Origin of the sequence: Bradyrhizobium sp. S3.2.6, from assembly GCF_040546885.1 — a bacterium.
In the GTDB taxonomy this organism is placed as follows: domain Bacteria; phylum Pseudomonadota; class Alphaproteobacteria; order Rhizobiales; family Xanthobacteraceae; genus Bradyrhizobium; species Bradyrhizobium cytisi.
This window is the reverse complement of record NZ_JBEPOS010000012.1, coordinates 1-214,646: the sequence shown is the minus strand read 5'-3', so window position 1 is coordinate 214,646 and position 214,646 is coordinate 1. Positions and strand designations below refer to the sequence as shown.

Sequence of the window (214,646 nt, the reverse complement as noted above, 5' to 3'; positions counted from 1 at the left end):
GCCCGCCGGCCTCCCGTCCCGGCGGGTAGCTTGAATCACCAAAACGCTGATTTGTGAATCCCCAACGATTCAGTCAGATGGGCTAACGCTCTAGCGGCGCGCTCCATTGCTGCTCTGGGCAGCAGGAGCGTTCTGCTCGTCAACCTTCGCCTCGTTCCACAGCGCATCCATCTCCGCCAGCGATGCCTGCTCCAATGTCCGGCCCTGCGCCTCCAGCGCCCGTTCGATGAACGCAAAGCGCCGCTCGAACTTCGCGTTGGTCGCGCGCAACGCGGCTTCCGGATCGGCGTCGACATGGCGGGCGAGGTTGACGAGGGCGAACATCAGGTCGCCGGTTTCTTCTGCGATCTCCCGCTTGTCGTTGCGGTCGAGCGCCGCCTCGATCTCGTCGGCTTCCTCGCGGATCTTTTGCAAGACTGCGCGCGGATCGTTCCAGTCGAAGCCGACGGTCGAGGCCTTGCGCTGCAGCTCCATGGCGCGCGTCAGCGCGGGCTGGCCGGCCTTGACGCCCGACAGCAGCGATTTATGCGGCGGCGTTGCCTCCGGCGGCCGGCGCGCGGCGCGCTCGGCCTTCTCTTCGGCCTTGATGCGGTCCCAGACTTCCTTGACGTGGGAGGCGGCGAGATTGCCGTCCTTGTCGGCGAAGACGTGGGGATGACGGCGGATCATCTTGCGGGTGATGGCCTCGACGACATCGCCGAATGCAAACGCGTTCCGCTCCGAGGCCATCTGGGCGTGGAACACCACCTGCAGCAGGAGGTCGCCGAGCTCCTCCCTGAGATCGTCGAGATCGCCGCGGTCGATGGCGTCCACCACCTCATGGGCTTCCTCGATCGTGTAGGGCGCGATGGTCGCGAAATTCTGCTCGAGGTCCCAGGGGCAGCCGGTCACCGGCGTGCGCAGCGCGGCCATGATCTCGATCAGGCGGGAAATGTCGCGGGAAGGGGTCATTGCGGGGCAGTCTCCTGGGTCCAGAACCTTATGCCAAAAGCGGGCCGCCGATCCCAGCACCGGCATGCGGAACAGGCCAATTTCCACCGATTGGCGGGCCGCTTCCGCAGTGCTAAAGCGCGGGCCATGAGTGACGCATTTTCATCACAAACCGCGCTGGTGCTGTTCTCCGGCGGCCAGGATTCCACCACCTGCCTCGCCTGGGCGCTGAGCCGATTTGCGCGCGTGGAAACGCTGGGGTTCGCCTACGGGCAACGCCACGCTGTCGAGCTCGATTGCCGCGACCAGTTGCTCGAGGGCATCAAGGGTCTTCGCGCGGATTGGGCCGCAAAGCTTGGCGAGAGCCATACGCTGTCGATCCCGACGCTGGCGGCTGTCTCCGAGACCGCGCTGACGCGCGATGTCGCGATCGCGATGGGCGCCGATGGATTGCCCAACACCTTCGTGCCCGGCCGCAATCTGGTGTTCCTGACCTTCGCCGCGGCACTGGCCTACCGGCGCGGCATCACAGACATCGTCGGCGGCATGTGCGAGACCGACTATTCCGGCTACCCCGATTGCCGCGACGACACCATTCGCGCGATGCAGGCCGCGCTCTCGCTCGGCATGGCCCGCAAGTTCGAACTGCATACGCCGCTGATGTGGATCGACAAGGCCGCAACGTGGAAGCTGGCGCATGACCTCGGCGGCGCGGGACTCGTCGATCTCATCCGCGAGCAGTCGCACACCTGCTATCTCGGCGAACGCGGCGCGCGGCACGAGTGGGGTTATGGCTGCGGGGAGTGTCCGGCGTGCAGCTTGCGGGCGAAGGGGTGGCAGGAGTTTGTGGCGGGAAGGTAATTCCGCCGTCATTGCGAGGAGCCCTTGCGACGAAGCAATCTAGACTGCCTCTACGGAGAGATTCTGGATTGCTTCGCTCCGCTCGCAATGACGGAGGCCTACCGAAAATCCTCGTCCCGCAGCTCGATCGGCTTGCCGTGCGGCGTGCGATCCGCCGCATGGTCCCAGGCGTCGCGATAGCGATGCAGCGTCTCCGTCGATGCGACGCCTTTGCGCGCCACCAGCCCTTCCAGCGTCGCGAGCCAGTGCAGATAGTAGGTCTCGCCGGTGTCGGGGTCGCCGGCGGCCTGCGCGCGCTTGATTTCGGAGGCCAATGCTGCGGCCCATTCCGGCCAGGTGAACACGCCGCGGTCGTGCAGCGTCAGTGCCATCGCAAAGGCATGCGCTTCCCAGGGCGCGCGGAACACCGGGCCGTCGTCATCGCGCGGAATGCTCGGAACGGCCGCCGTCGCGGCGGCAGCAGCCTTGCTGCTCATCACGCCGGATCCAGATACGGCTCGAACGCGTCGATCGACACCTTCAAGGTCGGATCACCATCCGCGCCCCAGAGATCGCGGCCTTCGAACACGACCGTGTAGAGCCATTGCGGGTTCTCGCCGAGCTCCATCGCCGCCGAATCCGGAAACACCTGGCAGCCGTGGTTCAGCTCGACCACACCGACATGCCCGCGCACATAGCGCGGCAGCCGTGTGTGCGTGGTCGGATGGATGTTTTTCGCACGGACACGATCGCCGATCCTGAACCTGGCGGGCGCAGGCGCTGGGCGGGCGAACTTGCCGCGCACCATGATGCGCTCGACATTGGCGAGGTCGAACTTGCCATGCTTGAGCGCCTTGCCGGGCTGCATCGCATGGCCGGCGGCGACTTCCTCGCGGGTGAGGTAGCCCTTCTCGATCAGCATCTCCTCGAGACCGAGGAACCATTTTTTGTAGTAGGAACTGGAGAGGTAGACATGCGGCGGCAGCGTCTCGCGATAGAAGCGCGAGGTGTCGATGTTGAACGCGCCGGCCGCGCCCATCGCGCGCACCATCGCCAGCACGCGGGACTCCCACGCCTCGTGGAACATCGGCTCGTTCGGCTCGGGCTCGACCTTGCCAAAACCGTCCATGCCGCCCATGTCGTGCACGCCGTTCACGACGGGGCTCCGGGCGTCCTGGGGAATCCCGTACCGATCATCGAGTCTCGCGTAACGAGGCCGGCGAGCTGCTCCTCGCTCCAGCCTTCCGCGCCCGCGGGGCGCATCGGCAGCACCAGGAAGCGCGTCTCTGCCGTGGAATCCCAGACCCGAATTTCCATGTCCGTCGGCAGCGTCACGCCGAAATCGGCAAGCACGCCGCGCGGATCCCTAACCGCGCGCGAGCGGTAGGGCGAGGCCTTGTACCAGACCGGCGGCAGCCCGAGCATTTCCCAGGGGTAGCAGGAGCACAGCGTGCACACGACCATGTTGTGACGCTCGGGCGTATTCTCGACCACGACGAGATGGTCGCCGACGCGGCTGACATGGCCGAACGTTCCGATCGCCTTGCTGCCGTCCTCCAGCAGCGCCTTCTTGAACGCCGGATCGCTCCAGGCCTTGGCGACGACGCGCGCGCCGTTATGCGGACCGATCTTGGTCTCGTAGGCCTGGATGATGGCGTCGAGCGCGGCCGGCTCGACATAGCCTTTTTCGGTCAGAATCGTCTCGAGCGCGCGCACGCGCAGCTCGGTCTCCGACAGTTCCGAATGATCGTGGTCGTGGTGATGATGGTGGTCGTGATCGTGGCTCATGGCGAAAGATTAAGCGAAACCTTCCCTGCCTGTCGAGGGTTCGTTGCAGCGCAATCCAGCCACGTATTCGTGACGCCGTTTGTGCGCTACGATCAGGCAAAAATCAGCTTCGGAGACGCGCCATGAAGGACTTCGTCAAGATCGAGAAGGGCCTCGGTCCCGAGGGGCGGATCGCGGTGGTGCGGTTCGACCGCCATGATGGCATCAACGCCTTGTCGCCGGAGGCGATGCGCCAGCTCACGGCGGCGGCGCGCAGCTTCGAGGATGATGCGGCGACGACCGCCGTGGTGTTGACGGGCAATGCGGGCGCATTCAGCGCCGGCTTCGACCTGAAGGACGCCGAAGGGCGCTCGCGCAAGGAGATGGATCTTGGTGCGCTGCGGCGGCATCTCAAGCTCGGGCCGCGGCTCACCCATGCTTGGCATGAGATGGAGCAGATCACCATCGCTGCGATCGAAGGCTTTTGCGTCGGCGGCGGCGTGGCGCTGGCGGTCGCGCTCGACTTCCGCGTGATGGGCAGCGACGCGCATCTGCGCGTTCCCGAGATCGGGCTCGGCATGAACATGAGCTGGCAGAGCATCCCGCGCATGCTGCATCTGATGGGGCCGGCCCGCACCAAGCAGGCGGTGATCCTGGCCGACGAGCGCATTTCGGCTGACGAGGCCTATCAATGGGGCCTGGTGGAGCAGGTCGTCGATCCCGGCAAGGCGTTCGACGCGGCGATGGAGCTCGCGTGGAAGGTCGCCGCACAGCCGCCGCTCTCGGTCGCGATGACGAAGCTGACCGTCAACCGGCTCGCGCATGCGCTCGACGATCTCGCCAGCCACATGGATATCGACCAGTTCGCGCTGGCGAGCCTCAGCGAAGACCACAAGGAGGGCGTCGAAGCGTTCCTGACGCGGCGCAAACCTAAGTTTAGAGGAAGGTAGCCAACCCTTTCTTTACCGCTTTGCGCAGGAGAGACGCGCCGCAAACCCATTCTCAATGCCGCCTGCGATATCCACCCCGCATGTTTCTGCCCAGGGGTGGGCGCTTGTGGTTAAGGGATTGCAGCCATGGCATTGCGGGGCATGTTGGGATCGGCGCGGACGCGAACCATCGCCGCGACCGGTGCCATTCTCGTTGTTGGGCTTTCGCTGACCTTCGCGGCGCGCGTGCTGTCCGAAAGGATGCTTGCCGCCGACATGCAGCGCCGCTTCAGCGCCGACGCCGCCGATATCTCCGCAGCCGTCGGTGAACGCCTGCGCACCCATGCCGAGGTGCTGGTCAGCATGCAGGGGCTCTATGCCTCGATCGGCGGCACCGTCGACCGGGCGCAGTTCCGCCGCTACATCGACGTGCTCGACCTCGGCCGCCGCTATCCCGGTTTCCAGGCGCTGCAAGCGCTCCGTCATGTCACACCAGACGGTCTCGACGCATTCCTTGCCGAAGTGCGCGCCGACGGCAGCGTGGATTCCGCAGGCCAGCCCGATTTCGCGCTGAAGCCGCCCGGCAAGCGCGCGGTCTACGACATCGTCGAATTCGTCGAGCCGATACGCGGCAATGAGGATGCGCTCGGCTTCGACGCCGCAGCCAATCCGGCGCAACTCGATTCCCTGCGGCGCACGGCCGAGACGGGCCGCATCGTCGCGACACCGCCGGTCAAGCTGGTGCAGGATCGCTCGGGCGGCCTCGGCTTCATCCTGCGCGCACCGATCTATCGCGCGGGCGAGCCGGCGCAGACCCCGTCGCAGCGCGTTGCCGCATTGCGCGGTTTCGTCGCCTCGGTCTATCGCATGAACGATCTGATGCGCGGCGTGCTCGATCCGCGCTCGCTGCAGCAGATGCAGGTGCAGATCGTCGATCGCGGCTATGCCAAGCAGGCCAGGGACGGCACCATGAGCGGCGAGGCGGAGGACCCGACCGCGGCCTCGACGCTGATGTACAACAGCACCGAGCCGAACGTCAGCCTGGTCTCGCAAGTCGCCGAGCCCGGCGGCGTCGCGGCCGATCGTTCGCTGGTCGTCGGCGAGCGGGTCTGGCGCCTCGTGTTCAATGCCCGGCCGGGATCGATCTATGCGGTCGACCATGTCGTGCCTGATCTGGTGCTCGCCAGCGGAGCCGTGATCACGCTGCTGATCGCGTTGATTGCGGGCATTGGCCTCCGCTCGCGCCGGCTGTTTGGGAACCTCATGGCGCTCGACGCCGAGCAGCGCGCACTGGTCGACAATCCCCTGGCCGGCATCCTGTTCACCCGCGGGCACAAGATCCTGCGCAGCAACCGGCGCGTCGCCGAGTTGTGCGGACGATCGTCCGACGAGCTCCAGAACGAAACGGTGGAATCGCTGCTCGCATCCGACGCCGACAGTCAGGTCTTCGGCGCGACGCTGACCAAGATCCGCGACAGCGCGATGGCGAGCGCCGCGCAGCTTCACCTGCGCCGCAAGGACGGCTCCACGGTCCTGATCGACGCCTATGGCAAGCCGCTGCCCTCGGGGCGCGGCGGCGAGGGCGAGATCCTCTGGATCGTCCAGGACAAGACCGACGTGATGCTGGCGGAAGCCGAACGCGCCGAGCATGCCAGGCAATTGCAGGACACCAACGCGCGGCTGACGTCATCGCTGAAGGCATCCGAGATCCGCACCAAGGAAATCGCGCTTTTGACCGAACTCTCCGGCGTGCTCCAGTCCTGCCAGAAGCCGGACGAGATCTTTGCGGCTGTGGAAACCTATGCCGGCTTCCTGTTTCCCGACGAGGCCGGTGCGCTGTACCTGATGAACGATGCCCGCGACGGCGTGACCCGCGGGCCGCGCTGGGGCGAGGTGACCTCGACCGCGCAGGCATTCGCTCTCGACGATTGCTGGGCGTTGCGCCGCGGCACCAAGTTCCCGGTCTCGGAGGCGAGCCAGGGCCTCGTCTGCGGCCACGCCTGCTGCGAGGCCGGAATCGGCACTTACCTCTGCCAGCCGCTGATCGCGCAGAACACGCTGCTCGGCGTGCTCTATCGCGAGGCCGCCGGCACGTCGTTTGCCGACGATACCGATCAGCTCGCAACGATGCTGGCCGAGCAGATTTCGCTGGCGCTCGCCAACCTGCAGCTTCGCGAGCAGTTGCGCAGCCAGGCCATCCGCGACCAGCTCACCGGGCTCTACAACCGCCGCTTCCTCGAGGACGCGCTGGCGCGTGAATCCGGCCGTTCGATGCGCACCGGCGAGACGATGGCGCTTTTGATCATCGACGTCGACCATTTCAAGAAGATCAATGACACCTTTGGCCACGAGTCCGGCGACGCGGTGCTGCGTGAGCTCGGCACTGTGCTCGAGAAGACGATCCGCAAGACCGATATCGTCGGCCGCTTCGGCGGCGAGGAATTTTTGGTGCTGATGCCGGGCGCCGATATCGATGCCGCACTCGCGCGCGCCAATGCCGTGCTCGATGCTGTCAGGGCGATGCATGTCGACATCCCCAACGGCGCGCCGCTGCGCAACATCACGGCGTCGATCGGCCTGGCCGTGACGCCACTCCATGTGCCGAAGGGCGACATGCTGGTGGCGGCCGCCGACGCTGCGCTGTATCAGGCCAAGGGGCAGGGCCGTAACCGCGTCGTCGAATCCGACCGCCGCTCTCTCATGGCACCGCCGGCGCCGCTCGCCAAGACGGGGACAGACGGCTAGGCGGCTTCGCGCAGGCATTGAAACGCCCGCCGATCTGTGCCGTAACAGGCTTTGGCGGCAGCGGCTCGGTCAGCGATCCCGCGCGCGCCGCGGGAGGGACCGGGAATGCATCGCTGGAAGCTGATCGCGCCGCTGGTGGTATGGCTGGCGATTTATCTGTGGCCAGTGCCGGCAGGTCTCAACGTCAATCAGTGGCACTATTTTGCCGTGTTCGCGGCCGTCATCACCGGGCTGATCCTGGAATCGATGCCGGTCGGGGCGGTCGGCCTGATCGGGCTGACGGTCGCCGGCGTCGGCGGCTATATCGATGCCGATCCCGGCAAATCGCTGCGCTGGATGCTCGCCGGCTTTGCCGAGAGCACGGTGTGGCTGATCGTCGGCGCCTTCGTGTTCTCGATCGGCTATCGCAAGAGCCAGCTTGGCCGGCGCATCGCGCTGGTGCTGGTGCGGCGCCTCGGCACCAACACGCTCGGCCTCGGCTATGCGGTCGCGATGTCGGACTTCCTGCTTGCACCCGCAACGCCGTCCAACACCGCGCGCAGCGGCGGCATCGTCTATCCCATCATCAGCAACATCCCGCGCATCTACGGCTCCGAACCGGGACCGACCGCCGGCAAGATCGGCACTTACGTGATGTGGACAGCCTTCGCGGCGACCGCGATCACGAGCTCGCTGTTCTTCACTGCGCTGGCACCGAACGCAGCAGCACTCGCGATCGCCAAGAAGACGGTCGGCGTCGATGTCAGTTGGGGCCAGTGGTTCATCGGCTTCGCGCCGCTCGGCATCCTCCTGATGATCCTCGTGCCGCTGCTCAGCTACGCGATCTGCCGGCCGGAGGTGAAGCGCAGCCCCGAGATTTCCGAATGGGCGGCGAAGGAGCTCGCGGAGATGGGGCCGATGTCGCGCAACGAGTGGATCATGCTGGTGCTGATTATCCTCGCGATGTTCCTGTGGATCGCGGGCTCGAGCCCGGACATCCACGTACCCTTGCTCGGCTCGAACTTCGTCAATGCCACGACCGTCGTCTTCATCGTTATCTCGCTGATGCTGGTCACCGGCGTGATCGAGTTCGCCGACATCGTCAGCGAGAAGAGCGCCTGGGAGGTCTTCTTCTATTTCACCTCGCTGTTGACGCTGGCTTCGGGACTGAACGAGATCGGCTTCATCAAATGGTTCTCCAATGAATTCGCCAAGCCGCTCACAGGGCTCACGCCATCGACCGCGATGATCCTCTTGGTCGCGCTGTTCTTCTGGATCCACTATTTCTTCTCGAGCATCACCTCGCATGCGGCGGCCGTGCTGCCGGTGGTGCTCGCTGTCGGCTCCGGCATCCCCGATCTGCCGGTCCCGACGCTCGCCGCGCTCTGCATGTATTCGCTCGGCCTGATGGGCGTGATCTCGCCTTACGCGACAGGGCCGGCGCCGATGTATTACGGCAGCGGCTATATCGGAAAGCGCCAGTTCTGGGGTTTTGGGCTCATCTTCGGACTGCTTTATTTCGCCGGGTTACTTGTGATTGTGATGCCCTGGCTAGCAATGGTCCGGTGAGCTCTGCCGCAGGCGGATACCCCCGGCAGATGAATTTTCTTTCCAGCCGGGGGATTGGGAAAACTTCGCCCAACTCCCCGCAAATATCTGAAATTGCAAGAAAGACCGGAAAAGGCGATGGTGTGTTGCAGCGCAGCGTCGCCGTTGGGCGACTGCCTTGTTCCACCCTCCGTCGCTTGGACAGCGAGAGACCTTGTTTTCGTGCGCCTTCCGGGCGGACGAGCTAAATATCGTGCATGAAAGCCGCTTCCATGAATGCGCACCCATCGCTGGTGATCGGAGAGCCGGTCGAGATCCAAGACGCCGCGGCTCAGCCGGAGGCGATGGTCCGGTTCGAGAATATTTCGAAGACCTATCCGGCCTATCGCGGCAAGCCCGGCGTCAACGCGCTGCAAGGCATCGACTTCGAGATCGCGCGCGGTTCCATCACAGGCGTGATCGGCCGCTCCGGCGCCGGCAAGTCGAGCCTGGTCCGGCTCATCAACGGCCTCGAGAAACCCACGACGGGCCGCGTCGTCGTCGATGGCAAGGATATCTCGGCGCTCACGGGGCGGGACTTGCGCCTGGCGCAGCGCTCGATCGGCATGATCTTCCAGCACTTCAACCTGCTGTCGTCGCGCACCGCGGCTGACAACATCGCGCTGCCGCTGGAGATCGCCGGCTGGTCAAAAGTCGACATCCGCGCGCGGGTGGCCGAGTTGCTCAACCTCGTCGACATCGCCGACAAGCACGACCGCTACCCCTCAGAACTGTCCGGCGGCCAGAAGCAGCGCGTCGGCATTGCCCGGGCGCTGGCGACGCGGCCGAGCGTGCTGCTGTCGGACGAGGCGACCTCCGCGCTCGATCCGCAGACCACGCGCGCCATCCTCGACCTGCTCGCCAACATCAACCGCGAGCTCGGGGTGACTATCGTGCTGATCACCCATGAAATGTCCGTGGTGCGCCAGCTCGCCAAGGAAGTCGTCGTGCTCGATGCCGGCTACGTCGTCGAGGGCGGCCACGTCGCCGATATTTTCATCCACCCCAAACACCCGATCACGCAGTCCTTCCTGGCCGAGGTCACCGGCGACAGCCTGCCGGTCTCGCTGGCCAGCCGGATCGTGCAGGAGCCGGGCAGCCAAGCCGTGATCCGTGTCCAGGTGCGCGGGGCAGGGGCCGGCGACACGCTGATCGCCCGGCTCGCCCGCGAGCTCGGTCTCGATGTCTCGGTGCTGTCGGCGCGTATCGACGAGGTCGGCGGCCAGCACGTGGGATCGCTGGTGCTCGGCATACCTCTTAGCATTTCTCGCAGCGAAGACGCGGCAACGCGCACGCTGGCCTGGCTGTCTCAATATCAATTCTCGGCGGAGCGTCTCGGCTATGTCGCCTGAACTCGTCAATCTGATTATCCAGGCGACCTTCGAGAGCCTGTACATGGTCGGCATCGCGGCACTGCTCGGCACCGCCTTCGGCCTGCCGCTCGGCGTCTTCCTTGCGACCAGCCGGAAGGGCGAGCTGTTCGCAGCTCCCGCCGTCAATCGCGTGCTTGGCATCGTCGTCAATGCGACGCGCTCCACGCCCTTCATCATCCTGGTGGTCGCCATCATCCCGTTTACGCGGCTGATTGCCGGCACCTCGATCGGCTCGACCGCGGCGATCGTGCCGCTGACGATCGCGTCGGCGCCGTTCATCGCGCGGCTTGTGGAAGCCGCGATCCGCGAGGTCGATGGCGGCCTGATCGAGACTGCGTCCTCGTTCGGGGCCTCGCCGATCCAGATCGTGTTCAAGGTGCTGATCCCCGAGGCGCTGCCCGGCCTGCTGCTGGCGCTCACGCTCGCAGTCGTCAGCCTGCTCGGCTATTCCGCCATGGTCGGCGCCGTCGGTGGCGGCGGGCTTGGCGATCTCGGCATCCGCTACGGCTACCAGCGCTTCATGCCGGAGATGATGCTGGCCGTCGTGGTCGTGCTGATCGCGCTGGTGCAGCTGGTCCAGAGCGCCGGCGATTATCTGGCTCGCCGGGTCAACCGCCGGCTGCGGCACCGCTGACAGGAGTCAGGCGGCAAGTTTCGCGCGCCGCAACGTCTCCGAGGGAAGCTCGGAGAAGTGGCGCTTGTAGTCGAGCGAGAACTGGCTGAAGTGCCAGAAGCCATGCTGCACGGCGACGTCATAGACTGACGTCCCGGCGCCGCGCTTGAGGTCGCGACGGACCCGGTTCAGCCGCATCGCGCGCCAATAATGCATCGGGCTCGTGCCCAGAACTTCCTGGAAGCAATAGCCGAGCTTGCGTGGGCTGGCGCCGACGGTCTTGCAGACCTCAAGCAGGGAGAGGGAGCGGTCGCCGCTGCCATGCATCAGCGCGCGGGCGCGGTCGACGGTGCGCTTGCGCGCTGCAGCGCTGCGGCCGGGATCGGCAGAGCGCGCCGTCGGCAGCATGTCCATGATCTCGACGAGGAGGGCATCTTCCAGCGCCTGCCGGGCGGCCGGATCGTCGAAACGCCCGGGCGCGCTTATGATCGTCTCCTGGATCGCCGTGAGAAGCTGGCGCAGCCGCGCGACCGGCGCATCGGCCATCTCCATCGCCCGCAGCTGGTGCCAGACCGCGCGTGGCAGCTCGATGTCGAGGTTGGCAGCCAGCTCCTCGATCAGCGCCGCGCTGGTGACGACGCCGCGAAACTCGAACGCTTTCGGCGTGCACATGTCGACCTCGGCGTCGATGCAGGCGATCACCTGGGTGCCTGCGACGCTGGCGCCGTTGCAATTGATCTCGCCGTCGCCGTGCCAGCGCAGGCCGATGCCAAAGCTGCCGGCACCGAGCTGGCCGTATTGGCGGACCTGCTGGCTGGTGATCTCGCGAAACACCTCGACGCGCGGCAGGGAGAGCTGGGTAAAGCTTCCCGCGAATGCGCCGGCACTGATCTGGTCGTAGCTCAGCCGCCAGCGGCCGAGCGCCGCGCAATGCTCGTCCACATCGTTGCTATTCGCCTGAAACAGGCTGGCAGCCGAGTCTTGAATCGGAAGAGTTGCGCTTAAGGCCATGACAATACGTCGGAATCCGGTAATCGAGCAGCCAGCAAGAACCACGCCAGACTGGCATGGCTATCGCGCCTGTCCAGCAAAATATTGCCGGATCTCGATAACGCCCGATGGGGCCGGCGTGCAGTCTTCCCATTGCCATTCCCGGCATCGGGGCCGGAATCACGTCCTGCGGAGGGATCGAGATGCGACCGACCGAGATCATGCGCGGCAGCCCGCCCGCGCCCGAGGCCCAGGTAACCCGTGCCAATTGGCGCAGCTCTCCAGCCATCCGCTGGGGCTTTACCCACACCCGCGAAGTGCTGCCGACCGCCGAAATCCGCCGGTCGGCACATCCGACGCCTATCGCGAGCGCGCCGCGCGAATTGGCAAAACTCGGCTACACCGCGCCCGACGGCAAGGCGACCACCATCGAAGCCACGTTGCGCGAGACGTTTGCCGATACGCTACTCGTCATGCACCGAGGCACGCTGATCCATGAATGGTACGGCGACGGCATGAGCGTGACCACGCCGCATCTGATCTGCTCGATCAGCAAGGCGGTCGCCGGCACGCTCGGCGGCGTGCTGGCCGCGCGCGGCCTGGTCGATCCGGAGGCGAGGGTAGTGCGCTATGTGCCGGAGCTCGAGACCTCGGTCTACGGCACCTGCACGGTCCGCAATCTCCTCGACATGACGGTCGCGATCCAATTCGAAGAAGACTACGAGGACCCGGCCGGCGACGTCGCGCGCTACCGCTTCTCGTCAGGCTGGGACGTGCCACCGCCCGGCGTCGAGCCTGGCCATCAGCGGACCTATCTCGCCACGCTCCGCGGCACCGGCAAGCCGCATGGCAAGGTGTTCCACTACGTCTCCACCAACACCGAGGTGCTCGGCTGGGTCTATGAGCGCGCCTGCGGCATGCCCTACCATCGCATCCTCTCCGAGTATCTCTGGCAGCCCTTGGGCGCCGAGGAGGACGGCTCGCTGACGCTGGACAGCCACGGCATGGGCCGCCTCGCCGGCGGTATCTCCGTCACCGCGCGCGACCTGCTGCGCTTCGGCGAGATGATGCGCAATCGCGGCGTGGTGGAGGGGCGGCAGATCGTACCGGGCTGGTGGATCGACGACATCCGCGAGAACGGCGACACCAAGGCGTGGGCCGATGGTGACCTCGCCGAGTTCTTCCCGGGCGCGCGCTATCGCAGCAAATGGTTCACGATCGATCCGCAGCGCAACGCGCTGACCGGGATCGGCATTCACGGCCAGCACCTCTATGTCGATCTCGATTCGGACATCGTCATCGTCAAGCTCGCGACGCAGCCCAAGGCAATGGACGTCCCGATCGACCAACGCTGGTTCGCGGCCTTCCGCGCCATCACGACACATCTAGCTCCGCGCTGACGTCAGGACATCACATGCTCGATACCGTCAAAGAAAAATCGTCGATGCAAACCGCCGCACCGCATCCACTCGATCCGCTAACGGCAGACGAGATCACCGCCGCCTGCACGCTGGTGCGTGCCGCGGCGACCTCGCCGGAAAACTGCCGCTTTCCGACGGTTCGGCTGGAGGAGCCGACCAAGCAGGAGCTGGCCGCAGGCGGGACGCCGCGCCGCGCCTTCGCGCTGACGCTCGACGTGGTGACGGGCGAGGCGATCGAGCATATCGTCGATCTCGTAAACAGCGAGATCGTCGTGCGGAAGGTCGTTCCGAACCGCGAGGCGCCCTATGGGCAGCCGTCGGTGATGCTCGAGGAATTCTTCAAGTGCGAGGCCGTGGTCAAGGCCGATCCGGGCTGGCGCAAGGCGATGGTTCGGCGTGGCCTCACCGACAAGGACATCGAGCTGGTCCAGGTCGATCCGTTCTCGTCGGGCTTCTTCGATTTCGCGTATGAGCGCGGCGCGCGCATCGTTCGCGCCGTCAGTTTTTTCCGCGAGCAGCTCCAGGACAACGGATACGCCCATCCGATCGAGGGCGTGGTCGCCGTCGTCGACCTGATCGGCGGCAAGGTCATCGATCTCACCGATGCGGACCCGATCGTGCCGATCCCGCGCAAGAAGCGGAATTATGGCCCGCATGAAGCCACCAATCCGCGCACCGATATCAAGCCGCTGCATATCGAGCAGCCCGAGGGCGCGAGCTTTCGCGTCGATGGCTGGAAGGTGGACTGGCAGAAATGGAGCTTTCGCGTCGGCTTCACGCCGCGCGAGGGGCTGGTGCTGCATCAGCTCGGCTATCAGGACGGGATGCGCAAGCGGTCGCTGATCCATCGCGCCAGCGTCACCGAGATGGTGGTGCCTTACGCCGATCCGACCGCGAACCATTTCTGGAAGTCGGCGTTCGATGCCGGCGAATACGGGCTCGGCACGCTCGCCAATGCGCTCGAGCTCGGCTGCGACTGCCTCGGCAACATCCATTATTTCGACGTGCCGGCCGCCGACAACAATGGAAAACCCTTCGTCATGCAGAACGCCATTTGCATGCATGAAGAAGACTACGGAATTGCCTGGAAACACTACGAATTCCGCAACGGCCTGTTCGAGGTCCGCAGATCCCGCCGGCTCGTGATCTCGTTCTTCGCCACCGTCGGCAATTACGATTACGGCTTCTACTGGTACCTCTACCAGGACGGCACGATCCAGCTGGAGACAAAACTCACCGGCATCATCCAGACCGCCGCCGTGCAGCCGGGCGAAAAGTACAAATGGGGCGGCATGGTCGACGACAATCTCGGCGGGCCGACGCACCAGCACTTCTTCAACGTGCGCCTGCACATGGACCTCGACGGCGGCGGCAACACCGTCAGCGAGCACGATTTCGTGCCCCGACCCTGGGGCCATGATAATCCGCACGGCAACGCGTTCGACACCACGACGCGCGTGCTGTCACGCGAGCGCGATGCCGCGGCCATCGCCAATGGCGAGACCGGCCGGTTCTGGAAGATCAGCAATCCCAACGAGACCAATTCGGTCGGCAATGCGCCCGCCTACAAGCTCGTCGTCAATCCGAGCCCGCTGATGCTGGCCCAGGAGGGCAGCTACGTGCGCAAGCGCGGCGGCTTCGCGACCAGGCATGTCTGGGTCACCGCGTTCGATCGGGACGAAAAATACGCCAGCGGCGATTATCCCAACAACCATGCCGGCGGCGATGGCTTACCGCGCTACGCTGCGCAGAACCGCAACATCGAGAACACCGATATCGTGGTGTGGCACTCCTTCGGTCACACCCATATCTGCAAGCCCGAGGATTTTCCGATCATGCCGGTCGAGTATGCCGGCTTCACGCTGAAGCCGACCGGCTTCTTCGCGGCCAACGCCGCCGGCGACATCCCGCCGGAGCGCAACAGCCGCAGCGTGCTGGCCGGTGATCCGCAGAACGCGGACGGCGCCTCGTGCTGCCACAAGGGCTAGCGGAGGAGGGGCTCGAATTTGTCGCTGGCGCCCAGCCCGGCCGGCGGCATTGCGATCGACGCCGGGCCTGCCACGAGACTGTCGAGATCGACCAGCAGCAGATCGGCCATGTGGGTAAGCTGGTGCAGAGGGATGCTGATCTCACCGCTCTCGGCACGTGAGACGAACTCGGGCGAGACGCCGACGAGGTTCGCAATCTGGGCCTCGGTATAGCCACGCGCCTCGCGCGCGCCTTTGACCTGAGCGCCAATATGCTGCCTATGCAAGGCCTGCTCTTCCTCCGTCATCATTAGCGCCTGCTCATCCGCGCTGGCGACGCCATCGGCGAACGCGACGCCGAGCAGGCGGCGCTTCTGCCAGGCCACGCGGCAGGTCTTTCGCAAGCCGTCGGCAAAGACCAGCGTGGCCTCTTTCGGGAACGCCAGCGACCAGTCGAGCTTCAGCCGTGCGCCGGTGCCGGACACGTCCGCGATGGTGCAGGGAATGCTCACGGTGCCCCTGGCGCCGTCAAATTCGATGATCCCGGTCCTCGCCGTGGATTGCCTGGTCGCAGCGCGCAATTCGCTCATGGACGTCGCTCCCGGATGCCCGGCACTTGCTGAAGAATCTGCAGCCGATTTTACCTCTCGGGTTCCCTGCGCTCAATCGAACCCGGCAGGCATGGTGAAGGATTCGTTCTCGGGCCGAGCAGGATGAACCTTCCGACCCTGCACGGTCACAAAGACTGGAGATCGCTCCCAGCCTTCCGGAATTTGCAATGAGATCGCTTGCCTTGCTCTGCCTGCTCGCCTTCGCCGCGCCCGCACATGCGGCCACGCCCGAGCAGCACTATCTCGATCTGCGCGACCGCTACATCGCAAAATTCTCCAAAGCCAAGGAGAGTGATGAAACCTTCAAGCAGCACGATGCGGCGCTCAACGAGCTGACCGGGATGCTGCGCGGCCTGGTCGGTCCCGTCACGATCAAGGGGCTGCCGGCAGAGGGCAAATCGAACGCCGACACGCTGTTCAAGGGCGACTCGGGCTTCGGCCATCTCGACGGGCTCGGTTTCGCCTCAGAGGGCGACAAGCTTCAGGCCGTGGTGACCACGACCACTTTGCTCAAGCACTGGCTGCGCGAGCACCGCGAGGACGGCATGCCGCAGGAGATCGATGCGGCGTCTAGGTCGGAGCGCTTCTACTATCAAGCGATCCAGGACTCCGCCTTCGCCAAATATGCCGAGCTGCCGATCATCAAACCCACATCCGCGAGCGCCGCAATCGCCGTGCTCGGCGTGCGCGGCAATGGCGACCTGAAAGGGCCGCCGCACGAGATCGACGTCGTCGCGATCCAGGGCGAGAAGGTGTTCTTCCTCGCCGCAACCGAGGCCGTGAAAACGGCCGAGATCCCGGCCTGCGAGAAGGTCTGGAAGCAGATGATGGCCAAAAAGGTCCCTCAGGATTCCATGGCTAGGGAAGACCAGGCGATGGACGCCTACACCAAATGCTTCGCCAGGGAGGCGCCGAGCCAGAGCTGGTACGCGGCAGCCGTCAAGAAGGCGCAGAGCCAGCTCGAGCTGCTGCCGCTGCGCTAACCGGTCAGGAAACGGTGTTCCGGCAGACCCTGCGCGACGCCGTGAATGGCAAGGACATGACCCGCCTGAGGCTCGACGCTGAGCTGCCGCTGATCCAGGAATTTCCGCGCCGTCGTCACAAACAGCGTTTTGAGGTCGCTGCCTCCGAAGCAAAGGCAGGTCGGATTGGTGACCGGCAGCGCAATGACCGTGTCGATCGTCCCGTCCGGCCGATAGCGCGCCACCCGGCCGCCCGAAAAGAATGCCGTCCAGAGCCCGCCGGCAACGTCGACGCAGGCGCCGTCGGGTCGCTCGTGCGAGGCGCCGTAATCCGCAAACAGGCGTCTGTTGCGGATCACGCCGTCATCGAGATCGAAGTCGAACGCCCATGTGCGGTATCGCCGGGTGTCCGTGAAATAGAGCGTGCGATTATCAGGCGAGAACGCAATCCCGTTGGTCACGATGACATCGCCGAAGATGCGTGCCACCTGTCCGTCTCCGGTCACGCGATAGAGCGCCCCATTCGGGCGATGCAGCTGATTGTCCATGGTGCCGATCCACAGCCGGCCACGGGCGTCGACCCGGCCGTCGTTGAGACGGTTGTCGAGGCCGTATTCGACGTCGATGACGGTCTGCCGATGGTGGAGGGTCAAATCCTGCGCGAGCAGATGCGAACCGTCTGCCGCCAGGGCCTGGCTGCCGAGGAATTGGCAATCGTAGGAGGTCACGTGATGGGCGCCCGTCGCCGGGTCGAAGGACTGATGCAGCCTGCCGTCGATGTCGATCCACCACAGCTTGCGGGAACGGTCGCACCACAATGGCGTCTCGCCAAGGATATCCGTGCTGGCGATTGCGGTCTCGACCTTGCCAGAGGAAATCGAATTCATGGTCATGTCGACGATTTGGATCTTGCGGGCAGGCGAGGGCGATCAGGCGTCCTTCCAGGAGGACAGGGCATGCGCGACGCAGCCATCGATGTGCTCGCTCAGCACGGCCCGGGCGCTTTTGATGTCGCGCTTCAACGCGCATTCCAGCAGCGCCTTGTGCTGGTTGATCGTCTCCGTGCCGCGATAGCGCAGCGCATAGCGGAAGTATTTGTCGAACACGACCGCGTGGGTATGCATCAACTCGCGCGACCCGCAGCTCGAAATCAGCGCCTGGTGGAATTCGCCGTCGTAGCGCTTGCGCAGCTCGGGATCGTCGCCCTCCCTCAGCACGGTGCGCTCGGTCGCAGCCAACTTGTGATGCGCCGAGACCACGCGGCCTTCCCACTCGACATCGCCGGCGCGGAACGACTCGGCCATGGCATGGTGCTCCAGCAGGATGCGCAGATCGGCGAGCTCGCGCAGGTTCTGGATCGAGATCGGCGCCACCTCGAATCCGCGCTGGCCTTCGGCCACCACGAACCCCTCGGACGTGAGGCGATTGAGGATCTCACGCAGCGTCGAGATGCTGACGCCGTAGTCTTCCTTCATCGCATCGAGCCTGAGACGCCCGGAGGGCGTCAGCACGCCGAAAATGATGTCGGAGCGGATGCGCTGATAGCCGCTGTCGCCCGCCGACAAAGGCCGTTCCTCGAGTGCCGTCATGCCTTCTGATCCCGATTGTCCGGACCGCCGTTCGCCCTTGCTGCAGGCGAACCGTCAATGTTGCCAGCACTATAGCAGACTCCAAACATCTAACGTCTATAGAAATCTCATATGAAATTGATAATGTCGTTTGACATGAAAATATATCTATGATGTCTGAATAAGCTGAGGGTACGGAAAAATGAGCGCTTAAGCCGCCGTTCGTGCCCGAGGGAACAGGGAGGAAACGATGAGCTTGTTGGTACGGGCGATGTCGGCGACGGCGATCTGCGTGGCGCTGACGGTCGGCGCATCCGCCGCGGATGACATCCAGGAGCGGACGATCAGGTGGGGGCACCTGAACAACACCGACCACCCCGTCAGCTTTGGCGTACGGAAATTCGCCGAGATCCTGCTGGCGAAGAGCGGGGGCAAGATGAAGGTCCGCGAGTTCGCGGCCTCACAGCTCGGAAACGAGTTGCAGCAGCAATCCGCGCTGCGCGGCGGCACCCAGGAGATGCTGTCGGCCTCGACGACATCGCTCGCGACGGTCGTTCCGGAATTTGGTCTTATCGATTTCCCATTCCTGTTCAACACGACCGAGCAGGCCGATGCGCTCGCGACCGGCAAGTTCGGCGCGGCAATGCTCGATACCTTGCCGTCGAAGGGGCTGATCGGCCTCGGCTATTGGGGCCTCGGCTTCCGCAACGTCACCAACAGCACTCGCCCGATCACCAAGCTCGAGGATTTCAGCGGCCTCAAGCTTCGCGTGATTCCGAACCCGGTCTATCTCGAGACCTTCGGCGCCTTTAAGGCCAATCCGGTCCCGATGGCCTTCGGCGAGCTCTATTCGGCGTTGGAGACCCGCACCGTCGACGGCGAGGAGAATCCCTACACGGTCATTCTCTCCAACAAATTCTACGAAGTGCAGAAATTCGTCTCCGCCACCAATCACACCTTCACGCTGAACATCATTCTGGTGAGCAAGATCTTCTGGGACAAGCTGTCGCCGACCGAGCAGCGCCTGATGCGGGAGGCCTATGAAGAGAGCCGCGGCTACCAGAAGGAGCAGACGCGCCTTCAGACCGAAAAAGCGCTGGCGGAATTGCAGGCCAAGGGCATGCAGTACAACGCAATCGCTCCCGAGGAGACCGAGCGCATGCGCAAGACGTCGCAGCCGGTCGCGGACAAGATTGCTGCCAGTCTTCGTCCCGAGACCGTGAAGCTCTTCAACGACGAAGTCGAGCGTATCCGCAAGGACGTGAAGTAGCCGACTTCTTTCATCACGCGGGCGGCGGAGCCGGCCAATGGCCTGCTCACCCCTCATTTGCCCGGACGTCACGCATGGCGCGAGCTCTTGACCTCTATTGCAGCTTCCTGAAGGCCGTCATTGCCGCGTGTCTTGCGGTCATGGTCGTGCTGGTGTTCGGCAACGTCGTTCTGCGTTACGGCTTCAACTCCGGCATCGCGATTTCCGAGGAGCTGTCGCGCTGGCTCTTGGTCTGGCTGACCTTCCTCGGCGCCATCGTCGCGCTGCGCGAGCACGCCCATCTGGGCGTCGATAGTCTGGTCCGGATGTTGCCAGCCTCCGGCAAGCGCATCTGCTTCGTCGCCAACTACTGCCTGATGCTGTTTGCCGATTGGCTGCTGCTCTCGGGCAGCTGGCGGCAGACCATCATCAACATCGACGACCGGGCGCCGGCGACCGGCCTGTCGCTCGGTATCTTTTACGCCGTTGGCGTGATCTTCGGCGCGTCGGCAGCGGTGATCCTTCTCTACGACCTCTTCCGTGTCCTCGCTGGGCAGGCCAGCGAAGCCGACATGGTGGCCATCAAGGAATCGGAAGAGCACTGATGTTGCCGCACCGAATCTTGCCGTTTGGCACGCGCATCCTGCAAACCACCAGGACCATGCCATGACGATTGCCGTCTTCACCTTCTCGCTGCTCGGCGCCATGGCGCTCGGCATGCCGATCGCCTTCGCGCTGATCGTTTGCGGCGTGGCTCTGATGAGCACGATCGACATGTTCGACGCCCAAATCGTGGCGCAAAACGTCATCAATGGCGCGGACAGCTTTCCGCTGATGGCCATTCCCTTCTTCATGCTCGCAGGCGAGGTCATGAACAAGGGCGGCCTGGCCAAGCGCATCGTCAATGTCGCGCTCGTTGCAGTCGGGCATTTTCGCGGCGGACTGGGTTACGTCACGATCCTGGCGTCCTGCATTCTCGCCTCGCTGTCGGGCTCGGCCGCGGCCGACGCCGCGGCGCTTGCGGCCCTTCTGGTGCCGATGATGGTGGCGGCTGGACACAAGAAGTCCTATGCGGCGGGCCTTGTGGCAGCCGGCGGCATCATCGCCCCCGTGATTCCGCCCAGCATCGGGTTCGTCATTTTCGGCGTCGCCGCCGGCGTCTCGATCTCAAAACTGTTTCTGGCGGGCATCGTACCCGGGTTGCTGCTCGGAGCAGGGCTTTGCCTCGCCTGGGCCTGGGTGGTGCGGCAGGAGAACCTGACGCCACCCCCGAGAGCCTCCTTGCACGAGATCATGAAGGCTGTCATCGACGGATTCTGGGCGCTGATGCTGCCCGTCATCATCGTGGTCGGTCTGCGTTTCGGCATCTTCACGCCCACCGAAGCCGCGGTCGTCGTCGCCGTCTATGCGCTGTTCGTGGCGACCTGCATCTATCGTGAATTGAAGCTGTCTCAGCTTTATGAGGTGTTCGTTTCCTCCGCGGTGACGACGAGCATCGTGATGTTCCTGGTCGCGGCCGCGCTGGTGTCCTCCTGGCTCATCACCGTATCGGAGATTTCCGCACAGGTCGTTGATCTCCTGAAGCCATTCATGGGCAACAACACATTGCTGATGCTCGCAATCATGGTCGTGGTGGTGATCGTCGGAACCGCGCTCGACATGACGCCGACGATCCTGATCCTGACGCCGATCCTGATGCCGATCATCAAGGCCGCGCATATCGATCCCGTCTATTTCGGCGTGCTCTTCATCATCAACAATGCGATTGGCCTCATCACGCCGCCGGTCGGTGTGGTGCTGAACGTCGTTTGCGGTGTTTCCAGGATCAGCATGGAGGACATCATCAAGGGTGTCTGGCCCTTCATGATCGCGCAGCTGATCGTCCTGTTCGCGATGGTCTTGTTCCCGGGACTGGTGACGATCCCGGCCAAGTGGTTCGGCGGCTAGTGTATCGGACATAACGGAACGGAGCAGGGCAATGGCCGCGAAAATCATGATCCTCAATGGGCCCAATCTCAATTTCCTCGGCATCCGGGAGCCGCATATCTACGGCCGGACGACGCTGCAGGAGATCGAGGCGAGCTGCCAGGCGCTGGCCGACCTGCTCGGCGCCTCGATCTCGTTCCACCAGTCCAACATGGAGGGCGAGCTCGTCGGCCTGATCCAGTCCGCTCATGGCAAGGCGGATGCGATCATCATCAACCCGGCCGGCTATTCCTTCACCTCGATCGCGCTGATCGATGCGCTGAAGATTTTTGAGGGCGTGAAGATCGAGTTGCATATCTCCAACATCCACGCGCGCGACGAGCTTCACCGCCATTCGATCACATCGGGCGCCTGCGCGGCCGTCATTTGCGGGCTGGGCCCATACGGCTATCTCGCCGCGATGCTCGCGGCCGTCCAAAAGCTCGGACAATTGCCTGCAACAATCCCGCCGGCTCTGCACGGGCTTGCGGCTGCGGGTCAGGCGTAAGCCAGGAGAACGCAATGCGCGGATCGGGATTTCTCGCCATCTGGAGCGACGTCGCGGCGCAGGACCTGACCGATTACCGGCACTGGCTGACGCGCGAGCACACCACTGAGCGGGTCACGACCAGGGGTTTCCTGGCATCGCGCGTCTTCCGCGCGATGCGGGACGACGTCAATCGCTTCTTCATCCTGTACGAGCTGGAAACGCCCGAGGTCCTCGATGGCGAAGCCTATCTGGCGCGCCTCAACGCACCGACGCCGTGGTCGCAGCGCATCATGCCCAAGCTCGACAATTTCATCCGGGGCGGCGGCACCATGGTGGCGCGGGCAGGGCGCGGCGAGGGGGCCACGATCACTGCGCTACGGATCGAGAAGCTGCCCGGGAATCCGCAAAAGTTGGCCGAGGCGCTCGTTGCATGCGACGGGGTCGCGGCCGTGCAGATCGGCGCGAGCGACGAGGCACGGACATCGGTGCCGACCACTGAGAAGGGCATGCGCAAGGAGGAGGGGTTCTTCTCAGGCCTTCTGTTGATCGAGGCGCTCGACCTGACCTCGCTGCAGGCCACCTTGCAGCAGGCGCGCACGATTGCGCCTGACGTTCTCGGCCGGGCGAGCGAGCCGGAGGTCTATCAAGGCATGTTCGCGCTCGACGCCCGCATCGCGGATTTCGGCTGATGGCAAGTTTCTCGCTCGCCGCCCTGACCGTGCTGGAGCTTGCGCCGCCCGAGATGATCGAGCTGGCGGCCCGCTGCGGCTACGAGACAGTCGGGCTGAGGCTGCTGCCGGCAACGCCGGGCGGAATTGCTTATCGCCTGATGGACGATGCACCGCTGCTGCGGGAGACGCTGGCGCGGCTGCAGTCGACGGGCGTGACCGTCGCCGATCTCGAAGTCGTTGCGTTCCGGCCGGAGACGGACGTTGCGTCCTTCACACCCTTCTTCGAGGCGGGTGCGCGCCTCGGCGCCAAGCATATCCTCGTTGCCGCCTACGATCCGGATCTGGCACGGTTTTCGGATCGCTACCGGCAGTTTTGCGAAGCGGCCGCAACGTATGGACTGACGTCCGATCTCGAATTCATGCCCTGGACCAGTGTTCCCGACCTCAAGGCCGCGATGCGGATCGTCGGCGATGTCGATCATCCCGCTGCCGGCATTCTGGTCGATGCGCTGCATTTCGATCGATCGCAGAGCTCCCTTGTCGATCTCCGCACCATCCCGGCGCGTCGGCTTCACTATTGGCAACTCTGCGACGGCCCGGCCGAACGTCCGGCCACGACGGAGCAGCTCATCCATGCCGCGCGTGAGGAGCGCATGTTTCCGGGCGAGGGTGCCATCGATCTTATTGGACTGACGAAGGCGATGCCGGACGACCTCACAATCAGCATTGAAGTCCCGACCGTTCAACTGGCGAAGACCGTTGATGCCGAAACGCGAGCGCGCCGGGCGCTCGCGGCGGGCAAGTCCGTGGTCGAGAGGGCGCGCGCGAATTCCTGAAGGAAGGGTGCTCCGGATGCCGCAAGGCGATCGCTGCTTTGCCGTTGAGACCGATCTGCTGGTCATAGGCGCCGGTGCCGCCGGCATGACGGCCGCGTTGGTCGGTGCCCTCGAAGGGCTCGATGTCATTCTTTGCGAAAAGTCGGACATGGTGGGCGGCACGACCGCGACTTCCGCCGGTACCGTCTGGATCCCGGGCAATCGGCAGGGACAACGCGCAGGCACCCCTGACACGATCGAGGCTGCGCGCACCTATCTCGCCGCGATGCTCGGCGCGCACGCGACAGACGAACGCCTGGACACATTCCTGAAAGTTGGCCCGATCGTTCTCGACTATCTCGAGCAGAAGACGAGCGTGCAGTTCGCCGCACCGCCGGTCCATCCCGATTACAAGAACCTGCCGGGCGCCGCGATCGGCGGTCGAGCGCTCGGTGCGGTGCCGTTCGATGGTCGCAAGCTCGGCAGCGACTTTGCCCGCATCGGGCCGCCCCGCCGGGAGTTCATGGCTCTCGGCGGCATGATGATCGGGAAGGCGGACATTTCGCCTTTGCTGGCACCCTTCCGCAACTGGACGACTTTTCGACACGTCGTCGGCCTTCTCACGCGCCATGCGCTGGATCGAATCCACCACAGGCGCGGAACGCGGCTGATCATGGGCAATGCGCTTGTTGCCAGACTATTTGACAGCGTCCGTCGCGCCGGCGTCGGCTTGCGATTTGAGACAGCACTTCACGAGATTATCTGCGAAGGCGACGACATCGTCGGTGCGGCCTTGTCGTCTCCGGGCGGAGAGGTGGCTATACGTGCCCGCAAAGGCGTGGTGCTGGCGACAGGCGGCATCGGCTGGAGCCGCGACCTTCGTGAGCGGCTGTTCCCGGACGCCGCGCGGCGCTTTTCGCTTGCGCCATCATCCAACACCGGAGACGGCATCCTCGCGGCCGAGCGTGTCAACGCCGTGATCGAGCGCGACCTCGAAAGCCCGGCCTTGTGGATGCCGAGCTCGGTGATGGCGCAGGCCGATGGCCATGTCTCGGTCTTCCCGCACATCATGCTGGATCGGGCCAAGCCGGGGCTGCTAGCCGTGAACAAATCCGGCCGCCGCTTCGTGAATGAAGCCGATTCCTACCACGACTTCGTCGCAGCGATGCTGCGCTCGAACGCGTCGGAAGCGTCAGCTACGCCGGCCTTCCTGATTTGCGACCGCAGCTTCATCAGGGATTTTGGCCTCGGGCTGGTTCACCCCGGGACCAGGAATTTGAGTGGCTTCCTCGATGCCGGATATCTGATGGAAGGCGAAACCATCGAGGCGTTGGCCCGCAAGATCGGCGTGGATGCCGACCACCTTGTGCAGACGGTCGAGCGATACAACGGCTTTGCAGAAACCGGGATCGACGAAGACTTCGGCCGAGGCTCCAGCGAACTGAACCGGTTCAATGGCGATCCCAGGGGCAAACCGAATCCTTGTCTGCGGCGGATCGGGCCAGGACCGTACTATGCGGTGGCCGTCTGGCCGTCAGACCTTGCCAGCAGCGCCGGCTTGCGCACGGATTCGTGCGGCCGGGTCTTGTCTCGAGATGGGAAGATCATATCCGGCCTTTACGCGGTCGGCACCGATGCATCCTCGATCTTCCGCGGCACTTACCCGGGACCTGGCACAATGATCGGCCCGGCGATGGTGTTCGGTTGGTGCGCCGCAATGGATGCTGCGGGAGCGCTACGCAGGTTTCTCGCCTGAAGCGTGGCTCCAAATCTTAGGGTCGCCCGCGACACTTCACAAAAAGTCGGGCTGAGAAATTCGTCAGCGCGGTAGGCTGCCCCCGAGATTCCACCCGCGGCCACCCTCGCCGAAAATCTCGTGCCCCGTCGGCGTCACCACGACCGTGTCCTCGAGCTTGATGAAGCCGCGCTTCGGATGCTTCATGGTGGTCTCGATCGACACCACCATGCCGGGCTCGAGCGGCAGCCGGGCATCGGTGTCGTCGTAGGGCACCGGACCCGTGGCTGTCAGGTGAGGGGCCTCGTGGCTGACGAGGCCCATGCCGTGGGCCAGGAAATCGGTGCAGCCGCGCTGGCTGATTCGGGCGAGCTGCCGCTCGGCCGCGACGTAGATATCGCCGCCCATGGTGCCCGGCTGGACCGCGGCGAAGGCCGCGCGCTGCACCGCCTCGATCTCGGCGAGATAGTCCTTCAGCTCCGTGTCGGGCTCACCGAGCACGGCCATGCGCGCGAGATCGCCGATATAGCCGTGATAATTGCCGCCGGAGTCGAGCGACAGCACATCGCCTTGCTCCCAGCGCTGCGACGACGGCGCCCGGTTGTGGCTGCTGCCGCAGGCGAGCAGGCAGTATTCGAAGGTCAGCCCGCGGTTGGCTTCGGCGACGCGCAACGCGTCCGACAATTGCTGCTTGGTGGTGCCCGGCCCGTGCTTGCCAATCACCTCCAGCATCGATGCGATCACGAGCTCCGAGGCTGTCTTGAGCTGCCTCAGCTCATCCGCCGACTTCACCGCCCGCAGCCGCTCCAGCACCAGCAGCGCGTCCTTGAGCTCGGCGCCGGGCAGGGCGTCGGCCAGCGCCTTCCCTGCGTCCATCGGCAGGAACGCCATCTCGACGCCGACCCGCTTCAGCGGCACGCCGGCATCCCGGATCAGCGCCACGGCGCGCGTGATCGCGTCGACCGAGCCGTTGGACTCCGTGCGGACCTGCGGCACCCAGGGCGGCGCGACGGCGCGCTGATGGGTCTCCAGCCGGTGGCCGATATAGACAGCCTTGTCAGGCGCGCCCTTGGGATAAACCAGCACCGGCAGATAGCGGCTGACGCCCATGGCATCCATATAGTCGAAGAAGATCGCGCGCTCGGCGCCAAGCAGGTACTGCACATTGTGCTTGGAGGTCGCGATCAGGACGTCGAGCCCTGCGGCCTCCATGAGACGATCGAGCTTGGCGGCATCGAATGGAATGGCGCGCGAGCTGCCGGCGCGGGCGACGTTCTCCTGCATGACGAACCTCCGTTTCTCGTTGTCGGCCGGTTTGAACGGCCTGTTCTCCCTACGAGATATTGATTGTAGGTCGAAGGCAAGGGTTTGGGCATCGTGAATTCAGCCGGCCTGGCGAGATCCCAACGCATTCCGGCTTTGGACCGGCGAACGTGCACCCAGGCGACATTTGACCTTGATCGCCGCCCGCGCGCCGATTCGGCGGTGTCGGTGGAACTTGAACACGTCGAGACGGTTGCCTTGGCGGTCCGGAACCGAACGGGAAGAACAATTGAACCGCCGCCACTTCTTGGAAGCCTCGGCATTGATGCCATTGGCGACATCTCTACCGGGTGCATTCCCTGCGGCATTGGCGGAGGAGGTCCCGTTCGGGACCTCCTATGTGCGCGAGCTAGCCCGCAATATGGCGAGTAAGCCGTTTGAGGCACCGGAGGAAAAGCTCCCGGACGGAATCAAGGATCTCGACTACGATCAGTATCGGTCAATTCGCTTCCTGCCGGAGCGGGCGCTTTGGCGCAGCGAGCAACTGCCCTTCGAGATCCAGTTTTTCCACCGCGGTTTTTTCTACAAGAACAGGGTCGACTTCTACGAGGTCTCTGGTGGACGAGCCGCGCCGATCCGGTACCGGCGCGACGATTTTGCGTTCGGCGACAAGATCGGCCCGGTGCCCGATGTCGATCTTGGATTTGCCGGCTTTCGCATTCACGCCCCGATCAACCGGGCCGACTACCATGATGAGGTTTGCGTTTTTCTCGGCGCCAGCTACTTCCGCGCCGTTGCCAAAGGCGAGACCTATGGGCTGTCCGCGCGCGGTCTTGCGATCGACACCGGCGAAGCCAAGGGAGAGGAGTTTCCCTTCTTCAAGGCCTTCTGGCTGGAGAAGCCCGCATCCGGTGCCACATCCATCGTGGTTCACGCGCTGCTCGACAGCAAGAGCGCAACCGCAAGCTACCGATTCACGATCAGGCCTGGTGCAAGCACGGTCTTTGACGTCGAGATGGCGCTTTATCCGCGGGTCGAACTGCAACATGCTGGACTTGCGCCGACGACGAGCATGTTCTTTTTCGGTCCGAACGATCGGCAGAATGTCGATGACTTCCGCCCCGCGGTGCATGACTCCGATGGCCTTGCGATATTCAACGGAAAGGGCGAGCAGCTCTGGCGTCCACTCAACAATCCTCGCGACCTGCAGGCCGGCACGTTCAATGATCTCAACCCTCGCGGCTTTGGCCTGATGCAGCGAGAGAAGAACTTTTTTGCTTACGAGGACATCGAATCGCGCTTTGAGCGTCGGCCAAGCCTCTGGGTCGAACCGATAGGAGATTGGGGCGAGGGCAGCGTGGTCCTTTTCGAGATCCCGACCAAGGAGGAAATTCACGACAACATCGCTGCGTTCTGGCGTCCGAAAGCAGCCATTCCCGCCAAAAGCGAGAACAATTACACCTATCGGCTGCACTGGGGTCCCGATGCGCCGAAACCGAATTCGCTGGCCCGATTTACCCGCACCGGCGTTGGCACGCGGGGCGAGGGCAGCAAGCTGTTCGTGCTCGAACTTGCCGGCGACAGGCTGAAAGAGGTCGATCCTGACAGGGTGAAGGGCGCCGTCAGCGCGGACAAATCCGAGATCAGCAATGTCGTCACACAGCCAAATCCAGAAACCGGCGGCTGGCGCCTGAGTTTTCAGTGCATCGTCAAGAATGCACCCATCGAGTTGAGGGCGGTCTTGATGCAGGGCGATCAACCAATATCCGAAGTATGGATTTATCGATGGGCGCCCTGACGACTTCGCCTGCGCTCGGGTCTGACCTGAGCGTTCGGTATCTCCCGGATGAAACGCCTCTTCCGATGCCGCCATGTCGATTGGACGGGAGCACCGATGCAAAGCTGGCGCGACAGCGGGCCAGCGGAGCGGTTGCAGCGCGGCGCCTGTTCATTTTTGGCGGAACGATCGCGCTTACCGCTGGGGGCGCCGTTGAGATGTACGATGTTCTCAAAGTTGGCGGCGTCACGGTGCTCGAAGGGATTGTGCTTGCGCTATTCCTCGTGTTGCTCGCCTGGATCGCGTTTTCATTCATGTCTTCACTGGCGGGCTTCTTTGTGCTGCTGCGACGTCGACAGGATGTGCTGCCAATCGACAGCCACGGTCCGCTGCCGGCGATCACCGGCCGAACGGCCATGCTGTTGCCGACTTATAATGAGGATCCCCATCATCTCACGGCCCGGCTCCGCGCCATGCACGAGTCGATCGGCGAGACCGGACATGCCGCATTGTTCGATTGGTTTCTTCTCAGTGACACGACGGACCCGGACATCTGGATCAGTGAGGAGCTTGCATTTGTGGAACTGCAGCGGAGCTGTGGTTCCGGCCGTCTCTACTATCGGCATCGGTCCGACAACACCGCTCGGAAGTCCGGCAACATCGCCGAATGGGTGAGGCGCTTCGGCGGCGCTTACGACTATATGATCATTCTCGACGCGGACAGCCTGATGAGCGGAGATACCATCGTTCGGCTGGTGCACGCGATGGAGGCAAACCCGCAAGCCGCACTGATTCAGACGCTTCCCATCGTCGTCAATGCGCGCACCCTGTTTAGCCGGCTTCAGCAGTTCTCCAGCCGTCTGTACGGCCCGTTGATCGCTGCCGGAAACGCCTGGTGGCACGTCTCCGAGGGTAACTATTGGGGACACAATGCCATCATCCGGACGAAGGCTTTCGCGCAGGAGGCAGGCTTACCCGAACTGCGCGGGAGGAAGCCGTTCGGTGGGCACATCCTTAGTCACGATTTTGTCGAAGCGGCACTGATGCGACGGGCCGGGTGGGGGATCTTCATGGCCCCCGCTCTGGGCGGCAGCTTCGAGGAGGTGCCGCCGTCATTGCTGGATTTTGCCGCAAGAGACCGCCGCTGGTGTCAGGGCAATCTCCAGCATCTCGCCGTTCTGCCGGCCCGCGGTTTGCACTGGATATCCAGGCTTCACCTGTTGACCGGGATCGGCTCTTACCTGACCGCTCCGCTGTGGCTGCTGTTTCTATTGCTCGGAATTCTCATCTCTCTGCAGGCCTATTTCGTCAAGCCAGAATACTTTCCCAAAGGTTTTGCGTTGTTTCCGACGTGGCCTGCACAAGATCCCGTGCTTGCCGCCTGGGTCTTTGCCGCGACCATGGGGCTCCTCATTCTGCCGAAGCTATTGGCATATCTTTTTCTGCTCACGAAGCGTGCGGAACGGCAGGCCTTTGGTGGCGGATTTCGTGTCCTGGCAGCGGTCATCGCCGAGAGCCTGCTTGCAGCCCTGATCGCTCCGTCCATGATGATCTTTCAATCGACTGCCGTGGCGGAGATCCTGCTCGGGCGTGATGCCGGCTGGCAGGTGCAACGGCGAGGCGACGGCGGGATCAGGCGCGAGGAGGTCTATCGCAAATTCGCCGTCCCGAGTTTGTGCGGGATGGCGATGGCGGCAAGTGCCTACGCCGTTTCGCTGCCGCTGCTCCTCTGGATGTCGCCGGTGATCATTGGGCTCGCTCTTGCCATTCCGATCGGACTCGTCACGTCGGCACCAACGAGAATGGCGCGCCTGTTTGCGACGCCGGAGGATAATCTCTCGCCGACAGTGCTGAAGCGGGCGAGCGAGCTTGCCTGCTTGCCCCGGATCGAGATTCCCGGAGCCCTGTTGGCGCTCTGGCAAAACCGTGGGCTGTTGAGAGCGCATATGGAGTCACTGGAGCCGCCGCCGCGCAAATCGCGATGGATCGACGTGGACCTTGCGATTGCCCGCGCCAAGATTGAGCAGAGCGACAGTTTCGAAGAGGTCGTAGCCAGCCTCAGCGCGCGGGAGAGATTTGCCTTGCTGAAGCACCGGGTCGCCCTTGAGCAGGTCATGAAACTGCAGTGAGCTGCTGCGCGGCGCGCCATTTTGCGGTTCAAGTCAGCCGGTGCCTGGAGGTGCAGCGTTTTGCCGGGGCGGGCGCGACTTCACGTCCACTTGACGTCCACTTGGGCATTTACAGGCAGCTTGGGCTCGGTTATCCCGTAATTCGCATAAGGTATATTATGGAATATCTTTATATTCAATTAGATCAGTTATTTAGGCCAAGTTCCTGCTAATACGCCTTCACTTCCGGCTGATTTTCAATCCGTCCATCAACCGTCCTCCCGGCTCTTGACGGCTACTGTGCATGGGGTTGTTTTTCGGTTTTTGAATCCAGCCCATCTGTGCCCAAAGCCGATATTGCCGCGACCTTGTCCGGCTGCAATAAGCGAGCTTCGCGAGATCGCAGATGACTGCCGACCAGACGTCCGTATAGGTTTGCGTCTCACAACAAGAACAAACTTCCGAGGAAGCAGGACCCATGGTCTTTTCAACGCGTTTTTCCCGCCGCACGCTTCTCAAGGCCTCCGCCGCGACCGCCGTCTTTGGCGGCGTCGGCGCGCCTTATGTGGCCCGTGCCCAGGCCGCCGAGTTCTCCTACAAATATGCCAATAACCTGCCGGACACCCATCCGCTGAACGTGCGCGCCAAGGAGATGGCGGCCGCGATCAAGAGCGAGACCAATGGCAAGTTCGACCTGCAGATCTTTCCGAACAACCAGCTCGGTTCCGACACCGACATGCTGAGCCAGATCCGTTCTGGCGGCGTCGAGTTCTTCACGTTGTCCGGCCTGATCCTGGCAACGCTGGTGCCGGCGGCATCGATCAACGGCATCGGCTTCGCATTCCCGGACTACGACACGGTCTGGAAGGCCATGGACGGCGACCTCGGCGGCTATGTCCGCGGCGAGATCAAGAAAGCCGGCCTCGAGGTCATGGACAAGATCTGGGACAACGGCTTCCGCCAGACAACGTCGTCGAGCAAGCCGATCACGGGCCCGGACGATCTCAAGGGCTTCAAGATTCGCGTGCCGGTGTCGCCGCTATGGACCTCGATGTTCAAGGCGTTCGATGCCGCGCCCGCCTCGATCAATTTCAGCGAGGTCTATTCGGCGCTCCAGACCAAGATCGTCGAGGGCCAGGAGAACCCGCTGGCCATCATCTCGACCGCAAAGCTCTATGAGGTGCAGAAGTTCTGCTCGCTGACCAACCATATGTGGGACGGCTTCTGGTTCCTGGCCAACCGCCGCGCGTGGGAAAAGCTGCCGGCGGACGTGCGCACCGTCGTCGCCAAGAACATCAATGCCGCCGCCGTCAACGAGCGTGTGGACACGGCCAAGCTGAACGCCAATCTCCAGCAGGAGCTCGCGGCTAAGGGCCTGACCTTCAACCAGCCCACGGTCGCGCCGTTCCGCGACAAGCTGCGCGCCGCCGGCTTCTATGCCGAGTGGAAAGGCAAATACGGCGAGCAGCCCTGGGAGCTCCTGGAAAAGGCCGTCGGCAAGCTGTCGTAACCCATCCAGGCCGTCATGGCTCATATCGAGGTTAAGGTGACCGAAGTGGTGGGCGAGGTGGCTGTGCAGTCCCCTCGCCGACCTTCGTTGCTGGCTTCGCTGGAGCGCATCCTCGGCCTCATCGTCGAAATCCCGGCAGCCGTCCTGGTGGTCGCCGAGATCGTGATCCTGTTTGCCGGCGTGGTGGCGCGCTACGGTCTCCACCGGCCACTGATCTGGTCCGACGAGCTCGCCTCGATCCTGTTCCTGTGGCTGGCTATGCTGGGCGCGGCGGTGGCGTTCCGCCGCTCCGAGCACATGCGCATGACAGCGATCGTCGCGAGCGCCAGGCCGGCGATGCGGGCCTATCTCGACCTCGTCGCGACCTGTGCCGCACTTGCGTTCCTGGCGCTGATCGTCTGGCCGTCCTACGACTACGCCTACGAAGAGAGCTACATCACCACGCCGGCGCTCCAGATCTCGAACATGTGGCGCGCCGCTGCGCTCCCGGTCGGGATCTGCCTGATGGCGGCGTTTGCCTTGCTGCGGCTGCTGCGCGCGGCGGACTACCGGACGGTCGTGGCCGCCGTGCTGTCGGTCGTCATCGTGATCGGCCTGTTCTGGCTGGCGCAGCCTTATCTGCGGCCGCTCGGCAATCTCAACCTTGTCATCTTTTTCGTCGGCGTCGCCGGCTTCTGTGTCTTTGCCGGCGTTCCCATTGCGTTCGGCTTTGGGCTGGCGATCTTCGGCTATCTGGCGCTGACCACGCACACGCCGGTCATGGTGCTGGTCGGGCGGATGGACGAGGGCATGAGCCACCTCATCCTGCTCTCGGTGCCGCTGTTCGTGTTCCTGGGGCTGCTGATCGAGATGACCGGCATGGCGCGGGCCATGGTGGCGTTCCTGGCGAGCCTGCTCGGCCATGTCCGCGGCGGGCTGCACTACGTGCTGGTAGGCGCCATGTATCTGGTCTCAGGCATTTCCGGCGCCAAGGCCGCCGACATGGCCGCGGTCGCGCCCGTGCTGTTCCCGGAGATGAAGCAGCGCGGCGCCAAGCCCGGCGATCTCGTCGCGCTGCTTGCGGCAACTGGCGCCCAAACCGAGACCATCCCACCGAGCCTCGTGCTGATCACGATCGGCTCGGTCACCGGCGTCTCCATCGCGGCGCTGTTCACCGGCGGCCTCCTGCCCGGCGTGGTGCTTGCGGTCACGCTCTGCATGCTGGTGTGGTGGCGCTACCGTCACGAGGATATGAGTCATGTCCGCCGCGCCACGGGCAGCGAGATCGGCAAGACCTTCGTCATCGCCCTGCCCGCGCTCGCACTGCCCTTCGTGATCCGCTACGCCGTGGTCGAAGGCATCGCCACCGCCACCGAAGTCTCCACCATCGGCATCGTCTATGGCGCCCTCGTCGGCCTCCTCGTCTACCGCCGCTTCGACTGGCGGCGGCTGTTTCCGATGCTGGTCGAGACCGCGGCGCTGTCGGGTGCGATCCTCCTGATCATCGGCACGGCCACCGGCATGGCCTGGGGTCTGACCCAGTCCGGCTTCTCGCGCTCGCTGGCATCAGCCATGACGGGATTGCCCGGGGGACCGGCGGCCTTCATCGCCGTCTCGATCCTGGCCTTCACCATCCTCGGCAGCGTGCTGGAGGGCATCCCGGCGATCGTGCTGTTCGGGCCGCTGTTGTTTCCGATTGCGCGTGCCGTCGGGGTGCACGAGGTCCACTACGCGATGGTGATCATTCTCGCCATGGGCATCGGATTATTCGCCCCGCCCTTCGGCGTCGGCTATTATGCCGCCTGCGCCATCGGACGCGTCGATCCGGCCGAGGGCATCAGGCCGATCTGGGGTTATCTGCTGGCGCTGCTGGTGGGATTGATCATCGTCGCGGTCTTCCCATGGATCTCGATCGGATTCCTGTAAGGCGGTGTGAAGGAGGGTGTCGATGCGTGAGAGCCAGTACAATATCGGCCTGGACAAGACCCCTGCCAACTATGTGCCGCTGAGCCCGCTGAGCTTCCTCGCGCGCAGCGCCGCTGTCTATCCCGATCACGTCAGCACCGTCTACGAAGGCCGCAGCTTCACGTGGGCGCAGACCTACGAGCGCTGCCGCCGCTTTGCCTCTTATCTCGCAGGCAAGGGCATCGGCGTCGGCGATACCATCGCGGCGATGCTGCCGAACATCCCGGCGATGAACGAGGCGCACTTCGCGGTGCCCATGACGGGCGCCGTGCTCAATGCGCTCAACATCCGTCTCGACGCGCCCTCGATCGCGTTTCAGCTCGACCATGGCGGCGCCAAGATCATTCTGGTCGATCCCGAGTTTTCGAGCGTGATCACCGATGCGCTGGCGCAGATGAGCGGGCCAAAGCCATTCGTGATCGACGTCGACGATGCCGCCTTCAAGGGCGGCAAGCGCATCGGCGAGATCGAATATGAAGCGGCGGTTGCGCAAGGCGATCCCGGCTTCACGGCGATTCCGCCCGAGGACGAATGGGACGCGATCGCGCTGAGCTATACCTCCGGTACGACAGGCAATCCAAAGGGCGTCGTTACGCATCATCGCGGCGCGTATCTCAACGCCGTCAGCAACATCCTCGCAGGCCAACTCGGCCAGCATCCGGTCTATCTCTGGACGCTGCCGATGTTCCATTGCAACGGCTGGTGCTTTCCGTGGACCATCGCGGCAGCTGCCGGCATCAATGTCTGCCTGCGCAAGGTCGAGCCGACAAAAATCTTCGAGCTGATCAAGGCCCACGGCGTCACCCACATTTGCGGCGCGCCGATCGTCTACAACACGCTGATCAACGCGCCCGACGCACCCAAAGGCAACGCCGCTCGCCGCGTCGTCGGCCTGATCGCAGGCGCCGCGCCGCCAGTCGCGGTGCTGGAGGGTGCGGAAAACATCGGCATCAAGCTCACGCACGTCTATGGCCTGACCGAGGTCTACGGCCCCGCCTCCGTCTGCGCCGAGCAGCCCGGCTGGGATGAGCTTCCAGCGCCCGAACGGGCGCGCATGAAGCGGCGGCAGGGCGTGCCCTACCCGCTCGAGGAAGGCGTCACGGTCATCAATCCGCAGACCATGCAGGAGGTGCCGCGTGACGGCGAGACCATCGGCGAGGTCATGTTCCGCGGCAATATCGTGATGAAGGGCTACCTCAAGAACGAGAAGGCGACGAAGGAAGCCTTCGAGGGCGGCTGGTTTCATACCGGCGATCTTGGCGTGCTCGACGAGCACGGCTACGTCATCATCAAGGACCGCTCCAAGGACATCATCATCTCCGGCGGCGAGAACATCTCGTCGGTCGAGGTCGAGGACATCCTCTACAAGCACCCGGCCGTGCTGTTCGCCGCCGTGGTCGCAAAGCCCGATCCGAAATGGGGTGAAGTGCCCTGCGCCTTCGTCGAATTGAAGGACGGTGCGAGCGCGAGCGAGGCCGACATCATCGCCTTCTGTCGTTCGCATATGAGCGGCTTCAAGACGCCGAAGGCCGTCGTGTTCGGACCGATCCCGAAGACGTCGACGGGCAAGATCCAGAAATTCCTGCTGCGCAACGAGGTCGGCTCGGCCAAGGCGATTACAGCCTGAGTGCGTTCCGGTTTCAGACACATGTAGAAACATGGGCCGTAACGGTCGCGCGTCGTCCCGAAACGATTGTGAATGTTCGACGACATCAGGACATCACAGGAAAAGATTGGAAAACATTAGAGACGCATTTACGTTTCGCTCCCGTCGGATTCGCTGTTTCCACCTGATTCGCCGCGCAGGCAGCGCGGCCGGCAACCGGCGCGGTTGGGGCGCTTCATGCGGTTGGTGTCGTGAGCACAGACGTGCGTGCGCGTCTGGCGCTGCTGCTATTGACGGCCGGATTGCTGCTGCCGCGCGCGGCGGATGCCCAGGTCATGCGTGAGTACGGCGCTTTCGCAGGCTCCGAGAATTTTGGCTATCCCGGTCCGAACGCATCTGGCGGCGGCTTCGGCAATTTCGGCGGCGGCAATAATTTTGCTGGCATGGGTGGCCCGATGCTCGGCCCCCCGCCGCAGGCCTCGGCTCTTGGCGGCGTGCCCTACGGCAATGGAAATGGTGGCGGCGCCGGGATGCAGCCGAACTATGGCTGGAACGCCGAGCCTCCAGGTCTCGCCACCGCAGGCAGGTTTGGCATGCAGCGGGCGTTTGGCGGTGGCTCCGCTGCTGCTTCGTCGCAGACCGAGATGGCGCAAGCCACGTTCCTGGCGATGGCGCAATTCACGCAGGCCCTGCTGGATCCAGCCATCGACGGGCGTGGCATCGGTCGACCCGAATTCGACTCGGAACTTTCGGCCTATGCCGATCCCGGTAATGACCGCACACATGGCGGCATCGGGCGGGAAGCCTATGAGGCGATCTACGGCAAACCATCGCTCGCGGCTCCGCACTGGAGCATCTGGGCCTCAGGTATCGGTGGCTCGCAGATGTCGACTGGCGGCAACGGCTCGGTCAGCCGGAGCTTTGCCACGGCGGTTGGCGCCGACTACTCGCTCTCGCCGCAGACGCGGGTGGGTTTTGCGCTCGCCGGCGGCGGCACCGGCTTTGCCAGCAATCTGTCCAGCGGCCGCTCCGACCTGTTCCAGGCCGGCACCTTCGTCAGGCACACGATCGGCGCGGCCTATGTCGCGACCGCGCTGGCCTATGGCTGGCAGGCCATCACCAGCGATCATCAGGTGACGCCGGCCGGCGGCGATCAACTCGCCCCAGCCATCAACGCCAATGCCTATTCCGGTCGTATCGAAAGCGGCTACCGGATTGCGACGCCATGGCTCGGCATCACGCCTTACGCGGCCGGCCAGATCACCATGTTTCGCCTGGCCACCAACCCCGGCCAGCCGGCCTACGCGGCCGACCCATCCGCGACGACCTCCGACAGCAACAGCTTCACCGACAGCCGCAGCGAGCTCGGCCTGCGCGCCGGCACGTCGTTACTGCTGGCTGGGGGCCTCCTCGACTTGCGTGGACGTCTTGCCTGGGCACATGATTTCAGCGCGACGCAATCGATGCCGGCGGTGTTCCAGGCCGTATCCCCTCAAGGCTTCGTCATCGGCAGCACCGCGATTGCGCCGAACTCGGCGCTGACGGGCGTATCGCTCGAGCTGCGAGCGCTCAACGGATGGTCGGCCGCAGCAAATGTCGACAGCGAGCTATCGAGCCTTGTACGCTCCTATACCGGCAAGGCTGTCCTGCGTTACACTTGGTGATCTCGCCATTTTGTCGATGGAAGCGAACGTGCAGGAGACTTCCGCCCGCTCGCACGCGGCGGACGAAAGTCCTACCCGTCCTCACATCTTCCTGTAGGCGTCGATCAATGCCTGGCCGTCAGCGCCTGTTTTCTTGAGCCAGTCGGCGGTGAGCTGCTCGCCGATCTTCTGGAAACCGGCCTTCAACGCCGGGCTGGGCGGCTCAACGATCATGCCCTTGGCTTTGAGCTGATCGATGTACCAATTGGCCTTGTCCTCCCAAGCCTTCCAGCCGCGTGTTTCCGCAGCGGCGGCGGCCTTGAGGATGGCGTCCTGCGTCGGCTTGTCGAGCGCCTCGAACGCAGCCTTGTTGACGAAGGTGTAGTCCTTCGGAATCCAGGCCTGCACGTCATAGAAATACTTAAGGGACTCCCAGGCTTTGGAATCGTAACCCGTGCCGCCAGACGACATGAAGGAATTCACCACGCCGGTCGCAAGCGCTTGTGGAAGCTCGGCCGCCTGGATCGTGACCGACTGCGCGCCGACCAGCTCGCCGATGCGCGCCGTTCCGACATTGTAGGCGCGCCATTTCAGTCCCTTCATATCCTCGATCGTGGCGAGCGGCTTGTTGACATAGACGCCTTGCGGCGCCCACGGCACGGCGAAGAGCAGCTTGATGCCCTGCGCATCGAGTTTCTTCGCGATTGCCGGCTTCGAGGCCTGATACAGCTTCATCGACTCCGCGAAACTGGTCGCGAGAAACGGCACGACGTCGATCCCGAAGACGGGATCCTCGTTTTCGTGGATTGAAAGCAGCAGCTCACCCATTTGCGCCTGCCCGGTCACGACCGCGCGCTTGATGTCGGGTGCCTTGAACAGCGAAGCGTTCGGATGAACGGTGATCAGGAGCTTTCCCGACGTGGCTGCTTCGACGTCCTTGGCAAAGGCAACCAGATTTTCCGAGTGCGGATTGTCCGACGGGTATGCTGCCGGCAGATTCCATTTCGTCTGGGCAAAGGCCGGCCCAGCGGCCAACACGGCGCCTGCAATCAGGCCTGCGCGGAGCAAATGAAGCGTCATCGTACTTCTCCTCACGGTCACTTTAGAATGCCGGGTGCGATCAATCGGGAAAGGCGAGCTTGGGCAGGAACAGCACAATCTGCGGATATTCGGTGATGATGAATACGGCGGCCAGCAGCAGGACGAAGAAGGGGAACGCCGCACGCGCCACAGTGAACGTATCGCGGCCGCTCATGTTCTGGAGCACGAACAGGTTGAAGCCGACCGGCGGCGTGATTTGCGCCATCTCCACGTGAATGATGAGGTAGACGCCGAACCAGACCAGATCGAGTCCGGCCTGCTTGACCATCGGCAGCACGATGACCGCGGTCAGCACGATCATCGAGATGCCGTCAATCAGGCATCCGAGAATGATGTACATGATGCTCAGATACAGCGCGAGCATGCCGGGCGTGAGCTGCTGTCCCTGGACCCAGGTGGCAAGCGCCGCCGGGATGCCGGTATAGGCCATCGCGGCCGTCGTATAGGCAGCGCCTGCCAGGATCAGCATGATCATGCAGGTCAGGCGCGTCGCGCTCATGATGCTTTCGAAGAAGGTCTTGCGCGTGAGCGTGCCGCTCCACCACGCCAGCAGCAGCGCGCCGGTAACGCCCCAGGCGGCACATTCGGTCGCGGTCGCAAAACCCAGCACGAGCGAGAGGAAGACGGCCAGGATCAGAAGCAGGCACGGGACGAGCTTGGCGGACTCTTGCAGCTTCCGGCGAAACGGCATCGGCGGGTCGCGCGGCGGAATCTTTTTTGGATTGAGTAGCGACCAGATGATGATGTAGCCGGAATAGAGCACCATCACGAGCACGCCCGGCAGGAAGCCGCCAAGGAACACCTGAAGCACGGACACGTTCGCCGTCACCGCGTAGACGACCATCGGGATCGACGGCGGGATCAGCAAGCCGAGCGTGCCGGAGCCGGCCAGCGACCCAAGGCTGAGCCCCTTGTCGTAGCCGCGCTTGTCGAGCTCCGGCAGTGCGATCTTACCAATGGTTGCGCAGGTCGCGGCAGAGGAGCCCGACACAGCTGCAAAGATGCCGCAGCCGATGACATTGACATGGGTCAGGCGCCCCGGCAGCCACTGAACCCAGGGCGAAAGTCCGCGGAACATCTCCTCCGACAGTTTTGTTCGGAATAATATCTCGCCCATCCAGATGAACAGCGGCAATGCCGCCAGCGTCCAGGACGCGCTTGCGCTCCAGGTGGTGGTCGCAAGCACCGACCCTAGCGGCAGGCTCGTGGTCAGCGCCATCGCCACGAAGCCGACGAGCCCAAGCGAAACGGCGATCCAGATGCCGCTTCCCAGCAGCAGGATCATGACCCCGAGGAGGATGAACGACAGCTCGATCATGCCAAGATTGGCCATGGTCAACCGCCGCCGCCTTGCGAGATACGTTCGATGAATTCGTCCGGCGTCTCGTCCGGGGAACTCTTCTCGTAGCTTGGACGGTTGCCGCCGACGACACTGACCATTTCGTCGATCAACGCGATCGACAGGATCGCAAGACCGCCGGCAAAGCCGAGCTGGGGAATCCAGAGAGGAAGCGCAACGACGCCCTGCGCCACGTCGTTGAAGCGCCAGGAATCGTAAGTCATCTGCACGGCATGTCGGGTGAAGTAGAGAACGAAGGCCGTTGCAATGCCGAGCGCCACGATCTCCGCCACCTGCTTGCTTCGCCCGTGCAAGCGCTCAAGCAGCAGGCCGACCCGGATCATCTCGCCGCGCTTGAAGGTGTGGGCGAGGCCCAGAAACGCCATCGCAGCCATGCACCACGATGCAAAATCATCACCAGCCGGGATGTTGAGCGCAAACTGCCGCCCGATCGACATGACCATCATGATGGCGAAGATCGCGAACAGGAAGACGCCGGCAGCGTAACCCGCACCCAGATAGAGCAGATCCAGAACGCGTCGGACAGGTCCAACAGCTGTTACGTCGTCGCCGTGCTCTGCCAACCCGGCCCCCATCCTCATATTGCGGTTCAATCAAGCTCGGCGATATCGCCAGCCTCGCTTGATTATCGCCTCCATCCGACGCCTGTCTTTGAGACGTTAGACCAACACGACAGGGCTCGCGAAAGCAAGGAGCATGCCGGCCTGCGGAAAAATTTCCGCTGGATGGGCTCAGTGAGTCTCCAGCCGCAGCCCGTCATAGGCCGGCACTACGCCTGATGGCAGCGATTGCCGGATCACCTCGTAATCGACGTCGGCGGTCATGTTGGTGATGATGGCACGTTTCGGCTTGAAGCGCTCGATCCAGGACAGCGCGTCGTTGATGCTGAAATGGCTGACATGCGGGGTGTAGCGCAGGCCATCGACGATCCAGAGATCGAGATTTTCCAGGGCGCCAAAGCTCTCGGGCGGGATGTCGTTGAGGTCAGGCGTGTAGGCGGCATTGCCGATGCGATAGCCAAGCGCGGGAATGTTGCCGTGCTGGACCAGGAAGGCGGTCATTGTCACGTTCCCGCCCTTGCCAATGATGATCTGGCTCCCGCCTGCCTCGATCGAATGCCGCGTCAGGATCGGCGGATAGTCGCTGCCCTCCGGCGAAATGAAGCAATAGGAGAACCGCGCCATGATATCTTTCGCGGTCGATTGATTGAAATAGACCGGGATGCGCCTGCGCATATGGATCACAACCGAGCGCAGATCGTCCATGCCATGGGTCTGGTCGGCATGCTCGTGCGTCAGGAACACTGCGTCGATGTGGTCGACATCGGTCGAGATCAACTGCTCGCGCAGGTCCGGCGAGGTGTCGATCACGACGCGTGTGGTGCCGTGGTTCGAGGTCTGTTCGACCAGCAGCGAGCAGCGGCGGCGGCGGTTCTTGGGATTGTTGGGATCGCAGGCGCCCCAGCCGAGGGCCGGGCGCGGTACGCCGGCGGAGGACCCGCACCCCAGGATCGTCAGCGTCAGCGTCATGCGGATCAGAACCTCAAGCTTTCACCTTGGAGAATAGGCGGAAGAAGTTTTCGCTGGTCTGGCGTGAGATCTCCTCGAGCGACACGCCGCGCGTCTCGGCGAGCACTTTTGCGACCTCGACCACATAGGCCGGCTCGTTGCGCTTGCCCCGGAACTTTCCCGGCGCAAGGTAGGGCGAATCTGTTTCAACCAGAATACGGTCAGCCGGCAGTTCGGCCGCGAGCGCGCGCAAGGCATCCGACTTCTTGAAGGTCAGGATGCCCGTGAAGCCGATGTAGAGCCCGAGCGACACCGCCTTCAGAGCCAGCTCGCGCCCGCCGGTGTAACAATGCAGCACGGCGCGAAACGGTCCGCGTGCCGCCTCCTCTTCCAGGATGCGCGCGCAATCCTCATCCGCCTCGCGGGTGTGGATCACCAGCGGCAGGCCGGTGGCGCGGGCCGCCGCGATGTGGGCACGAAAGCCCCTCGCCTGCGCCTCCGGCGAGCCGTCGTCGTAGAAATAGTCGAGCCCGGCTTCGCCGAGCGCGACCACCTTCGGATGCCGCGTCAGCGCGATCAACTCGTCCGGCGCAATGCCGTCTTCCTCGTCCGCATTGTGCGGATGAGTGCCGACCGAGCAATAGACGTCGTCGTAACGCCCGGCGATGGCGAGAAGCTGATCGAGCTTCCGCACCCGCGTCGAGATCGTGACCATGCGGCCGATCCCGGCCGCGCGGGCACGCGACACGATCCCGTCGAGATCCTCCGCAAAGTCAGGAAAATCCAGGTGGCAGTGACTGTCGACCAGCATCGTTCGAACGCCTCAGGCCGCCGGCTCGATGTAGCGCGGGAACGCCGGCGTCGGCGCTGGCAGCGTCGATCCAGCAGCGATCCGCTTGTCACCGCCGAGCATCGCAAAATCGCGCTCGCCCGCGGGGATGCCGAGGCTGTCGAGCAGCAAGCCCGATGCGGTCGGCATCGCCGGCTGGACCAGGATCGCGATCTGGCGCACGACTTCGGCGGTGACGTAGAGCACCGTCTTCTGTCGCGCCGGATCGGTCTTGGCCAGCGCCCACGGCGCCTCGCCCGCGAAATAGCGGTTGGCCTCGGCGACCACGGCCCACACGGCATTGAGCCAGTGATGGATCTGCTGCGTCGCCATCGCCTCACGCGACGCGGCGATCATGCCGTCGGCCATCGCCAAAATCGCCTTGTCGCTGTCGCTGAACTCGCCCGGCTCCGGCAGCACGCCGCCGAATTGCTTGGCGATCATCGACAGCGAGCGTTGCGCAAGGTTGCCGAGATCATTGGCGAGATCGGCATTGATGCGCGCGACGATGGCTTCATGGTTGTAGTTGCCGTCCTGGCCGTAAGAGACCTCGCGCAGGAAAAAATAGCGCATCTGGTCGACGCCATACTGGTCGGCGAGGTTGAAGGGATCGACGACATTGCCGACCGACTTCGACATCTTCTCGCCCCTGCTGAACAGGAAGCCGTGGGCATAGACCCGCTTCGGCAGCGAGATGCCAGCCGACATCAGGAATGCCGGCCAGTACACCGCGTGGAAGCGGATGATGTCCTTGCCAATGATATGCACGTCCGCCGGCCAGTAGCGCCAGTTCGTGTCGCTCTCGTCGGGGAAGCCGACACCGGTGATGTAGTTGGTCAACGCGTCGACCCACACATACATCACATGATCTTCGGCACCGGGCACTTTCACGCCCCAGTCGAAGGTGGTGCGTGAGATCGAGAGATCCCGCAGGCCGCCCTTGACGAAGCTGACGACCTCGTTCCGGCGCGCGTCCGGGCCGATGAACTCCCGGTGCTCCTCATAGAGCTTGAGCAGCTTGTCCTGATAGGCCGACAGACGAAAGAAGTAGCTCTCCTCCTCGACCCATTCGACCGGCGTGCCTTGCGGGCCAAGGCGCATGCCGTCGTCGTTCAGGCGTGTCTCGTCCTCGGCGTAATAGGCTTCATCGCGCACCGAGTACCAGCCGGAATAGCTGTCGAGATAAATGTCGCCGTTCGCTTCCATGCGCCGCCAGATCTCCTGGCTGGAGCGGTGGTGCTGTTCTTCAGTCGTGCGGATGAAGCGGTCGAACGACACGTTCAGGCGCTGGTCCATCTCCCTGAAGCGGTCGGCGTTACGGGTTGCGAGCGCAGACGGGGTGAGTCCCTCGTTCTGCGCGGTCTGAACCATCTTCTGGCCGTGCTCGTCCGTGCCGGTCAGGAAGAACACGTCCTTGCCGTCGAGCCGCGCAAAGCGCGCCAGCACGTCGGCCGAGATCGCCTCATAGGCGTGACCGATATGCGGGTTACCGTTCGGATAGGCGATCGCGGTTGAGATGTAGAAGACGTTGTCACGCGCGGGCGCGGCAACCGGCGCTGCCGGCTTCGGGGCGGCCACCGGCTTCGGTGCAGGCGGCGCCTTTGGTTTCGTCGCTTTGGGCTTCACGGCCTTCGGGGGGGTGGTGACTGGAGTCGGCGCGGCGATCACGGCGGGCGCGGTCGCCCTCGCCCTCTTTGCCGCCTTCTTCGCCGGAGCCTTGGCGGGTTTTTTGGCGGCCTTCTTTGTCGCGGCTTTCTTTGTCGCGGCTTTCTTGGCGACGACCTGCTTCTTCGCAGCTTTCTTGCCGGCCTTCTTGGCCGTCTTCGCAGTGCCCTTCTTGGTGGTAGCCTTCCTGGTCGTCTTGACCTTCTTGGCCGCTTTGCGCGCGAGCGCCTTCGCGGCCTTCTTGGCAGCGTTCTTCTTGCTGCTCTTGCCCTTGGCGATTTTCTTAGCTCGCGCTGCCACCACGAATTCCTTTACCAGCTTCTCAGAATTTGGAAACGTACCTGCGCCTAGCGCGTTGCGTCCGCGAGCCAGCCGAACACCGAGAAAACCAAGGGCTTTCGCTCCAGATTGTAGGTTTCGGTGTCGCGCGCGGCGCGGACGATCTTTTCCCATACCTCAGCTAGGCGCGCAAGGCGCGGCAGGTTCTGGTTGGCATTGGCATCGTCGGAATGGAGGCGTTCGGCGATCCAGCGATCGATGCCGTCGATGAAGGCCGCAAGCGCGACGCGGTCGCTGGTGCCAAGGGATTCGCCGAGCGTGTGCAATTCGCGCGGATCCACTTGCGGCAGACGTGCCAGCAGTGCCGCCGTCCGCTGTTGGAGTTTTAGCGCATCACCGCCAAGGAGGGTCAGTGCCCGTGCAACGCTGCCTTCGGAGGCCTCCGCCGCCTCGCGCAACGCGAGATCGGTCGGAGCGAGGTCGGCGGCCGTCGCGGCTGCGGCAATCACCTCGTCGGTCGTGAGCGAGCGCAAGCGCAGCTTGCGGCAACGCGACTGGATCGTGGCGAGCACGCGTGCGGGCGCGTGGCTGACCAGCAGGAACAGCGATTGCTGGGGTGGTTCCTCGAGGATTTTCAGCAGCGCGTTCGCCGCATTGGGATTGAGCTCGTCAACGGTGTCGACAATGCAGACACGCCAACCTTCCGCAGCCGCAGTCGAGCCGAAGAACGCGATGGTCTCGCGCGTCTCGTCGACGGTGATGACCGTCCGCATCACGCCACGGTCGTTGGCGGTGCGCTCCAGCGTCAAGAGACCGCCATGCGAGCTCGCCGCAACTTGCCGCGCCACCGCGTCATCAGGATCGATCGCGAGATCCTCGGCGCCCTGCACGGCGGGCGCCAGCGGCTGGCCGCGAGCGAGCACGAAGCGCGCCATACGATAGGCCAGCGTCGCCTTGCCTATGCCCTGCGGCCCGCCGATCAGCCAGGCGTGCGGAATGCGCCCGCTGCGGTAGGCGGTGAGCAGCGCGGTCTCGGCCTCGCGATGGCCGAACAGAAGGCTTGTCTCGCGCGGATGCGGAATGGCGGATTCACGCTCGACCTGACGCGGGCTCATGCCGAGATCACCGATGCGGGCGTCGGCAGGAGGCGGTCGCGCAGCGCGGTCCAGACGCGTTCGGCAACCGTATCAGGATCGGAATTGGCGTCGATCAGCACGCAGCGTGCGGGATCATCCGCGGCGATCTTGCGATAGGCCTCGCGCAGGCCTTGGTGGAAGGCGAGCTTCTCGCCCTCGAACCTGTCAGGCGTGCCGCTGCCGCGCCGCGCCGCCGCGCGTGCCAGGCCGATCTCGACCGGCAGGTCCAGGATGAAGGTGAGGTCCGGCTTGAGATCGCCGATCGTGACCCGCTGCATGGCGTTGATCAAACCGGCGGGCACGCTGCCGAGGCTGCCCTGATAGGCCCGCGTTGAGTCTGCGAAACGATCGCACAGCACCCAAATGCCCTGCTTGAGCGCGGGCTCGATCAATGTGCGGACATGGTCGTCGCGTGCGGCGGCAAACAGCAGCGTCTCGGCTTCGGGCCCGAGCAGCTTGCCCATCCCCGACAGCACCAGATGGCGCATGATCTCGGCGCCGGGCGAGCCGCCCGGCTCGCGCGTGACGAGCGTGCGCAACTTGGCCGCTTTGAGCCGGTCGGCGAGCTTCTTGATCTGGGTCGACTTGCCGGTCCCCTCGCCTCCTTCAAAGGTGATAAAGCGTCCGCGTCCGGACGGCCGCTGTCCCGTGCTCTCACTCATGATCAGAGCTTCTCGGCGCCTGCGCGGAACATGCCGATCACGAGCTCGCTGGCCCCGTCGATCGCGCGCCGCACGGTCGACCCGGTGCCGATTGCCTCGGCCGCATAGACCGGCGTCTCCACCGCGATATTGCCGCCGCGCCAGACCCTGACCACGCCTACCCGCTGCCCCTCCTGAACCGGCGCGCGGACCGGACCGCTATAGATGATGCGCGCGATCAGCTTGTCGCCGCCGCTCTTGTGCACCATCACCTTCACCGGCTCTTTCGCAACGAGCTTCACCGAACGGCTCTCGCCGCCAAACACCTTGGCATAGCCGACCGGCTGGTCGGCCGCGATCAGCGTGCGGGTCTCGAAATTGCGAAAGCCCCATTCCAGCATCTTCTTGGCTTCGGTGGCGCGATCCTCGCTGTCCTCAAGCCCGTTGACGACGACGATCAGTCGCGTGCCATTCTGCACGGCCGAGCCGACCATGCCGTAGCCGCCTTCCTTGGTGTAGCCAGTCTTCAGGCCGTCAGCGCCTTCCATCGAATTGAGCAGCGGATTGCGGTTGGGCTGGCGGATCTTGTTCCAGGTGAACTCCTTCTCGCCGAACAGTTTGTAGAATTCGGGGAAGTCCAGGATGATGTGGCGGGCGAGCATGCCTAGCTCGCGCACCGTCATCTTGTTGCCGGGGTCGGGCAAGCCGTTGGAGTTGGCGAAAGTCGATTTGGCCATGCCGAGCTCGCGGGCGCGCTTGGTCATGAAGTCGGATGCAAAGATCCGCTCGTTGCCGGCGATGCCTTCGGCGAGCGCGATGCAGGCATCGTTGCCGCTCTGGATGATCGCGCCGTGCAGGAGGTCATCGACCGAAACCTTGCTGTTGATGGCCGCAAACATGGTCGAGCCACCGGAGGGCGCGCCGCCTTTGCGCCAGGCGTTCTCGCTGATCCGGTATTCGTCGGTCAGCTTGATGTCGCCCTTCTTGATCGCGTTGAACACGACCTCCGCGGTCACGAGCTTCATCATGCTGGAGGGCGCGCGCAGCTCGTCGCCGTTCTTCTCGAACAGCACGCTGCCGCTGGAGGCCTCGATCAGGATCGCGGTGGGGGCGTCGCCGTCAAAGCCTGCATCTTCGGTTTTCTTGGCGCCCTGGACGCTCTGGTTGGCGGCGTAGAGCACCCCGCCCCAGCTGAGACTCACCGCAATCGCCGCCGCGACCAGCCCGCGCGCCAGTGCTCCGGCCGACAATCCGGTATGACCGGGCGAGATGAGACGAAATGCCATGGCGAAGCCCTGAGAGCGGCGTTCTAACAGTTGGCACCGGTGCGAACAACATGAGGATCGGTGCTTGCCTGCGAGATTGCACGATTCTCCTCGCGTCCCTATCGTGACATCTCATGTTTCTCGACCAAACCCCTGAAACAAGGCGGAAAAGCGATGTCCACCACGCGCGTGATCAAGGCCAACGGGATCGATCTCTTCATCCGCGAGGCCGGCCAGGGGCCGCTGGTGGTGCTGTGCCATGGCTGGCCGGAACTATCCTATTCCTGGCGGCACCAGATCCCGGTGCTCGCGGCTGCAGGCTTTCATGTCGTGGCCCCGGACATGCGCGGCTACGGCCAGAGTGCGGCGCCGCCTGACGTGACCGCCTATTCGATCTTCGACCTGGTAGGCGACGTCGTCGGCCTGGTCCAGGCGCTCGGCGCGACCAAGGCGATGGTGGTCGGCCACGACTGGGGTGCGCCGGTCGCCTGGCATGCGGCGCTGTTCCGCCCCGATATCTTTACGGCCGTTGCCGGCCTGAGCGTGCCGCCGCCATTCCGCGGACGCGGCAAGCCGCTCGAGCTGCTGCGCCAGGGCGGCATCACCAATTTCTACTGGCAGTACTTTCAGGCGCCCGGCGTCGCCGAGGCCGAGTTCGAGCGTGACGTCGCCCGCACCATGCGCACCGTGCTCGGCGGGCGTGGACTTGCCGATCCGAATGCGGCGATGTTCGTGCAGGAGGGCAAGGGCTTTCTCGGCCAAGCCAGCACCGAGGAGCCGCTGCCGGCGTGGCTGAGCGAGGCCGATCTCGCCTATTTCACCGAAGCCTTCCGCAAGTCGGGATTCCGCGGCGGGCTGAACTGGTATCGCAACCTCGATCGCAATTGGGAGCTGACCGCGCCCTGGCAGGACGCGCAGATCCAGCAGCCCTCGCTTTTCATCGCAGGTGCGCAGGACGCCGTCATCACCGGCCTGATCGGCGCCAAGCGCGTCAACGAGCTGGAGCGCGTGCTGCCTAACCTGACGCGAAAACTGATCATCGAGGGCGCCGGCCATTGGGTGCAGCAGGAGCGGCCGAACGAGGTCAACGCTGCGCTCGTGAGCTTCCTGCGCGACGCGGCGTCGCGCTAGCGAGCGCCTCGTATTCCAGGATCAGTAGAGGCCGCGGCCGGTCAGGATGCTGCGGGCTTCGGCGGCGCCGTCACCGGAAGCCGCAGGACCGCTCTCGGCGGCATAGCGGCCGTCCTCGTCATAGGATACCTGGCGAGCATTCTGGAACGCGCGGCCCCGGCTGCGGCTCGAGGCCGACATCTCCGAGGTCGCATTGATCGAGGCGACGTCGGCCGAGGTGTTGCCGAGCGAATACGGCCGCCCCTCCGGCATCGGGACATCGCCCCGGATGGCGCCGCGGCTCGACGACAGCTCCGGCACGAACGGCCGCGCCGAGGCGACCCGGACCATCGAGGGCGACGGCGCGGGAACACCGGTGCGCAAGGTCGCCATCAGCTGGCGGTCGTCGGAGCCTTCGAGCGGCGCCCGGCCGACATATTCGACACGAACCCTGGCAACACCATTGCCTTTGAATTCAAGCAGTTCAGCGGCCTTGTTCGAGACGTCGATGAGGCGGTTGCCGTGATAGGGCCCGCGGTCATTGACGCGGACGACCAGCGACTTGCCGTTCGACAGGTTGGTGACCCGCGCATAGGACGGCATCGGCAAGGTCGGATGTGCCGCCGTCAGCGAGCCCATGTCGAACACTTCGCCATTGGCGGTCTGGCGGCCATGGAAATCGTCACCGTACCAGGACGCCAGGCCCTCGGCGCGGTAGTTGACGTCCTCCTCCGGCACGTAGGTCCGGCCTGCAACCATATAGGGCTTGCCGACGCGATAAGTGCCGCCGCCCTTGGGGACGGGATCGCCCCAGGCCACGACTCGCGGGCTGGAGGACACGCCGTATTTGGGATCGACCCGGCTGGCGAACTTGTTGGACGAGGCGCAATTGGCGAGCGCCAGGCAGGTGGCGACCGCCGCGACGCTACGCGCCGCCCGCACCACCGAATCTGACCGTCGGATTCCCATTCGCCCCAAATACCATTTCGCCGGAGCCGGCCCCAACCCGCTTGCCTGCAGGGAGTGCCTTCCGGACCTCAAGCTCCGAGGCGGCCCACCACCGTCTCAGAGGCGGTAACGATAACGCAACTCGAACACGGCGGAAATGGGGAGCCCACAGCGTTCGCGCCGGGATGGTAAACAGGACGTTTGGCATTCTCCGCTGATCTACGGAGCGCGAGGGCTTCAGCACCGCCTCCTTTGTGCCAGACCCGCACAAGCTGTTGCGCCAAAAGCTCACTCCACCCCCATTGTCGCCGGCTTCACTGGAATTCTTTTGACTGTGCAAGGCCGCCCGCGTTTTCTCAGCTGCAGGGGCGGGATTGGAATTTAACGATGATCGAGACGGTTTCGGCACTGATGGGTCTGGTAAGCGCGGGGATCTTTTTGGCCCACGCGTTTGAAGGCTACCGCACGAGGGCCTGACGGCACGCGCGGGCGACATTGCATCACCTCTTCATGGCGGCAGGTTCGGACAATCTTAATCAATCCGATCGAGCATCAAGGACGAGAGCGGCAGGTGTCCCATGCGAAAACATGACCTGGTATCCGACGGCTTTCTGGCACTGACCGCAGGCGGTCTGGTCCTGCTCTGCTCGAGCCTCGTCGCCCTGGCCTTCGGCTAATCCTCGTAACCTTCGTAGTCTCTGCCATCGGCAGAGTCGTCGACAAGTTCAGCGACGCCACCGCGCGCAGGCAGGCCGAGTGCAGGCAGGCCGAGTGAAGTGATCAATCGCCGGCTTTGCTCGCTGCGGCTGCGAGCTGCGCCAGCGCCTGGTGCAGGCATTCCTGAAGCTTCTGCGCGACCTGCTCGCGCGAAATCCCTTTCGCCGCGAGATCGCTCGATACCTTGCTCAGGGTCATCGTCTGGTTGGCCAGATTGTCCGTGACCAGCGCCGTCGCGTAAGCTGCTGCCGCATCGGCGCTGAGTCCGAGCTGACCAGCGGCCCAGAGCCCGAGCAGCTTGTTGGACCGGGCCGCGGCCTTGAACATGAGCTCCTCGTCGTGGGCGAATTTGGCCTCGAAGCCCTGCTCGCGCTTGTCGAACGTGGTCATGACCGATCGGTCCCGTTGGCCGTCAGACTTTTGCCGCGGCCGCCTCTCGGGCCAGCCGCTCGGCCTTCAGCCGTTCCCGATTCTCATAAAACGCCTTCTGCGCGGCCTCGTGGTCGCGCATGGCCTTCTCTGCCTCGACGCGGCGCGCCGCATCGCGCGCCTGGCGCTGCTCAGGGGTCAGGGGTTTGCGTCGGAAGGAAAGATCTTCTGTCATGCCAAGATAACGCGACGGTGAGGAAAAAGTTCCGTGTGGCGCGCCGGCCGGACATGCCGAAAGATCGAAAACAACCCCATGCACAGTAGCCCATGCCTGTTGGATCAAGGACTTGCGCGCCGACCCCTGGCATTCCCGCAAAAACCATTTGACGCGTCGGGCAAAACAGTGACAATATGCGAATATTCCGAAATCAAAAAATCGCTTGTCCGTCTGGTGATACAGCGTCAGCAGAATTGGTCGCCCGAGGCGCGGAGATCAAGGACGCTTTCGATGCGTGGCACGGGAAGCGGCAACGAGGGTACGTCAAGGCCGGGCGCGAGATGAGCCGAGCCCAGGGCAACTCTTCCACGTTCGGAGCGTCCTCCGCGAAACGCAGGCGAACCCGTCTCCCACGCAACGCAAATCTCGGACGATGAAACGGTCCTGAAACAATTGCCGCGTATGATTAGCGGTATTTCTGAAGAAGTTTGCTACTCGGGGTATCCCATTTCATTGCGATCTGTCTCTTTTTGGAGGCGCAACCATGGATTTGAGAACAGAAATTGCGGTCGGCGCGCGTTTCAAGCTCAGCGACCTCGGAACAATTCGTTGCCCGGAATTGGCTGGCAAGGCTGGCATCGTTGTCGCCACAAGCTCTCGGACGACCGGCATCACCATTCTGTTCGATGGTGCCAAACGACCTACCGTTTTGCACAGGGACTACATCAGCCCAAGCTTGTAAGAGGATGAACATCGCTCCGTCCCACTATTGGGCCCATCTAATGAGGTACCCAAAAAGGTCGTCAGGATAGCTGGCGCGTCTTGATTTGGTCCGTGTACAGGCGTAAATGCGTCGCGGCTTCGTACCGACTTCTTCCAATTTCCCCGCTTCAGTAGGTTTGTAATCTCCACTAGGTCACCTCGGATGGGGGCGAGACTCATGGAAATATTTCGCGCCGAGAAGATTTGCGTTGTCGAGGACAACTCAAGCAAACCCTGCCGAATCTGCGGCCAGAAAATGAAGCTTGTACGAACGGTGGTGGACTCTGACAGTGGAGACATCACTCACATGTTCGAATGCCCGTGCGGTAAGCGCCTCTGGGACGACTGAGGCGTACCCCCGCACCAATTGTACAGAAGGGCGCCCCGCAACGGCTGGATGACGCACCGCCGACGGCTGAGGCGGTAAAGGCTGGGCGGCCGGTTCGCGCTGGCGGGGCCTTTGCCAAATTCCGATAATCCTCAGTAGTTCACCGGGGCTGTGATCAGCATCGTCCAAAACTATGCTGCCACGCCTGTGAGCGTGAGCGCTGGGTAATGGCCGACGGCCGAACGAGGGACATTCCACCTATCCTCATCTGCAATAAGTGCGGGCGGCCGATGGATTATCTTGCGACACTGCCACAGATTGCAAACCTGCCAGCAGTACATGCTTACAGATGCTTGCCGTGCTTCCGGGTCGACACAATCGAGTTGGAGTAAGGCTGCTCAAATCCCTCGGTCACCTCCTCTTTCGATAGCCTTGATGCAAGCTGCTGTTGTCGCGCTCGAAGTCGGGCCGAACATCGGCGCCGCGAAACGTTGGCGGACCGGTGCCAGTGCCGTCCTTTCTGCGTGATAAGAACGTACTTGATGATCTCGTGCGACTTCTGCAACACGCCGAGTGTGCCCCGAGCCCAGTGCCCCCTGTTATTGAGGTCCCTCTCTTCAACTGCCGTCATGCCGCTCCCTGCCTATGGCCGTGTTCCAACGCCCCATAGATCAATTCACGCAGCACGTGTGATATCTTAAATTCCGTCAATGCAGAAACCGCAGCTGGCGGCTGACGTTCGACCGTTGTGGGGCGCAGCTACTGGAGACAGACATGAAGCTCATAGCAAGCGCAATCGTCATCGCGCTCGCAACGTCGTCTGCGATGGCGGCGCCGCAAACCGGCCGGCTGGACCTCTCGGTTTCGGTTCCGAGTGCGCAGAACTCGGGCGCCGGGATCCCAGGCTTTGCTGGAAACAAGAATGGTCCCGCTGTGCATCGAGGGATGACAGTTGGTTCCACTGCGGCGAAGGACCAGGCGAACCCGGCCATCAAGAATCAGGACACGGCAGAGATTGCGGGCTTGCCGGGAAGTAAGAGCGGGCCGCCCGCCAAGCCGCACGGGGGCTTGTAAGGCGCCTTCCTAAGAAGGTTCGAACCCGCGGGGAGAAATCCGCCGCGGGTTTTTGTTTCGATACCAGAGTTAGGCGCTGTCGTGGAACGCTGCAGACCAATCATCCACAAGGGAGGCCCCTATAACAACTCATCGCGCAGCGTAACTGCGGAAGACTCGATTACGTAATTACGGTGACGCTGCACTTTACTAGCACTGGCAGCAGTGACGACAGAGGGCAGCTGATTAACGGAATGACATCGCCATGCTCTCAGCTCCGGCTGAAGCCGCGCCCCTCCCCGATGTCATCAGCTTCCCTTGGATGCGGTCCCTGACTGCGCCCCGCCAAGGCCGGGATTGATGGCCAGCGATGCTCCGGCGGCGCCGCCGGCTTCATAGGCCGTCATCGAAACTCCAAGAATCAGGACGTGCCCCTTGCGCTCGCCCTCCGGTTGCGCAAGCCTTGCCCCGGCTGGGGGTCAAATGAAGGACAAGCTCATCATCGCGCTGGTAATCATCGGCCTCGGCATTTTCGCGTATGCCGCTTTCGCACCACGCGGCGATGACGCCAGCCGCCCCGAGAAGAACAAGCCGAAGGTCGACACCGTCTCGGATCCCGCTGTTATCTTGCCCAAAGCGTTGAAGGCGCTCGATGATCAAGTCCGAGTGCAAGACGGCTTTATCGTCGTGACGGAGACGGGCGACTTGGAAACGTACCTTCTGCCTCTACGATCGCCCTGGATGGTTCGCTGCGGGATTGGGCTGTCGATGCAATTGGGATCGGTTGTCGGTGGCACCCCGGAATCGGTCGGCAGCCAGATTGACCTCTGGCTCGCTAGCGACATGATCGACAAGACCGCGTGCACTGCGATAGCCGCTAAGGTCGGTGCGCGCCTGCAGGAAAAGCTCGGCGAGCGATGAAGAAAACGGATTAGAAGGCTCGGAATAACGGCCGGGGCGCCGATTGACAGGACGGGTTGCTTCTCCCAACATCGACTAGTGGTTGAAAGGAGATTTGAGATGAAAAGTTTGGCTTATGGAATTTTGATTGTCGGGTTTCTGGCCACCGCCGCTACCGGCGCTGATCTAAAGTATAACCCCAGCGACTGCGGCAGCATCGGATGCCCAACGAAGCCGACACCCTTTACCTCTGACGCAGGCAGCGCAACATTGCCGCTAACCATCACCAAAAACCCGAAATCAGAAATCCGATCTTACTCTGGTCAAACACCGATTGTCGACCAACCGATGAACGACCCAAGGCTTCCTCAACGATACCGGGGGCAAAGCGCGCGCACTTATAGCGGATGGGATTTCGTCGCAGTTCGAACGAGAGGATCAAATGGACAGGACGCTACCACGGTTCGCATGAGCTTTAATGTAGTAACGCACTGGGCCTCCACCGACCCTGCTAGCAACGTTCTTTTTTCAAAGAACGGCAGAGTTATAAAATTCCTCGATCAAGGTGGTGGGATTCTCTTTTCATTCAGCGACGTTGGTAGGACAACCGGGGGCGGCTTCGGTAACTGCGGCGCAACCGGCAGAGCTACAGAGCAGCCCTTCCAGATCGAGAACTCTGTATTTGAAGCCACTGTGTCTATTCAGGTCGACGCGCTCCCGGAACTATTTCTTGCATGCAACTAGAGATCGCACCGGAGTTACGCTGACGCTGCACTTTATGAGCACGCCGGCAGCATAGACGACTGATATCGCCATGCTCTCAGCTCCGGCTGAAGCCGCGCCCCTCCCCGATGCCATCAGCTTCCCTTGGATGCGGTCTCTGACTGCGACCCGCCAAGGCCGGGGTTGATGGCCAGCGACGCTCCCGCGGCGCCGCCGGCTTCATAGGCCGTCATCGACACCATCCGGCCGCCGCTACGCTGCGTCCGGAGCTTGAGGTCGAGCTTGTCGAATTCTGCATCGACCACCGAGGTCTTGAGAACGACCAGCCCGCGGCCGGTGCTTGCGTTGACCTGATCGCGACCGGCCTTGATCGCCACCAGCCGGTGCGCGATGGACGCCACCATCCCGAGCGCGAAGGAGGCATTGGCCAGATGGCGCTGCTGGTGCCGGAACCTGATGTAGTCGACCGAGGTCTTGAAGCGGCCAAGCTCGGCGCGCACGGCGCCGTCGATCAACTCGGCCAGATAATGCGCGACCTCGATATCCGCGCCGAGACCGAAGAACACATAGCTGCTCTCGCCGGCCGCATTCTTCTCGCGCCAGACCCGACAATCGCAGAAATGAGCGATCGCGCCGATGCAGTCGTCCAGGGGAATTCGCTTCTTGCGATGGGTCTCGTAGACCCTCCGCTCGCACGGCGAGGCACGCAGCTCGACGTCGGAGAGCGACAAATCGTGACGATCCAGCAACTCGGCGACCTTGGCGGCGGCCGACAGCGCCTCGTCCTCGGTGCAACCGTTGGCGATCGTCTTGGCGCGCAACGCCTGAATGCGGAGCTTCAGCTTGTCGAGCGTGGCCGGATTGAACGTCTGATTCACCGATCACCTGCCCGGGAAAGCCCGACCGACAGACCCCGGCGAGATCCGGAGCGCTGCCGGTGTGTATCTATAATCGGAACACATGCACCAACCTTCGTTCCTTATACGGAACGTTGCGGCCCCGGCGACGCATGGACGGCAGTGTATGTTCTGACGTACACCGCCCCTACGTCGTAAGACGCCTACCGCTCCTTAACGGAATCGGCCATATCATTAATGAAACGGGATCCCGCATGACCGACGACACTTGGCAGAATCCGCTAAAAGAGCCAGGCGAAAACGAGGTCGCCTTTGACTACATCAAAGCGCACGATTTCCGCGTTGTTTGGGTTGACGGAGCTGTCGGCGGCCTCACCCCCAATGGCCATGTCCACTGCGCTGTGTATGCCGAGCGAGAAGCGTTGCCTCGACGTCAGGTTTTCAAGATGGAAGAGCTCGAGAACGGATCAGGCCGTCTCGGCCCCGAGATTCTGGAGAAGCAGATCAGCCGCGGATCAATCGTGCGCGAGGTCGCTTGCGACCTTTTTCTAAGCCCCGAAGGCGCAGAGGGGCTGGCAAACTGGTTGCTATCTCAAGTTGCGGCATATAAAAAAATTACCAGCAGGGAGGAATAGAATGGGCCTTAAGGCGATGCCATTGAACAGCGGCACTCGATCTCGCAAGGTCGTTCTCCGTAGCCGCTCCTCTGCGTCTAAATCGCGTGGGAGGTACGCTCGCACGCCGTCAGACTTCATCTCATCTTTTTACGCGGTGTTGAATCGATGGAAGAGCGAAACCGCCTTTCTGTCAGATCCAGATCGAATTACTGCGCACCCAAGCTTTGCTGCTCTCGTGGAGCACGCTGATCTCGTTTGTCCACTGATCATTCAAGAACTTCGGATGGCGCCATCTAAACTTGTATGGGTTCTTGACGATGCTTTTCCAAACGAAACTCCTTACAGCAGCGACGAGATAGGCGATATCGAAGCGATGGCTAATGCGTGGATCGCTTGGGCCGAAAATAATGGACGCACCCTATAAATCGCTTTTCCCGAACTTGAATGACGTTGCCGCCAAGAAGACAAGCGAAAAAACAGAAAAATATAACTGCATAGCCTGGGCCTTTAAGGACAGCCGCCGACACTGGTGGCCGAACAGGAAGCGATCTTACTGGCCAATTCCAACTCTCGGTTTATCCGTCTCAGATGCCTTCGACAGATGGTTTGAGGTAGATGGCTGGGAAAAGTGTTCTGACGACAATCACGAACCCGGCTTTGAAAAAATCGCTCTCTATTGCGTTCAAGGACAACCCCAGCATGCTGCCCGACAGCTTGAGAATGGACTTTGGACGAGCAAGCTGGGTCCAGATATCGACTTGACGCACAAACTGCACGAACTGTCTGGCCCAGCTTACGGTGTGCCAATGCGTTTCTATCGACGGGCAATCAAACAGGATGGGTCGCCAGGGTGAATTGGCCGTTTTGTTTCCACACCAACGACGCGCAGTAGTTCGCACGCGTTCCGGACCACCAGTAATCGATAATTTGACTCTCGCTTACGCCGCGCTTCGATAGCGGCACGCCTCGCCCTGTCCGCCGCCAGACGCCCAGGCACCCCGACGGTCGACCGATGAAGATCACCTTCGGCCAGATGGGCGTGCGCGGCGTGCTGGTCTATTGCCATTGCGGCCATCACGTTGCCCTGGACGTCGACCGCTGGCCTGTCAACGTAAGGCTCTCGGATCGTGAGCCGCATTTCATCTGCCGGGTTTGCGGTGGTCGGGGCGCTGAGGTCCAGCCCGAGTGACCTCGACATCCGCGCCGAGACCGAAGAACACATAGCTGCTCTCGCCGGCCGCGTTCTTCTCGCCAGACCCGACAATCGCAGAAATGAGCGATCGCGCCGATGCAGTCGTCCAGAGGAATTCGCTTCTTGGACCCACCACCCGCCAGGCTTCACGCGGTGGGTTTTGTGTTGCTCAGGTTGCGCTTTTCTGCTCTTGCAACGCCTCGATTCGAGAGTATCCTTGGATTCGAGTTGCATTTTGACTAGGAGATTTTGATGACCAACGGTGCCTACAATCTCGAGGTCCATAACCGGGCTAAGGCCCGCCAATCGTTGATTATCCACTTTGAGGGGCTTCGCGGCGCCACCGCTGCGGCGTTGATGGAGCAGCACGCTGAGCACGCTTTGCTACTCCGCGAGCACGGCAGCCCGACCTCCGCCGACCATGAGGCATTGCGCCAATTTCAACTCCGCACCGGGAAGCGGCTCCTACGTTCGTGAGGAGGCCATGGGTAAGCGATTTGTGGCCGCGAGAGATGCGGATCGACGCGCGCTCGATCTCTACCTCATGATCAAAGAAGTGGAGCAGATGCCGCTAGTGCACCTCGCCATCTCCATCGATGAAAAGAGGCCGATCTTCATCCAGGACAAAACCAACCAACACTATTGGGACCACTTCACCATAGACGGCTTTTTGTCATTGGATGTTGAACAAGCAAAAGCAGAAGGTGGCACGGCCAAAGCGCTGATTTGGTCGCGAAAGAAGCCGGCGCGACCGCGCGTACCTCAAGCTGAGGTGGATCGAGCCGTCGACCGATTCCTTGCGGGAGAAGACGATGAATAGCGTTTTCCACACCCCTGACCGGCAATGGCCCTGACGCATTCCGAACCATCAGTAATCGACAATTTGACTCTCGGTGGCGGCGCGTTTCGATGGCCGCATGATCAAGGCAAAGAACCGCGGTCCGGGTATCTATCCCACGGACAGAGTCTCACTGATTTGCTTAAAAATCCACCCCTCTTTCGGGGCGCTTTCGCGCTCGGCCAGGTTGTCCTACGCTATGCCTCCAAATGAACAATAAACTCGGAAAGAAGAAAAAGCGCAGACTGCTTGCCGAAGCAGCTCCGCCATCTCCATCTCCATCGCCAGAACAAAATCATTCGCACCGAGGTCAAGCATCACTTGATCGAGCGCATGACACGCAACTGTACAAGTACGTGAGCTCTCAGTTTATCAATAACGTTTTCAGCTCGCCCGAGCACGTGACCTTGAAGTGCTCGCTGCCGAAAGATTTCAACGATCCTTACGAGCTGTTTCTCACAATAGATTTTGATGAAGAGCCAGATGCCTTGGCATTTTACGCCGACGCTGTTGGTGATCTCGATCAGCTTCCCACTACCTGCTTTTCTCGATCGCCCGATGTTATTCCGATGTGGGCCCACTATGCTGAAAACCACAAAGGATTTGTAATTGAATTTTCCGAAACATCCCTGCGGGAGGCTTTTCAGGATAGCGGTTTCCAAGACGTTGCTTATTCGGATACCCCATCCGAAGATCTGACCGACATGCTCTATCGAGCATTCAAAATTGGCAAATACCGCTACATCTACCTCTTGCGATTAGGTGTGTATAATGCCGCCTACTTTACCAAGGCAACCTGCTGGAGCTACGAGCGGGAACGACGGATGGTTGCTTCGGAAAACGAGATTCGCGACACCTCAGGGCTGTTGCTCCTGGACGCACCAATTTGTTGCATTTGCAGTATCATCGTTGGTTCAAGAGCGACGGATGAAACGAAGCAAGCTCTCCTAACGAAATCTGAGGAGTTGGGCTGCCGTTACTTCGAAATCCGCATCGGCAAAAGCTCCGCAAATCCCTATTTCGTTGACGCTCATGGGCAGCCGTATGTTTTCGACGGTTCGACGCTTATGCCCGCCGCTTCAGCTTGCGAGACCTGCCTTGAACCAATGAAGGCGGAAACGTTGCAGGCGCAATGCTCTTGGTGTCGAATCAATGAACAGATGACTCACGATGCGGCTTCTCGGAATTCATATCGAATGCTAGATCGCGCAGGCCTTCTCGAGGGATATATTCAAGGGATGGACAAAATCACGTTCGGGAGACGAAAGGCTGACAGTGAATAGTGACTCAATGTCGCGCTTTCGTACCCAACGGCTCAGGGATTTTGCGGATTAAAGCCACTCTTCATCGGAATTGCGGTGACGCACTTTATTAGCATGGGCAGCATCGGCGACAGAGGGCAGCTGATTAACGGAATGACATCGCCATGCTCTCACTCCCGGCTGAAGCCGCGCCCCTCCCCGATGCCATCAGCTTCCCTTGGATGCGGTCCCTGACTGCGCCCCGCCAAGGCCGGGGTTGATAGCCAGCGACGCTCCCGCAGCGCCGCCGGCTTCGTAGGCCGTCATCGACACCATCCGGCCGCCGCTGCGCTGGGTCCGGAGCTTGAGGTCGAGCTTGTCGAATTCCGCATCGACCACCGAGGTCTTGAGAACCACCAGCCCGCGGCCGGTGCCTTCGTTGACCTGATCGCGACCGGCCTTGATCGCCACCAGCCGGTGCGCGATGGACGCCACCATCCCGAGCGCGAAGGAGGCATTGGCCAGATGGCGCTGCTGGTGCCGGAACCTGATGTAGTCGACCGAGGTCTTGAAGCGGCCAAGCTCGGCGCGCACGGCGCCGTCGATCAACTCGGCCAGATAATGCGCGACCTCGATATCCGCGCCGAGACCGAAGAACACATAGCTGCTCTCGCCGGCCGCATTCTTCTCGCGCCAGACCCGACAATCGCAGAAATGAGCGATCGCGCCGATGCAGTCGTCCAGAGGAATTCGCTTCTTGCGATGGGTCTCGTAGACCCTCCGCTCGCACGGCGAGGCGCGCAGCTCGACGTCGGAGAGCGACAAATCGTGACGATCCAGCAACTCGGCGACCTTGGCGGCGGCCGACAGCGCCTCGTCCTCGGTGCAACCGTTGGCGATCGTCTTGGCGCGCAACGCCTGAATGCGGAGCTTCAGCTTGTCGAGCGTGGCCGGATTGAACGTCTGATTCACCGATCACCTGCCCGGGAAAGCCCGACTGACATACCCCGGTCGGATTGTACTGGCGGAAGGGGTGGGATTCGAACCCACGGTACCCTTGCGGGCACGCCGGTTTTCAAGACCGGTGCCTTAAACCACTCGGCCACCCTTCCAAGACTTGAAATTGCTAAGCTTTTCGCCGCTTCGCAGAGAACATTTCGAGGACTCTGCTACCGCTTTGCTACCCAACGTCGTCGCTGCGCTTCTTTATGGCGGCTCGCATGGCGTCGTCAACCGCTGCGGCTGCCCCACCCTGCATGTTCGGCATCAGGTGTGAATAGAGTGGCCTGCCATCGGCGTGCGTAGGCGTATGGCGGACAGGGCGAGGCATGCCGCCATCGAAACGAGGCGCCGGCCGGTATCAAATTGTCGATTACTGGTAGGTCGGAGCGCACGCGGGCTACTGCGCGTCGTGTGCGGACGAAGGGAGCCCGCCGTTTCACGCATCTTTGCTAATTGGCGGTGCTGCCGCTCTTGTTGGCGGTGCTGCCGCTCTTGGCCTTGGATGACTGCTTCACAACCGGCTTGGCCGGCGCGGCTGACTTCTTCGACGCATCATCGCCGCGGGCAGTTCCCCACGGATCGACCGCCTTCTGGTCCGGAACATTGTTGAGGGAGCGTTGATAGGCGCGCGCAGCCCGCTCATCGTCCGCCTTCTGTGTCGCCGTCTTCGCCTTGGGCTCTTCGCCAGGCCCTAGCATATGTTCCTCCGCCAGCGCGGGGGCGGCCATCAGGGCAAGCAAGACGGCGACGGCGATTTTGTGCATCGAGAAACTCCCCGTTCTGCGACGAGCATAACACCGCGCCGATTGCGGTAGCAATGCAGCCGGGCGTGAGTTGGATATGACGCTGATCGGACGATCTGTCAGGTGCGCGTCAGTTTGGTCCTCTAGCCTCGATCAGGACTGGTGACACCTCCCAGGGCGTCGCCGGTCGCGAGGCCCGGTTGGAGTCACCTCTATTTCCGGGCCTCGTTTGGCTTCGCCCGCAAAAGAAAACGCGGCGCCTTTTGGGGGGCACCGCGCGAAGTCTGCTTGTTGCGTTCGTCTCTTGTCGCGTCGGCTCAGTAGCCGCAATTGCTGCAGCTCGGCGCCACCGGCGCGTAATAGGAATAGCCCGGCGAGACCATCTCGACGCGCTGGCGCGTGGCGTATTGCGGCGGGATGCGCTCGTACTGCACGCTCGGCGGCGCCACCATCACGGTCTGCGGCACCATCACGGTGCGGTACTGCGCCGGCGTGCGATGCGCGACTGTCGCACCTGGCGACACCATCACGGTCTCGTCGACGGCGCGGTATTGCGGCGCGACGTATTGCTGCTGATAGCAGGTCGTGCACGGCTGCGGCGGCGCGTAGCAATTGTAGCAGCCGGCGGAGGCCGCGGTCGTCATGGCAATGGCAGCGACGACTGTTGAGAAAACGACAGCAAGAGTACGAGACATTGTGGTAGCGCCCCAGTTGCCCGAAATGGATTTGCGAAGGTCGCCGCAGTATACGCCGCAAAACCCATGGCTGCCGAAGTTCGTCGGGGCATCCTTAATGCGAACAGCCGGCTTTCACCGGCCGTTCAGAACTTGTTGACCATGCACGACCGCGACGTTTGCGATCGGGCCCGCGCAAGACGCGCCTACTTCGTGCGCCGCTTGACTTCGCGCACGGCGCCGCGCGCGGCGCTGGTGGTGAGCGCAGCGTAGGCCTGCAGCGCGGTCGAGACGTTGCGCTTGCGGGCTGCGGGCTGCCAGGCGGCGTCGCCCTTGGCGTCTTCGGCGAGACGGCGCGCAGCGAGCTCCTCGTCGGAAACCTCGATGTTGATGCTGCGGTTCGGAATGTCGATGGCGATACGATCGCCGGTGCGAACCAGACCGATGTTGCCGCCTTCGGCCGCTTCCGGCGAGAGATGGCCGATGGACAGACCCGAAGAGCCGCCCGAGAAGCGTCCGTCGGTGACGAGCGCGCAGGCTTTGCCGAGGCCCATCGATTTCAGATAGCTGGTCGGATACAGCATCTCCTGCATGCCGGGGCCGCCGCGCGGGCCTTCGTAGATGATGACCACGATCTCGCCGGCGACAACCTTGCCGCCCAGAATGCCCTCGACGGCCGCGTCCTGGCTCTCGAACACGCGCGCGGGGCCAGAGAATTTCAGGATCGAGGCATCGACGCCCGCAGTCTTCACGATGCAGCCGTCCTGCGCGAGGTTGCCGTAGAGCACGGCGAGGCCGCCGTCCTTGCTGAAGGCGTGCGCGAGATTGCGGACGACGCCCTTCTCACGGTCGGCATCGAGCTCGTCGTAGCGGCGCTCCTGGCTGAAGGCGACCTGGGTCGGGATGCCGCCGGGCGAGGCACGGAAAAAGGTACGCACCGCCTCGCTTTTCGAGCGCTTGATGTCCCAGCGCTCCAGCGCCTCGTTCATGGTCGGCGCGTGCACGGTCGAGACCGAGGTGTCGATCAGGCCGGCGCGATCGAGCTCGCCCAGGATGCCCATGATGCCGCCTGCGCGATGCACGTCCTCGACATGCACGTCGGCAACTGATGGTGCAACCTTGCACAGCACAGGCACGCGGCGCGACAGCCGGTCGATATCCTGCATGGTGAACGCGACCTGCCCTTCATGGGCGGCGGCGAGCAGATGCAGCACGGTGTTGGTCGAGCCGCCCATCGCAATGTCGAGCGTCATGGCGTTCTCGAACGCCTTGAAGTTCGCGACGTTGCGCGGCAGCACAGAGGCGTCGTCCTGCTCGTAGTAGCGGCGGACGAGATCGACGATAGTGTGACCGGCCTCGACGAACAGGCGCTTGCGATCGGCGTGGGTCGCGACCACCGTGCCGTTGCCGGGCAGCGCCAGGCCGAGCGCCTCGGTCAGGCAGTTCATCGAGTTCGCGGTGAACATGCCCGAGCAGGAGCCGCAGGTCGGGCACGCCGAGCGCTCGATCACCTTGACGTCCTCGTCGCTGACCTTGCTATCGGCCGCGGCGACCATGGCATCGATGAGATCGACGGCCTTGGTCTTGCCCTGCAGCTTGACCTTGCCGGCCTCCATCGGGCCGCCCGAGATGAACACGGCGGGGATATTGAGCCGAAGTGCGGCCATCAGCATGCCGGGCGTGATCTTGTCGCAATTGGAGATGCAGACGAGCCCGTCGGCGCAGTGCGCGTTGGCCATGTACTCGACGCTGTCGGCGATCAGCTCGCGCGACGGCAGGCTGTAGAGCATGCCGTCATGGCCCATGGCGATGCCGTCATCGACCGCGATGGTGTTGAACTCCTTGGCCACGCCGCCGGCCTGCTCGATCTCGCGGGCGACCAGCTGGCCGAGGTCCTTGAGATGGACGTGGCCGGGCACGAATTGCGTGAAGGAGTTGACGACCGCGATGATCGGCTTGCCGAAATCGCCATCCTTCATGCCCGTCGCGCGCCAGAGGCCGCGGGCGCCCGCCATGTTGCGGCCGTGGGTGGTGGTGCGGGAGCGATAGGCTGGCATGGCGGTTTCCGTCCTCGGGTTTGGGTGCCTGAGCGGAAAATATCGAAGCCGCCTCAGGCCTTTCCGGCCGGATAGCGCACGGGCCGGGCGGGCGCAACGAGAACTTGCCTTTGAAAGCCTCGGATTGGTCTATCGCAGGCCTCCCCTGCTTCCGGCGCGTGGGCACAGGCAATCTCAGCCGTCATGCCCGGGCTTGTCCCGGGCATCCACGTTCTTGATGCCGCCGAAAAGGTCGTGGATGGCCGGGACAAGCCCGGCCATGACGAAGCATTTACTGCAAAGTCGGATCGAGCCGATCGCGGAACCAGTCGCACCTTGCTGCTTTCAGGCGCATGCATCCGCGCGCAAAATCAAGCGCGATTAAATCCGTAGTGAACCGGAATGGAGTCCTAACCCTGTCTCGCGTACATCGCGGGACATCGATCGGCGGCCTTCCAAGGGCATCACCCTCTGATCGCGCACCACGGGGTTGGGGGACCATCTGGGGCGGGGGATCAAAGGCTGGGGCAAGGTTACGAGGTCCGGACTCCTAGGCACTCCGGACCTCGTGCTTTCTTCATCGAACGCAATTTCGCGCCGCCGGCTCTGTGAGCCGTGCGGCGCGAAGTCGTTCTGGACTGCGCTCTCCGCTTACTTCGGCACGTTCCGCTCGAGATCCTCGAGCCAGGCCGCAGCACTCGAATCCGACGGCGCACGCCAGTCGCCGCGCGGCGACAGCGATCCGCCGGCCGAGACCTTCGGTCCGTTCGGCATCGCCGAGCGCTTGAACTGGCTGAAGGCGAAGAAGCGGCGCAGGAACACTTCAAGCCAGCGCCGAATTTCCGGAAGATCATAGGCGCGGCGCTTGTCGGCCGGAAATGCCGGCGGCCATTCGCCCTTGGCGACGTCCTTCCAGGCCTGGAACGCCATGAAGGCGATCTTGGACGGCCGCAGGCCGAAGCGCAGTGTGTAGAACAGGTTGAAATCCTGCAGCTCGTAGGGCCCGATGGAGGCCTCGGTGCTCTGCGGCTTCTCGCCCGGCTTGACTGGGACCAGCTCCGGCGAGATCTCGGCCGACAGGATCGAGGCCAGCGTCCCGTTCACGTCACCGCTGAATTGCTTCGAGGCGATCACCCAGCGGATCAGATGCTGGATCAGCGTCTTCGGCACGCCGGCGTTGACATTGTAATGCGCCATCTGGTCGCCGACGCCATAGGTGCACCAGCCGAGCGCGAGCTCGGAGAGATCGCCGGTGCCGATCACGATGCCGCCATGGTGGTTGGCGAGCCGGAACAGATAGTCGGTGCGCAGGCCTGCCTGCACATTCTCGAAGGTGACGTCGTAGACCTTCTCGCCAGTGCCGAAGGGATGGCCGATGTCTTTCAGCATCTGCGTGGCGGTGGTGCGGATGTCGAGCTCCTGCCAACTCGTCTGCAACGCCTTCATCAGCGCCAGCGCATTGGTCTTGCTCTCGCTGCCGGTGGCAAAGCCCGGCATGGTGTAGGCCAAAATATTCTCGCGCGGCAGGCCCAAGAGATCGACGGCCTTGGCGGCGACGATCAGCGCATGGGTGGAATCAAGACCGCCCGATACGCCGATCACGACGCGCTTGGTGCCGGTCGCGCGCATGCGCTGCACCAGGCCTGCGACCTGGATGTTGTAGGCCTCGTAGCAATCCTGCTCGAGCAGGCTTTCATCGCTCGGCACGAACGGGAAGCGCTCGACCTTGCGCAGGAAGCCGATGTCGGCCGCAGGCGGCTTCAGGGTGAAGCTAACTTTGCGGAAACGGCCCTCGCGCTGCCGGCGATTGTCGTCGAACGTGCCCATCAGGGCGCGCTCCTGCCTGAGCAGGTCGAGGTCGACGTCGGCGAGCGTGATCTGGCCGTCCTGCCGGAACCGCTCGCCCTCGGCCAGCAGCACGCCGTTCTCGTAGATCGAGGTCTGGCCATCCCAGGCGAGGTCCGTGGTGGATTCCCCTGCCCCGGCGGCGCAATAGACATAGGCCGCAAGGCAGCGCGCCGAGGTCGACTGGCACAGCAGCGCGCGCGAACGCGCCCGGCCGATCGTGATCGGGCTGCCCGACAGATTGATCAGCACGCTCGCGCCGGCCAATGCGAGCTCGGAGGCGGGCGTCACCGGGATCCACATGTCCTCGCAGATCTCGACGCCGATGGTGAGGCCGGGAACATCTTCGGCCGCAAACAGCAGGTCGGTGCCGAATGGCGCGTGGAGCTTGCCGATGGCGATCGCCTCGCCCGCGATGCCGGCGCCGGAGGCGAAATGGCGGCCCTCGTAGAATTCGCGATAGGTCGGCAGATAGCTCTTGGGCACCACTCCCAAAATGCTGCCGCGGTGAATGACGGCGGCGCAATTGTAGATGCGATTGCCGAAGCGCAGCGGTGCGCCGACGATCAGCACGGTCATCAGCGCCGCGGAGGCCTCGACGATCGACGCAAGCCCGCGCTCGACGGCGTCGAGCAGCGGATCCTGCTTGACGAGATCCTCGATCGCATAGCCGGACAGGCACAGCTCGGGAAACACGGCCACCGCGACCGATTGCGCGTCGCAGGTTTTGGCCGCCGCCATGACCGCCTTCGCATTGGCCGCGGGATCGGCCACATGGGAGGTGGTGACGCAGGCCGCAACGCGCGCAAACCCGTGGGCGTAGATCGAGTGGAAGCTCATCGGGCAAAGGACCTTAAATCTTGCCGGACCGGCCGCCGGCGCTGGACTCTATGTAGCCCATCGACCGCGCCCCGTGCAGGCCATCCGCCATCATGCATAACCGCTTTGCAGCTTCGCCGGCCGGCTTTTTTGGCAGAATCACGCGCTGCGCGCGAGCACGCCGGAGAGGTCGTTGCGCAGCCATTCCGCGATCCGGGGCCACGCGTGCGCATGGGTCCGCGCGCCCATGAACAGCCCGAGATGGTTGCTCGGCTCGGAGGCCGCTGCGACGAAAGCCGGCGGCGTACCGATGAGGCTGGCGGTCGCGAGTGCCTGCGTGGCCGGCACGACATCGTCGTCGAGCCCGGCCAGCAGAAAGACCGGCGCCTTGACGTCCTTCAGGTCGATCGCGCGGCCGAGTGCCGTGAAATTGCCTGACGCGATCCGGTTCTCTCGAAAGATCCAGTTGACGATCTGGAGATAATAGGTGCCCGGCAGGTCGAGCGTCTCGGTGTTCCAGCGCTCGAAGCGCGCGAGCAGGGCCGCGCCCTCCGCGTCCGAGAGGTCTTTCTGCAACGACGCCGCGACGTCGTCACGGCAGGGCGCCTTCGACCAGACCCGCAGCATCTCCTCGCCGCTGACATTGCCGCCGCCGCGCGCGACGAGCTGGTCGTAGACGATCCCGGGCGCGTTGCGGGCGAGTTGCGACAGCCTGGACTCGATCGAAAGGTCGACCGGCGCACCGGCCAGCACCAGCCGCCGCACCTTGGCCGGAAACCGCGCCGCATAAAGCAGCGACAGCCAACCGCCCTGGCACAGGCCGACCAGATCGACCGGCGCGCCGATCTCGTCGACGGCGACGTTGAGATCGCCGAGATAGCTGTCGATCGAGAGATAGCGCATGTCAGGCGTGGCCGAGCGCCAGTCGGTGAGATAGATCCGGTCGATGCCGCCCTGTTGCAGCGACTGCACCACGCTGTGGCCGGGTGCAAAATCGGCGATCAGGGCCCGATGCAGCGCATAGGGTGCGCAGACCAGAGCCGGCTGACCGGATCGCGTCCGCGAACAATCGCGCAGCCGTGTGGTGGCGAGCTCCAGCGCCACGGTGCCGGGCGTGGTCCAGGGAAGGTCGGCCTCGCCCTGCTCCGCCGGGCCGCGCTCCAGCCACCAGAAGCAGGCGTCCATGGCGAGACGTGCAGCTGCAAACGGCCACAGCACGGGGTCATCGGGACCGCGCCCCGCTCCACCGGGCTGTTGACCGCTCTTCCCCGCCGCCATTACCGCATCATCCTCACAAAAACGCCTCCAGGCTGACCACGGAGATGCCGAGCTCCCTGAAGCTGTGATGGGTCGCTGCGACCGAGCCGTCGAGGTCGATGCCACGGCAGGCGTCCTCGATCACGGCAACCTCGAACCCCGCCTTGCGCGCATCCTCCGCGGAAAAACGGACGCAGAAATCGAGCGCCAGGCCGGCGACGAAAACCGTCTTCAGCTCGCGCTCCCTGAGATAGCCGAGCAAACCGGTCGGCGTCCTGTGGTCGTTCTCGAACAGCGCCGAATACGAATCGATCCCGCGGCGGAAACCCTTGCGCACCACAAGGTTCGCGCGGGTGACCTCAAGCTCCCGATGGAATTCGGCGCCGGCCGTGCCCTGGACGCAATGCGCCGGCCAGAGCACCTGGGTGCCGTAGTCGAGCTCGATGGTCTGGAACGGCTGGCGGCCCGCGTGGTTCGGCGCGAAGGAGACGTGGTCGCCCGGGTGCCAGTCCTGCGTCAGCACCACATTGGCGAATTTTTGGGCGATCCGGTTGATGGCGGGGACGACCTTCTCTCCGCCGGGAACGGCGAGCGCCCCGCCCGTGCAGAAATCGTTCTGCACGTCGATCGCCAGCAGCACGTCGCGGTCGGTTATCTTCATCGCAAGGCCCCATGTCGTCCGTCCGGCGCAACGGGCGCCGCCGCTGTCATCAATGTCGATCTTCCCGCGCCGCTTCGCAACCTCCGACACCCTGCAACGATGTCGCGCGAACTGGCCGGCTGATCCTCCTGGATGCAACGCTTTGGCCTCGTCCGTGTTGACTAGCTGTGCCCGAGGGCGGAATCTCTGATATCCGCGACATACGGATCGCGGCGAAGGCGTGGAGGAAAGGGTTCCCAAAGCCTGCAAGGCTAAGGTAGCCAAATGGTCATGAGTATCGGCAAGACAGGAAACATTCTTCTCGCCGATATCGGCGGTACCAACGCGCGCTTCGCGCTGAGCAATGGCGAGCAGATCGGACCGATCGACTATGTGAAGGTCGCCGACCATCCGACGGTCCGCGAAGCCATCGCCGACGTGCTGCGGCGGGCCGACAGCGAGAAGCCGGTCAGGGCCGTCCTCGCCGTCGCCGGTCCCGTCACCAACAACCGCTGCGTCATGACCAACAGCCCCTGGGTGATCGACGGCAACGAGCTTCAGTCGGCGCTCGGCTTCGACAGCGCCCACGTGCTCAACGATTTCGAGGTGGTGGCCTGGTCCCTGCCCGCCTTGCAGCCGGCCGACCTGATTCCGCTCGGCGGACAGGATGGCATGTCCGGGGAGCCGCTGCTGGTGGTCGGGCCCGGGACGGGTTTCGGCGTCTCCTGCCTGGTCGAGCGCCATGGCTCCCGGCTGGCCGTCGTCACGGAGGCCGGTCATGCCACCCTGCCGGCTGAGACCGAGCGCGAGGAGCGCGTCATCGCCGCCATGCGCCGGCGCTTCGGCCACGTCTCCATCGAGCGCGGCGCCCTCTCCGGCTCGGGGATGCAGTCCCTCTACGAAGCGATGGCCGAGGTCGATGAAGCCCAGGTGCCCCAACGCGATGCGGCGGCGGTCACCAAGGCGGCGCTGGACGGGACTTGCGAGCTCAGCCGCGCCACGCTGGAGATGTTTTGCGCCATCCTCGGCTCGGTTGCCGGCAACCTCGCGGTGACCTTCGGCGCCAGAGGCGGCGTCTACATTGCCGGCGGGATCGTGCCGCGCTTTCCGGAATTCCTTTCGGCTTCAGCGTTCCGCGCGCGTTTCGAAGCCAAAGGGCGCTTCCAGGACTATTTGCGCAATATCCCGACCCGTCTCGTCATGAAGCCCGATGCAAGCTTCGTCGGCCTGAAGATGTTCGCCGACCACAATCTGGATTGAGGCGCGCCGGACCTCGCACTCTCCGTTAAGCAATTCACAGCTGATTGCAGCACTCGCGCGGTTCCACGCAGGATCGTGCTTGCCCCGTTGTTTCCGATAAGCAAGAATTCAAGGAGTGTGTGGCGTAGGTACGGGGGCGTGACATGCGTAAGCAGGATGTGGGCTTCGACTATCACCGCTATCACCGGCTGCTGACCGAGGCAGACGATGACGACAAGCGCATGGCGCTGATCGAGCTGTTGATCGAGGAGAAGGCCCGGGACCGGTTGGCCGCCCAGCGCGCCTCCGACCGCGCCGCCATGACGGCCCACACCATCGCCACGGTGCTAAATGCCGGCCGCAACTAAGGCTTGCAGGCCCCCTGTCGCGTGGGCAACAAGTCCGCGATCGGTTGCGATTCCGTTAACGATCTCTCGCAAGCCTATGTCAAACTCTTTGCTCTAAGAGTTCCCTCACCTGATGCAATTCAGGATCAACACAGGGGGAATGAACATGAGCATGATTTCGCTCGCCGAAATGCCGGCTGCCGTCCAGACCCGGTCGACTGACTATTCTCTTAAAGCCATTATCATCTTCTGCGGCATGGGGCTCATCGCCTCGTTCGGCCTGATGGCGCACGGCGTTGACCTCAGCGCAGGCCTGATCTGAGACACTGACGACTCTTTCGTCCTAGATGGCCGCCCCTGTCGGGCGGCCATTTTCGTTGGCGATGTCGCGATCGTTGACAGTGTCAGTGGGAGGCCTTCGCGGGCGTATCGGGAAACAGCGAGTCGATCATGATCCTGAGCTGGTCGAGCGCAATCGGCTTGCGCAGGATCGGCCGGCGCCGCAGCAGTGACGGCAGCAATTCCGGCCCATAGCCCGTCGCGAACAGGAACGGCTTGCCGCGGCGCTCGATCAGATCGGCGACCGGATCGACGTAAACACCCATCAGATTGATGTCGAGGATCGCGAAATCGTACTGCGCCGTCATCGCAAAGGCGCTCGCATCGCGCACATTGTCCGCTTCCGCGACGACATGGTGACCAAGCTCCTCCACCATGTCAGCCATCATCATCCGGATCAACGCCTCGTCTTCGACCAGGAAAACGGAGAGCCTGTCCGCCATTATCAACCTCTCAGCCGCCTTGCGCAGCTAAGCATACCCCATTTGCGAGAAGGATTCACGAATTCGTGGCCTTCAAATTCCACCAATGCATGCAATCCGCCTCAAGCTTGATCAATCCAGGCCGCGCTCATGGCTGAGGCGCACCATCTCCTGGATGAACACCTGCTTCTGCTTGTCGTCGAGGCTCGAGAACAACGGTTCGGCGGCGTCGGCGACGTTGCGCTGATCGGAGGCGCGGTCGATCAGGAATTGCGCCTCGTTGCGCATCTGCTCGATGATGTCGTCGGGCGGATCCCGCTTGGCGCGCTCGATCCGCAGATTGAGCCGCTCGGCGCCGTTATGCCCGAGATAGTGCATCGCGCTCGAGAAGCCGAACCAGTGCTTCTCCTGATCGGGCGTGAGGTTCAGCTCGGTCTTGATCCGCTCGATGTAGGAATCGCTGTTGGAGACAATCTGGTCGGCGGTCAGTTGCGGCGCGCCGGGCTGGGTCAGGACCGTAACGTCCTTATCCCCGGTATCCGCTGGAGCGTTCTTGGCCTCCTTGCCCGCCTTGGCGCCCTTGCCGGCTTTCGCGCTCTTGGCATCCTTGTCCTTGGCGGCGCCCGGCTGCTTTGAGTCCTTCGCATCCTTGGATGCGTCCTTGCTCCCGTCCTTGCTCGCGTCCTTGGCAGCCGGCGCCTGACCATTGTTGTTCCCGACGCCGAGCACACCGGTGAAGACGCCGACCACGCCGCCGATGGCGCCGCCGAGAACGCCACCGACGGGACCTGCCGCCTTGTTACCGGCCGCAGCGCCGTCCTGAACGCCCTTGACCAGACCTTGTGCATTCGCAACTGCGGCCGCGCCGACCAGCACTGTCACAACGGAGCCGAGCGCGAGCCATCGTCGCAGGCGAAGCCGTACAGGCGGCGCCGGGTTGATCTTCTGGGTCTTCATCTCGATCTGCTTGCCCTCTGGAAACGGCAGGCCTCCTGCCGGTTGCAACTCTATCGTTTTCGCGGCGCCGAGGTCTAGGCGCGGACCATCGCTATCCCCGTTTGAAAGGCCTTTGGCGCGAAGCGGTTATGCAGGCTTATTCGGAACTGCGGCGTAATTGCGCACGGATCGTCCCCAGCTGTCGCACTCCGAAGTGTGCGTCGCAATAAGAGCAGCGGTAGCTCATGCTTGGCTCATGCTCGGCGCACGCCGCAGCCTTTCCCTACACAACGTTAGTTCTAGAGAGTGAGACGTTCGGCTTTCTCGACAGACGTAATCAATCATGATCTGATCGCGCTACCAATTAGCCGTGTCCCGCGCGTGATTAGCCGCCCGGGGATAACGACGCCAACAAGAAACGACCAACAACAAAATCAAAAAACAAACTCAGGAAATTCAGAGGAAACGAAAGAATAATAAAACACACCAAGGCGAGGAAACGAGATGTCACGCAAGACACTGACACGACGTCAATTTGTGGCAGCCACTGCAATGTCCTCCACGGCGTTGATCGCGGCGCCCTATGTCCGAGGCGCTTACGCCGCCGGCAAGCTCTCGATCGGCTTCTGGGACCACTGGGTGCCCAACGCCAACGACGCCTCCACCGCGCTCGTCAAGGAATGGGCCGACAAGGAGAAGGTCGAGGTTTCGATCGACTACATCACCAGCAACAACAAGAAGATTGAGCTGACCGCAGCGGCCGAAGCGCAGGCCAAGTCCGGTCATGACATTCTCCAGATGCCGAGCTGGTGGCCGCACGCCTATTCAGAAAATCTCGAGCCGCTCAACGACGTCATGGAGCCGCTCATCAAGCAGAATGGCGAGGTCAACGGCACCGTCAAATATCTGGGACAGTCGGGCGGCAAATGGCTCGCCGTGCCCGCGACGCCAGGAAGCCAGATCAAGGGTCCCTGCTCCCGCATCGATCTCATGAAGAAGCATGCGGGCATCGACGTGCAGGAGATGTATCCGGCCGGCAGCCCGCCGAAAGCCGACAACTGGACGATGGAGACGTTCCTGAAGGCGGCGGAAGCCTGCCATAAGGCCGGCTTCCCGTTCGGCATCGGTCTCGGCGAAACCACCGACAGCGTCGACACGGCGGGGGCGATCTTCCAGTCGTTCGGCGCCGAGCTCGTCAACGCCAAGGGCGATGTCACGGTCAAGACCGACGAGGTGCGGCAAGCGCTCGAATTCTACAAGAAGCTGATCGCCGTGCTGCCAACGGATGCGCCGTCCTGGGATGACGCCTCCAACAACAAATGGCTGATCTCGGGCCGCGGCGCGATGATCCTCAACCCGCCAAGCGCCTGGGCCGTCGCCAAGCGCGACGCACCGCAGGTCGCCGAGCAATGCTGGACGCACGGCTTCCCAGCCGGCCCGAAGGGACGCTTTGCGCCGTTCCTGCCCTATTTCTGGGGCGTCTGGAGCTTCGGGAAGAACAAGGAGGCGGCCAAGAGCCTGCTCATCCATCTGTCCTCGCCGGCGGCGATTGAAAAATTCGTCGCGGCGAGCGGCGGCTACGATCTCCCGGCCTACGCGAACATGACGAAATTCAAGACCTGGGCCGAGGAAGGGCCGCCGAAGGGCACGCTCTTCCACTATCCGGATCCCTACAAGCAGCAGACGATGTCGATCGCAGCGTCGCCGGCGCCGCCGAAGATCGCCCAGCAGATCTATTTCCAGGCGACGCTGACCAAGATGGCGCTGCGCTTTGCGCAGGGCGAGAAGATGGACACGGCGCTCGCCTGGGCCGAGGGCGAGTGCGAGGGCTTCATGCGGACCTGAGCCGGGTGTGTGCCATGGCGGTTCGCGCTTTCGGGCGTGAGCCGCCAAGGCGCGCTTTCGTTCCGTCCGCATGTTCCTGAGGCCGACCGCTCGCCGGCTTCACCGTTGAACGTCCCTCAGAAAGTTTGACCAGAAAGTCAGATTCATGGCCGATGTCGTCGTAGAGCAAGTTCGCCGCGCTCGTGCCGCAAGCCCCCGCAAAAAGAATGCGAGCCTGCGTAATGTGCTGGGTCGGAAATCGTCCGTGGCGTTCTTCCTGACGCTGCCGCTGATCCTCCTGATCGCGCTGCTCGTGCTCTATCCTGCCTTCTATTCGCTCTACCTGGCGACACTGAACAAGGCGATGACGAAATTCGTCGGCCTCGGCAACTTCACCTTCCTGTTCAAGCGCGAGACGTTCTGGATGGTGGTGAGGCAGTCCTGCATCTTTGCGATCACCGCAGTGTTCTTCAAGGCGCTGATCGGCTTCATCGTCGCACATTTCGTCCACAACATTCCGGGCAAGAAGCAGCGCAAATGGCGCGGCATGCTGCTGGTGCCCTGGGTGATTCCGCCGGCGATGAGCACGCTGGCCTGGCTGTGGCTGTTCGATCCCTCCTACAGCGCCTTCAACTACACGCTCTCCTTCTTCGGCGTCGGTCCGATCCCCTGGCTCGGTGACACCTTCTGGGCGCGCTTCTCCGTGATTCTCGTCAATGTCTGGTACGGCGCGCCGTTCTTCCTGATCATGTATCTCGCCGCGCTGAAATCGGTGCCTGACCAGCTCTACGAGGCCGCCGCCATCGACGGCGCCAACTGGTGGCAGAAGATGTGGTACGTCACGCTGCCGATGATGCGCAACATCATCGCCATCACGACGCTATTCTCGCTGATCGTCACCTTCGCCAATTTCGACATCGTGCGCATCCTGACCTCGGGCGGTCCGCTGGACCGGACGCATCTGTTCGCCACCTGGGCGTTCCAGGTCGGCATCCAGAGCAACGATATTCCGCTCGGCGCCTGCGTCTCGCTGTTTATGGTGCCGATCCTTGCCGTCGCAGCGATCTTCATCCTGCGCGATGTCAATAAACGTGGGAACGAAGCCTGATGAGCACGCTCGTAATCGACAAGGCTGGACCAACTCGCAAGCTCGGCAGCATGAGCCGGGACCGTATCTGGGCGCTGCGCTGGTCCTACTTCTTCCTGGTGCTGTTTGCGATCTTCTTCCTGACACCGCCGGTCTACATGCTGATCACCTCGCTCAAGAGCAGCGCGGAGATTTCGGCGGCGACCAATCCGTGGTGGGTGTTTCACCCCACTTTGTCGAACTATGTCGAGCTCCTGACCTCGAACCAGTTCCTGCGCTTCTTCTGGAACTCGTCGATCATCTCGATCGTGGTCGTGATCGTCACCATGCTGATCAGCATCCCCGCGGCGTTCGCGTTGGCGCGGATGAAGTTCTGGGGCTCGGCGACGCTCGCGACTGGCGTCTTTCTCACGTACCTCATCCCGGACAGCCTCCTGTTCATTCCGCTGTTCAAGATGCTGGCGGTGATCCAGGACTTCACCGGCATCACGCTGCTGAACCGCTGGTACGTGCTGGTGTTCATCTATCCGACGCTGACCGTGCCGTTCTGCACCTGGATCATGATCGGCTACTTCGCCTCGATCCCGAAGGAGCTCGATGAGGCCGCGATCATCGACGGCGCTTCCTGGCTCCAGACCCTGCTGCGGATCTTCATTCCGGTGGCGCTGCCCGGGTTGATCGCGGCGACGATCTTCGCCTTCACCGTGTCATGGGCCCAGTTCCTCTATCCCCTGGTGTTCACGACATCGATCGACCAGCTCGTGTTGCCGGTCGGCATCACCACCACGTTGATCAAGGGTGACGTCTTCAACTGGGGTCAGATCATGACCGGCGCACTGCTCGGCGCGGCGCCGCCGCTCGTCATCTACGCCTTCCTGATGGATTACTACATTGCCGGCCTGACCGCCGGCGCGACAAAGGGTTGAATGTTCATGGCTGACGTTGCATTGCGGAAGGTGGTCAAGCGTTACGACGATGTCGAGGCCGTGCGCGGTATCGACCTTGATATCGCCGACCATGAGTTCATCGTGCTGGTCGGGCCCTCCGGCTGCGGCAAGTCGACCACGCTGCGCATGATCGCGGGACTCGAGGATATCAGCGACGGCGACATCATGATCGGCGGCGACATCGTCAACGACGTGCCGCCCAAGGACCGCGACATCGCCATGGTGTTCCAGAACTACGCGCTCTACCCGCACATGACGGTCGCCGAGAACATGTCGTTCGGACTGCGGCTGAAGCATTATCCCAAGGCCGAGATCAAGGCGCGGGTGACGGAAGCGGCACGTCTCCTGGACATCACCGATCTGATCGACCGCAAGCCCAAGCAGCTCTCCGGCGGTCAGCGCCAGCGCGTCGCCATGGGGCGCGCCATCGTGCGCAATCCAAAGGTCTTCCTGTTCGACGAGCCGCTGTCCAATCTCGACGCCAAGCTGCGGGTGCAGATGCGGATCGAGATCAAGAAGGTGCACCAGAAGGTGCGCACCACCACCGTCTACGTCACCCACGACCAGGTCGAGGCGATGACGCTGGCCGACCGCGTGGTGGTGATGAACAAGGGTCGCATCGAGCAGATCGGCACGCCGAACGAGCTCTACCACAAGCCGGCGACGCGCTTTGTCGCAGGCTTTATCGGCTCGCCCGCAATGAACTTCATCCCGTGCCGGCTGGAAGATGCCGGCAGCACGCTGCAGATCCGCCTGACCGACCGCATCGCCTTTGCGCTGCCGCCGGCGCGCGCCGCGCGCTACAACGCGTTGCCGCGCAGCGACAAGCTCCTGCTCGGGGTCCGGCCGGAGCATCTCACCGAGGCGCACGCGCATCTGGATCCCGGCATCGAGAGCTTCGATACCGTGCTCGACGTGACCGAGCCGATGGGGATGGAGACGCTGGTCTATTTCGGGCTCGACGGCACGCCGGTCTGCGGCCGCGTCAATCCCAATGCCGGCGCCAAGGACGGGGCTCCCATGCGTTTGGCGATGGACCTCAATAACATGCACCTGCTAAACGAGGAGACCGGCGTCGTACTGTGACGCCGCTTCAAGAAACGCAAGCAGGCGGGGAGCAATGGCGACCAACAAGAAGAAGATTTTCGTTACACAAACTTTGTCGCAAGGGGCACGCACCCTCCTCACCCGGCGGGACGATATCGAGCTCGTCGAGTTTCCGAACCTGATCTCCGCCAAGGATTTCGAGGCCTTGCTCAAGAGCCATGCGCCGGTCCACGGCGTGGCGCTGGGTGCCACGGCCTTCGGCGAGACGGAGCTCGAGGCATCCAAAGACATGAAGGTGGTGACCCGGATCGGCGTCGGCTACGACGCCGTCGACGTGCCCGCCCTCTCCCGCCGCAAGGTGCCGCTGATGGTCGCGGGCAGCGCCAATTCACCGTCCGTCGCCGAACAAGCCCTGTTCATGATGCTGACGCTGGCCAAGCGCGCGAATGAAATGCACGCCTGCGTCAAGGACGGCCAATGGGCCAACCGCCTCGCCATGCTGCCGTTCGACCTCTACGGCAAGACCGTGCTGATCGTCGGCTTCGGCCGCATCGGCACCCGCACCGCCAAGCGCTGCCTGGCGATGGAGATGAAGGTGCAGGTCTATGATCCCTACAAGGGAGCCGCCGAGATCAAGGCCGCCGGCTGCGAGCCGGTCGCGGATCTCGACGCGGCGCTGCCCAATGCCGACTTCGTCACCATCCACTGCCCGAAGACGCCGGAAACCATCGGCCTGTTCGATGCCGTGCGGATCGGCCGGATGAAGCCGAGATCCTATCTCATCAACACCGCGCGCGGCGGCATCGTGAAGGAGCCTGCGCTGTACGACGCCCTTGTCTCCGGCAAGCTCGCCGGTGCCGGTATCGACGTGTTCGAAGTCGAACCGCCGCCGGTCAGCAATGCGCTGTTCGCGCTGCCCAACGTCATCATGGCCCCGCACGTGGCGGGCGTCACCGTCGAGGCGGTGAGCCGCATGAGCGAGCAGACCGCGCGCAACATCCTGAGTGTACTGGACGGCGATCCGATCCGGCAGAACATCATCAACCAGGACGTGCTGGGCTAAGGTGAATCCGAAGGCGGCCGCACCGCCCGCCTTCGGATGGCCAGAATGCGTCCCATTTTGGCGCAGATCGGGCCCCAACTCAGCCTTAATCAAACCCGCGTAATGTATCCGGCCGCGGCGGCAGTGGGACAGACTTTGCCGGCCGCGTCGAGCTGGAGGATGGACCTTGTCAGAGATCGACCCGACCGACCAAGCGCTGGCGACCATCGCCAGCATTTTCGAGCACCCCGAGCCCGTTCTCGTCGTCCGCGACACCGAGACGGAAACGGTGGCCGCCGATGACTATGCGGTCGCAGACGAGCATCATGCCTCCGACGATCATCAAGCCTCCGACGAGCATCCGGTGGTCGAGGAGCAGCCGCTGGTGCCCGACCACACCGACGCCGACGGCTACAGCAAGGTCGGTCCCGGGCCGATGGTGGCGATCCGCCTGAAATGGGCGGTCCATCGCGGCGACGACGGCCAATACTACGTGCACGAAACCATCGGCGAGCAGTCCGCCCCCGTGGTCAGCGGCCCGATGACCAGCGAGGCCGCCGTGCATTTCGTCGACGAACACCAGAACGAGGCGCATCGGCGCTTCGAGCTGCTGCGCAGCGAGATCGCCGGCCGCAGCTCGCTCGCCGACTACGAGCGCAAGGGCGAAGCATAATTATTTGCGGCCGTATCTCTCCGTGCACCTCTCCCGAAGGGAGAGGGCAATCGCAAATGGCATTTTGCACGACCTGAATGCGCGCCTCGTCCTTCGAGACGACCGCTTCGCGGTCTCCTGAGGATGAGGCTAAGCGGCATCGGTGCTCGTCAAAACTACGGCCGTACGCTCGGTCCTCATCCTGAGGGCCCGCCAACGGCGGGCGTCTCGAAGGATGGCCACAGGGAATCGCTCTCATGTGCGATAGCCCTGCCGTTAAACACCAAGTCTACTTCCTTCCCAGGAAATCCTTCTTCACGAGCTCGACGCCCGCGTGCCGCAGCAGGTCGTACGCGGTCGTGACGTGGAAGAAGAATTGCGGGATGCTGTTGGTGAGCAGCAGTGTCCGCCCGGTAAAGGGCAGCTCGGTGCCATTTTTGAGCTTGAAGAAGACCTTCAGCTCCGCCGCCGCATCGATCTCGGCGCGCGGCAGGCTTTCAATGAATTCGATTGAGGTGGCGATCCGCGCCTGAAGCCCGGCCATGTCGTGCTCCAGCGGCGGCAGCGCGACTGGTTCGCACTGCGCCAGCAAGGCCGGAGCGACGGTGGCGTGGCGGCAGGCCTCGCCGATCTGCTGCGCCAGATCGTACATGTTCGGCGCCATGCGCATGCCGAGCAGGACCGCCGGATTGAACTTGCGGGTCTCCGCATAGGCAACGCCCTTGTCGAGCAGGACGGAGACATTGCGCAGGTAAGGCACGAACAGGCCGACCGAGGCCTCGTACATCGAGATCGTCACTTCGAGATTCCCTTCAATTCCGCCTCGCCAGAAACTGGCATCTGGTCTAAATCCACGTTCAAGAGCTGCACAATGACAGCTTGGGCATAGGTGGAAAAGAGATGACCGTTCGAATAACCGTTCGAATCCTGGCGGCCTTGGCCGTGATGTTGCTGCCAAACCTCTCGGCGCACGCGCAGCAGCCGGCGCCCTCGCGCCTCGACGAGATCATCAAGCGCGGCACGTTGCGCGTCGGCATGACCGGCGACTACAAGCCCTTCACCTACCTGGACAAGGCCACGCAGCAGTTCTCCGGTTTTGACGTCGACATGGCGGAGGCGCTGGGCAAGGCGCTCGGCGTCAAGGTCGAATACGTAGCCACCGCCTGGCCGAAGCTGATGAAGGATTTCGAGTCCGACGCGTTCGACATCGCGATGGGCGGCGTCTCGGTCACGCTTGACCGCCAGAAGAAGGGCTATTTCACGATGCCGATCATGCGCGAGGGCAAGACGCCGATCGCGCGCTGCGCCGACGCCGGCAAGTATCAAAGTATCGCCGACATCGACAAGAAGGGCACCCGCGTCATCGTCAATCCCGGCGGGACCAATGAGCGTTTCGCGCGCGCCAACGTCAAGGACGCCGACATTACCGTCTTCCCCGACAACACCGCGATCTTCGACGAGATCGCCAAGGGCAACGCCGATCTGATGATGACGGACGCCTCCGAGACCCGCTATCAGCAGAAGCAGCATTCAGGCGTGCTCTGCGCGGTGCACCCCGAAAAACCGTTCGACTTCTCGGAGAAGGCCTACTGGCTCCAGCGCGACGTCGCGCTGAAGGCTTTCGTCGACCAGTGGCTGCACATCTCCATGGAGGACGGCAGCTACAAGAAGATCTACGCCGCCTGGTTCGACTAACTCGCGTTCCTGTCGTTGCCCGGTCAAACTTTGGGCTGGCTCCGGGTCTATTGAACCCGGAACCGCCAGAAGGCGACTCATACCGAGAAACAGTGATCTAGATCACTTTTCGCGATCGCGCCGGGGCGTAAGCCTCGGTGCGGGGACCACCTGTTCGGGAGATGGAAATGAGGAAGCTGTTGGCCACGGCCGCATTCCTTTTGGCGAGCACCGCTGCGCAGGCGCAGTACACTTTCGAATATGGCGGGCGCACCATCCGCATCGATCCGGACCGCGGCACGGTGCAGATCCCCGGCGTCTACGACAACACCGGTCAAGGCAAGGCCAAGAAGGCCAAGAAGAACGACACGAAGCCAGACCAGCAGGCGCCGCAGCAGGCTAAGGTCGATCCGCAAACACCGGCTGCCCCGGCTCCGGCGCCTGCTCCAATCGTAGCGCCGCCCGCAGTGGAGCAAGCTCCTGCTGCACCTGCCCCCGCAGCCGCGGCACCGCCTCCCGCCGCGCCGCCACCTCCGGCCGCCACGGCAAACAATGCGCCGACCGAAGATGCGATGGTGCCGCCGCCTCAACCGGCTCCAAGCGCTGCCCCGGCGGTTGCCGCGGTACCGCCCGCACCGCCTCCGCCGCCGGCTCCGACCGTCGCAGCAGCACCTCCGGCACCTCCGGCACCGCCCGCGCCAACTGCTCCGGCTCCGGCGCCTGCCCCCGCGCCCGTTCAGGCCGCCGCCGTCGCGCCGCCGGTTCCGGCAGCAGCGCCCGCGCGCGATCTCAATTCACCGCTCGGCGTCTGGCTTACCGAGGAGAAGGAAGGCAAGGTCCGCATCGAGCAGTGCGGCAATAACCTCTGCGGCTATTCGGTCGACAGCAAATCGAACCAGAACGGCGAACAGGTCCTGATCAACATGAAGCCCGGCAAGGATCAGAACAAGGACCAGAAATGGTCCGGCCGCATCCTCGATCCCAACACCGGCTCGACCTACGACTCGACGATCGCGCTGAAGGGAGGCGACCGCCTGCGCGTGCAAGGCTGCGCCTTCGGCGGCATGTTCTGCGGCGGCCAGACCTGGACGCGTGTGAACTAGGCTCGCACCTCGCGCGCGTGACGGTCCTCACATCGCCGGTTCCGCGCCCGTGACACGATCCCCCGCATGGTCAATCCCAAGGGGCGCGTCATGAACGGATTTCGCACAGCACTCTTCGCCACCATTATCGCCATCGTTGTCCCGCTCGCGCAGGCGGATGCCGCGGGCTCGACTTTCGACGGCGCATGGAATGTCCGCATCTCGTCATCGAGCGAGACCTGCGGCAACGGCGCGACCGTCGCGATCGGGATCAACAACGGTCAGATCGCCTCGAGCAGCGCAGCCGTGACGGCGTCCGGCCGCGTCGCGGATGCCGGCGCCATCAACGTCACGCTGAGCACGGGTATCAAGCACGCCGTCGGCTTCGGCCGGCTCAGCGGCACCTCCGGCTCCGGCACCTGGCGCGGCGCCCTGTGCACGGGAACGTGGACCGCTGAGCGGATGTAATCAGCCGACCGCCACGCCGTATTCGGCGTCCGTCACCGGCTCGAGCCACGTCGAGAACACCCCGTCGAGCGCTTCCTGCATGGCGATGTGGCACATGCTGTTGCCTGGCGAGGCGCCGTGCCAGTGCACTTCACCCGGCGGGATCCACACGGTGTCGCCGGGACGGATTTCCTGGACCGGGCCGCCCTTGGTCTGGACGCGGCCGACACCCGAAATCACGTAGAGCGTCTGCCCGAGCGGATGATGATGCCAGTTGGTGCGGGCGCCCGGCTCGAACGAGACGCGCGAGACGTTCAGCCGCGCCGGCGCAGGCGCCATGTTGATGGGGTCCTGCAGCACGGTGCCGGTGAAGTGTTCCTTGGGCGCGCGGCGGGTCGGCCGCGTGCCTGCGAGCGTGATGTCCATGGGGGTCCTCGTTTCCTGTTACTTCTTGCTGGCGGCGTAGCGCGCCTTGGTCTCGGCGTTCATGGGATAGAGGCCCGGCAGCGCCGCGCCGTTGTTCACCTCGTTGACGATCCAGGCTTCCATCCGCTCCTGCTCGACGCCTTCATTGAGCACGTGTTCGAGCATCGCCTGCGGGATCAGCACGCAGCCGTCCTGGTCGGCGACCACGATGTCGTTCGGGAACACGGCGACGCCGCCGCAGCCGATCGGCTCACCCCAGCCGACGAAGGTGAGGCCCGCAACCGACGGCGGCGCGGCATAGCCGTCGCACCACACCGGAAGATTGGTGCCGAGCGTGCCCTCGACGTCACGCACGACGCCGTCGGTGACGAGCGCGGTGACGCCGCGCTTCATCATGCGGGCGCAGAGGATATCGCCGAAGATGCCGGCGTCAGTAATGCCCATGGCGTCGACCACGGCGACGCAGCCTTCCGGCATCGCCTCGATCGCGGTGCGGGTCGAGATCGGTGACGACCAGGATTCCGGCGTCGCCAGATCCTCGCGCGCCGGGACGAAGCGCAGCGTGAAGGCAGGGCCTACCAGGCGCGGCAGGCCCGGGCGCAGCGGACGCGCGCCGCGCATCCACACATTGCGCAGGCCCTTCTTCAGCAGGACCGTGGTGATGGTGGCAGTGGTGATGCCGGCGAGGGTCTTGCGGGCTTCGGGGGACAGCGACATGGAAACAGACGAGCTCCGGATGGGCGGGAAAGAACGCGCGCATCTTGCGAGCCGCGCGCCTGCCGTCAAGGCCCAAAGCCCTGACAAGAACGCGGCCCAGCCGGGCTGTTATGCGACGCGATAACAAGGCTTTATCGCGACCCCTTGCATTAATTTATTGGACTTGCGGGCGCATTTACGCGAAGCAGGGTGATGCGGAACTCAAGGCCGAGCCCGCGCTTTTCCAAAGGCCCGATGTCGACATCTCATGGCCGCGACGCTTCCCCCGCCCCGCCTTCTGCCCAGTGGCGACAGCGCCGTCACGGTCGAGTTCAGCCGCACCATTGACGACGCCGCCAACGAGCGCGTGCTCGCGCTGGACAAGGCGCTGCTAGCCACACCCATCGAGGGCATCTCCGAGACCATCCCGACCTATCGCTCGCTGCTGGTGCATTACGATCCCGGCAAGATCGGGTTTGACGCGCTTTGCGAAAAGCTGCTCCCGATCGCTGGCCGGCCGCTGCCACCGTCGACCAAGGCGCGGCGCTGGCGCATTCCCGTCGCCTATGGCGGCGAGCACGGCATCGACCTCGAGGATGTCGCGAAAGCGCTCAACACCACGCCCGACGACATCGTCGCCCGTCACGCCGGCGGCGACTATCGCGTTGCCATGATCGGCTTCACGCCGGGCTGGTCCTATCTGAGCGGTCTCGACAAATCCCTGCACATGTCGCGACGGCAGAACCCGCGGCTGTTGACGCCGGCCGGCACGATCTCGATCGGCGGCATCCAGGCCGGAATCCAGTGCCTGGCCGCTCCGAGCGGCTGGCACCTGCTTGGCCGCACGCCGGTCAGAACCTACCAGCTGCACCGGAATCCGACCTTCCTGACCGAACCCGGTGATCGCGTGACGTTTTTTGCCATCGACCACAAGACGTTCGAGGAGCAGGACCGCGCCGCGGAAGCCGGCGAGATCATAGCCGAGCGGGTAGACGCATGAGCCGGCTCATCGTCGCCAGCATCGGGCCTGCAAGCTCCGTCCAGGACGGCGGACGCCACGGTGCGCAGCGCTATGGCCTGACGGTCAGCGGCGCGATGGACCGGCTGGCGCTGGCGGCGGCGAACACGCTGGTCGGCAACGAGCCGCTCGCAGCCGCGGTCGAGATCGGCCCGTTTGGCGCCGCGTTCACCGCCAAGGATGGCGCCGTGCGCGTCGCCATCGCGGGCGCACCGCGCAACGCCGACATCGCCGGGCGGCCGGTGGCTATGGAGACATCCGTCACGCTGAAGGACGGCGAGACACTGACGCTGGGTTTCGCCCGCGGCGGCGCATTCACTTATCTCGCGATCGAAGGCGCCATCAAGGGCGAGCTGGTGTTCGGCAGCCTTGCGGTGAATGCCCGCGCCGGTCTCGGCAGCCCCTACCCGCGCCCGCTCGAGGCCGGCGACGAATTCACGGTCGATACCGCGAGCGGCGCGCCGGAATTGCGGATCGAACTGCCGAAGCCGGTGAGCGGTCCGATCCGCGTCGTGCTGGGGCCGCAGGACGACGAGTTCGATGACGCCAACAAGGCCCTGTTCCTCGACAGCGAGTGGAAGATCTCGGCGACCTCCGATCGCATGGGCTACCGGCTCGAAGGTCCCGCGATCAAGCATCTGCACGGCCACAACATCGTCTCCGACGGCACCGTCAACGGCAGCATCCAGGTGCCCGGCAACGGCGCCCCGATCGCGCTGATGATGGATCGCGGCACCTCCGGCGGCTATCCCAAGATCGCAACCGTGATCACGGCCGATGTCGGCCGGCTCGCCCAGACCTCGGCCGGCACGGCGTTCCGCTTCAAGGCCGTCCCCATGGCCGAGGCGCAGGAGGAGGCACGCAAATTTCAACAGCTGATCCGCACCCTGCCCGATCGCCTGCGCTCGTCCGACACGGTCGAGCTCAACATCGAGGCGCTCAGCGATGCCAACGTCGCGGGCTATGCGGTGAGCGCGATGGATGCCGGGACCTGGCAGGTGACGGCCGAGCCTTAGACAACAAGACCAAAGGCGGAGAGCAACCATGAAGACGATCGATCTCAATTGCGACCTCGGCGAAGGTTTTGGCGCGTGGGAGATGGGCAACGACGCCGCCATGATCGACCTCGCTAGCTCGGTCAACGTCGCCTGCGGCTTCCATGCCGGCGACCCCGACATCATGCGGCGGACGGTCGAGCTGGCGAAAGCGCGCGGTGTCTCCGTCGGCGCTCACCCCGGCTACCGCGACCTGCACGGTTTTGGCCGGCATCCGATCGCCGGCCTGAAGTCATCCGAGATCGAGAACCTCGTCGCCTACCAGATCGGCGCTCTGCAGGCGATCGCGACCGCGGCCGGCCACAAGGTCACCCATGTGAAGGCGCATGGCGCGCTGTCCAACGTCGCCTGCGAGGACGACATGACAGCGAAGGCGATTGCCGCCGGCATCAGGGCGGTCGACCCCAGCCTGATCTTCGTGGTGCTTGCCAACTCGAAGCTGGTGAAGGCCGGCGAAGAGGCCAACCTGCCGATGGTGCACGAGGTGTTCGCCGACCGCGCCTATGAGGACGACGGCAACCTGGTCTCGCGCAAGAAGCCCGGCGCGGTGCTGCACGATGCCAAGGCGATCGCCGATCGCGTGGTGCGCATGGTGCAGGATGGTGCGGTGGTCTCGGTGACGGGCAAGGTCATCAAGATGCGCACGGACACGGTGTGCATCCATGGCGATACGCACGGTGCGGTCGAGATCGCACGCACTTTGCGTCAGTCGCTGAAGGATGCGGGGATCAAGGTCGCGCCGTTCAAGCGCGGGTGAGACGCCTCGTTAGAACGGGTGCACCGACAAGGTGCCGAACACGATCGCGGCGATGACGGCGAAGGCGCTGTAGAGCCCGATGTGATGGGCGTTCGCCGCGGTCCGACGCGAGAGCGAGCGCGCGTAGAAGTGCAGCCTGGCTTCCGCCGACAGTTCGCGCATGGTCGATCTCCAACGCCGCATTTGCGGCATTATCAGGGATCGACCCGGGTAGCAGGCAAGACGGCCGCGCAAATAGCGATATCGGTGCTCTGAAGAGCGCATATCGCAGGAATAAATTCTCTTCGCCCGCCGGTTCCAAGAATCTTATTCGTTAAACTCCGAGCCAGCTGGAACCGGCTCGGATGACACGGGAATGACAGCGGAAGAAAAGGGCTTAGTAGACGTCAGCCTGGAAGCGGCCCTTCTTCTTGAGATCGGCGACAAAACTGACGGCCTCGTCGGTCGAGCGCGCGCCGAACTGGGCGACGATGTCGACCAGCGCGCGCTCGACGTCCTTGGCCATGCGCTTGGCATCGCCGCAGATGTAGAGATGGGCGCCCTCGGCAAGCCACGTCCAGACCTCGCGACCGAGCTCGCGCATACGGTCCTGCACGTAAAACTTCTTCTCACCGTCGCGCGACCAGGCGAGCGACAGGCGCGTCAGAAGGCCTGAGGTCTTCATCGCATTGAGCTCGTCGCGATAGAAGAAATCGCAATCGCTGCGCTGATGGCCGAAGAACAGCCAGTTCTTGCCCTGCGCGCCGGTCGCCTTGCGGTCGAGCAGGAAGGCGCGGAACGGCGCAATGCCGGTGCCGGGGCCGATCATGATGATCGGAATCTTCGGATCCTCCGGCAGGCCGAAACCGTGCGCCTTCTGCACATAGACCTTGAGCTTGTCGCCCTCGTTGATGCGCTCGCCGAGGAAGGTCGAGGCGACGCCGACGCGCTTGCGCTTGCCGATGACATAACGCACGGAATCGACCGTCAGCGACAGCTTTCCGGGCGTCGCATGGTGCGACGACGAGATCGAGTAGAGCCGCGGCTGCAGCGGCTCCAGCGCCTCGACGAAGGCTTCCGGATGCGGCCGCGTGCCCGAGAATTTCTGCAGCGCGGCCATCACGTCGAGCGTTGCCGCATCGCCATCGGGATCCTCGCCCTGCGCCAGCGCTCGCGCCTTCTCGCGCTGCGCACCGCCGGTGATGAAGGAGAGCAGCTCGAACAGCTTGTCCGGCGCCGGCGACAGCGAGACGTCCTCGACCAGCGCCTCGCGCAGCGTCTTGTTGTTGACCTTGGTGGTGTGGGACGCCCCGAGCAGCGCGATGATCTGGTCGACGAGACCGAGATCGTTGCGCGCGAACACGCCAAAGCTGTCGCCCACGACGTAGTCGAGCTTGCTCTCGGAGAGATCGAACTCGACGTGATAGGTCTCCTTCTCCGAAGCGCCCTTGTTGAGCAGGTGCCGCGACAGGAAGGTCGCTTCAGCCGGATTTTCGCGGGCGCGGCCGGGCGCGGCCTTCACCTCCGGTGCAGCCGGTGCACTCGCGACCGCGGCCGCCCCTGCCGCAGGCTTTGCGGCCGGCGCCTTGTCGACCTCCTCGAAAAGCTGCTTGAGCATCCGCGCCGTCTCCTTGCCGCCGGGGGCGCAGAGGTTGAGGCGCGCTTCGCTCTTGTTGGCGATCGAGTCCGAATAGTCGGCGCAATTGTAGCCGCACTGACCGCAATCCTGCTGCGCCATCGCCGCCATCATGCGGCGGCGGAGCGGACGTCCTTCCGCGAGCTTCATGCGGTCGGCGATCGCCATCGCCGGATCGTGCCAGGGCGCCTCCCCGTCATCGCCATCGCCTTGCGGGACGAGCATGACTCCGTTCTCGATCGGCGACAGCGCCGTCGAGCCGTCGAGGCCGAGCATGCCGACGAGAAACCCGTTCAGCCACAGCCGCTGGCCCTCACTGAACGGGGCATTGGCCGGAATGATCTCGATCGTGGGAGGCAGGGTCATCTGGGTCATGCTGCGACTTCCGCTTCGGCCAGTTTGCGCAAGGCTTCGCCGTCATGGCGACGGGAGAAGGTCAGGAACGTCTCTTCCGGCGAGGCGCGATTGGCGAGATAGGCCTTGAGCAGGCTCTCGACGATCTTCGGAGCATCCTCGGCCTTCACGTTTTGAAACACCTCCTGCCCGATATCGGCATCGGGACCGAACCCGCCGCCGGTGAAGAGGTGATAACCCTCGACCGTGTCCTCTTCGCTCGCGCCCGGCACCTTGGCCGCAATCAGGCCGATGTCGGAGATATAGTGCTGCGCGCAGGAGTGATGACAGCCGGTCAGATGGATGTTGAGCGGCGTATCGAGATTGACGCGCTCGTCACACCAGTCGCCGATCGCGGCGGCATGACGCTTGGTGTCGGAGGCCGCGAACTTGCAGCCGGCATTGCCCGTGCAGGCGATCAGGCCGGCGCGGACGTTCGAGACTTCAGTGGCGAGGCCGAGCTTCTCGACCGCGGCGGTGACGAGCGCGACATTCTCGTCGCGCACGCCCGAGATCAGCAGGTTCTGCCAGACCGTGAGGCGGATATCGCCGTCGCCGAGATCCTGCGAAATCTTCGCGAGGCCGCGCATCTGCCCGCAGGTGAGCTTGCCGACCGGCAGCGCCACGCCGACCCAGTTGAGCCCGGCCTGCTTCTGCTTGTGCACGCCGATATGGGCCATGCGGTCGGACAAGGGGCGCGACAGAAGCGCCTCGGCCGGCACACGTGCGAAAGGCTTCTTCAGCCGCTCCTCGACCAGCTTGAGGAAGCCGTCGTGCCCCATATTGTCCAGCACGTATTTCAGCCGCGCCTTGTTGCGGTTGGTGCGGTCTCCATGCTCGATGAAGACGCGCACGATGGCGTCGGCAACAGCGGTCGCGTCCTCAGGACGAACGACGATGCCCGAATATTTCGCAAAATCCTTGTGACCGGTGATGCCGCCAAGGCCGAGCTTGAACCAGATTCCGGGTTCGACGCCAAAGCCGTCCTTCACCTCGACCGCAGTGAAAGCGATGTCGTTGGTCTCCTCCAGCGCGGCGATCTTGCCGGCACCGTCGAAGGCAACGTTGAACTTACGCGGCAGGCCAAACAGCGAGCGGTCGTTGAGGATGTGGTAGTGCCATTCGCGTGCGTAGGGGCGCGTGTCGAGCAGCTCCTGCGGATCGATGCCGGCCGTCGGCGTGCCCGTGACGTTGCGGATGTTGTCGGCGCCAGCGCCGCGCGAGCACAGGCCAATGTCCTGGACGCCCTCGATCAGCGCCACCGCGTTCTTCGGCTCGATCTCGCGGATCTGGAAGTTGGCGCGCGTCGTAACGTGGGTGTAACCGCCGCCACAGCTTTCCGCGATGTCGGCGAGGCCCGACATCTGCCAGTGCTTCAAAATGCCGTTGGGAATGCGCAGGCGGGCCATGTAGGAGGTCTGCGCCGGCGCGACCCAGAAGATGCCGTAATAGCGCCAGCGGAAATTGTCCGCCGGCGTCGGGTTGGCGTTGTTGCGCGCCTGGTCCTTCAAGCGATCATAGGCATCGAACGGATGCAGCTCGCGCTTGAACTTCTCCTGGTCGGCGAGCTTCTTGCCCGCCGCCGTGAGCTTGTCCTGGGCCTTGATCGCCGCAGCGTCCGGCCCCATCGGCTCCGAGGGAGCGTTGGCCGCAGGCGCGCCGCCGGCTGCAAAGGCGCGCCCGACACGTCCGACCTGCATGCCGGACATGAAACCTTCGAGGTAGCGCTTCTGCTCGTCGGAGAAATCGGCCGTGGGTGCTGTATCGAATTTCATGGGCTGAATAGACCTACTCTGCTGCCTGGACCGCGACCTGCGCGACGTCGGCCGTGGGCTTGGCGGGCTTGTACGTGGCGTAGAGCGCAAGGCCGGTGAAGACGAAGCCGCCGACGAGATTGCCGAGCGTCACCGGGATCTGATTCCACAGCCACCAGTCGGAGAGGCTGACCTTGGCGCCCAGCAGCATGCCGGTCGGGATGACGAACATGTTGACGACGGCGTGCTCGAAGCCGAGCGCGAAGAACAGGAAGATCGGCAGCCAGGTCGCCGCGATCTTGCCGACCGTGGAGGTCGAGGTCATCGCCATGACGACGCCGAGGCAAACCAGCCAGTTGCAGAGGATCGCCTTGACGAAGACGGAGACCATGCCCGCGGTGCCGATCGCGGCATTGCCGATGGTCTTGGCTTCGGCCACCGCAACGATCCTGGCGGCGACGCCAGCGACCTCGACCTTGCCCATGTTGGTGAGCGAGATCGCGATCAGCGCGCCGAACGCAAGGCTGCCGAGCAGATTGGCGACGAAGACCCAGGACCAGTTGGCGATCACCGCATTCCAGCTCGCCTTGCCCTCGAGGCGCGCCAGCGGAATGATGGCGAAGCTGCCGGTGACGAGCTCGAGGCCGAGCAGAACGATCATCACGAGGCTGACGGGAAAGATGAGCGCGCCGACGAGAGGCTGGCCGGTGGTGAGAGCGCCGCTGAAGGCGAGCGTGGTGGCAGCGCCGAGCAGCGCGCCGGAAATCGCGCCGCGGATCATGATGTCGCGCGGTGCGAGTGCCAGCTTCTTCAGGCTGGCATCGACCATCGAGGCCACAACGTCGGAGGGTTTCGCGTAATCCATATCGAAGCTCCAGCTTGCCGCGCGAAAGGCGGCGTCAACGGGTTGAACGGACGTCGATCGCTGGGAGCCGGTTGGAGGCGCATAAGCGCCCAGCCGGAACCCGGAACGATCCGATCAGCTTCGTTGCTGCGGAAATCCACCATGGACTGGAGCCGCCGGCGCCCACGCCGGACGGCTTGGGTTCTCCCTATTCAAGGAGTGTGCCAACGCAGCATAAACGGCAAAGCCGTATAAGATCAGTGGTTTAGGATTGTGTGCAGTGCATGAAGTGGACCGCAATTCATGCCGCTTCAGGCAGCAATGGCCCAAAGATTAAGCTTCGAATCGATGTGATTAAGAAATGAGCAGGCTTTATTGAGCCCGTCTCCCGACCTCGAACGAGGACAGATAGCCGCTGAGATCGGCGGGATCGAAGGCCGGTCCGGCGAAGGCCCTGAACGGGGTGTTGGCCTGACCGTCTCCGCTGTGGCCCAAGGCAGCATCGTAGAGATCCGGCCGGAACACGGCCATGGCGGTCTTGAGCGCCTCAGCGCTCAGCGCCGTCTGCCCCCAGCGCACCATCTGCGCATAGAGCCAGGCAGCCTGGACCGGCTCTGGGCGCCCTGCCCCTTCGCGCCCGACCAGCAGGTAGCGAGCACTTTCACGGAACGTACCGTCGGGCGAAATCTTCAGCCGCCCCGTGAGCGTGCGCTGGATGACTTCGGCATCGACGCCGATCCGTTCAGGCTGCGCCAGGATATGCGATGTCTCGGCGAGGTTTGCGGTCTCCTCGATGAATTCGGTCCCCTTCACCGCCGCGCGCACCAGCGCCGCGACCACGTCCGGATGCTTGTCGGCCCAGATCTGGCGCACCGCCAGCACCTTCTCCGCGGCACGCACCAGGATATCGGAAACGAAATGCAGGATGTGGCCGATGCCGAGATCGACGGCGACCGAATTCCAGGGCGCGCCGACGCAGAAGGCATCGACATGACCGTTGGCGAGGCTGTCGACCATGTAGGGCGGCGGGAGCACCACCAGACGCACGTCCTCATCGGGATCGACGCCGGCCGCCGCCATCCAGAACCGCAGTTGGTAATTGTGGGTCGAGAACGGAAAGGTCATGCCGAAGGTCAGCGGGTCGGCACCCGCCTTGCGCCGCTTGGCCACCACCTTCGCCAGTGCTTTCGCGGTCGCGAGCGGATCGAAACGATCGCCGTCGATCTCCTCCATCAGCGCGGCAAGGAGTGCCGGCGACACCGTGATCGCATTGCCGTTGATGCCGAGACTGAAGGGCGCCACGATCGGCACCTTGACGTGGCCGAGCCCGAGCGAGGACGCGATCGCCACGGGCGCGAGCAGATGCGCGGCGTCGAACAGGCCGATGTTGAGCTTGTCGCGGATGTTGGACCAGGACACCTCGCGCACCAGCTCGACCTCGAGACCCTCGGCGGCGGCAAAGCCCTTGTCCACGGCGATGATCAGGGCGGCGGCATCGACCAGCGGGATGAACCCGATGCGGAGGGTCGCGGTCATTTCAGCATCTCCGACGCGGTGATGATCGACTGCGCGATCTCGCCGATCTTCTTCTTCTCGCGCATGGCGGTGGAACGCAGCAGCACGTAGGCCTCGTCCTCGTTGAGGCCCTTGACCTTCATCAGGATTCCCTTGGCCTTCTCGATGATCTTGCGGTCCTCGAGCTGCGACTTGGTCCGCTCCAGCTCCTCCTGGAGTTTTGCGAAAGCGTTGAAGCGCGACACGCAGAGGTCGAGGATCGGCTTGATGCGCTCCTTCTTCAACCCGTCGACGATGTAGGCGGACACCCCTGCCTCCACGGAGGCCTGGATCGAGGATGAATCGCTCTGGTCGACGAACATCGCGATCGGCCGCCGCACGGCGCGGCTGACCTGGAACATCGCCTCCAGCACGTCGCGGCTGGGGTTTTCCAGATCGATCAGGATGATGTCGGGGTCAACGGCGTAGATACGCGCAAGAAGGCTCTGCATCTCGCGGATATGGACGATTTGCGTGAATCCGGCCTCCCGCAATCCTTCCTCGAGGATCGCGGCCCGGATCGGGCTCTCGTCGACAATCACGATTTTAGGCGACTGTTCGGCGCTCATAGCTCACTCGCAACCCGGCGATTCATCCATAGCATGCCGAACGGCGATGCAAAGGGTTGTAATTATGAGCAATTGGGATTAGCTCAAGCCCGTCAATCAGGCAGATTTGGATATGGATCAGACGGCTGCGCCCAAGGTCAGCTTCGTGTCGCTCGGGTGAGCCTGAGACATCGAATGTAAACTTTCGGCGCACGCTCCGAAAGAAAGGCCGTCCGGAGGCGGCCGTCATCTGGACCATTAACTCGTCAGTCCCGGTAATGATCTGCAAGAATGAAATGTTCGAGCCAATGCTCGTCGCGTGTCCGGCGTTCGTTCCGGCCTGGCACGCTTTCCTCAATGAGTGGAAAGATAGCGACGAAGAACTGCCGTACTATTTGGCGCTTGGAGATTTAGCTCACCATCTCGTGGAGCAGCTCGACGCCGGCGCGACCCAAAATTTCGAAGCTGTATTTGACGTGATTGAGCGATGGCATCGCCACGGCGAGTCCTACGTAAAAGAGGCGGCCACGATTGGTCTGCTTGAGGGAATTCAGAACGTCTCTCTGAAAAGAGGTATCAACCCCAGAAGGTTCGAATTCTGGCTGAAACCGGAGTCGAAGCGCTCGTGGGATGGGCTAAATCGCTTCTGGAACGGTGAAGATGTCAGCTCAGACGATTGAGCGTCCATTTCACATCGTCAGATGTTGAATTTTTCCATCGGATCAACTAGTTGGATCGCATATCCGAACAATTCAAATACAGGCTCCAGGCGATTACATGAAAAGAGCGCCGACTATATCTTTCGCATCGCTCGGCTGTCCCAAGGCATTGGTGGATTCCGAGCGCATCATCACGCGCCTGCGCGCCGAGGGCTATGAGCTCGCCCGCAAGCATGACGGCGCCGACATCGTCATCGTTAACACCTGTGGCTTCCTCGACAGCGCCAAGCAGGAGTCGCTCTCGGCGATCGGCGAGGCCATGGCCGAGAACGGCAAGGTGATCGTAACAGGCTGCATGGGCGCCGAGCCCGAGCAGATCGAGGAGGCCTATCCCGGCGTCCTCTCCATCACCGGTCCGCAGCAATATGAGAGCGTGCTTGATGCCGTGCACCGCGCACTGCCGCCGGCGCATAATCCCCATCTCGACCTGGTGCCGCCGCAGGGCATCAAGCTGACGCCGCGGCACTACGCCTATCTGAAGATCTCCGAAGGCTGCAACAACCGCTGCACCTTCTGCATCATCCCGAAACTGCGCGGCGATCTGGTCTCGCGTCCGGCCAATGACGTGCTGCGCGAGGCCGAGCGCCTCGTCGGTGCCGGCGTCAAGGAGCTGCTGGTGATCTCGCAGGACACCTCGGCCTACGGCGTCGATCTCAAGTATGCCGAGAGTCCGTGGAAGGATCGACCGGTCCGCGCAAGATTCCTCGACCTCGCCCGCGAGCTCGGCGAGCTCGGCGCCTGGGTCCGGCTGCAATATGTCTACCCCTACCCGCATGTCGACGAGGTCATCGCGCTGATGAACGAGGGCAAAGTGCTGCCCTATCTCGACATCCCGTTCCAGCATGCGAGTCCCGAGGTGCTGAAGGCGATGAAGCGCCCCGCTGCACAGGACAAGACCCTGGCGCGCATCAAGCGCTGGCGCGAGGAATGCCCCGATCTGGCGCTGCGCTCGACCTTCATCGTCGGCTTCCCCGGCGAGACCGACGCCGATTTTGCCTATCTGCTCGACTGGCTCGATGAAGCCGAGATCGATCGCCTCGGCTGCTTCAAATACGAGCCGGTTGCGGGCGCGACGTCGAACGCGCTCGAAGGTGCTGTGCCCGCCGAGATCAAGCAGGAGCGCTACAACGCGCTGATGGCGCGCCAGCAGAAGATCTCGGCGCGCAGGCTGAAGCGCAAGGTCGGCACGCGCCAGCAGATCATCATCGACGAGGTTGGTCCGACGGTGGCCAAGGGTCGCTCCAAGGCCGATGCGCCGGAGATCGACGGCGCGGTTTATCTGACGAGCCGCCGCCCCTTGCGCGTCGGCGAGATCGTCACCGCGAAGATCGAGCGCGCCGACCAGTACGACCTGCACGGCAGCGTCGCGGGATTCTGAGGCACTCCGTCATCGCGGATGCTTTCACGCTAGCCATTTCGGCACCCAGCGCTCCGGGCGCGGTCCACGCGCGAGATCGGCCTTTGCCTCAGCGAGCAGAGCCGGCTCGCCGCCGATGGTCGGGCGCACATCGTATTCGAAGTTCGGCATGACGCGGCCGTCGGCATAGAGACCGAATTTCATCGCGTACCACAGCCCGAGCTCGGGCTGCGCGCGGCGCATCTCCTCGCGCAGGTCGCGCAGCAGAGATTCGATCGAGGCGGCCTCCTCGAACGGCTGCGGCCCGCGCGACAGAACGCGCGCCTCGTATTGCTTGCCGACGATCGCGACCTCGAAATGCGTCTTGTCCCACGCGTTCTTGCCCTTCGGCAGATGCGCAGCGAGCCGCCAGCCGAGCTCGGCCATCAGGCGGTGATTGGCCCAGTATTCTTCGCGGTCCCGGCTCCACTTCTCAACGAAGCCGCGGAAGTCTGGCAGCTCGCATGCGCCGTCCTCGCAGGCGACAGGCTCGCCGGTCGGCCGCCGGGCGAGCCATTGCGCAAGCTCGACCGTCTGGGGCTCGACCTCGTCGTGCGGACACAGATCGTGCCAGGCCTTGTCGAATTGCTGCGACGTCAGTTTTGCAAGCAGTGCGTCGAGGGACGGCGCGAGCAGCTCGTAATCGCCCTCCGAGCCGAGCCCCACGATCGGAGGATCGTCGCGGTCGAGACCGGCGCCGTACCAGCCGCCGACCGCCGAGCCGTCCGGCAGGCGCATGAACAGCGCGAAGCGGTCGCGCAGCGGACTGCCGTCGAAGATCGGGGCCTGGTCGGAGAACTGGCCTTGCAGCGAGAAACAGCCGACGCTGCCCCAGGCCCGCCCGTTCAGCCACCCGGCAAAATCCAGCAGCAAAGGCGGCGCCTCGATGCCCGGCGGAAACGCGCCGCGAATGCTGTCGAGGTCGATCGGATAAGGCGTTTCGGACAAGGCTGAAAACTGTCTGGTTGGTCCCGTCCCTCTTGGTCTGCCCCGGCCTGCCGCCGGTTCGAGCCAATTCGCATTCCGAGATCACAAACGCGCTAGAGGCTTGTTGGTTTCTACGCAGCAAACTATGAAACGAGCGTGCGATGGCGGAATACGACCGGGCCATCAAGCTCAACCCGAAATTTGTGCCGATACGTTCGCGCTTTACGGCGTTCAGTAGGTCCCGCTTGACAAGCCGTGCCTTTCGGCTGTAGGGACGCGCCCCATGATCAATTCCCGGACCCATCTGCGCCAGGCCATGCGTCGTCGCTCCCGCGACGATGATGGGTTGCGCCATGTCCGACGACGCCGCTGAACCAGTAGCTTCAGCATAGTTTTCGAGAAGGCCGCACCCGCAAAGTGCGGCCTTCTTGCTTTTCGCGTCCCTTTTCACCCGCCCCCAGATCTTCGCTACCTCAAGAGGAGCTCGACATGACCACCGCCACCCATCCGTATGACGCGCTGATGGACATCACCGCACGGCCCAAGGCCGTGTTCGTCCGTGGCGCCGGCTCATACCTCTGGGACGACAGCCGCAAGCGCTATCTCGATTTCGTGCAGGGCTGGGCCGTGAACTGCCTCGGCCACTCCCCGCCGGCGGTTGCGGATGCGTTGGCTTCGCAGGCCAGGCGGTTGCTCACGCCGAGCCCGGCCTTCTACAACGAGCCTGGCCTCAAGCTCGCGCAGGCGCTCGTTGCAAGCAGCGCGTTCGACCAGGTCTTCTTCGCCAATTCGGGCGCGGAGGCCAATGAGGGCGCGATCAAGCTCGCGCGCAAATATGGTAGCCGGCACAAAGGCGGGGCGTTCGAGATCATCGCGTTCGAAGGCGGCTTCCACGGGAGGACGCTGGCGACGATGTCGGCCTCGGGCAAGAAGGCGTTCGAGCCGCTGTTCGAGCCGAAGGTTGCCGGCTTCAAGAAGGCAAAGCTCAACGACATTGCCTCGGTCGAGAAGCTGATCGGCAGCAACACCGTTGCGGTGATGCTCGAGCCGATCCAGGGCGAGTCCGGAGTGTGGCCGGCAACCGATCAGTTCTTGCGGGAGCTGCGCGCGCTGACCCAGGCCCATGGCCTGCTGCTGATTTTCGACGAGATCCAGACCGGCATGGGCCGGACCGGAAAGCTCTTCCACTACGAGCATACCGGGATAGCGCCCGACATCATGACGCTCGGCAAGGGCATCGGCGGCGGCGTGCCGCTCGCAGCTTTGCTTGCGACCGAACGTGCCTCCTGCTTCGAGCACGGCGACCAGGGCGGCACCTTCAACGGCAACCCGGTCATGTGCGCTGCCGGCCTTGCGGTGCTCGGTGAGGTCGGTAAGCCGGATTTCCTGAAGTCGGTCACCGAGACCGGCCTGCTGCTCGAAAGCGAGCTGCAAAAAGTCTCGGCGCGGCACGGCCTCGGCGGTGTGCGGGGACGCGGGCTGCTGCTCGCGCTCGACCTCAAGCTGCCGATCGCGCCCGGTATCGTCGCGCAGGCGTTCGAGGCCGGCGTGCTCCTCAACGCACCGCAGCTCGACGCGCTGCGCTTCATGCCGGCGCTCAACGTCACGAAGGGAGAGATCGCCGAGATGATCGATTGTCTCGATACGATTTTGACGAAAGCCGGCGCGGCACGGAGGGTCGCGTAGGGTGGGCAAAGCGAAGCGTGCCCACCATTCAAGACCGCCGCCGCGAGATGGTGGGCACGGCGCTTTGCGCCTTTGCCCACCCTGCGAAAGCCGTATCCGCTGTCGGAGCAATGGCCGCGACCTACGGCTTTAAAATCGACGCGCCGGTGGTGTGGCGGCTTTCGAGGTCGATATGGGCCTTGGCGGCGTCCTTGAGCGCATAGGCGTGGTTGATCGGCACGTGCAGCTTGCCGTTGATGACGGCGGAAAACAGCGTGTCGGCGCCTTCCAGCAGTTCCTTGCGCGTGCCGACGTAGTCGTTGAGCTTCGGCCGCGTCGCAAACAGCGAGCCGTGATTGTTCAATTCGGCGATCGAGAACGGCGGCACGGGCCCCGAGGCATTGCCGAACGAGACGAACATGCCGCGCGGCTTCAGGCACGACAGCGAGCCTGGGAAGGTCGTCTTGCCGACGCCGTCATAGACGACATCGCAGCCCTCGTTGCGGCTGATCTGCTTGACGCGTGCGACGAAGTCTTCCTCGTTGTAGAGGATGACGTGGTCGCAGCCATTGGCCTCGGCGAGTTCGGCCTTCTCGCGCGAACCGACGGTGCCGATGACATGGGCTCCCAGCGCGCTCGCCCATTGGCAGGCCAAGAGGCCGATGCCGCCGGCCGCCGCATGGATCAGCACGCGATGATGCGGCTCGACCTTGAAGGTCTTGTGCAGCAGATACCAGACAGTCAGCCCCTTGAGCATCAGCACGGCACCCTGCTCGTGAGTGATGTGGTCGGGCAGCTTGACCAGCTTCTCCCAGGGGATATTGCGCTCGCTCGTGTAGGCGCCGAGATTGTGGTAGTAGGCGACGCGGTCGCCGGGATGGAAATTCGTGACCCCCGGCCCGACCGCCAAGACCTCGCCGGAGGCCTCGTTGCCGGCGATGAAGGGCAGCTCCGGCGCTTTGTAGAGGCCGGTGCGGTAATAGACGTCGATGAAGTTCAGGCCGACCGCATGTTGGCGGATGCGCACCTCGCCGGCAGCAGGCGCCGGGACCTCGACGCTCTCATAGACCAGCGCTTCGGGGCCTCCGACCTTGTGCACACGGACCGCTTTGGTCATCACCTGACCTCCTCTTCTCCAGCGCCAGCGAAAGACATAGCGCCCGCCTTGTCAACTCGACCCAAATTGGAGCGACTAGACGGACGGCTTGCTGGCCTTCTTGCGGTTACGATTCGCCAGCACGTTGAAGAACTCGACGGCCGCCGAGAACGCAATTGCGAAATAGATGTAGCCGCGCGGGATGTGGAATTTGAATCCGTCCGCAACCAGGGCGACGCCGATCAGCACCAGGAACGCCAGCGCCAGCATCTTGGTGGTCGGATGCTCCGCGACGAATCGCGCCACCGGTCCCGACGAAATGTACATGATCAGGCAGGCGATCACGACGGCGGCGATCATGATCTCGAGGTCCTGCGCCATGCCGATTGCGGTGATGATCGAGTCCAGCGAGAACACGATGTCGATGACGATGATCTGGACGATCACCCAGAAGAAGGCACTGCCGCCGGAGTCCTTCTTCCCCTCGCCGTCATCGGCCTCGACCTCGGCGTGGATCTCGTGCGTCGCCTTCGCGATCAGGAACAGGCCGCCGCCGATCAGAATCAGGTCGCGCCATGAGAAGTCGTAGCCCGCAAACGAGAACACCGGCGCGGTCAGGCCGATCAGCCAGACCAGCACGCTGAGCAGGACGATGCGGAAGACCAGCGCCAGCGCCAGCCCGATCTGGCGCGCGCGCCGGGCCTGTGGCTCGGGGATGCGCGAAACGATCACCGACAGGAAGATGACGTTGTCAATGCCGAGCACGATCTCGAGCGAGGTCAAAGTGAGCAGCGCGGCCCAGGCCTCGGGGCTGGTCAGCAAATGCATCATGCCAACGACCTTGCGAGGCGGATCAGCGCGTCGCTGAACACGATCCAGAGCGCGATCGCGCAGAGCGCAACCGTCACGCCGGTGCCGACGCGAAAATCCATCTCCAGCACGTAAAGCCCGAGCAGCGACCAGATCGCAATCAGCGACATCGTCAGCCAGCGCAGCCGCACGACGCGAACCGGATGCAGGACGTGGAATGGCACGAAGGTCAGCACCACCAGCGCCGCGACCAGCAGCGTCGATGACAGCGGTGGCCAGTGCAGCAGGAACAAATAGAACGCCGCCGCATTCCACAGCGCCGGGAAGCCGCGGAAATGATTGTCATCCGCCTTCATGCGCAGATCGGCGAAATATAATGCGCTGGTGACGATGATGGCGATACCGAGCAACGGCGCCGCCACCGGCAGCAACAGGCCGCTCGCCACGATCGCGTAGGCCGGCACGAAGACGTAGGTGACGAAGTCGACGATGAGATCGAGCACGTCGCCCGACCAGTTCGGCTGTACCTTCTTGACGTCGAGCCGGCGCGCGATCGGTCCGTCGACGGCATCGATGATCAGGGCGACGCCCAGCCAGCCGAACATCGCGGCCCAGTGCTCGCGCACCGCCTCCAGCATCGCCAGGAGCGCGATCGCAGCGCCAAAGGCGGTGAAGATGTGCACCGAAAACGCCGCGACCCGGATCGCGGGTTTCGGCTTGAGGGAATCCTCTTGGCTGTCGATCTGAGTTTCCATGGCTCCTGCTACCAGAACGGGACCGGTTTGCACATCCGCCGTCGCGGCATTGCGCCGCGCAATTCGTCATAAAATCAGGCAAAATAGGTGGGCTTGTATTTGCCGTGGGCCGTGTCACATGTCGTTCCATGACAGACGCATCCACACTCTTCGACGTCAGTGTTATCGGCGGCGGACCGGCAGGCCTTGCGGCAGGCATTGCGCTGGCACGGGCCGGCGCGCGGACCGCGCTGCTGGCACGGCGCCTGCCCTACGCCGACAATCGCACCACCGCGCTGTTGGGGGCCTCCGTCGATCTGCTGGAAAACCTCGACGTCTGGCCGCGCTGCAGGGACAAGGCGGCGGCGCTCGAGGTCATGCGCCTCGTCGACGACACCGGGCGGTTGTTCCGTAGCCCCGAGGTCCGGTTCTCCTGTCATGAGATCGCGCTCGACGCGTTCGGCTACAACATCGACAACCGCTCGCTGATGCTGGCGCTCGAAGCACGCGCGGCCGAGCTTCCCGACCTTGTCCGCTTCGACGACGAGGCCGAGAACGTCGTCATCGAAGCCGATGACGTCGCAATCCGCACGGCGTCCGGACAATTCCTGACCGCGCGGCTCGTGGTCGGCGCCGACGGCCGGCACTCGCTGTGCCGGGAGGCCGCCGGCATTGCCGTGACGCGGCGCGAGCTGATGCAGACGGCGCTGACCTTCAATGTCAGCCATGCCCGCCCGCACCGCAACGTCTCGACCGAGTTCCACACGCCACACGGCCCTTGCGTGTTCGTGCCGTTACCCGGCAACCGCTCCAGCATCGTCTGGGTCTCGGCGCCCGCGGAGGCCGAACGGATTCGTGGCCTGAGCGACGAAGACCTTTCCGCAGCGATCGAGAAGCAGTCGCATTCCATTCTCGGCCGCATGACGGTCGAGCCCGGCCGCAACCTTTTTCCGCTGGCGATCGAACGGCCAAATTCCTTCGCGCGCGACCGCATCGCGCTGGTCGGAGAAGCCGCCCATGTGCTGCCGCCGATCGGTGCCCAGGGCCTCAATCTCGGCCTGCGGGATGCCGCCGATATTGCGAGGCTGGCTGGCGAGGCGATCGCATCGGGCCGGGATCCCGGCGCGGCCGACGTGCTCAAGCACTACGACCGGGCGCGGCGTCCGGACATTTTGAGCCGGACCTTTGCGATCGACATCGCCAATCGCTCGCTGCTCAACGATTTCCTGCCACTGCAGCCGGTCCGTGCCATCGGCATGCACCTGCTTGGCGCCATCGGTCCGCTCCGGCGTTTTGCGATGCGCGAGGGGCTGACGCCGACCTGGCGAAAATAGCCCGCTTACGGAAACGCGAGCCGGCCGGTCTGGAGCAGCCACATCACGCTGGTCAGCGTGACCACGGATGCGAACGTTCCGAGCAGCGCGGCGATGGCTGCGCCAAAACAGGCCGACAAGATCAGCGGGTCGAGCACGATCTGCTTCAGCACGACGGCGAAGGGAACGGCGGGTTGTTCAATTCCGCGAACGGCGTCTTCGACATGATCGCAAACAGCAGCGCCGGCAGCGACACGTAGAGCAGGAAGAAGTTCATCCGGGCGAGGCCCGATTCCGGTAGTGACTTGGCCTTGCCACACGCGAATCCGACGAAGATCAAGCCAAAATAAGATAGTGCCAGATTGAGGATATCGACCATCGATAAAGTGTTTTCTAAAGACTTGGGGTTTATCTGCCCCTTAAGTAGACGTTAATTCCAAATGAGGGCACTAGCATCGGCCACAATCCTGGTCTATCGACGGGGAATGATTAAAGCGCGGACCGCCAAATTTCAGATCGGTCAGGTCGTTCGCCACCGGATCTTCTCGTTCCGGGGGGTGATTTTCGACATCGATCCGGAATTCAACAACACCGAGGAGTGGTGGCTGTCGATCCCCGAGGAGGTGCGGCCTCACAAGGATCAGCCGTTCTATCATCTGCTCGCGGAGAATGCGGAGTCCGAGTACGTCGCCTACGTGTCCGAGCAGAACCTGCTGCCCGACGAATCCGGCGAGCCGATCCGGCATTCCCAGGTCGCCGAGATCTTCATCAAGAACAAGGATGGCGGCTACCGCCCGCGCAATCCCTCTTTGAACTGAGCTTCGCCCGCATCAAGCGGCCCGCAAAAAAGGCGCTCGAAACCGAGCGCCTTTTTCATGTCCGGGATCAGAGCCCGATTACTTCTGAGCCGTCGGAGGCGCGCCGGGTGCGCCACCCTGCTGCTCAAGCTTCTTGCGCTGCTCGTCGGCCTTCTTCTGAAGCTCTTCCTGGAGCTTCTTCTGGGTCTCCTCGAACACCTTTGGATCGGTCGGCGGACCGTCATAGGCCTTCTGGAATTCGCCCGTGAGCGGCAGCGGCAGGGTCAGTGGCGCACCGTTGGCGTTGATCGCCTGCACCACGAGGTTCTGGCCCTTCTTCATATTGGCGATGAGTTCGGGCGTCGCCTCGTAGTCCGACATGCAGCCGTTCTGGAAGCAGATCACATAGGGGCTCTGCAGCGGCGGATTGTTGTCGACGATGACGCGGGTGCCGTGCACGAGCTGCATGCCGAGCGGCAGGGTCACGCGCAGGATCTTCTTGGGCTCGCCTTCCGGCTCGATGATCACGGCCGCGATGACAGGCTGGCCCGATTCGATCCGACCGTCCTTGCCGGTAAAGCAGACCTGCTTGGCGTTGGCGTCCTGGCCCTTGAGGCAGAACTTGGTCCAGGGGGCGTAGATCAGCTGGATTTGCTGATCCGCGGGCTGGCCGCCCTGCGCCGCCGGAGCGCCCGGCTGGGCCGGGGGCTGCTGCGCCTGGGGAGCCGGCGCGGGAGTCGCAGCGGGCGCCTTAGGGGCAGCCTTAGGAGCGGCTTTCGGGGCTGCCTTCGGCGCGGGCGCGCCCGGGGCCGGCGCGGGAGTCTGAGCCTCGGCGGCAAACGGGACGACCAACGCCGTCGCCGTCAACAAGGCGAGAACTCGCCCGCGCGGCCGGACGGACGCGGCCAAATAACGGAAATTCATTGCAGAAAACCCTTTCTGAACGGGAAGTGCCCGAACCGCTCCGAAGCGCCGAAACAAGCCGCCTTGGGCGCGGCTCTCTCCCCGTCAATTGAGGCGGATACGTGACGGGCTCGGCGCTCGTGCGCGATTGCGTGCCTTCTTAACGCGGTCGACGGAAAGATCAATGCCGACAAGCATCTTTGGCTGTTTCCCGACGGGCGCTCAGTGAAATCCCTGTGATAGGATTCAGCCCCTGCCGGCCCTCGAATCAACGTGTCCGAATGTTCATGTTCCAGCGCCTGCTCGAGGGCCCCGGTGTCCGACTCTGTAGCCTCGCTTTGGTCCTCACCATTGGGCTATCGGCGTTCGGCGGCGCCGGGGCCGAGGAGGCCCACGCAATCGCCATGCATGGCAAGCCGGCGCTGCCGGCCGATTTCACCCACATGCCCTACGCCAACCCTGATGCCCCCAAGGGCGGCCGGCTGACCTGGGGAATCCTCGGCACCTTCGACAGCCTCAACCCCTTCATCGTCAAGGGACTGGCCGTGCAGCCGATCCGGAACTACGTCGTCGAAAGCCTGCTGGCGCGCGGCCAGGACGAGCCGTTCACGCTCTACGGCCTGCTCGCCAAAACCGTCGAGACCGACGACGGGCGAAGCTACGTCACATTCCGTCTCGATCCTCGCGCGCGCTTCTCCGACGGCAAGCCGGTGCTTGCCGAGGACGTGCTGTTCTCCTGGGAGCTCCTGCGCGACCATGGCCGTCCCAACCTCCGGCAATATTACACCAAGATTGCCAAGGCCTCGGCACCCGATCCCCTCACAATCCGCTTCGACCTCACCGGCGCCAACGACCGCGAGCTGCCGCTGATCCTCGGCCTGATGCCGATCCTGCCGAAGCACGCCATCGATGTCGCGACCTTCGAGGAGACGACACTGACCGGGCCGATTGCCTCGGGCCCGTATCGCGTCACGGCGGTCAGGCCCGGCGCCAGCGTGACGCTCTCGCGCAATCCCGATTATTGGGGCCGCGATCTCCCGATCAATCGCGGGCTCTTCAATTTCGACGAGATCCGGCTCGACTATTTTCGCGAGGCCAACGGCCAGTTCGAAGCCTTCAAGCGCGGCCTCTATGATTTCCGCGTCGAGAACGAGCCGTTGCGCTGGCACGAGGGCTACGATTTTCCGGCCGCCAGGAACGGCGACGTGATCCGTGACACCGTCAAGCCCGGCGTGCCGCAGCCTTCGGAATTCCTGGTGTTCAACACCCGCCGTCCGATCTTCGCCGACATCCGCGTGCGCCAGGCGCTGACGCTGCTGTTCGATTTCGAGCTGGTCAATCGCAACTATTTCTTCTCGCTCTATTCGCGCGTGGCCGGCTACTTCGCAGGCTCCGACCTGTCGGCCTATGCCCGGCCCGCGGATGCGCGCGAGCGCGAGCTGTTAAAGCCCTTTGCCGCACAGATTCCGCCTGACATCATGGATGGCAGCTATCGGCTTCCCGTCACCGACGGCTCGGGGCGCGACCGGACGACGCTGCGCGCGGCACTCAAGCTGCTGTCCGACGCCGGTTACGATCTCGACGGCACCGTGCTGCGCAACCGCGCGACCAAGGCACCCTTCACCTTCGAGATGCTGGTGACGACCCGCGACCAGGAGCGCATCGCACTCGCCTTCCAGCGCGACCTCAAGCGCGCCGGCATCACACCGAGCGTGCGTTCGGTCGATCCGGTGCAGTTCGACCAGCGCCGGCTGTCTTACGAGTTCGACATGATCCAGAACCGCTGGGACCAGTCGCTGTCGCCCGGCAACGAGCAGTATTTCTATTGGGGCAGTGCTGCAGCGGACAATCCGGGCACCCGCAACTACATGGGCGCCAGGGATCCCGCGGTCGATGCCATGATCAAGGCCCTGCTGGAGGCCCGTGATCATACGGATTTTGTCGCGGCAGTGCGGGCGCTCGACCGCGCTTTGATCGCGGGCTGCTACACAATCCCCCTGTTTAACGTATCCGAGCAATGGATCGCGCGCTGGAATCGGATAGAACGACCATCGACCACTGCGTTATCAGGCTATCTGCCGGAGACCTGGTGGTCGAAGGGTGAGCCTCAAGCCAGTCCAGCGAAGTGACGCCGTGAACCAGCCAGCCGTATCGCCGACGCTCGACACGCTGTTCCAGCGGACGCTGATGCGGCAGCCGCACGCGCCGGCTTTGCTCGATCCCCTCAACAAATCCCGCATCACCGGACATCAGCCGCGGCGGCTGACCTACGCCGAAGCCGACACGGCCATCGATGCGCTGTCGGCGCATTTCGTCGAATCGGGCCTGCCGGCCAATTCGGTGATCGCGATCCAGCTGCCTTCTACGGTCGAGTTCGTGCTGACGGTGCTCGCCGCCCATCGCGCCGGCCTCGTGGTCGCCGTGCTGCCGCTGCTGTGGCGGCAGGCGGAACTGGCAGCCGCGCTCAACCGCACCGCGGCGCGCGCCATCGTCACCATGAGCAAGGTCGACGGCGTCAGCTGTTCCGACCTCGCGATGCACGCCGCCGCCGAAGCCTTCTCGATCCGCCACGTCTTCGGCTTCGGGGCTGATCTGCCCGAGGGCATGGCCTCGCTCGACGAGGTGCTCGCGCGCCCGCCCGGCACCACGCGCACGGTGATCCAGGACGGCCGCAAGGCGGCGATGATCTCCTTCGATGTCACGGCCGAGGGCTTCCGCCCGGTGCCGCGGCCGCATTTCAGCCTGATCGCGGGCGGGCTTGCGATGTCGCTGGAAGCCGACATCCAGCAGGGCGCGACCGTGATGGCGGCGTTCACGCCGATGTCGTTCGCGGGCCTCGCCTCCTCGCTCGCGGTGTGGCTGCTTTGCGGCGGCACGCTGGCGCTGCATCATCCGTTCGAGAGCGAGGTGCTGGAGCAGCAGATCAACGAGCACGCATGCGACGTGCTGATCGCGCCGGCCCAGCTCGCGCTGCGGCTTGGCGATTCCAACCTCGCGGCACGGATGCCGACCTTGCGCAACGTCATCGGGCTCTGGCGCGCGCCGGAGCAGGTGGCCGCAAGCGAAGCCTGGATCGCGCCGCATGCGCCGCTCACGGATGTCTATCTGTTCGGCGAGGCCGGGCTGTTCGGCGCCCGGCGCGGCGAGGACGGCGTGCCGGTGGCGGTGATGCCGGGACCGCACGGCGCCCCGCGCGAGCAATCCGGCTCCTCGATCGCGGGCGATATTCTGCTGACCCCGAAGGGCACGCTCGGCCTGCGCGGCCCGATGGTGCCGATCGCGGCCTACGCGCCCCCGCAGCCGGTCGGCGAGACGCTGACGGCGCAGCCGCCGCGCGACTACGTCGACACCGGCTTTGCCGCGCGGATCGACCGCGCCAGCGGCGCGATCTGCATCACCGCACCGCCCTCCGGCATCATGGCGGTCGGTGGCTATCGCTTCCTCTCCAACGACCTCCAGGAATGGGCGCGCCGGCTCGGCCAGGGCGCGCTGCTGACGGCCCTGCCCGACCGCCTCTCGGGCCATCGGCTGGCCGGCCGGGCCCAGGACAATGCCCGCGCCCGGGAGGCGCTTAGCGAGCTTGGCCTTAACCCCCTGATGGTCGAGGCTTTTCGCGACCGCTCCGGGCCGATCTAGGCGCAGTTTGGCCCGACACATTGACGCTGCATTAAGGCCGCCGGACTAGATTGCGCGGCATCGATTGCGTGATCAGAGTATCCCATGTCCCAGGCGGGCCCGATCCTGTTTGTGTCCAATGCCGAGCGTCCCGCCTTCCTTGCGGCGCTGGACGAGGCCCGTCTCTTTCCGGTCGTCGACAGCGATTGGACGAGCGCCGCGCGCGCCGTCGAGCAGGTTCAGCCGGCCGCGGTCCTCGCCGCCATGCCTGGTGGGCACGAGCCGCATATGGCTTTGCTCGCGAAGAAGATCGCCGATCAGGCGCTTTATCTCCCGCTGGTCGCGCTGGATGCGCAAGCTTCGCTGCCCCACAATGCCCTGCCCTTCGCCACGCGCGGCAACGCTGCCGAACGCCTGATCGCGCGCTTGCGCGCCGCGATCCGCATCCGCACGCTGCACGCCACCGTGCTGCGCCGGCTGCCGGAGGCGAAGGTCGCGGTGCCGGAGACCGATCCGGTGCGCGACGCCATCGTGCTCTTGATCGGCCGCGGCGCGGCTTATCCCGCGCTCTCCGTCGCATTCGGCGAACGGACGGGTGTGGTCGGCGCACTTTCGATCGAGGCCGCGGCAAAACATCTCAACACCCGGGACATCGATGGCGTCGTGCTCACGGACGGCTTCACGCCGCGCGTCACCGATGCCTTCCTCACGGTGCTCGCGGAGGATACGCGCTTCCGCAACCTGCCCGTGGTCGTCACCGCGCACCAGCTCACCCAGAGCTACGACCTGCCCAATCTCGAGCTGATCGCAGGCGAGCCCGCCAAGGTCGCGGCCAACGCGCTGCCGCTGATCCGCCAGCACGCGATGGAAGCGCAACTGAGCCGAACGCTGCGCTCGATTGACGCCGGCGGCTGGCTCGATCCGCGCAGCGGCCTGTTGACGGTCGAAGCCTTTGCCCGCGATTTTTCCAAAGCGGTCGAGCAGACGCTCGCGCACGGCGGCGGCCTGTCGGTGGCGCGCTTCGCCTTCGATCCCGGCAATCCCCGCGCGCAGCTCGATGCCGCACGTATCCTCAGCCGCCTGATGCGCCAGATGGATTTCGGCACAGCACAGAAGGACGGCTCGGTGATCGTGGCGTTCGCCGAGACCGACTTCCGCACGGCACATATGATCGCCCGCCGCCTGTCGGCGGTGATGAAGCACACCTCGAACGGCAAGCACGAGATGCGCAGCGATCCCGTGGTCAGCGTGGATTCGCTGTCGCCGTCGGATACGGCAAGGTCGCTGCTCGGGCGGCTGTCGGCGGACGCGTCAAGGGCGGCGTCGTAATCACAACCTCGCCTACGCCGCCTTCTTTTTCTGCGCGAGCTGCGCAAGCTGCCGCATGATCTCGGTGGTGCCGGCGAGACGCTCCTCCGGCGTCTCCCAATCCTGCAGGAACACCACCTTCATGTCGGGCCGCACCTTGGCGGCTTGGCCGTGGCTGCGGATGAACGTCACCAGGCGGTCGGGATGCGCGAACGAATTGTCGCGGAAGGCGATGACGGCGCCCTTCGGACCGGCATCGATCTTCCCGACATTGGCCTGGCGGCAGAATGCCTTGATCGCGGCGACCTTGAACAGGTAGCGCACCTCGTCCGGCAGCACGCCGAAGCGGTCGCGCATCTCGGCGCCGAAGTTCTCGATCTCCTCCTCGCTGTCGAGATCGGCCAGGCGCCGGTACAGCGACAGCCGCACCGAGAGGTCGCCGACGTAATCTTCCGGAATGAGCACGGGCATGCCGATGGTGATGGTCGGCGACCAGCGGTCGGCAGCGGGCTCGGAGACACCGGCCTTGAGGTTGACGATCGCCTCTTCCAGCATCGACTGGTAGAGCTCGAAGCCGACCTCCTTGATGTGCCCGGACTGCTCCTCGCCCAAGAGATTGCCGGCACCGCGGATGTCGAGGTCGTGCGAGGCGAGCTGGAAGCCGGCGCCCAGCGTCTCCAGCGATTGCAGCACGGTGAGCCGGCGCTCGGCTTGCGCCGTGATCTTCTGCTGCGCCGGCAGCGTGAACAGCGCATAGGCCCGCAGCTTGGAACGGCCGACGCGGCCGCGGAGCTGATAGAGCTGGGCGAGACCGAACATGTCGGCGCGGTGCACGATCAGCGTGTTGGCGTTGGGAATGTCGAGGCCGGATTCCACGATGGTGGTCGACAGCAGGACGTCGAACTTGCCGTCGTAGAACGCGGTCATGATGTCCTCAATCACCGCAGGCGGCATCTGCCCGTGCGCGACCGCAACCTTCATCTCCGGCACGTGCTTGTCGAGGAAGTCCTTGACGTCGGCGAGGTCGTCGATGCGCGGCACCACGTAGAATGCCTGGCCGCCGCGATAGCGCTCGCGCAGCAGCGCCTCGCGGATCATCAAGGGATCGTGCGGGGCCACGAAAGTGCGGACCGCGAGACGGTCGACCGGAGGGGAAGCAATGATCGAGAGCTCGCGGACGCCGGTCAGCGCCAGTTGCAGCGTGCGCGGGATCGGCGTTGCCGACAGCGTCAGCACATGCACCTCGGAGCGCAGCGCCTTCAGCCGCTCCTTGTGGGTGACGCCGAAATGCTGCTCCTCGTCGACGATGACGAGGCCGAGATCGCGGAACTTGATGGCCTTGCCGAGCAGCGCGTGGGTGCCGACGACGATATCGACCGAACCGTCGGCAATACCCTTCTTGACCAGGTTGAGCTCCTTGGTCGGGACCAGGCGCGAGGCCTGCGCCACGTTCACCGGAAAGCCCTTGAAGCGCTCGGTGAAGGTCCTGTGATGCTGGCGGGCGAGCAGCGTGGTCGGCACCACGACCGCGACCTGCTTGCCTTCGAGCGCAACGGCAAACGCCGCGCGAAGCGCCACCTCGGTCTTGCCGAAGCCGACGTCGCCGCAGATCAGGCGGTCCATCGGACGGCCGAGCTCGAGGTCCTTCAGGGTGGATTCGATCGCCCCTAACTGATCCTCGGTCTCGTCATAGGGGAAGCGTGCGCAGAACTCGTCATAGATGCCTTGCTGTACCGGCAGCTTGGGTGCCTCGTGCAAATGCCGCGCAGCGGCGATCTTGATCAGCTCGCCCGCGATCTCGCGGATGCGGTTCTTGAGCTTTGCCTTGCGGGTCTGCCAGCCGGAACCGCCGAGACGATCGAGCTCGACCGTGGTCTGGTCGGAGCCGTAGCGCGACAACAGCTCGATGTTCTCGACCGGCAGGAACAGTTTCGCCTCGGCGGCATAATGCAGCTCGAGGCAATCATGCGGCGCGCCGGCGACGTCGAGCGTCTGCAGGCCGACAAAGCGGCCGATACCGTGATCGGCGTGGACGACGATGTCGCCCGCGGTGAGGCTCGTGATCTCCGAGATGAAATTGTCGAGCTTGCGGCTTGCCTTGCGCGGGCGCACCAGGCGGTCACCGAGGATGTCCTGCTCGCTGATCAGCGCGATCTCGTCGGTCTCGAAACCGGCCTCTAAGCCGAGCACGGCGAGCATGGTCTCGTTGCGCGGCGTCGCCTGTACCGTCCGCCAGGCGTTGACGCTGGTGGTGTGGGTCAGCTTGTGGTCGCGCAGCATCGAGGTCATTCGGTCGCGCGAGCCTTCGCTCCAGAGCGCGATCACAACCTTCTTGCGGTTCGCCTGCAGGCCCATGACATGCGCGACGACGGACTCGAACACGTTGACGGTAGTATCGTTCCGCTCGGGCGCGAAGTCGCGGCCCTTGCGGGCGCCGGCATCGACGACCGAAGTACCGTCGGCCGGCACGGAGAACTGCGTCAATCGCGCCAACGGGATGTCGCCGAGACGCTTGCCCCATTCGTCCTCGGTCAGATAGAGCCGATCAGGCGGCAGCGGCTTGTAGATGGCGCCGCCGCCCGGATGCTCCATCGCATCGCGGCGGGCCTCGTAATAGTCCTGGATCTGCTTGAAGCGCTCGCCGACGGCGTCTTCGGCCTGCGGCTCGATCGCAACGGCCGCGCTCTGCAGATAGTCGAACAGCGTATCCATCCGGTCCTGGAACAGCGGCAGCCAGTGTTCCATGCCGGGATGGCGGCGGCCTTCGCTGACGGCCTCGTACAGCGCGTCGTCACGCTCGGGCGCGCCGAACTCGGCGACATAGCCCATGCGGAAGCGGCGGATGGTGTCTGTGACGAGCTGGAATTCCGAGATCGGGACCAGGTCGAGTGCGCGCATGTCGAGCAGCGTGCGCTGGGTCTCGGCGTCGAAGGTGCGGATCGATTCCAGGCTGTCGCCGAAGAAGTCGAACCGGACGGGCTGTTCGAGGCCAGCCGGAAACAGGTCGAGAATACCGCCGCGCACGGCATATTCGCCGGGCTCGCGCACGGTCGAGGAGCGATTGTAGCCGTTGTGCTCGAGCCAGGCGATGATGGTGTCCATCGGCACAACATTGCCCGGCGCAACCGACAGCGCCTGCGCCGCGACGAGCTCGCGCGCGGGCACGCGCTGCACGATTGCGTTGACCGTGGTCAGCACGATCAGCGGCTTGTCACTGCCGGTGAGCGGGGCCAGCCGCGCCAGCGTTGTCAGGCGCTGCGCCAGGACTCCGCCATGCGGCGAGACGCGGTCATAGGGCTGGCAATCCCAGGCCGGAAACTGAAGCACCGGCAGATCGGGCGCGAAGAATTGCAGCGCGCGTTCGAGCTGCTGCATCCGGGCACCATCGCGGCAGACCACAGCAAGGCTGACGGCCGGCTTCTTCGGCCGCGCCGCGATGGCGCGCGCGAGATCGGAGACGACGAGGCCCTCGGCGCCCTCGGCAACATTGGCAAGCGTCAGCGCGCGGCCGGGTGTCAGCAGCTCGGCCGGAGATTTCATTCCCGGTTTCATAAATCGCGGTCCGCGATCGGATAGGCCTTGATCCGGGCAAACAACGCGCCGGTGACATCGGCCGGCAGCACCTTGTCACCGGTGATGGCGGCGTAGAGGTCGGGATCGGACTCTTCGAGCAGGGTCTCCAGCTCGGTCAGCTCGGCGTCGGAGAGATTGGCGATCTCGGCATCCGCAAAGCGGCCGAGGATCAGGTCCATCTCGCGCGTGCCGCGGTGCCAGCAGCGGAACAACAACCGCTTGCGGCGGTCGTCCAGCCCGTTGCTCGATCGTGTCGTTCCCGTCATGTCTCAATCCAGTCAAACGCAGAAAGCCCGGACGTGCCGGGCCGGGGTGATATAGCCACTCGAACCTGCCGTGTCAGCCCTCGATTTGGCATGGCTTGACGCCCGCGAAGGGCTGCGAAAAAAGCCGTGGATGCCCGGCATAAAGCCGGGCACGACGAGCCGAAACGATCCTAGATTCGCTCTCATGCGCCCCAGCCTGCTCAATCCGCTGTTTGCTCCCGTGACCAGCCTGCCCGGCGTCGGTCCGAAGCAGGACAAGCTGCTGCAATATCTGCTCAGCCGCAACGAGCCGCCGCGGCTGGTCGATTTGCTGCTGCATCTGCCGAGCCAGGTTATCGACCGCCGGGCGCGGCCAAAAATCCGCGACGCGGTCCAGGGAACCATGGTGACCCTGGAGGTTACCGTCGACCGCCACCGCCCGCCCCCGCCGCGCAACGCCCGCGCGCCGTATCTGGTCTATGCCAGCGACGACACCGGCGATGTCGTGCTGACCTTCTTCCGCGCCAAGCCCGGCTATGTCGAGAAGCTGCTGCCTGTCGGCGAGAAGCGGTTCGTCTCCGGCACGCTGCAGATGTACGACGGCATGCCGCAGATCGTTCATCCCGACCGCGTGCTCGACGAGGAGGCGATCTCAAAGCTCTCTGGCATCGACCCCGTCTATCCGCTCACCGAGGGCCTCGCGCTCGGCTCGCTCCGCCGCGCGATCGCGCAGGCGCTGCAGAAGCTGCCGGCCCTGCCCGAATGGATCAGCCCGGAGGTGCAGCGCCGCTGCAATTTCCCGCCGATCGCGGAAGCGCTCAATCGCGTGCACCAGCCGGTCGAGCTGACGGACATTCTGCCGGACCAGCCGTTCTGGTCCCGCCTCGCCTTCGACGAGCTGCTTGCCGGCCAGCTCGCGCTCGCCTTGATCCGCGCGCAGCTCCGGCGTCCCGCCGGCGTGCGCAATGCCGGCGACGGGCATTTGCGCCACAAGATCATCGATGCCCTGCCCTACGCACTGACGTCCTCGCAGCGCGATGCAGCTGCGGCGATCGCGAACGATCTGCAGCAGCCGGTGCGCATGCTGCGCCTGCTCCAGGGCGACGTCGGCTCCGGCAAGACCGTGGTCGCGCTGCTGGCGGCCGCCGCCGTCGCCGAGGTCGGCAAGCAGGCCGCCCTGATGGCGCCGACCGAAATTCTGGCACGCCAGCACATCAAGACGATCGCTCCGCTCGCCGAGCGCGCCGGCATGCGGGTCGCGATCCTCACCGGCCGCGAAAAGGGCAAGGAGCGGCGCGAGATCATCACGCAGCTCGCCGAGGGCGAGATCGATCTCCTCGTCGGCACCCATGCGCTGATCCAGGATGACGTGATCTTCCACGATCTGGCACTCGCCATCGTCGACGAGCAGCACCGCTTTGGCGTGCGCGAGCGCCTGGCGCTGACCTCGAAGGGCGAAGCCGTCGACGTGCTGGTGCTGAGCGCAACCCCGATCCCGCGCACGCTGGTGCTGACTTATTTCGGCGACATGGACATCAGCGAGTTGCGCGAAAAGCCCGCCGGCCGCCAGCCGATCGACACCCGCGCCGTCGCCATGAGCCGGCTCGGCGAGGTCATGGACGGCGTCGGCCGCGCGCTCGAGTCCGGCAAGCTGGTGTACTGGATTTGCCCATTGGTCGAGGAATCCGAGGCGGAGGGGACCGAGCATCTCACCAACGCGACCAAGCGCTTCGAAAGCCTGCAGAAGCGTTTTGGCGATCGCGTCGGCCTCGTCCATGGACAGATGAAGGGCACGGAAAAAGACCGCGTCATGGGCCAGTTCGCCGCGCACGAGATCGGGCTTCTGGTCGCAACCACCGTGGTCGAGGTCGGCGTCGACGTGCCGGCCGCCACCATCATGGTGATCGAGAATGCCGAACGCTTCGGCCTCGCCCAGCTGCACCAGCTGCGCGGCCGCATCGGGCGCGGCTCGGAGGCTTCGACCTGCATTTTGCTCTACAGCGAACCGCTCGGCGAAATGTCGAAGGCGCGGCTGAAAGTGATCCGCGAGACCACCGACGGGTTTCGTATCGCTGAAGAGGATCTGAAATTGCGCGGCGAAGGCGATGTGCTCGGCGTCCGCCAGAGCGGCCTGCCCGGCTACCGCATCGCGCGCCCGGAGGTCCACGGCCAGCTCATCACGCAGGCTAGAGACGAGGCGCTGCGCATCATGAAGGACGATCCGAAGCTGAAAGGCGAGCGCGGCGAAGCGCTGCGCTGCCTGCTGTATCTCTACGAGCGGGACGAGGCGATCCCGCTGATCGGGGCGGGATAACGCCGCCTCCTTGTCATTGCGAGCGTAGCGAAATGCCAATTTAGGCTTTCTTCTTCCCGATATTGGCGGCAAACGCCTTCATCAGCTCCGCATCGACCGCCTCGCCCTTTGCGTCCCCGGCCAGATGCTCGAACCATCTGGCAAAACCCTGGTAGATCTGGCTTGCCGGATGATCCGGCCCGAGGAAGCCGGCAATCTCCTGCATCTCAGCGACCCAGCGATAGGCCTTCGGGATCATGTCGGGCAGCGCGACCTCGAGCCGCGCTAGGATCGCGGGCTGGCTGAGCGCGAGCTCGTCGCGCAGCGCGTCCGCGGCCCCCGCCTTCGTCGCGGCGACCACCATGGCGGAGCCGATCCCGGCGAGACCCTTGACGATGCCGGCGTAGGACATCTTGAGCGCGGAAGCCGCCCCCACCGGGCCTTCGACAATGCGCAGGTCGAGCCCGAATTCCCTGAGCACCGCGACATCCCCGGCATGTTCGCCTGACATGTAGAACGCCGGGCTCTTGCCGCCCGGCTGCGGCGGAAAGCCGATGATGCCGCCGTCGACGAAAGGCGCCTGCGCCGAGCCGATGATCTCCTCGATCCGCTTCACCGTGTCGACATTGACGGCGTTGCAGTCGACCACGACCGGCTTCTTGTTACGTTTCACGATCAATGCGGCGAGCCGCTCGGCCAGCGCCACCGCCTCGCCCGGCGGCACGATCGAGAGGATGATGTCGGCGTCCGCGATCGCCTCGTCCTCGGCGCCGACCATGCCGGCATCCGCCGCCCGTTTCAGCGTCGCCTCGCTGCGCCCTTTCAAGGACGTCAGCACGCGCGCGCCGTTTTCGCTGAGGCGGCGGGCCACCGCGCTGCCCATGGCGCCGGGCGCGAGGATCGCAATGGTTTTCGACATCGAGTTGGACATCGGGGCACTCCAGTTCGAACTCCGAGCATTGGCGCTCAGTTCGACCGGAACATTAGCAGAGGATGCGAATGCCCGCGTGATCTCAGGCCATCCCGCCGCGGAATAGCCCTACTCTGCCTTTGCAGGCTCGGGCTGGAACGTGGAGGCGTTGGCAATGCGCGCGGCGTTCGCCATGCCGGCGAGCGCGGCTGCCTTCTTCGGATCCGGCGCCGAGCCCGGCTGCACCACACCGGCCGACATGATCAGCGTCGCCGCGTCCTCGGTGCTCATGTCGACCTCGATGATCTTGCTCCTGGGCACGTAGAAGAAGAATCCGGTGGTCGGGTTCGGCGAGCACGGCAGAAACACCGAGACATGTTCCTCCTGCCCCGGCAGGCTGCGCGCAACGTCCTCGTTCGGGGATTGCGAGATCAGCACGATCGACCACATGCCGGGCGATGGAAACTCGACGAGGCCGACCTTGCGGAAGCTCGAGCCCTTGCCCGAGAACAACGTCTCGAACACCTGCTTCAGGCCGCGATAGATCGCCCGCACCGCCGGGATCCGGCCGAGGAAGGTCTCGCCGACATCGACCAGCGTGCGGCCGATCAGATTCGCTGCGAGGAAGCCGACCAGCGTCAACGTGAAAAATGCGACAACCAGTCCCCAGCCCGGGACGACGTACGGCAGATAGGTTTCGGGTCGATAGGCGAGCGGAACAAACGGTCGCACCACGCCGTCGACCCAGGTGACGAACCACCAGACCAGATACAGCGTGATCGCAATCGGACCGGTGACGATCAGCCCGGTCAGGAAATAATTGCGGAAACGGCCCATCAGGCCGGTATGCGGCTCCGGGGCGGGATCGAGAGGCGCAGGCACGTCGTCGCGGGTGGTCATTCTGGTTCCAGGTCGGTCGCTTCGTTCAAGCTAGGGGCTTCTAGCAGGTTTTGGAAGAGCGCGGCCTGGTCCGTTCTGCCTATTCCACCGTCACGGATTTCGCGAGATTGCGCGGCTGGTCCACGTCGGTGCCCATCACCACCGCGGTGTGGTAGGCGAGCAGCTGCACGGGGACCGCATAGACCATCGGCGTAAAGGCCGCGGCCATGTCAGGCATGACGATGGTGACGAGCGAATCCACCGTCGCCTCGGCCGCGCCCTTGGCGTCGGTCATCAGGATGATGTTGCCGCCGCGGGCGGCGACCTCCTGCATGTTGGAGACGGTCTTCTCGAACACGCGGTCGTAGGGCGCGATCACGACGACCGGCATGGTCTCGTCGATCAGCGCGATCGGGCCGTGCTTGAGCTCGCCGGCGGCATAGCCCTCGGCGTGGATGTAGGAGATTTCCTTCAGCTTCAGCGCGCCTTCGAGCGCCAGCGGGTAGCTGGTGCCACGGCCGAGATAGAGCACGTCGCGGGATTTTGCGATTCTATGCGCGAGCTTCTCGATCTGGATCTCGGCCGTGAGCGCATCCGACATCAGGCGCGGGATCTCGACCAGGCCATGGACGAGCTTGGTCTCGTCCTCGGCGGACAATTCGCCGCGGGCCTTGCCGGCCGCAATGGCGAGGTTCGCCAGCACCATGAGCTGGCAGGTGAAGGCCTTGGTCGAGGCGACGCCGATCTCGGGGCCGGCCAGCGTCTGCAGCACGGTCTCGCTCTCGCGCGCGATGGTGGAGGTCGGGACGTTGACGACGGCAATCGTGTGCGCGCCCTCGGCCTTGGCGTAGCGCAGCGCAGCCAGTGTGTCGGCGGTCTCGCCCGATTGCGAGATGAAGATGGCGAGATCGCCCTTGCGCAACGGCGCTTCGCGGTAGCGGAATTCGGAGGCGACATCGACCTCGACCGGCACGCGCGCAAACCGCTCGAACCAGTATTTTGCAACGATGCCGGCGTAGCTTGCGGTGCCGCAGGCCGTGATGCTGATGCGCTGGATGTCCTTGAAGTCGAACGGCAGCTTGACCGGCAGCGAGACGCGCTCGGTCGCCATGTCGACATAGCGCGCCAGCGTGTGGCCGACCACTTCCGGCTGCTCGTGGATCTCCTTCGCCATGAAGTGGCGGTAGTTCGCCTTGTCGACCAGCGAGGTCGAGGCGGCGTGCTTGATCTTGTCGCGCTGGACGGCGTGGCCGTCCTTGTCGAAGATCGCAGCACTCTTGTGTGTCAGCACGACCCAGTCGCCGTCTTCGAGATAACTGATCGTGTCGGTGAACGGCCCCAGCGCGATGGCATCCGAGCCGAGATACATCTCGCCGTCGCCATAGCCGATCGCAAGCGGCGGACCGTTGCGGGCGCCGATCAACAGATCGTCGTCGCCAGCGAAGATGAAGCCGAGTGCGAAGGCGCCGCGCAAGCGCGCCAGGGTCAGCTTCACGGCTTCCACCGGCTTGTTGCCGCGCGTCAGCAGATCGTCGACGAGATGCAGCACGATCTCGGTGTCGGTCTCGGTGTGGAACACCGTGCCTTTCTTCTCGAGCTCCTCGCGCAGCTCGCGGAAATTCTCGATGATGCCGTTGTGGACGACCGCGACGCGCTCGGTCGCATGCGGATGGGCATTGTTGACGGTCGGCTTGCCGTGGGTGGCCCAGCGGGTGTGACCGATGCCGGTGGTGCCCTTCAGCGGCTCGGCTTCCAGCTGCTTCTCCAGATTCTTCAGCTTGCCCTCGGCGCGGCGGCGCTCCAGATGCTTGCCTTCAAGCGTGGCGACGCCCGCGGAATCGTAGCCGCGATATTCGAGACGTTTGAGCGAATCCACCAATTGCTCTGCAACCGGCTCGCGCCCGAGAATGCCGACAATCCCGCACATGCGGATCAATATCCCCCAAATCGTCGAAAAATCGCCTAAACGACGCGCTCGGTTTCTAGCGAAGTTCCTAAGGAACCAGTTACTCAATAATTATGACGGATTGCGACAGCGTCAGATGACGGCATGCCTTCGCCTGCGTCGATGTGGCCGGCTTTAACCGCGCGAATTAACTTGTTGTCAACAAGTTTGGCCAACGATTCCCCTACGGGAGATCACGGCCATGAAAGCCACGTCCGACCGCAAAGGTCTGTCACCCACGTATCTGCTCGCCAGCGAGACCACGGGCACGCACCTCGCGCATTGGCCGCCGCCCCACCGCAGCAAGGAAGGCAAGCCCGTCTTGGTCTTCACGAAGCATGCCGAGGGCAAGCCCGCGAAGCGTGCAAGCCCGCGCGGCTGGCGCCTGACGCGCGCGGTCTTCTCAGAATTCGCCGACGAGTAACGCCGCTCACTTCTCGGGCTTCTTGTCCACTTTCTTGCCGTCTGTCTTCAGCTCGCGGTAACGCGCAGCACCACCTTCGCGGATGGTCTGCGGGCTGCGCTCCAGCGCCATGGCGTCATCGGGCACATCGCGCGTGATCACCGAGCCTGAGCCGATATAGGCGCCATTGCCGATCTTCACCGGCGCGACCAGCGAGGAGTTGGTACCGACGAAGGCGCCCTGCCCGATCACCGTCTTGTGCTTCTTGAAGCCGTCGTAGTTGCAGGTGATGGTGCCGGCGCCGATGTTGGAGTTGGCGCCGATGGTGGCGTCGCCAATGTAGGAGAGATGGTTGACCTTGACGCCGGCCTCCAGCGTCGCGGCCTTGGTCTCCACGAAATTGCCGATCCGCGCGCCATCGCCGAGCGAGGTGCCGGGGCGCAGCCGCGCATAAGGCCCGATCGAGACGTTCTTGCCGAGCGTAGTCTGCACGATATGCGAGAAGGAATGGATCACGGTGCCGTCGGCGATCGAAACGCCCGGCCCGATCACCACGAAGGGCTCGATGGTGACGTCCTTGCCGAACACGGTATCGACTGAGAGATAGACGGTTTCGGGGCCGATCAGCGTGACGCCGGCCTCCATCGCAGCCTTGCGCAACCGCGCTTGCATCACGCTTTCCGCTTCTGCAAGCTGGGCCTTGGTGTTGATGCCGCGCACTTCGTCCTCGCTGGTTTCGATCACCACGGACTCCCATCCATTGTCGCAGGCGACGCCGACCGCATCGGTCAGGTAATACTCGCCCTTGGAATTCGCATTGCCTATTTTGTCGAGGATCGCGAGCGCGCGGCGGCCGTCGATCGCCATCACGCCAGCATTGCACAGATCGATCTTGCGCTCGTCCGCGCTGGCGTCGGCGTGCTCACGGATCGCGACCAGGCGGTCGCCCTCGACGATGAAGCGGCCATACCCGGTCGGGTCCGCTGCGCGAAAGCCGAGCGCGGCAATCGCGGCACCTTTCGCGAGCGGCGCACGGAGCCGCGCAAAAGTCTCGGCCGAGATCAGCGGCGTATCGCCGAACGCGATCAGGACATCATCCACGCCGCGCGCAATCGCCTCCCTTGCCGCCAGGACCGCGTGCGCGGTGCCGAGCCGCTCGGCCTGCACGAAGATGAGCGCATCGGACCGGATCCGCTTCGCCTCGTCCGCGACCGCGTGGTGATCGGGGCCGATCACGACCGCAAGCGCAGTGCCGGTTCCGCGCGGTGCGGCTCCGAGCACGTGGGCAAGCAGCGTCTGGGAAGCTACGGGATGCAGCACTTTCGGCAGGTTGGATCGCATGCGCGTGCCTTCGCCGGCGGCGAGCACGATCGTGAGGCTTGAGCGGACGGTCATAGCAATCCTGTCAAATACGGCCGAATCAATCATCACACGATGGGCGACGAGAGCTTGCCGCCTTGCTACCCCCGCAAACACCCGGAATTCAAGTGCGAGGGGGTTTTCCTGTTAATGTTCCCTGATTGATTCGGGGAAGCCAGGCGGGGCTGGGCACTAAACGTTCATGGCAAAGGATTCCGACCCACTGGCGGATGCCTTCGGCGACAAGGAGACCGGCGGGCTGTTCTCCGGACTCTTGGCTGAAGAAAGCACGTTCGATCGCCGTATGATGTGGCGGCTGGGCTCATGGGGCGCGACCGCTGTCGGCGCCGTCGTGATCGCCGTTTTGGCGAACCAGGCCCAGCTCGGCTGGCGCCGCGACCAGGTCGCCTCCGCCGATCTCGCCCACCAGTCCGACCGTCTCCAGGTGCTGACCAAGGAAAGCCAGCTCGAAGCGCGTCGCCTAGCCTCCGCCATCGAGACGCTGAACACCGATCGCGACCGGCTCTATTCGCGCGTCACGGTGCTCGAGCAGGGGCTCGATTCCGTCACCGGCGCCATCGCCAAGCAGAGCGCGACATCGCCGCAGCCCCCCGCGTCGAAGCCGCAGGACTCGCCCGTTGCCGCCGCGCAGTCCCCGGCCCCGGATATCGCACCGGTCGCCTCGACCGCAGCCTCGCTGGTCGACAAGCCGCGGGCGCCCAAGGACGTCTTGAAGGAAACGTCGAAAGACGCTGCGAAGGATCAGCCAGGCCCGCCGCCGCAGACGGCGGCTGCCGCCTCGCTCGTCCCGCAGTCGCCGGTAACGACGTCGGCACTGCCGATCCTTCCGCTGGTGCCATCAAAGTCGATCATGGCGCCGCCCGATCCGGCCGCGTCGAAACTGATTCAGCCGGACGCCCCCGAGAAGAAATCCGAGCCGGCGCCCGTTTCCACCGAAGTCGCCGCGGGACCAGCCAAACCGCCGGAGGCAACCGAAGCCGAGTCGCCCGCAATCGCAGTCCAGCAGACGCGCTTTGCCATCGATCTCGGCGGTGCGAACTCGGTCGACGGCCTGCGCGCGCTCTGGCGCGGCCTGAGCAAGTCCAATCCGGAGGTCGCAGCACTTCGGCCGATCATCATGATCAAGGAAGGCAATAACGGCCTCGGGATGCAGCTGCGTCTGGGTGCCGGTCCCCTGATTAATGCCGCCGCCGCCGCAAAGCTCTGCGCAGGCTTGGCCGAGAACGACCGCCACTGCGAGACGACAGTGTTCGACGGCCAGCGCTTGTCGATGCGCGGCAGCTCGGACAAGTCCCAAGATAAAAACCAGGACAAGACCCAAGACAAGGCCCAGGACAAAGCCCAAGACAAGGGTTCAGAGAAGAACCAGGACAAGAGCTTGGAGAAGGGCCAGGAGAAGAGCCAGGACTCGGTGCCGCAAGCTGAAACCGCCCCTGCCCCCGCGCCCGCCGCCAAGCCAGACAAGCACCGCCGCAGCTACTCCTCCAAGCGCTCGTCAAAGCGCGAGGAGCCCGCGCCGGCGCCTCCGGTACAGCCGGCCGCTCAGGCCAAGCCGGAGACGGCGTCGGCGAGCTCGACGATATCGTCGTTCTTCAGACGGTAGGACTGTCAGGACTTCCGATTGAATCGGCGGCGCGTCTCCCTGAGACTGCGCCGTTCAAAGAACAGCCGCCAGTTGGCTGATCTTGATAGCCGCGCAAATGATCATGCCCCAAAGCGCAAAATTGACCTGCAACGCTTCAACCATTGCCAACCTCGCTCGCATCCTCGCAGTCGCGTTCTTGAAGGACGTGATCTGCTCCTGACTGGATCTGCGATCGCGCCCACGCTTCAAATCGGATGTTAGGCCACGCTGGAACTCTAGCAAATCCGTATGGCTACGGTTCCGATGCGTTCGGGGTGCCGCAAATGCATGCAGCGGCCTGCGCTGCCCCCCGGTGTAAAAATGCCCCGGCCCTGTTGCTCCCTCCGGCCATCCCGACCATATTGCCCCCATGACAAAAAAGCCGTTTCGCCTCACGCCGTATCAGGTGCAGTTTCTCATCGTCGTCGGTTTCGTCACCGTCGGCTGGGCGCTCTATGTGCGCTATCTCGCCGTCGAGTTCTCGCAAGTGTCGCTCGCATGCGATGCCGGCTTGCAGACCATGATCTGCAAGGCGCGCTCGGTGTCGACGTCGCTGTTCAAGAATTCGGTGTTCGGCATCGTCGCGCTGGTGATCGCGACGCTGAACCTGATGCGGCCTTCGATCGTGCTGCTCACGCTCGGCGTGGTCGCAGCCGGCCTCGGCATCGTGCTCTACAACATCGTGCTGTCGGGCCTGGCGATCGGCCTGCTCATCCTTGGCTTTGCTCGGCCCGCGCCCGCCACAGCGTGAGCGCGAACAGGAGATAGATCGCGCAGGTCCACATCGCCTGCCAGTTGTCGCGGCCTTCGTTCAGGATCACGTAGACGGCCGACAGCGCCAGCAGCCCTGCGAACACGGCTTCTGCGATCGGGCGCACGCCGATCTGCGGGCGGTTGAGCATCAACAGCGCGAACGGCACCACCGCCATCGTCAGCGAGGCATAGGGGAAGTCGCGGTAGCGCGGATCGAACACGAAGCCGAGCGCGGTCTCTGCCGCGATCACCGCCGTCACCGCCAGGGTCAGCCCCAGCACGGCCGAGAGCTTCGACCATTTCCGTCCCTCGCGCGGGCCAAGCAAGTCGAGGAAGCTCGGCAAATTGCGGCCGATGACGAGCGCCTGCGCGCATAAGATCGGCGACAGGATGCCGGCCAGCAGCAGCATGCCCCATTGCAGCCAGCCGCCCCAGCCGTAGCTCTCGTAAATCATCTTGTCGGTGGCAATCCCGAGCAGGATGCCCGCTGATGTCGCGGAGATGCCGACGCCGAGCCAGGCCGAGAAGCGCGGCGTCCAGGGCCGGCGGCGCAGCGTGATGCCGGCCACCGCAAACACCAGCACGCTGAGAAACATGCCGGCGCCCATGTACCATTTCCAGAACGGGAAATTGCTGATCGGCTCGCCCGGCGGATATTTCAGCTGTCGCCGCACGGAATCGAACAGGCCCCAATAACCGCCGACGGTGCCTTCGAGCTGCCGCTTCCACGGCTGGTCGTAGGCCTCGATCAGGTTGACGCGAAACTTCAGCGCCTTCGCGAGCCCCAGGATTTCCGAGACGACGCGCGCCTGGTTGGTGCGTGACGGCAGCGCGCCGTCGCGCATGCGACCTTCGCTCGGCCAGCCGGTCTCGCCGATCAGGATCTCCTTGCCGGGGAACGCCACCGCCATGCGCTCGCGGATCGCCTCGACATGGCTCGCCGCGAACTTCGCCTTCACCGGCATATCCTCCCAATAAGGCAGGATATGAATCGTGACGAAGTCGACGGCGTCATAGACGTCGCGGTTCTTCAGCCAGTACTCCCAGACGTCGGCATAGGTAATGGGCACGCTGACCTGCGCCTTCACCGAACGGATGATCGCGGTGAGATCCGACGTCGTCATCTCTCCGCGCAGCAGCACCTCGTTACCGACGACGAGCGAGGAGATGGTGTCGGGGAATTCCTTGGTGAGGCGCACAGCGGTCGCAACCTGCGCTAAATTCTTGGCGCGGTTGCTGCCGAGCCAGATACCCTGGATTATCTTCAGCCCGCCGATCCTGGTCGCGACCGCCGGCACCTGGTCGAGCCCGTTCTCGATCGAGTAGGTGCGGACGCAGTCGGTGATCTGCTTGAGCTGGCGCAAATCCTGCTCGAGCTGGTCGGCCTCGATATGGGTCCATTCGTTCAGCGGCGTCTGGTCGCCGCGGAACGGCGCGTAGGAGACGCATTGAACCTTGTCATTGGGATCGATGGGTGCGCGCGCGAGCGTGATCGGCGTGGCCAGCCACCACCACACGGCAGCAATCGCACAGAGGGAGACAAGCAGGAGCGCCAGTGGCGTACGAAGTGAAATTGGTTCCGTCCTCCGCGAGGGTCCGTCGATTACCTGCTCGCACGCCATCTGCCAAGGGGGTGAGGCGGGTCGGCTTGGCGCTCTCCCCGGCGAATTGGGCTGCGGCCGTTCGACCGGGCCCTAGGATCGTGACTTTGCTGGACAAAAATCCAATTACAGGTCATTGGAATTTGCGGGACTTTTCCGCCGCATTGGAGACCCATTTGGACGCCATCACGTCTCGGCGTCCGCGAGGTCCTCCCGCGCGGACGGACGGCTGAGATATTGGGGAATTCATGCGGCGACGGGTGTTCGAGTTACGAAATGCGGTCCTGCGGCAGTTCGCCGCCACCTTGGCCGTCTCCTCCCTCGTCCTGCTGACTGGCCTCGGTGGCGCCTCCGCCCAGAGCGGCTCGCCCGCCCCCGACCAGGGCAAGGCCGCGACCCAGCCCGCCGACGCCGCCAAGGACGCGGCCCAGAACCAGCGCCGCACCGACGAGTTCGCGGAAGCCGCTCAAGTCATCAATGGCCCGGCCGGCAATCCCGAATGCGTCTGGCTCGGCCGGCGCGTGGTGCGGCTGATGTGGCGGGATGACCTCGATACCGCATTCCGCCATCTCGACCTCTATGACCGCTTCGGCTGCCCCGGCGGCCACATCCAGGCGGCGTTCCGCTGCCTGACCCGCTTCGGCGCCCAGATCGATCCCAAGATTGCCGAGACCCTGGACAGCCGTGTCCACGCTTGCTGGATCAACCCGGCTTCCCAGCCGCAGCAGGCGGCCGCCGCGGCATCGCAGCCGCCGGCGCCGACCACCGGCAATTCGCAAGCCCCCCAGACGGCCGCGAGCCCCACGCCTGCGGCAAGCCCGTCGCCGGCACCCCAGAAATAGCCGCGATCGTTTCAGCCTCCGTTCAGGAACGATCGGCGATAGCAACAGACGGCACTGCCGCGCGTTGACCGGACCGGACAAGGCCATGCCCTGATAAGGACATGAGGCCATGACAGTTGAGAAACCGTGCGGCAGAGGTATGCTCCCTTTGCCGTGGACTTGGTCGGATCTCGGGGTCGGATCCGCTTCCCTGCCCCCTCAGCCCCTTTTGGTTTAGCCGCGATGCGCGTTGTCGCCGCCGTTCTGTTGCTCGTGTCCATGCTCCACGCCGGCCTCTGGGGAGTCCTGCGCGACAAGGAACCCGCGCCTGATTTCAAGGGCCTGTTGCCCAGCCTGTCTTATACGCCGTTCGAACCGGGACATATTGTCGACAACAACCTCGACCCCGACAAGATACGTGCCGATCTGAAAAAGCTCTCGACCCTCACGCGTGCGATTCGGTCTTACTCGGCGACGGAAGGCAACGAATTGGTGCCGCCGATCGCCGCCGAGTTCGGGCTCAAAGTCACGGTCGGAGCCTGGATCGGCAAGGATCCGGAGCGCAACGAGCGGGAGATCAAGGCTGCTATCGCGCTCGCGCGCAAGAACAGCAACGTGAACGGCGTCGTCGTCGGTAACGAGGTGATCTATCGCGGCGAGCAGAAGGTCGAAGACCTCATCGAGATGATCAAGCGGGTGAAGAGTGCGGTGCGCGTGCCCGTCACCACCGGCGAGATCTGGAACATCTGGCGCGACAACCCCGACCTCGGCTCCAACGTCGATTTCATCGCCGCGCACGTCCTGCCGTATTGGGAAAACTTCCGCTCGGACCAGGCGGTCGATCAGGCTGTGGACCGCTACAACCTTTTGCGCAACCAGTTCCCGGGCAAGCGCATCGTCATCGCCGAGTTCGGCTGGCCGAGCGCGGGCTATAATCTGCGCAATGCAGATCCGGGTCCGTTCCAGCAGGCGCTGACGCTGCGCAATTTCGTCAGCCGCGCCGAGGCGCTGGGCATGGAGTACAACATCGTCGAGGCGATCGATCAGCCCTGGAAGTACTTTGAAGGCGGCGTCGGTCCGTACTGGGGCATCCTCAACGCCAGCCGCGAGCCGAAATTCGCCTGGACCGGCCCGGTCGAGAATCCCGATTATTGGAAGCTGATGACGATCGCGCTGCTGGTCGGCATCCTCTTGTCGCTTCCGATCCTTCGGCTGGAGCAGCCGACCGCCAGGCAGGCGTTTCTGCTGTCGGCCACCGCCAACGGCGTCGGCGCCTGGGCCGCGACCGTATTCGCGTTCTGGAACGGGCATTATTTTCTCTTCGGCTCGGCCTTCGCGCTGACGCTCGGCATGATACTTCTTGTTCCCCTTGTCCTCATCGCGATGGCCCGCATCGACGAGATCGCGGCCGTCGCCTTCGGCCGGCCGCCGCAGCGGCTGCTCGCCAAGGGCAAGCCGGTCGAGAACGTGCCCGAGAATTACTGCCCGAAGGTCTCGATCCACATCCCCGCCTATTTCGAGCCGGTCGACATGCTCAAGCAGACGCTCGATGCGCTGTCGCGGCTCGACTATCCCAACTACGAATGCGTCGTCATCATCAACAACACGCCCGATCCCGCCTTCTGGCAGCCGATCCAGGATCACTGCCGCACGCTCGGTGAACGCTTCAAGTTCATCAACGCCGAGAAGGTGCAGGGCTTCAAGGCCGGCGCGCTGCGCATCGCCATGGACCGCACCGCCGTCGATGCCGAAATCATCGGCATTCTCGATGCCGACTATGTCGTCGAGCCCGACTGGCTGAAGGACCTCGTGCCGGCCTTCGCCGACCCGCGCGTCGGCCTCGTGCAGGCGCCGCAAGAACACCGCGACGGCGATCTGTCGATCATGCACTACATCATGAACGGCGAATATGCCGGCTTCTTCGACATCGGCATGGTCCAGCGCAACGAGCTCAACGCCGTCATCGTGCACGGCACGATGTGCCTGATCCGCCGCGCCGCGATGGACATGGCCGGCGGCTGGTCATCCGACACGATCTGCGAAGACAGTGATCTCGGGCTTGCGATCCAGGAGCTCGGCTGGACCACCCATTACACCAACCACCGCTACGGCCAGGGCCTGCTGCCCGACACCTACGAGGCGTTCAAGAAGCAGCGTCACCGCTGGGCCTATGGCGGGCTCCAGATCGTGAAGAAGCACTGGCGGCAGTTCCTGCCGGGCCGGAGCCGGCTGACGCCGGACCAGAAGCGCGAATATGGTCTCGGCTGGTTGAACTGGCTCGGGGCCGAAAGTCTCGGCGTGGTCGTGGCACTGCTCAACCTCGTCTGGGTGCCGATCGTCGCCTTCGCCGACATCGCGATCCCCGACAAGATTCTGACGCTGCCGATCATCGGCGCCTTCGTTGTCTCGCTCGCGCACTTCCTGTCGATGTACCGCGCGCGCGTCGCGATCAAGCCCGGCCAGATGCTGGGCGCCATGATCGCCGCGATGAGCGTGCAATGGACGGTCTCGCGTGCAGTCGCGCAAGGACTGATCACCGAGCACATCGCATTCGCGCGCACCTCCAAGGGCGGCCTGTCCAGGATGTCGATCGAGTTCCAGGCGTTCTGGGAGGCCGTGATCGGCGCCCTGCTCCTGATCGGCTCTGGCGTGCTGATCGCCTCCAACAGTTTCAGGCAGATCACCGAGATCTATATCTTCGCCGGCGTCCTGGTGCTGCAGAGCCTGCCGTTCCTGGCCGCGGTCGCGATTGCGATCCTCGAGCTCAGCCGCATCAACTCGTTCCAATTCTGGCGCGACAGCGCGATCCGCACCGCCGAGCTGATCGGCCTGCGCCCGGTCGCCCTGCCGGCGCCCGGCAACGCGCAGCCGGTGCCGAGCGAGGTGCGGCGGGAGGTGAACTGACTTCGGCGTGGATGGCCGGCCGCCAATCGGGTTGAAAATCCCGGGCTAAGCGATGGAAATGTCGCGCAAATCCCCGCCCCTGGCGCGATCTTTGGCAGTCGCGCACGCTATTGACCTCCGCGCCCCATCCCCCTACACAGCGCGGGCCGAAAGCATGATCCGGAAACAGCCGGTTTTCCCCGCAGCACTTCAGTCAAACGCGGCGGCAAGACATGCTTTTCCAAATGTCCGAAGACGATGGCGATTGATTTCTGAAGCCATCGGCGGCCATGGGAGCGCGTAGCTCAGCCGGTAGAGCACGTGACTTTTAATCACGGGGTCCTGGGTTCGAGCCCCAGCGCGCTCACCACACGAAACCAAAAACTTGCGCCCCAATCCGCCATCGCCCAAAAAACGCGGCGGGCCGAGCAGCGCGGGAACGCGCCACGTTGGGAGTACGGCCGCCTATCTAACTAACCCTTTTTAGCCGTAGCCTTTTCCACCGTTTAGGATCAGCGTCGGTCCTGAAGGGAACTTTAGCCAGCGGCGTTCTCATGGGTCAGGCTCCATCCATCGTGCCGCAGAGTGCGGCAAGCCACGATGTCTATCTTGTGCTTGAGGACTTCGGCGGCCGTTTGGGGCGGGCCTGGTCCGAAACGGCCGAAGAGGACAGCAACCGTGCGACTCTGCTGCGGCACTTGATCGAAGGCCATTACATCCGTCCAGCTCGCATCGTCGCCTTCAACACGACCGAGGGATGGTCGCGCGATGTGACCACGGATATCGCGGATGAGCTGCGCCGTCGCTTCGTCGAATTCGAGGACGTGGCGCCCTCGATGTTGGAATTCCTTGAGAGAGCGGCGAGGCACTGAGCGACAGCTTCGTAAAGCGCAGCTCAAGTGCTTCCTTTGCCTGGCCGCTTTGCCACACCCACGACGCGGAGCACGAAGCACCGGAGTGGCGTGTGGCGATGGAAGCTCTTGGTGGTCGAGCGCGGCGGCCCGACGCTGTTCGCGCGGATCGGCGTCATGCGTGCGCTGAACCGACACCATGAGTTTAACCCGAATTGCAAAGAGCCGTTGGGGGGGCCGGCGGAAGTTGAAGAGGGATCAATGACCGTCTTCAAAATGGGGAAAGGCCGCAGGGTGGTTCCAGCCCCCGCTGCGGCCATCCCGGACAACTAGAAAAATGGTCGGTACTCAAATCTCGCCGGTGTTCTCACAGTAGAACACCCCGTTCCGAAAATGGACTCCGTATGACTACCGGAGTCGGCTGTTCTACCCATGATCGTAAAAGGGCGAACTTGGCACGGCTCGCTTTCCAGCCCCCGATGCTCCCGGCTGCCGATTCAATTGCGGATCAGAGCGCCGGGAGCGCCTGGCGTGCCAGGTACCTTCAGCTTTCCGGGGCTGCAACTGTCGCCGGCGCAGTCAGTGGCGCGCCTCCAACCGAAATGGGCCCGATAGATTTCGACTGCCGAACCATCCGTTTGCGCATCGCCGCGGACAGTCCATAGCGAGCATGCGCTCTTCGAATCGAGGACGTCACGTCCGACGTCATTGCAGTTTGCAGCGAGTCGATCTTCGCGATCAGCGTCGAAAGCTGCGGCGATATCTTCTTCACGTCGCCTCGTTCGTCCGTGATGCTTTGTCGGAGAGAAACGAGGGTCGTTGAATCCTGCTGCCGCAGAGCCGCATTTTGCTGCAGCGAGGAATTGATCTCCTGCAGCGATGCGGCCTGTTGCTGCTGGGCCGACTGGATGTCCTTCAGGGCAGCGACAATCGGATCCGGTTTTGCGATGGGCTCTTCCTGGCGCGGAAGCAGCGCTGCCAAGCTGCTGATGTTCGGCGACGGAAGATCAAACGGCAATGTATAGATGGCCGCCGCGCCATTGATCGCCAGGGCACACACCGACAGCGCCAGGACCGATTTCCGGCTGGACCGCTTGCCCGGTGCTGGAGCTTCCGCCGCTGCCGGTTCGGCTTCGTGTTCGGCTTCGTGTTCGGCTTGGGGTTCGAATGCTGCGGCTGCAAGTGCTGCGGCGTCGAGGTGTTCGGCGAAGCCGAGCGTTTCGGATGTCGTGGTCATGCGCATTGACCTCATGAGCGAGCAAAAGGAGGCCGTCGCCGGAACGTCCTCGCGACGCCTCCTTTACGCAGCACCCACCTACAACTGCCAAAAATTGTGGGCTTTTCGGATTAATTCCAAGTTAGCGACGTGGCCGCCAGGCATGTCCATCCACTCCGGCCGACTACGGGGCGATGCGATGGAATTGCGGTGGCAGACCTTACGTTCTGTTCCACCCGCCCTGCCAAAAAAAGCCAGGAGACAACCCGCCGGAAAGGTGTAGGATTCGATCAAACGGAGGAGCGGCATGTTTGAAATCACCGGTTTCGACACGGCAGGCGTCGTCAACCTGAAGCGCGAGTCACTCGCCGCCGCCCTCAAGAAGGCCAGGGAATTGATCGGGGACGGGTGTCGCGACGTTCAAATCGTCGATCCCAAGGGCCGGGTCTACACCTCGTTTGAGGAGCAGGCAGCTTAGCCACTCCCCTCACCGCGCAAGCGACTTAGCCGTCTCGGCCAACATTGGACGAGGCGTTGTTGCGGCGTTTGCTGAGGTGCAACTCTCGCGGGCCTCACCGTTGCCAATCAACTCTTTTGGGAGCACGCTCACGTCAGGCGCGCAGACGCCGCACGGGGAGAGACACATGAAGGAAGCTGGCCTGGATAGTCGCCATCGGGACAAGGACGGCGCGATCAGCAAGAAGCACGGCAACACGCTGGTCGGTACATTGCGCAAGATCTACGGCAAGGGCTTTGCGGCCGGCTACCCGGATGCGACAACGCTAAGCGAGGTCTTGCATCAGTTGAACGAGACGTCGCTGAGCCAGCTGCGTCGCGATCACGACACCGGGCATTTGGGGCACAAGATCGACCACGTCCCGAAGTGACGAAGGTCGCCCGGCCAACTTCGCAATCATCAAGCCAGTCACCTGGGTCAGGCAGGCCGCGTTGTTGATCGGCTCTATCACACTTGCCATTTGAGCCTTCAGAAACCAGGCGCTAGGATGAGCCTTTTACGGAGGCTCATTTGAAACAGGTTATTATTTTCGCAGCCGTCGCACTCCTTGCCATGGCGCCCGCCCGATCGCAGGGGCTGGTCGATCCCAGCAAGGTTGCACCCGAATACCGCGAGGCGGCCGAAAAGCGCCGCGCCGAGCAAATCCGTCAGCGCGAATGCGCCCTGAAGGCGGATCTGGCGAAAGTGCTGCTGCGAGATCGGACCGACTATCTCAACCACTGCCTGGATGCGATGGCGGCGAAACAATAGCGGCGCGCAGCCGGTTGCGCAGCAAGACGCGCGCCAAACTCGCAACCGGCTTTCAGGCTTTCTTCAGATATTCGGCTCACCGTGGCTGCCGATTTCCAATCATCATTGATTGTCCCGCATGAGCTTCGTCCAGGTCCAGTGCACGCGCTGCAAGACGATGTTTCGCGATCGCGCAGGCCGGTTGCAGGACGGCTACTCCAGGCAGTGCCCCGGTTGCGAAGTCGTGTTGTTCTTCGCCGAGGACTCGCAACATCCGTTCATCAAGCGCGCGATGCGAAACGCGCGGAAGGCCCGCAAGGAACAGTACGAGGCGGATGCAGCCGGGCGCTCTACCTCGCCCGAACCGCGCGCCGCTCCCCGGTCGCGGTCGTCCATCGGACGGACGCGGGTGCAGGAGCGATCGGACTAGCGCCGGTGGGCCGACTACGTCGCCTCGATCCAGATCCCGGTATCCGAATGCGCGCGGATGTGGTCGACCAGAAAGTCCGAAAACACCCTGATCTTCGCCGGCAGCCGGACGCGGTTCTGGTAGGCCACGTTCATCGTCAACAGCGGCAGTTCCCAGTCGGGCAGGACCGGCACGAGCTTGCCGGCCGCGATATCGCTCTGCACGATGTAAAGCGGCTGGATCAGGATGCCGAGCCCCGCGCGCGCGGCGCCGCAGATGATCTGGCCATCATTGCTGTCGAGCGTCGGCGCGATGCGGACCGTCTGCGTCGTGCTGCCCTGGCTTAGTCGCAGCGAATAGGGATCGTTGGCGAGGTTGTAGACCAGCATGTCGTGACGCGCGAGATCGGCGGGATGCTCGGGGACGCCATGCGCCGCGAGATAGGACGGCGCGGCCGCAAGTACGCGGCGCATCTGTCCGATGCGGCGGATGATGATGTTGGAATCCGGCTCCTGCTCTCGCGTGCGGATCGCGACATCGATGCCGGCCTCGATGAAATCAGGATAGCGGTTGGCGGCGGTGATCTGGACGTCGAGCTTCGGATAGAGCTTGCGAAACGCCGGCAGCATCGGCGCCATGTAGATCATCGCAAACGACAGCGAGCTCGTGACGCGCAGCATGCCCTTGGGCGACAGCGCGCGGTCACTGACGGCGTCCTCGGCTTCGGCGAGCTCATTCAAGAGCGTGCTGCAACGCTGCAATAGCTCCTGCCCGGCTTCGGTCAGCCACTGCCGGCGCGTGTTGCGCTCGATCAGCCGGACCGCGAGCCGCTCCTCCAGCGCGCGCAGGTGCCGGCTCGCTGCGGCGTTCGACATCCGCAATGTGTCGGCGGCCTTGGAGAGGCTGCCGAGCTCGGCCGTCCTGGAGAACACCTCGAGCTGGAGAAGCCGGTCCATTCTTCCTCATAATGGAAAAGAGACTTACGATTTTTGGTCTTTATTTCCGATTTCTGCAAGGCAAAATGGCGCCAACAAGCAAGATCGCAGGCGAGGAAATTTAGGAAATGTCGGGTCCGATCAAGCACATCGTGATGTGGCGGCTGCGCGGGGAGACCCAGGCTGAACGCCTGGCCGCCCGGACCAAGGTCAAAACCCTGTTCGAAGGCCTCCGGGGCCGGATCGACGGCCTCACCCATATCGAGGTTGGCGCTGACATCAGCGACGTCGATTATGCCTGCGACGTTGTCCTCGTCTCCGAGTTTACCGACAGCAGCGCCTTAAAGGCCTACGCCACCCATCCGGAACATCTGCGGGTGCGGGAAGAACTCGGCGACTTGCGGATCGGGCGCTTCCAGGTCGATTATCCCGTCAAAGAGACCGGCGCATGATCGGTTCATTCACCTTTGAAAATCTGCCTTGCCGCGTCGTGTTCGGGAGCGGGACGCTTGCCGCGGCCAAAGCCGAGGTCGAGCGCCTCGGCGGCAAGCGCGCGCTGGTGCTGACGACGCCGCAGCAGGAAGCGCAAGGTACAGCACTCGGCGCAGCGCTCGGCCCGCTCTATGCCGGCATCTTCGCCGGCGCCACGATGCACACGCCCGTCGAGGTGACCGAGCGTGCAATCGCGGCGATGAAAGGTTGCGATGCCGACTGCGTGGTCGCGCTCGGCGGCGGTTCGACGACGGGACTAGGCAAGGCGCTCGCCTTGCGGACCGGCGTCAACCAGCTCTGCATTCCCACCACCTATGCCGGCTCGGAGATGACGCCGATCCTCGGTCAGACTGAAAACGGCCTGAAGACCACGGTGCGCGACGCCGCCGTGCTGCCGGAGACCGTGATCTACGACGTCGACCTGACGCTGACGCTGCCGGTCGGGCTCACTGCCACCTCCGGCATCAACGCCATCGCCCACGCGGTCGAAGCGCTTTATGCGCGCGACACCAATCCGGTGACCTCGCTGATGGCGGAAGAAGGCATCCGCGCGCTGGCGCGTGCCCTGCCCGCGATTGCGGCCAAGCCCGACGATCGCGCCGCCCGCAGCGACGCACTCTATGGCGCGTGGCTATGCGGCGTGTGCCTGGGCACCGTCGGCATGGCGCTGCATCACAAGCTCTGCCACACCCTCGGCGGCACCTTTGACCTCCCGCATGCCGAGACGCACACCATCGTGCTGCCGCATGCGCTGGCCTACAACGCACCGGCCGTGCCTGACGCGATGACGCGGATCGCCCGCGCGATCGCTGCGGCCGATGCGGCGCAGGGGCTCTACGATCTCGCCAGGCGATTAGGAGCCAAGGTTGCGCTGCGCGACATCGGCATGCCCGAGAGCGGCATCGACAAGGCGGCCGACCTCGCCGTGACCAATGCCTACTGGAATCCGCGTCCGCTCGAGCGCACCGCCATCCGCGACCTCATTGCGCGCGCCTGGGCGGGCGAGCCGCCGGCAGCAACCAAAGCGGCGGCTTGACGACATGCGGCGCACCCTCATCCAGTCGGCAACGATCATCAGCATGGACGCTTCGATCGGCGATCTCCGTGTCGGCGACGTGCTGGTGGAGAACGGGCGGATCGCCGAGGTGCGTCCCGGTATTGAAGCCGCTGATGCCGAGGTCGTCGACGGCCGCGGCCGCATCGTCATCCCCGGGCTCATCAACGCGCATATGCACACCTGGCAGACGGCGCTGCGCGGCTATGCTGCGAACTGGACGCTGCTCGAATATTTCCGCCGCATGCATGCCGGGCTCGCGACCTTGTTCGCCCCCGACGACATCTACATCGCCACCCTCTCGGGCGCGCTGAACCAGATCAATTGCGGCACCACCACGCTGGTCGACTGGTGCCACAACAACCCGACGCCTGCCCATACCGACGCAGCCGTGCGCGGCCTGCTCGAGAGCGGCATCCGCGCCGCCTTCTTCCACGGCTCACCGAAGCCCGAGCCGAAGCCGGGCGAGCCGCACTTCTCGGAGGTGCCGCATCCGCGCCGCGAGGTCGAGCGGCTGCTGGCAGGTCCCCTCGCCGACCGCGACGGGCTCGTGACGCTCGGGCTTGCCATTCTCGGTCCGCATTATTCGACGCTCGACGTGTCCTTGCATGATTTTCAGCTGGCGCGGGAGCTCGGCCTGATCGCCTCGATGCATCAGGGCGGCGGGCCGGCGAAGACGCAAGGCGGCTGGGAGAAGCTGATCGAGGCCGGCCTCGTCGGTCCCCACGTCAACATCGTCCATGGCAACGACCTGCCCGATGATCTCCTGCAAAGATTGATCGACCTCGGCGTCACCTTCTCGGTGACCCCCGAAAACGAGATGATCCAGGGCCACGGCTTTCCCATCACCGGACGGCTGCTCAAGCGCGGCGTGCGCCCCACCATCGGGATCGACCTGGAATCCGTGCTGGCAGGCGATCTCATCTCCGCCGCACGCGTCGCACTGTCGATGCAGCGCGCGCTCGACAATGCGGAGATGCGCAAGAACGCGGGCGCCATTCCGGCGACGACCACGATTCCCGCGCGCGAGGCGCTGGCATGGATCACCACCGAGGGCGCGCGCATGCTCGGCCGCGAGAGCGAGATCGGCTCGCTGACGCCCGGAAAACTCGCCGATCTCGTGATGATCAATGCCGACGATCTCAATCTCTTCCCGGTCCACGATCCCGTCGCCACCGTGGTGATGCAGACGAGCCTTGCCAATATCGAGGCGGTGATGATCGGAGGCCGCTGGAAGAAGCGGAACGGACGATTACTGGTCGACGGGCTCGACCGGAAGAAGGAGCTGCTCGCGCAATCCGGTCAGCGGCTGGTGCGGGATATCGAACAACAAGGCCACGCCGCCAGATAGCGGCCAACGGACAACAAGAAATGACTGATGCAAGCAAACAGGTCGCGTTCATCGGCATTGGCAAGATGGGCCTGCCGATGTCGCTTCTCGTCGCCAAGGCCGGCTATGCCGTTACCGCCTTCGACCAGAGCGCGGCGCGGATCAACGAGGCGCGCGAGCACGGCATCGCTGTCGCAAGCTCACCCACTGAGGCCGTCAACGGCCGGCCTGTGGTCATCACATCGCTCCCCGACGACGCCGCCTTGCGCGCGGTGATGCTCGGCCCGACCGGGCTGATCGGCGCGATGGCGCCGAAGGCGGTGCTGATCGAGACCAGCACGGTCAGCGCCGAAGCCTCCGCCGAAGTCGATGCCGCGGCACAGGCCCGCGGGATTTCGTATCTGCGGGCGCCGGTCTCTGGCAACGCCAGCATCGTCCATACCGGCGCGCTGAGCTGCTTCGTCTCCGGGCCCAACGATGCCTTCGAGAGCGCCAAGCCGCTGTTTGCGAGCTTCACCCGGGCCCAGACCTATCTCGGCGCGCGCGAGGAAGCGCGTTACGCAAAGCTCGCGGTCAATCTCATGATCGCGGTCTCGGCAGCAATGATGGCCGAGAGCCTGGCGCTGGCGCGCAAGGGCGGCATCGGCTGGCAGGACATTCTGAAAGTGCTGGATGAGAGTGCGGTCGCTTCCCCCATGGTGAAGTACAAGACCGCGCCGCTGCGAACGCGCGACTTCGTCTCCAGCTTCTCCTGCAAGCAGATGGCCAAGGACCTCGATCTCATCCTCGGCGCCGGCCATGCCGTCGGCGTGCCGCTGCAGCTCGCGGCTCAGGTGCGCGAGACCTACGGCGCGCTGGTTGCGCAGGGCGACGGCGAGACCGACTTCATCGCGACCGTCAAGCATCTCGAACGTCTCTCGGGCCTTGGCGAGCCCAAACTCTGATCGACGGAGGCAGAATTTGCGTAATTTCAGCGAGACCAACATCACCGACGCCGTGCTCGAGCGCATCGCGGGCGCAACCGATCCGCGGATCAAGCAGGTCAGCGAAGCCCTGGTGCGTCACCTCCACGCCTTCGTGCGCGAAATCAGGCCGACCCAGAAGGAATGGGAATACGGCATCGACTTCCTGACCCGCACCGGCCACATGTGCGACGACAAGCGGCAGGAGTTCATCCTGCTGTCGGATACGCTCGGCGTCTCCATGCTGGTCGACGCGATCAACCACCCGGTGCCGGAAGGCGCGACCGAGACCACCGTGCTCGGCCCGTTCTTCGTCCAGGCCGCACCCGAGAAGCAGAACGGCGACGATATCTCGGGCAGCATGGAAGGCGATCCCATGATCGTCACCGGCTCGGTCTCGACCGTCGACGGAAAGCCGCTTCCAGGCGCCGTGGTCGACGTCTGGCATTCCGACAATGACGGCTATTACGACGTGCAGCAGCTCGACGAGATCGGCGATCTCGCGATGCGCGCCCGCTTCCACACCGACGCCAACGGCCGCTTCCATTTCTGGTCGATCAAGCCCGCGGCCTATCCGATCCCGCATGACGGTCCGGTCGGCGAGATGCTGGAAGCGCAGGGCCGCCATCCCTGGCGCCCGGCGCATGTGCACTTCATGATCTCGGCGCCGGGCTTCGAGCAGCTCGTGACGCATGTGTTCGTCGCCGGCGATAAATATCTCGACAGCGATGTGGTGTTCGGCGTCAAGGACAGCCTGATCCACGACTTCGTGCGCTGCCCGGCCGGCCGTGCGCCGGATGGTCGCATGGTGGATGCCGCCTACTATCACCTCAACTATGATTTCGGCCTGAAGCGGGCCGCAAGCAACGCGCAGGCGGCGTAAGCCGAACGTCGACTCGACGGACTGACAACAGTCCGCGACAAGAACGGACGACAGGGAGAGACAATGGGACCGCGGGTCAATAGTGCCGCATTGGCTGAACGCCTCCAAGGCGTGATCGGTCCGCGTGCGACCATCGCGCGCGGCGTGCTCGACCAGCATGGCCAGAGCGAATCCTATTATCGCGCCCTACCCCCCGACATCGTCGTCTATCCCGAGACGACTGCAGAGGTCGCCGAGATCGTCAAGCTCTGCGCCGGCGCCGGCATGCCGATCGTGCCGTTCGGTGCCGGCACCTCGCTCGAGGGCAACGCATCCTCGGTGGAAGGCGGCGTCTGCATCGACTTCGCGCGCATGAACAAGGTGCTGACGGTGCACGACAGCGACATGAATGTCGTGGTGCAGCCCGGCATTACCCGCAAGCAGCTCAATGCCGAGTTGCGCGGTACCGGCCTCTTCTTCCCCATTGATCCCGGCGCGGATGCCTCGATCGGCGGCATGACCTCCACGCGCGCATCCGGCACCATGGCGGTGCGTTACGGCACCATGAAGGACAACGTCATGGCGCTTGAGGTGGTACTGGCCGACGGTCGCGTGATCCGCACGGCCAGACGCGCCCGCAAATCGGCAGCCGGCTACGATTTGACGCGGCTGTTCGTCGGCGCCGAAGGCACGCTCGGCGTCATCACCGAGATCACGCTGAAGCTGCATCCGCTGCCGCAGGCGATTTCGGCGGCGGTGTGCAGCTTCGACACCCTGCACAACGCCGTCGATACCGCGATCGGCCTCATCCAGGCGGCTATTCCGGTGGCGCGCGTCGAGCTGCTCGACGACGTCATGATGCGCGGCATCAATGCCTACGCCAAGCTCGGCTATCGCGAGGCGCCGACGCTGTTCTTTGAATTCCACGGCTCGGAGAGCGCCGTCGCTGAGCAGGCCGAGCTGGCGCAGGCCATCGCCGCCGAGCACGGCGGCCGCGGCTTTGAATGGGCCAAGGCGCCGGAGGACCGCAGCCGGCTCTGGCATGCCCGCGACAACACGCTCTATGCCGGCCTCGGCCTGCGACCGGGCGCGCGCGCCGTCATCACCGATGTCTGCGTGCCGATCTCGCGGCTCGCCGAATGCCTGACCGAGACGCGCCGCGACGCGGACGAGCACGGCTTCACCGCGCCCATCGTCGGCCATGTCGGCGACGGCAATTTCCACATGCTGATCCTGGTCGATCCCGCCAAGCCTGAGGAGATCGACGGCGCCAAGGCGCTGCAGGCCCGCATGGTCGCCCGCGCCATCGCCATGGACGGCACCTGCACCGGCGAGCACGGCATCGGGCTCGGAAAGATCGATTATCTCACCGACGAGCTCGGCGAAGCTGTCGACGTGATGCGGTCGATCAAGACCGCGCTCGATCCCGACGGCTTGATGAATCCCGGCAAGATCTTTGCGGGAGCACGACCATGAACGCTCCCGGCGAGACCGCAGCGACGCCGCTGCTCGAGCTGCGCGGCATCAGCAAGACGTTTCCGGGCGTCAAGGCGCTCGACGACGTGTCCTTTGCGCTCTACCCCGGCGAAGTCCACATGCTGCTCGGCGAGAACGGCGCGGGCAAATCGAGCCTGATGAAGGTGCTGTGCGGCGCCTACAGCGCCGACGCCGGCGAGTTCTTCTTTGAGGGCAAGAAGGTCACGATCGCCTCGACGGCCGACGCGCAAAAGCTCGGCATCGCCGTGATCTTCCAGGAATTCTCGCTCGTCCCCTATCTCGACATCGCCCAGAACATCTTCCTCGGCCGCGAGCCGAAGGGCCGCATTCCCGGCACCATCGACCGCCGCAGGATCCTGGCCGACGCCAGGCGCCTGCTCGACACGATCGGCTTCGACATCGACCCGTCCATCATCGTCAACACGCTCGGCGTCGCCCAGCAGCAGATGGTCGAGATCGCAAAAGCCATCAGCCAGAACGCGCGCATCCTGGTCATGGACGAGCCGACCGCGGCGCTGTCCGACCGCGAGACCGAGCTCTTGTTCGCGCTGATCGCGCGGCTAAAGGCCGATGGCGTCTCCATCGTCTACATCTCGCATCGCATGGCCGAGGTGTTTTCGCTCGGCGACCGCATCACGGTGCTGCGCGACGGCCGCCGCATCGACGGCGTGCGCCCGGCCGACGTCACGTCCGACCAGCTCGTCCGCATGATGGTCGGCCGCACCGTCGACATGACCTATCCGCGCAATTTCGCCGACAAGCCCGGTGAGGTGCTGCTGGAGGTCAAGAACCTGACCTCGCCGACTGGTATCTCCGACATCAATATCGAGGTGCGACGCGGCGAGATCGTCGGCCTTTGCGGCCTGGTGGGGTCCGGCCGCAGCGAGGTCGCGCGCGCGATCTTTGGCGCCGATCAGGTCACCTCCGGCGAGATCGTGTTCGACGGCAAGCCGATCTCCGGCGAGCCTGATGTGGCCGCCCGCCGCGGCATCGCGCTGATCCCGGAGAGCCGCAAGAGCGAGGGGCTCGCGCTGCTGCGTTCGGTCGGCGACAATCTCGTGGTCTCGGCGCTGCGAAAACTATTCCCGAGCGGGCTGTTCGATCCGCGCAGCGGCCAGCGCGCCGCCGACGGCCTGATCCGGCAGCTCCGCATCGCGACGCCGAGCGCACGCCAGACCGTCGGTCTTCTGTCCGGCGGCAACCAGCAGAAGGTCGTGATCGGCAAATGGTTGGCCGCCGGTGCAAAGCTCTTCATTTTCGACGAGCCGACGCGCGGCATCGACGTCGGCGCAAAGTCCGAGATTTTTGCGCTGATCGACCGGCTGGTTGCCGAAGGCGCCGCAGCCCTGATGATCTCCTCCGAGCAGGTCGAGATCTGCCATGTCTGCGACCGCGCCTATGTGATGCGGGAGGGCCGCGTCGCCGGACATCTGACGCGCAACGAGCTGACCGAGGAGAACATCGTGCGATTGGGGATGCATCATGCGTGAGGCCGCGGTCGTTTCACACCCCAATCCGCTGCAGCGCATTCCCGGCGTCGCCATCGTGCTCGGCGCCCTGATCGTGCTGTTCGGCGCGATCGCGCCCGGATTTCTCACCCCTGCCAATCTCTCCAACGTGCTGGTGCAGTCGACCATCCTGTCCATGCTGGCGCTGCCGATGACGCTGATCATCATGACCGAGGGGCTTGATCTCTCGATGGGCGCGGTGCTGACGCTGACCTCGCTCTGCGTCGCCATCGTCTCGCTCGCGACCCAGTCGATGCTGCTCGGGCTGGGTGCCGGCGTGCTGGTCGGCGCGGCCTTCGGCACCGTCAATGGCTGGCTGGTCGCCATCCTCGGCATTCCGCCCTTCGTCGCCACGCTCGGCACCCTCGGCATGGCGCAGGGCCTGTCGCTGATCGTCAGTGACGGGCAGAGCGTGGTCGGGATTCCCCATGGCGTCCGCGATATCTATTCGGCGACCCTGCTCGGCATTCCCGTGCCGATCGTGATCGCGCTCGTGACCTACGCGGCGTTTCACGGCCTGCTGTATCACACCCGCTTCGGCACCTATGTGTTCGCGCTCGGCGGCAATCGCGAAGCGCTCCGCTATGCCGGCCTCTCGCCCAACAAGTTGCTGATCGCGGTCTACGCGATCGGTGGCACCATGGCCGGCATCGCCGGCCTCCTGATGACCGCCCGGATGAACTCGGGGCATCCGACCGCGGGCCTCGGCCTCGAATTCGATGCGATTGCGGCGGTCGCGGTCGGCGGCACCTCGTTCGAGCGCGGCAATGGCTGGCTGCTCGGCACCCTCCTTGGCGTCATCGCCGTCGGCGTGCTGCGCAACGGGCTGAACCTGATCTCGCTGCCCTCCTCGGTGCAGGTCGCAAGCGTCGGCGTCCTCGTCATCGTCGCGCTGTTCCTCGATGGCCTCAGGAGCCGGGCATGACCGACATCGCCAAGGAGCCCCTGTCGCCGCCACGTTCGTTCCTGTCCGAGGACGCGATCCAGCTGTTCTATCGGCTGCTTGCCGTGCTGCTGATCTGCGCCGTGCTGGCGGTGCTGAACGACTCCTTCCTCAGCCTCGGCAACATCCTCAACGTGCTGCGCCAGGCGAGCCTCACCTTCTTCATCGCCTCGGGCCTGACGCTGGTGGTGCTCACTGCCGGCCTCGATCTCTCGGTCGGCGCCAATGTCGCGCTGTCCGCGTGCGTCGCCGGGACCGTGATCCACACCACCGGCTCACCCACCCTCGGCATCCTGACTGGGCTTGCCAGCGGCGGCATCGTCGGCCTCCTCAACGGCATCATGGTGACGGCGCTGCGCATCCCGTCTTTCATCGCCACCTACGGCATGCTCTGGGTGCTGAACGGACTGACCTATTGGTACATGGCGGGCGAGACGCTGCACGGTTTCCCCGCGGGCTTCCGCCAGATCGGCAGCGGTTATCTGTTCGGGCTGCCGATCCCGGTCTATCTGCTGCTGGTGTTCCTCGGCATCGGGACGCTGTTTGCCCAACGCACGATCTGGGGCCAGGAGATCTATGCGATCGGTGCCAATCCGGTTGCCGCGCGCCTCTCCGGCATTCCCGTCACGCGGCGCCTTCTGCTGGTCTACGCCGTCTCCGGCACAATGGCGGGGCTTGCCTCGATCATCTTCCTGTCGCGGCTGAATTCCGCCGAGGCCGATATCGGCGAAAGCCTGACACTGCCGGCGATTGCGGCCGTGCTGATCGGCGGCACCTCGCTGTTCGGCGGCATCGGCACCGTGTTCGGCACCTTCATCGGCGCGTTGATCCTGACGCTGGTGCTGAACGGCATGAATCTTTTGTCGGTCAGTGCCAATTGGCAGCCGCTGGTCACCGGCATCATCGTCATTCTCGCGGTCTGGCTCGACATGAAGACCCGCCGCCGCGGCCAATGAGTTTCTAGGCAAGCCAACAAACCAAAATGGGGATGGAGACGACATGAAACAGAGACTGGGCTATCTCGTACTGCCGCTCGTGATGGCGGCTGCATTCACGACGCAGGCGCGCGCCGACGGCGAGACCATCGCGGTGTTCACCAAGAACCAGACCAACCCGTTCTTCCAGACGGTGCGGGTCGGCGCCGACAACATGGCGAAGACCCTGAACGCCAAGACGCTGCAATACATCCCGACCAAGCCGGACTCGATCCCCGAGCAGCTCAGCCAGATCGAGGACGTCGTGGTGAAGAAGCCGAGCGCAATCGTGTTCACGCCGGTCGACTACAAGGCGATGGTGCCGGGCGTCGAGAAGATCAACGACGCCAAGATTCCGGTCGTCAACATCACCGACCGCTCCGCCGGCGGAAAATTCCTCTCCTTCGTCGGCGCCGACGATTACAGCCTCGGGCTCGAGACCGCGCGCTTCCTGCTCAAGACGCTCAGTGGCAAGGGCAACATCGTCATCATCGAGGGCGTCAAGGGCTCGCTGACCAATGTCGATCGTGTCCGCGGCTTCAACGATGCGCTGAAGGAGAACCCGGGCGCCAAGCTCCTGGCCTCGCAGCCCGGCAACTATCAGCGGCTCCAGGCGCTCCAGGTCATGGAAAACCTGATGCAGTCCAATGCGCAGATCGACGGCGTGCTCGCCGCCAACGACGCGATGGCGGTCGGTGCGATCGAGGCGCTCGACGGCGCCAACCGCAAGGCCCAGGTGATCGGCATCAACGGCACCAAGGAAGCCATCGACGCCATCAAGTCCGGCAAGCTGCTCGCGAGCGGCGACTACAACGGATTTTTCCAGGGCTGCCTCGGCACCATGATGGCGGTCCGCAGCTTACGCAACCAGCCGATCGTCAACGAGATCGTGCTGAAGCCGACCGTCATCACCAAGGACAACTACCAGCCGTTCGACCAGCCGCTCGAGCAACGCACCTGTCCGACCTTCGAGGAAGCCAGCAAGCTCGGCGCGAAGTAGCCGCGGCCCGTTCTGATCAAGCACCGGGACGGCTGATGACAGCCGTCCCCAGGATCTCCCGGAGACATCATGCTGTTTGCCATCCATGCCATCGACCGCACCGGCGCGCTGCCGACGCGGCTTGCCAATTACGACGCCCACAAGGCCTTCCTCGGCGATACCTCGCGCTTCGGCGTCAAGATCGTGATGTCAGGACCGCTGGTCGCCGACGACGGCGCAACCATGATCGGCAGCCTGTTCCTGATCGAGGCCCCCGGCCGCGCCGAGGTCGAGGCCTTCAATCGCGCCGATCCGTTCGCGGCGGCCGGCATCTGGGAGAAGGTCACGATCACCGGCTTCCTGCGACGGCAGGGCTGATCGGACGATTTGTCACACCCTGAGCAGCTCACCGCCGCCGCGGCTTCCTTGGAAACAGGCGATCGCGGATGTAGCGCGAGGTTGCGGTCAGGCGGATCCCGCGCGGCTTCTGCCAGGCGGCGCGGTCGATCTCCTTCTTGTCGCCGATCGCGAGCCGGCCCTTGGCGCTCTTGGCGATGAAGATCGCGTCGCTCATCTTGCGGCCCGAGCGCTTGTTCTTGGCCTTCACTTCCTTCCAGAGGCTGATCCGGCCGAGCTTCAGCTTCGGCAGCTCTTCCTTGATCTCGCGCCGCAGGCAGTCCTTCTCAGTCTCACGTGCGCGCTTGCGGCCGCCCGGAAACATCCACAGGCCGTCCGCCCGTCGCCTGACCAACAGAACCTTGCCGCGCTTGGCGGCAACCAGCTTGGAGGACTTCGCCATACCTGTCGCAAACCGAGAAAAGAATCGGGCTATCGTAACTTGTCTATGTCATTAGACAAGTTCGGCGACCGCCCCGGATACCCGTCGGCTCCCATCGTTGTCCACGCGCATGCAAGGTGCGGCAAACGTCCGGGCGACCTGCTGGGGCTGCCCGGCTAGCGAGCCTCGTCGGCTGGCGGCATCGCATTCGGCTTCGCAGCCGCGGTCCGGTCCTCGGTCCGGATCCATGCCGCCGCCACCTCCCACGCCACGGACAGGATGATCGGCCCGATGAACAGGCCGACGATACCGTGGGCGAGCGTGCCGCCGATCACTCCGACGAAGATCACGATGGTCGGCGTGTTGAGACCGCGCCCCATCACGAGCGGCTTCAGCATGGTGTCGAGGAAGCCGACAATGACGAGGAAGACGGTGAGCACCAGCGCCGTGGTCACGTCCTTGGCGGTCCAGATCCAGATGATCACCGGCAGCAGCACGAGGAAGGCGCCGATCTGCACGATCGACAGCAGCAGCACGATGAAGGCAAGCAGGCCTGCGCTCGGCACGGCTGCGAGCTTGAAGCCGATGCCGGCAAGCAGCGCCTGCACGATGGCGACGCCGATCACGCCTTGCGCCACGGCGCGGATGGTGGCGCCGCCCAGCTCGAGAAAATGCTCGCTCTGCGCCGGCACGATGCGGGACAGGAAAGCGCGCCCGGCCGCAACCAGCCGGGGTCCGTGCGGAAACAGGAAGCCGGCCACGAACACCGAGACCAGGAACTGGAGCGTGCCGAGGCTGGCATCGCCCGCGAGCACCAGGAGCGGTCCGGCCAGCGGCTGGAGATAGGGCGCGACCTCGCGCAGCACGGCGCGGATGTTGTTATAGGCCTGGTCCCAGAGCTCGTAGAGCGTCGGGCCGATCACCGGCCACGACTTGATCGACTCCGGCGCCGACTGAAGCGCGAGGTCGCCGGTGCTAAGCTGGTGCGCCAGCTCCCTGCCCCCGTCCACGGCACTCACGCCGAGCCATGTGGCCGGGCCGAGCACGATGCCGAGCGTGATCAGGGTGAGGATCGCAGCCGCGGTCTTGGGCCGCCCGCCGAGGATCTTGGCGAGCCAACTGAAGGCCGGATAGAACGCGACCGCGAGCACGCCGCTCCAGGCCAGGATCGGCACGAACGGCCGAATGATGAGGAATGTCCAGATGATCAGCAGCGCCAGCAGGCCGAGGCGGATCACGAGCTGAATGACGTCTTCGCCCGTCAGGAGCTGACGCAGACTTTTCACAGGCACGGCTTTCCTTGCGGCATCAACGCGGGTTCCGGCACTTGCGCGGGCTAGGGTTATTGCCAGCCAGGAGGCGGGCGTCAAGACGACCGGGTCCGCCTCCGGCCGGTGGGGACCGGCCGCGTCGTGCCTCGAGATGAAACCGCCGTGACGAAGGTGCCCGAACGGGCCCTCAGAAGTGATAGTTGACGCCCACCGTGCCGGTCTGGATGTTCAGCTTCACATTGGCGGGGGAGGCCACCAGATTGCCCGTCGTCACGGGCTGCTCGGTGAGGGCGCCGAAGCCCAGATAGTTGTACTCGGCCCGCACCGACCAGTTCGGCATGAACATCCACTCGACGCCGCCGCCGGCGAGCCAGCCGGTGCGGTTGAAGCTGCCGTTGGCTGAACCGGCGAGCGCGCCGGCCAGGCCGTTATTGGCGCTGTACTTGTCGCGGGTAAAGGCAGCGCCGCCCTTGGCGTAGAGCAGCACGCGGTCGAAGGCGACGCCGAAACGGCCAGCGACAGTGGCGATATAGTCGTTCTTGAGCGAAAGGTTGAAGCCAGCACCGCCGCCGAACGGGCCGCCGGCATTGAGCGTGATACTGGACCAGGCGTCGGTGCCCTCGAGGCCCACCACGAAATTGCTGACCTGGTAGTTGCCGCCAATCTGGCCGCCGACCACGCCGCCGCTGGCCGAAACCGAGCTCCAGGTCGCTGCGGGATCGGTCGGATCGATGCCGGTCCACTTGCTCCAGGCGCCGCCGCCATGGGCGCCGATATAGAAGCCTGTCCAGGTGAAGATCGGAGCCGGCGCGATCGGCGCCTTGACCACCGGCGCAGGTTCGATGATGTCAGCCGCAAAGACCGGTGTTGCCAGCGACAGCAGCGCAGTCGTCAAAATCAGTTTCTTGCCCATGATCTCATCCCCAATGACTTTCGCCCCTCCCGACCGGGGCGATGGGTGAAATCTACCTGTCCGATGAAGCGGGCGCTTGGACCGACCGGGGCGCGATTTGGACTGACCAGCGCTGCGGAGATCGGGAAATCCTGCAAATTCCGCGACAACAGCGGGTTTGGCTAACGACGATTAACCGGATTTCCGAGGGTCGGTTTACGCCGATGCAAAGGCTCGCACCTACGCTTGCGCCAGGTCCCAAAAACACTTGCGGTGCAATGGCCAACAGCATCTGGACGATCGAAGAATTCACCTGCCCCGGTTGCAGCATGAACTACGCTGCGACAAGGGAAGAGCACGCCGAGCCGCATTCCGGTCAGTTCAAATGCAGCATCTGCAGCGGCGTGGTGCACTCCTGGTCCGGCAAGCATCATTTCTTCGGCTGGTCGGCGGTGAAGACCAAGCCGCCGGTGTTTGGACGGCGATGGGCGGGAGTGGGTTGGTAGGCTCGCGCGGCTGGCAATTCGGCCGAGCTTGATTGCAACGATGGCCCCGGGATTCGCGCGGCCAGAACTAGGCAGTGTGCCTGCAAAGCCGGCGGCATCGTGTGACTGGTGACTACGTCCGCTTTGCTCCTCTTGCAGACATGGCGACGGCGCGCTTGCTCGAGGTCAATAGGATACTTGCGCTTCCGCGGCGTCAGATTGCGCATGGCCTCCGTCGGCGCGTCGAGAGGCTCGGTAGCGGCCGGGCGACAGTCCGTGATGCCGGTGAAACAGCTTCGAAAATGCCGCCGCTGTCTCGTAACCGACACGGCTCGCAATTCGTGCGATCGGCTCATCGCTGGTTTCCAGCAGGAACGCCGCTTCCGCCATCCGGCGTTCGATCACATAACGGTGCATGGATTGGCCGACGAGCTTGGTAAAGCGCGCCGAAAATACCGAGCGGCCGAGCCCCACGCGCTGGCCAAGGTCGCTCAGGGTCCAGGGCCGCTCCGGGTTTTCATGAATCAGCTTGAGCGCCGGTCCGATATGCGGGTCAGATATGGCCCCGAGCCAGCCGCCTTGTCCGGGATTGAGAGACGCGATCCAGCTTCGGAGCACCTCGACAAACAGCACTTCCGTTAATCGTGAAAGCGCGACGCGTTGGCCAGGACGCTCGAGCGCGGACTCGGTGACCATGCGGCGCAGGATTGCTTCAAGCCAACCACCGTCTGCGGTCGGCTTCAGCAGGAGCACGGGCGGAAGTAACTCCAGCACGCTGCCAAACAGCGGCCGGGACACCGTGAAATTGCCGCAAATCATGGTCGAGAGCGGCTTTGCGCGGCTGCCGTGACGAATGACGCCAAACCGCGACGACGCTCGATCGAGATCTGTAATCCGCAAGGGCTTGGCCCTGCGATCCGAATAAAACACGTGGGACTCGCCGCGCGTGATCACGACAAAATCGCCCTCGGTCATCTTGAATTCCTGTCCCTGTCGGAGCGCGAGGGTCGCCGAGCCCTGGCTGAGATAGTGAAACAGGGCGTAGGGGCGCTCTGGTAACTCCAGATTCCAGGGATGGCCGAGCTCGAAGTGAAAGAGCAGCGTCCCACCGAGACGAACTCGATCGAGCACTTGGGCGAGGATGTCCATGCCGCCGAGATTAGACCGACGGACGATCGGACACAACATCCGGACGATTGATGCCTATCGTCCGAAAGGGCCGCGGAATAGGTGAGGTCGCGGCGGGCCGACGTTACGAGCGGCAACCATTTCGCCGATGGCAGATGGAAGAACCGCGACCTTGCTGGAAACGCCTGTCCATTCCCCCGGACCGAGTTCGTCCGACATGCCAATAGGAATTATCAATGCGAAATCTCCTCCTCTCAGCCGCCACCGTCCTTCTGGCCGGAACGACCATGGCCAGCTCCGTCCATTCTGCCGAACTGCCAAAGGGAGCAGCTCATAACATCGTACTCGTACACGGCGCTTTCGTGGACCAGACGAGCTGGAAGCCCGTTGCTGATATTCTCACGAAGAAAGGCTACAACGTCACGCTCGTGGAAAATCCGCTTACTTCGCTCGCCGCGGACGTCGATGCCACCAAGCAGGCGCTCGCGAAGCAGGACGGCAGGACCGTTCTGGTCGGCCATTCGTGGGGCGGGATCGTCATCACGCAAGCAGGGGACGATCCCAAGGTTTCGGCGCTGGTTTATGTCTCCGCGTTCGCGCCCAGCGTCGGAGAGTCTCTGGCGTCGCTGTCCAAAGCCGGCCCGCCGACCGAAGGCGGCAACGCTATTCATCCCGACGACAAGGGCAACCTCTACATCGACCCGAAGGTGTTTCCTTCCGCGGTCGCGGCTGATCTTCCCCCGGAGATCGCCGCGCACCTGGCTGCCTCGCAACTTCCGTTAAATCACGTTGCGTTCGAGGCACCGGTCACCATTGCGGCCTGGCGCGACAAGCCGACATTCGATGTGATCAGCACCAAGGACAAGTTGCTCGCGCCTGAGGCCCAGAAGTTGTTCGCGGCGAGGATGAAGGCGCAGATAACGGAAGTCGCCGGCAGCCATGCCTCGCTCGTCGTCCATGCGAAGCAAGTCGCTGAGGTCATCGAAAAGGCAGCGCTCGTGAAGTGACGGTACTGCTCCCGGCGCTTTCGCGCCGGGAGCGCACCGGCTCGCTCAGAGGAATGCAGAACGCATTTCCCCACTCGATTATTTCATGCCAAGCATCCGGAGGATAACATGACTCAACTCGCCATCGCGAACGAAGACGTCGCCACGCTTGAGACGGCGCCGACGCATTACGTCGAAGGCCACGGAATCCGCTTCGCCTATCGCCGCCTCGGCCCTGCGATTGGAACGCCGCTGATTTTCCTGCAGCACTTCTCGGGCAACATCGATGCATGGGATCCCGCCGTCCTCAACGCTCTCGCCTCCGATCGCCCTGTCATCGCATTCGACAACGCCGGGGTCGGTCACTCGACTGGCCAAACGCCCGACAATATCGCAGCGATGGCGAGAGATGCAGTCGCCTTCATCAACGTGCTCGGCCTCTCCGAAGTCGACCTGTTGGGCTTTTCCCTCGGCGGCTGCGTCGCCCAACAGATCGCCGCCGAGCATGGACGGCTGGTTCGCAAGCTCATCCTCGTCGGCACTGCGCCCAAAGGCGGAGAGGAACATTTGTTAGCAGTTCTCCAAGAGGCGTTTTCCCAAACCGGTGCGCCGGACCCCCGCCTGCCGCTGTTCTTCACGAAGTCGTCCGCCAGCCGGTCGTCCGGCCTGGCATTCCTGAAGCGGACGCAGGTTCGTAAAAACGATCGAGACATCGATAACGGCAGCGCGGTAACCGACCCACAGGCCAAGGCGCTGATCACCTGGTGCGCCACACCTGATCCCGATCACGTCATTCTGCGCGCCATCCGCCAACCCACTCTGGTGGTCAGCGGCAGCCACGACACCATGCTGCCCGCGAACAACGCCTACGCGATGTCTAGGGAACTTAGCAACGCTCAACTGGTCCTCTATCCGGATTCAGGGCACGGCGCCCTGTTTCAGTACCACGAGATCTTTGTCAGCCACGTCCGGACTTTCCTGGACGCTCCGCCCTCGGTTGCGTGATCCCTGGTGCGTTCTGATGCGATCGAGCCACTTCAACCATGAGAGTTGGGACGGAAGATAAGATGACAATCCAAAAAGTCGAAGTTGAGCGCTTCAGCCTCACGAGTTCAAAACCTTTCGACGCTGTCGTGGCTGCGCTCAAGTCGGCGGTCGGTCAGCCCGACATTGTCGAATTTTTTAGGGCGACGAGGGCAGCAAAATCCTTCCCGGATCTAGAGCGCATTGTACAAAGCGGCGTGGGCCGCACCGACCTTATGCTCTTCGCGGAGTTCGACTTGGGCGACATCTTGCGTCGCGAAACTGGATCCAAGACGCCTAAGCTCATACGGCTTGTGGTCGGCAATCCGCTCATCATGAAAGAAATGGTCAGGCACGCGCCCGATGCTGGATCTTACGCGCCAGTCACGGTCCTCATTGATGAGCGTCCCGATGGCGTTCACGTCTCTTATGACAAAATGGAGAGTTACCTGCTGCATTACGGCAGTTCGGAAGCCCTCGCCGTCGCCCGAACTCTCGATGCGAAAATCACAACTTTGCTACGCGAGTGTACAAGTTAACGTCCTGAAGCCGTGCTCGGCCGATGGAAGTGAGTGTTTCATATCCATCGCGCAAAGTGACTGGCATCGTTGTGATGTGAACCAGACCCATAGCCACCGACCTGGAAGCGAATTCCCGCATGTACAAGACTCTTCTTACCACTCTCACCGCCATGGCGCTGTCCATGGGCACTGTCGGGGCTGCTTCCGCTGTCAAGGAGGAGCTGCTCGATTCTACGACCCTTGGTACGATCAAGTCGGAGTTCGGCAGGCTGATGGAATTGGCCAACAAGCACGATTTCAAGGCTCTGCATGAGATGTTCTGGCAATCGCCCTCGACCTTATTGGTGGCTAAGAGCGCGATCCAGTCCGAGGGCAACTGGGCCGGTTATTGGGGCAACGAGGCGATTGATCAGAAGCTGCATGATATCGGCAGCTCCGGTCCGGTCGTGATCGAGCCCGATTATTCGAAGCTCAAGGTTGTCGGCCTGACGCGCGACGTCGCCGAGTCCTACGTGCCGATGAACATCACGGTCTCTTATGCGGGGCAGGATGGAACAGCCAAGCCGTTTCTTATGATCATCAATTGGCTTCGCGTCGGGAAGGACTGGAAGGTCGCTTCCGAAATCATTCTGCCGGTGCCGCCCGTACCCGCCGTGAAGGGTTAGGCGCGAGGCCTCAACTGTTCGGCCGGTTCTTCAACCTTGTCAGGGTCTCACGAACGCGATGGCATGCGCGTGAGACGTCGCACGCTTGCGGGATCGACGCGTACGGGCGCAGCCGCGGTGGGCGCAGAACCGGACATCGTCAGCGACATAAGGCGCTGTTAGGCTGCGGCAAACTGCACCGCCCCTGCCGATCAGGAGGGCATCGCCGCAGGCAGGATAAACTCGTTTAGCAAAATGGTTTCCGGAAGGTCCATTCGGTTCGGCAGCCATGCATGGACCAGCGCGACCATGTCCAGATCCGGAACGATCATCAAACGCTGACCGCCCCACCCCATCGCACCGGCCCATTCGACGACTCGTCCACGGCAGAACGAGCGCCCGAGCCACCAATGATAACCGTAGAGGAACAGTCCCGGTCCGTTGTTGTGAGGCTTGATGGAGTCGGCGATCCAGGCCGAAGGGACGATCTGCCGGTCATTCCAAACACCGCGGTTCAGCACCAATTGACCAAGCTTCGCCCAGTCGCGCGGGCGCGCCCGCATCGCACCGCTCGCCTGCGGCTCGCCATCCGGCCATCGGCGATTCCATTCGACATCCTCGATGCCCAGCGGCGCGAACAACTCGTCCTTGGCCAGCACCTCAAGCGACTTGCCACTCGTCTTGTGCAAGACAGCACCAATCAATTCGCTCGCGCCGCTGTTGTAGTTGTAGGTACGCCCCGGCGGCGCAGTGATCGGCTGTTCCAGCACGTAGCGATAGGCATCCTTCGCGCCACGCATCTTGGGAAAGCTGTCGAACGGCTGCTTGAACTCGGACCAGTCAAGGCCGTCCGACATCGTCAGCAGATGATACAGTGTGATCGCGCTCTTCTCCGGCGTGCGCAGATCGGCATATTCGGGAAAGAAGTCCAGAACCGGCATATCCAGAGTTGTGATCCATCCACGCTGCAGGGCGATGCCGACCAAAAGCGAGGTCACGCTTTTGGTCATCGAGTTGCCATTGTGCCTCGTCGCCGCGTCGAACACTGTGTGCTTGGCCGGCTCAAGGCCATACTGATCCCGCCCGGCAGCGTACTGCTCGTACACGAGCACACCGTCGCGCGCGACGATGATGGCATGGACGTTGTCGAGCCGGCCGTCGGCCACGCGCCGACGCATATCATGCAGCGGCATCGGGTCGAACCCATGTCGTGCAGGATTTCCGACACGCCAACCGTCATGAAGATCTGCAGGGCTGTCCGACACGCTCTCCGAGGTCATCGCGGCCCCTCTTGCTGAACCGCACCCGGCCAGCAGCAATGCTCCACTACCGAGAATGACGGCGCGTCGACCCACGCTGCTTATCACGTTGCACCCCCAAATGAGAACGAAAGGTTGTCTCTTCGGCGCTAAACAATCAAGGTCAACTACGCCAAACAAATTCTATCGCTTCGAGGCGTGAAGCCAAGGTCAGCTCAGGGTCATTCTCGTCCTTTCGATCGATGGAACTAGACCAAAGTACGTCTCCAATCCGCTGAAAGCCGACGTAGATCAGAGGATTGCCGGTTGAGAATGGCCAACCTCATTAACGAAGGAGGTCATCATGACAGATGTCCCAAGCACCACTGCGAACGTCTCCAAGCAGATGCCGTGGAATAAGGGAAAGATCGTCGGCGCTAAGCCGCCACTCCGGCCGAAGCACGTTTGGTCAATCCGCACGAAGCTTCAGGTCGAAGGCCAGAACCGTGACCTGGCGCGGTTCAACGTTGCGATCGATAGTAAACTTCGTGGCTGTGACGTCGTCGCGCTGAAAGTCGATGACGTGAGGACCTGCCCGCTGACCGCTGCCTGACCACTCGGCAGGACGCGCGGCTGTTATCTGATTGGCTTAGGGGTATAGGGCTCGATGCGCATCTGTTTGGAACGCATTCACTTCGCCGAACAAAGGCAACCCTGATCTACAGGCGCACAGGCAATCTGCGGGCGGTGCAGCTCCTCCTGGGGCACACCAAGATCGAGAGCACCGTTCGATATCTGGGAAACGAGGTCGATGACGCGCGCAATAGCAGAACAACTTGATGTCTGAACTTCCCGGGCAGAGCGGACATGCTCTGCCCTCTATTTTTGGCGGCTGCGGGTCAAGCGGTCAAAAGAGCCGACTGCGGCGAGACCGGCTAAAACTTGGCCTTTGGATGCAGTTCGAGCGTCAGTCCTGCGCCGTCACCGTGCGCAGATAGGCGACCACGGCATCAAGATCATCCGGAGCTATCATGGCGTAGTAGTGGAAACCCATCGGTGGCTTGAGACGACTGCCGTCGCGGCTGATTCCTTGAGTGATAGCGCGCTTGATCTCGGCGTCAGTCCATCCTCCGATCCCGTTGGTTTTGCTCTGGGTGATGTTGCGGGAAACAGAGACACCCCAAGGGCCGCGGAATTCGGAGCCACCCGCCCCCAGTTTGGTGGTGAACTCGCGACCTCTTGGTCCCACCGGCGTATGGCACGCCATACAATGTGCAATGGTGGCAAGATAGAAACCCTTTTTCGCACTATCGGTCATCATCGATTCCGTGAATGGCTTTTCGCCGCCGGGCAGGACGTTTTCGACTTGCGGCATCTTGTAAATCGGATCAGGCACTTCGTTATGGATCGGTGCGATTGTACGCAAGTATGCGGCGACAGCGTCCAGATCGTGTTCAGTCATGATGTGGTAAAAGCCGGTCGGCATGACCATGGCGATGTGCACACCCTTCGGCGTTTCCCCGGTGCGCATCAGTTTCTTGATGTCGGCGTCGGTCCAGTTTCCGATTCCGGTCTCCTTGTCTTGGGTGATGTTAGCGGCAGATACCTTGAACGGCGGTTCGTCCCAGGACCCGCCACCGGAGAACGACTTTTCTACGACGTCACCGTTCGGGCCCTTCGGCGTGTGGCAATTGCCACAGGCTAGAATACCGTTGACCAAATAATCGCCGCGCTTGATCAGATCGGAATCGGCACGGGCGACACTGACCGTGATGGCAACAGCGGCGACAGACGTCATAAAGAGTCTAAACATGCTGGTTTCCCCTAATTTTTTGGTCAAATAGATCTATTCTATTATGCGCGCGGAACATCGCGCTCGTAATGAGCCGACCGCTTCAATCGGCTTCGATCAAATGAAATTTCAACTACAGGCGTCGGCTATTCCGACAAATCATATCGGGCCCTAGGTAATTCGCCGCCTCTATCAAATACGGCTCGCCAAGGCACCCACCACGTTAATAGCGGCCTGCCAAGCTGGCAACGTCTCCTTTGGGTCATTTCCGACGGTTTCAGCGCAACCAACTCGCCGATTATGAATGGATTGCCATCAAGCCCATGCCGCCGAACAAGCCGCGTGGCGTTCCTCGGGCTAGCGACCGTCGTGTCCTCAATGGCATCACGCGATCGCAACCTGGTCGAACGGTTCTTCAACCTTGTCGGGGTCTCACGAACGCGATGGCGTGCGCGTGAGACGTCGCACGCTTGCGGGATCGACGCGTGCGGGCGCAGCCGCGGTTTCCGGCTTTGCCGGCGCTGTAGCATCAGGCTGAATTGCAAACGCTTCGCGCATCCAGCGCGGCCAGCTCTCCCAGTCGAATCCGGATTTCGCCGGCGAACCTGCGTTGCTCGTTGCGGGCGACAATAGCGATCCTTTGATCATGCAACTGCTCCGACATGAAAAAACCCGCGGCGGATTTCTCCGCGCGGGCGTTACGAATTTTTCGATGATGCCACTTTGCCAGTGTTTTGCCCGACGTGTCAAATCCAGATGACGCTACGCGGCGCGCAGTCGCGATATCGGTGGGCTGTTCGCGTTCGACCAGACCCGAGAAGCGTCTGCCTGCCACCAACTGAATATGGCGAATGGTTTCAGCACCCTCGCTACTGTGCATGGGGTTGTTTTCGACATAGACTCCCCCTGCCCGCAACCGAAGCCTATACCCAATGGCCGCTCCCTTCGTCCCCCAGATCGCCCTCTACCGCAACTGGCTCGCCACGCAGCGCGGCCTCGCCTTCGCGAATTACGAGGAGATGCGGCAATGGTCGGTGCGCGATCTCGACGGGTTCTGGCGCAGCATCTGGGACTATTACGATCTGCAATCGCCGACGCCGTTTGCGGCCGTCATCACCGAGCGCAAGATGCCGGGCGCGGTCTGGTTTCCGGGCGCGCAGGTGAACTACGCATGGCAGGTGTTCCGGCATGTCGACGCCGCGCATGCCGCCGGCCTGCCCGCGATCGTCAGCGGCGGCGAGGACGGCAAGCTCCGCGAGACCAGCTGGCCGGAGCTCAAGCGCAAGGCGGCCGCGCTCGCGCTGCATCTGAAGGACAAGGGCATCAAGCCCGGCGACCGTGTCGCGGCCTATCTGCCTAACATCGCCGAAACCATCATTGCGTTTCTCGCCAGCGCCAGCATCGGCGCGGTCTGGAGCGTCTGCGCGCCCGACATGGCCGCGCCCGCCGTGATCGACCGCTTCAAGCAGATCGAGCCAAAGGTGCTGGTCGCCTGCGACGCCGTCACCTATGCCGGACGCCGGCATGATCGCAAGGACGTCGTCGCCGAGCTGCGGCGATCGCTGCCGAGCGTCGAGCATGTGATTCTGCACAGCGACGCCACAGCTCCGGCCGCACCGGACGCCCTGCTCTCCGACATCACCGCAAGGACGGGCGCCGCGATCGACACGTTCGAGCCGATGTGGCTGCCGTTCGATCACCCGCTCTGGATCGTCTATTCCAGCGGCACCACCGGCCTGCCCAAGCCGATCGTGCACGGCCATGGCGGCATCGTCATCGTCGTGCTGGCGCTGCTCGGCCTGCACAACGATCTCGGCTGCTCCTACCACGAGAACTCGTTCGGCGAGCGCTATCACTGGTACTCTTCGACCGGCTGGATCATGTGGAATAGCCAGGTCGGCGGCCTGCTCAGCGGCACCACCTGCTGCATTTTCGACGGCAGCCCCGGCGGCACCAGGGACAAGCCGGACTGGACCACGTCGTGGCGCTTCGTGGCGCAATCGAAAGCGACCTTCTTCGGCGCGGGTGCCGCGTTCTTTGCAAACTGTGCCAAGGCCGAGATCGATCTCGCTGCAGCCGGCGATCTGTCGCGGCTGCGCTGGCTCGACCGGCTCGCCGCTCAGCGCCGACACGCAAGCCTGGTTCAACGATCGCTTCGCGGCGCTGTCGACAACGAACGGCAGCCAGGCGCAAGCCGACATCTGGTGGGCGAACATTTCGGGCGGCACCGATTTCGCCGGCGCCTTCATCGGCGGCAACCGCGAATTGCCGCAGACGCCGGGTGCGATGCAGTGCCGCCTGCTGGGAGCAGCGGTGGAAGCCTTCAGCGAACAGGGCCGCGCCGTGATCGACGAGGTCGGCGAGCTCGTCTGCACCGAGCCGATGCCGTCGATGCCGCTCTATTTCTGGAACGACAAGGGCAACGCGCGTTATCTCGCGAGCTATTTCGAGACCTACCCGGACAGTTTCGACGGCAGCGGCCGCGGGCCGGTGTGGCGGCACGGCGATTGGCTCAAGGTCAATCCGGACGGCTCGTGCGTGATCTACGGCCGCAGCGATGCGACGATCAACCGGCATGGCCTGCGCATGGGCACCAGCGAGCTCTATTCGGCGATCGAGGCGCTGCCGGAGGTGCTCGACAGCCTCGTCGTCGACCTCGAATATCTCGGCCGCGACAGCTACATGCCGCTGTTCGTGGTGCTGCGCGAGGGCACAGCCTTCGACGGCGCGATGCAGGCGAAGATCAACAAGGCGATCGAGGCCGGCCTGTCACGCCGCTTCCTGCCGAATGAGATTTTTGCGGTCGCCGAGATCCCGCGCACGCTGTCGGGCAAGAAGCAGGAGCTGCCGATCAAGAAGCTCTTGCTCGGCCAGCCCGTCGAGAAAGTCATCAATAAGGAAGCAATGGCCAATCCGGCCTGCCTCGACTGGTATCTGGCTTTCGTCCGCGACTATCTGGCGCGAACCGCTGCGTAAACCTCGGCCGCCGTCGAAATTGAAGGGATCAAGGACGTGACAGATCGACCCAATTGCACCGTCGGCATTTGCACTCCGTTCACCCATCGTCGCTAGACGGGTCAGGATCCCCTGCAAACGAACCGCAAGCCATGGCCGACCTCAACGCCGTCCTCTCCAGGCTCAACGACCGCCTGCTCCGCCTCGAAGGCGAGTTGTTCGTGCTGCGCTCGCTGGCGCGTGCGACGCTGACGGCGGGCGACGACCACGCAGTGCGCATGCGCAAGCTGGTCGAAGCCGCCAAGGTCGCACTCGATGACGAGGCGAAACGCGAGCTCGACAAGCCGACGCGCAAATATGTCGATGCGGCAACGGCGCTGGTGGAGGAATTGCTGGTCGAACCGACCCCGGCGCGGCCGCTGTTCACCGTGATCGATGGCGGCCGGCGCGACTGAGCAGACTTAGCGGAACCGCGTCGCACCAAGCTCGGGTGCATCCGCCGCCAGCCTGGCCAGTCCGGCCTCGATGATCGCGATCTCCTCGTCGATCTTGCCGATCGGCAGGCTGAAATCGAAGCTGCCTGACCTGCTCTTCAGATCGACCGCGAGCCGCTGCCTGTGCATCATCAGTTCGTCGAGGCCGCGGCGGTTCTTCAGCCGCACATAGGCGTCCACGATCTGCTCAATGGCGTTCGGCATGACATCGGTCCCGGCAAAAATGCCCGCGCGGCGCACCCACACCGGCGGGACATTCTTGGTGTCGCGGTACGCAATACAAATCCGCGACGGATTCGTCGATACGACGGCGAAGTTGAGAACACGTTACCGTTTGATGATTTCGTGATGGCGTGGCCGTGCGGCAACGTTTAGTCCGTGACGCAGAAATATTTGCGCGGCCATTTACGGTAGGCGCTGTACCGGTAGTACGGCCTGTAGGCATAGCCGCGATAGAGCGCCGGCGGCTCCTCGCCGTAATAGGCGCCGTGGTAGAAAATGTAGATCGTCCCCTCGGCGCAGCGATAGGCATCCCAGGTCGGGCCGATGAAGGGCGCCACCCCGTTTTCGGGCGGGACTGCCGGATAAGGTCCGCCGGCTTGGGCCGGAGCGGCCGCAATCAGGACCGCAAGAAGGACAAACCACGCGCATCGCATGTGCTCGCTCCGGGCAGATCGCAATGCGCCCATGGAAGCACCGGAACGGCCGACGGCGCAATGCCGAGTTCATCGTCCCCGCGCCCTTCGCATTGTTGATAACCGGCGCAAACGCCGCGCGGGTAGTGACAGGGCGCACTGACGTGTTATCGGGGGATGACGCAGCTGCGAGACGGATCAGACACCCATGCGCATTACCCTCGTCGGCTCCCGCCATTTCGGCGTGACCACCCTGAACATGCTCCGCGAACACGGCGTCGGGGTCGTGCGGGTCGTGGTGGCCGACGCGGATGACCGCCTCGCCGCGACCGCCAAGGCCGCCGGCATCGAGGTCGCGGTGCAGGCCAATCCCAAGCTGGTGGTGGCCTCCGAGATCGCCCCCGACACTGACCTGATCATCACGGCCCACAGCCACGCCCGGATCGGCAAGGACGCGCTGGCTGCCGCGAAGTTCGGCGGGATCGGCTATCACCCGTCGCTGCTGCCGCGTCATCGCGGCAAGGCCGCAGTGGAATGGACCATCAAGGAAGGCGATCCGATCGCCGGCGGCACGATCTATCACCTCGCCGACCGTATGGACGCCGGCGCCATCGCCGCCCAGGACTGGTGTTTCGTCAAGAAGGGCGAGACCGCCCGCGAACTCTGGGAGCGTGCGCTGGCCCCGCTCGGCCTCAAGCTCCTGGCCGACGTGATCGATTACGCCAAGGTCCACAAGGCGCTGCCGGCCAAGATTCAGGACGAGCAGTTCGCGACCTCGGCGCCAAGTCTTTCGTGAGTCGCCCCTGACGTTAACGATTAACGTGAAGCCGCATTGATTCTGCTTCGAAAATTGGGGCTGGAAACACAAATAAACTATTGTTTCCACAGGAACAATTTTCGACTTTGCGTCGCACCAAATTTCCGTCACATTTCGCCCGAATAAGCGTCAGCATATCAGACAAATTCAAGGACGGAATTCATGCGTTTTGGTCGCATCGCGGCGTTCTGTGCCGCTTCAGTTATTACCGCCACCCTCGCCGCCCCCGCGGTCGCCCAGACCCCGTTTGACGGCAATTGGCAGGTCACAATCGTGACGAAGACCGGCTCCTGCGAGCCGACCGCAAGCTCGATGCTGACGGTTGCCGACGGCAAGATCACCGCCCCCGGCGCTAACGTTTCCGGCACCATCGGCCGTGAGGGTCTTGTTAAAGTTTCGATCAATGGTGCATATGCCAACGGTCAACTCAGCGGCAACGCCGGATCGGGGAAGTGGAATGGAGCATCTGCAGGCATACCGTGCAGCGGGCGGTGGGAAGCATCGCGCCAATAAACTATTCGGGACTAACCTCCTCAGCCGGCGGCTGCTCACGACGGCCGCCGTTTTGTTTGTGGCGTCTATCGCCAATTCTGAAAGCAAGGCCCAGGTCGGTCCGTTCGCCCCGATGGCGGGAACCTGGAGCGGCAGCGGCACCGCCATCCTCGATGACGGCTCGACCGAGCGGATCCGCTGCCGGGCCAAATACGCGCCGATCGGTCCCACCATGGAGATGTCGCTGACCTGCGCGAGCGATGCCTACAAGTTCAACCTCGCGGCCAACGTCAAGGCCGAGGGCAGCGCCATCACCGGCAGCTGGAGCGAGGCCAGCCGCAATATCAGCGGCTCCTTGCTGGGCCGTGGCGGCGGCGGGAACTTCGAGGTGGTCGCCTCGGCCGCCGGCTTCAACGCCAACATCGCGCTGAGGACGAGTGGCAGCAAGCAGACCGTGACGATCCGCGCGGACAGCCAATTCCGCGGCGCCAACATCTCGATGTCGCGCTAAGGCGAGCCTCGCTTGGGGACGATCGATCCGGCGGCATCGCCGGATCGATTTTTTTATGCGTTCGGCACAAACGCCGTGACCTCGATCTCGACCTTGGCGCGATCGTCCACGAGGCCTCCGATATAGAGCAGCGTCGAAGGCGGGAAATTGCGCCCGAGCGTTTCCTTCCAGGCGGCGCCGATGCCGGCGCCTGCGGCCTCATATTCGCTGCGGCTGGTCAGATACCAGGTCAGACGCACGATGTGCTCGGGGCCGGCTCCGGCCTCCGCGAGAAGCTTGACGATCCGCTTCAGCGCGGTCGCGACCTGGGCGGCCATATCAGGCTCGTAATTGCCGGCCTCGTCGCCGCCGGTCTGCCCGGCCAGCACGACCCATTGGCCCGGCCCCTCCGCCACCACGCCATGTGAGAAGCCGCGCGGCTTTTTCCATTCGGCTGGCTGCAAGATACGCATGAGCGGAGATCTCCCGATTTTCTTGTTGATCGTTGATGCCTTAGCACGCTGTCCTGCAACGCTGCACCCGCAGATCTGGCCGTTGCAAACCGTGGTGATGTCGCCGATACCGACCCTCCCCTCAGGATCAACTCTCCCGCACCCTGCCCGATGAGCACGACACCGTCCAAAACGATGGCTGCATTCTGGATGGCCGGCTGGCTGTCGCTGACGCTGGTCATGGCGGTCGCGGGGCGCGAGGCCGTGCGCGAGATGAACGTCTTCCAGGTGATGCTGGTACGATCGCTGCTCGGCCTCTGCATGCTCTATCCGATGATCCGGCGCGCCGGCGGCTACGGAACGCTCAGGACCACGCGCCTGCCCCAGCACGTCGCACGCAACCTGATCCACTACGTCTCGCAACTCGGCTGGTTTTTTGCGCTGACGTTGATTCCGATCGGCCAGGTGGTGGCGATCGAGTTCACGATGCCGATCTGGACCGCAATCCTCGCCGCCAGCTTCCTGTCCGAGCGCATGACTTCGTGGAAGATCGCCGCGATCGTGCTCGGCCTCGTCGGCGTGATCGTCATCGTGCGGCCGGCGGCCGGCGAGATCAATCAGGGCCAATTGATCGCACTCGGCGCCGCCATCGGCTTCGGCGTATCCATGGCATTGGTCAAGTCACTCACCCGTACCGAAAGCGCGCTGGCCATCCTGTTCTGGATGCTGGTCGTGCAGTCGGTCGCGGGCTTCCTGCCGGCGCTCTACGTCTGGGCGTGGCCGCCCACCTATGTCTGGGGTTGGGTGGCCGTCATCTCGGTCTGCGGCACTTTCGCGCATTACTGCCTCGCCAGCGCGATGCGCTACGCGGACGCGACCGTGGTGGTTCCCATGGACTTCTTGCGGGTCCCACTTACCGCCACGGCCGGCTGGCTGCTGTATTCCGAACGGCTCGACGCCTGGACCGTGCTCGGCGCGGCCCTGATCCTGTTCGGCAATCTGCTGAATTTGAAGCCGGCCGTTCCTGCCCGCGCGCAGTGAACCGCTGCACGGCCTGAGGCGACAAATCAAGGTGGTCGAGCGTGATTTGGATCACGTTGGAGGGGCAGCTCCATCGTGCACACTCGGTCACAGGTCAACGGGTTGGGTGAACGGTCGTTTTGCTGGCGCGAAGCCGGGCGCTTTCGTATAGATTCGACCCCAATTTGTTGCTGCCTGTCATTCGATTCTGTTGGGGATTTCAGATGCGCACTCTCACCATCATCGTTTCGCTGATGTGCATGGCGCTGTCGGTCAGCGCCGCCAAGGCCGACCGCCGCGTTGCTTTCGTCGTCGGCAACGGCGCCTACAAGAACGTCGCGCAATTGCCGAACCCGCCGATCGACGCCAAGGCGATGGCATCGACGCTGCGCAATGTCGGTTTCGAAGTGATCGAAGGATCCAACCTTACCCGCGACCAGATGACGGAGAAGCTGCTCGACTTCGGCCGCAAGGCGCAGGGCTCCGATGTCGCGGTGTTCTATTATGCCGGTCACGGCATCGCCGTCGGTGGCAGCAACTATCTCCTGCCGGTCGATGCCGACATCAAGTCGGAGATGGACGTCAAGTTGGGGGCCGCTATCAACATCGATCTGACGCTCGACCAGACCATGGGCGATGCCAAGGTCAAGCTGGTGTTCCTCGACGCCTGCCGCGACAATCCCTTCGCCGCCAAGATCAAATCGAACTCGGCGACCCGCAGCGTCAACGTGCAGAGCGGCCTCGCTGAAATGAAGTCCGGCGAAGGCACGCTGATCGCGTTCGCCACCGGCCCGGGCCAGACGGCACTCGATGGCCAGGAGGGCAACAACAGCCCGTTCACCCGTGCGCTGATCGACAACATCACCAAGCCCGGCGTCGAGATCCAGCAGGCGATGACCTCGGTGCGCGCCCAGGTCAATGAAGAGACCCACAAGGGCCAGCTGCCGTGGGGCCACACCAATTTGATCGGCGCCGTCTATCTCAACCCGGCGCAGCAGACCCAGCAGGTCGCCAACGCCGCACCGGCCGCCGCCTCGAGCAGCACGCCGGCGGCTGCGGCCAGCAGCAGCTCCGACGGTGTCGAGCTCGAGTACTGGCGCTCGGTGAAGGAAACCAACAAGCCGGAAGAGCTCAACGCCTACCTCTCCGCCTATCCGAACGGCCAGTTCAAGGCGCTGGCGCTGGCACGGCTCGCGGCGATCCAGAACGGTCCGTCGACCACGACCCGCAACCTCAATGCCGGCGTCGATCCGGCGACCTTCACAGATGATGCCAGCCAGCTCACCGAGGACCAGATCGGCCTCGACAAGGGTCAGCGCCGCGACGTGCAGCGCCGCCTCAACGGCCTCGGCTTCGACACCAAGGTGACCGGCGCGTTCAACGACGAGACCCGGACCGTGCTCAAGCGCTGGCAGGCCGCCCGCGGCTATCCGTCGACGGGCTTCCTCAACAAGCTCCAGCACAAGGCCCTGCTGTCCGAGATCGTCGCCTCGACGCCGACCGCAAGCGATGACAGCTCGAAGCCGGCCCGACGTGCCCCCGCCCAGGCCCAGAGCGCACCTGCGCCCCGTCACAGCGGCGGCGGCGACGCCGGCGCGGCCTTCATGGGCGGCGTCGTCGGCGGCATGATGGGCGGCATGTTCCGCCGCTGAGGCCTGATCGCAAGCACAAAGACCCGGCTCGCCGCCGGGCTTTTTTCGTCGGACGTCCTCGCTGGGAGGAAGCTACTTCCCCGCGGCCTTGCGCAGGGCTTCGTTGATACGGTCCTGCCAGCCGGGGCCGCCCTCCTGGAAAAACTCCAGCACGTCCTGATCAATGCGCAGCGTGACCTGCTCCTTGATCCCCGGCGCCACGTTCGGCTTCGGCGGCGCCGCGGCCACCTTGGCCGTCACCTTCTTGAACGCTGCCTCGGCCTCCGACCGCGCGTCGCCCAATGTCCGCGGCCGCCTCGGTGGTTGATCCGCCATCTCTCAGATTCCTTCAAACAGAGACGTCGAAAGATACCGCTCGGAGAAGGACGGCACTATAGCCAGAATGGTTTTTCCCTCAGCTTCCGGCCGCTTGCCGATCTGGAGCGCTGCGGCGATCGCGGCGCCGGAGGAGATGCCGCCCGGAATGCCCTCATGCCGCGCCAGCGCCCGCGAGATCTCGATCGCCGCGGTTGAGTTGATCTTCACGATCTCGTCGATCACGGAGCGGTCGAGAATGTCGGGCACGAAGCCCGCGCCGATGCCCTGGATCTTGTGCGGCGTATGCTGGCCGCCCGACAGCACCGGGCTCTCCTCGGGCTCGACCGCGACGACCCGCAAAGAGGGCTTGCGCGGCTTCAGGACCTGACCGACACCGGTGATGGTGCCGCCGGTGCCGACGCCGGCGACGAAGAAGTCGATGTTGCCGGCGGTGTCGTTCCATATCTCCTCCGCGGTGGTGCGGCGATGCACCTCGGGATTGGCGAGGTTCTTGAACTGCTGCGGCATCACCGAGTTCGGGGTCGTCTTCAGAAGTTCTTCGGCCGCCGCGATCGCGCCTTTCATGCCTTGCGCGGCCGGCGTCAGCACCAGCTCGGCACCGAGGAAGGCGAGCATCTTGCGCCGCTCGATCGACATGGATTCCGGCATCACCAGCTTCAACCGGTAACCGCGCGAGGCGGCGACAAAGGCGAGCGCGATGCCGGTATTGCCGGAGGTCGGCTCGATCAGCACCGTGTCGGACTTGATAATGCCCGCCTTTTCCATGGCGATGATCATGGCCGCGCCGATGCGGTCCTTCACGCTCGCGGCCGGACTGAAATATTCAAGCTTTGCCAAAATGGTCGCGTTGACGCCGTGCATGCCGGGCAGCCGGCGCAGACGCACGATCGGCGTGTCGCCGAAAGCCTCGACGATCGAAGGGTAGATCCGGCCGCGGCCGGGCTGGTGCGCTGCACCCGTATTGGACGATGCGTCCATGATGGACTCCCTGTGGCAACGAATTGCGCTTCTGTCGCGGCTTTTGCACAGTTAGAGACAGCCCTGCGGCGACACGCAAGCGACAATGCTGCACACGTTAAATACGCTGCATCGCAAAATCGCGTGAGGTCTAGTTATCAGAAAATCAACGCATTTGTGTTGCGACCTCGTCAACTGATTCTGCTTATGTTAGACTTAGGTCTCGAAGCAGAGAGGTCACCACGATGTCAGCAGTCGCTGAAGTGTTGTCGACCGTCACGCTGAAGGGCGATCCGCGTTGCAGCGAGTTGCCCACCTGTCCCGTCTGCGCCGACTCCATGGTCGCCGCCGAAGCTTCCGCCTATATCTCGGACCACGTGATCAGCTATCTCTGGACCTGCGACACCTGCGGTTACGGCTTCGTCACCAAGCATGCTGTCAAACAGCGGCTCGTGTGCAATTGATCTAGCGCGGGGCGATGTCGCCCCTCGCCCAGTCCTCGCGCGTACGCTGATAGAACTCGTCGAATGTTCCGTGTGCGATCGCGCCCCTGATGCCCTGCATCAGGAACTGGTAGTAAGCGATATTGATTTCGGACAGCAGCATCGCCCCAAGCGTCTCGCCGGCCTTGACGAGATGGTGCAGGTAGGCGCGCGCGCAATTGCGCGCCGACGGCCATGAGCTCTCTTCGTCGAGCGGACGCGGATCGTCGGCGTGGCGCGCGTTGCGCAGATTGACCTGGCCGAAGCGCGTGAAGGCCACGCCGTGGCGGCCATTGCGCGTCGGCATCACGCAATCGAACATGTCGATGCCACGCTTGACCGCCTCGAGAATGTCGTCCGGCGTGCCGACGCCCATGAGATAACGCGGCCGGTCCAACGGTAGCGCCGGCGCGGTCTCGTCGATCATCGCCAGCATCACCGCCTGCGGCTCGCCGACCGCAAGCCCGCCGATCGCATAGCCGTGGAAGCCGATCTCGACGAGGCCCTGCGCGCTGGCATGGCGCAGCTGAGGGATGTCGCCGCCCTGGACGATGCCGAACAGCATGTAGCCGTCGGGCGCGCTCTCGAAGGCCCGCTTGCTTCGCTCGGCCCAGCGCAGCGACAGCAGCATCGCGCGGTCGATGTCGTCGCGCTCCGCCGGCAGCCGCACGCATTCGTCCATCTGCATCGCGATGTCGGAGCCGAGCAGGCGCTGCACTTCGATCGAGCGCTCCGGCGACAGCTCGATCTTGGCGCCGTCGATATGCGAGCGGAAGGTGACAGCGTGCTCGCTGATCTTGCGCAGGTCCGACAGCGACATCACCTGGAAGCCGCCGGAATCCGTCAGCATCGGCCCGTTCCAGCCGGTAAATCTCTGCAGGCCGCCGAGGGCGTTGATACGCTCCGCGCCCGGACGCAGCATCAGGTGATAGGTGTTGCCGAGCACGATGTCGGCGCCGGCATCGCGCACCTCGCGCCAATGCATGCCCTTCATGGCGCCGGCCGTGCCGACCGGCATGAAGGCCGGGGTCCGCACCACGCCATGGGGCGTGGTCAGGCGGCCGGCGCGCGCCGAGCCATCGGTGGCGAGCAGTTCGAAATGATTGGGTAGACCAGCATCGGGGAGACTCATGGCGGTGCTTATTGCGTGTCGAGACATGCCGATCAACCCGCCCGGACCGCGATGCCCCAGACTGGAACACCGCTGACGCGGACGTGATACCGGTCACGCTTGATAAATAAAACGATACAGTATAGTTTAATAGCGGGGGCTGGACGAGACGCCGCGGCAAATCGCCGGCGGCCGTAGATGCGTGATCGCCAGCCACCGACCGATGCCCCTCCCCAATTGTTCGACTGAGATGTCCAGCCTCCCCGATGGCTGGACAAAGCGGACAGGCGCCCGCCTGATCAGGTCGCTAGCACTCGCGTGCAGCCTGGCACTCGCCGCCTGCACCTCGCTCCCCCGCACGCCGTATACGGCGGCCGATGCGAGTGCTTCGCGCGTGCTCGATATCGACGGCCTGCGGCGCTACGCCGACGAGCCCATCACGAAGTTCAGCTTCGAGCAGGACAGGGCAACCGGAAGCGGAACCTATCTTGCGCTATCAGGCGGCGGTGCCGATGGCGCCTATGGTGTCGGCGTGCTGAACGGCTGGACCGCGGCGCGTAACCGTCCGACGTTCTCCGTCGTCTCGGGCGTGAGCACCGGCGGCCTGATCGCGCCCTTTGCATTCCTCGGATCGCAATATGACGACACGCTTCGAGAGCTCTACACCAGCGGCATCGCCGAAAGCCTGCTGAACGATCCCAGCATCATCCGCGTGCTGTTCGGCTCCGGCCTGTTCGGCAATACGCGGCTGCGCGAGCTGGTCGCGCGCTATGTCGGGCCGGAAATCATGGCACAGGTCGCCCGCGAGAACGCCAGGGGCCGGCGGCTGCTGGTGGTCACCACCGATCTCGACACCCAGCGCACCGCGATCTGGGACATGGGCAAGATCGCCGCGGTCGGCACGCCCGAGGCGTTGAAGCTGTTTCGCGACGTGATGGCGGCGTCCGCCAGCATCCCCCTGGTGTTTCCGCCGATCCTGATCGAGGCCGAAGGCCAGGGCCGCAAATTTCAGGAGATGCATGTCGATGGTGGCGTGACGGCGCCCGTGCTGACCTTGCCGGAGGCCCTGCTGTTCCAGGGGCGCCTGCCTGATAAGGCGAAGATGGACATCTACATCCTCGTCAACAAGAAGATCGAACGCAACTTCGAGCTCGTCGCCAACAGCACGATCGATGTCGCCTCACGCAGCCTGTCCTCGATCACGCAATCGCAGACGCGCTCGATCATCTTCTCGACCTATGACTTCGCCCAGCGCAACCACCTCGGCTTCCATCTCTCCTACATCGAGCGCGATTATCCGGCGCCCCCGTCCGAAGGCTTCGACACCGGCTATATGCGGGCGCTCTACCAATATGGATACGAGAAAGCGGCAGGCGGCCAGGCCTGGACCTCGCGGATGCCGTGACAACCGCGTCGTGGAACGGCGTTCGCAGCGAGACCGTTGACGCTACGGCCAATTCCGCCAGATTCGCGATGACGGCCCGGTCGCGGCGCGTTATAGAACAATGATCACTGGCACGATCGCGCAGGAATCATTGGGCATATCATTGGGCATGGGATTGGCTGCGACCAGGACAAGAACGGCTGCACCACGCCGCGAGGCCTCGAAATCGCGTGGCGGCCGGCCGACCAAGAGCGCTGCGATCGAGCGCGATCAGCGGCTGATCGAGGTTGCCACCCGCCTGTTCCTCGATCGCGGATTTGATGCGACCTCGCTCGACGCGGTGGCGGAAGCAGCTCGCGTCAGCAAGCCGACCGTCTATTCCCGTTACGGCGACAAGCGCGGGCTGTTCACGGCGGTGCTGAGGCGCGAGATTGCGCGCTGGCTTGCGCCACTGTCGGCTGCGGCCGAGACGCAGCTCGGCAGCTCATCCGACATTTCGGTCGAGCAGCGGCTGGTGGAGATCGGGCGCGAAATGCTCAATTTCACCTGCGGGCCCGACGCCATGGCGTTCAGCCGCATGATGACGTCACAGGCGATCAACTTCCCCGACATCGCCAAGCTCGGCAAGGAAGAAGGCTGGCTGAAGGCCGTGGCGACGACCGCGCGCTTCTTCGACCATCTGGTGGCGCAAGGCGCGCTCGATGTCGACGACACCACGATCGCGGCCGAAGTGTTCCTCGACGTCGTCGTTGGCCACACTCACCGCATGGCGACGTTCGGCACGCCGATGGAGATCAAGGCCGCAGAGAAGCGGATGCGCGCGGCGATCAAGTTGTTCCTGGCCGGTGCGCTCGGACCTGCCGGCCGCGTGCAAAGCACGTCCAAAGACACGACCAAAGCGCCCCAACGGCGCCGCCCTTCCCGCTGACATTTCCGTGAAACTGGCGATTTGTCCCCAGGGGATGCGGGTCTCTTCGTTGACAGAATAAAACGATACGGTATGGTTTTGTTTATCGAGCGGGACGGGCCACTTTTTTCACCAGCCCCAAAAGAGGACCGGACCGCTTAGATCGCCGCGACGGGTACAGCCCGTTGCTGCTATCAGCGGCCGGCCATTGCCCGTGGTCGGCCGCGACTTCTTTACGATTATCCGGCACACTTGCTGGTTCAAGGCTTGCCGGCCGAGGATTCGACCATGAGCGCGACGAGACCACGGGTGTACGGATTGCTGGCGGTCGCCATGTCGGGGCTGCTCGTCGCCGCGCCCGCGCGCGCGGTCGTCTCGGCGAGCAGCACACCCACCGCCCTCCACGACGAGACAGATGGGGACGCCGCAGCGGACCGCCAGGCCGTCAGCCGCGAGATCGAACGCTTCCGCGGCTCGTCGATCTCGATCAGCCAGGCCATGGCGATTGCGGAAGCCCGTCATGCCGGGGCCACGACCGCGGATATCAGCTTCGACGGCGGCGCGGGCGTACCGGTGTACCGGGTCAAAACCCTGCACAACGACCGGATCTGGCGTCACACCATCAACGCCGCGACCGGCGAGCTCATCGGCGGCGAAGCTGCCCTGCCCCTGGCCGAGCTGGACCACGAGGATCGCAGCAACCTCGCAGTGCTCGGCACCATCAGACACCGCCTGGCGGACGCAGTGCGCGTCGCCGAGCAGGCGGCGTCCGGCAAAGCCATCAGCGGCGGACTGGTGCGCGAACGCGGACGGCTTAATTTCGCGATCGTCGTCATCAGCGGCGACGATCTCAAGGAGGTCATCCTCGAGCCGCCGGGCGCGCGGGGCAAATAGCGCAGGCTACAATCCCGCCGAAAACCCATTGACGGGCGCAAAACTCTCCCGCATAAGTCGCCGCCATGTTCACGACCACCAAACGCACGATCAAAACCACCACGGCCTTCGGGGCCCGGGGAGGCGTGCGCGCGTAGTCGTCGACTAAAACGCATCAGCTCTACCGAAGCCCCGCCCCTCGAAGGTCCGGGGCTTTTTTGTTGTCTAAATCGATCTCAATGGAGGACACAGTGAGTAACGATCCCGTCGTCGCGATTGTCGGCGTCACCGGTGCGGTAGGCGCCGAATTCATCGCCACCATGGACAAGCGCGGCTTTCGCATCAGTAAGCTCAAGGCGCTCGCCAGCGCCCGCTCCGCCGGCAAGACGGTGTCGTTCCGTGGCCAGACCATCGTCATCGAGGAGCTGACCGAACGCGCCTTCGAGGGCGTCGATATCGCCCTGTTCTCCGCTGGCGGCAGCATCTCGAAGAAGTATGCGCCGCTCGCGGTCAAGGCCGGCGCCGTCGTCGTCGACAACTCCTCCGCCTTCCGGATGGACCCGAACGTGCCGCTGGTGATCCCCGAGGTCAACGGCAACCGCATCCGCGACCACAAGGGCATCATTGCCAATCCGAATTGCGCCGCGATCACCGCACTGGTGCCGCTCTGGCCGATCCATCAGAACAACCGCATCAAGCGCGTCATCATCTCGACCTATCAGGCAGCCTCCGGTGCTGGCGCTGCCGCGATGGACGAGCTCGTCGAGTCCACTCGCGCCAATCTCAACGGGCAGGTCTATACGCCCAAGGTGATGCCGCACCCCTACGCCTTCAACCTCTTCAATCACAACACCGCCGTCGACCCCGAGACCGGCTACAACGACGAAGAGACCAAAGTCATCAAGGAGACCCGCAAGATTTTTGAGGACGAGAAGATCGCCATTGGCGTCACCTGCGTCCGCGTGCCCGTGCTACGCGCCCATTGCGAGGCCATCACCTTCGAATGCGAGAAACCGATCACCGAGGACCAGGTTCGCGCCATCATGGCGCAGGCCCCGGGCGTGAAGGTCGTCGACGATCGCGTGAGGAACTACTTTCCGATGCCGATCGACGCCTCGGGCCAGGACGACGTCCTGGTCGGCCGCATCCGTAAGGATCTCAGCGACCCCTCCGGACATTCGATCTCGATGTTCGTGGCCGCCGATCAGCTGCTCAAGGGCGCAGCATTGAACGCGGTACAGATCGCGGAGCTGTTGCCGCAGCGGGTGATGGCGTAACCGGTATCCTAGGGTGGGCAAAGGCGCGCGAGCGCCGTGCCCACCACTCTTACCGCGCATTCAGGAAAGATGGTGGGCACGCTTCGCTTTGCCCACCCTACTACATCGCCGGTGTTAGTCGCGCGCCCGAAACAACAAACACGCGTCGCCATACGAATAGAAGCGGTATCCATTCGCAATCGCGTGGGCATAGGCCTGCTTCATCGTATCCAGGCCGGCGAAAGCCGACACCAGCATGAAGAGCGTCGACTTCGGCAAATGAAAATTCGTCATCAGGACATCGACCGCGCGGAAGCGATAGCCCGGCGTGATGAAGATCGAGGTCTCGGCGGTGAACGGCTGGATGGTGCCGTCCTCGCTGGCGGCGCTTTCGAGCAGCCGCAATGACGTGGTGCCAACGGCGATGATGCGGCCGCCGTTTTTTTGCGCGGTGTTGAGCCGCTCCGCCGTCTCCGCGGAGATCGTGCCCCACTCGGCGTGCATCTTGTGGCCGTCGGTGTCGTCGACCTTGACCGGCAGGAAGGTCCCTGCCCCCACATGCAGCGTGATGCGGTTGATGCCGACGCCGCGCGCGTGCAGCGCCTGCTCCAGCGCCGGCGTGAAATGCAGACCCGCGGTGGGAGCTGCAACGGCCCCCTCGTTCGCCGCGAACATGGTCTGGTAGTCGGCGAGATCCTGATCGTCAGGCGTACGTTTCGAAGCGATGTAGGGCGGCAGCGGCGGGCTGCCGAGATCGGCGATGGCCTGGTCAAGCGCCGGGCCGTGGAACGAGAACGACAGCGTCACCTCGCCTTCCCCACCCTTGGCCTCGACCTCGGCATCGAGATGGCCGAGCAGGCAGACCTTGCCTTCATTGCCGAAGCGGATGCGGTCGCCGGCGACAAGCTTCTTCGCGGGCTTCACCAGCGCCTGCCAGCGCGAGCCGTCGAGACGCTTGATCAGCGTGGCCTCGATCTTCGGCTCGGTCTCGCGGCCGATGCGGCGGCCTTTGAGTTGCGCCGAAATCACCTTGGTGTCGTTGACGACGAGCTGGTCGCCGTCCTTCAGCCAGTGCGGCAGGTCGGCGACGATCTGGTCGCGCAGCGCGCCGTTCTCCACGACCAGCATTTTTGCGGAATCGCGCGGGCTCGCCGGGCGCAACGCGATGCGCTCGGGCGGCAGGTCGAAATCGAACAGATCGGTGCGCATTTCCAGAACCTGTCATCGCCCGCGAAGGCGGGCGATCCAGTACTCACGATCTTTGTCGTAACCAGAGCCGGCGGTTACTGGATGCCCCGCCTTCGCGGAGCATGACAGCGGCAACTGCTACTCCTTGTCAGCCGCCATCCGCGCCTTGACGATCTTGTCGGGGTTCTGCACCGGCTCGCCGCGCTTGATCTTGTCGACGTTCTCCATGCCCTCGGTCACCTTGCCCCAGACCGTATACTGGTTGTCGAGGAAACGGGCGTCGTCGAACACGATGAAGAACTGGCTGTCGGCGGAGTCGGGGCTCGCCGCACGGGCCATCGAGGTCACGCCGCGCACATGCGGCTCCTTGTTGAACTCGGCCTTCAGCTTCTGGCCCGAGCCGCCGGTGCCGGTGCCGTGCGGGCAGCCGGTCTGCGCCATGAAGCCTTCGATCACGCGATGGAACACGATGCCGTCGTAGAAGCCTTCGCGGACCAGCTCCTTGATGCGCGCGACATGGCCGGGCGCCAGGTCGGGCCGCATCTCGATGGTGACGGGTCCCTGCGTGGTCTCGAGGATCAATGTGTTTTCGGTGACGCTCATGCTCGTCTCTCTTGCGTTGGGGGTGAAGTCTTGTCAGGTGAAGTTTTGCGGTTACGGAACTGGATCGCGAATGGACGTCCCGCGGCGGCGCCGGCCATTGCATCGGTAAATGGCATCGGCGTGCAGCGTTGCAACGCCTCCATCACCGCGATCCGGTATTGCAGCCGGTCATTGTCGGAGGCCTCCGCGGATTCATAGGTAATCCGCGGATGGCCCAGAATGTTTCCGGCCCGGTTAAAGCTCACGACGACGGTGATGTCGATAGGGCGAGCCTTGCTGGGCGGTGGTGGCTTCCAGCAGGTCCGCAAGTGCTGGAAGACGTCCTGGATGGTGTTGACCGGTGCGTCCTCTGCGGCTGCACCGGTGATGCCGAGCAGCAGCGCTGCGGCAGCGAACAGGAGCCTGTCGCCGCGGCGCGCCATCGTCCCGGCTACTTGATGTCGGAGGCGACCTGCACCTTCACCATCTTGTCGGGATCGGTGACGGTGCCGCCGGGCGAGCCGGCCGGTGCCTTCTTCAGCTTGTCGACGACATCCATGCCCTGCACGACCTCGCCGACCACGGTGTACTGGTTATCGAGGCTGCCGCCGTCGGCGAACATGATGAAGAACTGCGAGTTGGCGGTATCGACGCTGTCGCCGCGCCGGGCCATGCCGACGATGCCGCGGGCGAAATGAACCTTGGAGAATTCCTGCTTCAGGTTTGGATATTTCGAGCCGCCGGTGCCGTTGCCGTTCTGGCCGTCGCCGGTCTGGGCCATGAAGCCGTCCATCACGCGGTGGAACGGCACGTTGTTGTAGAAGCCCTCGCGCGCGAGCTGCTTGAGGCGCTCGGCGTGCTGCGGCGCAAGGTCGGTCCTGAGCTTGATGACGATGCGGCCCTTGGTGGTGTCGATGACAAGCGCATTGGCCTTGTCGAGATTGGCCGGCAGCTGCTGCGCCAGCGCCGGGACTGCGCCAATCAGCGCGACGAACATCGTGGCAAGAATTGCGAGACGACGGATCATGGAAACTCCGGATCAAGTGAGATGAAAAAGCGCGCCGTTATCCGGCGAATTTTGCCTTGAGCTGGGATGCAACGAGCGGCGGGACGAAGGCCGAGACGTCTCCGCCCATGGCGGCGATCTGGCGCACCAATGTGCCGGTAATCGGGCGGACCACTGGAGAGGCCGGCAGGAAGACGGTTTGCACGTCTGGGGCCATGGTGCCGTTCATGCCGGCGAGCCGCATCTCGTAGTCGAGGTCGGTGCCGTCGCGCAGACCCCGAATCATGATGGTCGCGCCGTACTTGCGCGCCGCGGTGACTGCGAGATCGTCGTAGGTCACGGCCTCGAGCGTGCAGCCGGCCTGGGCCGCGACCGGCCCGCAGACGTCGTGGAGCATCTTGAGCCGCTCCTCGGTCGAGAATAGCGGCTTCTTGCCGGGATGGACCCCGATAGCGACCACAAGGCGATCGCACAGCGGGACACTGTTCCGGACCACGTCCAGATGGCCGTTGGTGATGGGGTCGAAGGAACCCGGATAGAAGGCAATGCGCGGCATGGCACGTCCTACCGCGCCCCGCCCGGCCCGGCAAGCCGGACAGGTTCCTTGCCAGCTCCTTGCCTGTTTCCTGCCGGTTTTTCCGCCAGTCCCTGTCGGAAGGCCCCGGATTGTTTCGTCCTCGGGGTCTCCGCGAAACAAAACGGCGCACGAACGAAACCATTTCCGGCGTCGGCGAAGACGTCCGGAAACTGGTCATGGTTACTAATCCAGTCAACGAATGACGGGCCGCACACTGGGCGTAGCGGCCGCATCACAGGGGACCGTCAATGATCAAGGCTCTTTCAGCGATCGCTATCGCTGCGTGTGTTGCTACTGCTCTCACCTTCCTGCCCGGTTTTGCTCCCACCGTTGAAGCGAGCGTCCCGCAGCCGCTTGCCAAGGCCGATAGGCTCGACATCAAGACCATCGGCAGGGACTGCTCGCAGCGGGCCTGGCCCAATTTCGAGGCGTCCTGCCTGCGCCGCGCCGGCACCAAGGCTGACGTTCGCGTCGCTCGCTTGGTGACGGCGGACCGCACCCCGTAGGCGGTCTGTCAGCTCGGCGTCATGAACCTCGCGATAAACACCATGGATATTTGCGGCGTCTCGTCGCAGACTGTGTGACGCTCGCGCTCCTCGGAATGGCCCGTAGGGCGCGATCCCATCGGGGGGTCGCCTTTGTCCAGTACGCCCGCAGTCGCTTCCGGCCATCATCCTGACCCGCTGCCGATTGCTATGACCCTGGGCGCCCTCGGGGTGGTCTATGGCGATATTGGCACCAGCCCCCTCTACGCCCTGAAGGAAGCCGCCAAGGCGGCAGCGCATGGCGGCACAGTGTCTCCCGAGGCTGTCCTGGGCGTTGCCTCGCTGATCCTGTGGGCGCTGCTGCTGATCATCTCGCTGAAATACGCACTACTGATCCTGCGCGCGGATAACCGCGGCGAAGGCGGCATCGTCGCGCTGCTGGCGCTGCTGCATGCCCGTCACGCGCAGCCAGGCACCTGGCGCGCCCATCTCCTTGTGGTCGGCCTGATCGGCGCGGCGCTGCTCTATGGCGATGGCGCGATCACGCCGGCGATCTCGGTGCTGTCAGCCATCGAGGGCCTCAAGGTCGACGCCCCCTCGCTCGCGCCGGCGGTCGTGCCCATCACCATCGTCATCCTGGTCGGCCTGTTCGTGATGCAAAAGCAGGGCACCGGCTTCATCGGCCGCATCTTCGGACCGGTGATGCTGGCCTGGTTCTTCGTGCTGGCCGCGCTCGGCATCCACGGCATCATCAAGGCGCCGGCGGTGCTGGCGGCGTTGAGCCCGCTCTACGCGTTCGACTTCCTGATCCACCAGGACTTCCATATCTCCTTCGCGATCCTCGGCGCGGCCTTCCTCGCCGTGACCGGCGGCGAGGCCATGTATGCCGACATGGGCCACTTCGGGCGCCTGCCGATCCGGCTGGCGTGGTTCGCGATCTGCCTGCCGGCGCTGGTGCTGAATTATTTCGGCCAGGCCGCGCTCCTGATCACCGACCCGGGCATGATCGAGAACCCGTTCTTCCAGCTCTGCCCCGACGTCCTGCATTACGCGCTGGTCGCGTTCTCGGCCGTGGCGACCGTGATCGCCTCGCAGGCGATCATCTCCGGCGTGTTCTCGCTGACCCAGCAGTCGATCCAGCTCGGCTTCCTGCCGCGCATGCAGATCCGCCACACCACGAGCGCCGCGATCGGCCAGATCTACGTGCCGCTGGTGAATTGGCTGCTCGCCGCCGCAACCCTCGGCGCGGTGGTCAGCTTCGGCACATCGGACGCGCTCGCCGGCGCCTACGGTATCGCGGTCTCGCTGCTGATGGCCATCACCACGCTGCTCGCCGCCCTGGTCGCGATCCAGTGGGGCTATTCGCCCTGGCTCGTGGTCCCCGTGAACGGCTTCTTCTTCGTGATCGACGTGGTCTTCTTCTCCGCCAACTCGATCAAGCTGTTCGAGGGAGGCTGGTTTCCGCTGCTGCTCGCCGCCCTCGTCGCCTTCCTGATGCTGACCTGGCGCGCCGGCGTGAAGCTGGTAGAGGCCGCGCGCGGAAAGCTGCGCCAGCCCGAAGAGGACCTGATCGAGACTGCGGTCAACAAATGCAACGCACGCCTGCCCGGCACCGCCGTGTTCCTGGCGTCCGCGCCGAACGGCGTGCCGCTGGCGTTGACGCAATTCGTCAAGCACAACCACGTGCTGCACGAGCGCATCGTCCTCGTCACCGTGCTGATCGAGGAGCTGCCTCACATCGCAGACCAGGACCGCTGCGAGGTGATCGAGATCATCCCTGGCATCACGCGCGTGATCCTGCATTACGGCTTCATGCAGAACCCGACGATCTATGACGGTCTGACGCTCGCGTGCCGCCAGGGCAAGTTGCCCGGCATCGACCTCTCCGACATCACCTATTATGTCGGCCGCGAGACCATCATCCCGAGCGAGGACATCCCGGGCATGTGGGTCTGGCGCGAGGGCCTGTTCGCCTTCCTCCAGCGCAACGCCGAACGCTCGGCCGCGTTCTTCGGCGTGCCGACCAAGCAGGTGGTGGAGTTCGGCACGGAGCTGGAGATTTAACGAAGGGTGAGTGGCGAATAGCGAATAGAGCCGCACACCCTATTCGCCACTCGCTACTCCCCATTCGCTCCGTTGCCGCTCTCGGCCTCTTCCGTGATGTGCTCGACCGAGACGACGTGCTCATCCTCGGCGGTATCGAACACGATGACACCTTGCGTCGAGCGGCCGGCGATGCGGATGCCTTCGACCGGGCAGCGGATCAGCTGGCCCTTGTCGGTAACCAGCATGATCTGATCAGCATCCTCGACCGGGAAGGACGCAACGAGGTTGCCGTTGCGGTTGTTGACGCTCATGGCGACGATGCCTTTGCCGCCGCGACCCGTGGTGCGGTACTCGTAGGACGAGGTCCGCTTGCCATAGCCATTGACGGAGACGGTGAGCACGACCTGCTCGGCCGCCGACATCTCGATATAGCGCTCCTGCGAGAGCTGGAAGCTGCCGGAGGTCTCCTCGGCCTCGGCATCCACTGCCGGCTCCTCGGCCGCAGCTTCGCCGACAACTGCACGCCGCATTTTCAAGTACGCCGAACGCTCGTCGGAGGAGGTCTCGACATGGCGCAGGATCGCCAGCGAGATCACCTTGTCACCCTCGCCTAGTGCAATGCCGCGCACGCCCATCGAGGTGCGCCCTGTGAACACGCGCACGTCGGTGACGGGGAAGCGGATGCACTGGCCGCCGGCGCCGGTCAGCAGCACGTCGTCGCGCTCGGTGCAGATCTGCACGTCGACGATCGCTTCATTGTCGTCGAGCTTCATCGCGATGATGCCGGAGCGGCGGACGTCGACAAAGTCTGACAGCTTGTTGCGCCGGACGTTGCCGCCGGTGGTCGCGAACATCACGTCAAGGTTGCCCCAGGTCGATTCGTCCTCGGGCAGCGGCATGATGGTGGTGATGCGCTCGCCCTGCTCCAGCGGCAGGATGTTGATCATCGCCTTGCCGCGCGCGTTCGGCGCGGCCACCGGCAGCCGCCAGACCTTCTCCTTGTAGACTTGGCCACGTGACGAGAAGAACAGCACCGGCGTATGCGTGGAGGCCACGAACAGGCGGCTGACGAAATCCTCGTCGCGGGTCTGCATGCCGGCGCGGCCCTTGCCGCCGCGGCGCTGGGCGCGATAGGCCGACAGCGGCACGCGCTTGACGTAGCCGGCATGGGACACGGTCACGACCATGTCCTCGCGCTGGATCAGGTCCTCGTCCTCGACCTCGCCTTCCTGCTCCATGATCACGGTGCGGCGCGGCGTGGCGAACTCGGCCTTCACCTCGGCGAGCTCGGTCTTGACGATCCCCAGCACGCGCTCGCGCGAGCGCAGGATGTCGAGATAGTCGGCGATCTCGCCGGCGAGCTTGTCGAGCTCCTCGCGGATTTCGTCACGGCCAAGCGCGGTGAGGCGCTGAAGGCGCAGGTCGAGAATGGCCCTCGCCTGTTCCATCGACAGCCGGATCGTGCCGTTCTCGCTGATGCGGTGGCGCGGATCGTCGATCAGCGTCAGCATGTCCTCGACGTCCCGGGCCGGCCAGTCGCGCGACATCAGGGTGTCGCGCGCGGTGGTCGGGTCAGGCGAGGTCCGGATGACGCGGATCATCTCGTCGATATTGGCGACCGCGATCGCCAGGCCGACCAGGATGTGGGCGCGATCGCGCGCCTTGGCGAGCAGGTACTTGGTGCGGCGCGTGACGACCCGCTCACGGAAGTCGACGAAGATGGCCAGCAGGTCCTTCAGATGCATGATCCGCGGACGGCCACTGTCGAGCGCCACCATGTTGACGCCGAAGCTCGTCTGCAGCGGCGTGAATCTGTAAAGCTGATTGAGCACCACGTCCGGCACGGCGTCGCGCTTCAATTCGATGACGACGCGGTAGCCGTCGCGATCCGATTCATCGCGCAGGTCGCCGATGCCCTCGATCTTCTTTTCCTTGACCAGCTCGGCGATGCGCTCGACCATCGTCGCCTTGTTCACCTGGTAGGGAATCTCGGTGATGATGAGCGCCTCGCGCTCCTTGCGGATGGTCTCGATCGCGACCTTGCCGCGCATGGCGATCGAGCCGCGGCCGAGGTGATAGGCGGCGCGGATGCCCGCTCGTCCGAGAATGATGCCGCCGGTCGGGAAATCCGGTCCCGGCACGATGTTGATGAGCTCGTCGATGGTCAGCGCGGGGTTATCGATCAACGCGACGCAGGCGTCGATGACCTCGCCGAGATTATGCGGCGGGATGTTGGTCGCCATGCCGACGGCGATGCCGCCGGCGCCGTTGACGAGAAGGTTCGGGAACTTGGCCGGAAGAACCGACGGCTCGGTCTCGTTGTTGTCGTAGTTCGGCTGGAAGTCGACCGTATCCTTGTCGATATCGGCCAGCAGAGCGAGCGCCGCCTTCGTCAGCCGTGCTTCGGTATAACGGTAGGCCGCCGGGGGATCGCCGTCGACCGAGCCGAAATTGCCCTGGCCGTCGATCAGCGGCACGCGCATCGAGAAGTCCTGCGCCATGCGGACCATGGCGTCATAGATCGACTGGTCGCCGTGCGGGTGATACTTACCGATGACGTCGCCGACCACGCGAGCGGATTTGACGTACTTCTTGTCGGGCGTGTGGCCCTGCTCATGCATCGAGTACAGGATGCGGCGATGAACCGGCTTCAAACCGTCGCGGGCATCGGGCAGCGCGCGCGCCACGATCACGCTCATGGCGTAGTCGAGATACGACTTCTTCATCTCCTCGAAGATGGAGACGGGGCGAATATCCGAGCGCTCCGGCTCGTCGCCGGGCTTCTTGTTGTCGTCGTCGGCCAAGGGAGAATCCGGTGAGTTTTTATCTGGGAATCATATAGCGTATCGAGGCTCTGATAACCACTCTTGCGAGCCCTTGGGAAGCGGTTTTTCCGTTTGTTTTTCCAGAGACTTACGCGCTTCTCGCCATCGTCGTCAGTGGCGCCGGAACGAGCCGCCTGGAACCACCAGTTATGCCCCGAAAAACACCTGGTGCATGATGCGCCCGGGCACCAGCGTGAACAGGCCAGCCACGACCAGCGCGCCGGTAAACAGCAGGATCATGATGCGGCGGTGATCGGTCACGCGGTGGGTGTGCGCCCGCCACACCGCGAGCGGCAGCATCACCAGCGTGAAGATCGACAGCAGGTGGATCGGGCCGAACGGCCCGACCATGCGGATCTGGTGGATCCAGAACGAGGACGCGGCCACCACGGCCATCAGCGCCACCCAGATCCAGCCGAATGTCCGATGCGGCAGTGTGCCTTTGGGCGCGGCGAACTGGACGAGACCGAGCACGAAGGCCGCCATCGCCGCGAAGGCATGCAGCGGGATCGCCGGAGCGGCATCGAGCAATGGCGCGAGGCTCATGGGGCGCGTCCTCGCTTGGAGCCGGACGCCTCAGAACGGGATATCGTCGTCCATGTCGTTGCGGCCACCACCGCCGCCGGCGGCAACCTGGCGGCGCGGTGCGCTGCTGACGGGACCGGAGGAGCCGAAATCGCCGCCCGGCTCGTCGCCGAAGCTGCCACCTCCCCCGCCACCGCTGCGGCCGTCCAGCATCGTCAGCGTCGAGTTGAAGCCCTGCAGCACGACTTCGGTGGAGTACTTCTCGACGCCGGCCTGATCGGTCCATTTGCGGGTCTGGAGCGCGCCCTCGATGTAAACCTTGGCGCCTTTCTTCAGGTACTGCTCGGCGACCTTGCAGAGCCCTTCATTGAAGATCACGACGCGATGCCACTCGGTCTTTTCCTTGCGCTCGCCGCTGTTCTTGTCGCGCCAGGTCTCCGAGGTGGCGATGCTCAAATTCGCGATCGGCCGCCCGTCCTGGGTGCGGCGGATTTCCGGATCCTTGCCGAGATTTCCGACCAGAATGACCTTGTTGACGCTTCCCGCCATCGCCGCTCTCCACTCCGAATGCCGCTGAATTTAAAAGGCGCGCCCGCACTGCCGCCTGTTGGGCCGACCCTATACGCTTACGAGCGCCGATCGACCCGCCGCGCCCTTGGTTATCCCCACATATAGCATCAGCCGAGCATCTGTTCCAGATTTGTTCCTGCGGAATTTGACCCCGAACACGCGCGCACGCCGCTACCCAGGGGCAGCTATTCATCGTGCGATGAATTGGAACCCTGCCGAGTTCCGTCAGGGCATGAAAAGCGCTTAACATTCATCAAGTTAGGTGCACTTCAATTGACCCATGACTGTTGCATTCCGGCGACGGACTCGACCTCCAGATTGCACTACGGTTGCCTCGGAATTGGTTCTTATGGGCGTCGCGCCTGATTGAACGCTTCGGGATTATTGAAGCGGACGACACTGGGGAGACTGCAATGAAGAAAATTCTGTTTGGCACAATTGGTATCGTTGCGTTCGGCCTGTCTGCACCGGCGAGTGCAGCGGATCTTGCGGCGCGTCCCTACACCAAGGCGCCGCCGCCGGTGGCCGCCGCCATCTACGACTGGAGCGGCTTCTACATCGGCATCAACGGCGGTGGCGGCTCGAGCCACAAATGCTGGGACAGCGTTGTCTTCGGCGGCGGCGCGCTCGTGGGCGGGGAGGGTTGCCACAACGCCACCGGCGGCACGGTCGGCGGCCAGGTCGGCTATCGCTGGCAATCCGCCAACTGGGTGTTCGGCCTCGAAGGCCAGGGCAACTGGGCCGACTTCTCCGGCGACAATGTCAGCGTTCTCTTCCCGGCCCAGCGCAACCGCTCGAAGATCGACGCCTTCGGCCTGTTCACGGGTCAGGTCGGCTATGCCTGGAACAATGTGCTGTTCTACGTGAAGGGCGGCGGTGCCGTGGTCGCCGACAAGTTCAACGTCTACACCGCGCCCGGCTTCGTCGGCGCTGGCGCTCTGCTCGCGTCCACCAGCGATACCCGCTGGGGCGGCACGGTCGGCGCCGGCCTGGAGTTCGGCTTCGCCCAGAACTGGTCGGTGGGCGTCGAGTACGACCACATCTTCCTGGGCAATCGGACGCTTACCCTCAATGCACCTGGGGGCATTGCATTCCAGACCGACCGCATCAGCCAGAATGTGGATATGGGTCTTGTCCGCCTGAACTATCGCTTTGGCGGCCCGATCATCGCAAAATACTGATATCCCCTGATTTCATTGGGAGATGGAAGGCCGGCCTCGCGCCGGCCTTTTTTGCTGCGAGTTCCCCCGGAGGGAACTATAGGTCAGCGGCAATTACATTTTGCATCTGTTGTGACTTTTGAGAGACACAACTTGCGGCTTCAATGATGTAAGCCGACCCAAGTTGGACAACAGCGTCCGATGCTGCTTCCGACGCACGGAAGCCCAAAACAGAAACTGGGACTGGGATTGTTGAATATGAAGAAGATTTTGTTGGCTTCGGCCTGTCTGCTCGCCCTCACTGGCGCCGCTTCGGCTGCCGATCTGGCGGCTCGGCCCTACACCAAGGCTCCGGTCGCCGTGGCCTCGGTCTACAACTGGACCGGCTTCTACCTCGGTATCGTCGGTGGCGGCGCTTGGGAAGCCGCCTCTGGTGACCCGAAGATGAAGGGTGGCTTCGTTGGCGGCACCGCCGGCTACAACTGGCAGACCGGCAACGTCGTGTTCGGTATCGAGGCTGATGGCGCCTGGGCTGACGTCAGCGCTACGGCGACCGGCGCGACCCTCGTCCCCGGCTTCGGCGTCGTGACCGCGACCGCCAGCTCGAAGACCGACGCGATGGGCACCGTTCGCGGCCGCATCGGCTACGCCGTCAATAACGTCCTGTTCTACGGCACGGGCGGCTACGCCTGGATCGACAACAAGATCACCCTCTCCGCACTCGGCCTGACCGCGTCGGACAGCAAGTGGCACTCCGGCTGGACCGTCGGCGCCGGTGTCGAAGCCTTCTTCGCGCCGCAGTGGTCGGTCAAGGGCGAGTACCTCTATCGCAGCCTCGGCGGCGAGAGCTACTTCTCGGGCACCCTGCCCACCGGCACGCTCAACTTCCACACCGTGCAGGTCGGCGTGAACTATCACTTCAATGGCCCGGTGGTCGCGAAGTACTGATCTTCGCCACCGACGTCACATCGTCACGAAAGGCCGGCCTTGCGCCGGCCTTTTTGTTTTTCGCGGGGCGTTCTGGCCGAGCTCCTACTGCCAAGTCCCGCCAGCACGCCAACAATCCGTTGACGATTCGCAAGTCCCACTGGAAATCCGTCTCCGTTCTTCCTACGTTCGCCGGCATACCCATCGGCGCCGATCCCGGTTCCGGGCGAAGCGCGCCTTTTAGGTCGGCGCGATCGCGCACCTTTGGGATTCCTTGAGGGCAACTCGGATGGATGAAGTGATCAAGGCGAAGCGCCAACAGCAGACCGCGGGCTCGAGTCTGCGCGCAATTACGATCCGTGGCGCGCGCGAGCACAACCTCAAGAACATCGACGTCGAGATTCCCCGCGACAAGCTTGTGGTGTTCACCGGCCTCTCCGGCTCCGGCAAGTCCTCGCTCGCCTTCGACACCATCTACGCGGAAGGCCAGCGCCGCTATGTCGAGTCGCTCTCGGCCTATGCCCGCCAGTTCCTGGAGATGATGCAGAAGCCTGACGTCGACCAGATCGACGGCCTGTCACCAGCGATCTCGATCGAGCAGAAGACGACGTCGAAGAACCCGCGCTCGACCGTCGGCACGGTGACCGAGATCTACGACTACATGCGCCTGCTCTGGGCCCGCGTCGGCGTGCCCTATTCGCCCGCCACCGGACTTCCGATCGAGAGCCAGACCGTCTCGCAGATGGTCGACCGCGTGCTGGCGCTGCCCGAAGGCACCCGCCTCTATCTGCTCGCGCCGGTCGTGCGCGGCCGCAAGGGCGAGTACCGCAAGGAGCTCGCCGAATGGCTCAAGAAGGGCTTTCAGCGCGTCAAGATCGACGGCACCTTCTACGAGCTTGCGGAAGCGCCTGTTCTCGACAAGAAATTCCCGCACGACATCGACGTCGTGGTCGACCGCATCGTGGTGCGCGCCGACATCGGCCAGCGCCTCGCCGAAAGTTTTGAGACCGCGCTGAAGCTCGCCGAGGGCCTTGCCGTGGTCGAGTATGCCGATACACCGGCTGCTGCCGCGCCTGCCGAAGAGAAAGAAAAAAAGAAGACCGCAAAGATCCACGACAAGAGTGGGCCCGAGCGCATCCTGTTCTCCGAAAAATTCGCCTGCCCCGTCTCCGGTTTCACCATTCCCGAGATCGAGCCGCGCCTGTTCTCGTTCAACAATCCCTACGGCGCCTGCCCGGCCTGCGGCGGCCTCGGCGTCGAGCAGCATGTCGACGAGGACCTCGTCATCCCCGACAAGGAGCTCGCGATTGGCAAGGGCGCGATCGCGCCCTGGGCCAAATCGTCGTCGCCCTACTACACGCAGACGCTGACCGCGCTCGGCAAGCACTACAAGTTCACGCTGACCGCCAAATGGAAGGATCTGCCGAAGAAGACGCAGAACGCGATCCTCCATGGCTCCGGCGAGGACGAGATCAAGTTCTCCTACGAGGACGGCGTCCGTTCCTACGACACCAAGAAGCCGTTCGAAGGCGTCATCACCAACATCAACCGCCGCTATCGCGAAACGGAGAGCGAGTGGGCCCGCGAGGAGCTCTCGAAATATTTCCACGATGTGCCCTGCGGCGCCTGCACCGGTTTCCGGCTGAAGCCCGAGGCGCTTTGCGTCAAGCTCGGCGGCAAGCATATCGGCGAGATCTCGGAGCTGTCGGTCAAGGGCGCCGGCGCCTGGTTCGAGACGGTGCCTGAGGCGCTGAACGCGCAGCAGAACGAGATCGCCGGCCGCATCCTCAAGGAGATCCGCGAGCGCCTCACCTTCCTGCTCGACGTCGGCCTCAACTACCTCACCCTCTCCCGCGCCTCCGGCACGCTGTCCGGCGGCGAGAGCCAGCGCATCCGCCTCGCCTCGCAGATCGGCTCGGGGCTGACGGGCGTGCTCTACGTGCTGGACGAGCCCTCGATCGGCCTGCACCAGCGCGACAACGCCCGTCTGCTCGACACGCTCAAGCGGCTCCGCGACCTCGGCAACACCGTGATCGTCGTCGAGCATGACGAGGACGCGATCCTGCTCGCCGACCACGTGCTCGACATCGGCCCCGGCGCCGGCATGCATGGCGGCCACATCATCGCCGAAGGCACGCCCGCCGAGATCATGCGTAACCCGAAATCACTCACCGGCAAATACCTCACCGGCGAGCTCGAGGTCGAGGTGCCGGAGCGGCGTCCGCCGAACCATCGCCGCACCATCAAGGTGGTGAATGCGCGCGGCAATAACCTGAAGAACGTCACGGCCGAGATTCCGCTTGGCCTGTTCACCGCGGTCACCGGCGTCTCCGGCGGCGGCAAGTCGACGCTGCTGATCGACACGCTCTACAAGGCCATCGCGCGCAAGCTGAACAACGCCAGCGAAGGCGCCGCGCCGCATGATCGCATCGAGGGCCTCGAGCATATCGACAAGATCATCGACATCGACCAGTCGCCGATCGGCCGCACCCCGCGCTCGAATCCGGCGACCTATACCGGCGCCTTCACACCGATCCGCGAGTGGTTCGCCGGCCTGCCCGAATCCAAGGCGCGTGGCTACGAGCCCGGCCGCTTCTCCTTCAACGTCAAGGGCGGTCGCTGCGAAGCGTGCCAGGGCGACGGCGTCATCAAGATCGAGATGCACTTCCTGCCCGACGTCTACGTCACCTGCGACGTCTGCAAGGGCAAACGCTACAACCGCGAGACGCTGGAGGTCCTGTTCAAGGGCAAGAGCATCGCCGACGTGCTCGACATGACCGTCGAGGAAGCGGCCGAGTTCTTCAAGGCGGTGCCGCGCGTGCGCGAGACCTTCCAGACCCTGCACCGGGTCGGCCTCGACTACATCCATGTCGGCCAGCAGGCCACCACGCTGTCCGGCGGCGAAGCCCAGCGCGTCAAGCTGGCAAAGGAGCTGTCCAAGCGCGCCACCGGCCGTACGCTCTACATCCTCGACGAGCCCACCACCGGCCTGCACTTCCACGACGTCAAGAAGCTGCTGGAGGTGCTGCACGAGCTGGTCGCGCAGGGCAACACGGTCGTCGTCATCGAGCACAATCTCGAAGTCATCAAGACCGCCGACTGGGTCATCGACCTCGGCCCCGAAGGCGGCGACGGCGGCGGCGAGATCGTGGCTTGGGGCCCACCGGAGGACATTGCGAAGGCACCGCGGAGCTACACAGGGAAATTTTTGGAGCCGGTGCTGAAGAAGGCGCGGAAGCCGAAGCGGCGGAGCACGAGCGAGGCGGCGGAGTAGTCTCCGTCGCTTTCGACAACCGGAATCAAGCTACCGTGGAGTGATCTCCATGCCGAGCCGAACCTATACGCTCTTTCGCAACGCCATTCTCACTGAACAGCAGGTCACCTGCGTCTACGAGGGCCGCCATCGCGAGCTCTGCCCGCATATCATCGGCACCGACAAACGCGGCGAGGAGGCCGTGCTGGCTTGGCAGTTCGCCGGCGAGAGCGGGGGTCCGCTGCCTCAATGGCGATGCCTGAAACTGGCCAATGTCAGCGACGCTCGGGCGCGCAATGGTCGCTGGCACGAAGGCGGCTCCCACCGCACGACTCAGACCTGCGTTGGCAATATCGATCTCGACATCAATGTTCACGTCCGCAAGCAGCGGTGAGCCTTGCTAACTGCCGACGAATTCAGTGACTGCCTCACCCCGTTCAACCGCTTCACCAATTTGCGGCATGGCGCTCAGAAACTGACGGAACAAGGCGCGATTGTCGATGTTGCCGCCCCGGACCCACAGCACGACCGGTCCCTGCTTTTTTGCTGCACGTAAAAGTGAGAAGTCGCGGTCCTTGGTCACGAGAACGGCCGATCGAGAAACGGCTTCGTTCCAGATTGTCCCGTCGGTCGCGTTTGCCAACCCGAACTCGGCCACATGAGCCGCATCGTACCCGGCGCGACGCATGGCTTCCGCGAGTGCAGGGGGAAGCTGAGCGACGATCAGGTAAGGCAAGCTATTTGGCCGCTATGATCGGGTGATCAACCTGACGCGCAGCATAGGCGAGCACTGCGTCGATATCCGCCTCTTCCAGATACGGATAATCCTCGAGGATGCTCTCACGCGACTGTCCAGCCGACAACAATCCCAGAACGTCGGCAACAGTGATGCGCAGATCGCGAATGCACGGGCGTCCGTGCATCCGCTCCGGATTGACCGTAATTCTTGCCAGTAGCTCCGACATCTGTCACCTCTATACAATCGATATAGTATCTCCGATTGCATCTGTCAGTGCGTCACCAGCGAGCGCGATGCCAGTCTGCCAAGCACCTCCCTCCCCCCATGCCCTACTCCCTCGCCATCTTCGACCTCGACGGCACGCTCGTCGACAGCTTCCCGTGGTTCCTGCGCACCATCAACGACGTCGCCGACCGCTTCGGCTTTCGGCGTGTCAGGGATGAAGATGTCGAGGGGCTGCGGCACGCGTCGACTCGCGAGATCCTCAGCCGGCTCGAGGTGCCCCTATGGAAGCTGCCTGCGATCGCGCGCTATGCGCGGCGGCTGAAGGGCGAAGCGACGGCGGAGATTTCGCTGTTTGCGGGGGCCGAGGCGATGCTGCGGACGCTGACCGAGAATGGCGTGCAGCTCGCGCTGGTGACGTCGGATAGTGAGGTCAATGCGCGGGCGAAGCTTGGCGAGGCAGCCACGCTGTTCTCACATTTCGACTGCGCGGCTTCGCTGTTCGGCAAGCCCGCAAAATTCCGCCGTGTCATCCGGCACGTGGGCATAGAGCCGGGCAAGGTCATTTCGATTGGCGATGAGGTCCGCGACATCGAGGCGGCGCGCGCGGTCGGCATCGCCTGCGGCGCGGTCAGCTGGGGCTATGCAGCGCCGGCCGCGCTGCAGGCGCTTGCGCCCGATTACATGTTCGCGCAAATGGATGAGATCGCGGATGCGATCTGCCGGACGCCGGCAAAAGCCTGATAGGCAATCGCCACGCCCCAGGGAGACGGTGATGACACTCACGGACGCGGCTCGCCTCAAACTCCTTACCCCACCGGTTGGCCGGTTGCGTGTCGTGCTCGACACCGACACCTATAACGAGATCGACGATCAGTTCGCGCTGGTGCAGATGCTGCTGTCGCCGGAGCGTTTTGACGTCGAGGCGATCTACGCCGCGCCGTTCTTCAATGCACGCGCGGACAGTCCCGGCCACGGCATGGAGCTGAGCTATCAGGAAATCCTGCGCCTGCTGGAGCGCTTGAACGTCGCGCCGGATGGCCTGGTTCATCGCGGCGTCACCGACTATGTCGGCCCAACCAAGACGGGACGGACGGCGCCCGCCGTCGACGATCTCATCGCCCGGGCCCGCGAAGGCTCGCCTGACAATCCGCTGTATGTCATTGCCATCGGCGCCATCAGCAACGTTGCCTCCGCACTGCTCAAGGCGCCCGATATCATCGACCGGATCGTGGTGGTCTGGCTCGGCGGCCATGCGCTGGAATGGCCGCACACGGTCGAGTTCAACCTGAAGCAGGACGTCGGCGGCGCGCAGGTGCTGCTCGACAGCGGCGTGCCGCTTGTGCTCGTCCCGTGCATGGGCGTCACCTCGCGCCTTCACTCGACGGTGCCGGAGATCGAACGCTACGTCGAACCGTACGGCAGCATCGGCGCGTTCCTTGCCATGCGGTTCAAGGAGTATTCGTCGGATCACATGGGCTGGGCCAAGGAGATCTGGGACATGGCGCCGGTCGGCTGGCTGCTCAATCCCGTATGGGCGCCAAGCGTGATCATCCCGGCCCCGGTTCTCACGGAGCAGATGACCTGGAGTGTCGACCGCCGGCGCCATCCGATCCGCTACGTGACTTATGTGGATCGCAACCCGATCCTGAGGGATTTTTTCGTGAAGCTGCGGGCCTTCGCCGGATCGAAGGTGCCGTAGGGTGGGCAAAGCGAAGCGTGCCCACCATTGCGTGCCGAGGCAGCAGAGAAATGGTGGGCACGGCGCGTTGCGCCTTTGCCCACCCTACGGCACCCCTACTCCGTCCTCCGCAAGAACGCCCCGAATGCGCGCGGGCCGTCGCCGGTCTTGACCTCACCGATCACCTTCAGCTCGGCCGCATCGATGATATCGAGCGTGTTGCTCTCCCAGCAGGCGACGATGATGCGCTTGCCGTCGGCAGTGGCATTGATGCCTTCGGGATAGTCGCCGACATTGATGCGCTTGAGCGGCTTCAGCGTCGCGACATCGAACACGCTCACCGTGCCGCCATACTGGTCGGTGACGAAGCCGCGGCCGAGCGTCAGCGCCACCGCATAGGGGCGCATCCCGACCGGCACGCGGCCAATCTCGCTGCCGGCGGCGATGTCGATCACCGAGACGTCGTTGGAGCCGACATTGGCGGTGTAGGCGCGCTTGCCCTCGGCATCGATGGTGACGCCGAACGGGCGGCTGCCGACCTTGACGACCGCCTTGCGCTCGCGGGTCGCGGTGTCCACCACCGAGACGCTGTCGTCATCGCGGTCCGCCGAAAGCAGCAGCTTGCCGTCCGGCGTCACCGCGAGCCCCGACGGCGAGGCGCCGACCGCGATGCTGGCGGTCACGCTGCGCGACGCCGCATCGATCACCCGCACCGCGGCCGCATACCAGTCGGCGACATAGACCGTCTTGCCGTCGGGCGCGACCGCAATGCCCAGCGGCCCGCCGCCGACCTCGATCCGCCCCGAGATCTGCCGCGTTGCGGCGTCCACCACCGTCACTACCTTTGCATCCGGGCTCGTGACATAGGCAAAGCGGCCGTCCGCGGTGACGGCCACGCCGGCCGGCTTGCCACCGATCGGGATGGTCGCGACCGCACGCGATGTGGCAAGGTCCACGACCATCAGATCGTCGCTGAGCTGGTTGGTGACGAACGCCTCTTCGGCGGATGCGCCACTGACGCAGCCAAGACTGGTGGCGAGCGCCGCCAGGACCAGGACCCGCACGGTCAGCTTCCGCTCTCGATCTTCTTCTTCAGCGCTTCGAGGCCGGTCTGGTAAAGCCCCTTCACCGCCTTGACCGAGGCCTCGTCACTCAGCTCCGGCGGCGGATCGTTGTTGGGAAAGCCGCGGTAGAACGCGCCGGCCCATTCCAGCGTCGCGCCCTTGCCGTCGGCGCTCGGCGTCACCGTCAGCGTCGAGGAGTAGTTGTTGACCGGCAAAACCTTCACGTCGACGTCCGTGATCCGGTAGGAATAGGTCATGGCGGCTGCGTCGAACTTGTAGAGCTCCTCTTCGACAATGCCGCCGCCGGTCAGCGTCAGCCGCCGCGTCGCGCCGATCTCGTTGCCCTTCTCGCCCTCGGTCTTGGTCACCGGCGCGAGCCAGCTCATGTCCTGGAAATTGCCAATCGCCGCCCAGACCTTGGCCGGGGCTGCATTGATCTCGATGGATTCCCGCACCTTCTGCCGGGTCGGCCCGTGCGCCCAGGCTGCGGACAAAACCATTCCCGCCACTGCTAGCACCGCCACCCCGGCGATCGCATGACCGATCGTCTTCCTCATCTCGTTTCCTCATCCTTTGACCATGCGCGACTTGAAGCGCGCTGAGGCCATGGTAACGCATTTTCGGGCCGTGGGGAGACCGCTTAGTGGCTTCGGCGTGGCGGGCGCGCTGCTCGCGAGCCACAAGCCCTTGCGCTACCCGTCGGGCAAAACACGCGAGATGATGGTCAACGTGCTCAGAGCAAAATAATTCGCTTTACGCGAATTCGGAAATGCATCATATTCCGGCCATCCCAACCCGGCCGAGGGGCGCTCGCGATCGTCACGAACGCGGGATGGGACGTGGTGGACGCGGGTCATATCGGCGCGAAGGGGTTTTGCAGGGCGGGCAACCGTGAGCAAAACCATCGCGCACACGACCGGGGTGATCGGCGTACGGCAAAATCGTGTGGTCCTGGCGCCCGGAGCCTGTGCGCCAAGACTTGTGGTGATGGGTGTGGCCCAACCGGGCCTTCGCATCAGCCATCCGCAGGGCGACGGGGGCAATAGTGCATCGCTCCCCGGGGAGAGCACGACATAAGCCGTCAAACCACTGCGCAGGGAAGGCCGGATGTCTCGGCTTCACCTGTATGCCGCTGTGCAGATTCTGTAGCGCAATTATCGCACAGTGGACCGCGGGTGCCAGCCGGCACCCGGTCTTCCCTGCGCCCTCGGCACTTTCGAGGGCGGCAACGGCCGCAAAGCTCGGGCACGATGTGCCGCGAGGACGTGAAAGCGTGTCCGCAATTGCAGATTCCAATGGGACGATGAAGCTTACTCACGTTTTGCTTGCGGGAGGCTTGCGGGAGCGATCCATACGATGCGGCACTTGGACGCAAAATCGTACCTGAGGTTGTCGTTCAGAATCGCAGCAATGAATTGTAACAATGTTTCTGTCTGCTGGCATGAGGCCAGTTCCTGCCTTGCGACCCGGCAATGATTGACGGACGTCCAGGAGCCGCCGCGCCGTCAGGAATTCCCCATGGTGTCCACCTATTTTGGCTACAGCTACGTCACGCGCAATCTCGCACAGACCCTGACGCGGGTGGCGCAGCAATCGGACGTATCGAGCGATGCCGCCTACTACAAGGCCAACATCGGCAAGGTGCACACCGTAGACGATCTGATGAATGACTATCGCCTGTATCATTACGTCACGAAAGCCTATGGCCTGGAAGACATGGCCTACGCCAAAGCTTTCCTGAAGAAAGTGCTGCAGAGCAATCTCTCGGACTCAAAGAGCTTTGCCAACACGCTGATCGACAAGCGCTACCGGGATTTTGCCGCGGCATTTTCCTTCGGTGGCGGTGAAACGAAGGTTGCGCAATCAGACAGCCAGACCGACGACATCATCGGGCTGTACACGGCAGCCATGAAGAGCAACGTCGATGCAGTTGCCGCCGATACGAAATACTACAATGCCACGATCGGCACGGTGACCAGCGCCGACCAGCTTCTCAACGACGACCGTCTTCGCAACTATGTCGCTTCGGCATTCGGGATCGATCAAAGCAAGTGGCCGCGTGATACGATCAAGCAGGTCTTGTCCAGCGATCCATCCGATCCGAACAGCTACGTCAATGTCACCTTCTCGTCTCAGCTGAATGGCCTGAACGCCCAGCTTGCTCAAGCCAAATCGGATGCAACCGACGCCAGCTCGAAGATTGCCGGCTACACGACGCAACTGTCGCAGCCCGGCGCTGACGTCAATCAACTGAACGTGCAGATATTGGTCGAAAGATATCGCCTGCAGACCGCCGTGAGCAGCATATCCAGCACCAACGACGCCATCGCGACGACCGGCCACTTCATGGATCTGGCCGGCACGTTCGCGTTTTCCGCCGACGGGTCGCTTCCAGCGGGTACACCTGCGCAGACCGCAGCAAACCTCGCAAGCACGAACCAGAGCTTCGACGAGAGCAAGTCGGCGGTCTACTCGGCGGCAAGCCCGTTGCAGGAAGCTCTGGTCATCGCACAATTCAGAAAATTCATCCCCAATGTAACTTCGCTCCAGACGCTGGTGTCCACACCAGGCGCGTATAATTTTTCGCTGGCGGCCGTCGGCCTCGATCCTACACAGGTCCCACAGTCCACCGTGAAGGCCGTTCTCGAAAGCGACCTCAACGACCCCAAGAGCTACGTCTATTCGCTCAAGGACGATCGATACGTCAAGCTCGCGCGCGCGTTCAATTTCGACGCAAAGGGCAATCTGACGACACCCCTCGCGGCTCAGGATTCGGCCGAAGTCCTCGATATCGCCAAGGACTACATCATTGCGAAAATAAAATTCGCAAATGCGCAGGACCAGGCGAAGATCAAGGCTCAAGCTCAGAAAGATGCGACGGACTATCAACAGTCGATAGGCGACATCGACAGCGTTTCCGACCTGCTTGCGAACAGGAAGATGGTCGACTTCATCCTTGTCGCCAAGGGTCTGGACCCTGCGAAAGTGACCACCGCCTATCTCAAGAAGATCTTCGGCTCTGATCTGAGCGATCCCAAGAGCTTCGCCAACACCGAGAGCGACCCGCGTTTTGCCGAGATCGCGGCGTCATTCAATTTCGATAAAAACGGTGACGTCGCGCGCCTTCCGATGGTGGGCCCGCAAAAGCGCGATCAATTTCTGGCAACGCAAAAGAACTATCTCGAGCAAAGCCTGGAGCAGCAGCAGGGCGATACGAATCCCGGCGTGCGTCTGGCGCTGTATTTCCAGCGCATGGCCGGACACATCACGTCCGCCTACGACATTCTTGCCGACAAGGCGCTTTCAGAGGTGTTTCGGACCACCTTCGATTTGCCTGATCAGATGGCGTCGATGCAGATCGATCAGCAGGCCAAGATCGTGGAAAAATATCTGAATCTGAAAGATCTCGGCGATCCCAGCAAAGTTGCAAAACTGCTGAACCGCTTCTCGGCCATGTACGACGCGAGGAACGCCAGTCAGACGTACTCGCCCGTGCTCGACCTCTTTCAAGGATCGAGCTCGGGGACATCAGGCTTCAGTGAATCGACATATCTGGCCATGGCGAAAATGCGCGCCAGCCCGTGGTGATCGGCCGATCGTATCCGCGATTTCAAGCGCCAATGGAAGGACCAAGCAGGTACTACAAGCCGTCATTGCGAGCGCAGCGAAGCAATCCAGACTATCGCTGCGGAGGGATTCTGGATTGCTTCGCTGCGCTCGCAATGACGATTGAGAGAGCATTTGTTGATTGCGCCCCCTCGCCTATTCCGCCAGCGTCGCCTCGACGAAGCCGCGCGGATCGGCGCAAAACTCCCGCATCACCCGGTAATGATCGGTCTGCTCCACACTTGTCGGCTCGAGCCCATATTTGCCGAGCCGCAGCAGCTGCGCATTGGGATAGGCCATCAGCAGCGGCGCGTGGGTGGCCATGATCACCTGGCAATTGCCGGAGAGATCCATGCGATGCAGCAACTTGAGGAAGTCCATTTGCCGCGCCGGCGACAGCGCCGATTCCGGCTCGTCGAAGATGTAGATGCCCTGCTTCTGGCAGCGCTCCTCGAAGAACACCAGAAAGCCCTCACCGTGGGAAAAGGAAAGATAGTCCGGCGCCTCATGAACGCTCGCGCCAAACACGCCCTCCATAGCTTCTGCGGCACTCACGGCCGAGCGGTCGAGATAGCGCGCGACAGAAAAGAACGTCTCAGCGCGAAAGAACCAGCCGTCGGTCACCTTCGGCACCCACGCCGCTCGCAGGGCAGACGACAGCTCTTCGCCGGTGATTTCGATGCCGCCGCCTTCGATCTCCCGAAAACCCTTGCGGCCGCCAGTGCTGGCAAAGCCGGCAATCCCCGCAATGCCCTCGAGGATGGTCGATTTGCCGGCCCCGTTCTCGCCGACGATGATCGTGACCGCGGCGTCGAAGCTATGATCGAACTCGTCCCTGAAGACCGGAAGACAGAATGGATAGGCCTCCCAGTCCTCGACCTGCGCGCGGTCGAGCCAGACGCGCCTGAGATAGGGCGCACGCAGCGTAGTTTGACGGCGTCGTGTCCGGCTCATGTACCTGCCCCCGCTCAGTCCCAACTGAAACCTGCAATGGAACATATCAGGAACAGCAACTTCATGGAAGTGGCATCTGTAGGGCACCGCAAGTCCCAGGCTTGACTATCCCAATGCCTCCAGCACCAGCTCCATGGTCATCAGCACGGGATTGTCGCCGCGGATCAGACGCCCCTCGGCGATACCGCCGGTATAGTCGATCAGGGCGACGTCGAGCGCCGCTTCCAACGCGCCGGACGCACCGGATGCAATCGTCCCGGCGGTTATCGCCAGCTCCGTGGCAAACGGCTCGGTCACGCCGCCATGGGTGAAGCGCGCGCCGATGGTCGAGCCGACACCGCCGTGGATCTTCGCACGTGCAATGCCGTGCGTCTTGCAGAAGGCCTCGAGGCAGAAGGCAAAATCCTGGTTGGGGCGCAGCCGCAGCGCAAAGGCCCGGTTGGTCGTACGCACACCGTAGCTTGCGGCCACGACCGGCCCGAACAACTTGAAATTGGTCTCGGGGTCGGATTCGGCGGTGAACATCGCGCCGTCGATGCCGAAGGCCTCGACCTCGAACGGCTCGGCGACAACAGTCTCGTCCGGCAACATGTGGCCGCCGCTCGCCTTGCCGTCCGCCTCGGTCCACAACCCGTGACAATGATAGAACGGCGCGCCGTCGCGCATGCCGAGCGTCATGCTGCCGAGCCTGGTGCGCGTTACGCCTGCGGGCCGATACGTCTCGCTGTAGAACGCCGCGTTCTCGCTGGTCTTCGACAGCGCCGGCATGACATAGCCGAACGGCCCGAGCGCACCGTGGCCAAAATTCAGCACGCCACTCGCAAACCCTTCCGCGGCAAAACCGCGGCGCGCGGCTTCGAGCAGCGGCAAGCCGGCTGGAAGCGTGAACGAAAAGGAACGCCCCCTCGCCTCCACCCACTGGATACGCTCGGTGACGGGCGCGCCCGGCTGCCTGATACTCCGCATCACGTAAACTCAGCCCGTCTCGGTCTTGTCGAGATCGAGCAGCCCGCGCGCCTCAAGCTCGTCGCGCACCATGCGTTTCGGCACCTTGCCATAGCCGGATTTCGGCAGCGCCTCCCAGAAGAAGAACCGTTTCGGCATCTTGTAGCGCGGCACCTTCGGCAGCAGGAACGCCGCCATCTCGGCTTCGCTCACCGGCTTCTCGCCGTCGCGCGCGACGCAGACGGCGACGCCGACCTCGCCCCAGGTCGCATTGGGCACGCCGAGCACGGCGACCTCGCCGACCGAAGGATGCGTCAATATCTTCTCCTCGATCTCGCGCGGATAGATGTTGGAGCCCCCGGAGATGTACATGTCCGACGCACGGCCGGTGATGTAGACGAACCCCTCCTCGTCCATGTGGCCGAGATCGCCGGTGCGGAACCAGCCGTTGCGGAACGCCTTAGCATTGGCCTCGGGGTTATCGTAGTAGCCGGCGAGCACCGCAGGCCCGATCACGCAGATCTCGCCGCTCTGGTTCGCTTTGAGCTCGCGGCCCTCGTCGTCCTGGATCGAGACCTGCATGCCGGTCCGCTCGAAGCCGCAAGTGCCGATCTTCGCATGCGGGCCGTCCTCGGGATCGTGCAGCGCCGCCGGCAGCACCGTGATGTTGCCGGTGACCTCGCCGAGGCCAAAATACTGCACGATGACCTTGCCGAGCTTCTTCAGCGCGGCCTTCTGGTCCTCACGATACATCGGCGCGCCGGCATAGATCACGTGGCGCAGCGAGGAATGATCGTATTTGTCGGCAGCGGGGTGCTCGACCATCATCTTCAAGATCGTCGGCACCGTGAAGAGATTGCTGACACGGTGCGCCGCGATCAGACGGAACGCCTCGTCGATGTCGAATTTCTCGGTCGGCAGCAGCACGGTGCAGACGCCGCGCGCGGTCTGCACCAGCTGATGCACGCCGGCGCCATGCGACAGCGGCGCCACCACCAGCGACGCATCGGCTTCCGTCACGCCGGGGGTGAGATCGGCGAGATGGTTGGTGACGACAAAACCCATCTGGCCGTGGGTCAGCACCGCAGCCTTGGAGCGGCCGGTGGTGCCGGAGGTGAAGAAGAACCAGCAGGGATCATCGTGCTCGACCGCAATGTTCTCGACCACTTGGCCTGCCTGCGCAACGATGGCGTCGGCCACCGAGCGCTCGGCGAACGATGCCTTGCCGTCGATGCTCCAGGTGAATTCCAGCGCGCCGCCGTTCACGGCCACCGCGTGCTCGGGAAAATCGACATGGCACAAAAATCCCTTCGCGCCGGAGGCCTGTGCGAGATAGGCCACCTCATCCGGCATCAGGCGGAAATTGGTGGGCACCCAGACCGCGCCCAGCCGGAAAGCCGCGAACATCGAGAAGAACATCTCGTCGCCATTCTTGGAATGAACGAGGATGCGGTCGCCCTTGGCGATGCCGCGCGCCGCAAGCGCAGCCGCCAGTGCGGAAACTTGCGCATCGATCTCGCGCCAGGTCCAGGATTTGTCACCCCAGACGAAACCGGGACGCAATCCATGCCGCCGCGCATTCTGGGTCAGCATGTAAGCGAGATTCATGACGCGGCGGGACATGCGGAGCGGCTGCATCGGGTTTCCTCTTTGACGGCAGACGGCACGCAAGCCGCCCGCTCATTGGGGCCCATTTATCGCCATCGGGAGTGGCCTAGCAAGGCCACCGGCGGCCATGTCATCCACGCGCTCGTTCAAGGAATTTTAAACATGATGGGGGCAACCTCGCTCAGTATCTGCGTACAGAGTGCTGCATCATGGTCAAAGCGCCCGTCGTTCTCCTGCTCACGTTGGCGCTTGCCGGCTGTGCTGTCGCTCCACAAGCTCATCTCACCTCCGATCCTGCCTTCAGGCCCGCGCGTTATGCCTGGGATGGCGCTGGCGAAGATCCCAATCAGCCACGTACCGCCCAGCCGTCGCGAGCAACACGCACGGCCGCCGCATCCGAGCGTACCAAGTCGCAAGCCGCGTTCCAGCCCTATTCGAAGGAATGGTGGCAGGCCCAGGACGGCATCGAGGCCGAGCAGGACGCCAAGGTCAATCGCTCGCTCGTCATCTGCCAGGGCTGTCTCCGCGCCAAACCTCAGCCGGAAGATTCTCGCCTCGCCAAGGCGGCCGATTGAATCGAACCGCGCGTACTCGATTTCTATCCCGTCACCAATTCGCAGGAACTCGACGTAAAGTCGTTCAGGATTGACGCGGAGAACACGGAGGCCGACAAGACGACGCTCGCGATGACCATCATCGGCCACCGCATCGACCGCAACCCGCCGACCAAATCGTGCGTTACGACTTCGTGCAGACGCGCTGAAGAGCTGACCGGAGATATCATGAGTGACGTGATCAATAACAGGGCCCACCACCGTTACGAGCTCGAGGTGGAGGGCCATCTCGCGACCGAGCATTACAAGATCGACGGCAATGTCATCACCTTCGAGCACACCGACGTGCCGAAGGAGCTCGGCGGCAAAGGCGTCGGCTCAAGGCTGGTGCAAGGTGCGCTCGACCAGGTCCGCACGGCCGGCTTGAAGCTGATACCGGAATGCCCGTTCGTGAAGGCATGGATCGAGAAGCACCCGGACTATGCGGATCTGGTGAAGAGATGAGCAAGCGCAGGCCCGCCGATCGCACGACGGGCCCGCCGAAAATCCACAGCCTACTGCCCATGCTTCAGCATATCCTGGTCACTCAGATCCCAGTCCTGCCACAACTGGAGCACGCCGAGGACCACCGCCACCGCGCCGAGACTCGTGTGGTAGACCCGAAGAAAACCTTCGCCGGAATAGCCGACCACCAAGGGCGAGACGATGAGCCACAGCCCGACCACGATCGTCGCCACCTCCTGCCAGCGCTGCAAGGCGACATATTCGAGCTGGCTGAGGCCAAATATGACTAGGCCGACTGCGACCGTGTTCAGGACCATCGTCTCGTGTCCGACGATCCCTGAGCGATCCTGGATGGGAAACCACGGCGACGCGACAATCAGCGCGCCGAGCAGCATCCCGCACCAGTCTTCCCATGTTCGATGAGTATTCAAGAAACCAAAGTCCGACATCGTACCCTCCTACAAAAGAGGCACACGTCAGCGGCTGGCGACCATGACACTCCGAATGTCTAGCGACCATGCCGGCCGCACTCGGGCGTATGTCCTGTGGGAAGACGTGGGGAACCGATGCACGATTGCAAGACGGACCAACATTTTTTGCGCGCGAGCGAGGCTGGCGTTAGGGAATAGTGCCGGTCAGCCCGACACAGTCTTCCACGCGGGACCGCCCTCGGCGCTTGGTTGCGCCTTGGCAAGGGAGGGGTCAGGCGCCTAGATCAGGGAACAAACACCGCTTCGGAAGGATCAGGCATGGCGGCATCGGTACGCGACAACAAGGACGGGAGCCGCTTCGAACTCGATGTCGGCAGCGAGCTGGCCTTCGCCAACTACCGGCAGACGCCGTCGGCTGTGATCATCACGCACACCGAGACGCCGCGCGCTCTGCGCGGCCGCGGCATTGCCTCCGAGCTGATCAAGGGCGCGCTCGACCTGATCCGCCGCGACGGCAGGAAGGTGATCGCGGGCTGCGGTTTCGTCGTCGATTATCTCGACAAGCATCCGGAGGATGCAGATCTCGTTGCCTGAACGCAAAAGGGCCCGCGAGATCACGGGTCCCTTCGCGTCGACCGATGCTCGTCGGTTAGTGCTTGATTTCAGGCGGCAGCTTGCCGCCATTGGCGGCGAGCTTGGACATCACCTGCTTGTGCAGCCAGACGTTCATGCTGGCGGAGTCGTTCATGTCGCCGCTGTAGCCGAGCTCCTTGGCGAGATCCTTGCGCGCAGCAAGGCTCGAATCGACGTCGAGCGCTTTCATGAGGTCGACGATCGAGGTGCGCCATTCCAGCTTCTCGCCCTTGTGCGCGGCGACGGCTGCGTCGACGATCGCAGCGACATCCACCGTTGCCGCAGGCGCGGCAGCCGGCGCAGACGCTGGCGCCGATCCGCCCGGCGCGGCCCCAGCAGGCGTGCTGCCCGCGGGTGCGCCGCCGGCGGGCGCAGCGGAAGCCGGATGGCTGCCGAAGATTGCGCCCATGATTTTCCCGAAAATGCTCATGTCTGCTCCCCGAATAGGATTCCGTTGGAAGGCCCTGAGTGGCCACTTATAGATGAAGTTACGTCGCTGCGCCCGCGAAGTTCCGCGAACCACAAACAGCATGAGCTTATCTGCGGCGAAATGACGACCGGATGACATCATTGAGGTTGCACTGCGGCAACGAATCTCACCCAAGCGTGAGGGACAGGACTCGGAAATCGGCGTACGCTTCTCGCTCAGCTCGCGATGCCATCCGGAATTCGCGTCGGGTTGGACTCGCGAAACTCAGAAAAGCGGCCGCTTGCGCCGTTGCCGGCGCCGAATTCGGCTGCATGGCAAGGGAGCAAGCCGACCATGGCCACAGTCTATCAGGGCAATGTCCCTAGGAAGGGCCAGACCGCAGACGCGGCTGGACCGGTGATCCGAACCATCCAACTTTCCGACCTGCACGATGCGCTCAAGCGCGGCTGGGAAGATTTCAAGGCCGTTCCGAGCCACGCCATTATCCTCTGCGTGATCTATCCGGTGCTCGGCCTCGTGATCGCACGCGTCGCAATGGGCCATTCGGTGATACCGCTGCTGTTTCCGCTGGCCGCGGGCTTCGCCCTGATCGGCCCGTTCGCAGCACTTGGCCTCTATGAGCTATCGAGCCGTCGCGAACGCTACGAAGAGGCCAGCGCCTGGGATGCGATGGAGGTGCTGCGCTCGCCCTCCTTCGGCGCCATGCTCGGCCTCGGCACGCTGCTGCTCGCGCTGTTCGTGACCTGGGTCGCGACCGCACAGGCGATCTATGTTGCTGCATTCGGCTATGAGGGCGTGACCGGAATCTCGGATTTCGTGACGCGCGTGCTGACGACATCACCGGGCTGGTGGCTGATCGTGGTCGGCTGCGGCACGGGCTTCCTGTTCGCGCTCGCCGCGCTCTGCATCAGCGCCGTCTCATTCCCGCTGATGCTCGACCGACATGCCGGCGCTCTGGACGCGATGGTGACCTCGCTGCGCGTCGTCGCCAAAAACCCGGTGCCGATGGCGGCCTGGGGCTTGATCGTGGCGGTGCTGCTGGCGCTCGGAACGATCCCCGCATTCCTCGGGCTCGCCGTCGTCATTCCCCTGCTCGGCCACGCCACCTGGCATCTCTACCGCAAGGTCATCGTCTCCGAGCCCGGTGCACGGCCGGTGCCGCCTCCGCCGCAGCGTCCGCGCAAGCCGGCGGCCGATTTCCCCGCCAATCTTTTCCCGTGGCGGAATAGGGAATAGGGCCGACGCCTGACGACCTTGCGCCTGACGATCTTGTTACAACCGATCCCGCCGCGGGGACCTCCGGGCGGGTCGGTTAATGTCGTGCGCCTTGCTTTGGCCGCGGTTACAACCGAGATTGCCGCCGCCGGTCATGCCACTTCACGGAATCAATTTACTCGAATGACCCTGACGATTTCTCGTCTCGCTCTCGCAGCCCTCGCCCTCTCCGCGTCAGTCCTGTCCGCCGAACCCGCACTCTCTGCGGTCGCCTGCGGCTCGGGCAATTTCGACGCCTGGCTCGCGGATTTCAAAACCGAGGCCGCGGCCAAAGGCATCTCACAGCAGGCGATCGCCGCCGGGCTTGCCGGCGTGACGCTGGACCAGAGCGTGCTGAACCGTGACAAATCGCAAAAGGTCTTCACCCAGACCTTCGAAGAGTTTTCCGGTCGCATGGTGCCGCCGCGGATGACGCGCGGCTCCAACATGATGAAGCAATACGGCTCGGTGCTGTCGCGCATCGAGCAGACCTATGGCGTGCCGGGCGAGATCCTGGTCGCGATCTGGGGCCTCGAGACCGATTTCGGCGTCAACACCGGCAAGTTCGCGACGATCCGCTCGCTGGCAACTCTGGCCTACGATTGCCGACGCGCCGAGCAGTTTCGCGGCGAGCTGATGGACGCGCTGCGTATCGTCCAGCGCGGCGATCTCGCGCCGTCCGACATGAAAGGCGCCTGGGCCGGCGAGCTCGGCCAGACCCAGTTCATGCCATCATCCTGGATGAAATACGCCGTCGATTTCGACGGCAACGGCAAGCGCGACCTGTTGCACAACGCCCCCGACGTGCTCGCCTCCACGGCGAACTACCTTGCGGGCTATGGCTGGCAGAAGGGTAAGGATTGGCAGCCGGGCAGCCCGAACTTCGCGGTGCTCCAGCAGTGGAACAAGAGCGAGGTCTATTCCAAGACGGTGGCCTATTTTGCCACCCAGCTCGCCCACGCACCCTAAAGCACACGTCCGGACACAAAACGCGTAGGGCCGATCGCCCTGCGACCGGCCCTCTCTTGGGTTTGCGTTTACCTACCCGCTTACTTGCCCATGGTGGCTTGCATCGCCTTGTTCAGGTGCATGCCGCACGCACCCATTTTTCCATTGAGCATGGAGTCCTGCGCTGCCGTGATCTCCTTCTCGGCGACGAACTTACCGTCGCCGTCGGGCATGGCCTCGATCGCGGTCTCCGTCTTTTCCAGATTGGCCCCGCTGCAGCCGCCCATGCTGTGCTTGGCGGCCTGGGCCGGCGCGACGGCGAATGCCACGGCGGCAATTGCGATAACCCCGAGTAACTTCGTCATGATGTTACTTTCCTTCTCTTGTTCTTGGGACAAACCCAGCGACATTGCCGGAATCTGCAACATGACTTTGCTGCCGACGCGGCAACTTGCCGCAATAAATTCCCCGCGAGAATTGCGTGATGTTGCGCGCCGCGCAGAGCTGCATGCGAAATTTCTGATTTTCATTACAACTTTGTAATCCGGATCTGCACGCGCGACGTGTGTGCACCGCATCAACGAGGGAGGCGCGGTCACTTCAGTCGGCGAGGCGGCCACGCGGGGTCCCGCCCCAGAAGACTAGAGAATCGTTGCGGCGCCCCCTTTCTCAAATCACCAGGGCTTCAACGATATTTTGATTATAGGTTCATTTCTATAGATTTCCCGATTCATGCGAATCGCGCATGGGAGACTTGGGTCTACAAGCTGGCGTATCGCCCTTGATGGTCGCGGAAATGCAACTTATTTCCATCACTGCCGGAACCGCACAAATTGCTATAAACCCGTGAATTCACGGACGTTTGTTGTATCATGTGAGGATTTTCGCCTGGCTGGCGGGCGGGACTGCCGACAGGTTAAGCGTCTCTTACCGATGCCATGCGTTCTTCGCTTAGCTGCATCGCAACATCGGAACTTTCGCAGCGCACCACTCTCACCTATATTCATTTCAACGACGACGCCCGGGCAAGGGCTGAATCGAACTACAGGAGACTACCAATGCTGCTCTCGCTCATCCGCATGATCCAGGCTTTCCGGGACTATCAGCGCAATGTTGCCGAGCTGTCCCAGCTCAGCGATCGCGAACTGGCCGACATCGGTCTCGATCGCTCGGACATCCCGCGCGTTGCCGCCGGTCAGTATCAGGGCTGATATCGTTCAGCCCTTCACCGGACCAACCGATAGCGCCCGCCTCGTGCGGGCGTTGTCGCATCCAGTGGCAGAAAACTCGATCTCGGCGATTCCACTGACCGCCGAAAAGCGCTACCTGTCCGCCCCATGACAGGACCCCTATCCAATATTGTGCACGTCATCGGCGCTGGCCTTGCCGGTTCCGAAGCCGCCTGGCAGGTGGCGAAATCAGGCGTGCCCGTGGTGCTGCACGAGATGCGGCCCGATCGCATGACCGAGGCGCACCGCACTGACGGGCTCGCCGAGCTCGTCTGCTCCAATTCATTCCGCTCGGACGATGCCGCCAACAACGCAGTCGGCCTGCTCCATGCCGAGATGCGCCGGCTCGACTCGCTGATCATGCGCGCGGCCGACGCCAACCAGGTGCCCGCCGGAGGCGCGCTGGCGGTAGATCGTGACGGCTTCTCTGCGGCCGTCACCACGGCACTCAACGACCATCCGCTTATCGAGATCGCCCGCGGCGAGGTCAAAGGTCTGCCGCCGGCCGATTGGAGCAACGTCATCGTCGCGACCGGTCCCCTTACCTCCGCGCCGCTGGCCGATGCCATCCGCGAGCTGACCGACGAGAACGCGCTCGCCTTCTTCGACGCGATCGCGCCGATCGTGCACCGCGAATCCATCGACATGTCGGTGGCCTGGTTCCAGTCGCGCTACGACAAGGTCGGCCCCGGCGGCAACGGCGCCGACTACATCAACTGCCCCATGACCAAGGAGCAGTATGACGGCTTCGTTGCCGCGCTGATCGCAGGCGAGAAGACCGAGTTCAAGGAGTGGGAGACCAACACGCCCTATTTCGACGGCTGCCTGCCGATCGAGGTGATGGCGGAGCGCGGCCCCGAGACGCTACGCCACGGCCCGATGAAGCCGGTCGGCCTCACCAACCCGCACGATCCCATGACCAAGGCCTACGCGATCGTGCAGCTGCGCCAGGACAACAAGCTCGGCACGCTCTACAACATCGTCGGCTTCCAGACGAAACTGAAATACGGCGAGCAGCAGCGCATCTTCCGCACCATTCCCGGGCTGGAGAAGGCTGAGTTCGCCCGCCTCGGCGGCTTGCATCGCAACACCTTTCTCAACTCGCCAAAGCTGCTCGACAGCCAGTTGCGCCTGCGCGTGCAGCCGCGGTTGCGTTTTGCCGGCCAGATGACGGGCTGCGAAGGCTATGTGGAATCCGCCAGCGTCGGCCTGATCGCCGGCCTCTATGCGGCAGCCGACGTGCGCGGCGAAACACTGGCGAGCCCGCCGGGCACGACGGCACTCGGATCCCTGCTCGGCCACATCACCGGCGGCCATATCGAGACCATCGAGCCGGGCACCCGCTCGTTCCAGCCGATGAACATCAATTTCGGCCTGTTCCCGCCGCTCGCGACCGCGCCGACGAAGAAGCCCGACGGCACCCGGCTGCGCGGCAACGAGAAGACGGTGGCCAAGAAGCAGGCGATGAGCGCTCTGGCGCTTGCCGATCTCGATCGCTGGATCGCCGATCATTTGCGCATTGCCGTCGCGGCGTGAGTTTTCAATGAATCTTCCCAAAGATGACGCCGCGGTGCTCTCGGCGCGCTGGACCGAGGGCGTGCTGCTCAAGCGCGACGTGTTCTCGACCGTCGAGCGCGGCCGCTTCCGTGGCGACAGCGGCGAAGTTGACGCCGTGCTGCGCCGGCTCGACGAGGTGCCGTGGTGGTCGTTCCTGCTGGCGCGTCATCTTTTCGCGCGCGAGAAGCACGCGCTGGCGCTCGCCAAAGGCCTCAATGTTGGCCCTGAATTGCTCTGGGCCGGCCGCCGCGCTCTTGCGCGCGGCTTCGTCGACGGCGTCGCGCTGCATCTGGCAAAACCCCATGGCGATCTCGCCTATTTCCGCTCGGCCAAGGTAGCGCTGCGAAGGCTGCGCCGCGCCGGGATCTGCCACAACGACCTCGCCAAGGAACAGAACTGGCTGGTCGGCCGCGACGGCCGCGCCTATGTGACCGACTTCCAGCTTGCGGCCTGCTTCAACCGGCGCGGCCGGCTCTATCGCATCCTCGCCTACGAAGACCTCCGGCATCTGCTCAAGCACAAGCGCTCCTACGCGCCCGAGGCGCTGACGCCGCGCGAGCGAAAGATTCTCGCGAAGAAATCGTTCGCCGCGAGCCTGTGGCTTGCCACCGGAAAGAAGGTCTACCGCGCGATCACCCGCGGCCTGTTCAACTTCACCGACCGCGAGGGCGGCGGCCGTCGCCTCGTCAACGACGCACCGGTGCTGGCCGAGTTGATCCGCCAAAACCCCGCTGTCCGTGACGCCGCCATCGTCGCCTTTGCCGACCGCCGCTCGGGCGTGGGGCTCTATGCGTTCGTGGAGGCGGATCAGGCTGCGCTTGAAGGACAGCTCCGCAACGAACTCACGGCCGCCAAGGGGCCAAAGCCGCCGGAACACATCCAGGTCGTGCACGCGCTTCCGCGTGACACCAGCGGCAAGCCGCGCACCGAGATCCTGCAACTGGTCGCCATGAACCAGCTCGACCTGATCGAGCCGATGATGAAGAACGATCAGGATCGCGCCTTCCTCAAGGACATCCTGGAGCAGCGCAAGAACCTGCGGGATCGCTTCAATTTCGAGGCGGACCTGCCCACCAGTTAGACGACGAGGTGCAGCGCGCCTTGAAGCGTCCACAATGCCGGTGGAGAAGCCGGGGATCACGCTGACTTGGGGAACGATGAATCGCTGGGGGACCATGAGGCGCTGCGCGGCCCTGCTGATCGCAGGTCTCGTGCTGCTGGCGGCCGCACCCGTGATGGCCGCGGAGTCCCCTGCCGAACAGATCTCCAGCTTCCGGCTGAAGCACGGTGAGGGCCGCGTCGTACGCGACACAACCCTCGACCGCATTGCTATAGACCAAGCCCGTGCGATGGCGGAGAAGGATGATCTCAGCCACGACGCCCTCGGCCCGTTCAACAAGCGCGTCGCGCCATCGAGAGCGGGCCGCGCCGCCGAGAATATTGCCTATGGCTACGACAATTTCGAGAAGACGCTCGGACAGTGGATCGATTCCTCCGGGCACCGCAAGAACCTGCTGCTGCACAACGCCTCCCGTGTCGGGATCGCCAGCGCGAAGAACGCCAGCGGCAAGCGCACCTATTGGGCCATGGTGATCGCCGGCGACTACGAGCCGAAGCCGGGCAAAGGCAGAAAGGACCGCGAGCCGCTGGTGGCCGTGAAACGCGAGGTTACGTCCGCCAGCAAGCCCAAATCCGGCAACTGCCATATCAAGCTGCTGGGCCTCTGCATCTGAGGCGAAGCCTGGCTTCGCGACCCGCCATCTTGCTCGCGTTCTCAGGCGCGTCTATTTCAAGCGCAGAGATCGCAAGACGCGGAGGCACACTTGATCGACATCGACCAAATCCGCGCCGATACACCGGCCGCCTCCCGGCTCGCCTATCTCCACAATGCCGGCGCGGCGCTGATGCCGACGGCCGTTGTCACAGCGATGAAGCAGCATATCGATCTCGAGAGCGAGATCGGAGGCTATGCCGCCGCGGACCGCGAGTCCGAGCGACTTGATGCGGTCTACGGCTCGGTGGCGCGACTGCTGAATGCCTCTCCGGACGAGATCGCGTTCATGGAGAACGCGACAGTCGCCTGGCAGATGGCGTTCTATGCCTTGCCGTTTCGCGCCGGCGACCGGATCCTGACCGCCGAGGCGGAATACGCCGCCAATTATGTCGCATTCCTGCAGGTCGCCAAGCGCACAGGCGCGGTCATCGATGTCGTGCCGAGCGACGCGACCGGCGAGCTCGACATCGAGGCGCTCGAACGCATGATCGACGACCGCGTGAAGCTGATCGCCATCACCTGGGTTCCGACCAATGGCGGGCTGGTCAATCCCGCCGCAGCCATCGGCAGAATCGCGCGCGCACGCGGCATTCCTTATCTGCTCGATGCCTGCCAGGCGGTCGGCCAGATGCAGGTCGACGTCGAAGCGATCGGTTGCGACATGCTGTCGGCCACGGGGCGCAAATTCCTGCGCGGGCCGCGCGGTACCGGCTTCCTTTACGTCCGCAAGCCGGTACTGCAACAGCTTGAACCGCCGATGATCGACCACTTTGCGGCGCCCTGGGTCTCGCGGGAGCACTATCAGCTCCGCGACGATGCCCGCCGGTTCGAGACCTGGGAGAACAATTACACGGCCCGGCTCGGCCTCGGCGCCGCCGTCGATTACGCCTTGGCGATCGGCCTCGGCCCGATCGAGCAGCGCTGCCGCCTGCTGGCGGGCCGTCTCCGCAATGGCCTCGGCGCAATCAGCGGCATCACCGTTCGCGACCTCGGCGGTGCGCCGGGCGCGATCGTCAGCTTCACGATGGAGGGGCATGAGGCGGAGGCGATCGTCCGCAGCGCCGCCGCGGCCGGCATCACCATCGGCGCCTCGCATCCGTCGAGCACTCGCATCGACGCCGAAGTCCGCGCGCTGCCGGTGGTCGTGCGCGCGTCTCCGCACTACTACAATACGGAAGCCGAGATCGATCGGCTGATCGCCCACCTCACGGGTCTGGCGCCGCGATAGAGGGGCTCAGGTGCAGCGCGCGCTCAGTCCGGATGCGCCGAGCTTGGCCATGACCTCGTCGAGATGTGCGCTGTCGCGGGTCTCGATGACGAGTTGCAGCAGCGTGGCCTTGGCCGGCAGGTCCGAGAAGGTTCGCTGATGCGAGACTTCGATGATGTTGGCGCCGGCCTCCGCCAGCAGCGCGGCGACCGCGGCCAACTGGCCCGGCCTGTCAGGAATATCGAGCGAGAGCTGGGTCAGCCGCCCCTCACGCGCGAGTTCGCGCGTCAGCACCGAGGCGATCAGCCTAGTGTCGATGTTGCCGCCGCTCAGGACCAGACCAACTTTCTCGCCGGCGAAGCGCGTGGGATCGGACATGATCGCCGCAAGGCCCGCGGCGCCGGCGCCCTCGACCACCGTCTTCTCGATCGAGATCAGGGTTGCGACTGCACGCTCGAGCTCGGCTTCGTTGACGAGCGCGATGTCGTCGACCAGTCTGCGGACGATTTCAGTGGTGATCTTGCCCGGCGATTTGACCGCGATGCCTTCGGCGAGCGTATCGCCGCGCGCCGGCAGATTGCCGCCATGGACGGCGTTGTACATCGAGGGATAGAGCCATGCCTCGACGCCGAGAATCCGCAGCGACGGCTTGATCGATTTCGCCGCAATGGCGATGCCGCTGATCAGGCCACCGCCGCCGATCGGGACGACCAGCGTATCGAGCTCCGGCACCGCCTGGAGCATCTCCAGCCCGACCGTGCCCTGCCCCGCAATGACCAGCGGATCGTCGTAGGGGTGGACGAAGATCATGCCGCGGGCTTCGCCGTGACTTCGCGCAAACGCAGCCGCCTCCTCAAGCGTCGCGCCGGTGACGACCACCTCGGCACCATGATGCCTGGTGTTCTCGACCTTCACCATCGGCGTGCCCACCGGCATGACGATTGTGGCGGGAATGCCGAGCCGCTTGGCATGATAGGCGACACCCTGCGCGTGGTTGCCCGCCGACATGGCGACGACGCCGCGCGCCCGCTCCTCCGGCGTCAGCGCCGTGAGCCGGTTCAGTGCGCCACGCTCCTTGAACGACGATGTGAACTGGAGGTTCTCGAATTTGAGCCAGAGCTCGCAGCCGTAAATGTTGCTCAGCGTCCGGCTGTAGCTGCAGGGCGTCTCGACGACGGCACCCCGGATGGTCTCAGCGGCGGCTCGAATGTCGCCAGGTGCGACCGGAATGCCGCTCAGATCGGGGACTGCAGTTTGGGACAATTCAGCCATGGGACAGCATAGAGCATTCGGCCGTCTCGGGCGATAAGCCAACCGCTATTTGGTAAATTCCCGGGATCGTGAAGCCCGCCACAGCGTCCACAACGTGCGCAACCGCGACACCGGCTGCGGCGCGAAAGGATTGCGCCCCGGCCGAGACAGGCGATCGAGATCGGCCCGCGCCTGGCTTAGCGGCAGGAATGCCGCCCGCGCCGACGGCGGCACCTGCGCCAGCAGGGATGAGGCCGTCGCCAGATGCTGCCGTGCTTCGTCCATGAGCTGATCCAGCACGGCATTCAGATGCGGCGTCTGCTTGCCGGCGAACACGTCCTCGATGCCACAGCCATGGCCGGTCAGGAATTGCTGCGGCAGGAACAATTGCCGATTGGCCGAGTCCCGCGGCAGGTTCGCGATCACCTGCGCGATGCCCTGCGCCAACCCGGCGTGCCGCGCGAGGTGCTCGCTCGCATCCGAAGCTTCGCCCAAGATCCGCGCCGCGAGCGCGAACAAGGCCGAAGACGTCGCCGCCAGATAGCCTTCAAGCGCCGTCATGGTCGGCATCGGATCGTTGTAGAGATCAAACTGATGCTCGTCGACGAGCAGCGACAACGGCTCGACCGGCAGGCCAAAATCGCGGATCGCGCGCAACAGCTCGGCCGCCACCGGATTGCCCTCGGCGCTGCCGTGAACGAGGCCCGAGAACAGATCGGTCCACCATTGAAAGCGGATTTCGCCGGGCAAGGGCTGGCTCACCTGATCGCGGACGCGGACGATCTCGACATTGAAGGCGTAGAGCGCCAGCAGCGCCCGACGTTCGGCGGCGGGCGCAAACAGGGTCGCGGCATAGCGTGGAAAGTCGTGGCTGCGCACGAGGTCGGCGCAGAATGTCACGGCGTCCGGCGGCGTCGTAGCGCGGCTCATGGTACGGCAATCAGCGCAGCCGCGACGCGGCGCCGTTCGCCGATCATGATGTTATAGGTGCGCACGGCCGGCCCGGTTTGCATGGTGTCCAGCACCACCCTCACCGCCTTCAGCGCCTGGCGCAGCTCCGGCGGCGGCAGCCAGACGCCGGTTCCGGTCCCGACCAGAAGCGTGTCGATGCTGTTGGCGGCCGCAAAAACCCGATCCAGCGAATAACGGTCGATCCTGGCGGGATCGGTCACGTCCCAGGCCCAGATCGCGTCAGGCAGGCACAGCAGCGAACCCCGATGCGACATGCCGGCAAAGGCAAAACCGCCCTTGCCATAGGCCTCGATCGGCGCCGAGCGTGGGAAATGGGGAGCGTTGGGATCGCCGGCCATGAGCTTCGTCCGAATGGGCTGACTGCCCTCGCAAACTCATGCGAGGGCCTGCGGTTCGGATCACGCCTTGCTTTTCTTCGCCGGCGTAGTCACTTCGACTGCGTCTTCGCGATGCTCGCCGACGCCGAGATAGATCAGGATCGGGGCTGCGATAAAGATCGAGGTGTAGGTGCCTACCAGCACCACGCCGAACATCATGACGGCCGTGAAGCTGTGGATGGCATGACCGCCGAACAGCAGCAGCGCCAGCAATGCCAGCGTCACCGTGAAGTGGGTGATGATCGAGCGCGACAGCGTCGAGTTGATGGACTCGTTGAGCAGCTGCGGCATCGGCATCTTCTTGTAGCGCCGCAGCATTTCGCGGATGCGGTCATAGATGACGACGGTGTCGTTGAGCGAATAACCGAGAATGGTCAGAAGCGCCGCGATGCTGGTGAGATCGAAGTCGACCTGGCTGATCGACATGAAGCCGATGGTCAGCACGATGTCGTGCACGTTGGCGATCATGGCGCCGAGCGCGAACTGCCATTCGAACCGGAACCAGAGGTAGATCAGGATCGACACGATTGCGAGCATCAGGCCCAGCATGCCGAAGGCCAGCAACTCGCCGGAGACGCGCGGGCCGACCACTTCGACGCGGCGATATTCGAAGGAATCGCCTAGCGCCGTGCGGACTTTCTGCACGGCTTCCTGCTGCGCGGCGTCGCCGCCCGGCTGCTCCGCGACACGGATCAGGACGTCCGCGGGACCGCCGATTTGCTGGATCTGGACTTCGCCCAGGCGCAAGCCATCCAGTGTCGTGCGCATCGCCGCGATGTCGGCGGTGCCCGACTTGGCCCGCACCTCCAGCAGCGTGCCGCCGCGGAAGTCGATGCCGAAATTCAGGCCATGGGTGAAGAACAGCGTGATGGCGACAATCGACAGCGCCGCCGAGATCGGGAAGCTGATGCGACGGAAGCGCGTGAAGTCGAAATGCGTATCGTCAGGGACGATGCGCAGCGACGGCAGCAGGCCGAACACCGAGACCACGGTGAGGACAGCAATGAGGATGCCGAGCCCGATGAGAACAATGTGAGTCACGGTCAGGCTCCTAGATCGGCACGCTCTGCGGCCGCTTCCACCGCACCCACCCGGCGACGATCAGCCGGGTCAGCGTGAAGGCGGTGAACACCGTGGTGATGATGCCGATGCCGAGCGTCACGGCGAAGCCGCGCACCGGGCCGGTACCGATATAGAATAGCACCGCGGCGGCAATGAAGGTGGTGATGTTGGAATCGAGGATGGTCGCGAGCGCCCGCTTGAAACCGGCGTCGATCGCCGAGATCGCGTTGCGGCCGCTGCGCAGCTCCTCACGGATGCGCTCGTAGATCAGCACGTTGCTATCGACCGCGATGCCGACGGTGAGCACGATGCCGGCGATGCCGGGCAGCGTCAGCGTGGCGTTGAGCAGCGACAAGAGGCCGAAGATCATGGCGACGTTGATGGCCACCGCGATGTTGGCGAATACGCCGAACAGCCGGTAGGTCAGCAGCATGAACACGATGACCATGATCGAGCCGACATAGGCCGCAAGCTCGCCTTTCTCGATCGAATCCTGGCCGAGGCCCGGACCGACGGTGCGCTCTTCGACCACCGTGAGCGGCGCCGGCAGCGCGCCGGCGCGCATCAGGATCGCAAGATCGTTGGCGGCCTGGACCGTGAAGCTGCCCGAGATCTGCCCCTGCCCGCCCGTGATGGGCTCGCGGATGACAGGTGCCGAGATCACCTCGTTGTCGAGCACGATCGCGAACGGTAGACCCACGTTCTCCTGCGTGGCCTGCGCAAATTTGCGGGCGCCAGTGGAGTTGAAGCGGAAGGAGACGATCGGTTCATTGGTGCGCTGGTCAAATCCGGGCTGCGCATCGGTGAGCTCGGCGCCCGAGACCAGCACCTGCTTCTTGACGACGTAAGGCACCTTCGGCGAGTTCTGGCTCATCAGCAGCTCAGAATCCGGCGGCACTCCACCGCGCTGCGCCTGGTCCGGCGGCACCGAGGTGTCGACCATGCGGAATTCCATCTTGGCGGTCTTGCCGAGCAGCTCTTTCAGATGCGTCGGGTCCTGAAGGCCCGGGACCTGCACCAGAATGCGGTCGTTGCCCTGACGCTGGATCACCGGCTCGACGGTGCCGAGCTCGTTGACGCGGCGTTCGACGATCTGGATCGACTGCTCGATGGTCTTGCGCATGCGCTCGACCATGGCAGGCTGCGACAGCGCCAGACGGATCAACCCGCCGCCGGCATCGGATATGTCGAGGTCGCGCTGGGTGCTCGACCCGAGCAGTCCGCCGATCGGTTGCGAGAGGTCACGCAGCTTGGTCAGCGCGGCCTGGAGATCGGTATCCTTGACCCGGACCTCGACCGTGTCGCCGCGGGTCACGAGGCCGGTATAGCCGATCTTCGCCTCGCGCAGCGCGCGGCGGACGTCGTCGCGGACCTGGTCGAGCTTTTCCTTCTTGACGTAATTGCCATCGACCTCGAGCAGCAGATAGGAGCCGCCCTGAAGGTCGAGGCCGAGCACGAGCCGGCGCTGGGCCCAGGCGGGCCAGGTCTTGACCTGCGCTTCGGGGAAGAAGTTCGGGACCGCGCAGAGGCACACGATCAGCGCTGTCAGGATAATCCCGAGCGCCCTCCACCGCGTGAAATACAACATCGACTGGACCTGTCAGATCAGGAGATTTGAGAGACTCGCGGAAGCGCTTACTTCGCCGCGGCGTCGTCCTTGGCGCTTTCCTTCGCGCTGTCCTTGGCCGGCTCGCCCTTGGCGCGCACGCCCGAGATCATCGACCGCATCTGGCGCACGCGCACGCCGTCGGAAATCTCGAACTCGATCTGGTCGTCATCGACCACCTTGGTGACCTTGCCGACCAGTCCGCCCGAGGTCACGACGGTGTCGCCGCGGCGGATGTTCTTCACGAGCTCGGCGTGGTCCTTCACCTTCTTCTGCTGCGGGCGCAGAATCAGGAAGTACATGATCACGAAGATCAGGGCAAACGGCAGCAGCGACATCAACATGCTGTTGGTGTCACCGGCGCCCGCGGCCTGGGCATACGCAGGGGTAATGAACATTCGGACGATCCTTGTGGAAACAGGGGAAGCCGGTCAGGCCCTTGCGGCGACCGGTCCGGTCAAATTCGCGCGGACTATAGCGGCCATTGCCCCAATTGCAACGCTGCCAGACCGTCGATTTGGCCACCTTGCGGCCGGCCATCAGGCCCGATAAGGCTGCATTCTCAGGAACTTCGGACATGCCCAAAAAACCAAGCAAAAGCCCGGCCGGCAAAGGCCCCTGTACCCCTGCCACCAAGCCCGCCCAGGTCGCGGCAAAACGCCCCAAGGCGGTCTCAAGGGCGGCCCTCAAGGCCTCCGAGGACCTTTCCCAGGAGCGCATCGTCCGCGCACTGGAGACCATTGCGGCGCACCTCGCCGCCCAGGGCAACCCGGTTGTCGCGCGCGAGTCGTTCAAACAGGCGGACGCCTATGTCTGGCACCCCGACGGCCGCCTTGCTGCGGTGCCGCGGGTCAGCCGCGTCGAGCTATTCCTGCTTAGGGGCGTCGACCGGGTGCGCGACATTCTGATGGAGAACACCGAGCGGTTCGCCAACGGCCTGCCCGCCAACAACGCCCTGCTGTGGGGCGCGCGCGGAATGGGCAAGTCCTCGCTGGTGAAGGCGGCTCACGCCAGCATCAACGCCGACCGCAAACCCGCCGACAAGCTGAAGCTGATCGAGATCCACCGCGAGGACATCGAGAGCCTGCCGGCCCTGATGGAGCAACTGCGCGCCTCGTCCTTCCGCTTCATCGTGTTCTGCGACGACCTTTCCTTCGACGGCAATGATGCATCCTACAAGTCGCTCAAGGCTGTGCTCGAAGGCGGCATCGAGGGCCGGCCCGAGAACGTCATCCTCTACGCCACCTCCAACCGCCGCCATCTGCTCGCGCGCGAGATGATCGAGAACGAGCGCTCGACCGCGATCAATCCCGGCGAAGCGGTCGAGGAAAAGGTCTCGCTGTCGGACCGCTTCGGCCTGTGGCTTGGCTTCCACCGCTGCAGCCAGGACGAATATCTCGCCATGGTGCGCGGCTATTGCGGCCATTTCGGCGTCAAGGTCGACGATGAGGCGCTGGAGCGCGAGGCGCTGGAATGGTCAACGACGCGCGGCTCGCGCTCGGGCCGTGTCGCCTGGCAATTCGTGCAGGAGCTGGCCGGACGGCTCGGCGTGAAGCTCGCGACCAAGTAGCGTCTTCAAAAACATGATCGCCCGCTCCAGTGCGCTGCGCACAAGGCGGGCGATCATTGGGCTCGACTTGATGTGGAAACGAGGCCCTAGGGCCTCACGCCCCGTTCAGGAATTGAAGCGGGTCAACCGGGCTCGATCCCTTACGGATCTCGAAGTGGAGCTGCGGCGACGCCACCTCCCCGGATTGACCCGACTTGGCAATGACCTGACCGCGCTTGATGGGATCGCCGCGCTTCACCAACAGCTCACTCGCATGGGCATATGCGGTGACGTAGCCGTTGGAGTGCCGAACCAGGACGAGATTGCCGTAGCCCTTCAGCTCGTTGCCGGAATAGGCAACGACACCGTCTTCTGCCGCCTTGACCGGCGTACCCTCGGGCACCGCGACATTGATGCCGTCATTGGACTTGCCGTTGGTCTTGGCGCCGTAGCTCGTGATCACCTTGCCGCGCACCGGCCAGCGGAAGGTCGGCAACGAGCTGGTGGTCTCTGCCGCTTTCGCCGGCGTCTCGGCGGCCTTCTCTTCGATATTCGTGGTGGCCTGAGCCAGGCGCGCGCTCTGCGCGGGTTGGGCAACAGCGGCCATCCTGGTGGTCGGTGCGGGAGCGGCCGCAACCGGCTGCAGCGCAGCCGCCACGGGGGCCGCGGCGACAGGCGCCGGAGCAAGCGGAGCGGCAACCGCTGCGGTTTTGGCGCCCGGCACGGTCAGCTTGGTGCCGAGCTTCAGCTTGGTCGACGGCTCGAGACCATTGGCGCGAGCGAGCTCGGCCGCGGAGATATGGTTCTTGCGCGCGATGCTGGCGAGCGTGTCACCGTGATTGACGAAGTGGTAGCTCGATGGCGCAGCGACGGCGGCAACCGGTTTCGCCATTGCGGGAGCCGCCGCAACCGGAGCCGTGACCGGCGCCGGTGCAGCAGCCGTTGCACCCGGATGCGGGATGACCAGCTGCTGGCCAGGCGAGAGCGCGCGCGGCCCCTTATAGCCGTTGGCGGCCATGATCGCCTGCGGGCTCACATGGTAGCGCTTGGCGAGCACGTCGAGCGTGTCGCTGGTGCCGACGATGATCTTGGTTCCGCCGACGGGCTGGGCAGCTGCAACTGAGCGCGGCGGCACGGTGCCGGTGGCTTCAAGACGCGGCTGAGCCGGCGGCGTGTAGGAGCCGAGGCCGCGACCGCCTCCGGAGACGCCCCCACCCGACGCAACCGGATAGGATTGCGGCGCAGCGACAGCCGGCGGCGGCAAGGCCTGAGACTGATAGTAGCCGGGCTGGGTCTGCGGCCGTGCATATTGCGGCAGCTCACGCTGCGGCGGCGGGGCCTGCTGGACCGAACCGGTCGATTCAGAGAAGGGATTGGAGAAGTTCGACTGGGACAGCCTCGACTGCATGTCGGCACTGCACCCTGCGAAGCTGAAGGAAATCAGCGCCAGCACCGCGACCTGCGGTACGCGGCGCGAGTAAAGCAACTCGGCGACAACAGACATGGTTACTCACTCGTACGCAACAGAACTGGTCTTTTAAGTAAACACGTCGCGAGTAAATAACGGCTTAACCCTCCCAATAAGATGTTGGCAGCACAGCCGATCCGGAATTCTACAGCTCCCGCGCCACGCCGGGCAGCGCCGGCACGAAACGGACCTCCACGAGTTCCCTGCGTTCGATCCCGGCTTCGGTACGGCTGAGACGGGTCAGCGTCTGCACGCCCTGATGCGGCCCGACCGGCGCAATCAGGATGCCGCCGACCTCGAGCCGTTCGACGAGGTTCTCCGGAATCTGCTCCACCGCGGCGGTAACGATGATGCGGTCGAACGGGCCGATGTTGGGTGGCAGATTGAGGCCATCGCCCAGCATCACCTCGACATTGTGACACCCGAGCTTTTCAAGCCTGGCGCGCGCGGCGTCCGCAAGCTTGCGGTAGCGCTCGACCGTCAGCACCTCGCGCGAAAGCCGCGACAGCACGGCGGCCTGATAACCGGAGCCGGCGCCGATCTCGAGCACGCGATGCTGCTTCTGGAGCTGAAGCTGCTCGGTCATGTAGGCGACGACAAATGGCTGGCTGATGGTCTGCCCGCAGGCGATCGGCAACGCGCTGTCACGATAGGCGGCGTCGCGATCGGACGCTTCGACGAACAGATCGCGCGGCACCTCTTCCATGGCCCGCAGCACGGTCTGATTGCTGATGCCGCGACGCCTCAGCGTGAGCTGAAACATCATCTTTTCCGGCGGGGGCTGGTTGGAGGTCATCGCTGCTTATATCGTCTCGTCAGAGGGCCGGATCGTCGCACGCGTCGCTCAGGCCCGGGCAAGAATCCTGTTCCTGCTCAGGAACCTATGATAGCCTTTCGCTGCGGTATTTGACCACAAATCGGCTTGCAGCGGGCCAGCCGCAAACGCATTTCCGCGCGTCCGCCGGCCGAAACGCGCATTGCGTCGATTCATGTTATCTGCGAACGTTTTCCGGAGATGGGCAAGGACTCAACGACAATGACCGCGACCGGGCTTTCGGGCCGCTCTGTATTCCTCGTCGAGGACGAGGTCATGATCAGAATGATGGTCGCGGATATGCTGGAGGAGCTCGGCTACAAGGTCGCGGCGGAAGCGGGCGATATCAACGAGGCCCTGCGGCTGGTCCAAGCCACCGAGTTCGACATCGCCATCCTCGATGTCAACGTCAACGGCAAGGTCATTTCGCCGGTTGCCGATCTCATCAGGGAAAAGGGCTGCCCGTTCATCTTTGCCACCGGCTACGGCTCGTCGGGCCTGCCCGAGCAATATCGCGACCGGCCAGCGCTGCAGAAGCCGTTTCAGCTCGACGCGCTCGGCAAGACCATCGAAGCCGCGCTTCGCACCGGCTAGAGCGTTAGCCCATCTGACTGAATCGTTGGGGATTCACAAATCAGCGTTTTGGTGATTCAAGCTACCCGCCGGGACGGGAGGCCGGCGGGC

211 protein-coding genes, 2 tRNA genes and 5 pseudogenes are annotated in these 214,646 nt (G+C 63.9%); 121 read left to right on the top strand and 97 right to left on the bottom strand.

All coding sequences use genetic code 11. The features are described from left to right. Positions 1-90: 90 nt before the first annotated feature. The gene (mazG, locus tag ABID58_RS22070) at positions 91-951 is read right to left on the bottom strand and encodes a nucleoside triphosphate pyrophosphohydrolase (RefSeq protein ID WP_354034573.1); all 861 of its coding nucleotides are present in this window, start codon (positions 949-951) and stop codon (positions 91-93) included. 126 nt (positions 952-1,077) lie between these two features. Between mazG and queC the strand changes: the two genes are divergently transcribed. Beyond that, the gene (gene queC / locus ABID58_RS22065; RefSeq protein ID WP_354034571.1) at positions 1,078-1,791 is read left to right on the top strand and encodes a 7-cyano-7-deazaguanine synthase QueC; all 714 of its coding nucleotides are present in this window, start codon (positions 1,078-1,080) and stop codon (positions 1,789-1,791) included. A gap of 98 nt (positions 1,792-1,889) precedes the next feature. Here queC and ABID58_RS22060 read toward each other — a convergent pair whose 3' ends face one another. From ABID58_RS22060 to nthA, 3 genes are read right to left on the bottom strand one after another with little or no spacing between them, the layout of a single operon-like run. Then, positions 1,890-2,267: a nitrile hydratase accessory protein gene (locus ABID58_RS22060; RefSeq protein WP_354034568.1), complete on the bottom strand. Its 378-nt coding sequence runs from the start codon at positions 2,265-2,267 to the stop codon at positions 1,890-1,892. Continuing rightward, positions 2,267-2,926, bottom strand: coding sequence for a nitrile hydratase subunit beta (gene nthB, locus ABID58_RS22055; protein ID WP_354034566.1), 660 nt, complete (start codon positions 2,924-2,926; stop codon positions 2,267-2,269). The genes ABID58_RS22060 and nthB overlap by 1 nt, the downstream gene beginning before the upstream one ends. Then, positions 2,923-3,558: a nitrile hydratase subunit alpha gene (gene nthA / locus ABID58_RS22050; protein WP_354034564.1), complete on the bottom strand. Its 636-nt coding sequence runs from the start codon at positions 3,556-3,558 to the stop codon at positions 2,923-2,925. Before nthA ends, nthB begins: the two co-directional genes overlap by 4 nt. Before the next feature lie 122 nt (positions 3,559-3,680). Between nthA and ABID58_RS22045 the strand changes: the two genes are divergently transcribed. The 5 genes from ABID58_RS22045 to ABID58_RS22025 all read left to right on the top strand — a co-directional run bounded on the left by ABID58_RS22045 (position 3,681) and on the right by ABID58_RS22025 (position 10,784). Further along, the gene (locus ABID58_RS22045; RefSeq protein ID WP_354034562.1) at positions 3,681-4,487 is read left to right on the top strand and encodes an enoyl-CoA hydratase/isomerase family protein; all 807 of its coding nucleotides are present in this window, start codon (positions 3,681-3,683) and stop codon (positions 4,485-4,487) included. Positions 4,488-4,613: 126 nt separating this feature from the next. Then, positions 4,614-7,211, top strand: coding sequence for a diguanylate cyclase (locus tag ABID58_RS22040; protein ID WP_354034560.1), 2,598 nt, complete (start codon positions 4,614-4,616; stop codon positions 7,209-7,211). Positions 7,212-7,316: 105 nt separating this feature from the next. Then, positions 7,317-8,759 carry a DASS family sodium-coupled anion symporter gene (locus tag ABID58_RS22035; protein ID WP_354034558.1) on the top strand — a complete coding sequence of 481 codons (1,443 nt, stop codon included), beginning with the start codon at positions 7,317-7,319 and terminating at the stop codon, positions 8,757-8,759. A 251-nt stretch (positions 8,760-9,010) separates the two neighbouring features. Next, the gene (locus ABID58_RS22030; protein ID WP_354034556.1) at positions 9,011-10,129 is read left to right on the top strand and encodes a methionine ABC transporter ATP-binding protein; all 1,119 of its coding nucleotides are present in this window, start codon (positions 9,011-9,013) and stop codon (positions 10,127-10,129) included. After that, entirely contained in the window at positions 10,119-10,784 is a 666-nt protein-coding gene (locus tag ABID58_RS22025; RefSeq protein ID WP_354034555.1) for a methionine ABC transporter permease, read from the top strand. Before ABID58_RS22030 ends, ABID58_RS22025 begins: the two co-directional genes overlap by 11 nt. A gap of 6 nt (positions 10,785-10,790) precedes the next feature. Here ABID58_RS22025 and ABID58_RS22020 read toward each other — a convergent pair whose 3' ends face one another. Further along, positions 10,791-11,774: a helix-turn-helix domain-containing protein gene (locus ABID58_RS22020; RefSeq protein ID WP_354034553.1), complete on the bottom strand. Its 984-nt coding sequence runs from the start codon at positions 11,772-11,774 to the stop codon at positions 10,791-10,793. 182 nt (positions 11,775-11,956) lie between these two features. Between ABID58_RS22020 and ABID58_RS22015 the strand changes: the two genes are divergently transcribed. Together ABID58_RS22015 and ABID58_RS22010 are read left to right on the top strand one after the other, a co-directional pair. Then, a complete protein-coding gene (locus ABID58_RS22015) occupies positions 11,957-13,153 on the top strand; it encodes a serine hydrolase domain-containing protein (RefSeq protein ID WP_354034551.1) in 1,197 nt (398 codons plus the stop codon). A gap of 14 nt (positions 13,154-13,167) precedes the next feature. Beyond that, complete coding sequence (locus ABID58_RS22010) at positions 13,168-15,162, top strand: primary-amine oxidase (RefSeq protein ID WP_354034549.1); 1,995 nt, start codon at positions 13,168-13,170, stop codon at positions 15,160-15,162. Here ABID58_RS22010 and ABID58_RS22005 read toward each other — a convergent pair. Beyond that, positions 15,159-15,731, bottom strand: a complete 573-nt coding sequence (locus ABID58_RS22005) for a helix-turn-helix domain-containing protein (RefSeq protein ID WP_148752232.1) — start codon at positions 15,729-15,731, stop codon at positions 15,159-15,161. The genes ABID58_RS22010 and ABID58_RS22005 overlap by 4 nt on opposite strands. A 188-nt stretch (positions 15,732-15,919) precedes the next feature. Here ABID58_RS22005 and ABID58_RS22000 point away from each other — a divergent pair, with 188 nt between their 5' ends. Then, positions 15,920-16,735, top strand: a complete 816-nt coding sequence (locus ABID58_RS22000; protein WP_354034548.1) for a hypothetical protein — start codon at positions 15,920-15,922, stop codon at positions 16,733-16,735. Here ABID58_RS22000 and ABID58_RS21995 read toward each other — a convergent pair. Continuing rightward, positions 16,732-17,607 (bottom strand): SMP-30/gluconolactonase/LRE family protein, encoded by an 876-nt coding sequence (locus tag ABID58_RS21995; protein ID WP_354034547.1) that lies wholly within the window; start codon positions 17,605-17,607, stop codon positions 16,732-16,734. The genes ABID58_RS22000 and ABID58_RS21995 overlap by 4 nt on opposite strands. A gap of 36 nt (positions 17,608-17,643) precedes the next feature. Beyond that, the gene (locus tag ABID58_RS21990; protein ID WP_148752228.1) at positions 17,644-18,303 is read right to left on the bottom strand and encodes a GntR family transcriptional regulator; all 660 of its coding nucleotides are present in this window, start codon (positions 18,301-18,303) and stop codon (positions 17,644-17,646) included. Positions 18,304-18,532: 229 nt separating this feature from the next. Here ABID58_RS21990 and ABID58_RS21985 point away from each other — a divergent pair, with 229 nt between their 5' ends. The 7 genes from ABID58_RS21985 to ABID58_RS21955 all read left to right on the top strand — a co-directional run bounded on the left by ABID58_RS21985 (position 18,533) and on the right by ABID58_RS21955 (position 25,228). Beyond that, positions 18,533-19,552, top strand: a complete 1,020-nt coding sequence (locus tag ABID58_RS21985) for a TRAP transporter substrate-binding protein (RefSeq protein WP_354034545.1) — start codon at positions 18,533-18,535, stop codon at positions 19,550-19,552. Between the two features lie 74 nt (positions 19,553-19,626). Beyond that, on the top strand, positions 19,627-20,136 hold the full coding sequence (locus ABID58_RS21980) for a TRAP transporter small permease (protein ID WP_354034544.1): 510 nt from the start codon (positions 19,627-19,629) through the stop codon (positions 20,134-20,136). 61 nt (positions 20,137-20,197) lie between these two features. After that, positions 20,198-21,478: a TRAP transporter large permease subunit gene (locus tag ABID58_RS21975; RefSeq protein ID WP_148752222.1), complete on the top strand. Its 1,281-nt coding sequence runs from the start codon at positions 20,198-20,200 to the stop codon at positions 21,476-21,478. A 31-nt stretch (positions 21,479-21,509) separates the two neighbouring features. After that, positions 21,510-22,004 (top strand): type II 3-dehydroquinate dehydratase, encoded by a 495-nt coding sequence (locus ABID58_RS21970; protein ID WP_148752220.1) that lies wholly within the window; start codon positions 21,510-21,512, stop codon positions 22,002-22,004. Between the two features lie 14 nt (positions 22,005-22,018). Further along, positions 22,019-22,675, top strand: a complete 657-nt coding sequence (locus tag ABID58_RS21965) for a hypothetical protein (RefSeq protein ID WP_148752219.1) — start codon at positions 22,019-22,021, stop codon at positions 22,673-22,675. Next, positions 22,675-23,493: a sugar phosphate isomerase/epimerase family protein gene (locus tag ABID58_RS21960; RefSeq protein ID WP_148752217.1), complete on the top strand. Its 819-nt coding sequence runs from the start codon at positions 22,675-22,677 to the stop codon at positions 23,491-23,493. Before ABID58_RS21965 ends, ABID58_RS21960 begins: the two co-directional genes overlap by 1 nt. Before the next feature lie 16 nt (positions 23,494-23,509). Next, positions 23,510-25,228: an FAD-dependent oxidoreductase gene (locus ABID58_RS21955; RefSeq protein WP_354034542.1), complete on the top strand. Its 1,719-nt coding sequence runs from the start codon at positions 23,510-23,512 to the stop codon at positions 25,226-25,228. Between the two features lie 63 nt (positions 25,229-25,291). Here ABID58_RS21955 and ABID58_RS21950 read toward each other — a convergent pair whose 3' ends face one another. Beyond that, the gene (locus ABID58_RS21950) at positions 25,292-26,491 is read right to left on the bottom strand and encodes a M24 family metallopeptidase (protein WP_354034540.1); all 1,200 of its coding nucleotides are present in this window, start codon (positions 26,489-26,491) and stop codon (positions 25,292-25,294) included. Positions 26,492-26,759: 268 nt separating this feature from the next. Here ABID58_RS21950 and ABID58_RS21945 point away from each other — a divergent pair, with 268 nt between their 5' ends. The 6 genes from ABID58_RS21945 to ABID58_RS21920 all read left to right on the top strand — a co-directional run bounded on the left by ABID58_RS21945 (position 26,760) and on the right by ABID58_RS21920 (position 37,079). Continuing rightward, a complete protein-coding gene (locus tag ABID58_RS21945; protein ID WP_354034538.1) occupies positions 26,760-28,268 on the top strand; it encodes a glucan biosynthesis protein G in 1,509 nt (502 codons plus the stop codon). Then, entirely contained in the window at positions 28,256-30,376 is a 2,121-nt protein-coding gene (mdoH, locus tag ABID58_RS21940; RefSeq protein WP_354034536.1) for a glucans biosynthesis glucosyltransferase MdoH, read from the top strand. Before ABID58_RS21945 ends, mdoH begins: the two co-directional genes overlap by 13 nt. Positions 30,377-30,833: 457 nt before the next feature. Further along, positions 30,834-31,865 carry a TRAP transporter substrate-binding protein gene (locus tag ABID58_RS21935; RefSeq protein ID WP_354034534.1) on the top strand — a complete coding sequence of 344 codons (1,032 nt, stop codon included), beginning with the start codon at positions 30,834-30,836 and terminating at the stop codon, positions 31,863-31,865. Positions 31,866-31,880: 15 nt separating this feature from the next. Then, positions 31,881-33,770 (top strand): TRAP transporter large permease, encoded by a 1,890-nt coding sequence (locus ABID58_RS21930; protein WP_354034531.1) that lies wholly within the window; start codon positions 31,881-31,883, stop codon positions 33,768-33,770. Positions 33,771-33,792: 22 nt separating this feature from the next. Beyond that, the gene (locus ABID58_RS21925; protein WP_354034529.1) at positions 33,793-35,436 is read left to right on the top strand and encodes an acyl-CoA synthetase; all 1,644 of its coding nucleotides are present in this window, start codon (positions 33,793-33,795) and stop codon (positions 35,434-35,436) included. A 230-nt stretch (positions 35,437-35,666) separates the two neighbouring features. Further along, a complete protein-coding gene (locus ABID58_RS21920; RefSeq protein WP_354034527.1) occupies positions 35,667-37,079 on the top strand; it encodes an autotransporter outer membrane beta-barrel domain-containing protein in 1,413 nt (470 codons plus the stop codon). Between the two features lie 81 nt (positions 37,080-37,160). On the opposite strand, the gene ABID58_RS21915 is transcribed toward ABID58_RS21920, so the two are convergent. From ABID58_RS21915 to ABID58_RS21875, 9 genes are all read right to left on the bottom strand, one after another. Beyond that, complete coding sequence (locus tag ABID58_RS21915) at positions 37,161-38,138, bottom strand: TRAP transporter substrate-binding protein (protein ID WP_354034525.1); 978 nt, start codon at positions 38,136-38,138, stop codon at positions 37,161-37,163. A gap of 40 nt (positions 38,139-38,178) precedes the next feature. Continuing rightward, positions 38,179-39,492: a TRAP transporter large permease gene (locus tag ABID58_RS21910; RefSeq protein ID WP_148749233.1), complete on the bottom strand. Its 1,314-nt coding sequence runs from the start codon at positions 39,490-39,492 to the stop codon at positions 38,179-38,181. A gap of 2 nt (positions 39,493-39,494) precedes the next feature. Next, positions 39,495-40,100: a TRAP transporter small permease gene (locus tag ABID58_RS21905; protein WP_354034523.1), complete on the bottom strand. Its 606-nt coding sequence runs from the start codon at positions 40,098-40,100 to the stop codon at positions 39,495-39,497. Between the two features lie 150 nt (positions 40,101-40,250). Continuing rightward, positions 40,251-41,048, bottom strand: a complete 798-nt coding sequence (locus ABID58_RS21900; RefSeq protein WP_148749235.1) for an MBL fold metallo-hydrolase — start codon at positions 41,046-41,048, stop codon at positions 40,251-40,253. Between the two features lie 13 nt (positions 41,049-41,061). After that, a complete protein-coding gene (locus tag ABID58_RS21895) occupies positions 41,062-41,838 on the bottom strand; it encodes a TatD family hydrolase (RefSeq protein WP_354034521.1) in 777 nt (258 codons plus the stop codon). Positions 41,839-41,850: 12 nt separating this feature from the next. Continuing rightward, positions 41,851-43,821 (bottom strand): methionine--tRNA ligase, encoded by a 1,971-nt coding sequence (gene metG / locus ABID58_RS21890; protein ID WP_354034519.1) that lies wholly within the window; start codon positions 43,819-43,821, stop codon positions 41,851-41,853. Positions 43,822-43,868: 47 nt separating this feature from the next. Next, positions 43,869-44,915, bottom strand: a complete 1,047-nt coding sequence (locus tag ABID58_RS21885) for a DNA polymerase III subunit delta' (RefSeq protein ID WP_148749238.1) — start codon at positions 44,913-44,915, stop codon at positions 43,869-43,871. After that, positions 44,912-45,598, bottom strand: coding sequence for a dTMP kinase (tmk, locus tag ABID58_RS21880; protein ID WP_148749239.1), 687 nt, complete (start codon positions 45,596-45,598; stop codon positions 44,912-44,914). Before tmk ends, ABID58_RS21885 begins: the two co-directional genes overlap by 4 nt. Before the next feature lie 2 nt (positions 45,599-45,600). Then, positions 45,601-46,863, bottom strand: coding sequence for a D-alanyl-D-alanine carboxypeptidase family protein (locus tag ABID58_RS21875; protein ID WP_354034517.1), 1,263 nt, complete (start codon positions 46,861-46,863; stop codon positions 45,601-45,603). A gap of 153 nt (positions 46,864-47,016) precedes the next feature. Between ABID58_RS21875 and ABID58_RS21870 the strand changes: the two genes are divergently transcribed. Then, complete coding sequence (locus tag ABID58_RS21870) at positions 47,017-47,973, top strand: alpha/beta fold hydrolase (protein ID WP_354034515.1); 957 nt, start codon at positions 47,017-47,019, stop codon at positions 47,971-47,973. A gap of 21 nt (positions 47,974-47,994) precedes the next feature. On the opposite strand, the gene ABID58_RS21865 is transcribed toward ABID58_RS21870, so the two are convergent. From ABID58_RS21865 to ABID58_RS21855, 3 genes are all read right to left on the bottom strand, one after another. After that, the gene (locus tag ABID58_RS21865; RefSeq protein ID WP_354034513.1) at positions 47,995-48,921 is read right to left on the bottom strand and encodes a septal ring lytic transglycosylase RlpA family protein; all 927 of its coding nucleotides are present in this window, start codon (positions 48,919-48,921) and stop codon (positions 47,995-47,997) included. A 759-nt stretch (positions 48,922-49,680) separates the two neighbouring features. Next, positions 49,681-50,007 (bottom strand): DUF1476 domain-containing protein, encoded by a 327-nt coding sequence (locus ABID58_RS21860; RefSeq protein WP_354034511.1) that lies wholly within the window; start codon positions 50,005-50,007, stop codon positions 49,681-49,683. A gap of 22 nt (positions 50,008-50,029) precedes the next feature. Beyond that, entirely contained in the window at positions 50,030-50,221 is a 192-nt protein-coding gene (locus tag ABID58_RS21855) for a hypothetical protein (RefSeq protein WP_148749352.1), read from the bottom strand. 526 nt (positions 50,222-50,747) lie between these two features. On the opposite strand from ABID58_RS21855, the gene ABID58_RS21850 reads away from it, so the two are divergent. Together ABID58_RS21850 and ABID58_RS21845 are read left to right on the top strand one after the other, a co-directional pair. Next, the gene (locus ABID58_RS21850) at positions 50,748-50,945 is read left to right on the top strand and encodes a hypothetical protein (protein WP_148749244.1); all 198 of its coding nucleotides are present in this window, start codon (positions 50,748-50,750) and stop codon (positions 50,943-50,945) included. A gap of 1,122 nt (positions 50,946-52,067) precedes the next feature. Then, entirely contained in the window at positions 52,068-52,367 is a 300-nt protein-coding gene (locus tag ABID58_RS21845; RefSeq protein WP_148749245.1) for a hypothetical protein, read from the top strand. A 287-nt stretch (positions 52,368-52,654) separates the two neighbouring features. Here the strand turns inward: ABID58_RS21845 and ABID58_RS37400 are convergent. Beyond that, a pseudogene (locus ABID58_RS37400) lies at positions 52,655-52,759 on the bottom strand (DUF7168 domain-containing protein); the annotation flags it as partial. 70 nt (positions 52,760-52,829) lie between these two features. On the opposite strand from ABID58_RS37400, the gene ABID58_RS21840 reads away from it, so the two are divergent. Beyond that, complete coding sequence (locus tag ABID58_RS21840) at positions 52,830-53,267, top strand: hypothetical protein (protein ID WP_354034509.1); 438 nt, start codon at positions 52,830-52,832, stop codon at positions 53,265-53,267. 99 nt (positions 53,268-53,366) lie between these two features. Then, positions 53,367-53,990 (top strand): hypothetical protein, encoded by a 624-nt coding sequence (locus tag ABID58_RS21835; RefSeq protein WP_354034507.1) that lies wholly within the window; start codon positions 53,367-53,369, stop codon positions 53,988-53,990. 113 nt (positions 53,991-54,103) lie between these two features. Here ABID58_RS21835 and ABID58_RS21830 read toward each other — a convergent pair whose 3' ends face one another. Then, complete coding sequence (locus ABID58_RS21830) at positions 54,104-54,847, bottom strand: DUF7168 domain-containing protein (protein WP_354034505.1); 744 nt, start codon at positions 54,845-54,847, stop codon at positions 54,104-54,106. Positions 54,848-55,080: 233 nt separating this feature from the next. On the opposite strand from ABID58_RS21830, the gene ABID58_RS21825 reads away from it, so the two are divergent. The 6 genes from ABID58_RS21825 (at position 55,081) to ABID58_RS21800 (ending at position 58,756) form a co-directional block, all read left to right on the top strand. Further along, a complete protein-coding gene (locus ABID58_RS21825; RefSeq protein WP_354034503.1) occupies positions 55,081-55,461 on the top strand; it encodes a hypothetical protein in 381 nt (126 codons plus the stop codon). Between the two features lie 389 nt (positions 55,462-55,850). Then, on the top strand, positions 55,851-56,297 hold the full coding sequence (locus ABID58_RS21820) for a DUF7689 domain-containing protein (protein WP_354034501.1): 447 nt from the start codon (positions 55,851-55,853) through the stop codon (positions 56,295-56,297). 158 nt (positions 56,298-56,455) lie between these two features. Then, the gene (locus tag ABID58_RS21815; RefSeq protein WP_354034499.1) at positions 56,456-56,632 is read left to right on the top strand and encodes a hypothetical protein; all 177 of its coding nucleotides are present in this window, start codon (positions 56,456-56,458) and stop codon (positions 56,630-56,632) included. Between the two features lie 255 nt (positions 56,633-56,887). Continuing rightward, positions 56,888-57,112 (top strand): hypothetical protein, encoded by a 225-nt coding sequence (locus ABID58_RS21810; protein WP_354034497.1) that lies wholly within the window; start codon positions 56,888-56,890, stop codon positions 57,110-57,112. A 7-nt stretch (positions 57,113-57,119) separates the two neighbouring features. Further along, entirely contained in the window at positions 57,120-57,455 is a 336-nt protein-coding gene (locus tag ABID58_RS21805) for a hypothetical protein (protein WP_354034495.1), read from the top strand. Positions 57,456-57,682: 227 nt separating this feature from the next. Then, positions 57,683-58,756 carry a DUF2971 domain-containing protein gene (locus tag ABID58_RS21800; protein WP_354034493.1) on the top strand — a complete coding sequence of 358 codons (1,074 nt, stop codon included), beginning with the start codon at positions 57,683-57,685 and terminating at the stop codon, positions 58,754-58,756. Between the two features lie 186 nt (positions 58,757-58,942). Here the strand turns inward: ABID58_RS21800 and ABID58_RS21795 are convergent, their stop codons facing one another. The 8 genes from ABID58_RS21795 to pncA all read right to left on the bottom strand — a co-directional run bounded on the left by ABID58_RS21795 (position 58,943) and on the right by pncA (position 67,751). Further along, on the bottom strand, positions 58,943-59,686 hold the full coding sequence (locus ABID58_RS21795; RefSeq protein WP_354034491.1) for a DUF7168 domain-containing protein: 744 nt from the start codon (positions 59,684-59,686) through the stop codon (positions 58,943-58,945). A gap of 50 nt (positions 59,687-59,736) precedes the next feature. Next, positions 59,737-59,826 (bottom strand) — tRNA-Ser (locus ABID58_RS21790). Positions 59,827-60,165: 339 nt separating this feature from the next. Further along, a complete protein-coding gene (locus ABID58_RS21785) occupies positions 60,166-60,480 on the bottom strand; it encodes a hypothetical protein (protein ID WP_148749254.1) in 315 nt (104 codons plus the stop codon). Positions 60,481-60,776: 296 nt separating this feature from the next. Then, on the bottom strand, positions 60,777-61,103 hold the full coding sequence (locus ABID58_RS21780) for a hypothetical protein (protein ID WP_354034489.1): 327 nt from the start codon (positions 61,101-61,103) through the stop codon (positions 60,777-60,779). Positions 61,104-61,339: 236 nt separating this feature from the next. Next, entirely contained in the window at positions 61,340-63,190 is a 1,851-nt protein-coding gene (ilvD, locus tag ABID58_RS21775) for a dihydroxy-acid dehydratase (protein WP_148749256.1), read from the bottom strand. Positions 63,191-63,820: 630 nt separating this feature from the next. Beyond that, complete coding sequence (locus ABID58_RS21770) at positions 63,821-65,854, bottom strand: NAD(+) synthase (protein WP_354034487.1); 2,034 nt, start codon at positions 65,852-65,854, stop codon at positions 63,821-63,823. 138 nt (positions 65,855-65,992) lie between these two features. Beyond that, positions 65,993-67,111, bottom strand: coding sequence for an alpha/beta fold hydrolase (locus ABID58_RS21765; protein ID WP_354034485.1), 1,119 nt, complete (start codon positions 67,109-67,111; stop codon positions 65,993-65,995). 13 nt (positions 67,112-67,124) lie between these two features. After that, positions 67,125-67,751, bottom strand: coding sequence for a bifunctional nicotinamidase/pyrazinamidase (gene pncA, locus ABID58_RS21760; RefSeq protein ID WP_148749260.1), 627 nt, complete (start codon positions 67,749-67,751; stop codon positions 67,125-67,127). Between the two features lie 270 nt (positions 67,752-68,021). Between pncA and glk the strand changes: the two genes are divergently transcribed. The 3 genes from glk (at position 68,022) to ABID58_RS21745 (ending at position 69,638) form a co-directional block, all read left to right on the top strand. Beyond that, entirely contained in the window at positions 68,022-68,990 is a 969-nt protein-coding gene (glk, locus tag ABID58_RS21755; protein ID WP_148749353.1) for a glucokinase, read from the top strand. A 143-nt stretch (positions 68,991-69,133) separates the two neighbouring features. After that, positions 69,134-69,337, top strand: coding sequence for a hypothetical protein (locus ABID58_RS21750; protein WP_148749261.1), 204 nt, complete (start codon positions 69,134-69,136; stop codon positions 69,335-69,337). Between the two features lie 145 nt (positions 69,338-69,482). Next, complete coding sequence (locus tag ABID58_RS21745; RefSeq protein ID WP_187434623.1) at positions 69,483-69,638, top strand: hypothetical protein; 156 nt, start codon at positions 69,483-69,485, stop codon at positions 69,636-69,638. Between the two features lie 82 nt (positions 69,639-69,720). Here the strand turns inward: ABID58_RS21745 and ABID58_RS21740 are convergent, their stop codons facing one another. Both ABID58_RS21740 and ABID58_RS21735 read right to left on the bottom strand, forming a co-directional pair. Continuing rightward, the gene (locus ABID58_RS21740; protein ID WP_354034483.1) at positions 69,721-70,098 is read right to left on the bottom strand and encodes a response regulator; all 378 of its coding nucleotides are present in this window, start codon (positions 70,096-70,098) and stop codon (positions 69,721-69,723) included. 111 nt (positions 70,099-70,209) lie between these two features. After that, positions 70,210-71,034: a Spy/CpxP family protein refolding chaperone gene (locus ABID58_RS21735; protein ID WP_354034585.1), complete on the bottom strand. Its 825-nt coding sequence runs from the start codon at positions 71,032-71,034 to the stop codon at positions 70,210-70,212. Between the two features lie 483 nt (positions 71,035-71,517). Between ABID58_RS21735 and ABID58_RS21730 the strand changes: the two genes are divergently transcribed. From ABID58_RS21730 to ABID58_RS21705, 6 genes are all read left to right on the top strand, one after another. Then, positions 71,518-72,858, top strand: a complete 1,341-nt coding sequence (locus ABID58_RS21730) for an ABC transporter substrate-binding protein (protein WP_148749263.1) — start codon at positions 71,518-71,520, stop codon at positions 72,856-72,858. A gap of 145 nt (positions 72,859-73,003) precedes the next feature. Then, the gene (locus tag ABID58_RS21725; RefSeq protein ID WP_354034481.1) at positions 73,004-73,945 is read left to right on the top strand and encodes a carbohydrate ABC transporter permease; all 942 of its coding nucleotides are present in this window, start codon (positions 73,004-73,006) and stop codon (positions 73,943-73,945) included. Next, positions 73,945-74,850 carry a carbohydrate ABC transporter permease gene (locus ABID58_RS21720; protein WP_148749265.1) on the top strand — a complete coding sequence of 302 codons (906 nt, stop codon included), beginning with the start codon at positions 73,945-73,947 and terminating at the stop codon, positions 74,848-74,850. The genes ABID58_RS21725 and ABID58_RS21720 overlap by 1 nt, the downstream gene beginning before the upstream one ends. A 6-nt stretch (positions 74,851-74,856) precedes the next feature. Next, positions 74,857-75,957 (top strand): ABC transporter ATP-binding protein, encoded by a 1,101-nt coding sequence (locus ABID58_RS21715; protein ID WP_354034479.1) that lies wholly within the window; start codon positions 74,857-74,859, stop codon positions 75,955-75,957. A 34-nt stretch (positions 75,958-75,991) separates the two neighbouring features. Continuing rightward, positions 75,992-76,981, top strand: coding sequence for a hydroxyacid dehydrogenase (locus ABID58_RS21710; protein ID WP_354034477.1), 990 nt, complete (start codon positions 75,992-75,994; stop codon positions 76,979-76,981). Positions 76,982-77,147: 166 nt separating this feature from the next. Next, positions 77,148-77,633, top strand: coding sequence for a hypothetical protein (locus tag ABID58_RS21705; RefSeq protein ID WP_354034475.1), 486 nt, complete (start codon positions 77,148-77,150; stop codon positions 77,631-77,633). A gap of 268 nt (positions 77,634-77,901) precedes the next feature. Here the strand turns inward: ABID58_RS21705 and ABID58_RS21700 are convergent, their stop codons facing one another. Next, the gene (locus ABID58_RS21700) at positions 77,902-78,399 is read right to left on the bottom strand and encodes a DUF1993 domain-containing protein (RefSeq protein WP_354034583.1); all 498 of its coding nucleotides are present in this window, start codon (positions 78,397-78,399) and stop codon (positions 77,902-77,904) included. Between the two features lie 113 nt (positions 78,400-78,512). On the opposite strand from ABID58_RS21700, the gene ABID58_RS21695 reads away from it, so the two are divergent. The 3 genes from ABID58_RS21695 (at position 78,513) to ABID58_RS21685 (ending at position 80,836) form a co-directional block, all read left to right on the top strand. Then, entirely contained in the window at positions 78,513-79,307 is a 795-nt protein-coding gene (locus ABID58_RS21695; protein WP_354034474.1) for a transporter substrate-binding domain-containing protein, read from the top strand. 167 nt (positions 79,308-79,474) lie between these two features. Then, positions 79,475-80,389: a DUF2147 domain-containing protein gene (locus ABID58_RS21690; RefSeq protein ID WP_354034472.1), complete on the top strand. Its 915-nt coding sequence runs from the start codon at positions 79,475-79,477 to the stop codon at positions 80,387-80,389. A 90-nt stretch (positions 80,390-80,479) separates the two neighbouring features. Further along, complete coding sequence (locus tag ABID58_RS21685; protein WP_354034470.1) at positions 80,480-80,836, top strand: hypothetical protein; 357 nt, start codon at positions 80,480-80,482, stop codon at positions 80,834-80,836. On the opposite strand, the gene ABID58_RS21680 is transcribed toward ABID58_RS21685, so the two are convergent. Next, positions 80,837-81,241 (bottom strand): (R)-mandelonitrile lyase, encoded by a 405-nt coding sequence (locus tag ABID58_RS21680; RefSeq protein ID WP_148749270.1) that lies wholly within the window; start codon positions 81,239-81,241, stop codon positions 80,837-80,839. Between the two features lie 18 nt (positions 81,242-81,259). Further along, entirely contained in the window at positions 81,260-81,958 is a 699-nt protein-coding gene (locus ABID58_RS21675; RefSeq protein WP_354034468.1) for a ribonuclease activity regulator RraA, read from the bottom strand. Positions 81,959-82,205: 247 nt separating this feature from the next. On the opposite strand from ABID58_RS21675, the gene pxpB reads away from it, so the two are divergent. The 3 genes from pxpB to ABID58_RS21660 are packed head-to-tail and all read left to right on the top strand — an operon-like array spanning position 82,206 to position 84,767. Beyond that, positions 82,206-82,937, top strand: a complete 732-nt coding sequence (gene pxpB / locus ABID58_RS21670; RefSeq protein WP_354034466.1) for a 5-oxoprolinase subunit PxpB — start codon at positions 82,206-82,208, stop codon at positions 82,935-82,937. Next, positions 82,934-83,971, top strand: a complete 1,038-nt coding sequence (locus tag ABID58_RS21665; protein WP_354034464.1) for a 5-oxoprolinase subunit C family protein — start codon at positions 82,934-82,936, stop codon at positions 83,969-83,971. The genes pxpB and ABID58_RS21665 overlap by 4 nt, the downstream gene beginning before the upstream one ends. Positions 83,972-83,999: 28 nt before the next feature. Continuing rightward, positions 84,000-84,767 (top strand): LamB/YcsF family protein, encoded by a 768-nt coding sequence (locus tag ABID58_RS21660; RefSeq protein ID WP_354034462.1) that lies wholly within the window; start codon positions 84,000-84,002, stop codon positions 84,765-84,767. Positions 84,768-84,776: 9 nt separating this feature from the next. Here the strand turns inward: ABID58_RS21660 and ABID58_RS21655 are convergent, their stop codons facing one another. From ABID58_RS21655 to ABID58_RS21630, 6 genes are all read right to left on the bottom strand, one after another. Further along, on the bottom strand, positions 84,777-84,929 hold the full coding sequence (locus ABID58_RS21655; protein ID WP_187434626.1) for a hypothetical protein: 153 nt from the start codon (positions 84,927-84,929) through the stop codon (positions 84,777-84,779). Positions 84,930-85,143: 214 nt separating this feature from the next. Continuing rightward, a complete protein-coding gene (locus ABID58_RS21650; protein WP_354034460.1) occupies positions 85,144-86,757 on the bottom strand; it encodes a sulfite reductase subunit alpha in 1,614 nt (537 codons plus the stop codon). Beyond that, positions 86,754-88,550: a NirA family protein gene (locus ABID58_RS21645; RefSeq protein WP_354034458.1), complete on the bottom strand. Its 1,797-nt coding sequence runs from the start codon at positions 88,548-88,550 to the stop codon at positions 86,754-86,756. Before ABID58_RS21645 ends, ABID58_RS21650 begins: the two co-directional genes overlap by 4 nt. 13 nt (positions 88,551-88,563) lie before the next feature. Then, the gene (locus ABID58_RS21640) at positions 88,564-89,394 is read right to left on the bottom strand and encodes a formate/nitrite transporter family protein (protein WP_354034457.1); all 831 of its coding nucleotides are present in this window, start codon (positions 89,392-89,394) and stop codon (positions 88,564-88,566) included. A gap of 351 nt (positions 89,395-89,745) precedes the next feature. Continuing rightward, positions 89,746-90,909: a CmpA/NrtA family ABC transporter substrate-binding protein gene (locus tag ABID58_RS21635; RefSeq protein ID WP_354034456.1), complete on the bottom strand. Its 1,164-nt coding sequence runs from the start codon at positions 90,907-90,909 to the stop codon at positions 89,746-89,748. Next, positions 90,906-91,496: an ANTAR domain-containing response regulator gene (locus ABID58_RS21630; protein ID WP_148749280.1), complete on the bottom strand. Its 591-nt coding sequence runs from the start codon at positions 91,494-91,496 to the stop codon at positions 90,906-90,908. The genes ABID58_RS21635 and ABID58_RS21630 overlap by 4 nt, the downstream gene beginning before the upstream one ends. 275 nt (positions 91,497-91,771) lie before the next feature. Here ABID58_RS21630 and ABID58_RS21625 point away from each other — a divergent pair, with 275 nt between their 5' ends. Both ABID58_RS21625 and rimO read left to right on the top strand, forming a co-directional pair. Beyond that, positions 91,772-92,155, top strand: coding sequence for a DUF7674 family protein (locus ABID58_RS21625; RefSeq protein ID WP_354034455.1), 384 nt, complete (start codon positions 91,772-91,774; stop codon positions 92,153-92,155). Positions 92,156-92,252: 97 nt separating this feature from the next. Continuing rightward, a complete protein-coding gene (gene rimO, locus ABID58_RS21620; RefSeq protein WP_354034453.1) occupies positions 92,253-93,572 on the top strand; it encodes a 30S ribosomal protein S12 methylthiotransferase RimO in 1,320 nt (439 codons plus the stop codon). 24 nt (positions 93,573-93,596) lie between these two features. Here rimO and ABID58_RS21615 read toward each other — a convergent pair whose 3' ends face one another. Beyond that, complete coding sequence (locus tag ABID58_RS21615; protein WP_354034451.1) at positions 93,597-94,538, bottom strand: hypothetical protein; 942 nt, start codon at positions 94,536-94,538, stop codon at positions 93,597-93,599. Positions 94,539-95,006: 468 nt separating this feature from the next. On the opposite strand from ABID58_RS21615, the gene ABID58_RS21610 reads away from it, so the two are divergent. Next, on the top strand, positions 95,007-96,203 hold the full coding sequence (locus ABID58_RS21610) for an acetylornithine transaminase (protein WP_354034449.1): 1,197 nt from the start codon (positions 95,007-95,009) through the stop codon (positions 96,201-96,203). A 121-nt stretch (positions 96,204-96,324) separates the two neighbouring features. Here ABID58_RS21610 and ABID58_RS21605 read toward each other — a convergent pair whose 3' ends face one another. The 3 genes from ABID58_RS21605 to pcsA all read right to left on the bottom strand — a co-directional run bounded on the left by ABID58_RS21605 (position 96,325) and on the right by pcsA (position 98,843). Continuing rightward, positions 96,325-97,299, bottom strand: a complete 975-nt coding sequence (locus ABID58_RS21605; protein WP_354034447.1) for a quinone oxidoreductase family protein — start codon at positions 97,297-97,299, stop codon at positions 96,325-96,327. A gap of 75 nt (positions 97,300-97,374) precedes the next feature. After that, positions 97,375-98,109 carry a TerC family protein gene (locus ABID58_RS21600; RefSeq protein ID WP_354034446.1) on the bottom strand — a complete coding sequence of 245 codons (735 nt, stop codon included), beginning with the start codon at positions 98,107-98,109 and terminating at the stop codon, positions 97,375-97,377. Continuing rightward, positions 98,106-98,843: a phosphatidylcholine synthase gene (pcsA, locus tag ABID58_RS21595; RefSeq protein ID WP_148749286.1), complete on the bottom strand. Its 738-nt coding sequence runs from the start codon at positions 98,841-98,843 to the stop codon at positions 98,106-98,108. Before pcsA ends, ABID58_RS21600 begins: the two co-directional genes overlap by 4 nt. A gap of 128 nt (positions 98,844-98,971) precedes the next feature. Between pcsA and ABID58_RS21590 the strand changes: the two genes are divergently transcribed. Next, positions 98,972-100,156, top strand: a complete 1,185-nt coding sequence (locus ABID58_RS21590; protein WP_354034445.1) for a UbiH/UbiF family hydroxylase — start codon at positions 98,972-98,974, stop codon at positions 100,154-100,156. Positions 100,157-100,161: 5 nt separating this feature from the next. Here ABID58_RS21590 and ABID58_RS21585 read toward each other — a convergent pair whose 3' ends face one another. After that, positions 100,162-100,293, bottom strand: coding sequence for a hypothetical protein (locus ABID58_RS21585; RefSeq protein WP_354034444.1), 132 nt, complete (start codon positions 100,291-100,293; stop codon positions 100,162-100,164). Between the two features lie 26 nt (positions 100,294-100,319). Beyond that, positions 100,320-100,514 (bottom strand): annotated as a pseudogene (locus tag ABID58_RS21580) (AEC family transporter); the annotation flags it as partial. Positions 100,515-100,620: 106 nt separating this feature from the next. Between ABID58_RS21580 and hspQ the strand changes: the two are divergent. Then, positions 100,621-100,953 carry a heat shock protein HspQ gene (gene hspQ, locus ABID58_RS21575; protein ID WP_018317973.1) on the top strand — a complete coding sequence of 111 codons (333 nt, stop codon included), beginning with the start codon at positions 100,621-100,623 and terminating at the stop codon, positions 100,951-100,953. Between the two features lie 78 nt (positions 100,954-101,031). On the opposite strand, the gene ABID58_RS21570 is transcribed toward hspQ, so the two are convergent. Then, on the bottom strand, positions 101,032-101,856 hold the full coding sequence (locus tag ABID58_RS21570; protein WP_148749288.1) for an invasion associated locus B family protein: 825 nt from the start codon (positions 101,854-101,856) through the stop codon (positions 101,032-101,034). Between the two features lie 260 nt (positions 101,857-102,116). On the opposite strand from ABID58_RS21570, the gene ABID58_RS21565 reads away from it, so the two are divergent. The 3 genes from ABID58_RS21565 (at position 102,117) to ABID58_RS21555 (ending at position 106,779) form a co-directional block, all read left to right on the top strand. Beyond that, positions 102,117-103,964, top strand: coding sequence for an extracellular solute-binding protein (locus tag ABID58_RS21565; protein ID WP_354034442.1), 1,848 nt, complete (start codon positions 102,117-102,119; stop codon positions 103,962-103,964). Positions 103,965-103,968: 4 nt separating this feature from the next. Next, entirely contained in the window at positions 103,969-105,471 is a 1,503-nt protein-coding gene (locus tag ABID58_RS21560) for an AMP-binding protein (protein WP_354034440.1), read from the top strand. 84 nt (positions 105,472-105,555) lie between these two features. After that, positions 105,556-106,779: a GGDEF domain-containing protein gene (locus ABID58_RS21555; RefSeq protein ID WP_354034439.1), complete on the top strand. Its 1,224-nt coding sequence runs from the start codon at positions 105,556-105,558 to the stop codon at positions 106,777-106,779. 12 nt (positions 106,780-106,791) lie between these two features. On the opposite strand, the gene mfd is transcribed toward ABID58_RS21555, so the two are convergent. Beyond that, positions 106,792-110,310, bottom strand: coding sequence for a transcription-repair coupling factor (gene mfd / locus ABID58_RS21550; protein WP_354034437.1), 3,519 nt, complete (start codon positions 110,308-110,310; stop codon positions 106,792-106,794). Continuing rightward, positions 110,307-110,597 carry an FAD assembly factor SdhE gene (locus ABID58_RS21545; RefSeq protein WP_354034436.1) on the bottom strand — a complete coding sequence of 97 codons (291 nt, stop codon included), beginning with the start codon at positions 110,595-110,597 and terminating at the stop codon, positions 110,307-110,309. The genes mfd and ABID58_RS21545 overlap by 4 nt, the downstream gene beginning before the upstream one ends. A 184-nt stretch (positions 110,598-110,781) precedes the next feature. Between ABID58_RS21545 and recG the strand changes: the two genes are divergently transcribed. Continuing rightward, the gene (recG, locus tag ABID58_RS21540; protein WP_354034435.1) at positions 110,782-112,890 is read left to right on the top strand and encodes an ATP-dependent DNA helicase RecG; all 2,109 of its coding nucleotides are present in this window, start codon (positions 110,782-110,784) and stop codon (positions 112,888-112,890) included. A 40-nt stretch (positions 112,891-112,930) separates the two neighbouring features. On the opposite strand, the gene ABID58_RS21535 is transcribed toward recG, so the two are convergent. The 3 genes from ABID58_RS21535 to glmS all read right to left on the bottom strand — a co-directional run bounded on the left by ABID58_RS21535 (position 112,931) and on the right by glmS (position 116,585). Next, entirely contained in the window at positions 112,931-113,788 is an 858-nt protein-coding gene (locus ABID58_RS21535; protein ID WP_354034581.1) for an NAD(P)-dependent oxidoreductase, read from the bottom strand. Between the two features lie 120 nt (positions 113,789-113,908). Further along, entirely contained in the window at positions 113,909-114,679 is a 771-nt protein-coding gene (locus ABID58_RS21530) for a DUF502 domain-containing protein (protein ID WP_354034434.1), read from the bottom strand. A gap of 79 nt (positions 114,680-114,758) precedes the next feature. Further along, the gene (gene glmS / locus ABID58_RS21525; RefSeq protein WP_354034432.1) at positions 114,759-116,585 is read right to left on the bottom strand and encodes a glutamine--fructose-6-phosphate transaminase (isomerizing); all 1,827 of its coding nucleotides are present in this window, start codon (positions 116,583-116,585) and stop codon (positions 114,759-114,761) included. A gap of 220 nt (positions 116,586-116,805) precedes the next feature. Here glmS and ABID58_RS21520 point away from each other — a divergent pair, with 220 nt between their 5' ends. Further along, positions 116,806-117,027 (top strand): hypothetical protein, encoded by a 222-nt coding sequence (locus ABID58_RS21520; RefSeq protein ID WP_354034431.1) that lies wholly within the window; start codon positions 116,806-116,808, stop codon positions 117,025-117,027. Between the two features lie 6 nt (positions 117,028-117,033). On the opposite strand, the gene glmU is transcribed toward ABID58_RS21520, so the two are convergent. After that, entirely contained in the window at positions 117,034-118,401 is a 1,368-nt protein-coding gene (gene glmU / locus ABID58_RS21515) for a bifunctional UDP-N-acetylglucosamine diphosphorylase/glucosamine-1-phosphate N-acetyltransferase GlmU (RefSeq protein WP_354034430.1), read from the bottom strand. Between the two features lie 166 nt (positions 118,402-118,567). On the opposite strand from glmU, the gene ABID58_RS21510 reads away from it, so the two are divergent. Both ABID58_RS21510 and ABID58_RS21505 read left to right on the top strand, forming a co-directional pair. After that, positions 118,568-119,989, top strand: coding sequence for a hypothetical protein (locus tag ABID58_RS21510; RefSeq protein WP_354034428.1), 1,422 nt, complete (start codon positions 118,568-118,570; stop codon positions 119,987-119,989). Positions 119,990-120,380: 391 nt separating this feature from the next. After that, positions 120,381-120,761 (top strand): hypothetical protein, encoded by a 381-nt coding sequence (locus ABID58_RS21505; protein ID WP_148749300.1) that lies wholly within the window; start codon positions 120,381-120,383, stop codon positions 120,759-120,761. Here the strand turns inward: ABID58_RS21505 and ABID58_RS21500 are convergent. Next, the gene (locus ABID58_RS21500; RefSeq protein ID WP_354034426.1) at positions 120,721-122,385 is read right to left on the bottom strand and encodes a glycoside hydrolase family 17 protein; all 1,665 of its coding nucleotides are present in this window, start codon (positions 122,383-122,385) and stop codon (positions 120,721-120,723) included. The two genes, ABID58_RS21505 and ABID58_RS21500, sit on opposite strands and share 41 nt — an antisense overlap. 227 nt (positions 122,386-122,612) lie before the next feature. Between ABID58_RS21500 and ABID58_RS21495 the strand changes: the two genes are divergently transcribed. The 5 genes from ABID58_RS21495 to ABID58_RS21475 all read left to right on the top strand — a co-directional run bounded on the left by ABID58_RS21495 (position 122,613) and on the right by ABID58_RS21475 (position 127,252). Then, positions 122,613-123,206, top strand: a complete 594-nt coding sequence (locus tag ABID58_RS21495; RefSeq protein WP_354034425.1) for a beta-1-3, beta-1-6-glucan biosynthesis protein — start codon at positions 122,613-122,615, stop codon at positions 123,204-123,206. Positions 123,207-123,428: 222 nt separating this feature from the next. Then, positions 123,429-126,089 (top strand): glycosyltransferase, encoded by a 2,661-nt coding sequence (locus ABID58_RS21490; RefSeq protein ID WP_354034423.1) that lies wholly within the window; start codon positions 123,429-123,431, stop codon positions 126,087-126,089. Between the two features lie 273 nt (positions 126,090-126,362). Next, a tRNA-Lys gene (locus ABID58_RS21485) sits at positions 126,363-126,438 on the top strand. 184 nt (positions 126,439-126,622) lie between these two features. Then, positions 126,623-126,940: a hypothetical protein gene (locus ABID58_RS21480; RefSeq protein WP_354034422.1), complete on the top strand. Its 318-nt coding sequence runs from the start codon at positions 126,623-126,625 to the stop codon at positions 126,938-126,940. A gap of 108 nt (positions 126,941-127,048) precedes the next feature. Further along, the gene (locus tag ABID58_RS21475; RefSeq protein WP_354034421.1) at positions 127,049-127,252 is read left to right on the top strand and encodes a hypothetical protein; all 204 of its coding nucleotides are present in this window, start codon (positions 127,049-127,051) and stop codon (positions 127,250-127,252) included. A 211-nt stretch (positions 127,253-127,463) separates the two neighbouring features. Here the strand turns inward: ABID58_RS21475 and ABID58_RS21470 are convergent, their stop codons facing one another. Next, complete coding sequence (locus ABID58_RS21470) at positions 127,464-128,162, bottom strand: hypothetical protein (RefSeq protein ID WP_354034418.1); 699 nt, start codon at positions 128,160-128,162, stop codon at positions 127,464-127,466. 280 nt (positions 128,163-128,442) lie between these two features. On the opposite strand from ABID58_RS21470, the gene ABID58_RS21465 reads away from it, so the two are divergent. From ABID58_RS21465 to ABID58_RS21450, 4 genes are all read left to right on the top strand, one after another. Next, complete coding sequence (locus ABID58_RS21465; protein WP_187434628.1) at positions 128,443-128,613, top strand: hypothetical protein; 171 nt, start codon at positions 128,443-128,445, stop codon at positions 128,611-128,613. 166 nt (positions 128,614-128,779) lie between these two features. Beyond that, positions 128,780-129,022 (top strand): hypothetical protein, encoded by a 243-nt coding sequence (locus ABID58_RS21460; protein ID WP_354034416.1) that lies wholly within the window; start codon positions 128,780-128,782, stop codon positions 129,020-129,022. A 140-nt stretch (positions 129,023-129,162) separates the two neighbouring features. After that, positions 129,163-129,402 (top strand): hypothetical protein, encoded by a 240-nt coding sequence (locus ABID58_RS21455; protein ID WP_148749328.1) that lies wholly within the window; start codon positions 129,163-129,165, stop codon positions 129,400-129,402. A 118-nt stretch (positions 129,403-129,520) separates the two neighbouring features. Then, the gene (locus tag ABID58_RS21450; protein WP_354034415.1) at positions 129,521-129,811 is read left to right on the top strand and encodes a hypothetical protein; all 291 of its coding nucleotides are present in this window, start codon (positions 129,521-129,523) and stop codon (positions 129,809-129,811) included. 14 nt (positions 129,812-129,825) lie between these two features. Here ABID58_RS21450 and ABID58_RS21445 read toward each other — a convergent pair whose 3' ends face one another. Continuing rightward, positions 129,826-130,746, bottom strand: a complete 921-nt coding sequence (locus ABID58_RS21445; protein WP_354034413.1) for a LysR family transcriptional regulator — start codon at positions 130,744-130,746, stop codon at positions 129,826-129,828. A gap of 107 nt (positions 130,747-130,853) precedes the next feature. Here ABID58_RS21445 and ABID58_RS21440 point away from each other — a divergent pair, with 107 nt between their 5' ends. The 11 genes from ABID58_RS21440 (at position 130,854) to ABID58_RS21390 (ending at position 141,704) form a co-directional block, all read left to right on the top strand. Then, on the top strand, positions 130,854-131,177 hold the full coding sequence (locus ABID58_RS21440) for a Dabb family protein (RefSeq protein ID WP_354034412.1): 324 nt from the start codon (positions 130,854-130,856) through the stop codon (positions 131,175-131,177). Then, positions 131,174-132,253 (top strand): maleylacetate reductase, encoded by a 1,080-nt coding sequence (locus tag ABID58_RS21435; RefSeq protein ID WP_354034410.1) that lies wholly within the window; start codon positions 131,174-131,176, stop codon positions 132,251-132,253. Before ABID58_RS21440 ends, ABID58_RS21435 begins: the two co-directional genes overlap by 4 nt. Before the next feature lie 4 nt (positions 132,254-132,257). Then, a complete protein-coding gene (locus ABID58_RS21430; RefSeq protein ID WP_354034409.1) occupies positions 132,258-133,622 on the top strand; it encodes an amidohydrolase family protein in 1,365 nt (454 codons plus the stop codon). 20 nt (positions 133,623-133,642) lie between these two features. Continuing rightward, a complete protein-coding gene (locus ABID58_RS21425) occupies positions 133,643-134,545 on the top strand; it encodes an NAD(P)-dependent oxidoreductase (RefSeq protein WP_354034408.1) in 903 nt (300 codons plus the stop codon). A gap of 16 nt (positions 134,546-134,561) precedes the next feature. Beyond that, on the top strand, positions 134,562-135,446 hold the full coding sequence (locus tag ABID58_RS21420) for an intradiol ring-cleavage dioxygenase (RefSeq protein ID WP_354034406.1): 885 nt from the start codon (positions 134,562-134,564) through the stop codon (positions 135,444-135,446). 63 nt (positions 135,447-135,509) lie between these two features. Continuing rightward, positions 135,510-136,901, top strand: a complete 1,392-nt coding sequence (locus ABID58_RS21415) for an FAD-linked oxidase C-terminal domain-containing protein (RefSeq protein ID WP_354034404.1) — start codon at positions 135,510-135,512, stop codon at positions 136,899-136,901. Continuing rightward, the gene (locus ABID58_RS21410) at positions 136,898-138,412 is read left to right on the top strand and encodes a sugar ABC transporter ATP-binding protein (RefSeq protein ID WP_354034403.1); all 1,515 of its coding nucleotides are present in this window, start codon (positions 136,898-136,900) and stop codon (positions 138,410-138,412) included. Before ABID58_RS21415 ends, ABID58_RS21410 begins: the two co-directional genes overlap by 4 nt. Then, entirely contained in the window at positions 138,405-139,355 is a 951-nt protein-coding gene (locus tag ABID58_RS21405; RefSeq protein WP_354034401.1) for an ABC transporter permease, read from the top strand. Before ABID58_RS21410 ends, ABID58_RS21405 begins: the two co-directional genes overlap by 8 nt. Further along, positions 139,352-140,329, top strand: a complete 978-nt coding sequence (locus ABID58_RS21400) for an ABC transporter permease (protein WP_354034399.1) — start codon at positions 139,352-139,354, stop codon at positions 140,327-140,329. Before ABID58_RS21405 ends, ABID58_RS21400 begins: the two co-directional genes overlap by 4 nt. A gap of 43 nt (positions 140,330-140,372) precedes the next feature. Further along, on the top strand, positions 140,373-141,347 hold the full coding sequence (locus ABID58_RS21395) for a sugar ABC transporter substrate-binding protein (protein WP_354034397.1): 975 nt from the start codon (positions 140,373-140,375) through the stop codon (positions 141,345-141,347). 69 nt (positions 141,348-141,416) lie between these two features. Further along, complete coding sequence (locus ABID58_RS21390; protein WP_148749340.1) at positions 141,417-141,704, top strand: YciI family protein; 288 nt, start codon at positions 141,417-141,419, stop codon at positions 141,702-141,704. Positions 141,705-141,732: 28 nt separating this feature from the next. Here ABID58_RS21390 and ABID58_RS21385 read toward each other — a convergent pair whose 3' ends face one another. The 3 genes from ABID58_RS21385 to ABID58_RS21375 form a co-directional block, all read right to left on the bottom strand. Continuing rightward, a complete protein-coding gene (locus ABID58_RS21385) occupies positions 141,733-142,125 on the bottom strand; it encodes an NUDIX hydrolase (protein WP_354034395.1) in 393 nt (130 codons plus the stop codon). 155 nt (positions 142,126-142,280) lie between these two features. Next, positions 142,281-143,396, bottom strand: a complete 1,116-nt coding sequence (locus tag ABID58_RS21380) for an AI-2E family transporter (RefSeq protein ID WP_354034393.1) — start codon at positions 143,394-143,396, stop codon at positions 142,281-142,283. A gap of 166 nt (positions 143,397-143,562) precedes the next feature. Next, positions 143,563-144,288, bottom strand: coding sequence for an outer membrane protein (locus tag ABID58_RS21375; RefSeq protein WP_354034391.1), 726 nt, complete (start codon positions 144,286-144,288; stop codon positions 143,563-143,565). A gap of 257 nt (positions 144,289-144,545) precedes the next feature. On the opposite strand from ABID58_RS21375, the gene ABID58_RS21370 reads away from it, so the two are divergent. Then, complete coding sequence (locus ABID58_RS21370) at positions 144,546-144,773, top strand: hypothetical protein (RefSeq protein WP_354034579.1); 228 nt, start codon at positions 144,546-144,548, stop codon at positions 144,771-144,773. A 165-nt stretch (positions 144,774-144,938) separates the two neighbouring features. On the opposite strand, the gene ABID58_RS21365 is transcribed toward ABID58_RS21370, so the two are convergent. After that, positions 144,939-145,883, bottom strand: a complete 945-nt coding sequence (locus tag ABID58_RS21365) for an AraC family transcriptional regulator (RefSeq protein WP_354034577.1) — start codon at positions 145,881-145,883, stop codon at positions 144,939-144,941. Here ABID58_RS21365 and ABID58_RS21360 point away from each other — a divergent pair. From ABID58_RS21360 to ABID58_RS21340, 5 genes are all read left to right on the top strand, one after another. Beyond that, on the top strand, positions 145,827-145,952 hold the full coding sequence (locus ABID58_RS21360) for a hypothetical protein (protein WP_354034587.1): 126 nt from the start codon (positions 145,827-145,829) through the stop codon (positions 145,950-145,952). The genes ABID58_RS21365 and ABID58_RS21360 overlap by 57 nt on opposite strands. 164 nt (positions 145,953-146,116) lie before the next feature. Continuing rightward, entirely contained in the window at positions 146,117-146,887 is a 771-nt protein-coding gene (locus ABID58_RS21355; RefSeq protein WP_354034389.1) for an alpha/beta hydrolase, read from the top strand. Between the two features lie 108 nt (positions 146,888-146,995). Then, positions 146,996-147,871, top strand: a complete 876-nt coding sequence (locus ABID58_RS21350) for an alpha/beta fold hydrolase (protein WP_354034386.1) — start codon at positions 146,996-146,998, stop codon at positions 147,869-147,871. Positions 147,872-147,933: 62 nt separating this feature from the next. Further along, positions 147,934-148,428: a DUF302 domain-containing protein gene (locus tag ABID58_RS21345; RefSeq protein ID WP_354034384.1), complete on the top strand. Its 495-nt coding sequence runs from the start codon at positions 147,934-147,936 to the stop codon at positions 148,426-148,428. 119 nt (positions 148,429-148,547) lie between these two features. Further along, positions 148,548-149,075 (top strand): hypothetical protein, encoded by a 528-nt coding sequence (locus ABID58_RS21340; protein WP_354034382.1) that lies wholly within the window; start codon positions 148,548-148,550, stop codon positions 149,073-149,075. 191 nt (positions 149,076-149,266) lie between these two features. Here ABID58_RS21340 and ABID58_RS21335 read toward each other — a convergent pair whose 3' ends face one another. Further along, entirely contained in the window at positions 149,267-150,334 is a 1,068-nt protein-coding gene (locus ABID58_RS21335; protein ID WP_354034380.1) for a serine hydrolase domain-containing protein, read from the bottom strand. A 322-nt stretch (positions 150,335-150,656) separates the two neighbouring features. On the opposite strand from ABID58_RS21335, the pseudogene ABID58_RS21330 reads away from it, so the two are divergent. After that, positions 150,657-151,139: pseudogene (locus tag ABID58_RS21330) on the top strand (tyrosine-type recombinase/integrase). Positions 151,140-151,259: 120 nt separating this feature from the next. Here ABID58_RS21330 and ABID58_RS21325 read toward each other — a convergent pair. Next, positions 151,260-152,105, bottom strand: a complete 846-nt coding sequence (locus ABID58_RS21325) for a c-type cytochrome (RefSeq protein ID WP_354034378.1) — start codon at positions 152,103-152,105, stop codon at positions 151,260-151,262. Between the two features lie 236 nt (positions 152,106-152,341). On the opposite strand from ABID58_RS21325, the pseudogene ABID58_RS37395 reads away from it, so the two are divergent. Next, positions 152,342-152,470, top strand: a pseudogene (locus ABID58_RS37395) (transposase); the annotation flags it as partial. A gap of 143 nt (positions 152,471-152,613) precedes the next feature. On the opposite strand, the gene ABID58_RS21320 reads toward ABID58_RS37395, so the two are convergent. After that, positions 152,614-152,964 carry a hypothetical protein gene (locus ABID58_RS21320; protein ID WP_354034376.1) on the bottom strand — a complete coding sequence of 117 codons (351 nt, stop codon included), beginning with the start codon at positions 152,962-152,964 and terminating at the stop codon, positions 152,614-152,616. Between the two features lie 52 nt (positions 152,965-153,016). Between ABID58_RS21320 and ABID58_RS21315 the strand changes: the two are divergent. Continuing rightward, positions 153,017-155,060, top strand: a pseudogene (locus ABID58_RS21315) (acetoacetate--CoA ligase). Between the two features lie 131 nt (positions 155,061-155,191). After that, complete coding sequence (locus ABID58_RS21310; protein WP_148753833.1) at positions 155,192-155,494, top strand: hypothetical protein; 303 nt, start codon at positions 155,192-155,194, stop codon at positions 155,492-155,494. 6 nt (positions 155,495-155,500) lie between these two features. Here the strand turns inward: ABID58_RS21310 and ABID58_RS21305 are convergent, their stop codons facing one another. Continuing rightward, a complete protein-coding gene (locus ABID58_RS21305) occupies positions 155,501-155,737 on the bottom strand; it encodes a hypothetical protein (protein ID WP_148753832.1) in 237 nt (78 codons plus the stop codon). Positions 155,738-155,904: 167 nt separating this feature from the next. Further along, complete coding sequence (locus ABID58_RS21300; protein ID WP_354034375.1) at positions 155,905-156,093, bottom strand: hypothetical protein; 189 nt, start codon at positions 156,091-156,093, stop codon at positions 155,905-155,907. A gap of 283 nt (positions 156,094-156,376) precedes the next feature. Between ABID58_RS21300 and ABID58_RS21295 the strand changes: the two genes are divergently transcribed. The 3 genes from ABID58_RS21295 to ABID58_RS21285 all read left to right on the top strand — a co-directional run bounded on the left by ABID58_RS21295 (position 156,377) and on the right by ABID58_RS21285 (position 157,988). Further along, the gene (locus ABID58_RS21295) at positions 156,377-156,964 is read left to right on the top strand and encodes a formyltransferase family protein (protein ID WP_148753830.1); all 588 of its coding nucleotides are present in this window, start codon (positions 156,377-156,379) and stop codon (positions 156,962-156,964) included. Between the two features lie 183 nt (positions 156,965-157,147). Continuing rightward, complete coding sequence (locus tag ABID58_RS21290) at positions 157,148-157,498, top strand: hypothetical protein (RefSeq protein WP_354034373.1); 351 nt, start codon at positions 157,148-157,150, stop codon at positions 157,496-157,498. After that, entirely contained in the window at positions 157,443-157,988 is a 546-nt protein-coding gene (locus ABID58_RS21285; RefSeq protein ID WP_187435151.1) for a hypothetical protein, read from the top strand. The genes ABID58_RS21290 and ABID58_RS21285 overlap by 56 nt, the downstream gene beginning before the upstream one ends. Before the next feature lie 53 nt (positions 157,989-158,041). On the opposite strand, the gene ABID58_RS21280 is transcribed toward ABID58_RS21285, so the two are convergent. Continuing rightward, positions 158,042-158,440, bottom strand: a complete 399-nt coding sequence (locus ABID58_RS21280; protein ID WP_148753827.1) for a RidA family protein — start codon at positions 158,438-158,440, stop codon at positions 158,042-158,044. A 150-nt stretch (positions 158,441-158,590) separates the two neighbouring features. Here ABID58_RS21280 and ABID58_RS21275 point away from each other — a divergent pair, with 150 nt between their 5' ends. Both ABID58_RS21275 and ABID58_RS21270 read left to right on the top strand, forming a co-directional pair. Then, complete coding sequence (locus ABID58_RS21275; RefSeq protein ID WP_354034371.1) at positions 158,591-159,460, top strand: DMT family transporter; 870 nt, start codon at positions 158,591-158,593, stop codon at positions 159,458-159,460. Positions 159,461-159,663: 203 nt separating this feature from the next. Continuing rightward, a complete protein-coding gene (locus ABID58_RS21270; protein ID WP_148753825.1) occupies positions 159,664-161,091 on the top strand; it encodes a caspase family protein in 1,428 nt (475 codons plus the stop codon). A 72-nt stretch (positions 161,092-161,163) separates the two neighbouring features. Here the strand turns inward: ABID58_RS21270 and ABID58_RS21265 are convergent, their stop codons facing one another. Beyond that, the gene (locus ABID58_RS21265; RefSeq protein WP_148753824.1) at positions 161,164-161,406 is read right to left on the bottom strand and encodes a BrnA antitoxin family protein; all 243 of its coding nucleotides are present in this window, start codon (positions 161,404-161,406) and stop codon (positions 161,164-161,166) included. 3 nt (positions 161,407-161,409) lie between these two features. Continuing rightward, complete coding sequence (gene cysK / locus ABID58_RS21260) at positions 161,410-162,387, bottom strand: cysteine synthase A (RefSeq protein WP_354034370.1); 978 nt, start codon at positions 162,385-162,387, stop codon at positions 161,410-161,412. 224 nt (positions 162,388-162,611) lie between these two features. Between cysK and ABID58_RS21255 the strand changes: the two genes are divergently transcribed. Further along, positions 162,612-162,830, top strand: coding sequence for a hypothetical protein (locus ABID58_RS21255; protein WP_148753822.1), 219 nt, complete (start codon positions 162,612-162,614; stop codon positions 162,828-162,830). A gap of 1 nt (position 162,831) precedes the next feature. Here the strand turns inward: ABID58_RS21255 and tgt are convergent, their stop codons facing one another. After that, the gene (tgt, locus tag ABID58_RS21250) at positions 162,832-163,980 is read right to left on the bottom strand and encodes a tRNA guanosine(34) transglycosylase Tgt (protein ID WP_354034368.1); all 1,149 of its coding nucleotides are present in this window, start codon (positions 163,978-163,980) and stop codon (positions 162,832-162,834) included. A 229-nt stretch (positions 163,981-164,209) separates the two neighbouring features. Here tgt and ABID58_RS21245 point away from each other — a divergent pair, with 229 nt between their 5' ends. From ABID58_RS21245 to ABID58_RS21230, 4 genes are all read left to right on the top strand, one after another. Then, the gene (locus ABID58_RS21245) at positions 164,210-165,364 is read left to right on the top strand and encodes a patatin-like phospholipase family protein (protein ID WP_354034366.1); all 1,155 of its coding nucleotides are present in this window, start codon (positions 164,210-164,212) and stop codon (positions 165,362-165,364) included. Between the two features lie 148 nt (positions 165,365-165,512). Then, the gene (locus tag ABID58_RS21240) at positions 165,513-166,271 is read left to right on the top strand and encodes a TetR/AcrR family transcriptional regulator (RefSeq protein ID WP_148753859.1); all 759 of its coding nucleotides are present in this window, start codon (positions 165,513-165,515) and stop codon (positions 166,269-166,271) included. A gap of 267 nt (positions 166,272-166,538) precedes the next feature. Then, positions 166,539-167,144, top strand: a complete 606-nt coding sequence (locus tag ABID58_RS21235; RefSeq protein WP_354034365.1) for a PepSY domain-containing protein — start codon at positions 166,539-166,541, stop codon at positions 167,142-167,144. 218 nt (positions 167,145-167,362) lie between these two features. After that, positions 167,363-168,400, top strand: coding sequence for an aspartate-semialdehyde dehydrogenase (locus tag ABID58_RS21230; RefSeq protein ID WP_148753818.1), 1,038 nt, complete (start codon positions 167,363-167,365; stop codon positions 168,398-168,400). 114 nt (positions 168,401-168,514) lie between these two features. On the opposite strand, the gene queA is transcribed toward ABID58_RS21230, so the two are convergent. The 5 genes from queA to coaD all read right to left on the bottom strand — a co-directional run bounded on the left by queA (position 168,515) and on the right by coaD (position 171,711). Beyond that, a complete protein-coding gene (gene queA / locus ABID58_RS21225) occupies positions 168,515-169,588 on the bottom strand; it encodes a tRNA preQ1(34) S-adenosylmethionine ribosyltransferase-isomerase QueA (protein WP_354034363.1) in 1,074 nt (357 codons plus the stop codon). A gap of 117 nt (positions 169,589-169,705) precedes the next feature. Then, positions 169,706-170,170, bottom strand: coding sequence for a peptidylprolyl isomerase (locus tag ABID58_RS21220; protein ID WP_148753816.1), 465 nt, complete (start codon positions 170,168-170,170; stop codon positions 169,706-169,708). After that, a complete protein-coding gene (locus ABID58_RS21215; protein ID WP_148753815.1) occupies positions 170,167-170,592 on the bottom strand; it encodes a UCP034077 family protein in 426 nt (141 codons plus the stop codon). The genes ABID58_RS21220 and ABID58_RS21215 overlap by 4 nt, the downstream gene beginning before the upstream one ends. 8 nt (positions 170,593-170,600) lie before the next feature. Beyond that, a complete protein-coding gene (locus ABID58_RS21210) occupies positions 170,601-171,176 on the bottom strand; it encodes a peptidylprolyl isomerase (RefSeq protein WP_354034361.1) in 576 nt (191 codons plus the stop codon). 37 nt (positions 171,177-171,213) lie between these two features. Continuing rightward, complete coding sequence (gene coaD, locus ABID58_RS21205; protein WP_354034359.1) at positions 171,214-171,711, bottom strand: pantetheine-phosphate adenylyltransferase; 498 nt, start codon at positions 171,709-171,711, stop codon at positions 171,214-171,216. Between the two features lie 269 nt (positions 171,712-171,980). On the opposite strand from coaD, the gene ABID58_RS21200 reads away from it, so the two are divergent. Together ABID58_RS21200 and ABID58_RS21195 are read left to right on the top strand one after the other, a co-directional pair. After that, positions 171,981-172,238, top strand: coding sequence for a hypothetical protein (locus ABID58_RS21200; RefSeq protein ID WP_148753812.1), 258 nt, complete (start codon positions 171,981-171,983; stop codon positions 172,236-172,238). A 189-nt stretch (positions 172,239-172,427) separates the two neighbouring features. Further along, on the top strand, positions 172,428-174,281 hold the full coding sequence (locus tag ABID58_RS21195; RefSeq protein WP_354034358.1) for a potassium transporter Kup: 1,854 nt from the start codon (positions 172,428-172,430) through the stop codon (positions 174,279-174,281). Between the two features lie 53 nt (positions 174,282-174,334). On the opposite strand, the gene gyrA is transcribed toward ABID58_RS21195, so the two are convergent. From gyrA to ABID58_RS21180, 3 genes are all read right to left on the bottom strand, one after another. Next, positions 174,335-177,067, bottom strand: coding sequence for a DNA gyrase subunit A (gene gyrA, locus ABID58_RS21190; protein WP_354034357.1), 2,733 nt, complete (start codon positions 177,065-177,067; stop codon positions 174,335-174,337). Between the two features lie 168 nt (positions 177,068-177,235). Further along, entirely contained in the window at positions 177,236-177,634 is a 399-nt protein-coding gene (locus tag ABID58_RS21185) for a DUF2306 domain-containing protein (RefSeq protein WP_148753809.1), read from the bottom strand. 30 nt (positions 177,635-177,664) lie between these two features. Then, complete coding sequence (locus tag ABID58_RS21180; RefSeq protein ID WP_354034355.1) at positions 177,665-178,162, bottom strand: single-stranded DNA-binding protein; 498 nt, start codon at positions 178,160-178,162, stop codon at positions 177,665-177,667. Positions 178,163-178,596: 434 nt separating this feature from the next. Between ABID58_RS21180 and ABID58_RS21175 the strand changes: the two genes are divergently transcribed. The 4 genes from ABID58_RS21175 to ABID58_RS21160 all read left to right on the top strand — a co-directional run bounded on the left by ABID58_RS21175 (position 178,597) and on the right by ABID58_RS21160 (position 183,917). After that, entirely contained in the window at positions 178,597-179,364 is a 768-nt protein-coding gene (locus ABID58_RS21175; RefSeq protein WP_354034354.1) for an outer membrane protein, read from the top strand. A gap of 237 nt (positions 179,365-179,601) precedes the next feature. Beyond that, entirely contained in the window at positions 179,602-180,291 is a 690-nt protein-coding gene (locus ABID58_RS21170) for an outer membrane protein (protein ID WP_354034352.1), read from the top strand. A 268-nt stretch (positions 180,292-180,559) separates the two neighbouring features. Further along, entirely contained in the window at positions 180,560-183,544 is a 2,985-nt protein-coding gene (gene uvrA, locus ABID58_RS21165; protein WP_354034350.1) for an excinuclease ABC subunit UvrA, read from the top strand. Positions 183,545-183,593: 49 nt separating this feature from the next. Continuing rightward, a complete protein-coding gene (locus ABID58_RS21160) occupies positions 183,594-183,917 on the top strand; it encodes a hypothetical protein (protein ID WP_354034349.1) in 324 nt (107 codons plus the stop codon). 6 nt (positions 183,918-183,923) lie between these two features. Here the strand turns inward: ABID58_RS21160 and ABID58_RS21155 are convergent, their stop codons facing one another. Together ABID58_RS21155 and ABID58_RS21150 are read right to left on the bottom strand one after the other, a co-directional pair. Further along, positions 183,924-184,259 (bottom strand): DUF5615 family PIN-like protein, encoded by a 336-nt coding sequence (locus ABID58_RS21155; RefSeq protein WP_148753803.1) that lies wholly within the window; start codon positions 184,257-184,259, stop codon positions 183,924-183,926. Position 184,260: 1 nt separating this feature from the next. Beyond that, a complete protein-coding gene (locus ABID58_RS21150; protein WP_148753802.1) occupies positions 184,261-184,488 on the bottom strand; it encodes a DUF433 domain-containing protein in 228 nt (75 codons plus the stop codon). Positions 184,489-184,586: 98 nt separating this feature from the next. Between ABID58_RS21150 and ABID58_RS21145 the strand changes: the two genes are divergently transcribed. Then, positions 184,587-185,228, top strand: coding sequence for an HAD-IA family hydrolase (locus ABID58_RS21145; RefSeq protein ID WP_354034347.1), 642 nt, complete (start codon positions 184,587-184,589; stop codon positions 185,226-185,228). A gap of 31 nt (positions 185,229-185,259) precedes the next feature. Further along, positions 185,260-186,186: a nucleoside hydrolase gene (locus tag ABID58_RS21140; protein ID WP_354034346.1), complete on the top strand. Its 927-nt coding sequence runs from the start codon at positions 185,260-185,262 to the stop codon at positions 186,184-186,186. Positions 186,187-186,281: 95 nt separating this feature from the next. On the opposite strand, the gene ABID58_RS21135 is transcribed toward ABID58_RS21140, so the two are convergent. Further along, complete coding sequence (locus ABID58_RS21135; protein ID WP_354034344.1) at positions 186,282-187,229, bottom strand: YVTN family beta-propeller repeat protein; 948 nt, start codon at positions 187,227-187,229, stop codon at positions 186,282-186,284. A gap of 2 nt (positions 187,230-187,231) precedes the next feature. Beyond that, on the bottom strand, positions 187,232-187,786 hold the full coding sequence (locus tag ABID58_RS21130) for an SRPBCC family protein (protein WP_354034342.1): 555 nt from the start codon (positions 187,784-187,786) through the stop codon (positions 187,232-187,234). A gap of 961 nt (positions 187,787-188,747) precedes the next feature. On the opposite strand from ABID58_RS21130, the gene ABID58_RS21125 reads away from it, so the two are divergent. Next, positions 188,748-190,817, top strand: a complete 2,070-nt coding sequence (locus ABID58_RS21125) for a DUF1217 domain-containing protein (RefSeq protein ID WP_354034340.1) — start codon at positions 188,748-188,750, stop codon at positions 190,815-190,817. A gap of 174 nt (positions 190,818-190,991) precedes the next feature. Here ABID58_RS21125 and ABID58_RS21120 read toward each other — a convergent pair whose 3' ends face one another. From ABID58_RS21120 to ABID58_RS21110, 3 genes are all read right to left on the bottom strand, one after another. Continuing rightward, positions 190,992-191,789 (bottom strand): AAA family ATPase, encoded by a 798-nt coding sequence (locus ABID58_RS21120; RefSeq protein WP_354034338.1) that lies wholly within the window; start codon positions 191,787-191,789, stop codon positions 190,992-190,994. A gap of 105 nt (positions 191,790-191,894) precedes the next feature. Next, positions 191,895-192,755 carry a PCC domain-containing protein gene (locus ABID58_RS21115; protein WP_354034337.1) on the bottom strand — a complete coding sequence of 287 codons (861 nt, stop codon included), beginning with the start codon at positions 192,753-192,755 and terminating at the stop codon, positions 191,895-191,897. A 9-nt stretch (positions 192,756-192,764) separates the two neighbouring features. After that, positions 192,765-194,372, bottom strand: a complete 1,608-nt coding sequence (locus ABID58_RS21110) for an acyl-CoA synthetase (protein WP_354034335.1) — start codon at positions 194,370-194,372, stop codon at positions 192,765-192,767. Between the two features lie 179 nt (positions 194,373-194,551). Here ABID58_RS21110 and ABID58_RS21105 point away from each other — a divergent pair, with 179 nt between their 5' ends. Both ABID58_RS21105 and ABID58_RS21100 read left to right on the top strand, forming a co-directional pair. Beyond that, positions 194,552-194,917 (top strand): hypothetical protein, encoded by a 366-nt coding sequence (locus ABID58_RS21105; protein ID WP_354034334.1) that lies wholly within the window; start codon positions 194,552-194,554, stop codon positions 194,915-194,917. A 207-nt stretch (positions 194,918-195,124) separates the two neighbouring features. Continuing rightward, positions 195,125-195,400, top strand: a complete 276-nt coding sequence (locus tag ABID58_RS21100; RefSeq protein WP_354034333.1) for a GNAT family N-acetyltransferase — start codon at positions 195,125-195,127, stop codon at positions 195,398-195,400. A 50-nt stretch (positions 195,401-195,450) separates the two neighbouring features. On the opposite strand, the gene ABID58_RS21095 is transcribed toward ABID58_RS21100, so the two are convergent. Beyond that, on the bottom strand, positions 195,451-195,849 hold the full coding sequence (locus ABID58_RS21095; protein WP_148753793.1) for an SPW repeat protein: 399 nt from the start codon (positions 195,847-195,849) through the stop codon (positions 195,451-195,453). Positions 195,850-196,149: 300 nt separating this feature from the next. On the opposite strand from ABID58_RS21095, the gene ABID58_RS21090 reads away from it, so the two are divergent. Continuing rightward, on the top strand, positions 196,150-196,425 hold the full coding sequence (locus ABID58_RS21090; RefSeq protein WP_148753792.1) for a GNAT family N-acetyltransferase: 276 nt from the start codon (positions 196,150-196,152) through the stop codon (positions 196,423-196,425). Positions 196,426-196,480: 55 nt separating this feature from the next. Here the strand turns inward: ABID58_RS21090 and ABID58_RS21085 are convergent, their stop codons facing one another. Next, complete coding sequence (locus tag ABID58_RS21085; protein ID WP_148753791.1) at positions 196,481-196,894, bottom strand: DUF3597 domain-containing protein; 414 nt, start codon at positions 196,892-196,894, stop codon at positions 196,481-196,483. Between the two features lie 333 nt (positions 196,895-197,227). Here ABID58_RS21085 and ABID58_RS21080 point away from each other — a divergent pair, with 333 nt between their 5' ends. Both ABID58_RS21080 and ABID58_RS21075 read left to right on the top strand, forming a co-directional pair. Beyond that, positions 197,228-198,130, top strand: a complete 903-nt coding sequence (locus ABID58_RS21080; protein ID WP_354034331.1) for a DUF2189 domain-containing protein — start codon at positions 197,228-197,230, stop codon at positions 198,128-198,130. 162 nt (positions 198,131-198,292) lie between these two features. Then, positions 198,293-199,117 (top strand): lytic murein transglycosylase, encoded by an 825-nt coding sequence (locus ABID58_RS21075; protein WP_354034330.1) that lies wholly within the window; start codon positions 198,293-198,295, stop codon positions 199,115-199,117. An 80-nt stretch (positions 199,118-199,197) separates the two neighbouring features. Here ABID58_RS21075 and ABID58_RS21070 read toward each other — a convergent pair whose 3' ends face one another. Further along, a complete protein-coding gene (locus ABID58_RS21070) occupies positions 199,198-199,524 on the bottom strand; it encodes a hypothetical protein (RefSeq protein WP_187435156.1) in 327 nt (108 codons plus the stop codon). Between the two features lie 630 nt (positions 199,525-200,154). On the opposite strand from ABID58_RS21070, the gene ABID58_RS21065 reads away from it, so the two are divergent. The 5 genes from ABID58_RS21065 (at position 200,155) to ABID58_RS21045 (ending at position 204,884) form a co-directional block, all read left to right on the top strand. Beyond that, entirely contained in the window at positions 200,155-200,307 is a 153-nt protein-coding gene (locus tag ABID58_RS21065) for a DUF1127 domain-containing protein (protein ID WP_007590701.1), read from the top strand. Positions 200,308-200,433: 126 nt separating this feature from the next. Beyond that, complete coding sequence (trmFO, locus tag ABID58_RS21060; RefSeq protein WP_148753787.1) at positions 200,434-201,861, top strand: methylenetetrahydrofolate--tRNA-(uracil(54)-C(5))-methyltransferase (FADH(2)-oxidizing) TrmFO; 1,428 nt, start codon at positions 200,434-200,436, stop codon at positions 201,859-201,861. Positions 201,862-201,868: 7 nt separating this feature from the next. Next, entirely contained in the window at positions 201,869-202,963 is a 1,095-nt protein-coding gene (locus ABID58_RS21055) for an AMP-binding enzyme (RefSeq protein ID WP_187435149.1), read from the top strand. A gap of 94 nt (positions 202,964-203,057) precedes the next feature. After that, the gene (locus tag ABID58_RS21050; RefSeq protein ID WP_354034575.1) at positions 203,058-203,615 is read left to right on the top strand and encodes a CAP domain-containing protein; all 558 of its coding nucleotides are present in this window, start codon (positions 203,058-203,060) and stop codon (positions 203,613-203,615) included. Positions 203,616-203,705: 90 nt separating this feature from the next. Then, complete coding sequence (locus ABID58_RS21045) at positions 203,706-204,884, top strand: aminotransferase class V-fold PLP-dependent enzyme (protein ID WP_354034328.1); 1,179 nt, start codon at positions 203,706-203,708, stop codon at positions 204,882-204,884. 6 nt (positions 204,885-204,890) lie between these two features. Here ABID58_RS21045 and ABID58_RS21040 read toward each other — a convergent pair whose 3' ends face one another. From ABID58_RS21040 to yajC, 6 genes are read right to left on the bottom strand one after another with little or no spacing between them, the layout of a single operon-like run. Then, positions 204,891-206,135: a threonine ammonia-lyase gene (locus tag ABID58_RS21040; protein WP_148753784.1), complete on the bottom strand. Its 1,245-nt coding sequence runs from the start codon at positions 206,133-206,135 to the stop codon at positions 204,891-204,893. Positions 206,136-206,180: 45 nt separating this feature from the next. Continuing rightward, positions 206,181-207,044, bottom strand: coding sequence for a phytoene/squalene synthase family protein (locus ABID58_RS21035; protein WP_354034327.1), 864 nt, complete (start codon positions 207,042-207,044; stop codon positions 206,181-206,183). Continuing rightward, entirely contained in the window at positions 207,041-207,424 is a 384-nt protein-coding gene (locus ABID58_RS21030; RefSeq protein ID WP_148753782.1) for an Mth938-like domain-containing protein, read from the bottom strand. The genes ABID58_RS21035 and ABID58_RS21030 overlap by 4 nt, the downstream gene beginning before the upstream one ends. Positions 207,425-207,484: 60 nt before the next feature. Continuing rightward, positions 207,485-208,504: a protein translocase subunit SecF gene (gene secF, locus ABID58_RS21025; RefSeq protein ID WP_354034326.1), complete on the bottom strand. Its 1,020-nt coding sequence runs from the start codon at positions 208,502-208,504 to the stop codon at positions 207,485-207,487. Positions 208,505-208,514: 10 nt separating this feature from the next. Continuing rightward, entirely contained in the window at positions 208,515-210,113 is a 1,599-nt protein-coding gene (gene secD / locus ABID58_RS21020; RefSeq protein WP_148753780.1) for a protein translocase subunit SecD, read from the bottom strand. A gap of 47 nt (positions 210,114-210,160) precedes the next feature. Continuing rightward, positions 210,161-210,529 carry a preprotein translocase subunit YajC gene (yajC, locus tag ABID58_RS21015; RefSeq protein WP_148753779.1) on the bottom strand — a complete coding sequence of 123 codons (369 nt, stop codon included), beginning with the start codon at positions 210,527-210,529 and terminating at the stop codon, positions 210,161-210,163. A 179-nt stretch (positions 210,530-210,708) separates the two neighbouring features. On the opposite strand from yajC, the gene ABID58_RS21010 reads away from it, so the two are divergent. Next, positions 210,709-211,701 (top strand): ATP-binding protein, encoded by a 993-nt coding sequence (locus tag ABID58_RS21010; protein ID WP_354034325.1) that lies wholly within the window; start codon positions 210,709-210,711, stop codon positions 211,699-211,701. 94 nt (positions 211,702-211,795) lie between these two features. Here the strand turns inward: ABID58_RS21010 and ABID58_RS21005 are convergent, their stop codons facing one another. Both ABID58_RS21005 and ABID58_RS21000 read right to left on the bottom strand, forming a co-directional pair. After that, positions 211,796-213,184, bottom strand: a complete 1,389-nt coding sequence (locus ABID58_RS21005) for a peptidoglycan DD-metalloendopeptidase family protein (RefSeq protein WP_354034324.1) — start codon at positions 213,182-213,184, stop codon at positions 211,796-211,798. Between the two features lie 109 nt (positions 213,185-213,293). After that, on the bottom strand, positions 213,294-213,944 hold the full coding sequence (locus tag ABID58_RS21000) for a protein-L-isoaspartate(D-aspartate) O-methyltransferase (protein WP_148753776.1): 651 nt from the start codon (positions 213,942-213,944) through the stop codon (positions 213,294-213,296). Between the two features lie 240 nt (positions 213,945-214,184). Between ABID58_RS21000 and ABID58_RS20995 the strand changes: the two genes are divergently transcribed. Then, entirely contained in the window at positions 214,185-214,556 is a 372-nt protein-coding gene (locus tag ABID58_RS20995; protein WP_148753775.1) for a response regulator, read from the top strand. Positions 214,557-214,646: the final 90 nt, after the last annotated feature.

Excerpts from the sequence above, each read along its gene's own strand:
- mazG (WP_354034573.1), bottom strand. The coding sequence starts at position 951 with ATGACCCCTTCCCGCGACATTTCCCGCCTGATCGAGATCATGGCCGCG.
- queC (WP_354034571.1), top strand. The coding sequence starts at position 1,078 with ATGAGTGACGCATTTTCATCACAAACCGCGCTGGTGCTGTTCTCCGGC.
- ABID58_RS22060 (WP_354034568.1), bottom strand. The coding sequence starts at position 2,267 with ATGAGCAGCAAGGCTGCTGCCGCCGCGACGGCGGCCGTTCCGAGCATT.
- nthA (WP_354034564.1), bottom strand. The coding sequence starts at position 3,558 with ATGAGCCACGATCACGACCACCATCATCACCACGACCACGATCATTCG.
- ABID58_RS22045 (WP_354034562.1), top strand. The coding sequence starts at position 3,681 with ATGAAGGACTTCGTCAAGATCGAGAAGGGCCTCGGTCCCGAGGGGCGG.
- ABID58_RS22040 (WP_354034560.1), top strand. The coding sequence starts at position 4,614 with ATGGCATTGCGGGGCATGTTGGGATCGGCGCGGACGCGAACCATCGCC.
- ABID58_RS22035 (WP_354034558.1), top strand. The coding sequence starts at position 7,317 with ATGCATCGCTGGAAGCTGATCGCGCCGCTGGTGGTATGGCTGGCGATT.
- ABID58_RS22030 (WP_354034556.1), top strand. The coding sequence starts at position 9,011 with ATGAATGCGCACCCATCGCTGGTGATCGGAGAGCCGGTCGAGATCCAA.
- ABID58_RS22025 (WP_354034555.1), top strand. The coding sequence starts at position 10,119 with ATGTCGCCTGAACTCGTCAATCTGATTATCCAGGCGACCTTCGAGAGC.
- ABID58_RS22020 (WP_354034553.1), bottom strand. The coding sequence starts at position 11,774 with ATGGCCTTAAGCGCAACTCTTCCGATTCAAGACTCGGCTGCCAGCCTG.
- ABID58_RS22015 (WP_354034551.1), top strand. The coding sequence starts at position 11,957 with ATGCGACCGACCGAGATCATGCGCGGCAGCCCGCCCGCGCCCGAGGCC.
- ABID58_RS22010 (WP_354034549.1), top strand. The coding sequence starts at position 13,168 with ATGCTCGATACCGTCAAAGAAAAATCGTCGATGCAAACCGCCGCACCG.
- ABID58_RS22005 (WP_148752232.1), bottom strand. The coding sequence starts at position 15,731 with ATGAGCGAATTGCGCGCTGCGACCAGGCAATCCACGGCGAGGACCGGG.
- ABID58_RS22000 (WP_354034548.1), top strand. The coding sequence starts at position 15,920 with ATGAGATCGCTTGCCTTGCTCTGCCTGCTCGCCTTCGCCGCGCCCGCA.
- ABID58_RS21995 (WP_354034547.1), bottom strand. The coding sequence starts at position 17,607 with ATGACCATGAATTCGATTTCCTCTGGCAAGGTCGAGACCGCAATCGCC.
- ABID58_RS21990 (WP_148752228.1), bottom strand. The coding sequence starts at position 18,303 with ATGACGGCACTCGAGGAACGGCCTTTGTCGGCGGGCGACAGCGGCTAT.
- ABID58_RS21985 (WP_354034545.1), top strand. The coding sequence starts at position 18,533 with ATGAGCTTGTTGGTACGGGCGATGTCGGCGACGGCGATCTGCGTGGCG.
- ABID58_RS21980 (WP_354034544.1), top strand. The coding sequence starts at position 19,627 with ATGGCGCGAGCTCTTGACCTCTATTGCAGCTTCCTGAAGGCCGTCATT.
- ABID58_RS21975 (WP_148752222.1), top strand. The coding sequence starts at position 20,198 with ATGACGATTGCCGTCTTCACCTTCTCGCTGCTCGGCGCCATGGCGCTC.
- ABID58_RS21970 (WP_148752220.1), top strand. The coding sequence starts at position 21,510 with ATGGCCGCGAAAATCATGATCCTCAATGGGCCCAATCTCAATTTCCTC.
- ABID58_RS21965 (WP_148752219.1), top strand. The coding sequence starts at position 22,019 with ATGCGCGGATCGGGATTTCTCGCCATCTGGAGCGACGTCGCGGCGCAG.
- ABID58_RS21960 (WP_148752217.1), top strand. The coding sequence starts at position 22,675 with ATGGCAAGTTTCTCGCTCGCCGCCCTGACCGTGCTGGAGCTTGCGCCG.
- ABID58_RS21955 (WP_354034542.1), top strand. The coding sequence starts at position 23,510 with ATGCCGCAAGGCGATCGCTGCTTTGCCGTTGAGACCGATCTGCTGGTC.
- ABID58_RS21950 (WP_354034540.1), bottom strand. The coding sequence starts at position 26,491 with ATGCAGGAGAACGTCGCCCGCGCCGGCAGCTCGCGCGCCATTCCATTC.
- mdoH (WP_354034536.1), top strand. The coding sequence starts at position 28,256 with ATGGGCGCCCTGACGACTTCGCCTGCGCTCGGGTCTGACCTGAGCGTT.
- ABID58_RS21935 (WP_354034534.1), top strand. The coding sequence starts at position 30,834 with ATGGTCTTTTCAACGCGTTTTTCCCGCCGCACGCTTCTCAAGGCCTCC.
- ABID58_RS21930 (WP_354034531.1), top strand. The coding sequence starts at position 31,881 with ATGGCTCATATCGAGGTTAAGGTGACCGAAGTGGTGGGCGAGGTGGCT.
- ABID58_RS21925 (WP_354034529.1), top strand. The coding sequence starts at position 33,793 with ATGCGTGAGAGCCAGTACAATATCGGCCTGGACAAGACCCCTGCCAAC.
- ABID58_RS21915 (WP_354034525.1), bottom strand. The coding sequence starts at position 38,138 with ATGACGCTTCATTTGCTCCGCGCAGGCCTGATTGCAGGCGCCGTGTTG.
- ABID58_RS21910 (WP_148749233.1), bottom strand. The coding sequence starts at position 39,492 with ATGGCCAATCTTGGCATGATCGAGCTGTCGTTCATCCTCCTCGGGGTC.
- ABID58_RS21905 (WP_354034523.1), bottom strand. The coding sequence starts at position 40,100 with ATGAGGATGGGGGCCGGGTTGGCAGAGCACGGCGACGACGTAACAGCT.
- ABID58_RS21900 (WP_148749235.1), bottom strand. The coding sequence starts at position 41,048 with ATGACGCTGACGCTGACGATCCTGGGGTGCGGGTCCTCCGCCGGCGTA.
- ABID58_RS21895 (WP_354034521.1), bottom strand. The coding sequence starts at position 41,838 with ATGCTGGTCGACAGTCACTGCCACCTGGATTTTCCTGACTTTGCGGAG.
- ABID58_RS21885 (WP_148749238.1), bottom strand. The coding sequence starts at position 44,915 with ATGAGCCCGCGTCAGGTCGAGCGTGAATCCGCCATTCCGCATCCGCGC.
- tmk (WP_148749239.1), bottom strand. The coding sequence starts at position 45,598 with ATGAGTGAGAGCACGGGACAGCGGCCGTCCGGACGCGGACGCTTTATC.
- ABID58_RS21875 (WP_354034517.1), bottom strand. The coding sequence starts at position 46,863 with ATGGCATTTCGTCTCATCTCGCCCGGTCATACCGGATTGTCGGCCGGA.
- ABID58_RS21870 (WP_354034515.1), top strand. The coding sequence starts at position 47,017 with ATGTCCACCACGCGCGTGATCAAGGCCAACGGGATCGATCTCTTCATC.
- ABID58_RS21865 (WP_354034513.1), bottom strand. The coding sequence starts at position 48,921 with ATGGGAATCCGACGGTCAGATTCGGTGGTGCGGGCGGCGCGTAGCGTC.
- ABID58_RS21860 (WP_354034511.1), bottom strand. The coding sequence starts at position 50,007 with ATGACCACGTTCGACAAGCGCGAGCAGGGCTTCGAGGCCAAATTCGCC.
- ABID58_RS21855 (WP_148749352.1), bottom strand. The coding sequence starts at position 50,221 with ATGACAGAAGATCTTTCCTTCCGACGCAAACCCCTGACCCCTGAGCAG.
- ABID58_RS21850 (WP_148749244.1), top strand. The coding sequence starts at position 50,748 with ATGGATTTGAGAACAGAAATTGCGGTCGGCGCGCGTTTCAAGCTCAGC.
- ABID58_RS21845 (WP_148749245.1), top strand. The coding sequence starts at position 52,068 with ATGAAGCTCATAGCAAGCGCAATCGTCATCGCGCTCGCAACGTCGTCT.
- ABID58_RS21840 (WP_354034509.1), top strand. The coding sequence starts at position 52,830 with ATGAAGGACAAGCTCATCATCGCGCTGGTAATCATCGGCCTCGGCATT.
- ABID58_RS21835 (WP_354034507.1), top strand. The coding sequence starts at position 53,367 with ATGAAAAGTTTGGCTTATGGAATTTTGATTGTCGGGTTTCTGGCCACC.
- ABID58_RS21825 (WP_354034503.1), top strand. The coding sequence starts at position 55,081 with ATGACCGACGACACTTGGCAGAATCCGCTAAAAGAGCCAGGCGAAAAC.
- ABID58_RS21820 (WP_354034501.1), top strand. The coding sequence starts at position 55,851 with ATGGACGCACCCTATAAATCGCTTTTCCCGAACTTGAATGACGTTGCC.
- ABID58_RS21815 (WP_354034499.1), top strand. The coding sequence starts at position 56,456 with ATGAAGATCACCTTCGGCCAGATGGGCGTGCGCGGCGTGCTGGTCTAT.
- ABID58_RS21810 (WP_354034497.1), top strand. The coding sequence starts at position 56,888 with ATGACCAACGGTGCCTACAATCTCGAGGTCCATAACCGGGCTAAGGCC.
- ABID58_RS21805 (WP_354034495.1), top strand. The coding sequence starts at position 57,120 with ATGGGTAAGCGATTTGTGGCCGCGAGAGATGCGGATCGACGCGCGCTC.
- ABID58_RS21800 (WP_354034493.1), top strand. The coding sequence starts at position 57,683 with ATGAACAATAAACTCGGAAAGAAGAAAAAGCGCAGACTGCTTGCCGAA.
- ABID58_RS21785 (WP_148749254.1), bottom strand. The coding sequence starts at position 60,480 with ATGCACAAAATCGCCGTCGCCGTCTTGCTTGCCCTGATGGCCGCCCCC.
- ABID58_RS21780 (WP_354034489.1), bottom strand. The coding sequence starts at position 61,103 with ATGACGACCGCGGCCTCCGCCGGCTGCTACAATTGCTACGCGCCGCCG.
- ilvD (WP_148749256.1), bottom strand. The coding sequence starts at position 63,190 with ATGCCAGCCTATCGCTCCCGCACCACCACCCACGGCCGCAACATGGCG.
- ABID58_RS21770 (WP_354034487.1), bottom strand. The coding sequence starts at position 65,854 with ATGAGCTTCCACTCGATCTACGCCCACGGGTTTGCGCGCGTTGCGGCC.
- ABID58_RS21765 (WP_354034485.1), bottom strand. The coding sequence starts at position 67,111 with ATGGCGGCGGGGAAGAGCGGTCAACAGCCCGGTGGAGCGGGGCGCGGT.
- pncA (WP_148749260.1), bottom strand. The coding sequence starts at position 67,751 with ATGAAGATAACCGACCGCGACGTGCTGCTGGCGATCGACGTGCAGAAC.
- glk (WP_148749353.1), top strand. The coding sequence starts at position 68,022 with ATGAGTATCGGCAAGACAGGAAACATTCTTCTCGCCGATATCGGCGGT.
- ABID58_RS21750 (WP_148749261.1), top strand. The coding sequence starts at position 69,134 with ATGCGTAAGCAGGATGTGGGCTTCGACTATCACCGCTATCACCGGCTG.
- ABID58_RS21745 (WP_187434623.1), top strand. The coding sequence starts at position 69,483 with ATGAGCATGATTTCGCTCGCCGAAATGCCGGCTGCCGTCCAGACCCGG.
- ABID58_RS21740 (WP_354034483.1), bottom strand. The coding sequence starts at position 70,098 with ATGGCGGACAGGCTCTCCGTTTTCCTGGTCGAAGACGAGGCGTTGATC.
- ABID58_RS21735 (WP_354034585.1), bottom strand. The coding sequence starts at position 71,034 with ATGAAGACCCAGAAGATCAACCCGGCGCCGCCTGTACGGCTTCGCCTG.
- ABID58_RS21730 (WP_148749263.1), top strand. The coding sequence starts at position 71,518 with ATGTCACGCAAGACACTGACACGACGTCAATTTGTGGCAGCCACTGCA.
- ABID58_RS21725 (WP_354034481.1), top strand. The coding sequence starts at position 73,004 with ATGGCCGATGTCGTCGTAGAGCAAGTTCGCCGCGCTCGTGCCGCAAGC.
- ABID58_RS21720 (WP_148749265.1), top strand. The coding sequence starts at position 73,945 with ATGAGCACGCTCGTAATCGACAAGGCTGGACCAACTCGCAAGCTCGGC.
- ABID58_RS21715 (WP_354034479.1), top strand. The coding sequence starts at position 74,857 with ATGGCTGACGTTGCATTGCGGAAGGTGGTCAAGCGTTACGACGATGTC.
- ABID58_RS21710 (WP_354034477.1), top strand. The coding sequence starts at position 75,992 with ATGGCGACCAACAAGAAGAAGATTTTCGTTACACAAACTTTGTCGCAA.
- ABID58_RS21700 (WP_354034583.1), bottom strand. The coding sequence starts at position 78,399 with ATGTACGAGGCCTCGGTCGGCCTGTTCGTGCCTTACCTGCGCAATGTC.
- ABID58_RS21695 (WP_354034474.1), top strand. The coding sequence starts at position 78,513 with ATGACCGTTCGAATAACCGTTCGAATCCTGGCGGCCTTGGCCGTGATG.
- ABID58_RS21690 (WP_354034472.1), top strand. The coding sequence starts at position 79,475 with ATGAGGAAGCTGTTGGCCACGGCCGCATTCCTTTTGGCGAGCACCGCT.
- ABID58_RS21685 (WP_354034470.1), top strand. The coding sequence starts at position 80,480 with ATGAACGGATTTCGCACAGCACTCTTCGCCACCATTATCGCCATCGTT.
- ABID58_RS21680 (WP_148749270.1), bottom strand. The coding sequence starts at position 81,241 with ATGGACATCACGCTCGCAGGCACGCGGCCGACCCGCCGCGCGCCCAAG.
- ABID58_RS21675 (WP_354034468.1), bottom strand. The coding sequence starts at position 81,958 with ATGTCGCTGTCCCCCGAAGCCCGCAAGACCCTCGCCGGCATCACCACT.
- pxpB (WP_354034466.1), top strand. The coding sequence starts at position 82,206 with ATGGCCGCGACGCTTCCCCCGCCCCGCCTTCTGCCCAGTGGCGACAGC.
- ABID58_RS21665 (WP_354034464.1), top strand. The coding sequence starts at position 82,934 with ATGAGCCGGCTCATCGTCGCCAGCATCGGGCCTGCAAGCTCCGTCCAG.
- ABID58_RS21660 (WP_354034462.1), top strand. The coding sequence starts at position 84,000 with ATGAAGACGATCGATCTCAATTGCGACCTCGGCGAAGGTTTTGGCGCG.
- ABID58_RS21655 (WP_187434626.1), bottom strand. The coding sequence starts at position 84,929 with ATGCGCGAACTGTCGGCGGAAGCCAGGCTGCACTTCTACGCGCGCTCG.
- ABID58_RS21650 (WP_354034460.1), bottom strand. The coding sequence starts at position 86,757 with ATGACCCAGATGACCCTGCCTCCCACGATCGAGATCATTCCGGCCAAT.
- ABID58_RS21645 (WP_354034458.1), bottom strand. The coding sequence starts at position 88,550 with ATGAAATTCGATACAGCACCCACGGCCGATTTCTCCGACGAGCAGAAG.
- ABID58_RS21640 (WP_354034457.1), bottom strand. The coding sequence starts at position 89,394 with ATGGATTACGCGAAACCCTCCGACGTTGTGGCCTCGATGGTCGATGCC.
- ABID58_RS21635 (WP_354034456.1), bottom strand. The coding sequence starts at position 90,909 with ATGACCGCGACCCTCCGCATCGGGTTCATCCCGCTGGTCGATGCCGCC.
- ABID58_RS21630 (WP_148749280.1), bottom strand. The coding sequence starts at position 91,496 with ATGAGCGCCGAACAGTCGCCTAAAATCGTGATTGTCGACGAGAGCCCG.
- ABID58_RS21625 (WP_354034455.1), top strand. The coding sequence starts at position 91,772 with ATGTTCGAGCCAATGCTCGTCGCGTGTCCGGCGTTCGTTCCGGCCTGG.
- rimO (WP_354034453.1), top strand. The coding sequence starts at position 92,253 with ATGAAAAGAGCGCCGACTATATCTTTCGCATCGCTCGGCTGTCCCAAG.
- ABID58_RS21610 (WP_354034449.1), top strand. The coding sequence starts at position 95,007 with ATGACCACCGCCACCCATCCGTATGACGCGCTGATGGACATCACCGCA.
- ABID58_RS21605 (WP_354034447.1), bottom strand. The coding sequence starts at position 97,299 with ATGACCAAAGCGGTCCGTGTGCACAAGGTCGGAGGCCCCGAAGCGCTG.
- ABID58_RS21600 (WP_354034446.1), bottom strand. The coding sequence starts at position 98,109 with ATGATGCATTTGCTGACCAGCCCCGAGGCCTGGGCCGCGCTGCTCACT.
- pcsA (WP_148749286.1), bottom strand. The coding sequence starts at position 98,843 with ATGGAAACTCAGATCGACAGCCAAGAGGATTCCCTCAAGCCGAAACCC.
- ABID58_RS21590 (WP_354034445.1), top strand. The coding sequence starts at position 98,972 with ATGACAGACGCATCCACACTCTTCGACGTCAGTGTTATCGGCGGCGGA.
- hspQ (WP_018317973.1), top strand. The coding sequence starts at position 100,621 with ATGATTAAAGCGCGGACCGCCAAATTTCAGATCGGTCAGGTCGTTCGC.
- ABID58_RS21570 (WP_148749288.1), bottom strand. The coding sequence starts at position 101,856 with ATGAATTTCCGTTATTTGGCCGCGTCCGTCCGGCCGCGCGGGCGAGTT.
- ABID58_RS21565 (WP_354034442.1), top strand. The coding sequence starts at position 102,117 with ATGTTCATGTTCCAGCGCCTGCTCGAGGGCCCCGGTGTCCGACTCTGT.
- ABID58_RS21555 (WP_354034439.1), top strand. The coding sequence starts at position 105,556 with ATGTCCCAGGCGGGCCCGATCCTGTTTGTGTCCAATGCCGAGCGTCCC.
- mfd (WP_354034437.1), bottom strand. The coding sequence starts at position 110,310 with ATGAAACCGGGAATGAAATCTCCGGCCGAGCTGCTGACACCCGGCCGC.
- ABID58_RS21545 (WP_354034436.1), bottom strand. The coding sequence starts at position 110,597 with ATGACGGGAACGACACGATCGAGCAACGGGCTGGACGACCGCCGCAAG.
- recG (WP_354034435.1), top strand. The coding sequence starts at position 110,782 with ATGCGCCCCAGCCTGCTCAATCCGCTGTTTGCTCCCGTGACCAGCCTG.
- ABID58_RS21535 (WP_354034581.1), bottom strand. The coding sequence starts at position 113,788 with ATGTCGAAAACCATTGCGATCCTCGCGCCCGGCGCCATGGGCAGCGCG.
- ABID58_RS21530 (WP_354034434.1), bottom strand. The coding sequence starts at position 114,679 with ATGACCACCCGCGACGACGTGCCTGCGCCTCTCGATCCCGCCCCGGAG.
- glmS (WP_354034432.1), bottom strand. The coding sequence starts at position 116,585 with ATGTGCGGGATTGTCGGCATTCTCGGGCGCGAGCCGGTTGCAGAGCAA.
- ABID58_RS21520 (WP_354034431.1), top strand. The coding sequence starts at position 116,806 with ATGAAAGCCACGTCCGACCGCAAAGGTCTGTCACCCACGTATCTGCTC.
- glmU (WP_354034430.1), bottom strand. The coding sequence starts at position 118,401 with ATGACCGTCCGCTCAAGCCTCACGATCGTGCTCGCCGCCGGCGAAGGC.
- ABID58_RS21510 (WP_354034428.1), top strand. The coding sequence starts at position 118,568 with ATGGCAAAGGATTCCGACCCACTGGCGGATGCCTTCGGCGACAAGGAG.
- ABID58_RS21505 (WP_148749300.1), top strand. The coding sequence starts at position 120,381 with ATGACAAAAAAGCCGTTTCGCCTCACGCCGTATCAGGTGCAGTTTCTC.
- ABID58_RS21500 (WP_354034426.1), bottom strand. The coding sequence starts at position 122,385 with ATGGCGTGCGAGCAGGTAATCGACGGACCCTCGCGGAGGACGGAACCA.
- ABID58_RS21495 (WP_354034425.1), top strand. The coding sequence starts at position 122,613 with ATGCGGCGACGGGTGTTCGAGTTACGAAATGCGGTCCTGCGGCAGTTC.
- ABID58_RS21490 (WP_354034423.1), top strand. The coding sequence starts at position 123,429 with ATGCGCGTTGTCGCCGCCGTTCTGTTGCTCGTGTCCATGCTCCACGCC.
- ABID58_RS21480 (WP_354034422.1), top strand. The coding sequence starts at position 126,623 with ATGGGTCAGGCTCCATCCATCGTGCCGCAGAGTGCGGCAAGCCACGAT.
- ABID58_RS21470 (WP_354034418.1), bottom strand. The coding sequence starts at position 128,162 with ATGCGCATGACCACGACATCCGAAACGCTCGGCTTCGCCGAACACCTC.
- ABID58_RS21465 (WP_187434628.1), top strand. The coding sequence starts at position 128,443 with ATGTTTGAAATCACCGGTTTCGACACGGCAGGCGTCGTCAACCTGAAG.
- ABID58_RS21460 (WP_354034416.1), top strand. The coding sequence starts at position 128,780 with ATGAAGGAAGCTGGCCTGGATAGTCGCCATCGGGACAAGGACGGCGCG.
- ABID58_RS21450 (WP_354034415.1), top strand. The coding sequence starts at position 129,521 with ATGAGCTTCGTCCAGGTCCAGTGCACGCGCTGCAAGACGATGTTTCGC.
- ABID58_RS21445 (WP_354034413.1), bottom strand. The coding sequence starts at position 130,746 with ATGGACCGGCTTCTCCAGCTCGAGGTGTTCTCCAGGACGGCCGAGCTC.
- ABID58_RS21440 (WP_354034412.1), top strand. The coding sequence starts at position 130,854 with ATGTCGGGTCCGATCAAGCACATCGTGATGTGGCGGCTGCGCGGGGAG.
- ABID58_RS21435 (WP_354034410.1), top strand. The coding sequence starts at position 131,174 with ATGATCGGTTCATTCACCTTTGAAAATCTGCCTTGCCGCGTCGTGTTC.
- ABID58_RS21430 (WP_354034409.1), top strand. The coding sequence starts at position 132,258 with ATGCGGCGCACCCTCATCCAGTCGGCAACGATCATCAGCATGGACGCT.
- ABID58_RS21425 (WP_354034408.1), top strand. The coding sequence starts at position 133,643 with ATGACTGATGCAAGCAAACAGGTCGCGTTCATCGGCATTGGCAAGATG.
- ABID58_RS21415 (WP_354034404.1), top strand. The coding sequence starts at position 135,510 with ATGGGACCGCGGGTCAATAGTGCCGCATTGGCTGAACGCCTCCAAGGC.
- ABID58_RS21410 (WP_354034403.1), top strand. The coding sequence starts at position 136,898 with ATGAACGCTCCCGGCGAGACCGCAGCGACGCCGCTGCTCGAGCTGCGC.
- ABID58_RS21405 (WP_354034401.1), top strand. The coding sequence starts at position 138,405 with ATGCGTGAGGCCGCGGTCGTTTCACACCCCAATCCGCTGCAGCGCATT.
- ABID58_RS21400 (WP_354034399.1), top strand. The coding sequence starts at position 139,352 with ATGACCGACATCGCCAAGGAGCCCCTGTCGCCGCCACGTTCGTTCCTG.
- ABID58_RS21395 (WP_354034397.1), top strand. The coding sequence starts at position 140,373 with ATGAAACAGAGACTGGGCTATCTCGTACTGCCGCTCGTGATGGCGGCT.
- ABID58_RS21390 (WP_148749340.1), top strand. The coding sequence starts at position 141,417 with ATGCTGTTTGCCATCCATGCCATCGACCGCACCGGCGCGCTGCCGACG.
- ABID58_RS21385 (WP_354034395.1), bottom strand. The coding sequence starts at position 142,125 with ATGGCGAAGTCCTCCAAGCTGGTTGCCGCCAAGCGCGGCAAGGTTCTG.
- ABID58_RS21375 (WP_354034391.1), bottom strand. The coding sequence starts at position 144,288 with ATGGGCAAGAAACTGATTTTGACGACTGCGCTGCTGTCGCTGGCAACA.
- ABID58_RS21370 (WP_354034579.1), top strand. The coding sequence starts at position 144,546 with ATGGCCAACAGCATCTGGACGATCGAAGAATTCACCTGCCCCGGTTGC.
- ABID58_RS21360 (WP_354034587.1), top strand. The coding sequence starts at position 145,827 with ATGGCCGAGCTCGAAGTGAAAGAGCAGCGTCCCACCGAGACGAACTCG.
- ABID58_RS21355 (WP_354034389.1), top strand. The coding sequence starts at position 146,117 with ATGCGAAATCTCCTCCTCTCAGCCGCCACCGTCCTTCTGGCCGGAACG.
- ABID58_RS21350 (WP_354034386.1), top strand. The coding sequence starts at position 146,996 with ATGACTCAACTCGCCATCGCGAACGAAGACGTCGCCACGCTTGAGACG.
- ABID58_RS21345 (WP_354034384.1), top strand. The coding sequence starts at position 147,934 with ATGACAATCCAAAAAGTCGAAGTTGAGCGCTTCAGCCTCACGAGTTCA.
- ABID58_RS21340 (WP_354034382.1), top strand. The coding sequence starts at position 148,548 with ATGTACAAGACTCTTCTTACCACTCTCACCGCCATGGCGCTGTCCATG.
- ABID58_RS21335 (WP_354034380.1), bottom strand. The coding sequence starts at position 150,334 with ATGACCTCGGAGAGCGTGTCGGACAGCCCTGCAGATCTTCATGACGGT.
- ABID58_RS21325 (WP_354034378.1), bottom strand. The coding sequence starts at position 152,105 with ATGTTTAGACTCTTTATGACGTCTGTCGCCGCTGTTGCCATCACGGTC.
- ABID58_RS21320 (WP_354034376.1), bottom strand. The coding sequence starts at position 152,964 with ATGCACAGTAGCGAGGGTGCTGAAACCATTCGCCATATTCAGTTGGTG.
- ABID58_RS21310 (WP_148753833.1), top strand. The coding sequence starts at position 155,192 with ATGGCCGACCTCAACGCCGTCCTCTCCAGGCTCAACGACCGCCTGCTC.
- ABID58_RS21305 (WP_148753832.1), bottom strand. The coding sequence starts at position 155,737 with ATGCCGAACGCCATTGAGCAGATCGTGGACGCCTATGTGCGGCTGAAG.
- ABID58_RS21295 (WP_148753830.1), top strand. The coding sequence starts at position 156,377 with ATGCGCATTACCCTCGTCGGCTCCCGCCATTTCGGCGTGACCACCCTG.
- ABID58_RS21290 (WP_354034373.1), top strand. The coding sequence starts at position 157,148 with ATGCGTTTTGGTCGCATCGCGGCGTTCTGTGCCGCTTCAGTTATTACC.
- ABID58_RS21285 (WP_187435151.1), top strand. The coding sequence starts at position 157,443 with ATGGAGCATCTGCAGGCATACCGTGCAGCGGGCGGTGGGAAGCATCGC.
- ABID58_RS21280 (WP_148753827.1), bottom strand. The coding sequence starts at position 158,440 with ATGCGTATCTTGCAGCCAGCCGAATGGAAAAAGCCGCGCGGCTTCTCA.
- ABID58_RS21275 (WP_354034371.1), top strand. The coding sequence starts at position 158,591 with ATGAGCACGACACCGTCCAAAACGATGGCTGCATTCTGGATGGCCGGC.
- ABID58_RS21270 (WP_148753825.1), top strand. The coding sequence starts at position 159,664 with ATGCGCACTCTCACCATCATCGTTTCGCTGATGTGCATGGCGCTGTCG.
- ABID58_RS21265 (WP_148753824.1), bottom strand. The coding sequence starts at position 161,406 with ATGGCGGATCAACCACCGAGGCGGCCGCGGACATTGGGCGACGCGCGG.
- cysK (WP_354034370.1), bottom strand. The coding sequence starts at position 162,387 with ATGGACGCATCGTCCAATACGGGTGCAGCGCACCAGCCCGGCCGCGGC.
- ABID58_RS21255 (WP_148753822.1), top strand. The coding sequence starts at position 162,612 with ATGTCAGCAGTCGCTGAAGTGTTGTCGACCGTCACGCTGAAGGGCGAT.
- tgt (WP_354034368.1), bottom strand. The coding sequence starts at position 163,980 with ATGAGTCTCCCCGATGCTGGTCTACCCAATCATTTCGAACTGCTCGCC.
- ABID58_RS21245 (WP_354034366.1), top strand. The coding sequence starts at position 164,210 with ATGTCCAGCCTCCCCGATGGCTGGACAAAGCGGACAGGCGCCCGCCTG.
- ABID58_RS21240 (WP_148753859.1), top strand. The coding sequence starts at position 165,513 with ATGGGATTGGCTGCGACCAGGACAAGAACGGCTGCACCACGCCGCGAG.
- ABID58_RS21235 (WP_354034365.1), top strand. The coding sequence starts at position 166,539 with ATGAGCGCGACGAGACCACGGGTGTACGGATTGCTGGCGGTCGCCATG.
- ABID58_RS21230 (WP_148753818.1), top strand. The coding sequence starts at position 167,363 with ATGGAGGACACAGTGAGTAACGATCCCGTCGTCGCGATTGTCGGCGTC.
- queA (WP_354034363.1), bottom strand. The coding sequence starts at position 169,588 with ATGCGCACCGATCTGTTCGATTTCGACCTGCCGCCCGAGCGCATCGCG.
- ABID58_RS21220 (WP_148753816.1), bottom strand. The coding sequence starts at position 170,170 with ATGAGCGTCACCGAAAACACATTGATCCTCGAGACCACGCAGGGACCC.
- ABID58_RS21215 (WP_148753815.1), bottom strand. The coding sequence starts at position 170,592 with ATGGCGCGCCGCGGCGACAGGCTCCTGTTCGCTGCCGCAGCGCTGCTG.
- ABID58_RS21210 (WP_354034361.1), bottom strand. The coding sequence starts at position 171,176 with ATGATCCGTCGTCTCGCAATTCTTGCCACGATGTTCGTCGCGCTGATT.
- coaD (WP_354034359.1), bottom strand. The coding sequence starts at position 171,711 with ATGCCGCGCATTGCCTTCTATCCGGGTTCCTTCGACCCCATCACCAAC.
- ABID58_RS21200 (WP_148753812.1), top strand. The coding sequence starts at position 171,981 with ATGATCAAGGCTCTTTCAGCGATCGCTATCGCTGCGTGTGTTGCTACT.
- ABID58_RS21195 (WP_354034358.1), top strand. The coding sequence starts at position 172,428 with ATGACCCTGGGCGCCCTCGGGGTGGTCTATGGCGATATTGGCACCAGC.
- ABID58_RS21185 (WP_148753809.1), bottom strand. The coding sequence starts at position 177,634 with ATGAGCCTCGCGCCATTGCTCGATGCCGCTCCGGCGATCCCGCTGCAT.
- ABID58_RS21180 (WP_354034355.1), bottom strand. The coding sequence starts at position 178,162 with ATGGCGGGAAGCGTCAACAAGGTCATTCTGGTCGGAAATCTCGGCAAG.
- ABID58_RS21175 (WP_354034354.1), top strand. The coding sequence starts at position 178,597 with ATGAAGAAAATTCTGTTTGGCACAATTGGTATCGTTGCGTTCGGCCTG.
- ABID58_RS21170 (WP_354034352.1), top strand. The coding sequence starts at position 179,602 with ATGAAGAAGATTTTGTTGGCTTCGGCCTGTCTGCTCGCCCTCACTGGC.
- uvrA (WP_354034350.1), top strand. The coding sequence starts at position 180,560 with ATGGATGAAGTGATCAAGGCGAAGCGCCAACAGCAGACCGCGGGCTCG.
- ABID58_RS21160 (WP_354034349.1), top strand. The coding sequence starts at position 183,594 with ATGCCGAGCCGAACCTATACGCTCTTTCGCAACGCCATTCTCACTGAA.
- ABID58_RS21150 (WP_148753802.1), bottom strand. The coding sequence starts at position 184,488 with ATGTCGGAGCTACTGGCAAGAATTACGGTCAATCCGGAGCGGATGCAC.
- ABID58_RS21145 (WP_354034347.1), top strand. The coding sequence starts at position 184,587 with ATGCCCTACTCCCTCGCCATCTTCGACCTCGACGGCACGCTCGTCGAC.
- ABID58_RS21140 (WP_354034346.1), top strand. The coding sequence starts at position 185,260 with ATGACACTCACGGACGCGGCTCGCCTCAAACTCCTTACCCCACCGGTT.
- ABID58_RS21130 (WP_354034342.1), bottom strand. The coding sequence starts at position 187,786 with ATGAGGAAGACGATCGGTCATGCGATCGCCGGGGTGGCGGTGCTAGCA.
- ABID58_RS21125 (WP_354034340.1), top strand. The coding sequence starts at position 188,748 with ATGGTGTCCACCTATTTTGGCTACAGCTACGTCACGCGCAATCTCGCA.
- ABID58_RS21120 (WP_354034338.1), bottom strand. The coding sequence starts at position 191,789 with ATGAGCCGGACACGACGCCGTCAAACTACGCTGCGTGCGCCCTATCTC.
- ABID58_RS21115 (WP_354034337.1), bottom strand. The coding sequence starts at position 192,755 with ATGCGGAGTATCAGGCAGCCGGGCGCGCCCGTCACCGAGCGTATCCAG.
- ABID58_RS21110 (WP_354034335.1), bottom strand. The coding sequence starts at position 194,372 with ATGCAGCCGCTCCGCATGTCCCGCCGCGTCATGAATCTCGCTTACATG.
- ABID58_RS21105 (WP_354034334.1), top strand. The coding sequence starts at position 194,552 with ATGGTCAAAGCGCCCGTCGTTCTCCTGCTCACGTTGGCGCTTGCCGGC.
- ABID58_RS21100 (WP_354034333.1), top strand. The coding sequence starts at position 195,125 with ATGAGTGACGTGATCAATAACAGGGCCCACCACCGTTACGAGCTCGAG.
- ABID58_RS21095 (WP_148753793.1), bottom strand. The coding sequence starts at position 195,849 with ATGTCGGACTTTGGTTTCTTGAATACTCATCGAACATGGGAAGACTGG.
- ABID58_RS21090 (WP_148753792.1), top strand. The coding sequence starts at position 196,150 with ATGGCGGCATCGGTACGCGACAACAAGGACGGGAGCCGCTTCGAACTC.
- ABID58_RS21085 (WP_148753791.1), bottom strand. The coding sequence starts at position 196,894 with ATGAGCATTTTCGGGAAAATCATGGGCGCAATCTTCGGCAGCCATCCG.
- ABID58_RS21080 (WP_354034331.1), top strand. The coding sequence starts at position 197,228 with ATGGCCACAGTCTATCAGGGCAATGTCCCTAGGAAGGGCCAGACCGCA.
- ABID58_RS21075 (WP_354034330.1), top strand. The coding sequence starts at position 198,293 with ATGACCCTGACGATTTCTCGTCTCGCTCTCGCAGCCCTCGCCCTCTCC.
- ABID58_RS21070 (WP_187435156.1), bottom strand. The coding sequence starts at position 199,524 with ATGTTGCAGATTCCGGCAATGTCGCTGGGTTTGTCCCAAGAACAAGAG.
- ABID58_RS21065 (WP_007590701.1), top strand. The coding sequence starts at position 200,155 with ATGCTGCTCTCGCTCATCCGCATGATCCAGGCTTTCCGGGACTATCAG.
- trmFO (WP_148753787.1), top strand. The coding sequence starts at position 200,434 with ATGACAGGACCCCTATCCAATATTGTGCACGTCATCGGCGCTGGCCTT.
- ABID58_RS21055 (WP_187435149.1), top strand. The coding sequence starts at position 201,869 with ATGAATCTTCCCAAAGATGACGCCGCGGTGCTCTCGGCGCGCTGGACC.
- ABID58_RS21050 (WP_354034575.1), top strand. The coding sequence starts at position 203,058 with ATGAGGCGCTGCGCGGCCCTGCTGATCGCAGGTCTCGTGCTGCTGGCG.
- ABID58_RS21040 (WP_148753784.1), bottom strand. The coding sequence starts at position 206,135 with ATGGCTGAATTGTCCCAAACTGCAGTCCCCGATCTGAGCGGCATTCCG.
- ABID58_RS21035 (WP_354034327.1), bottom strand. The coding sequence starts at position 207,044 with ATGAGCCGCGCTACGACGCCGCCGGACGCCGTGACATTCTGCGCCGAC.
- ABID58_RS21030 (WP_148753782.1), bottom strand. The coding sequence starts at position 207,424 with ATGGCCGGCGATCCCAACGCTCCCCATTTCCCACGCTCGGCGCCGATC.
- secD (WP_148753780.1), bottom strand. The coding sequence starts at position 210,113 with ATGTTGTATTTCACGCGGTGGAGGGCGCTCGGGATTATCCTGACAGCG.
- yajC (WP_148753779.1), bottom strand. The coding sequence starts at position 210,529 with ATGTTCATTACCCCTGCGTATGCCCAGGCCGCGGGCGCCGGTGACACC.
- ABID58_RS21010 (WP_354034325.1), top strand. The coding sequence starts at position 210,709 with ATGCCCAAAAAACCAAGCAAAAGCCCGGCCGGCAAAGGCCCCTGTACC.
- ABID58_RS21005 (WP_354034324.1), bottom strand. The coding sequence starts at position 213,184 with ATGTCTGTTGTCGCCGAGTTGCTTTACTCGCGCCGCGTACCGCAGGTC.
- ABID58_RS21000 (WP_148753776.1), bottom strand. The coding sequence starts at position 213,944 with ATGACCTCCAACCAGCCCCCGCCGGAAAAGATGATGTTTCAGCTCACG.
- ABID58_RS20995 (WP_148753775.1), top strand. The coding sequence starts at position 214,185 with ATGACCGCGACCGGGCTTTCGGGCCGCTCTGTATTCCTCGTCGAGGAC.